Annotated in this window: 181 protein-coding genes, 12 tRNA genes and 1 pseudogene; 55 read left to right on the top strand and 139 right to left on the bottom strand. The window is 67.8% G+C overall.

The window, feature by feature from the left end; all coding sequences use genetic code 11:
• Window positions 1–671: 671 nt before the first annotated feature.
• From tyrS to CW348_RS10135, 30 genes and pseudogenes are all read right to left on the bottom strand, one after another.
• Window positions 672–1,970 (bottom strand): tyrosine--tRNA ligase, encoded by a 1,299-nt coding sequence (gene tyrS / locus CW348_RS09990; RefSeq protein WP_016188948.1) that lies wholly within the window; start codon window positions 1,968–1,970, stop codon window positions 672–674.
• Between the two features lie 257 nt (window positions 1,971–2,227).
• Window positions 2,228–2,581: a DUF742 domain-containing protein gene (locus CW348_RS09995; RefSeq protein ID WP_287463541.1), complete on the bottom strand. Its 354-nt coding sequence runs from the start codon at window positions 2,579–2,581 to the stop codon at window positions 2,228–2,230.
• A complete protein-coding gene (locus tag CW348_RS10000; protein WP_104613133.1) occupies window positions 2,578–4,641 on the bottom strand; it encodes a nitrate- and nitrite sensing domain-containing protein in 2,064 nt (687 codons plus the stop codon). The genes CW348_RS09995 and CW348_RS10000 overlap by 4 nt, the downstream gene beginning before the upstream one ends.
• A gap of 101 nt (window positions 4,642–4,742) precedes the next feature.
• Window positions 4,743–5,669, bottom strand: a complete 927-nt coding sequence (locus CW348_RS10005) for a sirohydrochlorin chelatase (RefSeq protein WP_011292469.1) — start codon at window positions 5,667–5,669, stop codon at window positions 4,743–4,745.
• Between the two features lie 94 nt (window positions 5,670–5,763).
• Window positions 5,764–6,392: pseudogene (locus tag CW348_RS10010) on the bottom strand (ATP/GTP-binding protein).
• Window positions 6,373–6,759, bottom strand: a complete 387-nt coding sequence (locus CW348_RS10015; protein ID WP_011292471.1) for a DUF742 domain-containing protein — start codon at window positions 6,757–6,759, stop codon at window positions 6,373–6,375. Before CW348_RS10015 ends, CW348_RS10010 begins: the two are co-directional and overlap by 20 nt.
• Window positions 6,756–7,178, bottom strand: a complete 423-nt coding sequence (locus CW348_RS10020; RefSeq protein ID WP_011292472.1) for a roadblock/LC7 domain-containing protein — start codon at window positions 7,176–7,178, stop codon at window positions 6,756–6,758. Before CW348_RS10020 ends, CW348_RS10015 begins: the two co-directional genes overlap by 4 nt.
• Before the next feature lie 190 nt (window positions 7,179–7,368).
• Window positions 7,369–9,636: a sensor histidine kinase gene (locus tag CW348_RS10025; protein ID WP_287463546.1), complete on the bottom strand. Its 2,268-nt coding sequence runs from the start codon at window positions 9,634–9,636 to the stop codon at window positions 7,369–7,371.
• A gap of 186 nt (window positions 9,637–9,822) precedes the next feature.
• A complete protein-coding gene (gene argH, locus CW348_RS10030; RefSeq protein ID WP_011292474.1) occupies window positions 9,823–11,253 on the bottom strand; it encodes an argininosuccinate lyase in 1,431 nt (476 codons plus the stop codon).
• A gap of 97 nt (window positions 11,254–11,350) precedes the next feature.
• The gene (locus CW348_RS10035; protein WP_011292475.1) at window positions 11,351–12,550 is read right to left on the bottom strand and encodes an argininosuccinate synthase; all 1,200 of its coding nucleotides are present in this window, start codon (window positions 12,548–12,550) and stop codon (window positions 11,351–11,353) included.
• Between the two features lie 70 nt (window positions 12,551–12,620).
• Entirely contained in the window at window positions 12,621–13,154 is a 534-nt protein-coding gene (locus CW348_RS10040) for an arginine repressor (protein WP_011292476.1), read from the bottom strand.
• Complete coding sequence (locus CW348_RS10045; protein WP_011292477.1) at window positions 13,151–14,362, bottom strand: acetylornithine transaminase; 1,212 nt, start codon at window positions 14,360–14,362, stop codon at window positions 13,151–13,153. The genes CW348_RS10040 and CW348_RS10045 overlap by 4 nt, the downstream gene beginning before the upstream one ends.
• Entirely contained in the window at window positions 14,359–15,267 is a 909-nt protein-coding gene (gene argB / locus CW348_RS10050) for an acetylglutamate kinase (protein ID WP_011292478.1), read from the bottom strand. Before argB ends, CW348_RS10045 begins: the two co-directional genes overlap by 4 nt.
• Window positions 15,264–16,415 carry a bifunctional glutamate N-acetyltransferase/amino-acid acetyltransferase ArgJ gene (argJ, locus tag CW348_RS10055; RefSeq protein ID WP_011292479.1) on the bottom strand — a complete coding sequence of 384 codons (1,152 nt, stop codon included), beginning with the start codon at window positions 16,413–16,415 and terminating at the stop codon, window positions 15,264–15,266. Before argJ ends, argB begins: the two co-directional genes overlap by 4 nt.
• Entirely contained in the window at window positions 16,412–17,440 is a 1,029-nt protein-coding gene (gene argC / locus CW348_RS10060; protein ID WP_011292480.1) for an N-acetyl-gamma-glutamyl-phosphate reductase, read from the bottom strand. Before argC ends, argJ begins: the two co-directional genes overlap by 4 nt.
• A gap of 121 nt (window positions 17,441–17,561) precedes the next feature.
• Entirely contained in the window at window positions 17,562–19,004 is a 1,443-nt protein-coding gene (locus tag CW348_RS10065) for an FAD-binding oxidoreductase (RefSeq protein ID WP_011292481.1), read from the bottom strand.
• A 172-nt stretch (window positions 19,005–19,176) separates the two neighbouring features.
• Window positions 19,177–19,677, bottom strand: coding sequence for a MarR family winged helix-turn-helix transcriptional regulator (locus tag CW348_RS10070; protein ID WP_011292482.1), 501 nt, complete (start codon window positions 19,675–19,677; stop codon window positions 19,177–19,179).
• Between the two features lie 264 nt (window positions 19,678–19,941).
• The gene (gene pheT, locus CW348_RS10075) at window positions 19,942–22,437 is read right to left on the bottom strand and encodes a phenylalanine--tRNA ligase subunit beta (RefSeq protein WP_287463553.1); all 2,496 of its coding nucleotides are present in this window, start codon (window positions 22,435–22,437) and stop codon (window positions 19,942–19,944) included.
• Window positions 22,437–23,555, bottom strand: a complete 1,119-nt coding sequence (gene pheS / locus CW348_RS10080; protein ID WP_011292484.1) for a phenylalanine--tRNA ligase subunit alpha — start codon at window positions 23,553–23,555, stop codon at window positions 22,437–22,439. Before pheS ends, pheT begins: the two co-directional genes overlap by 1 nt.
• A gap of 121 nt (window positions 23,556–23,676) precedes the next feature.
• The gene (locus tag CW348_RS10085; RefSeq protein ID WP_104612760.1) at window positions 23,677–24,753 is read right to left on the bottom strand and encodes an ATP-binding protein; all 1,077 of its coding nucleotides are present in this window, start codon (window positions 24,751–24,753) and stop codon (window positions 23,677–23,679) included.
• A gap of 415 nt (window positions 24,754–25,168) precedes the next feature.
• A complete protein-coding gene (locus CW348_RS10090) occupies window positions 25,169–25,996 on the bottom strand; it encodes an RNA methyltransferase (protein ID WP_011292486.1) in 828 nt (275 codons plus the stop codon).
• Between the two features lie 17 nt (window positions 25,997–26,013).
• Window positions 26,014–26,391 carry a 50S ribosomal protein L20 gene (rplT, locus tag CW348_RS10095; RefSeq protein ID WP_011292487.1) on the bottom strand — a complete coding sequence of 126 codons (378 nt, stop codon included), beginning with the start codon at window positions 26,389–26,391 and terminating at the stop codon, window positions 26,014–26,016.
• A 164-nt stretch (window positions 26,392–26,555) separates the two neighbouring features.
• Entirely contained in the window at window positions 26,556–26,747 is a 192-nt protein-coding gene (gene rpmI / locus CW348_RS10100; protein ID WP_016188955.1) for a 50S ribosomal protein L35, read from the bottom strand.
• A 177-nt stretch (window positions 26,748–26,924) separates the two neighbouring features.
• Window positions 26,925–27,500: a translation initiation factor IF-3 gene (gene infC, locus CW348_RS10105; protein WP_081430426.1), complete on the bottom strand. Its 576-nt coding sequence runs from the start codon at window positions 27,498–27,500 to the stop codon at window positions 26,925–26,927.
• 340 nt (window positions 27,501–27,840) lie between these two features.
• Window positions 27,841–28,689, bottom strand: coding sequence for a shikimate dehydrogenase (locus tag CW348_RS10110; RefSeq protein ID WP_011292490.1), 849 nt, complete (start codon window positions 28,687–28,689; stop codon window positions 27,841–27,843).
• Window positions 28,690–28,754: 65 nt separating this feature from the next.
• A complete protein-coding gene (mltG, locus tag CW348_RS10115) occupies window positions 28,755–30,812 on the bottom strand; it encodes an endolytic transglycosylase MltG (RefSeq protein ID WP_011292491.1) in 2,058 nt (685 codons plus the stop codon).
• Entirely contained in the window at window positions 30,809–31,288 is a 480-nt protein-coding gene (gene ruvX / locus CW348_RS10120; protein WP_011292492.1) for a Holliday junction resolvase RuvX, read from the bottom strand. The genes mltG and ruvX overlap by 4 nt, the downstream gene beginning before the upstream one ends.
• An 85-nt stretch (window positions 31,289–31,373) precedes the next feature.
• Entirely contained in the window at window positions 31,374–34,043 is a 2,670-nt protein-coding gene (gene alaS, locus CW348_RS10125; RefSeq protein ID WP_011292493.1) for an alanine--tRNA ligase, read from the bottom strand.
• 1,918 nt (window positions 34,044–35,961) lie between these two features.
• On the bottom strand, window positions 35,962–36,222 hold the full coding sequence (locus tag CW348_RS10130; protein WP_011292495.1) for a DUF6167 family protein: 261 nt from the start codon (window positions 36,220–36,222) through the stop codon (window positions 35,962–35,964).
• The gene (locus CW348_RS10135) at window positions 36,219–36,611 is read right to left on the bottom strand and encodes a DUF948 domain-containing protein (protein ID WP_011292496.1); all 393 of its coding nucleotides are present in this window, start codon (window positions 36,609–36,611) and stop codon (window positions 36,219–36,221) included. Before CW348_RS10135 ends, CW348_RS10130 begins: the two co-directional genes overlap by 4 nt.
• 429 nt (window positions 36,612–37,040) lie before the next feature.
• Between CW348_RS10135 and CW348_RS10140 the strand changes: the two genes are divergently transcribed.
• Window positions 37,041–38,894, top strand: coding sequence for a serine/threonine-protein kinase (locus tag CW348_RS10140; protein ID WP_011292497.1), 1,854 nt, complete (start codon window positions 37,041–37,043; stop codon window positions 38,892–38,894).
• 105 nt (window positions 38,895–38,999) lie between these two features.
• Entirely contained in the window at window positions 39,000–40,646 is a 1,647-nt protein-coding gene (locus tag CW348_RS10145; RefSeq protein ID WP_104612759.1) for a serine/threonine-protein kinase, read from the top strand.
• Window positions 40,647–40,667: 21 nt separating this feature from the next.
• Here CW348_RS10145 and CW348_RS10150 read toward each other — a convergent pair whose 3' ends face one another.
• From CW348_RS10150 to CW348_RS10205, 12 genes are all read right to left on the bottom strand, one after another.
• Window positions 40,668–41,201: a hypothetical protein gene (locus tag CW348_RS10150; protein ID WP_011292499.1), complete on the bottom strand. Its 534-nt coding sequence runs from the start codon at window positions 41,199–41,201 to the stop codon at window positions 40,668–40,670.
• Window positions 41,192–42,406, bottom strand: coding sequence for a hypothetical protein (locus CW348_RS10155; RefSeq protein WP_011292500.1), 1,215 nt, complete (start codon window positions 42,404–42,406; stop codon window positions 41,192–41,194). Before CW348_RS10155 ends, CW348_RS10150 begins: the two co-directional genes overlap by 10 nt.
• Complete coding sequence (locus CW348_RS10160; RefSeq protein WP_016188959.1) at window positions 42,403–45,294, bottom strand: hypothetical protein; 2,892 nt, start codon at window positions 45,292–45,294, stop codon at window positions 42,403–42,405. Before CW348_RS10160 ends, CW348_RS10155 begins: the two co-directional genes overlap by 4 nt.
• Before the next feature lie 11 nt (window positions 45,295–45,305).
• Window positions 45,306–46,745, bottom strand: a complete 1,440-nt coding sequence (locus CW348_RS10165; protein ID WP_104612758.1) for a hypothetical protein — start codon at window positions 46,743–46,745, stop codon at window positions 45,306–45,308.
• On the bottom strand, window positions 46,745–47,827 hold the full coding sequence (locus CW348_RS10170) for a hypothetical protein (RefSeq protein WP_104612757.1): 1,083 nt from the start codon (window positions 47,825–47,827) through the stop codon (window positions 46,745–46,747). Before CW348_RS10170 ends, CW348_RS10165 begins: the two co-directional genes overlap by 1 nt.
• 545 nt (window positions 47,828–48,372) lie before the next feature.
• Window positions 48,373–49,698, bottom strand: a complete 1,326-nt coding sequence (locus tag CW348_RS10175; protein ID WP_011292504.1) for a replication-associated recombination protein A — start codon at window positions 49,696–49,698, stop codon at window positions 48,373–48,375.
• Between the two features lie 68 nt (window positions 49,699–49,766).
• Complete coding sequence (locus tag CW348_RS10180; protein WP_016188962.1) at window positions 49,767–50,387, bottom strand: phosphatase PAP2 family protein; 621 nt, start codon at window positions 50,385–50,387, stop codon at window positions 49,767–49,769.
• Window positions 50,388–50,393: 6 nt separating this feature from the next.
• Window positions 50,394–52,340, bottom strand: a complete 1,947-nt coding sequence (locus CW348_RS10185) for a SpoIIE family protein phosphatase (RefSeq protein ID WP_169803313.1) — start codon at window positions 52,338–52,340, stop codon at window positions 50,394–50,396.
• A 483-nt stretch (window positions 52,341–52,823) separates the two neighbouring features.
• A complete protein-coding gene (locus tag CW348_RS10190) occupies window positions 52,824–53,393 on the bottom strand; it encodes a septum formation family protein (RefSeq protein WP_011292507.1) in 570 nt (189 codons plus the stop codon).
• Window positions 53,394–53,749: 356 nt separating this feature from the next.
• On the bottom strand, window positions 53,750–54,190 hold the full coding sequence (locus CW348_RS10195; RefSeq protein WP_011292508.1) for an SSI family serine proteinase inhibitor: 441 nt from the start codon (window positions 54,188–54,190) through the stop codon (window positions 53,750–53,752).
• A gap of 552 nt (window positions 54,191–54,742) precedes the next feature.
• Entirely contained in the window at window positions 54,743–56,482 is a 1,740-nt protein-coding gene (gene aspS / locus CW348_RS10200; RefSeq protein WP_011292509.1) for an aspartate--tRNA ligase, read from the bottom strand.
• Window positions 56,483–56,670: 188 nt separating this feature from the next.
• Window positions 56,671–57,345 (bottom strand): MBL fold metallo-hydrolase, encoded by a 675-nt coding sequence (locus CW348_RS10205; protein ID WP_061783785.1) that lies wholly within the window; start codon window positions 57,343–57,345, stop codon window positions 56,671–56,673.
• Between the two features lie 476 nt (window positions 57,346–57,821).
• On the opposite strand from CW348_RS10205, the gene CW348_RS10210 reads away from it, so the two are divergent.
• Entirely contained in the window at window positions 57,822–59,054 is a 1,233-nt protein-coding gene (locus tag CW348_RS10210; protein ID WP_104612764.1) for a DUF349 domain-containing protein, read from the top strand.
• Between the two features lie 63 nt (window positions 59,055–59,117).
• Here CW348_RS10210 and CW348_RS10215 read toward each other — a convergent pair whose 3' ends face one another.
• From CW348_RS10215 to thrS, 19 genes are all read right to left on the bottom strand, one after another.
• A complete protein-coding gene (locus CW348_RS10215) occupies window positions 59,118–59,510 on the bottom strand; it encodes a cupin domain-containing protein (protein ID WP_011292512.1) in 393 nt (130 codons plus the stop codon).
• Between the two features lie 48 nt (window positions 59,511–59,558).
• On the bottom strand, window positions 59,559–62,003 hold the full coding sequence (locus CW348_RS10220) for a bifunctional (p)ppGpp synthetase/guanosine-3',5'-bis(diphosphate) 3'-pyrophosphohydrolase (RefSeq protein WP_219821484.1): 2,445 nt from the start codon (window positions 62,001–62,003) through the stop codon (window positions 59,559–59,561).
• 245 nt (window positions 62,004–62,248) lie between these two features.
• On the bottom strand, window positions 62,249–62,779 hold the full coding sequence (locus CW348_RS10225; protein ID WP_011292514.1) for an adenine phosphoribosyltransferase: 531 nt from the start codon (window positions 62,777–62,779) through the stop codon (window positions 62,249–62,251).
• 152 nt (window positions 62,780–62,931) lie between these two features.
• Window positions 62,932–63,240 (bottom strand): preprotein translocase subunit YajC, encoded by a 309-nt coding sequence (yajC, locus tag CW348_RS10230; RefSeq protein WP_011292515.1) that lies wholly within the window; start codon window positions 63,238–63,240, stop codon window positions 62,932–62,934.
• 133 nt (window positions 63,241–63,373) lie between these two features.
• Window positions 63,374–64,429, bottom strand: coding sequence for a Holliday junction branch migration DNA helicase RuvB (gene ruvB / locus CW348_RS10235; RefSeq protein ID WP_011292516.1), 1,056 nt, complete (start codon window positions 64,427–64,429; stop codon window positions 63,374–63,376).
• Window positions 64,430–64,441: 12 nt separating this feature from the next.
• Entirely contained in the window at window positions 64,442–65,050 is a 609-nt protein-coding gene (gene ruvA, locus CW348_RS10240) for a Holliday junction branch migration protein RuvA (RefSeq protein ID WP_011292517.1), read from the bottom strand.
• Between the two features lie 28 nt (window positions 65,051–65,078).
• Entirely contained in the window at window positions 65,079–65,627 is a 549-nt protein-coding gene (gene ruvC, locus CW348_RS10245; protein WP_011292518.1) for a crossover junction endodeoxyribonuclease RuvC, read from the bottom strand.
• Between the two features lie 124 nt (window positions 65,628–65,751).
• Complete coding sequence (locus CW348_RS10250; protein ID WP_011292519.1) at window positions 65,752–66,501, bottom strand: YebC/PmpR family DNA-binding transcriptional regulator; 750 nt, start codon at window positions 66,499–66,501, stop codon at window positions 65,752–65,754.
• Between the two features lie 2 nt (window positions 66,502–66,503).
• Entirely contained in the window at window positions 66,504–67,109 is a 606-nt protein-coding gene (gene pdxT, locus CW348_RS10255; protein WP_011292520.1) for a pyridoxal 5'-phosphate synthase glutaminase subunit PdxT, read from the bottom strand.
• Window positions 67,110–67,704: 595 nt separating this feature from the next.
• Window positions 67,705–68,616 (bottom strand): pyridoxal 5'-phosphate synthase lyase subunit PdxS, encoded by a 912-nt coding sequence (pdxS, locus tag CW348_RS10260; RefSeq protein WP_038043943.1) that lies wholly within the window; start codon window positions 68,614–68,616, stop codon window positions 67,705–67,707.
• 215 nt (window positions 68,617–68,831) lie between these two features.
• Entirely contained in the window at window positions 68,832–69,386 is a 555-nt protein-coding gene (locus tag CW348_RS10265; RefSeq protein ID WP_011292523.1) for a hypothetical protein, read from the bottom strand.
• Window positions 69,383–70,522, bottom strand: coding sequence for a glycosyltransferase family 4 protein (locus tag CW348_RS10270; protein WP_011292524.1), 1,140 nt, complete (start codon window positions 70,520–70,522; stop codon window positions 69,383–69,385). The genes CW348_RS10265 and CW348_RS10270 overlap by 4 nt, the downstream gene beginning before the upstream one ends.
• Window positions 70,519–71,442, bottom strand: coding sequence for a phosphatidylinositol mannoside acyltransferase (locus CW348_RS10275; RefSeq protein ID WP_011292525.1), 924 nt, complete (start codon window positions 71,440–71,442; stop codon window positions 70,519–70,521). The genes CW348_RS10270 and CW348_RS10275 overlap by 4 nt, the downstream gene beginning before the upstream one ends.
• A 2-nt stretch (window positions 71,443–71,444) precedes the next feature.
• Complete coding sequence (gene pgsA / locus CW348_RS10280; RefSeq protein ID WP_038043947.1) at window positions 71,445–72,086, bottom strand: phosphatidylinositol phosphate synthase; 642 nt, start codon at window positions 72,084–72,086, stop codon at window positions 71,445–71,447.
• A 46-nt stretch (window positions 72,087–72,132) separates the two neighbouring features.
• On the bottom strand, window positions 72,133–72,525 hold the full coding sequence (locus CW348_RS10285; protein ID WP_016188970.1) for a thiol-disulfide oxidoreductase DCC family protein: 393 nt from the start codon (window positions 72,523–72,525) through the stop codon (window positions 72,133–72,135).
• On the bottom strand, window positions 72,522–73,079 hold the full coding sequence (locus tag CW348_RS10290) for an HIT domain-containing protein (RefSeq protein ID WP_011292528.1): 558 nt from the start codon (window positions 73,077–73,079) through the stop codon (window positions 72,522–72,524). Before CW348_RS10290 ends, CW348_RS10285 begins: the two co-directional genes overlap by 4 nt.
• A 96-nt stretch (window positions 73,080–73,175) precedes the next feature.
• Window positions 73,176–73,955, bottom strand: coding sequence for a TerC family protein (locus CW348_RS10295; protein ID WP_011292529.1), 780 nt, complete (start codon window positions 73,953–73,955; stop codon window positions 73,176–73,178).
• 103 nt (window positions 73,956–74,058) lie between these two features.
• Window positions 74,059–75,723 (bottom strand): DUF885 family protein, encoded by a 1,665-nt coding sequence (locus CW348_RS10300; RefSeq protein ID WP_011292530.1) that lies wholly within the window; start codon window positions 75,721–75,723, stop codon window positions 74,059–74,061.
• 147 nt (window positions 75,724–75,870) lie between these two features.
• The gene (thrS, locus tag CW348_RS10305) at window positions 75,871–77,850 is read right to left on the bottom strand and encodes a threonine--tRNA ligase (protein WP_104612756.1); all 1,980 of its coding nucleotides are present in this window, start codon (window positions 77,848–77,850) and stop codon (window positions 75,871–75,873) included.
• A 797-nt stretch (window positions 77,851–78,647) separates the two neighbouring features.
• On the opposite strand from thrS, the gene CW348_RS10310 reads away from it, so the two are divergent.
• Entirely contained in the window at window positions 78,648–78,905 is a 258-nt protein-coding gene (locus CW348_RS10310; RefSeq protein WP_038043938.1) for a PGPGW domain-containing protein, read from the top strand.
• 95 nt (window positions 78,906–79,000) lie between these two features.
• Here CW348_RS10310 and CW348_RS10315 read toward each other — a convergent pair.
• Window positions 79,001–79,074 (bottom strand) — tRNA-Val (locus tag CW348_RS10315).
• A 476-nt stretch (window positions 79,075–79,550) separates the two neighbouring features.
• Here CW348_RS10315 and CW348_RS10320 point away from each other — a divergent pair.
• Window positions 79,551–79,967, top strand: coding sequence for an SsgA family sporulation/cell division regulator (locus tag CW348_RS10320; protein ID WP_011292534.1), 417 nt, complete (start codon window positions 79,551–79,553; stop codon window positions 79,965–79,967).
• 182 nt (window positions 79,968–80,149) lie between these two features.
• On the opposite strand, the gene CW348_RS10325 is transcribed toward CW348_RS10320, so the two are convergent.
• Window positions 80,150–80,992 (bottom strand): aminotransferase class IV, encoded by an 843-nt coding sequence (locus CW348_RS10325; protein ID WP_011292535.1) that lies wholly within the window; start codon window positions 80,990–80,992, stop codon window positions 80,150–80,152.
• A 319-nt stretch (window positions 80,993–81,311) separates the two neighbouring features.
• Between CW348_RS10325 and CW348_RS10330 the strand changes: the two genes are divergently transcribed.
• The 5 genes from CW348_RS10330 to CW348_RS10350 all read left to right on the top strand — a co-directional run bounded on the left by CW348_RS10330 (window position 81,312) and on the right by CW348_RS10350 (window position 82,945).
• Complete coding sequence (locus CW348_RS10330; RefSeq protein ID WP_011292536.1) at window positions 81,312–81,743, top strand: roadblock/LC7 domain-containing protein; 432 nt, start codon at window positions 81,312–81,314, stop codon at window positions 81,741–81,743.
• 146 nt (window positions 81,744–81,889) lie between these two features.
• Window positions 81,890–81,962 (top strand) — tRNA-Gly (locus CW348_RS10335).
• 37 nt (window positions 81,963–81,999) lie between these two features.
• Window positions 82,000–82,072: transfer RNA gene (locus CW348_RS10340), tRNA-Gly, on the top strand.
• Window positions 82,073–82,098: 26 nt separating this feature from the next.
• A tRNA-Val gene (locus CW348_RS10345) sits at window positions 82,099–82,173 on the top strand.
• Between the two features lie 259 nt (window positions 82,174–82,432).
• Entirely contained in the window at window positions 82,433–82,945 is a 513-nt protein-coding gene (locus tag CW348_RS10350) for a gluconokinase (protein WP_011292537.1), read from the top strand.
• A gap of 15 nt (window positions 82,946–82,960) precedes the next feature.
• Here the strand turns inward: CW348_RS10350 and CW348_RS10355 are convergent, their stop codons facing one another.
• On the bottom strand, window positions 82,961–84,178 hold the full coding sequence (locus CW348_RS10355) for a molybdopterin molybdotransferase MoeA (RefSeq protein WP_011292538.1): 1,218 nt from the start codon (window positions 84,176–84,178) through the stop codon (window positions 82,961–82,963).
• A 165-nt stretch (window positions 84,179–84,343) separates the two neighbouring features.
• Between CW348_RS10355 and CW348_RS10360 the strand changes: the two genes are divergently transcribed.
• From CW348_RS10360 to CW348_RS10390, 7 genes are all read left to right on the top strand, one after another.
• Window positions 84,344–84,416 (top strand) — tRNA-Gly (locus CW348_RS10360).
• 40 nt (window positions 84,417–84,456) lie between these two features.
• A tRNA-Cys gene (locus CW348_RS10365) sits at window positions 84,457–84,527 on the top strand.
• Window positions 84,528–84,544: 17 nt separating this feature from the next.
• Window positions 84,545–84,619: transfer RNA gene (locus CW348_RS10370), tRNA-Val, on the top strand.
• A 461-nt stretch (window positions 84,620–85,080) separates the two neighbouring features.
• Entirely contained in the window at window positions 85,081–85,617 is a 537-nt protein-coding gene (locus tag CW348_RS10375; protein WP_011292539.1) for a YbhB/YbcL family Raf kinase inhibitor-like protein, read from the top strand.
• Between the two features lie 106 nt (window positions 85,618–85,723).
• Window positions 85,724–86,356 (top strand): HAD family phosphatase, encoded by a 633-nt coding sequence (locus CW348_RS10380; RefSeq protein WP_104612755.1) that lies wholly within the window; start codon window positions 85,724–85,726, stop codon window positions 86,354–86,356.
• Window positions 86,357–86,520: 164 nt separating this feature from the next.
• Entirely contained in the window at window positions 86,521–86,964 is a 444-nt protein-coding gene (locus CW348_RS10385; protein ID WP_011292541.1) for a DUF1707 domain-containing protein, read from the top strand.
• Window positions 86,965–87,102: 138 nt separating this feature from the next.
• On the top strand, window positions 87,103–87,588 hold the full coding sequence (locus CW348_RS10390; RefSeq protein WP_011292542.1) for a DUF1707 domain-containing protein: 486 nt from the start codon (window positions 87,103–87,105) through the stop codon (window positions 87,586–87,588).
• 13 nt (window positions 87,589–87,601) lie between these two features.
• Here the strand turns inward: CW348_RS10390 and CW348_RS10395 are convergent, their stop codons facing one another.
• On the bottom strand, window positions 87,602–88,096 hold the full coding sequence (locus CW348_RS10395; RefSeq protein ID WP_038043957.1) for a DUF3145 domain-containing protein: 495 nt from the start codon (window positions 88,094–88,096) through the stop codon (window positions 87,602–87,604).
• Window positions 88,097–88,309: 213 nt separating this feature from the next.
• Between CW348_RS10395 and CW348_RS10400 the strand changes: the two genes are divergently transcribed.
• The 4 genes from CW348_RS10400 to CW348_RS10415 all read left to right on the top strand — a co-directional run bounded on the left by CW348_RS10400 (window position 88,310) and on the right by CW348_RS10415 (window position 92,382).
• Entirely contained in the window at window positions 88,310–88,882 is a 573-nt protein-coding gene (locus CW348_RS10400; protein ID WP_016188977.1) for an RNA polymerase sigma factor, read from the top strand.
• Window positions 88,879–89,304 (top strand): hypothetical protein, encoded by a 426-nt coding sequence (locus CW348_RS10405; protein ID WP_011292545.1) that lies wholly within the window; start codon window positions 88,879–88,881, stop codon window positions 89,302–89,304. Before CW348_RS10400 ends, CW348_RS10405 begins: the two co-directional genes overlap by 4 nt.
• Window positions 89,305–89,562: 258 nt before the next feature.
• A complete protein-coding gene (locus CW348_RS10410) occupies window positions 89,563–91,818 on the top strand; it encodes a CHAT domain-containing protein (RefSeq protein ID WP_104612754.1) in 2,256 nt (751 codons plus the stop codon).
• Between the two features lie 66 nt (window positions 91,819–91,884).
• Window positions 91,885–92,382, top strand: a complete 498-nt coding sequence (locus CW348_RS10415; protein WP_104612753.1) for a DUF5709 domain-containing protein — start codon at window positions 91,885–91,887, stop codon at window positions 92,380–92,382.
• A 10-nt stretch (window positions 92,383–92,392) separates the two neighbouring features.
• Here CW348_RS10415 and CW348_RS10420 read toward each other — a convergent pair whose 3' ends face one another.
• From CW348_RS10420 to CW348_RS10435, 4 genes are all read right to left on the bottom strand, one after another.
• Entirely contained in the window at window positions 92,393–93,046 is a 654-nt protein-coding gene (locus CW348_RS10420) for an MBL fold metallo-hydrolase (protein ID WP_016188980.1), read from the bottom strand.
• A gap of 33 nt (window positions 93,047–93,079) precedes the next feature.
• On the bottom strand, window positions 93,080–94,255 hold the full coding sequence (locus tag CW348_RS10425) for an alkaline phosphatase family protein (RefSeq protein WP_104612752.1): 1,176 nt from the start codon (window positions 94,253–94,255) through the stop codon (window positions 93,080–93,082).
• Complete coding sequence (locus CW348_RS10430; protein ID WP_016188981.1) at window positions 94,252–94,827, bottom strand: DUF5998 family protein; 576 nt, start codon at window positions 94,825–94,827, stop codon at window positions 94,252–94,254. The genes CW348_RS10425 and CW348_RS10430 overlap by 4 nt, the downstream gene beginning before the upstream one ends.
• Before the next feature lie 344 nt (window positions 94,828–95,171).
• Entirely contained in the window at window positions 95,172–97,895 is a 2,724-nt protein-coding gene (locus tag CW348_RS10435) for a GNAT family N-acetyltransferase (protein ID WP_016188982.1), read from the bottom strand.
• Window positions 97,896–98,089: 194 nt separating this feature from the next.
• On the opposite strand from CW348_RS10435, the gene CW348_RS10440 reads away from it, so the two are divergent.
• From CW348_RS10440 to CW348_RS10460, 5 genes are all read left to right on the top strand, one after another.
• A complete protein-coding gene (locus CW348_RS10440; protein ID WP_011292552.1) occupies window positions 98,090–98,986 on the top strand; it encodes a sugar kinase in 897 nt (298 codons plus the stop codon).
• A 562-nt stretch (window positions 98,987–99,548) separates the two neighbouring features.
• Window positions 99,549–101,825, top strand: coding sequence for a glycosyl hydrolase (locus tag CW348_RS10445; protein WP_011292553.1), 2,277 nt, complete (start codon window positions 99,549–99,551; stop codon window positions 101,823–101,825).
• Window positions 101,826–102,129: 304 nt separating this feature from the next.
• Window positions 102,130–104,616, top strand: coding sequence for a DNA topoisomerase (ATP-hydrolyzing) subunit A (locus CW348_RS10450; RefSeq protein ID WP_038043964.1), 2,487 nt, complete (start codon window positions 102,130–102,132; stop codon window positions 104,614–104,616).
• A 123-nt stretch (window positions 104,617–104,739) separates the two neighbouring features.
• Window positions 104,740–105,243, top strand: a complete 504-nt coding sequence (locus CW348_RS10455; RefSeq protein ID WP_016188984.1) for a carbonic anhydrase — start codon at window positions 104,740–104,742, stop codon at window positions 105,241–105,243.
• Between the two features lie 81 nt (window positions 105,244–105,324).
• Window positions 105,325–105,651: a M48 family metallopeptidase gene (locus CW348_RS10460; protein ID WP_011292556.1), complete on the top strand. Its 327-nt coding sequence runs from the start codon at window positions 105,325–105,327 to the stop codon at window positions 105,649–105,651.
• A gap of 66 nt (window positions 105,652–105,717) precedes the next feature.
• On the opposite strand, the gene CW348_RS10465 is transcribed toward CW348_RS10460, so the two are convergent.
• The gene (locus CW348_RS10465) at window positions 105,718–107,826 is read right to left on the bottom strand and encodes a type IIA DNA topoisomerase subunit B (protein WP_011292557.1); all 2,109 of its coding nucleotides are present in this window, start codon (window positions 107,824–107,826) and stop codon (window positions 105,718–105,720) included.
• A gap of 357 nt (window positions 107,827–108,183) precedes the next feature.
• Here CW348_RS10465 and CW348_RS10470 point away from each other — a divergent pair, with 357 nt between their 5' ends.
• From CW348_RS10470 to CW348_RS10480, 3 genes are all read left to right on the top strand, one after another.
• Window positions 108,184–108,408 (top strand): hypothetical protein, encoded by a 225-nt coding sequence (locus CW348_RS10470; protein WP_011292558.1) that lies wholly within the window; start codon window positions 108,184–108,186, stop codon window positions 108,406–108,408.
• A 402-nt stretch (window positions 108,409–108,810) separates the two neighbouring features.
• On the top strand, window positions 108,811–109,608 hold the full coding sequence (gene yaaA / locus CW348_RS10475; protein WP_016188986.1) for a peroxide stress protein YaaA: 798 nt from the start codon (window positions 108,811–108,813) through the stop codon (window positions 109,606–109,608).
• A 42-nt stretch (window positions 109,609–109,650) separates the two neighbouring features.
• Entirely contained in the window at window positions 109,651–110,004 is a 354-nt protein-coding gene (locus tag CW348_RS10480) for a hypothetical protein (protein ID WP_011292560.1), read from the top strand.
• 14 nt (window positions 110,005–110,018) lie between these two features.
• Here the strand turns inward: CW348_RS10480 and CW348_RS10485 are convergent, their stop codons facing one another.
• The 3 genes from CW348_RS10485 to CW348_RS10495 all read right to left on the bottom strand — a co-directional run bounded on the left by CW348_RS10485 (window position 110,019) and on the right by CW348_RS10495 (window position 115,420).
• Complete coding sequence (locus tag CW348_RS10485; protein WP_011292561.1) at window positions 110,019–111,026, bottom strand: hypothetical protein; 1,008 nt, start codon at window positions 111,024–111,026, stop codon at window positions 110,019–110,021.
• 306 nt (window positions 111,027–111,332) lie between these two features.
• On the bottom strand, window positions 111,333–113,024 hold the full coding sequence (locus tag CW348_RS10490) for an RNA polymerase sigma factor (RefSeq protein ID WP_016188988.1): 1,692 nt from the start codon (window positions 113,022–113,024) through the stop codon (window positions 111,333–111,335).
• Between the two features lie 329 nt (window positions 113,025–113,353).
• Window positions 113,354–115,420, bottom strand: coding sequence for a SpoIIE family protein phosphatase (locus CW348_RS10495; RefSeq protein WP_011292563.1), 2,067 nt, complete (start codon window positions 115,418–115,420; stop codon window positions 113,354–113,356).
• Window positions 115,421–116,122: 702 nt separating this feature from the next.
• Here CW348_RS10495 and CW348_RS10500 point away from each other — a divergent pair.
• Window positions 116,123–116,371, top strand: coding sequence for a hypothetical protein (locus CW348_RS10500; protein ID WP_011292564.1), 249 nt, complete (start codon window positions 116,123–116,125; stop codon window positions 116,369–116,371).
• Window positions 116,372–116,463: 92 nt separating this feature from the next.
• Window positions 116,464–118,065, top strand: coding sequence for a hypothetical protein (locus CW348_RS10505; RefSeq protein WP_011292565.1), 1,602 nt, complete (start codon window positions 116,464–116,466; stop codon window positions 118,063–118,065).
• A gap of 75 nt (window positions 118,066–118,140) precedes the next feature.
• Here the strand turns inward: CW348_RS10505 and CW348_RS10510 are convergent, their stop codons facing one another.
• The 3 genes from CW348_RS10510 to CW348_RS10520 form a co-directional block, all read right to left on the bottom strand.
• A complete protein-coding gene (locus tag CW348_RS10510) occupies window positions 118,141–118,863 on the bottom strand; it encodes a nucleotidyltransferase family protein (RefSeq protein WP_011292566.1) in 723 nt (240 codons plus the stop codon).
• Window positions 118,864–118,930: 67 nt separating this feature from the next.
• Window positions 118,931–121,339, bottom strand: a complete 2,409-nt coding sequence (locus CW348_RS10515; RefSeq protein ID WP_287463585.1) for an AAA family ATPase — start codon at window positions 121,337–121,339, stop codon at window positions 118,931–118,933.
• 149 nt (window positions 121,340–121,488) lie between these two features.
• Window positions 121,489–122,184 carry a ribonuclease HII gene (locus CW348_RS10520; protein WP_011292568.1) on the bottom strand — a complete coding sequence of 232 codons (696 nt, stop codon included), beginning with the start codon at window positions 122,182–122,184 and terminating at the stop codon, window positions 121,489–121,491.
• A gap of 191 nt (window positions 122,185–122,375) precedes the next feature.
• Between CW348_RS10520 and CW348_RS10525 the strand changes: the two genes are divergently transcribed.
• Window positions 122,376–123,065, top strand: a complete 690-nt coding sequence (locus CW348_RS10525) for a hypothetical protein (protein WP_038043960.1) — start codon at window positions 122,376–122,378, stop codon at window positions 123,063–123,065.
• Between the two features lie 76 nt (window positions 123,066–123,141).
• On the opposite strand, the gene CW348_RS10530 is transcribed toward CW348_RS10525, so the two are convergent.
• The 5 genes from CW348_RS10530 to CW348_RS10550 all read right to left on the bottom strand — a co-directional run bounded on the left by CW348_RS10530 (window position 123,142) and on the right by CW348_RS10550 (window position 130,473).
• Window positions 123,142–124,494, bottom strand: a complete 1,353-nt coding sequence (locus CW348_RS10530; protein ID WP_016188992.1) for an SPFH domain-containing protein — start codon at window positions 124,492–124,494, stop codon at window positions 123,142–123,144.
• Complete coding sequence (locus tag CW348_RS10535; RefSeq protein WP_011292571.1) at window positions 124,494–126,110, bottom strand: SPFH domain-containing protein; 1,617 nt, start codon at window positions 126,108–126,110, stop codon at window positions 124,494–124,496. Before CW348_RS10535 ends, CW348_RS10530 begins: the two co-directional genes overlap by 1 nt.
• Before the next feature lie 206 nt (window positions 126,111–126,316).
• Window positions 126,317–129,121 carry a vitamin B12-dependent ribonucleotide reductase gene (locus CW348_RS10540; RefSeq protein WP_011292572.1) on the bottom strand — a complete coding sequence of 935 codons (2,805 nt, stop codon included), beginning with the start codon at window positions 129,119–129,121 and terminating at the stop codon, window positions 126,317–126,319.
• A gap of 122 nt (window positions 129,122–129,243) precedes the next feature.
• Window positions 129,244–129,705 carry a transcriptional regulator NrdR gene (gene nrdR / locus CW348_RS10545; RefSeq protein ID WP_011292573.1) on the bottom strand — a complete coding sequence of 154 codons (462 nt, stop codon included), beginning with the start codon at window positions 129,703–129,705 and terminating at the stop codon, window positions 129,244–129,246.
• A 225-nt stretch (window positions 129,706–129,930) separates the two neighbouring features.
• Window positions 129,931–130,473 (bottom strand): LysM peptidoglycan-binding domain-containing protein, encoded by a 543-nt coding sequence (locus tag CW348_RS10550; RefSeq protein ID WP_011292574.1) that lies wholly within the window; start codon window positions 130,471–130,473, stop codon window positions 129,931–129,933.
• A gap of 255 nt (window positions 130,474–130,728) precedes the next feature.
• Between CW348_RS10550 and lexA the strand changes: the two genes are divergently transcribed.
• Window positions 130,729–131,487 (top strand): transcriptional repressor LexA, encoded by a 759-nt coding sequence (gene lexA, locus CW348_RS10555; protein WP_061783777.1) that lies wholly within the window; start codon window positions 130,729–130,731, stop codon window positions 131,485–131,487.
• Between the two features lie 200 nt (window positions 131,488–131,687).
• Here the strand turns inward: lexA and CW348_RS10560 are convergent, their stop codons facing one another.
• From CW348_RS10560 to leuS, 4 genes are all read right to left on the bottom strand, one after another.
• Window positions 131,688–132,320 (bottom strand): hypothetical protein, encoded by a 633-nt coding sequence (locus tag CW348_RS10560; RefSeq protein WP_234351613.1) that lies wholly within the window; start codon window positions 132,318–132,320, stop codon window positions 131,688–131,690.
• Between the two features lie 286 nt (window positions 132,321–132,606).
• Complete coding sequence (locus CW348_RS10565; protein ID WP_011292577.1) at window positions 132,607–133,263, bottom strand: hypothetical protein; 657 nt, start codon at window positions 133,261–133,263, stop codon at window positions 132,607–132,609.
• A gap of 201 nt (window positions 133,264–133,464) precedes the next feature.
• Entirely contained in the window at window positions 133,465–134,019 is a 555-nt protein-coding gene (locus CW348_RS10570; RefSeq protein WP_011292578.1) for a hypothetical protein, read from the bottom strand.
• Window positions 134,020–134,102: 83 nt separating this feature from the next.
• Window positions 134,103–136,595, bottom strand: coding sequence for a leucine--tRNA ligase (gene leuS, locus CW348_RS10575; RefSeq protein WP_011292579.1), 2,493 nt, complete (start codon window positions 136,593–136,595; stop codon window positions 134,103–134,105).
• Between the two features lie 789 nt (window positions 136,596–137,384).
• Between leuS and CW348_RS10580 the strand changes: the two genes are divergently transcribed.
• Together CW348_RS10580 and CW348_RS10585 are read left to right on the top strand one after the other, a co-directional pair.
• Window positions 137,385–137,804, top strand: a complete 420-nt coding sequence (locus CW348_RS10580) for a DUF6406 domain-containing protein (protein WP_011292580.1) — start codon at window positions 137,385–137,387, stop codon at window positions 137,802–137,804.
• A 97-nt stretch (window positions 137,805–137,901) separates the two neighbouring features.
• Complete coding sequence (locus tag CW348_RS10585; RefSeq protein ID WP_011292581.1) at window positions 137,902–139,449, top strand: long-chain fatty acid--CoA ligase; 1,548 nt, start codon at window positions 137,902–137,904, stop codon at window positions 139,447–139,449.
• 207 nt (window positions 139,450–139,656) lie between these two features.
• On the opposite strand, the gene CW348_RS10590 is transcribed toward CW348_RS10585, so the two are convergent.
• The 3 genes from CW348_RS10590 to CW348_RS10600 are packed head-to-tail and all read right to left on the bottom strand — an operon-like array spanning window position 139,657 to window position 142,853.
• Complete coding sequence (locus tag CW348_RS10590; RefSeq protein WP_011292582.1) at window positions 139,657–140,103, bottom strand: hypothetical protein; 447 nt, start codon at window positions 140,101–140,103, stop codon at window positions 139,657–139,659.
• 52 nt (window positions 140,104–140,155) lie between these two features.
• The gene (locus CW348_RS10595) at window positions 140,156–141,427 is read right to left on the bottom strand and encodes a cyclopropane-fatty-acyl-phospholipid synthase family protein (protein ID WP_016188995.1); all 1,272 of its coding nucleotides are present in this window, start codon (window positions 141,425–141,427) and stop codon (window positions 140,156–140,158) included.
• A 13-nt stretch (window positions 141,428–141,440) separates the two neighbouring features.
• Window positions 141,441–142,853 carry an FAD-binding protein gene (locus CW348_RS10600; protein WP_011292584.1) on the bottom strand — a complete coding sequence of 471 codons (1,413 nt, stop codon included), beginning with the start codon at window positions 142,851–142,853 and terminating at the stop codon, window positions 141,441–141,443.
• A gap of 163 nt (window positions 142,854–143,016) precedes the next feature.
• Between CW348_RS10600 and CW348_RS10605 the strand changes: the two genes are divergently transcribed.
• Window positions 143,017–143,787: a glutamate racemase gene (locus CW348_RS10605; RefSeq protein WP_011292585.1), complete on the top strand. Its 771-nt coding sequence runs from the start codon at window positions 143,017–143,019 to the stop codon at window positions 143,785–143,787.
• A 113-nt stretch (window positions 143,788–143,900) separates the two neighbouring features.
• Here the strand turns inward: CW348_RS10605 and CW348_RS10610 are convergent, their stop codons facing one another.
• The gene (locus CW348_RS10610) at window positions 143,901–145,337 is read right to left on the bottom strand and encodes a hypothetical protein (RefSeq protein WP_011292586.1); all 1,437 of its coding nucleotides are present in this window, start codon (window positions 145,335–145,337) and stop codon (window positions 143,901–143,903) included.
• A gap of 160 nt (window positions 145,338–145,497) precedes the next feature.
• Here CW348_RS10610 and CW348_RS10615 point away from each other — a divergent pair, with 160 nt between their 5' ends.
• The 3 genes from CW348_RS10615 to CW348_RS10625 all read left to right on the top strand — a co-directional run bounded on the left by CW348_RS10615 (window position 145,498) and on the right by CW348_RS10625 (window position 147,823).
• Window positions 145,498–145,845, top strand: coding sequence for a hypothetical protein (locus tag CW348_RS10615; RefSeq protein WP_011292587.1), 348 nt, complete (start codon window positions 145,498–145,500; stop codon window positions 145,843–145,845).
• Between the two features lie 30 nt (window positions 145,846–145,875).
• Complete coding sequence (locus CW348_RS10620) at window positions 145,876–147,120, top strand: AI-2E family transporter (RefSeq protein WP_011292588.1); 1,245 nt, start codon at window positions 145,876–145,878, stop codon at window positions 147,118–147,120.
• 181 nt (window positions 147,121–147,301) lie between these two features.
• Window positions 147,302–147,823 carry a DUF6315 family protein gene (locus tag CW348_RS10625; protein WP_104612622.1) on the top strand — a complete coding sequence of 174 codons (522 nt, stop codon included), beginning with the start codon at window positions 147,302–147,304 and terminating at the stop codon, window positions 147,821–147,823.
• A 16-nt stretch (window positions 147,824–147,839) separates the two neighbouring features.
• Here CW348_RS10625 and CW348_RS10630 read toward each other — a convergent pair whose 3' ends face one another.
• The 7 genes from CW348_RS10630 to nadD all read right to left on the bottom strand — a co-directional run bounded on the left by CW348_RS10630 (window position 147,840) and on the right by nadD (window position 154,406).
• Complete coding sequence (locus CW348_RS10630; RefSeq protein ID WP_038043967.1) at window positions 147,840–149,876, bottom strand: ATP-dependent DNA helicase; 2,037 nt, start codon at window positions 149,874–149,876, stop codon at window positions 147,840–147,842.
• Between the two features lie 232 nt (window positions 149,877–150,108).
• Entirely contained in the window at window positions 150,109–151,569 is a 1,461-nt protein-coding gene (locus CW348_RS10635; RefSeq protein ID WP_016189000.1) for a polysaccharide lyase family 1 protein, read from the bottom strand.
• Window positions 151,570–152,012: 443 nt separating this feature from the next.
• A tRNA-Ala gene (locus CW348_RS10640) sits at window positions 152,013–152,085 on the bottom strand.
• A gap of 422 nt (window positions 152,086–152,507) precedes the next feature.
• Window positions 152,508–152,580: transfer RNA gene (locus CW348_RS10645), tRNA-Ala, on the bottom strand.
• 72 nt (window positions 152,581–152,652) lie between these two features.
• Window positions 152,653–153,279 carry a histidine phosphatase family protein gene (locus tag CW348_RS10650; RefSeq protein WP_104612595.1) on the bottom strand — a complete coding sequence of 209 codons (627 nt, stop codon included), beginning with the start codon at window positions 153,277–153,279 and terminating at the stop codon, window positions 152,653–152,655.
• A gap of 45 nt (window positions 153,280–153,324) precedes the next feature.
• A complete protein-coding gene (gene rsfS, locus CW348_RS10655; RefSeq protein WP_011292593.1) occupies window positions 153,325–153,729 on the bottom strand; it encodes a ribosome silencing factor in 405 nt (134 codons plus the stop codon).
• Between the two features lie 38 nt (window positions 153,730–153,767).
• Complete coding sequence (gene nadD, locus CW348_RS10660) at window positions 153,768–154,406, bottom strand: nicotinate-nucleotide adenylyltransferase (RefSeq protein ID WP_011292594.1); 639 nt, start codon at window positions 154,404–154,406, stop codon at window positions 153,768–153,770.
• A gap of 154 nt (window positions 154,407–154,560) precedes the next feature.
• Between nadD and CW348_RS10665 the strand changes: the two genes are divergently transcribed.
• Together CW348_RS10665 and CW348_RS10670 are read left to right on the top strand one after the other, a co-directional pair.
• Window positions 154,561–155,601 (top strand): M48 family metallopeptidase, encoded by a 1,041-nt coding sequence (locus CW348_RS10665; RefSeq protein WP_011292595.1) that lies wholly within the window; start codon window positions 154,561–154,563, stop codon window positions 155,599–155,601.
• A 436-nt stretch (window positions 155,602–156,037) separates the two neighbouring features.
• Window positions 156,038–158,026 (top strand): glycosyltransferase family 2 protein, encoded by a 1,989-nt coding sequence (locus CW348_RS10670; protein WP_011292596.1) that lies wholly within the window; start codon window positions 156,038–156,040, stop codon window positions 158,024–158,026.
• Between the two features lie 14 nt (window positions 158,027–158,040).
• Here CW348_RS10670 and CW348_RS10675 read toward each other — a convergent pair whose 3' ends face one another.
• On the bottom strand, window positions 158,041–158,640 hold the full coding sequence (locus CW348_RS10675) for a DUF1349 domain-containing protein (protein WP_016189002.1): 600 nt from the start codon (window positions 158,638–158,640) through the stop codon (window positions 158,041–158,043).
• Between the two features lie 263 nt (window positions 158,641–158,903).
• Window positions 158,904–160,160, bottom strand: a complete 1,257-nt coding sequence (locus tag CW348_RS10680) for a glutamate-5-semialdehyde dehydrogenase (protein ID WP_011292598.1) — start codon at window positions 160,158–160,160, stop codon at window positions 158,904–158,906.
• Window positions 160,161–160,617: 457 nt separating this feature from the next.
• Here CW348_RS10680 and CW348_RS10685 point away from each other — a divergent pair, with 457 nt between their 5' ends.
• Window positions 160,618–163,260 (top strand): glycoside hydrolase family 9 protein, encoded by a 2,643-nt coding sequence (locus tag CW348_RS10685; RefSeq protein WP_011292599.1) that lies wholly within the window; start codon window positions 160,618–160,620, stop codon window positions 163,258–163,260.
• Between the two features lie 49 nt (window positions 163,261–163,309).
• Here the strand turns inward: CW348_RS10685 and CW348_RS10690 are convergent, their stop codons facing one another.
• The 14 genes from CW348_RS10690 to CW348_RS10755 form a co-directional block, all read right to left on the bottom strand.
• Window positions 163,310–164,467, bottom strand: coding sequence for a glycosyltransferase (locus CW348_RS10690; RefSeq protein ID WP_104612596.1), 1,158 nt, complete (start codon window positions 164,465–164,467; stop codon window positions 163,310–163,312).
• Window positions 164,464–167,322: a CDP-glycerol glycerophosphotransferase family protein gene (locus CW348_RS10695; RefSeq protein WP_104612597.1), complete on the bottom strand. Its 2,859-nt coding sequence runs from the start codon at window positions 167,320–167,322 to the stop codon at window positions 164,464–164,466. The genes CW348_RS10690 and CW348_RS10695 overlap by 4 nt, the downstream gene beginning before the upstream one ends.
• 216 nt (window positions 167,323–167,538) lie before the next feature.
• A complete protein-coding gene (gene proB, locus CW348_RS10700; protein ID WP_038043973.1) occupies window positions 167,539–168,705 on the bottom strand; it encodes a glutamate 5-kinase in 1,167 nt (388 codons plus the stop codon).
• Between the two features lie 28 nt (window positions 168,706–168,733).
• Window positions 168,734–170,098: a GTPase ObgE gene (gene obgE, locus CW348_RS10705; protein ID WP_011292603.1), complete on the bottom strand. Its 1,365-nt coding sequence runs from the start codon at window positions 170,096–170,098 to the stop codon at window positions 168,734–168,736.
• 95 nt (window positions 170,099–170,193) lie between these two features.
• Complete coding sequence (rpmA, locus tag CW348_RS10710; protein ID WP_011292604.1) at window positions 170,194–170,460, bottom strand: 50S ribosomal protein L27; 267 nt, start codon at window positions 170,458–170,460, stop codon at window positions 170,194–170,196.
• A 15-nt stretch (window positions 170,461–170,475) separates the two neighbouring features.
• Entirely contained in the window at window positions 170,476–170,787 is a 312-nt protein-coding gene (rplU, locus tag CW348_RS10715; RefSeq protein ID WP_011292605.1) for a 50S ribosomal protein L21, read from the bottom strand.
• 226 nt (window positions 170,788–171,013) lie between these two features.
• Complete coding sequence (locus CW348_RS10720; RefSeq protein ID WP_011292606.1) at window positions 171,014–173,740, bottom strand: Rne/Rng family ribonuclease; 2,727 nt, start codon at window positions 173,738–173,740, stop codon at window positions 171,014–171,016.
• Window positions 173,741–173,858: 118 nt separating this feature from the next.
• Window positions 173,859–174,644, bottom strand: a complete 786-nt coding sequence (locus CW348_RS10725; protein WP_227481046.1) for a TIGR03936 family radical SAM-associated protein — start codon at window positions 174,642–174,644, stop codon at window positions 173,859–173,861.
• 455 nt (window positions 174,645–175,099) lie between these two features.
• Entirely contained in the window at window positions 175,100–177,034 is a 1,935-nt protein-coding gene (locus tag CW348_RS10730; RefSeq protein ID WP_016189008.1) for a TIGR03960 family B12-binding radical SAM protein, read from the bottom strand.
• Window positions 177,035–177,256: 222 nt separating this feature from the next.
• Window positions 177,257–178,462 carry a rod shape-determining protein RodA gene (gene rodA, locus CW348_RS10735; RefSeq protein ID WP_016189009.1) on the bottom strand — a complete coding sequence of 402 codons (1,206 nt, stop codon included), beginning with the start codon at window positions 178,460–178,462 and terminating at the stop codon, window positions 177,257–177,259.
• Window positions 178,463–178,476: 14 nt separating this feature from the next.
• Window positions 178,477–178,842: a hypothetical protein gene (locus CW348_RS10740; RefSeq protein ID WP_011292610.1), complete on the bottom strand. Its 366-nt coding sequence runs from the start codon at window positions 178,840–178,842 to the stop codon at window positions 178,477–178,479.
• Window positions 178,843–179,247: 405 nt separating this feature from the next.
• A complete protein-coding gene (gene ndk / locus CW348_RS10745) occupies window positions 179,248–179,655 on the bottom strand; it encodes a nucleoside-diphosphate kinase (protein WP_011292611.1) in 408 nt (135 codons plus the stop codon).
• Window positions 179,656–179,810: 155 nt separating this feature from the next.
• Window positions 179,811–180,149 carry a DUF4233 domain-containing protein gene (locus tag CW348_RS10750; protein WP_011292612.1) on the bottom strand — a complete coding sequence of 113 codons (339 nt, stop codon included), beginning with the start codon at window positions 180,147–180,149 and terminating at the stop codon, window positions 179,811–179,813.
• Between the two features lie 5 nt (window positions 180,150–180,154).
• Window positions 180,155–181,513, bottom strand: a complete 1,359-nt coding sequence (locus CW348_RS10755; protein ID WP_038043976.1) for a folylpolyglutamate synthase/dihydrofolate synthase family protein — start codon at window positions 181,511–181,513, stop codon at window positions 180,155–180,157.
• A gap of 175 nt (window positions 181,514–181,688) precedes the next feature.
• Between CW348_RS10755 and CW348_RS10760 the strand changes: the two genes are divergently transcribed.
• A complete protein-coding gene (locus CW348_RS10760) occupies window positions 181,689–182,276 on the top strand; it encodes a PepSY domain-containing protein (RefSeq protein WP_011292614.1) in 588 nt (195 codons plus the stop codon).
• A 35-nt stretch (window positions 182,277–182,311) separates the two neighbouring features.
• Here the strand turns inward: CW348_RS10760 and clpX are convergent, their stop codons facing one another.
• From clpX to CW348_RS10785, 5 genes are all read right to left on the bottom strand, one after another.
• Window positions 182,312–183,586, bottom strand: coding sequence for an ATP-dependent Clp protease ATP-binding subunit ClpX (clpX, locus tag CW348_RS10765; RefSeq protein ID WP_016189011.1), 1,275 nt, complete (start codon window positions 183,584–183,586; stop codon window positions 182,312–182,314).
• A gap of 547 nt (window positions 183,587–184,133) precedes the next feature.
• Window positions 184,134–184,802: an ATP-dependent Clp protease proteolytic subunit gene (locus CW348_RS10770; protein WP_011292616.1), complete on the bottom strand. Its 669-nt coding sequence runs from the start codon at window positions 184,800–184,802 to the stop codon at window positions 184,134–184,136.
• 53 nt (window positions 184,803–184,855) lie between these two features.
• The gene (locus CW348_RS10775; protein ID WP_016189012.1) at window positions 184,856–185,443 is read right to left on the bottom strand and encodes a ClpP family protease; all 588 of its coding nucleotides are present in this window, start codon (window positions 185,441–185,443) and stop codon (window positions 184,856–184,858) included.
• Between the two features lie 229 nt (window positions 185,444–185,672).
• Window positions 185,673–187,064, bottom strand: coding sequence for a trigger factor (tig, locus tag CW348_RS10780; RefSeq protein ID WP_016189013.1), 1,392 nt, complete (start codon window positions 187,062–187,064; stop codon window positions 185,673–185,675).
• Window positions 187,065–187,294: 230 nt separating this feature from the next.
• Window positions 187,295–187,369: transfer RNA gene (locus CW348_RS10785), tRNA-Pro, on the bottom strand.
• Window positions 187,370–187,476: 107 nt separating this feature from the next.
• On the opposite strand from CW348_RS10785, the gene CW348_RS10790 reads away from it, so the two are divergent.
• From CW348_RS10790 to CW348_RS10800, 3 genes are all read left to right on the top strand, one after another.
• Window positions 187,477–187,547 (top strand) — tRNA-Gly (locus CW348_RS10790).
• Between the two features lie 412 nt (window positions 187,548–187,959).
• Window positions 187,960–188,463, top strand: a complete 504-nt coding sequence (locus CW348_RS10795; protein ID WP_011292619.1) for an adenylyltransferase/cytidyltransferase family protein — start codon at window positions 187,960–187,962, stop codon at window positions 188,461–188,463.
• 92 nt (window positions 188,464–188,555) lie between these two features.
• The gene (locus CW348_RS10800) at window positions 188,556–190,439 is read left to right on the top strand and encodes an ABC transporter ATP-binding protein (RefSeq protein ID WP_011292620.1); all 1,884 of its coding nucleotides are present in this window, start codon (window positions 188,556–188,558) and stop codon (window positions 190,437–190,439) included.
• A 48-nt stretch (window positions 190,440–190,487) separates the two neighbouring features.
• Here CW348_RS10800 and CW348_RS10805 read toward each other — a convergent pair whose 3' ends face one another.
• The 3 genes from CW348_RS10805 to CW348_RS10815 form a co-directional block, all read right to left on the bottom strand.
• A complete protein-coding gene (locus CW348_RS10805) occupies window positions 190,488–190,700 on the bottom strand; it encodes an antitoxin (protein WP_011292621.1) in 213 nt (70 codons plus the stop codon).
• A gap of 118 nt (window positions 190,701–190,818) precedes the next feature.
• Window positions 190,819–192,162, bottom strand: coding sequence for a magnesium transporter (gene mgtE / locus CW348_RS10810; RefSeq protein ID WP_016189014.1), 1,344 nt, complete (start codon window positions 192,160–192,162; stop codon window positions 190,819–190,821).
• Between the two features lie 282 nt (window positions 192,163–192,444).
• Complete coding sequence (locus CW348_RS10815) at window positions 192,445–193,551, bottom strand: PP2C family protein-serine/threonine phosphatase (protein ID WP_011292623.1); 1,107 nt, start codon at window positions 193,549–193,551, stop codon at window positions 192,445–192,447.
• Between the two features lie 349 nt (window positions 193,552–193,900).
• On the opposite strand from CW348_RS10815, the gene CW348_RS10820 reads away from it, so the two are divergent.
• The gene (locus CW348_RS10820) at window positions 193,901–195,166 is read left to right on the top strand and encodes a GNAT family N-acetyltransferase (RefSeq protein WP_287463626.1); all 1,266 of its coding nucleotides are present in this window, start codon (window positions 193,901–193,903) and stop codon (window positions 195,164–195,166) included.
• A 384-nt stretch (window positions 195,167–195,550) separates the two neighbouring features.
• On the opposite strand, the gene CW348_RS10825 is transcribed toward CW348_RS10820, so the two are convergent.
• From CW348_RS10825 to CW348_RS10840, 4 genes are all read right to left on the bottom strand, one after another.
• The gene (locus CW348_RS10825) at window positions 195,551–196,018 is read right to left on the bottom strand and encodes a ribose-5-phosphate isomerase (protein WP_016189015.1); all 468 of its coding nucleotides are present in this window, start codon (window positions 196,016–196,018) and stop codon (window positions 195,551–195,553) included.
• Between the two features lie 95 nt (window positions 196,019–196,113).
• Window positions 196,114–196,251: a hypothetical protein gene (locus CW348_RS10830; protein WP_169803326.1), complete on the bottom strand. Its 138-nt coding sequence runs from the start codon at window positions 196,249–196,251 to the stop codon at window positions 196,114–196,116.
• Between the two features lie 87 nt (window positions 196,252–196,338).
• The gene (locus tag CW348_RS10835) at window positions 196,339–196,506 is read right to left on the bottom strand and encodes a hypothetical protein (RefSeq protein WP_169803325.1); all 168 of its coding nucleotides are present in this window, start codon (window positions 196,504–196,506) and stop codon (window positions 196,339–196,341) included.
• A 24-nt stretch (window positions 196,507–196,530) separates the two neighbouring features.
• Complete coding sequence (locus CW348_RS10840) at window positions 196,531–197,145, bottom strand: DsbA family protein (RefSeq protein WP_011292626.1); 615 nt, start codon at window positions 197,143–197,145, stop codon at window positions 196,531–196,533.
• 215 nt (window positions 197,146–197,360) lie between these two features.
• On the opposite strand from CW348_RS10840, the gene pepN reads away from it, so the two are divergent.
• Window positions 197,361–199,901 (top strand): aminopeptidase N, encoded by a 2,541-nt coding sequence (pepN, locus tag CW348_RS10845; RefSeq protein WP_011292627.1) that lies wholly within the window; start codon window positions 197,361–197,363, stop codon window positions 199,899–199,901.
• Between the two features lie 87 nt (window positions 199,902–199,988).
• On the opposite strand, the gene malQ is transcribed toward pepN, so the two are convergent.
• On the bottom strand, window positions 199,989–202,097 hold the full coding sequence (gene malQ / locus CW348_RS10850) for a 4-alpha-glucanotransferase (RefSeq protein WP_104612599.1): 2,109 nt from the start codon (window positions 202,095–202,097) through the stop codon (window positions 199,989–199,991).
• A gap of 177 nt (window positions 202,098–202,274) precedes the next feature.
• Between malQ and CW348_RS10855 the strand changes: the two genes are divergently transcribed.
• The gene (locus CW348_RS10855) at window positions 202,275–203,501 is read left to right on the top strand and encodes an MFS transporter (protein ID WP_258076840.1); all 1,227 of its coding nucleotides are present in this window, start codon (window positions 202,275–202,277) and stop codon (window positions 203,499–203,501) included.
• 7 nt (window positions 203,502–203,508) lie between these two features.
• On the opposite strand, the gene CW348_RS10860 is transcribed toward CW348_RS10855, so the two are convergent.
• Window positions 203,509–204,939, bottom strand: coding sequence for an amidase (locus CW348_RS10860; protein ID WP_011292630.1), 1,431 nt, complete (start codon window positions 204,937–204,939; stop codon window positions 203,509–203,511).
• Between the two features lie 320 nt (window positions 204,940–205,259).
• Here CW348_RS10860 and CW348_RS10865 point away from each other — a divergent pair, with 320 nt between their 5' ends.
• Together CW348_RS10865 and ilvD are read left to right on the top strand one after the other, a co-directional pair.
• The gene (locus tag CW348_RS10865) at window positions 205,260–205,946 is read left to right on the top strand and encodes a nuclease-related domain-containing protein (RefSeq protein ID WP_016189018.1); all 687 of its coding nucleotides are present in this window, start codon (window positions 205,260–205,262) and stop codon (window positions 205,944–205,946) included.
• A gap of 225 nt (window positions 205,947–206,171) precedes the next feature.
• A complete protein-coding gene (gene ilvD / locus CW348_RS10870) occupies window positions 206,172–208,049 on the top strand; it encodes a dihydroxy-acid dehydratase (RefSeq protein WP_011292632.1) in 1,878 nt (625 codons plus the stop codon).
• 383 nt (window positions 208,050–208,432) lie between these two features.
• Here ilvD and CW348_RS10875 read toward each other — a convergent pair whose 3' ends face one another.
• Together CW348_RS10875 and CW348_RS10880 are read right to left on the bottom strand one after the other, a co-directional pair.
• Window positions 208,433–208,639 (bottom strand): zinc ribbon domain-containing protein, encoded by a 207-nt coding sequence (locus CW348_RS10875; RefSeq protein ID WP_038043978.1) that lies wholly within the window; start codon window positions 208,637–208,639, stop codon window positions 208,433–208,435.
• A 135-nt stretch (window positions 208,640–208,774) separates the two neighbouring features.
• The gene (locus CW348_RS10880) at window positions 208,775–209,329 is read right to left on the bottom strand and encodes an HNH endonuclease (RefSeq protein WP_011292634.1); all 555 of its coding nucleotides are present in this window, start codon (window positions 209,327–209,329) and stop codon (window positions 208,775–208,777) included.
• A 517-nt stretch (window positions 209,330–209,846) separates the two neighbouring features.
• Between CW348_RS10880 and CW348_RS10885 the strand changes: the two genes are divergently transcribed.
• The 3 genes from CW348_RS10885 (at window position 209,847) to CW348_RS10895 (ending at window position 213,726) form a co-directional block, all read left to right on the top strand.
• Window positions 209,847–211,955, top strand: a complete 2,109-nt coding sequence (locus CW348_RS10885) for a prolyl oligopeptidase family protein (RefSeq protein ID WP_104612602.1) — start codon at window positions 209,847–209,849, stop codon at window positions 211,953–211,955.
• An 83-nt stretch (window positions 211,956–212,038) separates the two neighbouring features.
• Complete coding sequence (locus tag CW348_RS10890) at window positions 212,039–212,488, top strand: thioesterase family protein (RefSeq protein WP_104612603.1); 450 nt, start codon at window positions 212,039–212,041, stop codon at window positions 212,486–212,488.
• Window positions 212,485–213,726 carry an MFS transporter gene (locus tag CW348_RS10895; protein ID WP_081638452.1) on the top strand — a complete coding sequence of 414 codons (1,242 nt, stop codon included), beginning with the start codon at window positions 212,485–212,487 and terminating at the stop codon, window positions 213,724–213,726. The genes CW348_RS10890 and CW348_RS10895 overlap by 4 nt, the downstream gene beginning before the upstream one ends.
• Window positions 213,727–213,771: 45 nt before the next feature.
• Here the strand turns inward: CW348_RS10895 and CW348_RS10900 are convergent, their stop codons facing one another.
• From CW348_RS10900 to CW348_RS10945, 10 genes are all read right to left on the bottom strand, one after another.
• Entirely contained in the window at window positions 213,772–214,239 is a 468-nt protein-coding gene (locus tag CW348_RS10900; protein WP_038044003.1) for a globin, read from the bottom strand.
• A 132-nt stretch (window positions 214,240–214,371) separates the two neighbouring features.
• Complete coding sequence (ettA, locus tag CW348_RS10905) at window positions 214,372–216,036, bottom strand: energy-dependent translational throttle protein EttA (RefSeq protein WP_016189024.1); 1,665 nt, start codon at window positions 216,034–216,036, stop codon at window positions 214,372–214,374.
• Between the two features lie 95 nt (window positions 216,037–216,131).
• Window positions 216,132–217,208: a DUF4192 domain-containing protein gene (locus tag CW348_RS10910; protein ID WP_016189025.1), complete on the bottom strand. Its 1,077-nt coding sequence runs from the start codon at window positions 217,206–217,208 to the stop codon at window positions 216,132–216,134.
• 64 nt (window positions 217,209–217,272) lie between these two features.
• Window positions 217,273–218,619: a GGDEF domain-containing protein gene (locus CW348_RS10915; RefSeq protein WP_011292641.1), complete on the bottom strand. Its 1,347-nt coding sequence runs from the start codon at window positions 218,617–218,619 to the stop codon at window positions 217,273–217,275.
• Window positions 218,620–218,943: 324 nt separating this feature from the next.
• Window positions 218,944–220,965, bottom strand: coding sequence for a YfjP family GTPase (locus CW348_RS10920; protein WP_104612604.1), 2,022 nt, complete (start codon window positions 220,963–220,965; stop codon window positions 218,944–218,946).
• 41 nt (window positions 220,966–221,006) lie between these two features.
• Window positions 221,007–222,866: a GTPase gene (locus CW348_RS10925; RefSeq protein ID WP_011292643.1), complete on the bottom strand. Its 1,860-nt coding sequence runs from the start codon at window positions 222,864–222,866 to the stop codon at window positions 221,007–221,009.
• Window positions 222,867–222,927: 61 nt separating this feature from the next.
• A complete protein-coding gene (cobA, locus tag CW348_RS10930; RefSeq protein WP_173668447.1) occupies window positions 222,928–224,208 on the bottom strand; it encodes a uroporphyrinogen-III C-methyltransferase in 1,281 nt (426 codons plus the stop codon).
• Window positions 224,209–224,593: 385 nt separating this feature from the next.
• Window positions 224,594–226,912: a nicotinate-nucleotide--dimethylbenzimidazole phosphoribosyltransferase gene (cobT, locus tag CW348_RS10935; RefSeq protein WP_227481047.1), complete on the bottom strand. Its 2,319-nt coding sequence runs from the start codon at window positions 226,910–226,912 to the stop codon at window positions 224,594–224,596.
• A 197-nt stretch (window positions 226,913–227,109) separates the two neighbouring features.
• Window positions 227,110–228,120, bottom strand: a complete 1,011-nt coding sequence (cobC, locus tag CW348_RS10940; protein ID WP_011292646.1) for an Rv2231c family pyridoxal phosphate-dependent protein CobC — start codon at window positions 228,118–228,120, stop codon at window positions 227,110–227,112.
• Between the two features lie 261 nt (window positions 228,121–228,381).
• Window positions 228,382–228,454, bottom strand: a tRNA-Arg gene (locus CW348_RS10945).
• 562 nt (window positions 228,455–229,016) lie between these two features.
• On the opposite strand from CW348_RS10945, the gene CW348_RS10950 reads away from it, so the two are divergent.
• Window positions 229,017–229,985 (top strand): cobalamin biosynthesis protein, encoded by a 969-nt coding sequence (locus CW348_RS10950; protein WP_011292647.1) that lies wholly within the window; start codon window positions 229,017–229,019, stop codon window positions 229,983–229,985.
• Between the two features lie 55 nt (window positions 229,986–230,040).
• Here the strand turns inward: CW348_RS10950 and CW348_RS10955 are convergent, their stop codons facing one another.
• Window positions 230,041–230,520, bottom strand: coding sequence for a hypothetical protein (locus CW348_RS10955; protein WP_061783829.1), 480 nt, complete (start codon window positions 230,518–230,520; stop codon window positions 230,041–230,043).
• Window positions 230,521–230,686: the final 166 nt, after the last annotated feature.

Here is a 230,686-nt window from a genome sequence, read left to right on the forward strand (position 1 = left end):
GGGGCAGGAAGGAGCCAAAAACCACACAAACCCGGCTGTCAAGAAACAACCACGCGCTGTTGAGTTCTCAAGAAACAACCGCCAACCGTCTACAAACCCACACGGGCTCTTCCCCGGATGCGGCACATCATCCTCATCCCAGTCAACAATTCCAACCAGTAATTCACCGGTCGAAAATTGCTGATCGGGAGCTGAGCGTCGAATTCAGACCTTTCATTTGGTCTTTCTTCGAGCTCCTTTTCCAGAGTACCAGCTTCTTCGAGTGCTTCAGACCATCCCTGGTCTGACTGCGCCGGTACCCGTGCCCCTCTGAAGTGAGGGACCTGGAGAGAGGCTACCAGTCGTCGCGGATGCTCTGACCGGAGTCTCTCCCAGCAGCCGTGGTCTTGCAGGCACCTCGAAAGGGAGATGTCTCCCACGGCGGTTTCAGGAGTTTAGTTCGCTGTCCTAGGCATGTCAAACATGCCTGGGCGCCCGGGGGCGCTACCCCGGGATACCGAAGTAGCCTCTGTGAGGCCTCTGCGGCACGTCAGGGAACGTCTGCTGTCCCGCTCGTGCGCTCTATTCAACATCGTAGCGAAAGGTGTTCTTCCCCCACTGGCGAGCCGTAAACATCCGCACAGCAGATTGACGGCCCATCCAGTGGGGGCTACGGCTACTCCACCGAAGCGCTAGCGCAGGATGACTCCCCCGACGTTGCGCTTGCCGCGGCGGAGCACGAGGTAGCGCCCGTGCAGGAGGTCTGCCTCACTCACCCGGGCCTCGATGTCGGTGACCTTGGCGTTGTTCAAGTAAGCGCCGCCCTCCTGGATGGTGCGACGGGCCGCTGACTTGCTGGGCACCAGACCGGTGGACGCAAAGAGGTCCACCAGCGGGGGAAGCTCCCGGACGGTTCCCGAGAGTTCCACGTGCGGCACCTCCTTCAGCGCAGCCCCCAGAGTGTCGGGGTTCAGGTCGGCGAGAGTGCCGTGGCCGAACAGCGCCTTGCTGGCCTCGATGACGTTGCGGCACTCCTGCTCGCCGTGGACCAAGGTGGTCAGCTCTTCAGCGAGAGCCCGCTGCGCTGCCCGTTCGGCAGGGCGTTCAATGGTCTTCTGCTCCAGCTCCTCGATCTCCTCGCGGGACCGGAAGCTGAAGATCCGCAGGTAGCGGGGGATGTCCCGGTCGTCGGAGTTGAACCAGAACTGGTAGAAGGCGTACGGGCTGGTGAGTTCGGGGTCCAGCCACACTGCTCCGCTCTCGGTCTTGCCGAACTTGGTGCCGTCGGCCTTGGTGAGCAGAGTAGTGGTCAGTGCGTGCGCCGGACCGTGCGGCTCGTTTCCTTCCATGCGGCGGATAAGGTCCAGGCCGGCGGTGATGTTGCCCCACTGGTCGCTGCCGCCGATCTGGAGCGTGCACCCGTGCCTGCGGTACAGCTCCACATAGTCGTAGGACTGCAGGAGGACGTAGCTGAACTCGGTGTAGCTCATGCCCGCGCCCTCAAGCCGGGTCTTGACGGTCTCCCGGGCCAGCATCTGGTTGATGCTGAAGTGCTTGCCGATGTCCCGCAGCAGCCCGATCGCCGTCAGCTTTCCAAGCCACTCCGCGTTGTCCAGCAGCAGGGCGTCCGTGGGTTTCGGCTCCGCGCCCTCAGGGGTGAACTCGAGGAACGATGACAGCTGCCGCTTCAGGTTCCCCACCCACTGCCGAATAGTCTCCGGCGAGTTGAGGGTGCGCTCCGCGTTGGGCTTGGGGTCGCCGATCATCCCGGTAGCCCCACCGACCAGAGCGATAGGGCGGTGTCCCGCTCGTTGGAAGCGAGCCAGGGTCAGTGCCTGGGTCAGGTGCCCGACGTGCAGGCTTCCCGCTGTGGGATCGAAGCCGCAATAGAGGGTGACCGGGCCATCAGCGAGTGCCTTGCGCAGGTCGTCAAGGTCGGTGGTCTGCGCGATGAGTCCGCGCCACTGCAGGTCGTCGATGATGTCGGTCATGGGGTCTTTCCGTAACGGCTCTTCAGACTTCGATGGCCGGGCCACCTGGGGTTCACCGACCGCTTCCCTACGGTATCGGTTTGTCGCGCGAACCGATGCGACGGCGGTGCTGCCTCCCCGCCGGGGGCAGGTCCGCGCTCTTGACTTCATACGCTAGAGCACTCGGCTACGAAGCCTGTCCGCAGAGGCGTGACCCTCTCCGCCTGCGCGCCATGGCGCTGGTCCCGGCTGGGCGCCGTGCCGGGACCGCAGTCTTTTCAGAGGGCTTGCAGCCCTTCCAGCACCGCCTGGAGCAGCGAGCCGGTCGGGCGCGGATCGGGTGTGGCGCCCACCCGCAGGGCCCCTTCCGCAACCATGTCGCTGACCAGCAGGCGAGCGAGGCTGGGCGGGATATCCAGCGCGGCGGCGATCTCCGCGACGGAGTGCGGGACCGCGCAGAGACGGAGGATTTTTTCCTGTTCCGGAGCGGTCTCGTACCCCTCCTCAGGGGGATGGACCGCGACGACCATGCTGGCCAGGTCCAGGACCAGGGCCGTGTCATCACTGTCCTTCAAGGCCAAGGCGAACGGCCGCAGCAGCCGGCCCGGATCAGAGGTGGAGAGCCCGGTCATGGCGTCGCTCCCGGCTGGACCGGTGAGTCCTCGGCGGTGGAAGAGCCCTCGCTGTCTTCCTCCGCCACGGGAATCCCGGACAGCTCCTTCGGTGGGGAGCAGGCAGCAGCGGATTCGCGAGGCTGGTCGAGGAGGCTGTTCGGGAGCGTGACCCGCGCGAGCACGCCCCCGTAGGGAGACGGCTCCAGGGTGACGGTGATCCCGTGGCGGGCCGCCAAGCGGGCCACCACGAACAGGCCGAGGCGGGGTTCGGCGGACAACGCCATCACGTCGAACTCCGGCGGCTGGGCCAGGGTGGCGTTGAGCCGGGCGTACTGGTCGGGGTCCATCCCGATGCCGCGGTCCACCACCTCCACGGCCACCCCGTCGGGGGTGCTCTTGGTGTCGATATCCACCTGGGCTGGTTCCGGGGAGAAGTTGACGGCGTTCTCCACGAGCTCGGCAAGCAAGTGGGTGACATCGGCCGCCGCATGTCCGTGCACTCTGGTCTGCACCACGGAGCACAGTCGCACGCGGGTGTACTCCTCGATTTCGGAGCTTGCGGCGCGCAGCACGTCGATCAGCGGCATCGGGTCTTTCCACTGCCGGGCAGTTCCTGCCCCGGCGAGGATGAGCAGGTTGTCGGCGTAGCGGCGCCCCTGGGTGACCAAGTGGTCCAGGCGCAGGAGGCGGCGCAGGGCAACCGGGTCGTCTTCAGCGGATTCGATCTCGTCGAGCAGGCACAACTGCCGGTGGATGAGCCTCTGGTTGCGTTGCGCGATGCCGAGGAAAACCCGGTTGGCTCCTTCCCGGATCTCTGCCTGCCGTACGGCCGCGGCTGCCGCGGTGCGCTGCGCGGTGTTGAACGCGTCAGCGACCCTGCCGATCTCGTCCGTGCCGTAGCGCAGTGTGGGCAGCCCAGCGGTGACGTCCACTCGGGCCCCGGTGGACGCACGGGCGACGATCTCGGGGAGACGGCTGTCGGCGACCGCCAACGTCTCCGAGTGGAGGCGGTGCAGCCGTCCGATCAGTCTGCGGGCGAGGCGTAGAGCGTAGACGATGGCGACGCTTCCTGCCAGGAGCACGATGAGGCAGCCCACGACGGTCACGACTACCGCCTGCAGCGCCGCTGCTTTGGCGTTGTCCAGCACGGTTTCGGTCTGGGCGGTCACCAGCCGTTGGAACAGGGGGTCGGTGACGTCCATGACGCGCTGCCATTCGGTGGCGGCTACGGGGATCTCGGTGTTGAACTCGGCGGTTTCGGACGAGTTGACCACCGGGGGTCGGGACAGCACTTGCAGGCTGAGTTCCTGCAAGGTGATCCAGGAGGGGGACTGGTGGAGCGCTTGGTGGGCGGTGCGGGCCGGTGAGCTGAGTTCCGGGCCGATCCGGTCGAGCGTGTCCCGGTAGGAGGCGGTGAGGAAGGTGAAATGCGCGGTCTCGGAGTACCCCATGCCGCCTGCGGCGGACGCTCCGGCCAGCAGGGCGTCGGCTTGGGCGTAGCGGTCTTGGGCGCGCATGAGTTCCAGCGCAATAGCCCCGTCGGTGTGCGGGCCGTCACCGTGCAGCCGGGCGACGATGGCGTCGTTGACGAGAAGGATCGCGGAGAGGACCGAGGTGTACTCCTGGAGGGCGGTCTCCCGGTCGATCTTCCGCTGGTCGACTTTTTCGCGGAGCGCGGGCAGGCCTTTCCACGCCGCAAAAAAGTCGCGGAGGCGGTCGTCGAGTTCGGTGTCGGCGGAACCGAGTAGACGCGAAGCCTGCCGGCGCTGCCGGGCAAAGATCGTGTCTGTGTGCTCTCGGGCTTCCTGAAGTGCGCCGTGGGTCGCCGCGGAACCGTCGCCGAGAAATTCCTGGGTCGATTTTCGTTCGGCGCGCAGTTCCGCGGCGATCAGGCTCAACGCTCGTATTCCGGCCTCGCCTCGATGGACTGTGCCTGCCAGGCGGAGCGCACCCGTGGTGCTCGTGGCGGTCAGCAGGGCCCATAACAGCAGGAAGCTGACGCTGGGAATGAGCACCATCCGGATGAGCTGACCGCGAATAGCGCCTTTACCGGCTGGGTTGTGTTCGCACGTGGTCATGGTCTTCCCCCTCAGGGGACGACCGTACCGAAACCCATCGCGTTAAGTGGCCACTTTGTGACAATCAGTTATTACTTTGTGGGGGCCCCAAAGGCGACGGATCAGTTCTCCTTGCGGTGTCGGGCCCCCACTGGCGCTGGCAGGTCCTCCAGGGTGGGCTGCTTTTCCACTCCCAGGGTGTTGAGCAGTTCGGCGTAGCGCAGCGCCACGATCTTGGCGGTGATGGTGTTCGCCCCCAGGGGAGCGCTGACGCGGGCCCCGTGCTTGGCCGCCAGAGCGTTGATCTCGGCAGGGGAGATCTCCTGCCCCATGATGCTGGGCGCGATCACCGGACGACGGCACCCGGCGGCAGCGAGTTGCGCAAACGCTTGCTCAAGATTCGCGGGGTCGTCCAGTGCTGCGGGAAGCACGGTGATACCCAAGCGTGCGGCGAGGAGCACCGCGGTGACCCCGGCAGCGTTCAACGCGTCCGGACCGCCGACCGAGCCGACCAGCACTCCGTCGGCCATCGTGTCACTGGGTGCCATCACACTGATCAGCCGCATCCGGTCGGCACGCACGTAGGATGCCTCAGCCAGCCGCAGGTGGAGAGCTTCGGCGAGCATGGGGTGCGGTCCCAGCGGGTCGGTGACCCGCACCTGCAGACCGGTGGCCTGGATCGCCTGGGTGATGGCGTTCAACGTGGGCTGGTGCGGTCCTGCCACCAAAGGAACGATGACGGCGTCACACGGGTCAGAGTCCCGCTGCTCCTCGTCGCGCTGCACCGCGATGTCCTTGAGGAGCGCGACAATGCGGTCCGCTTCTCCCTGGGTGTAGGCGAAGTGCAGGGTTGGCTCGGGCCGGTAGGGACGGACGAAATCCACCATCTCGGTAGCGAAACCGCTCCTGTCGCCCTCGGGTGTGCCAAAGGCGACGAGGACCAGGGGTGGCGTGCCCACCCACTTGTCGAAGGACAACGGGTCGCGATGCCGCCCCGAACGCCGCCGTCTTGAGGTGATACGGGGAGGAAGCCGGTCAGAATTGTGCATACCGTCTGAACTCACGCGAGTGATAGTAACGATTGGAGGTACTGGGCCTATCACGGTCGATTCTCAGCCGTGAAGATCGCACCGTGATAACGGATCATCCCATGGTTGCGGTACTTTGCGTGGCAGTCTCGCGGACCTGGGCTGACTCGCGGCGTCGCATGATGTGCTGCACCAGGGTGATGAGCATGTGGGCGCAGGACGTGCGATCACGGGCATCCCCAGGACGACGGGCACGTCCTCAGCGAGATCGACTGCTTTCCGGATCTCTGTGCCGGTGTAGTTCGGAGCCCCGTCGAAGCAGTTCACCGCGACCACAAACGGGATACCGCGCCGTTCGAAGAAGTCCACCGAGGGAAAACACGTCTCCAACCGCCGGGTGTCGGCAAGCACCACCGCACCCAGCGCCCCGGCAGCCAGCTCGTTCCACATAAACCAGAACCGCTCCTGACCCGGGGTACCGAACAGGTACAACACCAGCTCAGGGCTGATGGTGATCCGACCGAAGTCCAGCGCCACCGTGGTGGTCGTCTTGTTCTCCACGCCGGACAGGTCGTCCACCCCCAGACTGGCCTCGGTCATCACCTCCTCGGTGCTCAGCGGGGTGATCTCACTAATCGAGCCGACCATCGTGGTCTTCCCCGCGCCGAACCCGCCCGCGATGAGAACCTTGAGCGCCGCGGGGAGCACGGGAGCGTCTGCGGAGCTAGAGTCTGCGAATGCCATCGAGCACCGCCTGCAGCAGAGTCATTTCAGAGGTAGCAGCCCGAGGAGGCATGGGTGCTCGAGCCAGCACGAAGCCTTGGGTGACGAGATCACCGAGCAGCACTTTGACCACGGTGATCGGCAGGTCTACCCGGGCAGCGATCTCAGCTACCGACACGGGGGAACGGCACAGCCGCAGAATCGCGCGGTGTTCCGGCAGCAGATGGGTGATGCCCGTTTCCCTCCGGGAGGCGACAACCGTACTGATCATGTCCAGTTGGCTCTCCGCGGGACGGGTGCGGCCCCCGGTGACCGCATAGGGGCGGACGAGAGGCCCTGCGTCTTCCTCCCAGTGCGGGCCTCTACCAGTGCCGTGGTGGTCTGTCATGACCCGGTTGATACCCGGCCGGCGGCTTCGGGATGGCGCGGGGCACTGGTGAGGAACTGTCCGACTCGCTTGATGCGGCTGTTCATTTCGTAGGCGATCATCCCCACGTCGGCGTCCTCAGCCGCGAGCACTGCCATGCACGCGCCCTCGCCCGCGGCAGTGACGAACAGGTAGGCGTGCTCCATCTCCACGACTGTCTGCAGCACTCGGCCGCCCTTGAACTGCCGACTGGTGCCGCGTGCCAGGCTCTGGAATGCTGAGGCAACCGCGGAGAGATGCTCCCCTTCTTCGTCGGTGAGGCCACGGGACCTGCCGATGAGCAGACCGTCAGCGGACAGCACGATGGCGTGGTCCGCGCCGACGACCCGGTCGACCAGGTCGTCGAGGAGCCAGTTGAGATTTTCCGAGGCGTTGCTCATCTGCTTCCCATTCCTTCGTGTGTTCCTGCGGTTTCGTTCGGTCGTCCACTCTCCGGGCAGCCCATCCCAGCCCACTGTGCGCGGACGATTGGCCACAGTACCGAGCAGGCCCCGCGTGGTTCCGGAGTGGACCGCGAGGCCGAACGCGGGCCGACGAAGGCTTCGCACACGTGCCGCCGCATAGGAGCACCTACTCAGTCACGGACTCAGGGGACCGTGTCGCTCTACTCTCCCGCCCTTTGCGGGTGCCGCGGTGGAAGGCTTCCATCATGCGGCGCGCCTCCTCTGACGGCCGGCGGGGGGTTGCCGCGGGCTGGGTAGCGGAAGGGTCCGGTGCTCCAGCGTCCCGCAAGGGGGCGGCGAGATGAGTCTGCCGTTGACGCTTCGGCAGCGGGGGCCGAGGGTCGTTCGGGTCACGGGACACGGTTCCCGCCGGGGAGGCCGGTTCGGGCACTGGGGGAGCGGCAGGCACGGCAGGAGGAGCGGGCGGCGCGGTCCGGGAGGCAGACGACCGGTTGTCGCGCTCCGCCTCGTACGGTCCCAGATCGAGGTCGTCGGGGGGTGTCTCCACGACCAAGGTGTCCGGAATCAGCACAATCGCCTGGGTCCCGCCGTCGGGGCCGGAGCGGAGCCGCACCTGGATGTTGTGCCGGGCGGCGAGCCGGGCCACCACGAACAAGCCGAGCCGGACGTTCTCGCCCAGGGCCACCACGTCGAATTCAGGCGGGTGAGCCAAGAGGTTGTTGGCCTCGGCCAGGCTCTCCTCGCTCATGCCCAGGCCCTGGTCTCTGACTTCGACGGCGACCCCTTTCGATACCCGCTCGCTGTACACCTCAACGCGGGTGTGCGGCGGCGAGTAGCGGGCAGCGTTCTCCACAAGTTCCGCGAAGAGGTGGATCACGTCGGCGACTCCTTGGCCGAGGAGCGCCACGTCCGGGGTGGGCAGCACCGTGATCCGGGCATAGTCCTCGGTCTCGGAGACCGCGCTGCGCAGCACGTCGATGAGGGGAATGGGGGAACGCCACCGTCGGCCTGGCTGGCCCCCGGCCAGGATGATGAGGTTCTCTGCGTTGCGCCGTCCGCGAGTCGCCAGGTGGTCCAGCTGGAAGAGGCGGTCCATGAGGTCCGGGTCCTCTTCTTGGCGTTCAATCTGGTCGATCAAGCGGAGCTGGCGCTGGAGCAGCGACTGGTCGCGGTAGGCGAGGGCCAAGAACACCCGGTTGGCGCCGGAGCGGATCTCGACTTGGCGCGCGGCAGCGGCCACTGCCGTGCGCTGGGCGGTGTTGAATGCGTCGGCGACCTGGCCGATCTCGTCGTTGCCGTAGTCGAGGCGGCGCGGCTGGGTCTGCAGGTCCACCTCTTCGCCTTGTTCGAGGCGGCGGACGATGTCCGGCAGTTCGTTTCGGGCCAGGTCCAGGGTGTCCTGGCGGAGCTGGGACAGCCGTCCAGTGAGCCGGGTCGCAGTCTTGGAGGCGATGCCGTAGGCGAGTGCGCCGGCGAACAGCGCCAGAATGGAGCCGCCGATCGCCGTGGAGAACACTTGGGCGCTGGCGTCCTGGGTGGTTTCGATGGTGACCTGGGCTTGGGCTTCGGTCATCGCCACGAGGGTCTCGTTGACCCTGACCGCGTCGGTGTCCCATACGGCCACGGCCGTGGGCAGGGTTTCGGACCATCCGCCGAAGACGGGGTCCTCGGTCGGCCGCCAGTTGGCGATCTGCCCCGCGCTGGCGACCATGCTCTCCCATTCCGTGGACTCGGCGAGAGCGGCGTAGTAGCGGGCCGCGGGTTCGGAGAGCGCCCAGCGGAGTTCGTTGAGCCGCCGCTCCAGCTCGTTGATCAGCCCGGAGAACATGATGCGCTCGGCTTCGGTGAGTTCTCCGGCGACCTGTGCCCCGGCGATCAGCGCATCGGCCTGCGCGAAAGTCTCCTGGGTGCGCATGGTCTGCACGAAGGCGCCGCCCGTGGCCACGGCTTCGCCGTCGCCGAACTTCCGGCTGTGGATCGCGTAGTGGTCGATGCCCGCGGCGATGATGGCGCTGTAGCCGCGGTGGGCTTCGCTCCGGTTGATCCGCCGGGCGGCGATGTCCTTGCGCAGGGTCTCCCGCTGGTTGAGCGCGGAGCGGAAATCGGCTTCGGCAAGGTCGTCCTCGGTGAGGCGGATCTCGGCCAGTGCCTCGTCGGTCCCTGCCTGCTGGGTGCGGAGCAGTCCCAGGACTTCGGGGGACGGATCGGCCAGGTATTGGAGGGCGAGTTCCCGCTCTGCCTGCAGCTCGACGAGCGCGGCATAGAGGCGGGAGCCTTCCTCGCTTTTTGCGGCTGCCGCACGCAGGACCAGGGCCTGGGTGACCGTGGCCACACTGAGTACGACGAAAAGGACAAGGAAAGTGATCGCGGGGATCAGCACAATCTTGTTGAGTTGTGTCTTGATCCCGCGTCTGGTGCCGTCCGGCCCGCTCATGGTGTCCTCCCCGCACCGCGACACGCCAACTACCCATCGTCATGGTGTTCGTACCAGCGGTGCCGTGAAGGGACGCTACCGGAAACGAGGGGCGTGTGTGAGGGTTTTGACCAAACCGGTCCTGCGTCGCGTGCTTCCTCTTTCGACAGTGCAGGGCGGACAGGGGTCCCCGTCCGCCCTGCGCTCTCACGCGTGCGACTGGGTGAAGGCGCGGTGGTCGTCGATCGCCTTCCGCAGTTCGGCGAGCTGTTCCCGGACCCGCGCCGGGGCAGTCCCGCCTCGGGCGGCCCGCGACTCCAGCGACCCTTGGACGGTGAGGACCTCGCGCACCTGCGGGGTCAAGTGCGGGGAGATGGCGGCCAGGTCCGCGTCGCTGAGGTCGGGCAGGTCGATGCCGCGTTCCTCGCAGACCCGCACGCATGCCCCGGCGATCTCGTGCGCCTCGCGGAACGGCACCCGCTGCCGCACCAGCCATTCGGCGATGTCGGTGGCGAGCGAGAACCCCTGCGGGGCTAGTTCCGCCATCCGCTCCCGGTTGACGGTGAGGGTGGCGACCATGCCGGTGAACGCGGGAAGCAGGACTTTGAGGGTGTCGACGGCGTCGAAGACCGGCTCCTTGTCCTCCTGCAGGTCGCGGTTGTAGGCGAGCGGCAGCCCTTTGAGGGTGCTGAGCAGGCCCGCCAGGTCGCCGATAAGCCGCCCTGCCTTGCCCCGGGCGAGTTCGGCGATGTCCGGGTTCTTCTTCTGCGGCATGATCGACGACCCGGTGGAGAACGCGTCGTCCAGGGTGATGAACGAAAACTCCTTGGTGGCCCAGAGGATGATCTCCTCGGAGATCCGGGACAGGTCCACCCCGATCATCGCCGCCACGAAAGCGAACTCGGCCACCACGTCGCGGGCTGCAGTGCCGTCGATGGAGTTGGGCACCGACCGGGAGAAACCCAGTTCCGCGGCGACCGCTTCAGGGTCCAGTCCCAGGGAGGATCCGGCGAGCGCCCCGGAGCCGTACGCCGACATGTCGGCTCTCCGGTCCCAGTCGCGCAGCCGTTCGATATCGCGGATCAGCGGCCAGGCGTGCGCCATCAGGTGGTGGGCCAGCAGCACCGGCTGGGCGTGCTGCAGGTGGGTGCGGCCCGGCATCGGCACGTCGAGGTTGGCTTCAGCCTGGTCTGCCAGTGCTGCGACCAGGTCGAGGAGGAGCGCGGTGATCGCGCGGGCCTCTTCGCGCAGGTACATGCGCACCAGCGTGGCGATCTGGTCGTTGCGGGACCGCCCGGCGCGCAGCCGTCCGCCCAGTTCCGGGCCGACCCGTTCGATGAAGCCCCGTTCGAGCGCGGTGTGCACGTCCTCGTCGTCAGGGCTGGGTGTGAAAGCGCCGGAGGCGACGTCAGCCTCCAACTGGTCCAGCCCGCGCAGCATCTGCGCGAGTTCCGCGTCGTCGAGCAGGCCCGCTGCGTGCAGGACACGGGCGTGGGCGCGGGATCCCGCAATGTCGTAGCGGGCGAGCCGCCAGTCGAAGTGGGTGCTTTGGGAGAGGCGGGCCAGTGCTTCGGACGGGCCGCCGCTGAAACGGCCGCCCCACAGGCGTACGGTCTGGCTGTCGGGCTCGTGGGCCACGATGGGTCCTTTAACAGTCGATGGTTTGGTGGAACACGGGACAGGCGTCCCGCACACCCCGGGGTGTGCGGGACGCCACCTCAGTGCGGGCTCCGGGTCAGGAGAGCCGGCGGTCGCGCATGTTGGCGATCTTGGCGGGCATGCTCCAGATGTCGATGAATCCGCGGGCCAGGCTCTGGTCGTAGGTGTCGCCGCTGTCGTAGGTGGCCAGGTGGTAGTCGTAGAGGGAGGCCTCGCTGCGCCGACCGGTGACCACGGCCCGGCCGCCGTGCAGCACCATCCGGATGTCGCCGGTGACGTGCTTGTTGGCTTCGAGGATGAACTTGTCCAGCGCGTTCTTCAGCGGGGAGAACCACAGGCCGTCGTAGACCAGCTCGCCCCACCGCTGGTCTACCCAGCGCTTGAAGCGGGCCAGCTCGCGTTCGACGGTGACGTTCTCCAGCTCCTGGTGCGCGGTGATGAGGGTGATCGCGCCGGGCGCCTCGTAGACTTCGCGGCTCTTGATGCCCACCAGGCGGTCTTCGACCATGTCGATACGGCCCACGCCCTGGGCGCCGGCGCGCCGGTTCAGCTCCTGGATGATCTCCAGCGGGCTGAGCTCCTTGCCGTCGAGGGCGGTGGGCACCCCGGCGGTGAAGGTGATGACGACCTCGTCGGGCTCCCGCGGCTCGGCCGGGTTCTGGGTGTAGTCGTAGATGTCCTCGATGGGGCCGTTCCAGATGTCCTCCAGGAAGCCGGTCTCCACGGCGCGGCCGAACAGGTTCTGGTCGATGGAGTACGGCGACTTCTTGGTGACGTCGATCGGCAGACCCTTCTCTTCAGCGAACGCGATCGCCTTGTCGCGGGTCATGCCCGAGTCCCGGACCGGGGCGAGGACCTTCAGCTCGGGGAAGAGCGCTGCCAGGCCCGCTTCGAAACGCACCTGGTCGTTGCCTTTACCGGTGCAGCCGTGCGCGACCATGGTGGCCCCGTGGTAGCGCGCAGCCTCGGCCAGGTGCTTGACGATCAGCGGCCGCGACAGCGCGGAGACCAGCGGGTAGCGGTCCATGTAGAGCGCGTTGGCTTGGATGGCCGGCACACAGTAGTCGTTGGCGAACTCCTCCTTGGCGTCGGCGATGACCGCCTCCACCGCGCCGCAAGCCAGGGCCCGCTGGCGGATGACTTCCATGTCCTCTCCGCCTTGGCCGCAGTCGATGGCGACCGCGATGACTTCAGCCCCGGTCTCTTCGGCGATCCAGCCGATAGCCACGGAGGTGTCGAGTCCTCCTGAGTATGCGAGTACGACCCGCTCGGTCATGGATGTCTCTCCTAGTGCAACAGAACGGATGCGGCGGCATCCGGGTCGATGGTCGTGTGACAGGCCTCGGCTAGACGCGCCGGTTGGCGAACCGCAGCAGCGTGGCTGCGAGTTCTTCCCCGCCTTGGGGGTCGCGGGCGACGACCAGGATGGTGTCGTCTCCCGCGATGGTGCCCAGGATGGCGGGGATGTCGCTGTGGTCGATTGCCGAGGCCAGGTACTGGGCTGCCCCCGGCGGTGTGCGGACGACGACGATATTGGCCGAGGCCTCGGCCGAGACCAGCAGGTCTTCGGCTAGTCGGCTCAACCGTGGGTTGGAGACCTGCTCCAACTCAAGTTCGTCGGCGTGGGCCCGGGGAAGGCGTTCCCCGCCCTCCCCGGGGAGTACGTAGACGAGGTTGCCGTCGACGGTGCGGAGTTTGACCGCGCCCAATTCGTCCAGGTCCCGGGAGAGTGTGGCTTGGGTGACCTGGACCCCCTCCTCAGCGAGCAGCCGGGCCAGTTCGTTCTGCGAACGAACAGCGTACTTGGTGAGCAGTTCGGTGATCTTGGCGTGGCGGGCTGCTTTGGTGGGGGGTGCGGACTTCGCGCCGTCGACGGTCATCGTCGCTGGTCCTCCTCAGCGTCGCGGGCGGCGGCGTTCAGGATGTCCGGGAGTGCCCGGGTGAACTCGAGGATTTCGGCCCTGGTGATGATGAGCGGCGGGGCCAGGCGGACCACCTCGGGTGTGACAGCGTTGACGAGGAACCCGGCTTCGGCCGCGCGGGTTTGGACGTGGGCGGCTGCCGGTGCGGTGAGCTGGATTCCGCGCCACAGGCCGACGCCGCGCACTGCCGCCACCAGGGGGTGGCCGATGCCGGTGATTTCGGCGGCGAGCAGCTCCCCCAGTTCGGTGACCGATTCCAGGAGCCGGTCCTGTTCGATGGTGGTGAGGACGGCGAGGGCTGCCGCGGCTGCCACGGGGTTGCCGCCGAACGTGGACCCGTGGTCGCCTTTGGCGAAGGCGGTGCCGTACCGGCCGAAGCCCACGCAGGCCCCGATCGGCAGTCCACCGCCGAGTCCTTTGGCGAGGGTGAGGACGTCGGGGCGGACCCCTTCGGCCTGGTGTGCGAACCAGTGCCCGGTGCGGCCGATCCCGCTTTGGATCTCGTCGAGGACGAAGGCGGCTCCGGTGGCGTCGCAGATCTCGCGGACCGCGGCCAGGTAGCCTGGCCGGGCCGGGACGACTCCGGCCTCCCCTTGCACGGGCTCGACGAAGACCGCGATGCACTGGTCGGTGACGGCTTCGCGCAGCGCTGCCACGTCGCCGTGGGGGACGAACCGCACGTCCAGGTTGAAGGGGCCGAACGGGTCCCGAATCGCGGGTTTGCCGGTGAGGGCGAGCGAGCCGGAGGTGCGGCCGTGGAAGCCGGCCACGGTGGAGACGTAGTAGGTGCGTTCCGGTCCCGCGGCACGTCGGACGAGTTTCAGCGCTGCCTCGTTGGCTTCCGTGCCGGAGTTGGCGAAGAAGACCCGCGCGGACCCGCCGAGCAGGCTGACGAGTTTCTCCGCGAGTTCGACTTCCCGTTCGTGCAGGAACAGGTTGCTGGTGTGGATGAGGGTGGCGGCCTGCTCGGTGACTGCTGCGACCAGGGCGGGGTGCCCGTATCCCAGGGACGACACCGCGATCCCGGCGATGAGGTCGAGGTAGGTCTTCCCGTCGGCGTCGGTGACCCGGCATCCTTCGCCGCGGACCAGGGCCACGGGCGGGATGCCGTAGTTGGGCATGAGGACCGCTTCGAAGCGTTTCTGCAACTGTTCGGTGGCGCTCATGCGTCACCCCCGGCGGGATCCTTGTCCGGCAGGACCATGGTGCCGACTCCTTCGTCGGTGAAGATCTCGAGCAGCATCGCGTTGGGGATGCGCCCGTCGAGGACGTGCGCTTGGGGGACGCCGCCGCGGACTGCGCGCAGGCAGGCTTCCATCTTGGGCACCATGCCGGACGACAGGGTCGGCAGCATTTCCTCCAGCTCGCTGGCGGTCATGTGGCTGATGAGCTCCGAGTTGACCGGGTAGTCGGCGTAGAGGCCTTCCACGTCGGTGAGCACGATGAGTTTGGCGGCGCCCAAAGCCACGGCCAGTGCCGCGGCCGCGGTGTCGGCGTTGACGTTGTACACGCCGCCTTCGGCGGAGCGGGCGATGCTGGAGATGATGGGGATGCGTCCGTCGTCCAGCAGGCTGCGCACGGCCCCGGGTTGGACGTCCACGACTTCGCCGACGAGTCCGATGTCGACGGGTTCGCCGTCGACCATGGCGTATTTGCGTTCGGCGGTGAACAGGTGGGCGTCTTCACCGGACATGCCGACGGCGAAGGGGCCGTGCTCGTTGATGAGCCCGACGATCTCGCGGTTGACCTGGCCGACGAGGACCATGCGGACGATCTCCATCGTCTCGGGCGTGGTGACCCGCAGCCCGGCGGTGAAGGTGCTTTCCACGCCGAGCCGTTCCAGGTGCGCGTTGATCTGCGGGCCGCCTCCGTGGACGACGACGGGGCGCAGGCCGGCGTACCGCAGGAACACGATGTTCTCAGCGAAGCGCGCCCGCAGGTCCGGGTCGGTCATGGCGTTGCCGCCGTATTTGACGACCACGGTCTTGCCGTGGAGGGCGCTCAGCCAGGGGAGCGCTTCGATGAGGGTCTTCGCCTTGTCCAGGGCTTCCTGGCGGGTTCTGGAGATCATGTGGAGTAGGCCGAGTTCTCGTGTACGTAGTCGACGGTCAGGTCGGTGGTCCACACTGTGGCGGAGGCGGAGCCCGCGGAGAGGTCGACGGTGACGGTGACGTCCCGGGGTTTGAGGTTGACTTTGGCGCGGTCGTCGCCGACCGATCCGCCCCGGCACACCCATACGCCGTTGATGGCGACGTTGATGTTGTCCGGTTCGAAGACGGCGTCGGTAGTGCCTACTGCGGCGAGGACGCGTCCCCAGTTGGGGTCCTCTCCGTAGATCGCGCATTTGAAGAGGGCGTTGCGGGCGATAGCGCGTCCGACGGTGACCGCGTCGTCGGTGCTGGCCGCGCCCACGACTTCAATGGCGATGGCTTTGGTCGCGCCTTCCGCGTCGGCCAGGAGTTGGCGGCACAGGTCCTGGCAGACTTCGGTGAGCAGGCGGGAGAACTCTGCCTCGTCCGGGGTGGTGCCGGAAGCGCCGCTGGCCATGAGCACCACGGTGTCGTTGGTGGAGGTGCAGCCGTCGGTGTCGAGCCGGTCGAAGGTCACTTCGGTGGCGGCGCGCAGTAGGGCGGTGCACTGCTCGGGGGTGAGCACGGCGTCGGTGGTGAGGACCGACAGCATGGTGGCCAGCGACGGGGCGAGCATGCCCGCTCCTTTAGCCATGCCGCCGATGGTGTAGCCGCTGCCGCGGCGGAAGGCGATTTTGGAGACGGTGTCTGTGGTGCGGATAGCGTCGGCCGCGTTGAGGCCGCCGTCGCGCGCCGCCTCCGCCACTGCGGCGTCCACTCCGGCAAGGAGTTTCGGCATGGGCAGGCGTTCCCCGATGAGACCGGTGGAGCAGACCACGATCCGGTCCGCGGAGTCGTTGAGCGCTGCGGCCAGGTGTTCCGCGGTGGTGCGCGCGTCCTGGAAGCCCGCGGCCCCGGTGCAGGCGTTGGCGCCCCCAGAGTTGAGGACGACGGCGCGCACTTGGCCGTCGGCGACGGCCTGCTGGGACCACTGCACCGGTGCAGCCTTGACCCGGTTCTTCGTGAAGACTGCCGCGGCGGAGTGGTGCGGGCCGTCGTTGATGACGACGGCGACGTCGCGCTGGCCGCCGTCTTTGATGCCGGCGGCTACTCCTGCCGCCCGAAAGCCTAAAGGCGCGGTAACACTCACGGTGCCACTCCAGTCATAGGGAGTCCGGTGGTTTCGGGGAGGCCGAGGGCAAGGTTGGCGCTTTGGATCGCACCACCCGCGGTTCCCTTGGTGAGGTTGTCGATGGCTGCGACCGCGACGAGGCGGCCCGCTGCTTCGTCCACGGTGACTTGGACAGCGGCGGTGTTGGCGCCGAGGGTCATCGCGGTGGTGGGCCACTGTCCCTCGGGCAGCAGGTGGACGAAGGGTTCCGCGTCGTAGTGGCGCTGGTAGGCGGCGCGGACTTCGTCGAGGCCGATGGCGGGCTTGAGCGGTGCCGAGCAGGTGGCGAGGATGCCGCGCGGCATCGGCACGAGGACCGGGGTGAAGGACACGCGCACCGGGGTCTCTGCCACCGCGGACAGGTTCTGGACGAATTCGGGGTTGTGCCGGTGTGCTCCCCCGACACCGTAGACGCTCACCGACCCCATGACTTCGCTGGCGATGAGGTGGGGTTTGGCGGCTTTGCCAGCGCCGGAGGTTCCGGAGGCGGCGACCACCACGACCTCCGGTTCGACGAGCTGCTCCGCGAAAGCAGGCATCAGGGCGAGGGTTCCGCAGGTGGGGTAGCAGCCAGGGACCGCGATCCGCCGGGTCTGGGCCAGTGCGGCACGGGCCCCGGGGAGTTCAGGCAAACCGTAGGGCCAGGTGCCGGCGTGTTCAGAGCCGTAGAACTTCTGCCAGGCCGCGGCATCGGCCAGCCGGAAGTCGGCGCCGCAGTCGACGATGAGGGTGTCGGCGTCGAGCTGGGCTGCTAGCGCAGCGGAGTGGCCGTGGGGCAGGGCGAGGAAGACGATGTCGTGGCCGGCAAGGGTCTCGGGGGTGGTTTCGGTGAGGATCCGGTCAGCGAGCGGGGTCAGGTGAGGGTGGTGCTCGCCGAGCCGGGTCCCGGCGTTGCCGCCCGCGGTGAGTGCCCCGATCTCAATGTCGGGGTGGGCGAGCAGGAGGCGCAGCAGTTCCCCTCCTACGTACCCGCTGGCGCCGGCGACCGCCGCCGTATAGCCCATACCTCTCTCCCTCTGAGCAGGGTGCGACGTGCACCATCATGCACTCGACTGAAAAATTATGCAACCTAGTGTATAGGCTTGGCTCGGTGGTTGGGCGGGTGCCCCGCCCAACCACCGGAGGTCAGCGTCCGGCGAGCTTGGTGGCCAGCTCGGCCAGCGTGGACGTCTCAAGCGTGCGGGATGCCTCACGGCGGTCAGCGCCGCGGTAGAGGCCGTAGACGAGGTGGGTGCCGATCCAGCGCAGCGGCTCCGGCTCCCAGTCGCGTGCCCGGTGGCCCACCCACGGCAGCCGCGTCAGGTCCGTGTTCCGCTCCAGGACGAGATCGCGCAGCGTGCGCCCCGCCAGGTTGGAGGTGGCAACCCCGCTGCCGACGTATCCCCCGGCCCAGCCCAGTCCGCTGGTGCGGTCCAGGTACACGCTGGGGCACCAGTCCCGCGGCACGCCCAAGACCCCGGACCAAGCGTGGACCACCGGGGCCTCGCTCGCCGCCGGGAACAGCCGAGCCAGCGCCCGCCACAGTTCCGCGATCGCCTGCGGCTGGGTCGCGCCGTTGGTGTCGTGGCCGGACCCGAACCGGTAGGGGACCCCGCGCCCCCCGATCGCGATACGGCCGTCCGCGGTGCGCTGCGCGTAGATGTAGGCGTGGGCGGCGTCCCCGAGCACTTCGTGCCCCTCCCAGCCGATGCGCTTCCACACCTCCGGGCTGAGCGGCTCGGTCACGATCATCGAGGAGTTCATGGGCAGCCACTGGCGCCGGTAGCCGGCAATCTCCGCGGTGAACCCCTCCGTGGCGCGGATGACATAGTCGGCCCGTACCGTGCCCTGTTCGGCGACCGCGGCTGGCCGCTGCGCGTCCTTGCGCGGCCGCAGTTCCGTGACGGCGGTGCCTTCGAAGATGTCCACGCCGAGGTTCTCCACCACGGCGGCCAGGCCGCGGACCAGCTTGGCGGGGTGGATGCGCGCGGCGTGCGGGCTGAACGCTTCCGCCACTGCCCCGTCGACCCGCAGCATCGGCTCGTAGTCGGGCTCCAAGAGGTAGTAGTCCTCCGGCCAGTAGCCCCACTCCTGCAGGTAGGCGATCTCCTGGAGCAGGCGGGCCTTCTGTGCGTGGTTGGTGGCGACGATGCGCATGCCGCCCTTGACGATGTCGGCGTCGATGCCTTCGTCCTTGGCGACCGTGATGACTTCGTCGACCGTAGCCATCATGGCGCGCTGCAGGGCGATCACCGCCCCTTTGCCGTGCTCTTTGGCGTAGCGCTCCCGGGAGCCAGCGAACTCCGCGGACAGCCAGCCGCCGTTCCGCCCGGAGGCGCCGAAGCCCGCGAATTCCCGCTCGAGGATCGCGATGCGCAGGTCGGGCTGCTCTTTCTTGAGGTAGTAGGCGGTCCACAGCCCGGTGTATCCGGCACCGACGATGCAGACGTCGTAGTCGGCGTCACCGGGCAGGGCGGCACGCCGTTTCGGAAGCCCCAGTTCGCGGTACCAGAAGGACACCGCACCGTTGCGGAACTCCTTCGAACGGGGGATGGCACGCATCTCGGCTGCGCTGGCGATCAGTCTCATGGGTATGTCTGCCTTCCCGAACGCTCCCGCATGACGCCTGCCCCGTCCCCGGCGTCGGTTGTCGTGTCACCTCCGCCCCGGGTCCCAGGGGGGCGGTTCTCCCGAAGAAGGGGAATTGTAGCCAAAGGTCAGCTCTTGCCCCCGGGCCGCTCCCGGGCAGCCCACAGCAGTCTCAGCCCTTCCCCAGCTCCTCGCGGGCGTGACGCGAGTTGTCCCGCAGTTTGCGCGCCTGTTCGGCTAGGGCGCGCACGCCGCGCTCCCCGAGGGGGGCCAGCACATACTCGCGAAGGAGGGCAACGTGCTTGGTCCTGGCCTGTTCCGCGAGGTCCAGCCCTTTTTTGGTGAGCGTGGCATAGGTGACGCGGCGGTCCAGAGCGCAGGCCTGGCGGACCAGGTACCCGTTGCGTTCAAGCCGGTCGGCAAGTTTGGTGAACCCGCCGCTGCTCAGGGAGACTTCCCGGGCGAGCTGGCTCATGGGAAGGCGGTGGTGCGGGGAGCGCTGCAACCGGAGCAGCACTTCGAACCAGGGGCCGGACATGTCTTTCCCGCACGGGGCGATTCCTTGGAGGAGCAGCGGGGTGGTCTCCGAGAGCGCTTCGTGGAACAGCCCCCAACAGGTGATCAGGTCTTCGTCGGTGATCTGCTCGGTGTCGGTGCCAGCTTTCGTCCCCATGCGCATCCCCTCACGGCCGTCCCGGGCGGCTCATTTCATCCTACGCCACAAATATCTTCTTAGATAACTAATGGTGATAGGTGATCTTTTCCCCATTGTCCTGGGATGACGGCGGCCGCGGCGGCACTCGCGGGCAGGCCGCCGCCCCGGGTTTCCCAGACGGCGAGCCACGCCCTGCGGCTGACGCACGATGCTCCACACGAGTGGGGGTCGCCCGGTCGGGCGATCCCCCACACTCCTCGCCACCTCACGGCTTGGAACCGGTCAGCCGCGCAGCACTGCCCCGGTACGTTCCGCGGCCGCTGCCACGGCAGCATCCTTGATCCGGTTGGTCTCCTCCACGGTCAAAGTGCGGTCGTGGGCCCGCAACCGCAACGCATACGCGAGCGACTTGCGGCCCTCACCGACCTGATCCCCGGTGTAGACGTCGAACAGCCGGACGCTTTCCAGCAGTTCACCTGCGCCTTCCCGCAGTGCCGCCTCCACCTCGGCCGCGGGCACGGACGCGTCCACCACAAGGGCGACGTCCTGGGTTGCCACCGGGTAGGTGGAGATCTGCGGCGCGGTGGCGGCTGCCGCCGCTGCCTCGATCCGGTCCCAGTCGATCTCCAGCGCCGAGGTCCGCGAAGGCAGGCCGTAGGCCTTGATCACCCGCGGGTGCAGCTCTCCGGCGTGCCCCACGAGCACCTCGCGGTCGCCGTCGGCCACGTACAGCGCAGCGCAGCGTCCCGGATGCCAGGGGGCGTACTGGGCGGCGCGGACGATGAGCTCCACCCCGGCCACGCTTGCCGCTTCCTTCGCGGTGTGGATGGCATCGGCCCACGTGGCAGGCTCACCACCGCCCCACCAGCCGGAGCGCAGCCGCTGTCCCGCCAGCACCGCACCGATGTGGCGCGGCTGCTCCGGCAGCGCGGCCTCCAGGGTGGCGCGCTCCTCAGCGGTGGGCGCCCGGTCAACCGGCAGGATCGGAGCCTTGGCGGGCGCGTCCGGCTTGGGGCGGTAGACCAGCCCCATTTCGAACAGCGCAATGTCGGTGAAGCCGCGCCCCACGTTGCGCACCAGGGCCTTGAAAAGGCCGGGCAGCAGGGTGGTGCGCAGCAGCGGCTCGTCGTCGTTGAGCGGATTGGCGAGTCGCACCGCGGTCCGCCGCGCGTCATCCTCGTCCAGACGCAGCCGGTCGAAGTCGCGCACCCCCACGAAGGGATAGTTCAGAACCTCGAAGAATCCCCGGTCGGCGAGCGTCCGTCCCACGGCACGCCGCAGCCGCTGCCCGCGGGTCAGTCCGCGCCCCGGAGGAGCCTGCGGCAGGAGGGCCGGGATGTTCTCGTAGCCCTCGTTGCGGATGACCTCTTCGGCCAGGTCGTTCGGGTCGGTGAGGTCGGGACGCCAGCTCGGCGGCGTGACCTTGAGCGTGTCGCCTTCCTGGACAACCTCGCAGCCGACCTGGCGGAGCCGGGCGATCTCGGTCTCCACGGGGTAGTCCACGCCCGCGACCCGGCCTGCGTGCCCCGCCCGGACCACGATGGGTTCCCGGGGAACCGTGTGGTCGATGTGGGTGATCCCGTCCTCGATCGTCGCCCCGCCGAGTTCCGCGAGCAGCTCCACTGCGCGGGTCGCCGCGGCGAGCTGGATGTCGGTGTCCACCCCACGCTCGAAACGGCGGGACGACTCCGACGACAACTGGTGGCGGCGGGAGGTGCGGGCGATATGCGCGGCGTCGAAGTGCGCCGCCTCAATGAGGATGTCCGTGGACGTCTCCCGGATCTCGGTGCTGAGACCGCCCATGACACCCGCGATGTTGATCGGCCCCGACTCGTCAGTGATGAGGATGTCGTCGGGGTCCAGGGCGCGCACCACGTGGTCGAGGGTCTCCAGCTTCTCGCCGGGCCGGGCGAGGCGGACCTCGATCGGACCGCGCAGGGTGGAGCGGTCCCAGGCGTGCAACGGCTGCCCCAACTCCAGCATCACATAGTTGGTGATGTCCACGGCCAGCGAGATGGAACGCACCCCGCACAGGTGGAGTCGGCGGCGCATCCACAGCGGTGTGGGCGCGGCCGGGTCGAATCCGGTGACACCGCGCAGCACGTAGCGGGAGCAGATCGCCGGGTCGGCGACACTCGCGGGATAGCCGCCCTCGGCAGCGGACGGCAGCGGGCGGACCGCCGGGTCAGTGAACTCCACACCGTAGGCAGCGGCCACTTCCCGGGCGATACCGCGCAAGGACAGCGCATAGCCCCGGTCCGGGGTGACCGCGATGTCCAGCACCGACTCACGCAACCCCAGCAGGTCGTCGGCCTTCGTGCCGGGCTCGGCGAACCCTTCAGGCAGCACGATGATGCCCTCGTGGTCCTCCCACAGGCCCAGTTCGCTCGCCGAGCAGATCATGCCCTCCGACATGCGGCCGTAGGTTTTCCGGGCCGAGATCGCGAAACCGCCGGGCAGGACCGCGCCGGGCAGCGACACCACGACCAGGTCGCCTTCGGCGAAGTTGCGGGCACCGCAGATGATGCCCTGCGGTTCCCCCGTACCGTTGGCGTCGCCCACGTCCACGGTGCAGAACCGGATGGGCTTTTTGAACCCGGTGAGCTCTTCGATGGTCAGTACCCGGCCCACCACGATGGGGCCGCTGATGTCAGCGCCGACCTCCTCGACAGTCTCGACTTCCAGGCCCAGGCTGATCAGTTTGTCGGCCAGCTCGCGCGCGGTGGCCTCGGCAGGCAGTGCGACGTATTCGCGCAGCCAGGAAACGGGAACCCGCATCACATCTCCATCCCGAAGGCCGCGGTGAACCGGACGTCACCTTCGACCATGTCGTGCATGTCCTTAACCCCGTGGGCGAACATCAGCGTCCGCTCAATGCCCAGGCCGAAAGCCCAGCCGCTGTACCGCTCGGTGTCCACTCCAGCGGCGACCAGCACCCGCGGGTTGACCACGCCGCAGCCGCCGATTTCGATCCACCCTTCCGAGGAGCAGGTCCGGCAGGGGGCCTCGGGGTTGCCTACGGAGGCACCCCGGCACACGAAGCACTCCATGTCCACTTCGGCGGAAGGCTCGGTGAACGGGAAGTACGACGGGCGCATGCGGGTGCGCAGCCCTTCGCCGAACATCCGCTCCACGAACAACTGGATGGCGCCGCGCAGGTGCGCCAGCGTGATCCCCTCGTCCACCACGAGTCCTTCCAACTGGTGGAAGACCGGGCTGTGGGTGGCGTCGAGTTCGTCGGTGCGGAAAGTGCGGCCGGGGACGACCACGTAGACGGGCAGCTCGCGGTCCAGCAGTGCGCGCACCTGCACGGGCGACGTGTGCGTACGCAGCACCATGCCGGACTCTTCACCGTCCGGGCCGGCGATGAAGAAAGTGTCCTGCATCGTCCGGGCCGGATGGTCGGGCAGGAAGTTGAGGGCGTCGAAGTTGTACCACTCGGCTTCGACCTCCGGCCCCTCAGCGATCTCGAAGCCCATGCCGACGAAGATGTCCGCCATCCGCTCGGCGATCGTGGTCAGCGGGTGCCGGGCCCCGCGGGGAATCCGGTCGTAGGGCAGGGTGACGTCAACCGTCTCCTCGACGAGGACACGCGCCTCGTGCTCCTCTTCCAACTGCGCCTGGCGCGCTTTGAGCGCCTCGTTGACCTCGCGCCGGGCACCGCCCACCCGCCGGCCCGCATCAGCCCGCGCCGCGGGCGGCAGGGCGCCGATCTCCCGGTTCGCTAAGGCCAGCGGGGAGCGGTCCCCGGCGTGGGCGATCCGGACTTTTTTGAGTTCTTCCAGTGTGGAAGCCTTGGCGATAGCCTCGAGCGCTTCATCGCGCATGCGTGCGACCTCGTCCGGGTGAAGCGGCGTCACCTCGACCGGGTCGTAGGAGTGATTGGGTGCAGACATAGGGTGGTTGCCTCGCAATCCCGCGACGTGGGCGGGACGGAATATCGCGGCCCACCGCCGTGCGGCGGGTGGACACAAACCAACGGGGAAGTGCTCGCGAAGCCCGCCGCCGTCGAGTCCGTTACACGAACTCGGGAGTGCCGGCGGGCACGGTAAATCGGAACTCGGCGCCGCCACTGGGCGCACGGCCGACCGTGATCGTGCCGCCGTGGGCCTCGACCAGGCCCTTGACGATGAACAGCCCCAGGCCGGTGCCTCCGCGGCGTTTGCCGCGCCAGAACTGGCGGAAGACGCGCGGGACAGCTTCGGGCTGGACGCCCTCGCCTTCGTCGCGCACCGACACGGCTGCTCCTCCCTTGTACGGCTCGATCACTATCGTGACAGTACCAGCGCCGTGCCGCAGCCCGTTTTCCACCAAGTTAGTGATGATCTGATCGATCTTGTCGACGTCCAGCCACATTTCGGGCAGTGGACCGCGGACATCCAGCCGGAAACGGTCCTCCGGCTCGCCTGCCGCGACACGCCCGGCGATGATGCGGCGGACCCGTTCACCGAGGTCGACCAGTTGCCGGCGCACTTCCATCCGGCCGGACTGGATCCGGGAGACGTCGAGCAGTTCAGTGATGAGCCGTGTGACCCGGTCCGCGTCGGCGTTCACCGTCTCTAACATGAAGATCTTCTGCGTGTCGGTGAGCCGGTGCCACTTGGCCAGCATCGTGGCGATGAAACCTTTGACGCTGGTCAGCGGGGAGCGCAGCTCGTGGGCGACCATGGACACCAGGTTGGCGCTGGACCGCTCCGAAGTGGCCCGGGACGAAGCGTCGCGCAGGGTCACCACGAGCCGGACCACCTCCCCGCAGGGTGTGTCCCGGACGTAGCGGGCGGCCACCATGAGTTCGCGGCCGTCAGGCATCAGGAGTCGCCGCTCCGGCTGGCGGACGCGGATCCGCAGCCCCCCGTAGGGGTCGGTGCACTTCCACCAGTCGCGGCCTTCAGGGTCGTGGAGCGGGAGTACATCGCGGAAGTCTTTGCCGAGGGCGTGGTCTGCTGGCACCCCGGTGAGACGGGCTGCCATGCGGTTGAAGGTGATCACCCGGCCTTGGTCGTCTGCGACCACCAGCCCGTCGGGAAGGTCCTCGTCCGACAGCAGAGCCGCACACCCACCATGGTCACTGACTGTCGCCTGGCCGCTACTCACGACCGCCTCCCAAGCCCTCTGCACACGTTCCTGCCGCTTGCTCTAGCGGCACAGTCCTGGTTATGCACCGCCAGTGTCCGACGCTCCCCGGGACACCGCTCCCGGAAAGGTCGTTACCCGCTGGTCGCGGCGGCTACGCGCGCGGCACGTCTCCTGACGTACCGCAGGCACGGGGGCGGGGGTGTCGCCGGACCGCGGGGCTCCGAGACGAGGAGCGTAGCGGTACCCCTAGGGAACCGGGCAAGCCTCCGCTTCCCGCGCCAACGGTCCAGATCAGGTCATCCACCGGGGTACGGCCGCTCCGGAACAGCTCAGCGCATAGATGGCAGGCCGCGCAGGTGTGCTACCCGTATCTGGGATTGCCACGCGTGAGACGCATAACGGGGGCGGCCAGGCGGCGATCCCCGGTAGTGCGTCAAGACGAGGGGGAAAGGCGGGTGCGGCGCTGTTCCCGGGCAGTGGCGTAGAGGCAGACCGCCGCGGCAGTAGCGAGGTTGAGGCTCTCAGCGCGGCCGTAGATGGGGACACTGACCGTCTCGTCGGCGAGCGCAAGGGTTTCCTGCGGCAGTCCCCATGCCTCATTGCCGAAGATCCACGCCACCGGACCGGTGAGCATGCCTGCATCAGCGGCCTCATCGAGAGTGCGTTTCCCTTGACCGTCCGCGGCAAGCAGGGTGAGCCCGGCGTCCCGGAGGAAACCGGTGACCTCTTCGATCCGCACGCCCACCACGACCGGGAGGTGAAAGAGACTGCCGGCTGAAGCCCGCACACACTTCCCGTTGTACGGGTCCACGGAGGCGTCAGTGAAAATGACGGCGTCCGCCCCCGCGGCGTCCGCACTGCGGAGCACAGTGCCCGCGTTCCCCGGGTCGCGGACGTGCGACAGAACCACGACCAGTCGCGGCCGGTCCACCGCGGACAGGGGAACGTCGACAAAAGAACAGACCGCCAGCAGCCCTTGCGGGGTCACTGTCTGCGCCAGCTCCCCCATCACGTCCAAAGTGACCCGGTGGACGGGGATACCTGCCTGTTCGGCGGTGCGGATGAGAGCGGTGTGGCGCTGCATCGCCTCGGCGGTCGCATACAGTTCGTGCACCACGTCAGGCAGGTCGAGCGCTTCCCGGACAGCCTGGGGGCCTTCGGCGAGGAAACGCCGTTCGCGCTGTCGGAAAGCACGTTTGGCGAGCCGACGAGCTCCCTTGATTCTGGGAGACCGAATGCTTGTGAACTCGTGGCTCGCCATTGTCGATTACACCGTCGCTAGGCCGCGGACTCGCTCGGCGCGGGGATAGCCTTCTTGGCGGTCTCGACCAGCGCGGCAAAAGCGGCGGCGTCGTTGACCGCGAGCTCAGCGAGCATACGGCGGTCCACCTCGATGCCGGCTGCTTTGAGCCCCTGCATGAAACGGTTGTAGGTCAGACCGTGCGCGCGAGAGGCCGCGTTGATGCGCTGGATCCACAGACGACGGAACTGGCCTTTGCGGTCCTTGCGGTCCCGGTAGGCGTACGTCATCGAGTGGAGCATCTGCTCCTTGGCCTTGCGGTAGAGGCGGGACCGCTGGCCACGGTACCCCTTGGCCTGCGAGAGAACGACCCGGCGCTTCTTCTTTGCGTTGAGAGACCGCTTGACGCGTGCCACTTGTGACTCCTCGATTGAGACAGACGTTCCGGACGCACCGTCCGGCGATAGTCACCAGGAAGTTCGGCGGAGATTCCTGGCCCGGTGCGGTCTCCGCCGCACACGGCTGCGCGGCGGGGCGCGGAACCGCCGACGACCGCGTCCCTAGAACTGCGGGGTTCGGGTCAGCCGAGCAGCTTCCTGATCTTCCTGGCGTCGGCCGGAGACACCTGCACGTCCACGCTCAGGCGCCGGGTGCGTTTGCTCGGCTTGTGCTCCAGCAGGTGGTTCTTGTTGGTACGGCGACGCATGATCTTGCCGGTGCCGGTAACCCGGAAACGCCTACTAGCCCCACTGTGGGATTTGTTTTTCGGCATGCCGCCGTCGCTCCTTTTCGCTTCCGATTGGTGTGCCGCCCATCCAGGGCGGCGTAACTCCCACCCGGCGCATGAAGAAAGCGGGGTGCGCGACCCGGACAGGGCCGCGCGACCGCGCTTGTCCTTCATACGTCGGGCGGATGTCCTCAGCCGCCTCGACCGAAATTCTTCTCGGCGTTAACCGCGCTTACCGCGCCCTTTTCCGCCTTGCGCAGCGCGCGCCTCGGCCTTCTGGTCGCCGCGCCGCTTGTGCGGACCGAGGACCATGACCATGTTGCGGCCGTCCTGTTTGGCCTGGGATTCGACCTGACCCAGTTCCTGGACGTCTTCAGCCAGTCGCCGCAGGAGACGGTACCCCAGCTCCGGTCGGGACTGTTCACGACCGCGGAACATGATGGTCACCTTGACCTTGTCCCCGCTCCGGAGGAACCGCTCGACGTGACCCTTCTTGGTCTCATAGTCGTGCTGGTCGATCTTCGGACGGAGTTTGATCTCCTTGATGACCGTGCTCGACTGGTTCTTGCGCGCTTCCCGGGCCTTGACCGCGGACTCGTACTTGAACTTGCCGTAGTCCATCAGCTTGGCGACCGGCGGGCGCGCGGTCGGCGCGACCTCCACAAGATCGAGATCGGCCTCCTGCGCCAGACGCAGGGCGTCAGCCACGGGAACGATACCGACCTGTTCCCCATTGGGGCCGACGAGACGGACCTCGGGCACCCGGATACGGTCGTTAATGCGGGGCTCTGCGCTGATGGGACCCCTCCCTCATGTTTCGTCGGGTTTTCGCTTACCTTGCGGGGGTCTCCAGAGCGGCATATGCCGGAACAACGAAAACCCCGCCAGCTAATGCAAGCGGGGTCGAACCACCACAGGGACGGAACGCCGCACGGCTTTCCGCTCGCCCTGTGGCTACTACCAGAACCCGTGGCACCCGCAGGCACTACAGGTGGGAGGTTCTTCCTCCGCTTGCGGTCCGGCGCGCGTACCTGCACCGGATCAGGTCGTTGCCTACTCTACCAAGAAACCGGACCGTTAAGGACGTTCCTTGGCACCGGATGTCACCGCTCTCGGGACTCCCCACGAGTGACAACACTCACGTGTCCAGATTATTCCGCGCTGCCCGGCGCGCCAACTCTGCTTCGCCGGCAGCACGCATCGCTTCAACCGGGGCCTCGTACCCCGTCATCAGGGTCAACTGGGCCACCGCCTGGTGCAGCAGCATGGGGAACCCCCCAACCACCACCGCTCCCGCTGCGGCGGCTGCGCTCCCCAGCACGGTAGGCCACGGGGCGTAGACGACGTCGAACACCGGGGTCTTCGCCGCGGCCACCGGCTCCGCCCACTGGTCGGCTGCCCCCGCGGGAAGCGTCGACACCACCAGATCCGCATGCACGTGCTGGTCGATCTCGGTGAGCAGCGCGAACTTCACCTGGGCGCCCATCCGCTCCGCCGCAGCCGCGAGGTCCCGGGTCCGGGAAAGGTCACGGGCCAGCACGGTGACCGCGCCGGGTTCGGTAGCGCCGAGCCGGCGCACAGCAGCGAGTGCGGACGCGGCGGTCGCCCCCGCCCCCAGGATGGTGACCGTGTCAAGCCGGTGGATGCCCGCCTCACGCAGCGCCTCGGTAATCCCCGTGACGTCGGTGTTGTAGGCGTGCCGCCGCCCCTTGTCGAAGATGATGGTGTTCGCGCCCCCGACCGCTGCGGCCGTGTCCTCCACCTCATCTGCGAGGGTCAGCGCGACCTTTTTGAGCGGCATGGTCAACGAGAGGCCCGCCCAGGACTCGTCGCACTGGTCAAGGAACGCGGCGAGACCGTGCTCGTCGCATTCGTAACGGCCGTAATGCCACTGGTCCGCGATACCGAGCGCGGTATAGCCCGCCGTGTGCAGCACCGGCGAGAGGGAATGGGAGATCGGCGAACCGAGGACGGCCGCTCGCTTCACGAATGTCCTCCTCCGGGGGGAAACCGTCGGCTTGCTCTGCTCCAGCCTGGCATGGGAGACGCAGCTCAGCCGCTCTGGCTCTGGTTGAACTCGTTGACCAGTTCCCAGAACTCGGCTTCGCTGTCCGTGAATTTCGTGACCCCGTTCTCCGGGTCGGTGGTCACGAAGAACAGCCAGGGCCCCTCCTCCGGGGCGAGCGCAGCTTCGATGGCATCTTTACCAGGGCTGACAATAGGGCCGACCGGGAGTCCTTCGTGGAAGTAGGTGTCGTATCCGGTCTCGTCGTTGCGGCACCGGTCCTGCTGGTCCCGGTTGATCGCGATGCCGTACTCGCCGAGGGCGTAGAAGCAGGTGCTGTCCATCTTGAGGTACATGCCGTCGTCCAGGCGGTTGTAGATGACCCGGGCGACCTTCCCCATGTCCTCGATCTTTCCGGACTCGGCCTGCACGATCGCGGCGATCGCCATGATCTCGTTCGGGTCGAATCCTGCCTCTGCTGCCCGGTTCTCCAGGTCGATCTCGGCAGCGACCTTCCGGTACTGCGCCACCATCTGCTGGAGGATCTCAGTCGCAGAGGCGCTGCGGTCGAACTCGTAGGTCTCGGGGAAGAGGTACCCTTCCGGCCCTTGAGTGGCGTATTCGGGCAAGTCCAGCGACTCGTGGTCCTCGTAGGCCTCCTGGAACTCTTCCCGGGGGATTCCGGTCTGCTCAGCCAGCCGGTCCAGGATCTGCTCGGCGCGCAGTCCTTCCGGAATAGTCACGTTCAGCGCGATACGGCTCTCCGGGTCGAGCAGCAGGGCGACCGCCGCCTCCGCGCTCATCCCCAGCCGCATCCGGTAAGTGCCGGGCACGAAGTTGATGTCGGAGAAGCGGATTTCGTTGGTGAACGCGCGCACGCTCGCGATCACCCCGGCCTGGTGCAGCTTCTCCGCGATCACGGTTCCGGAGTCGCCTTCCTCGATGACGATGTCGACTTCGCCGTTGCCTTCCCCGGAATAGTCCGGAGGAATGATGTAGGTACGCAGGAGCAGGTAGCCGCCTGTCCCGGCGGACACCAGGAACAGGCTCAACACGATCAGGGCGCTGGCGAGTGCGACTTTGCTCTTCTTCCGCTGCCGTCTGCTCTTGGCTCGGCGACCGGCAGCCCGTCGGCCGCTGTGGCGGCCCCTGCGGGAGCGCCGGGGCGGGGCCTCGTCGTCTTCGTCCTCGGTGAACGGGAACGGGAGTGCGTCAGAGTCTTCGTCGTCGAGATCGGTCTCGCGTGTCTTTAGGCTCGCCGTGGCGGTCGGTGTCTCCCCGGTCTGCGGGGAGACGGTACGGGAGCGGCGTCCCCGCGGCGGGGCGCTGTCCGCTTCGTCAAAAGCGGGAGGACGGGCTCGGCGGCCTCGTCTGGGGATGTCCCGGTCCTCGTCGGCGCTCGGCTGCCGCCGTCGGGTGCGGCCGTCCAGGATGTCGTCGTTTTCTCTGCGGCTGCCGGGGTCGGCAGGGGACCACAGCGGATCATCCGACCACGCTGTACCGGGCCGCTGCTCGTCGCGGAGCGGGGTGGTGCCCCGCCCTTGCGGGTATTCCGCGGGGTGGGCGGACCTGGCGCGGCGCCCCGCATACGCCGAAGCCGTCAAAGGGTCGGGCGGCTGGTCGTAGCGTTCTGCCGACCGCGGCCCTGCGGGCTGTGCCCCCCTGCCGTCGAATAGCGGGTCCGACTCGGGGGCCCAGCGGGCGGATTCGTCGCTCTCGGGTCTACGGCGCCGTCCGCGCGGCTGCTCACGCAAGGCTTCGGCTTCCGACACCGGGAACGGGAAGGAGCCGGTGTCCGCGGGCCCCGGCCGTCTCCGCCGTCCGCGGGGGCGTTCCGTCCCGTCCAGCGGTTCCGCTCCCCCGGTGGGAGCGGTGGTCTGCGTGGCGGAGGAGGGCTGCCATGCGAAGCCGTCCTGTCGGGGGACCTCCGTGCCGCGCCGGTGCCCTACCCCGTACTCGTCCCGGTATCCGCGTCCCTCATAGTCGGCGGCCCTCGCCCCGGTAGGGGCCGCGTCGGTATCCCGTGGCGGCGGCCAGGGGTCCGTCAACGGGTCGGGCCGGCGTGCGCGGCGCGGGCGGTCGTCATAGTGGTCGTTGCCGTTCATGGCGTCCCCTCGACGAGTTCACCGGGAGGCAGCTTGGTACGCCGCTCGGTGTCGAGGGCGTTCTGGAGAAGGACAGTGGCTGCCGCCTGGTCAATGACCGATCGGCGGGCTCTGCCGCCACGGGCCCCGCGTTTGCGGTATGAAGCGCCCGTGCGCAGGTGGAGCTCCGCGGTCACCGTGGTCAGCCGTTCGTCGACTAGTCGCACCGGAACCGGGGCGAGCCTGCGCGCAAGCGCTTTGGCGAACGCGCGCGCCGCGCGGGCGGCACGCCCCTCGGCTCCGGACAGTGACGCCGGATAGCCAACGATGACTTCCCGAGCTTCGTACTCAAGCACAAGGGCGGCAATTCTGTCGAGATCTCCCGGTCCGCGGCGGATTGTCTCCACGGGGATAGCGAGAATCCCGTCGGGATCGCTGCGGGCCACCCCGATCCGGGCGGCTCCGGGGTCGACAGCGAGCCGCACTCCTGTTCTCACCAGAGAACTCCCCGTACGGCACCGGCGCTCACGTCCCCTGGCCTTCCCGTGGCCAGTGGCCAGGGCGACAGCCACCGCCCTCTGTTCACGACCCCGCCACTCTCTGTTCCACGAGGCGCAGCGCCGTGTCGATGGCGGTCACGTCGCTGCCGCCACCCTGGGCGATGTCCGGACGGCCGCCGCCGCCACCGCCGAGTGCACGGGCCGCCACGCCGACCAGCTCGCCCGCCTTCAAGCCCGCCTGTTGGGCTTCCTTGTTGATCGCCACCACCACGACGGGGCGGTCGCTGGGCACGCCGGCGATCGCCACCACCGCGGGCCGGTCCTCACCGAGCCGGCCGCGCACGTCCAACGCGAGCTTGCGCATGTCGTCGGCGGTGGTGCCGTCTTCAACCCGGTGGGTCACCACGCGGCTGTTGCCGTGGTCGCGGGCGCTTTCCGCCAGCTTTCCGGCGGCTTGGAGGACTTGGGCGGCGCGCAGCCGCTCGATCTCCTTCTCCGCGGCGCGCAGCCGGGAGACCAGGCTGTCGATGCGCTGCGGCAGTTCCTCGCGCGGCGCCTTGAGCTGCTCGGAAAGCTGTCCCACCAGCGCCGACTCGGTGGAGACGCGGCGCAGCGCGTCCAAGCCGACCAGCGCTTCCACGCGGCGCACCCCGGAGCCGACCGAGGATTCCCCGAGCACCTTGACCAGGCCGAGCTGCCCGGTCGCCGCCACGTGGGTGCCGCCGCACAGCTCGCGGGAGTACTCGGTCATGTCGACCACGCGCACCCGGTTGCCGTACTTCTCCCCGAACATGGCCAGCGCGCCCATCCGGAGCGCCTCGTCAAGGGTGGTCTCCAGGTACTGGACCTCGATGTTGCGGGCGAGTACCTCGTTGACTTCCTCCTCGACCTGGGCGATTTCCGTAGCGTCGAGCGGTTTGTCCGAGGTGAAGTCGAAGCGCAGCCGTCCCGGCTGGTTCTCCGACCCTGCCTGGCCTGCGGACGGGCCGAGGGTGTTCCGCAGCGCAGAGTGGATGAGGTGGGTCGCCGAGTGCGAGCGGGACACGGAGGCGCGCCGACCCGTGTCAATCGCGGCGTGCACGGTGTCGTCGACGACGACTTCGCCCTCGCGGACCGTGCCGCGGTGCACGAACAGGCCTTGGATGGGCTTCTGCACGTCCTCGACGTCGACGACGCCGCGGCCGTCCACGGTGATCGTGCCCTTGTCAGCGAGCTGGCCACCGCTTTCCGCGTAGAAGGGGGTGCGGTCGAGCACCAGTTCCACCTGGTCGCCCTTGCGGGCCGCCCCGGTGGACTCGCCGTTGACGATGATGCCGAGCACCCGGGCTTCGCTTTCCGAGTCGGTGTAGCCGAGGAACTCGGTGGGGCCGCCGGTCTCCAACAGGTTGCCGTAGACGCTGATATCGGCGTTGCCGAGCTTCTTGGCCTGCGCGTCGCGCTTGGCGGTCTCCCGCTGGCGCTGCATGAGCTGGTGGAAGGTTTCTTCATCGACCTTCAGGCCGTGCTCGGCGGCCATCTCCAGCGTCAGGTCAATGGGGAAACCGTAGGTGTCGTGCAGCTGGAACGCGTCGGCGCCGGAGAACACGGTGCCGCCGGTCTCCTTCGTGCGCCGGACCGCCCGGTTGAACAGTGTGGTGCCGGCCCGCAGCGTGTCCGCGAAGTTCTTCTCTTCCGCGTCGATGATGCTGTGGATCTTGTCCGCGTCGGCACGCAGCTCGGGGTACTGGTCGCCCATCGCGTCGATCGCGACCGCGGTGAGGTCGTGCATGTGGAACGACTCGTCCCCGGAGAGCAGGCGCAGGTTGCGGATCGACCGACGCAGGATACGGCGCAGCACGTAGCCGCGCTTCTCGTTTCCAGGCCGCACCCCGTCGGCGACCAGCATGGTGGCGGTGCGCACGTGGTCGGCGATGACCCGCAGGCTCACGTCGGCGCGCTCGTTCTCCCCGTAGGTGGTGCCGGTGAGCTCCGCAGCGCGGCGCAGGATCCGGCCGAGGGTGTCGGTCTCGTAGATGTTGTCGACACCCTGGAGGATGGCGGCCATGCGCTCCAGGCCCATGCCGGTGTCGATGTTCTTGCTGGGCAGCTCCCCGAGGATCGGGTAGTCCTCCTTGCCGCTGCCCTCGCCCCGCTCGAACTGCATGAACACGAGGTTCCACACTTCGAGGTAGCGGTCCTCGTCGGCTACGGGGCCGCCTTCAGCGCCGTATTCGGGGCCGCGGTCGAAGTAGATCTCCGAGCAGGGTCCGCACGGTCCGGGCACACCCATCGACCAGAAGTTGTCGGCTTTGCCGCGCCGCTGGATGCGCTCCTCGGGCAGTCCTACCTTCTCCCGCCAGATGGTCGCGGCTTCGTCGTCGTCCAGGTAGACGGTGACCCACAGGCGTTCCGGGTCGAAGCCGAAGCCACCGTCGGCCACCGAGGTGGTGAGCAGCTCCCAGGCGAGCGGGATGGCCTTCTCCTTGAAGTAGTCGCCGAAGGAGAAGTTGCCCAGCATCTGGAAGAAGGAGGCGTGCCGGGTGGTCTTGCCGACTTCGTCGATGTCAATGGTGCGTACACACTTTTGCACGCTGGTGGCGCGCGGGTAGGGCGGAGTCCGCTGGCCGAGGAAGTACGGCTTGAACGGCACCATGCCCGCGTTGACCAGCAGCAGTGTGGGGTCCTCAGCGATAAGACTTGCCGAGGGCACCACGGTGTGTCCGTTTTTCTCGAAGAATGCGAGGAAGCGGCGAGCGATCTCTGCCGACTTCATGTGATGCCCTCCTGGTGAATAGGACTCCAGTCGACCGGTCGAGTGGAGTGAGGCGCCCGGTCGAGGTTTGGCAGGTAAGCGGATATCAGGCGCCTATGGTAGAGCGAACGATACGTGGACGTTTCCCATTCCACGCCGGCTCAGCGGCCCCGAAAACCGGAGACACCCTACTGACGCGGTCGGTACAGTACCCCGGCGGCTCTCCCCACCAGGGAGACCATGGTCACGCACCGTCCACCGCCCCAGGCTACTCGCTGGGTGATGTGATGCACAGCAGAATAGGACACGCCCGAAACCGGGGAATTACGGCGGTTCAGGATCTTAGCGGTATCTGTCGCGCAGTGACTCCCTTGTGATCTCGGGTGCGGATGAGACCGGTATTTCCCGGGTTCGGCACGCGGAGGATCACTGCTGGACAACCGGGTTTTCCCCGGGCCAGTGCACCGCAAAAACAACGTCAGGGTTGGGTCAGCCGCTGGTGGACCCGGCGTTGACCAGCGCCTGGTAGGCGGTGTGGACGTTCTCGGGCACGTGCGGTGCAACGGCAAACCTGCGGGCGTGGCAGTCGATGACCAGCCGGGCGTTGCCGATACCGGCCAGGTAGTCGGGAAGGCCACCGGTTCGGACGCGCAGCCCGCCTCCGCCTCGGGCCAGAGCCTGCGGATAGCGGCGCAGGCACGACGTCCCCTATAAGGCATGGTCACCAGCAGCACCAGGGCGGGGCGGAGGCCCGCTTCGGCGAGGAGTTTCCAAGAAAGTATCCGGCGGGGTAGAGCTGTGCTGCGTAGGTGGCTACGCCCAGTTCTGGCAGCCGAACACCACCGCCGTGTCCGCCGGGTGCAGCCCGCGGCCCATGCGGTGGTAGCGCCAGATCCGCTCCCATGGCCGTTTCTGCTTCCTATGACAGACCGTTGCCCTCGCACGCAGCACACCTGTTCTTCGGTAGCGATGAAGAAGCGGCGGCCGAGACCATGCTGGACGGGATCGCAGACCGTACTCGGGAGGGATGCGCTGCTCGTGGACCAGCCGCTCCGCTGGGAGTGTTCCGTTCCCTGACCCTCCCCTTCACTGTGGGCGGCCATTCGAGCGGATTGCCGGGTGTGAAACTTTTTATTCGTTTGTCGCCCCGACGCGGTTGCCGGCCGATACTCCGGATGCCCGTCCCCGCCCTTCGAATCCCGAAACAGCAGCACACCACTCGCGCTCCAGGGCTTTCCGCGCCGGATCACGAAGATGATCTTTCGTTTCCCGCGACGCGCTGCTCGTGCCCTACCGCGGTGTCCCATGGACTTCTTCACGGTTCCGGCGCTGCTGCTTCTCCAAGGGTGTCGGGGCTGCGCTCGCAGCAGACGGCACTCCGCCGGCCGCCTCACCCCCGCCCGCGAGGACGACCCGGTCGTGGGCCGCTCCCTATCGCAGGAATCGCCGCTCCGGCAGGCATCCCCTCAATGCTTTCCGCGACAAAGGAAACCATCTTCTTTCCGCTGCACGGGAGAAGATTGCATAAAACGTCGTCTTTCTTTCCGAACGTTGTCGCCGGAAACAAATTCTTCATACGGTCGTCGTGGGTCAAGGCTCTTCACGAAGAGCTTTTTGACAAAAAGACTTCTTTGTGTGCCCCCTGTGACCCCTTGCCGGGGTTTCGACCGTAGAGCCGGGCACTCTTGTCCGTGGATTTCCCTCCCGTGGCCTGCGGCCCTGTCCGGGCAGGTGTTCCCCACTATTGCCGGACAATCCGCCCTAGGAAGCCGCCTACCGGTCGCAAGCGGAACAGGAGACGTGGCCGCGGGAGCGGGCAGCCTCCCCGCGACGGGACTGAGAGGTGCTGTCCAGACGAAAGGAGACGACGGCGGTCCCGCAGCCAGGTCCGGCGGTGTGGGGCCCGCAGAATTCTGCGGGCCCCACCCACCAGCGCTGGTCAGTAACGGGACGCCTCGGGGAGTTCCTGACGCTGGAAGTCGGGAGCGTAGCGGCGGAGCAGCTCCTCCTCGTAGTCGCGCACCGCCTCGGCCACGTCCTCGTTGAATTCCCGCAGTGCCTCCCGGTAGGAACCGATCCGCTTCTCCACCCGGTCGGCGATACCACCCGGACTCCAGAGTCGGGCACTGCGGCCGAAACGGTACATCACATAGCCGCCGACCACGATTCCGGCCACAAAATACACGGTTCTGCGGATCACACGCGTTCCTTTCTGCGGCGGGTACGGATCAACGCCAGGGTTTTGCGGCGCCCCAGCACGCGGCGCATGCCGTAAGAGAGCGACGCGACCTTGATGAGCGGCCCGGTGACCGCGGAACGGGTGAGCGCGGTGACCGTGGAGACGTCCTCGCTGCTGCTGGCGAGATTCGCGGTGATCTCCTCGACCCGGTCGAGTGATCCGTGAGCGCGTTCGACCGTGGCGGCAAGGTCGTCGAGCAGCGGTGCGGTGCGTTCCCGGAATTCCGACACCGCCCTGGTTGCCTCGGTCAGCAACCGGGTGAGCTTGACCAGGGCCACGCACAGGAACACAGCCACCACGGCCCAGACGATGGACGCGACCAGGGCCGCGAGTTCTCCTCCGGTGAGCATGCGGACTCCGCTAACGATTGGGATTATTGAGGCAATTGACCAGACCGACTCCGGGTCGGCACAGACGGCTTTCCACCGGCGGCCTGACAGCCCCAAGGGTGCGGCCGCCACCGCACAATAGAGCCGGATCGGTCTGACACTATCGCGATTTCCTTGCCCGCTACGGAACCTGAGGCGAGCCTTTCTCGGTCCTCTCTTGCTACGGTGCTCTCACTTCCTGCTGCGCGTATCGGACCCGCAAGGCAAACACTTTAAGTAGATAAGCCGATACACGGAGTGGCGAATTCACCAAGGCGGCCCCAGCAGGGAAGATAGAGATGTCTCAGCCTGACAAGACGACCGAGTTCTCCGGATAATTACGGAAACCACCGACTGGCTACTAACGTGCATTTCAGCACTTCACCTCGGATTTTTTGAGACAGGACCACGATGAGTCGACGTTCTGAACGGACGATTTCCGTTCTGGTCCCCCCTGACCTGGCTCCCACCGCCCCGGAGGATCCCCGCACCATCGGGCCGTACGTGCTCGTGGGGCGGCTTGGCGCCACGGAAACAGGCAGCGTCTACGCTGCTGTTCACCCGGACGTGGAGCCGGAGGCACTGCTTGCCGTCAAGGTCATCCCGTCGTCCCGTGTCGCAGACGAGGCTGCACGCACCCGACTCGAACAGCGGCTCCGCACGCTGGGCGCTGTAGACGGGCGCTGTTACGTGCCGCCTGTGGCATTCGACGTCCACGGCACGCCTCCGTGGCTGGCCACGCGCTATTCGCCGGGCACGCCGCTGAAGCAGTACATCGACCAGCGCGGGCCCCTGCGGCTGGGGCGGCTGACTGCGCTGGCCGCCGGACTGGGCGAAGCCCTGTCCGCATTGCACTCTCTGGACGTGGTGCACGGCGACCTCAAACCCAGCAGTGTGCTGCTCAGCTCGGCGGGACCGCGGCTGCTGGACTGCGCGCTGTCAGGTGAGGCGCCAGCTCCGGCGGGGTCAACACCCTGGCTGAGCCCGGAGCGGCTGCGCGGCGAGGCGCCCACCCCGGCCTCTGACGTGTTCTCCTGGGGCGCCGTCCTTGCGTTCGCCGCCACAGGGAAGCCTCCCTTCGGGACGGGAACCCCCGAGGAGGTCGCGGAACGCATCGCATCCGGTTCTCCTGACCTTTCCGATGCGGCAGAAGAGATCCGTTCCCTGCTGGAGTCGGCGTTGGCGGCTGACCCGGCGGAGCGGCCCAACATCCGCGAACTGGTGCGCTCCTCGATCTCGCTGTGGGAGTCCAGCCTGGGCACAGTGGGCAGTGAAGCCGGGCCGGGCAGCGGAGTCACCCGGGTCTTGACCCGGGAATGGCAGGGGATTGTCGAACCCGCGCTCCTTCCCCGCGTGGTCCACTTGGACGACCGGGCCCGGGGCAAGAAGAGCGGCCTCAGGTCTCTCACTATGCCGGTTCCCCTGCTGTCCCGCTCCACGGCGCAGCCGGCCTCCTCGGCTGCCGCTGCTGATGCTCCAGACAGCACCGGGCCCACCAGTTCCGGTGCTGCTGCGACCGCGGTCACAGCGCAAGAGGACACGGAAGCCAACACCGACACCCCAGCGAAGGCTGCGTCGGCCCCGTCGTCCAGCAGCTCTGCTCCGGCCGCGCCACCGGCTTCCTCCCCGTCCACCGGACCATCGGGTTCGAAGGGACCGAACAAGCGATTCCTTGCCCTGGTGGGCGGCGGCGCTGCCGCGGCCCTGCTCCTGCTGGGCGGTGGAGTATGGGCCGTGTCCGCGTTGCGCGGCGACGATCCGGAACCGCAGGACGTCACCGCGCAACCCGACTCCGCTCCCGAGGAGGCGCCCCAGGAGGAGCCGCCTCCCGCGTGGGACACCGGCACCCTGGTGGTGCGCCTGGACAGTTCCAGCGACGTCCACCTGCTGGCCGGTCCGTGGCCCTACACCCCGGTGAAGCCCGCCTCCGGCGACGACGCGTTCGCCGGGCTCAACGGTCGGGAGGTCACCCCGGAGGAGTGGAGCGAAGCGTGGGCCCCGGTGCCGGGGGTTGAGGAGCCGTTGGAGGCGCTGATCGCCTCCGACGCCGAGGTGATGTGCGCGCACTTCTGCCTGAACCCCGACCAGGTGTATGTCGACGAAGAGGGCCGGGGAACCTACAAAGTCACCGGGCGCGACCTGGGGAACTATCTGAGCTGGGGCGATGCTGTCATCGCCGAGGTGACCTTCGGGGAGCCGGACCCGGAGACGGGTCTGCCGGTGATCACGAAGGTCACGGAACTCTACCCGCTGCCCACGGCGTGAGTGGGGGCGCGCCCGTCGCGCCTCCACCCGGTTTCCGGGAATCCGCACCGCGGAGATCTCTGACGGTCGATAATCGACGGAGAACCCCCGGAACCAGGAACGCCAATGCCCCACGGTTTTCCGTCTGACCTTCCTCCCCTTCACCCCAGCGACCATGCCATCCGCATCCCCGGCTACGACTTGGTCGGCCGCCTGGGTTCAGGAGGCATGGGTGTCGTCTACGCCGCACTGGACCCTCAAGGGCGGCGCGTAGCGGTGAAGCTCATGCGCACGGAGATGGTCCCGGATATCAGCCAGCAGCGTCGACGGTTCCAGGAGGAGGTCCGCGCGCTGCAGCGGCTGCGGGACAAGCATGTAGTCCCGCTGCTGGACTCGGGGATTGCCGCGGGCCGCCCCTGGCTGGCCACCGCCTACGTCCCGGGACGCAACCTGCAGCAGTGCGGGAAGCTGTCCGGCCAGCGCCTGTTCTTGCTGGCCCGGGGGGTCGCTGCCGCGCTGTGCGCCATCCACCGCGCGGGCATTGTCCACCGCGACCTCAAACCCTCCAACATCATGGTCTACTCCGACGGCACACCGGTCGTACTGGATTTCGGTATCGCACGGTCGCTGGGCGCCGCAGGGCTCACCGGGACCGGGGCCCCGCCCGTCGGTACAGCGGGCACGATCAGCCCGGAACGGTACCGGGGTGTGTCCGCCCCGCCCGCGGACGTCTTCGCTTGGGGCTGTGTCGTGGTGTTCGCCGCGACCGGGCAGCTGCCGTTCACCGCCCCTTCGCCCGAAGAAGTTATGCACCGGGTGCTGCACTCCCCGCCTGAACTGCATGGTTTCCGGGGGCCGCTGGCGGATCTCGCGGTGCGGGCGATGGCGAAGAACCCGGCGGAGCGCCCCACCGCGGAGCAGTTGCTGAAAGAGCTCGACGCCCTTGGCTCCCCCCGGCCGTTCGCCATGCCCCGCGTCTCCCGGAAAACAGGCGACGCGGCAACCCTGCTGGTCCTGGAGATGCAGCAGCACTACGCCAATCCGGTTCCCTGGCTGCGCCGTAACCAGGAGCGTATCCTCGGCGAAGCACGGCGCATGGGAGCCGACCGCGGCCTGCGCGACCTTGTGCACCGGGCCGCCGAGGCGCGCCTGGGGGCTGCCGAACTGGACGAGGCTCTTGCGGAGATCGCTAGCCTCCTAGCCCCGCACGAGCGGCCCAGGTATCGGGGCTACCCCGTCGACGAGGACGGACTCGTCGCGTTGGCCTCCGGTGGGGCGCGGGAACAGGCTCTGCTGCGCCGTCTCTTGGGGGAGCGCAGCGTGATCGTGGAAAAGTACGCGGCGCAGCATATCTGCCGGCACGTCCTGTGCGTGAGCAAGCATTTCGGGCGGGGCTGCCGGGTGCTGCGGCGGCTCCGCTCCCAAGTCGTCGCCGTCGTGGACCGCACGTGGGAGCCGCTGCGCGAGCTGCGGCACCAGATCTGGGCGGAGCACGACGCGCTGGGGCATCCGCGGATCCTGCTGCCCCCGGACCAGGAACTGGTCGACCGAGTGTATGCGACAGCGCTGCTTGTCCGGCGGCGCACCGACGAACTCGACCGGCACCGCAAGGCTGTGCTGGCGCTGCAATGCCCCACCTGCTGGTGGGCCAGCCAGCAAGAAGCCGTGGTGCAGGCCGACCCCAACACCGACAAAGGGCTGGCCCATGTGGTCATCGCCTCGGTCGCCGCGGACACGGCGCGGCGGTTCGCCGAGGCCGTCCGGCAGGGCTGACGGTCCCCGGGACGGATCCCCTCACTCCAGGAAGAACAGGGAGAGTTCGACGGACCCCGGGCTGCCTCCGGTCCACAGTTCCCGGTATTTCGCGTTCGCGAACTGGGGGATCTCTTCGATCGCGATCTCCGTGACGTCGGCGGCGAACTCTTTGGCTGCCCCGATCTGTTCCCTGCTGCCGCTGCCGAAGGCGATGACGAAACCGATCTCCCGCCGCTCGGCCAGGTGCTCCCGGCACTTGTCGCTGGGCTCGCCGTAGCCGTCGCCGGTGGTGAAGTCGCTGTCGTCCGGATCGGAGAGGATACGTTCGAGTTCGGACACGACCCTGTCTCGGTCCACGGTGAATCCGCTGCCCAGCCGGACCGTGAATTCGCAGGAATCAGGGCTCAGCAGTTTCTGTGGGGGCGGCGGAGGGGGTTCCGGGGCTTCGGGGGCGTGCTGTGCGCTGAGCGAGACGAGGAACAGCACCAGCAGCAAGTCAGCAAAGAGCCAGCCCGCCAAGTGGATCGCTGGAATCCGACTGCTGGTGCGTGCGCGGCGTCTGGTCAGGACCATGAGTCCTCCTCGCGGCCGCCCACCAGTTCCTCATTCCGACGCCGGGTCACGTCGTGCTGCACAGTCTTAATGAAGAAGGCGAGTTCGTCGGAGAGAGCAGTGAACTCGTCGACGGCACGCCGCAAGGTGTTGCTGGACTGTTCGGTGAAGGCGCCCAGCTTGTCCTGGGCCGTGGCCAGCTCCTCGGAGACCCGTTCCAGTTTCTCCAAGGCTGCGGTGACCCGGTCCATTGTGTCCGTAGCGAACTGCGCAGACTCGGTGATACTCCGCTCTACGAGGGTGGTCTGCTGCTGCAGCAGTTCCAGGATGCGGCGGGTCTGCTCGCCGAACCGCTCCTGGCCTTCGACGGCGCTGTGGGTGAGCGTGGTGAGGCTTTCGAGGAGTTCGGCGGGGGTGCGGGCTTCGCGGACCGCGTCGGCGAGCTGCCCCATCCGGGTCTGCCATTCGTCGAGCGCCTGGATGAGCTGTTCCCGGGGGTCCCCGGCGAGCGCTTCGGCGATGCCGTCGGCTGCTTGGCGCATGTCGGCTGCGGCCCCGTGCATGCTGTCCGTCGCGGCGCTCAGCGCGTTCTCCATGCCGGCCATCGCCCGGCGGATCCCCTGCAGGGTCTCGCTGGCGCCGCGGATCTCCGTGCGCATCGAGTCGGGGCGGTCCGGAATCAGGTAGGTGGCCAAAGCCAGCAACTGGGTGATCTCCTCGCGCTCGCGGCTGCGGTCGCTGAGCGCGTCAGTGATCCCCTCCAGGAGGTGGACGAGGAGGGTCGCGCCGATCACGCCGAGCAGGAAGATGCAGACCCAGAGCGCAGTGGTGCTGAGCGGTTCGAACTGGCCGGTACCGGTGAAACCGCCCTGCTGCCAGCCGTACAGGAAGTTGGCTCCCTCAGGGGCGTCGCTGAAAGCGGACAGCACCTGCATGAGCTGGTACCACGTCCAGAACACTGGCAGGAAGATGAGGACGTCGCGGATCCCGCGCAGCAGCCACAGCAGCAGGCTCATCCAGCGCGGCGGCGGGAGGTCAGGCATGAGGGAGTCGGGTGGATAGGCGGCGACCAGGTCGGTAGCTGCCAGGTCTGCGCCGCCGTCAGCCAGGCTGCGTGCGAGAGAGCGCAGTAGTTGCGCGCTCGCCGGTGGCGCGGTGCTGGCGTGACGGTCGAGTTGTTCAGCGATGGCGGCCAGGTCGTGGGCACGGCTGTTCGAGGTGCTCACCTGAAGGTCTCCTCAGATGACAGCGATGGAGAGGTAGGGCTCGGTGCCGGAGGGGCAGAAACGGACTGGCTTGATTGGGGAACACCGTTCACCGGGCTGTTGAGCAGGCGGAAGCTGAAGTAAAGAATCAGGGCGATGACGGCGAGGATGATGAGGACAGCGGCGACCACAGCCAACGCAGTTCGCGCCCAAGGCCCCAGTCCCGGGTACGTGAAGGACTGCTTCTCTGGTTTCCGGGTCCGCGTTGTCCGCCCTGCCCAAGGGCGGAATCGCCGAAGCCGGTGCCAGCCCTCCACCACAGGGGACAGCCAGGTCCGTTTTCGAGCGGCAGCGGGAGGCGCAAACACCAGGGGGGCTTCGTCGCTGCGGTGCTGCCTCGGCCCTGTGCCGTAGGGTTCAGCGTCCCACTCTTCGTCGGCGACCACGGTGGTGTTGTCGTCGGCACCGTGCGCGGCTCCACCCGGCTCCGGCAGCCGGTAGGTTGTCGCAGCCCTCCCGGCATCCCGGTGCGGGGTCTCCGAAAGATCCTGGCTCTTGATCTCGGAGTCGCGGTCCTCCACGGCAGGGTGGGAGGGGTCCAGGGGGAGCGAAGGCGCTTCGCTCGTGTTCCTGGTGCTCTCCTCCCCTGCCCTAGGCCACAGCTTTCTTCGCGCCCCCCAACGACGGCCGGTCTCGGCTACGGGAGGGGCTCCGACCAGCTGAACCAGGCCTGGATGGCGCCGGAAGTGCTCCGACAGGTGGAGCGGGAAACTGTTCCACAGGCGTTCCGAGGTTGCGGTGTGGCCCCAGTGGGTGGCGGAGACACGGATGAGCGCCAGCCGGAAATAGGGGGGATCGGGGAACCGTTCCTCCCGCTCCAGTTCCCGCACTTTCTTTTCGGAAAGGGCGCGTTCGCGGTCCTCTGGGGGCATTTCTCCGCTGGCCAGCCACATCAGCTCTGCCAAGGCGAAGATGATGTCCAGCCCTGCCTCGCCGTAGGGGTCCTTTGTGTCGCGGAAGGCGTACAGTTTTTCTTGGAAGTATTCGTGCTCCTGGCACACCTGCTGGAATTCGTGCACCTGCAGCGCGCCGGTGCATCGCAAGTCGAAGAGCAGGCGCAGAGTCTGGAGGAATTCCTCCACTGTCTGAGCACGGAGGAGCCTGCCCGCCAGGTAGGTGCTCGCACCGTCGAGCGGCAAAGCGTTTCCCACGTGGGGAAACTCGCGCCAGATCCGGAGCCGCGATGCGATGGTGAGGTGTCGGGCCGCGATCGGCAGCAGGGAGTGGAACAGGGGGTGCCCACCGACGCGGGTGAGCTCCTGCTCCAACTGGCGGGACAACTGGGGGTCGGTCTGGCCGGCTTGGGGTGGCCCGTAGCCGAGCACGAGCAGACTGCCGAAGAGCTCCCGTCGCCGCTCCGCTGTCTCGTCGGCTAGTGCCTCCAGCAAGAAGCCGTTCTCCTGCAGTTCCGCACGGACCGCTTCCTGATGGTCCTGCGTCGCGGTGGCGCACTGCTGCAGGGCGCCGAGCAGTCCGCGGCGGAACTCCCGGGTCCCAGGGTCCCCCGTGTAGTGGGCAGCGAGGACGATCAAGTGTGCTGCGGGGACTTCCAGTTTCTCCACCAGGGCCTGGACTTCTGTGGCGGACAGGTCGGCGAGTTGCCGCGCGTGCCACAGCAGTACGCCGCGGTCGATGGTGGAGCGCCCCTGCCCCTCCTGCCATAGGCGGGCTATCCGGTCGAATACTGGTCGGATCTGTTCGCTGCGTTTGTGGGCTGAGCTGGGAGAAGTAAACAGCCGCTGGCCTGCGGCGCGCAGGCTGTCGAGTTCGGGGGTGTCCTCCCAGTCCAGTGCGAGGGAAGCCACCCTGCTCCGCAGGAACGCGGTGAGCTGTTCGGGCATGCTGGGCCAGTCCCGCCAGAACCGGCACAGTTCGGTCGTCTCGCTGAGGCTCAGCGTGGTGAATTCTCCCTGCGCCCAGCGCAGGCCGTCGTCTTGGGCCAGGTAGCGGCGGGCTTTGGCTACTTCTTCCCCTTGGGTGTCGATCCGGAGCGCCTGCCGCAGCAGCCGGTACAAGCCCTGGCGCTGGTAGCGCAGGTGGGACAGGCTCTGCAGGAGTTCCTGTGGGCGACGCGGGGTGGCCTGTGACGGGGCGGCGAGCACCTGTTCCACCAGGTAGCCGATGTCCTCTGCCCAGTCCTCCAGCGGCGCCCGGCTGGCAGGGGACTTGCGGTACCAGTGCGCGGGCGGGATGCGCAAGTGGGTCTTCTCTACGGTGACCGCGATTCGTGGTTGGACGGCGGCCGCTTGCACGTCCCCTTCCACGATCAGGGAGACGTCCAGCAGGCTCGCCAGTGCGTGTCCCAGAGCGTAGGGGTCGCTGGCCGCCCCGGCGAAGTGGAAGTGGTAGTCGGGGTGGCGGAGTACGTGCCGCAGCAGCGCCGCAACCTCTTGCGGATCAGCTCGGCCAGGAAGTGTGCTCGCGGCTTCCAGGTCCGCGGGGTCGAGCGCCGGCAGTTGCGGGTCGGCTAGCGAACCGTCCGCAGGGGGCAGCCATCCGTCCCAGTCTCGCAGGCCGAAGGCGAGCCGCGCAGTCAGCACGTCAGCCGTTCCCACGAGAGCGTGGAGCTGGTGGGAGCCCCGGGACGAGGTCGGTACCGCGTCGGCGCGGACGATCACTGCCATGCCGGGACGGGACTGCGGCCGCAGCAGTCCCAGTGCGGGCCGGTCGGGGTGCAGCAGTCCGACCAGGTCCCCGTTGTCCAACAGGCCGCTCCACCAGGCCAGGTCCCGCTGGCCCAGGGACGTCCCCACCGGGCCTATGCCGCGCCCGCCCAGCAGGTGCTGGTCGGTCCACCGGAACACCACCTGGTGGATGCGCTGGTCCCGCTCTCCGCGGGTTGTGCTCACCCCATCCCCCTTCACAGCGGTTCGCGCACACCTTTCACATAGGCGTGGTTGATCGTCTTCGGGTCGATGAGTCCTGTCATGGCGAACAGGGACAGCAGGGGGCGGAGGACACGCATGTGGCGGAACTTCCGCTTGTTGTAGTGCCCGTCCTGCTCCTCGCATCCGGTCGCCGAGGCGAAGTGGAGGGTGGCGTCCTCGAAAGCGTTGACCGGGTACAGCCATTCCCGAGCCCCGTTGGTCGCGCAGTAGACGTAGACGTCCTCGCTCTCCTCGTCGACGGTTTTCAGCACGAAGTCGTCGTCAAGCTCCAGCCACCTGCTGACCCAGTACTCCTTTTGGGCGAGCAGGAGGTCGGCTTTGGCGAGGACCACAACTGCGGGTTGCGGCAGCGGGTTCTGCGGTGTCTTCCCCTTGGCGCGCGCCACCAGCCGTTCGTTCTGGCGGAGCTTGTTGATCACGTTGCTGAACCCGGAGGGGTGGCGCAGGCCGCGGCGTTTCCCTCCCCAGCCGTACAGTGCTTGCCCGTCGGCGACGAAGATGTACGCGTCCAGGCCGTAGATGAACTGGAGGCGGCTGCGTGCTTTGGAGTCCAGGAAGAGCTCGCCGGCCACGTCGAAGAAGCTCACCACGTAGTCGGTCTCTTCGCCGGTCCAGGTGCTAGTGACCGTGTAGGCCATGCGGAACTCGACGGGGTCGTTCCGGCTGGTGCGGCGCAGGACGGTACGCCGGTCCGGGGCGAAGAATCCGGCGATGTCCTCCCGTTGCACGTAGTACTCCCACATCTCGGCGAAGGGTTCCACCTTCAAACCGAGCTCCGCGAGCCGTTCCTCCTCTTCCTGCATCCGGTAGAGCATCGCCGCCAGCAGGTGCGACTTGCCTGAACTGCTGGTTCCGATGAGTCCGATGTTGAGGGTGCGCCGGACCTGGCAGTACTCGTAGGGGATGTAGTGCGGTTCGGGCAGTTCGTTCTCGTCTGCCGGCGGCGGGAGGGGAGGGCTGGGCTGGGCCCCGGTGGTGCTCTCCCACCCGTCCCCGTCCTCGTCGGCGTCGTCGGCCAGCGAGAAAGGCGAGGGACCGGCGGACTCGTCTTCCTCCGGGTCGTCGAAGCCGATGCCGTCGGTGAAGGCGGCCGTGGGGCTGTCCTCCCCGGGACGGTTCATGACGACGGTTGTCATGTCGTCCAAGGGATCGGCTGTGCCGGGATAGTCGTATTCCCCCTGCACCAGGTCGAGACGCACTTCGCGACGGCATTCCAGGTAGGTGTTGCCGCGGTCGTAGGAGGCGACTCCGAGCAGTCCGCGCCGCCGGACCGCGTCGGTGACGTCGTCCACGACCTCCTGGGTGGCGATGTTGCGGATCACGCTCCTGGCGCGCGAGGTGTCGATGTGGGAAAGGCAGTAGGGACAGTTCACCGTCGGCGGTAGGTCCGCCGGGCGGCTCGGATAGCTCATCACAGGATCCTTCCCAGCAGTACGACAAGGACGATCACCAGGAGCAGCACCGCCGCCTTTCCGCTCACGAGCCGGGAGGCCGCTGCCGCCGGCTTCCCGATGCGGCCGAGCAGGCGGCGAGCGAAGGCCCCGATTCCTTCATCCAGCAGCACCCGCCCTAGGGACCGCGACGGCAATTCCTCTGAGACTGGAGGGGTCCAGCGCGGTTCGGCGGACGGGGGCGCGGGGGGATAGCGTCTGCGACGGATGTCCTCGTGCCTAGTCCGGATAGCCCGGAACCTGTGCCGCGCTTCGGCTTCCTCCGGGCTGTCCTCCCGACGCTCCGCAGGGGTTGCGGCGGCTGTGCTGTTTTCTACTGGCACGAGGCGGGAGGCCCGTGCCCAGGCTTCGGAGGCGCTGATGCGCCGCTCCTGCTGGTCGAGCGCAGCGGCGATGAGGTCACCCAGGCCGAACAGTCGACTGTTGAGTTCCCGCTGGTCGCCGGGGGGAAGTGTGTCGCCGTTCAGGGGTCGTCCGATGGCGACGTGGTAGAGCAGGCGGGCTGCGTCGGCCACGTCGATGGCGCCCTGCCGTCCGTCGGGGTCGCTGGCCATGCGGCGGTAGCGGGCCAGCACTGCCTCGCGCCGGTTCCACACCAGGCTTTCGGTGTTCACGGCACCGTGGACGTAGCCGACGCTGTGCAGGACGGTGAGCGCCTCGTAGATGTCGATGGCGATTTTGCGAACCGCTTTGGGAGGGACCGGAAGAATGCCGGGTGTCTGCTGGATTTTCGGTTCCAGGAAGAAGGGCTGTCCTCTTCCTTTGGGCATCCGCAGCACGAGCGTGCTCTGGGCGCCATTGGTGCCTGTTCTCGTCCCGACATACTCGGCGAGGCTGTGCGGGAATCTTCCTCCGGTCTCGTTCATGACCGCCTCGGTAGCCTGTTCCGCCAAAGCTGCCTCGGCGGCTAACTGTTCGGCGGTCTGCGGGTCAACCGCTTCGATGAGTACCTCGACCCGTTGCGTGTCACCGCTGCTGTCGTCCCGAAAAAAGTAGCGGTAGCGGCCGTCCCCCTGCGGCGTTCCGGTGGCGTACTCGGTCATCCAGTGGTTCCCGCCCTATTCGACGTCCGTTCACAGGCGTCGCTGTCAGCCATTCAACAAGTTTGATGAAAGACCCTAATAACCCACTCTAGGACTAGATCACCCCTATTTTTGGGGATATGCCGCAACATCACCGGGGAGATTCTCCTTTCCCCAGGTGAGCCGCCGAAGAGTACACCATTTGCAACCGGGAGTGCTGTTCGAGGGAGACCTCTCCCGGCGAACCACATCACTGCCGCCCCAGAATTCCCAAAAACGACATTCTGCTCTTTTGTTGCAGATAAGCGACACTTCTTCGGGCGGATTTCTTCCAACGATCATCACATTTTTGGGATTCCGGGATCGTCTGGACGGCCGCGGCAGAAAACCCTCTTCCCACCCGCGCCTGGTGACCGGTCGCCGCTCACAGCACCGGCGCCGCGCAGACACGGCCTTGCACCGCCGCGCCCAGGGCACTGCACTCCCAGGCATCCATCACGGCGCCCACACCAGGCACCCGTAGCTGCGCGGCCCTAGACCGCCGCAAAGACCCGGCCCGTCCACGGTCAGTGGGAGCCGCCCCGCAGCACACCCTTAATCCGTCGCAGCACCTCACCGAACCGGCGCTCCGCACCGTGGGTGGTGGGCCGGTAGTACTCTGCCCCGTCCAGCCCTTCAGGCAGGTACCGTTGGGCCACGACCCCGCCGGGATAGTCGTGGGGGTAGCGATAGCCCGCCCCGTGGCCGAGATCGGCAGCGCCCCGGTAGTGGCTGTCACGCAGATGGGCGGGAACCGGGCCGAGCTTGCCGGCGCGCACGTCGCTGATCGCGCGGTCGATAGCGGTGATCACCGCGTTGGATTTGGGGGCCAGGGCGATGTGGATGACCGCCTGGGCGAGGTTGATGCGGGCTTCCGGCAGTCCGACCAATTCGACGGCCTGGGCCGCGGCCACCGCTGCTTGCAGCGCCGTGGGATCAGCCATCCCCACGTCTTCGCTGGCGTGCACCACGAGGCGGCGGGCAATGAACCGCGGGTCCTCCCCCGCCTCGATCATGCGGGCCAGGTAGTGCAGAGCTGCGTCCACGTCGCTGCCGCGCATGCTCTTGATGAACGCGCTCACCACGTCGTAGTGCTGGTCACCGGAGCGGTCGTAGCGGACGGCGGTGCGGTCAGCCGCGCGTTCCACGTCGGCCACGGTGATCTCCGTGCGGTCGCCCGCGACCAGAGCGGCGGCTTCGAGATAGGTGAGGGAGCGCCGCGCGTCTCCCCCAGCCAGCCGTACGAGATGGTGGAGCGCTTCCTCGGTGAGGGTGTAGCGGCCTGCGAGCCCGCGCTCATCGGTGAGCGCCCGGCGCACCACGGTGCGAATGTCGTCATCGCTGTGCGCGTGCAGGGTGAGCAGCAGCGAGCGGGAGAGCAGCGGACTGATGACCGAGAAGAACGGGTTCTCGGTCGTTGCGCCGATGAAGCTGACCCACCGGTTTTCTACGGCGGGCAGCAGGGCGTCCTGCTGTGTCTTGCTGAAGCGGTGGACTTCGTCGACGAAGAGCAGGGTGTGGACCCCGCGCATGCCGAGCTCGCGTCGGGCCTCGTCGACAACGTCACGGATGTCCTTGACCCCCGAGGTGACCGCGGACAGTTCCACGAAGCGTCGCCGGGTAGCGCGGCTGACCACCGTGGCCAGTGTGGTCTTCCCCGTGCCGGGCGGACCCCACAGGAGGAGCGCCATGGGCGCGTCGTCCTCCACGAGCCGCCGCAGCGGACTCCCCTCGCCCAGCAGGTGCCGCTGCCCCACCACCTCGTCCAGGGTTCGCGGGCGCATCCGCACCGCGAGCGGTTCATGGGACCGGTGGGCTTCGGCTCCAGCGTCGTCGAACAGTGTTTCGGACACGGTTTCAGCCTAGTCCGCCGCCTGGTGCAGCTGCCCTGGCGCGGTAGCGGCGGGCCGGCATCTCCGATTCACTCGGGCCTGACGCGGAAACGCTGGCGCAGCAGGTATCCCAGCCCGCAGCACAGCAGCCCGATCCCGCTGCCAAGCAGTGCTCCGCCCACGGTGTCCGTCAACCAGTGCGCGCCCAGGTAGATCCGGCTCCACGCCATGGCAGCGACGACGACGGTGCCGCAGAGGGCCGTGGGGAGACGGGCCCGGGGCGGGCAGACCGCGCTGGCGGCGACGGCGAGCACCGCAGCGAACGCAGTATGCCCAGACGGGTAGGAGGCTGTGTCTTCCCACACGAGTGGATCGACCGGCCGGGAGCGGTCGAGCAGCCACTTGACCGCTGGGACCGCGACCAGCGAGGTGGCTGCCCATGCGGACACCACTAGAAGCGCTGCCGACCATTGCCGTCGCAGCAAGGGGAGGAGAAGCACCCCGGTGAGCGGGAGGGCGCCCCACGGCCATGCTCCGACACGGTGGAGCAGGACCGCCACCTTCGTCGCGGCTGGGGTCCGCGCTGCGGTGACCGTCTCGGTGAGGGCCGTGTCCCAGCCGAAAGGCCCGTGCTGGCTGCATGCCAGCACGAGGGTGAGGAGCGTGAACGCGGAGAGGAGGCCGCAGGCTCCCGCGCCGAGGCGTGCCACCGGGGCTCAGCGGACCCGGGCGACGAGGATAGCGATGTCGTCGCCGCGTCCCGCGGGGGCGAGCTCTGCGAGCGCGGTCGCCGCACCGTGGACGTCGGTGACTTTGGCGCTGAGTTCGCTGCCTACCGCGGCCAGGCCGTCGTCCATGTTCACTTCGGCGCTCTCCACCAGCCCGTCCGAGCACATCAGCAAGGTGCTTCCCGGAGGGAGCGGGCGGGAGCTCACCGGGTATTTCGCTTCCGCGTCCACCCCGACGGGCGGTCCGGTCTCGGGCTCCCACACTTCGAAGCCTGACTCGGTGGCGAGCACGACGGGAGGCTGCCCGGCCCAGGCGGCCTGCAGCTGTCCCAGGTCAATGTCGATCACCAGGTAGCCGCAGGTCGCAAAGACGATCTCCCCGGTTTCGGTGAGGAGCCGATTGGTTTCGGTGAGCACGGTTCCCGGATCGCTCTGGTTGGTGGCGTAGGCGCGGAACGCCATGCGGATCTGTCCCATAGCGGCAGCAGCCTCCACCCCGTGGCCTTGGACGTCTCCGACCACCAGGCCGATCCGCCGCCCGGGAAGCCGGATGGCGTCGTAGAAGTCGCCGCAGACCCGCCAGCCAGCTCGGGCGGGAAGGTAGCGCACGGCCACGTCCAGTTCGGAGAAGGCGGGGGGCTGCGGGGGCAGCATCCTCCGTTGGACGGCGTCGGCCAGCTCCAGTTCCGCGCTTTGGCGGTTGACGCGTTGCAGGGCCTGCCCGGCGAGTCCGGCCAAGGTCAGCAGGAGGGCGCGTTCGTCCGGAGTAGCGTGGTGGGGCTGGGTCCAGGCCACGACCCACACGCCGATGGCGGTTTTGCCGTCCCCGAACATCGGGACGAAAGCCCACGAGTGGTCGTCAGTCTGGCAGAGCGCCTCTCCTAGGGCGGGGAACCGCTCCAAGAGTTCGGAGCGGCTTTCGAAGAAGCGCGGCTGGCTGTCGTGGAGGACTGCCCCGACAGGGTGGGCGGAGTCCCGGTGGTTGTCGGGGTAGAGCCACTGCCCGGTGCTTGCCGTGCTCTCCGGGTAGAGGCGGAGCTCGGTGTCGTCGAGCAGCACGACGTGGGCGCCGTCACCGCCGAAAATAGGCGTGAACTCCCTGCTGAGCAGGTTGGTGACCTCCTGCACCGTGGTGGCGGAGACCAATTTGGCGGCGAGTTCGTTGACTTGACGGCCCTGGGCTGCTTCGATGCGGCGGCGGTCCGCCAAGCGGCGTACGAGCTGCACGTGCTCGGTCATATCGTCGACGATGCCGACCAGTCGGGGCCGGTCTCCCCCGAGGTAGGTGGCGCGCGCGTACAGCCATCGCTCGTCTCCTACCTGGTCGAACATGCGAAACCGCTGCTCGTAGTTGCCGCCCTGGTAGGCGGTTTCCAGTGCGGCGCGTAGCCGGGAGACGTCGTCCCGGTGCACTCGGGCGAGGCATTCTTCCAGGGTGCAGGCGTCCCCGGCGAGCATGCGGGCCAGCGGGGAGGGACCGAACAGTTCGCTCAGCGTGCCGCTGGTGAGGTCAAGGGACCACAGGGCGGTGTTCGCTTCCCTGAGCCGCAGCTCGGTCACGATGCGCAGGGTCTCTTCGTCGTGGCTGAGCAGCGAGAGCTGAATGACGACGCCCGCGGTTTCGCCGCCCGGTGCGGCGGGGAAAGACCGGGCTTGGACGATGGTGCGCCGGGACAGCCCGTCGGCGGTGCGGATCGTCAGGTCGGGCCACTGTCGGGGGGCGGCGCCCCGCAGTGCCTTGTTGTGCTGCTCCCAGGCTCGGCCGTGGTCGTCAGGGGTGAACAGTTCGGGCCAAGGACGTCCCGCGATCTCTGTGGACGGGCGCCCGAGGAGAGCAGTGAAAGCGTCGTTGACCGCGAGGACCGCTCCGGCCGGGTCAGCCACAAGCATCGCGGTCGGCGCGTACTGGAAGGCCGTGCCCGCCGGATCACTCATCCCTGCTACGAGGGCGTCAGTCTTTCCTCCAGAACCGGCGAAGCCGTCCGTTGTGCCGGTCGATCCGTTCACGTAATAGATCTTCCCTGTATCGTCGCGAATGTCCTGTCCGCACGCAGCGGACCCCTCCCGAACATCCGTTTTGTCCTGCCTTTGTTGGATACCCCCCTTGCGGCATTGCGGAGTCGAGGGGAAGCTTCCGCTCTGTCCGGTGATGTGCGGATCAACCGAATCAGAGTCGGAGAATGGTTCGCCCACCGGAATTCACTACAGATTTACCGCTCCGCCGGGCTGTTTTGCCAATCCCTTGAACTTTCTTGTGTCAGATGTCAGCGGGATTCTCGGCACACCGTCCACAATTCTAGCGGTTCAGAGCCCCAGCGCACCCGTTGCGACGTCGGACGTTTTCCGTATATGCGTCGGGCCTCGCCGCAATGCCCGTGGCGCGGCGAGGCCCGTCAACTGTGAGGTGAACTGTGTGCGCTAGCGTGCGGCGCCTTGCAGGCTCCCGGTGACGTCGCCTGCCGGGTCGTAGACGACGCACAGGATCTCCCGGTCTCCTGCCGCCCAGGACTCCGGGGTCGGGAAGTAGTAGCTGTAGCTGAGCGTGGACTGCTCCAGCGGGATCCCCACGAAGCTGTCGAACTCCGTCGAGCAGAAATCTTCGGCGAAGTTCTGGACTTCGGTATCCCCCGGGTAGGAGCCATCCGGCATATTCCCGGACGCATAGGCTTCGCCGCTGTGCGGTTCACTGCAGGGGACGGTGAGGACGGTCGAAATCTCTCCTTCGACCCCGGTCTCCTCTGCAGGAAGACAGTCGCCGACCTTGATGTCGAAGACGTCCTCCTCCGTCGTCGCGCTCGGGCTTGCCGGTTCTTCGAGGTCTTGTTCCATCTCGTTGAGGTCCTGTTCGAGGTCCCGCAGCGCCTCGTCCACTGTGGCGTCTCTCTGGGCCAGGAGCAGCCCGCAGCCAGATAGCGCGAGGGTAGCGGCAACGGTCGCCGTAACAGTAACGAACCGGCCGATCCCCCACCGGGGAGAACCCAGGGTCATCGAATCTCCACTTGTGTTGAGAACGGGGGTTTGATGCGGCGACTCGTGCGCGACTGACGGACGGCTCTGGCCGCACCAAGGAGCCACCCGGCCGGGCCACGTGCGGGGTCATGGCAGGCCCGACCAGCTTAGGGCCGAAGGTGGCGCCTGGTCTGGGGGCGCGACCTGAGTATTCGCCCGCAAGCCGAGGGATGGTGCGGAGAAATCCGCCCACTCGCTCACAAGTCACAACCGATTCGTGAGATGCCGCAGCAACCCCCGACAGTTCTCGTGACTCAAGTCACACAAGCAGAGGGTGTCGTCACAGCCAGGGCCCGGCCTTGCCGGCCGGGCCCTGCGGGGGTGGGTTGGTGGGGTTAGAGGAAGAAGACGCCGCTTGTCGCCACTCCGGCTTCGCAGGCGTTGCCGTACGTCTTCTCGAAGGAGACCCGGCGGTCTCCCCAGTAGCCGCGTGCGGTGGCCTTCACCGGGTCCCATACTGCGGGGCAGTAGGCGCCGGGCAGCGGACGCAGCCGCTCAAAGTAGCCGTCGACTTCCCGCAGGGCATCGCAAGCCTTCTCCGGAGAGGAGTGCGTACCTCCGTCGGGGGAACAGGTCAGTGTCACCCTCGCGTACTGGCTGACGGACGAAACCGTAGAGGTCGGGGAAAGGGTGAGGACGAAACCAGCCTTGGCCTGGGGGGCAGGGGTGATCACGGGGTCGGTGGGATTGGCAGAGGCGCTGGTTCCAGCACTAAGCACGGCAAAAGCCGTGGCCGCCACGAGGGCAAGGGAGCGGCGGAGGAACGTGGTGGTCATAGGTCACCTTTCGCCGATTCTTGCAAGGCACACGACGCGGGTGCTCCCCACGGACCGACAGCCCCACTAACGTCACTGTCGGCAACCAGTCCGCGACGTAACATCACTGTAATGAGCGAAAAATTGCCGCAAAAGCGCACACACGACCATAAAACTGGTTTCTGCCGGCCGCTTACCGGCCACCAGGAGCTTTAGCAGAGGACTTTTCTTCGCACAAAAAGAGAATCATGAATAATTTTCATTTTTCCCGGGCTTATCACCACCCTGGGGCGAGCACCCTGAACCCGTACGTTTATCTCGATAACGGACAAGATTCCCGCTGGGAACAGCGATTACCGAACGGCACCCGCATATCCGCCCGTATTTCTTGATCAAAGATTTCTCTCTGGGGAGAGCACCGCGCTTCGAACCGTCTCATACTGGCCGCGGCCGAGGGCGCTCCGTCCCCGGCCAGCGAGGCCCGAGGCCTCCCAGGCCCGCCCCACGCGAAAGCCCGCCGGGTGAGGCGAGCGCTGCCTGCCCGGCGGGCTTCCCTGACGCGTACGTAGTGCGCTACGACGTGGCCTGTTCGGGGACGGCGTCGACTCCCGCTTCACGCCGCTGCTCCGCCGTAATCGGCGTAGGCGCGCCCGTCAACGGGTCGGCCCCCGAAGCGGTCTTGGGGAACGCAATGACGTCGCGGATCGTGCTCTGCCCGGCCAGCAGCATGACCAGGCGGTCCCAGCCCACCGCCAGGCCGCCGTGCGGCGGAGGGCCGAACTGGAATGCCTCCAGCAGGAAACCGAACTTCGTCTCGGCCTCGTCCTTGCTCAGACCGATCGTGTCGAAGACCCGCTGCTGCATTTCCGCCCGGTGGATACGGATCGACCCCGACGCCAGCTCGTAGCCGTTCATCACCAGGTCGAAAGCCCTGGCCGTCGCCGAACCCGGGTCGTTGTGGAACGTGTCGGCGACCTCCTGAGCCGGAGCGGTAAACGGGTGGTGGACCGACGTCCATCCTCCCTCGTCGTCCTTCTCGAACATCGGCATGTCCGTGATCCACAGCACTTCCCACGCCGACTCGTCGATCAGGCCGCACCGCTTGCCGATCTCCAGCCGCGCCGCACCCAGCAGCTCCTGGGAGGCGGTCCGCTCCCCCGCCGAGAAGAAGATCGCGTCTCCCGGCTTGGCCCCCACCCGCTCGGCCAGTCCGGCACGCTCCTCCTCCGACAGGTTCTTGGCGACCGGGCCGCCCAACGTGCCGTCCTCGTGCACCAGCACGTAGGCGAGGCCCTTAGCGCCCCGCGACCGGGCCCACTCCTGCCAGGCGTCCAGCTCCCGCCGGGTCTGGGAGGCGCCGCCGGGCATTACCACAGCACCCACGTAGGGGGCCTGGAAGACCCGGAACGGGGTGTTGGCGAAGAAGTCCGTGAGCTCTACCAGCTCCTGCCCGAAACGCAGGTCGGGCTTGTCGGTGCCGAAGCGGTCCATCGCCTCAGCGAACTTCATGCGCCGGAACGGCCGCGGCAGTTCGACGCCCCGGACCTCCCGCAGCAGCCGGGTGAACAGTTTCTCGCCGATGTCGAAGAGGTCCTCTTCGTCGACGAAGCTCATCTCGATGTCGATCTGGGTGAACTCCGGCTGCCGGTCGGCACGGAAGTCCTCGTCCCTGAAGCAGCGCGTCAACTGGTAGTACCGCTCCATGCCGCCCACCATGAGCAGTTGCTTGAACAACTGCGGGGACTGCGGGAGGGCATACCAGTGCCCCGGCTGGAGCCGCACCGGCACCAGGAAGTCTCGGGCGCCCTCCGGGGTCGAACGGGTCAAGTACGGCGTTTCGACGTAGACGAAGCCGTTGTCGTTCATGACCTCGTGCGCGATGTAGGTCGCCCGGGAGCGGACACGCAGCGCCTCAGCCGTCTCGGGGCGGCGCATGTCCAGGTAGCGGTAGCGGAGCCGGGCTTCCTCAGAGATCTCCTGGTTCCCGTCCAGCGGGAACGGCAGCGGCGCCGATTCGCTCAAGACCTCGATATGGGAGGCCACGACCTCGATCTCACCGGTGGCGATGTCGGGATTCTCGTTGCCTTCCGGCCGAATCCGGACTGTACCGGTCACCTTGATGCAGTACTCCGAACGGAGGTCGTGGGCCAGCTCGTCCTCGCGGACCACGACCTGGACGATGCCGGAGGCATCCCTCAAGTCCAGGAAGACAACACCGCCGTGGTCGCGGCGGCGGGCCACCCAGCCCGCCAAGACGACATTCTGCTCAGCGTGGTCGGCGCGTAGTGTGCCCGCCTCGTGCGTGCGGATCAACGGGTCTCTCCTTCAGCGGTTATCGCAGTGGTTGCCTGACGCGTGCGGTTGACCGGCTTCGCGGCCGCGAAGCCGGTGCCGGTATCTCGTCTCCGCGGCGGCTGTACTCCCGATACCGCATGCGAGGCGACGCTACTGGTCATCGTCGTGTTTCCGTTCCTTGCGCTGCGCGGCTAGCGGCGGCCCGACTACAGGCCGCGCAGGAAGGGGTTAGTGGCCCGTTCCCGGCCGATCGTGGTGCGCGGACCGTGGCCCGGGAGCACGACAGTGTCGTCCCCCCGGCTCAAACAGACACGGGACAAGCTCCGCATGATCGCCACGTGGTCGCCGCCGGGAAAGTCGGTGCGGCCGATCGAGCCCGCAAACAGCAGGTCGCCGGTGAACAGCACCTCCGGGGTGTCCTCGGTCGGCGGAAGCGCGTAGACCACCGATCCCGGGGTGTGGCCGGGGGCGTGCGCCACGGTGATCTCCAGCCCCGCTAGCTGCAACACCTGACCGTCGGTGACCTCGACCACCTGCTTCGGTTCGCGCAACTGCTCGTTGCCGAACAGCGCCGCCAACTGCGCTGCCAGCCCGGGATCCACGCCTCGTGCCGGATCGCTCAGCAGCGGGCGGTCCGCCGCGTGCGCATACGCCGCGATATCGTGAGTCTGGCACACCTCTTCGGCCGACCATACGTGGTCGAAGTGACCGTGGGTGAGCAAGACGGCCACCGGGGTCAGACGGTACTCGTCCAGCAGGCGGGCCACTCCTTCTGTGGCCTGCTGCCCCGGGTCGACGATGACGCACTCCGCTCCCGCTTCCGGGGCGACGACGTAACAGTTCGCCGCGAGCGGTCCAGCGGGGAAGTCTGCGATGAGCACGGTCGGCAGTGACCTCGTTTCCAAGGCGGGGACGCTGTTGGTTACTCCATGAGCGTACCGACGCCGCGGCGATTGTGGCGACTCAGTGCCTCCCAGTGGGTCGGGAGATGACGATGCTGCGCGACCAGCCTCACTTGGTACTGTCGGGCTTGTACCCAAAGCACCGGAAATACCAAGGAGTGGTCACTCCCCCATCCCATTTCATCACCATTCGGTCACCACGCTGCCCATGGCTCTTTGCCAAACGCCGTGACGGTGTCATATTGGTCCCTGCCCGGGACCGCACGTAACTGTGATTCCGGTCCGGGTAGCGACATCACAGGTCGATCCGGCGGATACGGGTAGATTCGTTCCCATACACGTGCCAAAGCGCCGTCGCTCCGGCGGGAGATCACGTCTCGGCCGCAGTGCTGGTGGCACGCTGCCACGACCATACGGACCTGACGAGCATCAGGCTCATCACACAGGAGGACACGGTGACCACGGACCCCTGGGGCCGCGTAGACGACGACGGCACGGTCTATGTGCGCACGAGCGAGGGCGAGCGTGTCGTCGGGTCATGGCAAGCGGGGGCACCAGAAGAAGCCCTCGCCTTCTTCAAGCGCAAGTACGATGCGCTGGTGACAGAGGTGGAACTACTGGAAACGCGCCTAGCAACCACCGACCTGTCTGCAGCGCAGGCGCTGGCGAGCGTGCAGAAGCTGCGTGACGCCGTGACCGAGGCGAAGGCCGTCGGTGATCTCGACGCGCTGGCTCGACGCTTGGACGCGCTCACCGAACGGATCGAGCAGCGCAAGCTCGAACAGAAGAGGGCCCAGGAAGAGGCCCGTGCCCAGGCCCGCGAAATCAAGGAACGCATTGTCGCGGAGGCGGAGCGCGTCGCCGCGGAGACCACCCACTGGAAGACCGGCGGTGAGCGCATGCGCCAGCTCATCGACGAGTGGAAGGCTGCACCGCGCGCGGACCGTGCCACCGAGCAGGCCCTGTGGAAGCGCATGTCGGCTGCGCGCAACGCCTTCTCCAAGCGACGCAAGGCGTACTTTGCCGGCCTGGACCAGCAGCGCAAACAGGCGCGCGAGCTCAAAGAGCAGATCGTCGCCGAAGCGGAGGAGCTCGCCGACTCCACCGACTGGGGCCCGACCGCGGCCCGTTATCGCGAACTGATGCAGCAGTGGAAGGCTGCGGGACGCGCCGACCGCGCCACCGAGGACGCGCTGTGGAGCCGGTTCAAAGGCGCCCAGGACCGCTTCTTCACGGCCCGCAACGCTGCTCTCGCAGAACGGGACGCGGAGCTGCGCGGCAATGCCGAGATCAAGGAGAAGCTGCTGGAGGAGGCGCGGCAGGCGCTGCTGCCGGTGACGAACCCGCGGGAGGCACGCGTCAGACTGCGTGACTTCCAGGAGCGCTGGGACGAGGTCGGACCTGTCCCGCGCGACGTTCGCGACCGGCTGGAAGGGGGCTTCCGCAAGATCGAGGAGGCGGTACGCAAGGCCGAAGAGCAGGAATGGCAGCGCACCAACCCCGAGGCGCGCGCCCGTGCTGAGGCGACTCGCGCCCAGTTGCTGGAGTCCATCGCCACCTTGGAGAAGCAGCTTGCCGAGGCCCGTGAGGCCGGGGACGAGCGGAAGGCCACGGAGGCCCAGGAGTCCTTGGCTGCCCGGCAGGCGTGGCTGGCCGAGGTTGAGCGGACGCTCGCGGAGATGAGCTGAGGCTGTCTGCCCTGGACTGTTGTGGTGGCCGCACCCCGGGATCCGGGCGCGGCCACCACGCTGTTACGAGGATGCTGTCGCCTGCTGTTCCTGCTCGCGACGGAGGCTGGTCTCCTCAGGAGGATCGTCGTTCATCACGACGGTCAGCAGGATCGCGGAGTCGGCCAGTGCGGTGAGCGAGTGCCGGGCCTCTGGGATGATGATCATGTCTCCGGTTCGGGCGTCCCAGGAGTGTTCTCCGGAGAAGAGCCGCACTCTGCCGCGCAGGACTTGCAGGGTGCTCTGCCCTGGGTTGGGATGCTCGGACATCTCCGTCCCCTCGCGCATGGCGATGACGGTCTGCCGCAGCGAGCGTTCGTGCCCCCCGTAGACGGTGGAAGCGCTGCGTCCCGCTGAGGAGTCGCGCGCCAGCCGGAGATGGTGGTCAGCGAGCGCGTCCAGTGAGATTTTCTGCATACCGCCAGTCTGTGGGATGGACTGGACTGGCAGAATGTGACACTCCGGTTAGTTCCGGACCCGATACACGTCGTAGACGCCGTCCACGCTCCGCACCGCTTTGAGGACGTGCCCCAGGTGGGCGGGGTCCGCCATCTCGAAAGTGAACCGGCTCAGCGCGACCCGGTCGCGGGTGGTCTGCACGGTCGCCGACAGGATGTTGACGTGCTGGTCGGAGAGCACCCGGGTGATGTCGGACAGCAGGCGGGTGCGGTCCAGCGCTTCGATCTGCAGCGCGACAAGGAACATCGAGTTCCCCGTGGGCTGCCATTCCACCTGGACGAGACGGTCGGGGTCGAGGTGTTTGACGTTGCCGCAGTCGTCGCGGTGGACTGAGACCCCGGCCCCGCGGGTAACGAATCCGATGATGGCGTCCCCGGGCACGGGGGTACAGCACTTGGACAGGCGCACCCACACGTCCGGATCGCCTTGGACGACCACTCCAGGGTTGCCTGTGGGCCGTTTCCGCGGCACCCGGATCGGGGTGGTGGCTTCCGCGATGTCCTCTTCGTTGTTGTCGAGCGAGCCCACGGATTCGATGAGCTTCTCGACGACTTTGTGGGCGCTGATCTGGTTTTCGCCGACGGCCGCATACAGCGCGTCCAGGTCGCGGTAGCGCAGGTCGTGGGCGAGTGCGATCAGCGACTCGCTGGTGAACAGCCGCTGAACCGGCAGCTCCTGCTTGCGCATGACCTTGGCGATCGCCTCTTTGCCCTGCTCGATCGCTGCTTCGCGGCGCTCCTTGGTGAACCACTGCCGGATCTTGTTGCGGGCTCGAGCGCTTTTCACGAAGCCCAGCCAGTCGCGGCTCGGGCCGGCGTCGTCGGTCTTGGCCGTGATGATCTCCACGGTCTCCCCGTTGTGCAGCTCGCTGTCGAGGGGAACCAGACGGCCGTTGACGCGGGCCCCCACCGTGCGGTGGCCGACCTCGGTGTGCACCGCGTAGGCGAAGTCGACGGGGGTGGCGCCCTGCGGCAGGGCGATGACGTCCCCGCGGGGGGTGAAGACGAAGACTTCCTGCACCGACAGGTCGAAGCGGAGCGACTCCAGGAACTCGCCGGGGTCCTTCGTCTCCTGCTGCCAGTCGATGAGCTGCCGCAGCCAGGCCATGTCGGTGGAAGCGCCCTTGGCTTTGCCGCCGTTGTTGCGCTCCTCCTTGTACTTCCAGTGCGCGGCGATGCCGTATTCTGCGCGCCGGTGCATGGCGCGGGTGCGGATCTGCAGTTCCACCGGGCTGCCTTCCGGGCCGATCACGGTGGTGTGCAAGGACTGGTACATGTTGAACTTCGGCATCGCGATGTAGTCTTTGAACCGCCCCGGCACCGGATTCCAGCGGGCGTGAATGATGCCGAGCGCCGCGTAGCAGTCGCGGACGCTGTCCACAATGACGCGGATACCGACCAGGTCGTAGATCTCGTCGAACCCGACATTGCGGGCGATCATCTTCTGGTAGATCGAGTAGTAGTGCTTGGGCCGGCCGCGCACGGTGGCTTTGATTTTGGCTTCCCGCAGGTCGGCGGAGACGATCTCAATGACCTCCTGCAGGTAGACGTCGCGCCGGGGGGCGCGTTCCGCGACCAGGCGGGCGATCTCGTCGAAGCGTTTGGGGTACAGGGTGGCGAACGCGAGGTCCTCCAGCTCCCACTTGATGGTGTTCATGCCCAGGCGGTGGGCCAGAGGCGCGTAGATTTCCAGGGTCTCCCGTGCTTTCTTCTCCCGCTTGGCCTGCGGCAGGTAGCGCAGGGTGCGCATGTTGTGCAGGCGGTCGCAGAGTTTGATGACCAGGACGCGGATGTCGCGGGCCATCGCTACGACCATCTTGCGGACGGTCTCGGCTTGGGTGGCCTCGCCGTACTTCACCTTGTCGAGCTTGGTGACCCCGTCGACAAGTTCGGCGATCTCATCCCCGAAGTCGCTGCGCAACTGGTCGAGGGTGTACTCGGTGTCCTCGACCGTGTCGTGCAGCAGCCCTGCGGCGATGGTGGCCTCCTGCATGCCGAGTTCCGCGAGGATGGTGGCCACGGCGAGGGGGTGGGTGATGTAGGGGTCGCCGCTCTTGCGTTTCTGGCTGCGGTGGTAGTGGGCAGCGACGTCGTAGGCGCGCTCAATCAGCCGGATGTCCGCTTTGGGGTGGGTGGCGCGGACGGTTTTGACGAGTGGTTCGAGGACCGGGTTCATAGTCGTCCCCCGTTGGGCGCCGAGTCGGGCGAGCCTACGTCGAACCCACACTGTGGACGACGTTCCGGGATGGGTGGGGGGTGCTGGGCGGGCGGCGCTGCGGCTGTCAGCTTCGGGGGCGGGCGGTGGGGACTGGTCGCGGGGCGGGGCACTCGGACGGGTGTCGTGGTCGCGCTCCTGGCCTGGTGGAAACGCCCCCGCAGGCACCTCAGCGGCGGGGGCGGGAGGCTCGGGGCGTACCGGTTTGGTGTGGGTCGATACCGTTTCGCTACGCATTGGGCACCCTCCCGCGGCTGAGTCGGCGAGGCCGCCACCACGCCGGATGATTGGTCTAGGCCGAGACGATGGGACGTGGCTGTCACCGTTCCAGGCACCGTTTCTGAAGTGGCGGGTGTGGTGAGCACCCGTGTGGTTAATGCAACGCGATGCCGCGGTACCGTCATTCCCTGTCCCGGGCCTCTCGGCGGTGGGCGGCGCCCGCCTTACTCCTGCCACGGAGGACCCGTGGTGCCCAGGCCGGATCAGACAGTAGCCAGTGCCCGCAGTTCGACGTCGGCCAGTTTCTCGCGTCCCTTGAGGAACCCGAGTTCCAGAAGAACTGAGAGTCCAACGACGGTACCACCCGCTCGCCGGATAAGGTCCACCGCGGCCCGTCCTGTGCCCCCGGTCGCGAGCACATCGTCGACGATCAGCACTCGGCTCCCCGGGGGTACCGCGTCGGCGTGCATCTCGACGGTGGCAGTACCGTACTCCAGATCATAGGACTCGGCGAGAGTCTCCGCGGGCAGTTTCCCGGCTTTGCGCAGCGGGACGAACCCCGCCCCTAGGCGCACCGCGACAGGGGCAGCGAAGATGAAACCGCGTGCTTCCAAGCCGGCGACCAGGTCGATCTCGCTGCCGAGCAGGGGTTCAGCGAGCGCGTCGATGGCGGTGCGCAGCGCGGTGGGGTGGGACAGCAGCGGGGTGATGTCCTTGAAGACCACCCCGGGCTGCGGATAGTCGGGGATGTCACGGACGTAGCGGTCGATCAGCGTGCTGACGTCGGTGCTCATGGGTGGGACGGCTTTCTCGGTTGGGTGGGGATCGGGGTACCGGTCTTCACGTGCACGCCCGGTACCGGGGACTGCAGGGTGCGGAGGCGCCGCGACGCCCCCGTCGTTCCGTCGCGTGGCCGGGACGGTTGCTGGGCGGGGTGGTCGGAGAACTACGAGGAGACGATCCTCGCCACGGCCGCTTTCACCATGCGGACGCGGGTTCCCGGCGAGATCTCCAGTTCAACGTCGTCGTCGTGGACTTCGACGATGGTGCCGTAGATCCCTGCCCCGGTCAGCACTTCCATTCCCGGCTGCAGCGACTTCTGCATCTCCAGCTCCTGCTGGCGGCGCTTCTGCTGCGGCCGAATGAACAGCAGGTAGAAGACCACGATGATGAGGGCGAACATCAGCAGTTGGCTGATGAGTCCCGCACCCTGGTTCTGCGGCTGCTGTTCTGCGAGAGTGATCAGACCCTGCACGGGGTGTCCTTTCTGGGTCTTGGCGACTGCGCCCGCCGACGGGCGCGACTGCGGTGAGGCACGCCTGCCTCAACGAACGGCGGGCCCCACGGGTTCCCTACCGTGGCCACATGCGGCCATTCGTGGTGACAGCCTACGGCTCTTCGTCGGGATCGAAGAGCGCGGCTGCCCCGAAAGCAGCATCCGGCGGCGGGGTAAGCCCCATGTGGGCCCACGCCTGGGGGGTGGCGACCCGGCCACGGGGGGTGCGGGCGATGAACCCGGCGCGCACTAGGAAAGGCTCCGCGACGATCTCCACGGTCTCAGGCTCCTCCCCCACCGACACGGCGAGGGTGGACAGTCCTACTGGGCCGCCGCGGAAACGGCGCAACAAGGCGTCCAGGACGGCACGGTCGAGGCGGTCCAGTCCCTCGTCGTCCACCTCGTAGAGGCTGAGCGCGGCGCGGGCGCACTCCAAGGTGAGCCGCCCGTCCCCGCGGACTTGGGCGTAGTCGCGGACGCGGCGCAGCAGACGGTTGGCGATTCGGGGGGTGCCGCGGGAGCGGCGGGCGATCTCCGCGGCGGCGTCGTCGAGCAGTTCGATGCCGAGCAGTCGAGCCGAGCGGTGCAGGATGAGTTCGAGCTCTTCAGGGCTGTAGAAGTCCATGTGCGCCACAAAGCCGAACCGGTCACGCAGCGGGGCGGGCAGCATTCCGGCACGGGTCGTGGCACCGACGAGCGTGAACGGGGCGATCTCCAAGGGGATCGCGGTGGCGCCGGGGCCTTTGCCGACCATGACGTCCACCCGGAAATCCTCCATGGCGACGTAGAGCATCTCCTCGGCGGGGCGGGCCATGCGGTGGATCTCGTCGAGGAAGAGCACTTCGCCTTCGCGGAGAGTGGACAGGACCGCGGCAAGATCCCCGGACCGTTCGATGGCGGGCCCGGAGGTGATCCGCAGGGGAGCGCCGAGCTCAGCGGCGATGATCATGGCCAGTGTGGTCTTGCCGAGGCCCGGGCCGCCGGACATGAGGATGTGGTCCGGGGCGGTGCCGCGCTGCTGGGCGCTGCGCAACACCAGGGAGAGCTGTTCACGGACACGGTCTTGGCCGACGAATTCGTCGAGGGTGCGCGGGCGCAGCGCGCTTTCGACAGCGTGGTCGTCCAAGGCTGCCTCGGGCGACACTAGTTCCCGGTCGTGTTCGCTCATCAGCGGTCTCCTCTAGGCCCGGCTGAGTCTACGCAAGGCGCTGCGCAGCAAGGCAGCGACGTCGGGCTGTTCCCCGGCTTCTGCGGCAACAGCGTCGGCGGCGGCTTCGGCCTCCCGCGTGGACCAGCCCAGGTTGACCAGGCCGGACACTACTTGGGCACGCCAGTTGCGGGGCGCGGCCGCGGCGGACTGCTCGGGTGTGGCGGCTGTATCGCCGCCGGGTTCGCCGAGCTTGCCTTTCAGTTCCAACACGATGCGCTGGGCGCCTTTCTTGCCGATCCCCGGCACTCGGGTGAGGGCCGCGGTGTCTTCGGTGGCAATGGCGCGGCGCAGCGCATCCGGGGTGTGGACGGAGAGCATGGCCAAAGCGAGCCGCGGTCCGACCCCGCTGGCGGTTTGGAGGCGTTCAAAGGTGTCGCGTTCGTCGTCGTCCGCGAACCCGAACAGGGTCAGGGAGTCTTCCCTGACCACCAGCGCGGTGGCCACGGTGGCTTCCTCTCCCACCCGCAGGCGGGCCAGCGCGGCCGGGGTGCAATGCACGGTCATGCCGACCCCGCCCACGTCGATGACCGCGGTCTCGGCTCCGCGGGACACCACCCGGCCGCTGAGGAACGCGATCACAGCACTGTTCTCCCTAGTGTGTGGTGGCTCACAGTCCGTGCCGTTGCCGGGCGAGCTCGATGGTGCGGGCGAACTTCTGGCGGGCGCGTGCAATCCGCTCCTGGGCACTGCCGCGCCACAGGTAGCAGATGGCCAGGGCCACCGCGTCCGCGGCGTCGGCGGGCCGGGGCGGGCTGTCGAGCCGCAGGATACGCGCCACCATGGTGCCGACCTGGGCTTTGTCTGCGCGTCCGCTGCCGGTGATGGCGGCTTTGACCTCGCTGGGGGTGTGCAGGGAGACAGGCAGGCCCCGGCGGGCGGCGCAGACCACGGCGATTGCGCTGGCCTGGGCGGTTCCCATGACCGTGCGGACGTTGTGCTGGGCGAAGACCCGTTCCACGGCCACAGCGTCGGGCTGGTAGTCATCGAGCCACTGCTCGATCCCTTTTTCGATCCCCAGGAGGCGGGCAGGGAGTTCCTCGTCGGCCAGAGTGCGAACTGCCCCCGCAGCGACCATGGTGAGGGGGGCGCCGACAGCCCCGTCGACCACGCCTATGCCGCAGCGGGTCAGCCCCGGATCGATTCCCAGTACGCGCACCGCTCCCCCGTTTCTCGAACGTTCGTTCGCAGAGCCTACCCTCCGCGGCGTCCTGGGGGGTACCCGGAAACACGCGCGCCCCGGACAGGCCGGGGCGTGCGTGAGCGGCAGTCGACCAACCGGGCTAGCTGATCTTCGCCATGATCTCGTCGGGGATGTCCGCGTTGGTGTAGACGTTCTGCACGTCGTCGGAGTCCTCGAGAGCGTCGACGAGGCGCATCACCTTCCGGGCGCCTTCCTCGTCGAGAGGGACTTCCACGCTGGGAATGAAGCTCAGCTCAGCGGACTCGTATTCGATCCCCGCTTCCTGCAGGGCGGTACGCACCGCCACCAGGTCGCTGGGCTCGCAGATGACCTCGAACGCTTCGCCCACGTCGTTGACGTCCTCAGCGCCCGCGTCGAGGACAGCGAGGGTGACGTCGTCCTCGGTCGTGCCTTCCTTGGGGACGACGACCAGGCCCTTGCGGTTGAACAGGTAGGACACCGAGCCCGCGTCAGCCATGGAGCCGCCGTTGCGGGTGACCGCGACGCGCACTTCGGAGGCGGCGCGGTTGCGGTTGTCGGTGAGGCACTCGACGAGCAGGGCGACGCCGCCGGGAGCGTAGCCCTCGTACATGATGGTCTCCCAGTCGGCACCGCCTGCCTCTTCACCGGCGCCGCGCTTGCGGGCACGTTCGATGTTGTCCAGCGGAACCGAGTTCTTCTTCGCCTTCTGGATAGCGTCGTAGAGGGTCGGGTTGCCGTCGGGGTCGCCGCCACCAGTACGTGCCGCCACCTCGATGTTCTTGATGAGCTTCGCGAAAAGCTTGCCTCGTCTGGCGTCGATGACGGCCTTCTTGTGCTTGGTGGTGGCCCATTTGGAGTGGCCGGCCATGCCTATCCTTTCACCATGTCGACGAAGAGCCGGTGGACACGCGTGTCACCGGTGAGTTCGGGGTGGAACGAGGTCGCCAGCAGCCTCCCCTGCCGCACCGCGACGATCCTACCTGCCGTGTCTCCTCGGGAAATGCGTCCGAGGACTTGGACGCCCGGGCCGGTGGATTCGACCCACGGTGCGCGGATGAAGACCGCCTCCACCGGGCCGCCGTCCACTCCGGTCATCTCCACGGTTCCTTCGAAAGAGGCGACCTGGCGGCCAAAGGCGTTGCGGCGCACCGTCATGTCGATGCCGCCGATGGTCTGCTGGCCGGGGGCTCCGTCGGCGAGACGGTCCGCCAGCATGATCATGCCTGCGCAGGTGCCGTAAGCGGGCAGTCCTGCGGCGATGCGCTCACGCAGCGGGGTGAGCAGGCCGAAGACGGCGGCTAGCCGTCCCATGGTGGTGGACTCCCCGCCGGGGAGGATCAGCCCGTCGATTGAGTCGAGTTCGTCGGGGCGGCGGATGCGGCGTGCCCGGGCACCTGCCTGTTCCAGGGCGTGGATGTGTTCGCGGACATCGCCCTGGAGTGCAAGCACTCCGATCGTGGGTGGAACGGACGACAAGGGGCGACCTCGCTGACTGCTGATGTGCTCGGCCCGTCGGGGTCTGCTCCGTGCTGCGGGCCGTGCGCCGAGATCTTGTCTCGTACTTCCAGGGTAGGTGGTGTGACGGTGCGCGGGGGACTGCGCAAGCGTCCTCGGCTGCGGGTCGTGCCTGCGGGCTGCGGCGCGGCCCTGTTCAGGGCGCCGTGCCCGGCCCGGCACTGTTCCCGGGTGCGGTGGTCAAGAGCAGTTCAGCGAAGGGGTGGTGGGAGCGTGTCGAGGAGCGGGGCAGGGACGTGGGATGTGCCGGGGCGTCGATGCTCTCGGTGCCACACCGTCCGTCCTCCTCACGGATCCGTCCGCCAGCGGCGGTCGAGTTCGGGGCAGGGGCGGTCCGCCGGTGCTCCGCGCGCTCGGCCTGCCCGAGGAGACCCCGTCCGCGGGCACAGAGCGGCGGTGCTCCCCTGCTGAGTCTGGGGCGCAGCGGCTGGCCGGTCGCGGGGTGGCCCACCTGGGGGTGCGCCTCGCCGTTGGCCGCGGGGCTCGTGCTGCGGAAGGGTCGTGCCGGGCGGGCGCCCGCCGACCACCGTGGGCGCCCGCGTGCGGCTACGAAAGACTACCAGCCGCGGCCCGCGTAGCGCTGGGAAGCGTCCAGTTCGTCGAGGTTGATCCCGACCATGGCTTCCCCGAGGCCGCGGGAGACCCGAGCGATGGTGTGCGGGTCGTCGTAGGCGGTGGTGGCTTCCACGATGGCCTTGGCTCGCTTGGCCGGGTCCCCGGACTTGAAGATGCCCGAGCCGACGAAGACGCTCTCCGCGCCGAGCTGGCGCATGAGGGCGGCGTCTGCGGGGGTGGCGACGCCTCCGGCGGAGAACAGGGGCACGGGCAGCTTGCCTTCCCGGGCGACCTCCCGGACGAGTTCGTAGGGGGCCCGCAGTTCCTTGGCGGCAGCGAAGAGCTCGGCGTCGTCCAGTTGGGTGAGCCGCCGGATCTCGGAGGTGATCTGCCGCATGTGGCGGACGGCTTCGACCACGTTGCCGGTACCGGCCTCTCCCTTGGAGCGGATCAGGGCCGCGCCTTCGGCGATGCGGCGCAGGGCCTCACCCAGGTTGGTGGCACCGCATACGAACGGCACGGTGAAGTCCCACTTGTTGATGTGGTTGGTCTCATCAGCGGGGGTGAGGACCTCGGACTCGTCGATGAAGTCCACTTCCAGGGCCTGGAGGACTTGGGCTTCGACGAAGTGGCCGATGCGGACCTTCGCCATGACCGGGATGGACACGGCGTTGATGATGCCCTCGATCATCTCCGGGTCGGACATGCGGGCCACACCGCCGTCCTTGCGGATGTCGGCGGGGACACGCTCCAGCGCCATGACGGCGACTGCGCCGGCGTCTTCAGCGATCTTGGCCTGCTCCGGCGTGACCACATCCATGATCACACCGCCCTTGAGCTGTTCGGCCATGCCGCGTTTGACGCGGACGGTACCGACCGTGCTTTCGGTTGTGTTCTCGGCGGTGTTGGTCACGGCTGTGGACTCCAGGTTCTCGATGGACACGACTTCACGCTTGAATGCGAAGTGGATCTTATTGGGTGGGGTGTGCGATGTTGACGGCGCCCTCCCGCACACGCCCCATCTATGGTAGATCCGGTTTTGTCCGCTTTTACGGACATTGCGGAGTCTGCGGGTGCGGGTTTGCGCCATTGTGGCGACCGTCGATCACAACGCCGAATCCCCGCCAGTCATTCCCCGGAGGCAGTGGAGTCTGGCCAGCGCTGGTCGAGCGGTTCGGGGGGCTCGTCGTCCATTTCGAAGTAGGTGGGCAAGCGCGCATGTCCGGCCAAGTGGAGGGCGCCGACCAGCCGCGAGGAGCGGGCGGTGTGGATAGCGGTGACCGTGTCGTTGTAGAAACGGCGCGCGATGTGCACGTGCCGGGCGGCCGCGTACGTCTCGGCGAGCAGGTCGCCGTGGTCGGGGACCGCGTCACACTCGGCGAGAACCGCGCGCAGTACCCGGGACAGGTTGCTTTCCGCGACCTCGCGCTCGGCACGGTCCTCAGCCCGGCGCGCTCGAGCCGCGGCGTCGGAGAGGAGGACGCTGGCCGCCGGCCCCAGCACACCGGAAGCGGCCAGCTCCCCCACCACTGCACCGCGGCGCGCCAAGGCGGCGTCGAGCGCGGCCTGGGCGGTCTCCAGCCGACTGTGCAAACGGTCCAAGCGGCTCGCCCGCCACGACAGGTAGAAGGACACGGACAGCAGCACCAGCAGGGTGCACACAGCGATGAGGACTTCGGTCACCGCTCCGTCCTCGCCCCGACAAGCCCTCCGACTCCGGCAGGCACCACGGCCTCGTAGACGCGTACCACGTCGGCGGCGACCGCAGGCCAGTCGTAGGCGCGGACCGCCCGCCGGGCCGCGCGGGACAGTTCCGCCCGGCGTCCCGGATCGTCCAGCAGCTTCTCGGCTTGCTGCGCGAGAGCGTGCGCATCCCCGACCGGGAAGAGCGTCCCGGCAGTACCGTCGCGCAGCACCTGCCGGAACGCAGGGATATCGCTGGCCAGTACGGTCGCGCCCGCGGCCATGGCTTCGGTCAGGATGATCCCGAAGCTCTCCCCGCCCAGGTTGGGGGCGCAGAAGAGGTCGACCGAATGGTAGAGGCGGACCTTGTCGGCGTCGCTGACCCGACCCAGGATTGTCACGCGGTCGCGGAGGTCGGCGTCGATCCGGGCGCGCACCTGAGCGGCGTCCCCGGGGCCGGCGATGAGCAGGCGCAGGCCGGGGCGGCGGCGCCCCAGTTCGTTGAAGGCGTCGACCAGCACCCCCAGGCCTTTGCGCGGTTCGTCCATGCGGCCCAGGAAACCGAGCGCGCCGCCCGGTCCCGGCCAGCCGGGCAGCGGGTCGGCGTGGGCGTAGCGCCGCACCCATACCCCGTTGGGGATGAGCACGGCGTCCCCGCCGAGGTGTTCGACCATGGTCTTGCGTGCGGCTTCGGAGACGGCGATGCTGCCGTTGACTTTCTCCAGCGCGGTCTGCAGCATGCCGGCGGAGGCGGCCATCGCCCGGGAGCGCGGATTGCAGGTGTGGAAGGTCGCCACGATCGGACCGTCCGCCACCCAGCAGGCCAGCAGGGACAGGCTGGGCGCGGCGGGTTCGTGCACGTGCAGGACGTCGAAGCCGCCGTCGCGGATCCACCGGCGTACCCGGTTGGCGGCCCGCAGCCCGAAGGCGAGACGGGCCACCGAGCCGTTGTAGGGCACCGGCACGGCGCGCCCCGCGGGCACGATGTGCCCGGGGAGGTCGGTCGCAGAGTCGCAGGGGGTCAGGACAGACACCTCGTGGCCGAGTTCCATGAGCGCCTCGGCGAGGTCGCTGACGTGCTGTTGGACCCCTCCGGGAACATCCCAGGTGTAAGGGCAGACCAGGCCGACCCTCATCGGCCCACCTCCCCGCGTGGGCGAGCGAGGTCGGCGGTGAAGACAGGCTGCATCATGTGCCAGTCCTCGGGGTGTGCGGCGATCTCCTGTTCGAAGACATAGGCCAGCTCCTGGGTCATCGCGCGGATACGGGTGGTGCGGTCCCCGGCGGAGGGCGGTCGGATCTCCTCGTGTACCCGGATTCCCCAATGCGGGCCGTCGAACCATAGCGAAACCGGCAGCAGCGCCGCCCCGGTGGCCAGGGCGAGGGCGGCGGGCCCGGCGGGCATCCGGGCAGGCTCCCCGAAAAAGTCCACGTCGATACCTTGCCCAGTGAGGTCGCGATCGGCGAGCAGACACACCAGTCCGCCCGCGCGAAGCCGCCGTGCCAGGGTGCCGACCGTGGTGCCCCCGCCCCGGGTCAACGGCAGGACCTCCATGCCCAGGCGTTCCCGGACCGCAGTGAAACGCTGGAACAGGCTTTCGGGACGCAGCCGTTCCGCAACCGTGGTCAGCGGGATGCCGCGCAGGGTGATCCACGCGCCCGCCTGGTCCCAGTTGCCCATGTGCGGAAGAGCGGCGACGACGCCACGGCCCGCACGGAGGTGCGCTTCGAGAATGTCCACGCCGGTGGAGCGGGTGCGGGCCACCAGTTCACGACGGTCCATGGCAGGCAGCCGGAACAGCTCGTACCAGTAGCGGAAGTAGGAGCGCATACTGGCCCGGGAGAGGGCACGCAGTTCCGCCTGGGTGGCGTCAGGGCCGACGAGGCGGCGCAGGTTCGCTTCCAGTTGGTCGACCCCGCCGAGGCGGTGCCGCCACGCATAGTCCGCGATCGTGGTGAACGCCCACCGCCCGGTCTGTTCCGGCAGATGCTTCACGAGCGTCCAGCCCAGCGTGTAGGCCGCGGTGACTGCCCGGTCCGGAACCCTGGCACGCATGGTCACGAGGTTTCTGTCTCGGCTTTGTCGAGGATCTGCTCGTCCGGCTCGGTAAGGCGGATCCGGGTCTCCACCAAGCGTTGCACGATGGTGATGGCGCTGAGGAAAGCGAGCAGCCACAGCCCGGTAGCCAGCGCGTAAGGGACGCCGAGCCCGTGCAGTCCGGTGGCGACCAGGATGATGATGAGGCGTTCGGTGCGTTCCGCGATGCCCACATCGCAGTTGGCCCCCAGGCCTTCAGCGCGCGCTTTGATGTAGGACACGCCGAAGCCGCTGATCATGCAGAACAGGGCGAGCCAGGCGAGGACCTCGTCGCGTCCGCCGCCGATGAGCCACACCAGCAGTCCCGCGAAAATGGCGGCATCGGAGAGCCGGTCCAGTGTGGAGTCGAGGAACGCTCCCCAGGCACTGGTCTCTCCGGAGGCGCGGGCGACCGCGCCGTCAAGCATGTCGAAGAGCGCGAAGAACGCGACGACGAGGGTGCCGATGTACAGCTCGCCCAGAGGATAGAACACCAGCGAGCTGATGACGACGCCGCCGGTTCCCACGAGGGTGACCGTATTCGGGGTGACGCCGATACGAACGAGGCCGCGGCCGATGGGTGCGAGCAGTCGGGCGGTGGCGGGGCGCAGGATTCTCAGCATGGTCTCTTCATCGTCGTGGAATTCGGCTCCGGTCATCGGAACTGCATTACCTGAGCACGGGAACTCGCTTTCTGGGCGTCTTGCCCTGCGGGGCTTTCGGGAGTCGGCCGCGGTTGCGCGCGACCCAGCGGTAGAGTGCCGCAGCCGCATCGCGGAAGAGCGGGCGGCGCAGCAGTGAGCCGAGCGGCCACCAGTACACGTGCGGGCTGTTGAGGAGAAGGGCCGCGGCAGCGTCTGCCCCGCCCCAGACCCGGCGCCGGTCGGGGTGGAGGAGCAGCATCTCCGTCCGGGCGCGGGCGCGCAGCGGCTCATCGAGGTTGAGCTCCTGCCAGGCTGCGCTTTGGATTCCGCTGCCACGGATGATGCGGCGTTCCACGACCCGCACCCAGGAGACGCAGAAACCGCACGCTCCGTCGTAGACGAATACCGGGGCGGTCATGATTTCGGCCAGTGGGCGACGAGCTGTTCGCGGGTCTGGCCGAGGAGTTGGGGGAGCACCTTGGTCTGCCCCACGATCGGCATGAAATTGGTGTCGCCTCCCCACCGGGGGACGACGTGCTGGTGCAGGTGGGCGGCGATTCCTGCGCCCGCGGCTTCGCCGAGGTTCATGCCGACGTTGAAGCCTTGGGCTCCGTAGGCGGAGCGCAGCGCGGTGATGCCGGCCTGGGTGAGGGCAGCGATCTCCGCGGTCTCGTCCTCGTTGAGCTCGGTGTAGTCGGCGACATGCCGGTACGGGCAGACCATGAGATGCCCGCTGTTGTACGGGTAGAGGTTGAGCAGCGCGAAAGCGGTCTTGCCCCGGGCGAGCACGAGTCCTTCCGGATCCGAGAGCTGCGGGGCACGGCAGAACGGGCAGCCGTCGTCCGGTCCGCTCCCGTGGGGTTTGTTCTCTCCTTTGATGTAGGCCATGCGATGCGGGGTCCACAACCGTTGGAGGCCGTCGGGACCGCGCACCTGCCGGCCCTCGCCGTCATCCCGGGTTTCCCGCTGCATACTCACCGACCCGCCTTTCTCGTCCTTGCAACGCAAGCATAGAACCGGGCTGCCGCAGAAGTGGTCGGGGCGGCCCGGTTCGTTTCAGGTCGGAGGTTAGGCGATCCCGCCGTCTTCGGCGTAGCGGCTGTGCAGTTTGACCGGGGAGGGGGTGCTCTTCTGCTTCTGCTGCCGGCGCCGGGCGGCCAGCAGGTTCAGGACTTCCACGAAGACCGAGAAGCCCATGGCGGCGTAGATGAAGCCCTTCTCGATGTGGAAGTGGAAGCCTTCAGCGACCAGGCTCATACCGATGAGCAGCAGGAACGCCAGAGCAAGCATTTTGACGGTGGGATGCTTGTTGACGAACTCCGCCAGCGGGTTGGCGAGGAAGAGCATGACGACGACTGCGACGATGACGGCGGCCACCATCACCCAGATTCCCCACCCGGCGGGGTTGATCATGCCCACCGCGGTGATGACGGAGTCGAGTGAGAAGACGATGTCGAGGACGACGATCTGCGCGACGACCGCGCCGAACACGGCCGCGCCCTTCTTCACGGGCTTGTGTCCGGAATCCCCTTCCAGGCTTTCGTGGATCTCGTAGGTGCCCTTGCCGAGCAGGAAGAACCCTCCGGCGATGAGGATGAGCGACTGGCCGGAGAACTCCAGGGAGCCGATCGAGAAGAGCGGAGTGGTGAGCTGGACGATCCAACTGATGGAGGCCAGCAGCATGAGCCGGGTGATCAGGGCAAGGGCGATACCCGTCTTCCGGGCCCGGCCTCGCTGGTGTTCGGGGAGCTTGTTCGACAGGATCGAGATGAACACCAGGTTGTCGATCCCGAGTACAACCTCCAGCAGCGTCAGCGTCAAAAATCCGACAATGAGATCAGCGCTCATGGATTCGCTACGGCTCCGAGGCTAGGGCGGTTACGGGGCGGTCGGAAACGGAAGGACTCTAGGGAAGCCGGAATAAGCTTCGCATAAATCTATCGCTGTTTCGTTATCCGGCTCCGAGCAGGACACGGAGCTGGCGAGGGGCCGGAGCGCCGTGCGCGAGCACAGCGTCGTGCCGGTCGCGCCGCCTCTCGTGCGGACGGTCCGCGGCCAGCTCGCGAACGATGTCGCTGAGCTCCCGGTAGCCGACGTACGGGGCGGTGAGGCGGGTGCTGGTGAGCTGGGCGCACCGCCACGTGCGAGCCGCTTCTCCCTCCTCGTAGTGGCCGCGCTGCGTGAGCAAAGCCATAGCGGCGGGCTCGTCGAGATCCCCGGTGTGGAACCGGACGTCCACGATCGCGTTGAGGATGGTGCGTAGCCGCACAGTCAACTGGGCGAGGCGTGCCGCTTGGTCGGTCTCTCCCCCGTCGCCGTGCCATCCCGCGCAGGCGAGCTGTTCGGTGATGTATCCGGCCCATCCTTCGATGAACGGACTGCTGCGCAGTACGGAACGCACCCGGGTGGGGCCCTGGTAGCGGGCCGCGTGCGCGGCCTGCACTCCGCGTCCGGGGACAGCTTCGTAGGCCATCAGGATGCGCAGCGCGTCCCGGTGGTGGGCAAGGCGCCCCCACGGTCCGTCTGCAGCAGGCGGGGCCACCGCGATTCGGCCGGCTCCGTCCAGGGGTCGCGCAGCTGGTCCCCGCGGGTCCGGTGCGGTGAGGCGCACCTCGCTGGCGGGGACGGTGACGAGGTCGAGCTCTGCGGTGCGCGCCACGAGGTGGTCGAGCGCCTGCGCGCACAGGGAGCGGACCTCGTCGGGCGGGCACGCGGACTCGGCGGCGAGCTGGTCGAGGACCTCGCGGACCTGGCCTATGCGGCGCGGCTGCCCGGTGTAGGCGGCGGCGACTTCGGCGAGCTCCTCTTCGGTAGCGATCAGGTCGCTTTCAGCGCGGGTGAGCAGGGTGTGCGGGTCCAGCTCGGAGTCGAGCGTGTACCACAGTTGCGCGGCGTAGGCGGGCTCACCCAACCGGGGGTCGGCGGCGGCGTCCTCCACGCGGGACTCCAGCCAGGCCGCGTAGTCGAGGAACGCCTGGTGCGCGTCGGCGCGGTGGCCAGAGAGTTCTGCGCGGCCATCGGGGACTGCGGCGAGCAGCAGTTCGACGTCGCCCTCCAGCATCGCGGCGGCCCTGCGGGCCCGGCGGCTCGCAGCGGTGACGTGGGGGCGGGGCATGCCGGGGCCGTCATCCAAGAGGAGGCGCGCCTGGTGGAGCGCATCCGGCAGGGCCGCACAGTAGGCGGTCAGCGCAGCGAGACGCTCTTCGGCGCGGAGCGGGCCGTGGTGCAGGATCGCGGTGAGGGCCTTGTCCGGGAGGGTGTGCAGCGGATCCCAGGTGTGCGGGCGCAGTTCCGTAGTCCGCCACAGGTCAGCGCTGAGGTGGGTGCGCAGCATCTCCAGGTCGACCCGGTCCGCGACGGGCAGCAGCGTGTCGTCGATGTCGTCGAGCGCACGCAGCCCGTCAGCGAGGACTTCGGCGTGCTGCTCCCACGCTTCAGGCGACTGGTCCGCCAACTGTCCGGCGTAGCGGACGTCCCCGTGCTGCAGCCCCCATTCGGGACGGTCGGCGCACAGTTGGTCCAGGATCCGCTCGACGGTCGCGCGGAACCGGTCGGTCATAGCGTTGACCCCGGGATCGGGGTGCGAGGATTCGGCTGGCGAAGACATCCCTTCCATACTGCCAACACCGGGCCCCTAGTGCCGCGGTTGCCGCCCGTCTGCTTCCGGCGCTGCCGTCCCCGGCCGGGTGCAGCGGAGCGTGCGCCGCAAAGCAACGGGGCCAGAGGCGAATCCCTCTAGCCCCGCAGGCAGCGTGGTTCCGGGTCACACTTGGCGGCGTTCCCGGATCACGGTGAGGATCTCCTCGATCGCCTTGTCGATCGGGACGCCGTTGTTCTGCGAACCGTCGCGGTAGCGGAAGGACACCGCGCCCTTGCTGACGTCGTTGTCGCCCGCCAGCAGCATGAAGGGGATTTTCTGCTTCTGGGCGTTGCGGATCTTCTTCTGCATGCGGTCGTCGCTGGCGTCCACTTCGACGCGCACCCCGTGCTCCCGCAGCCGACGCGCCACGTCCTCCAAGTAGGGCACGTGCTCGCTCGCGATTGGAATGCCCACGACCTGGACCGGGGCCAGCCAGGCGGGGAAGGCGCCCGCGTAGTGCTCCAGCAGCACCGCGAAGAAGCGTTCGATGGAACCGAACAGGGCGCGGTGGATCATCACCGGCCGCTGCCGGCTGCCGTCGGCAGCCTGGTATTCGAGCTCGAAGCGCTTGGGCTGCTGGAAGTCCACTTGGATGGTGGCCATCTGCCAGGTCCGGCCGATGGCGTCCTTGGCCTGCACCGAGATCTTCGGACCGTAGTAGGCCGCGCCGCCGGGGTCCATGACCAGTTCCAGGTTCTGCTTCTGCGCGGCCTGCCGCAGGATCTCGGTGGCTTCCTCCCACTCTTGCGGCTCTCCGATGAACTTCGGCGAGTCGTCGCGGGTGGACAGCTCGAGGTAGAAGTCGCTCAGGCCGTAGTCGCGCAGCAGGTCTAGCACGAAGGTGAGCAGCCGGTCCAGCTCGTCCGGCATCTGCTCCTTGGTGCAGTAGATGTGCGCGTCGTCCTGGGTGAACCCGCGTGCCCGGGTCAGCCCGTGCACCACGCCGGACTTCTCGTACCGGTAGACCGTGCCGAACTCGAACAGCCGCAGCGGAAGCTCCCGGTAGGAACGGCCCCGTGACCGGTAGATCAGGTTGTGCATGGGGCAGTTCATGGCCTTGAGGTAGTAGTCGGCCCCCTCGAACTGGATGGGCGGGAACATGGCGTCCGCGTAGTTCGGCAGGTGCCCGGACGTCTCAAACAGCCCGGCCTTGGAGATGTGCGGCGTGTTGACGAACTGGTAGCCGGCCTCTTCGTGGCGGCGGCGCGAGTACTCCTCCATCACCTTGCGGACCACGCCGCCCTTGGGGTGGAACACGGCCAGGCCGGAGCCGAGCTCGTCGGGGAAGGAGAACAGGTCGAGTTCCACGCCGAGCTTGCGGTGGTCGCGCTTGGCGGCCTCCTCCAGCATGGTGAGGTAGGACTTGAGCGCGTCCTTCGTCTCCCAGGCGGTGCCGTAGATCCGCTGGAGCTGAGGGTTCTTCTCGCTGCCGCGCCAGTAGGCGGCGGCGGTGCGCATCAGCTTGAACGCGGGGATGGCCCGAGTGTCGGGCAGGTGCGGACCGCGGCACAGGTCCTTCCAGCACACCTCGCCGGTGCGGGGGTGCAGGTTGTCGTAGATGGTGAGCTGCCCCGCACCAACTTCGACACCGGCTCCTTCGGCGGCCTCGGCCGCGCCGCCCTTGAGCTCGATGAGCTCCAGCTTGTACGGCTCGTCAGCGAGTTCTGCTCGAGCGTCCTCGTCGGTGACGGCACGCCGGGAGAAGCGCTGGCCCTGCTTGATGATCTCCTGCATCCGCTTTTCGATGCGTTTGAGATCGTCCGGAGTGAACGGCTCAGCGACGTCGAAGTCGTAGTAGAAGCCGTTCTCGATCGGCGGGCCGATACCCAGCTTGGCTTCGGGGAACAGTTCTTGGACGGCTTGGGCGAGCACGTGGGCGCACGAGTGGCGCAGGATCGCGCGTCCCTCTTCAGAGTCGATGCGGATTTCCTCCACCACATCGCCGTCGGCGAGCTCGTGGGTGAGGTCTCGCGGCTCCCCGTTGACCAGCGCGGCGATCACGGTTCGCCCGTCCGCTTCTAGCGCCTGTCCCGCCGTAGTGCCTGCCGCCACCACACGCTCGGTTCCGGCGAGGGTGATACGCAGTTCAGGCACGGCGGACACGATGTCTCCTTGAAAGGTTCTCGTCGAAAACGGTTGTCGGCACAGTCGCCCGGGTGCAACGGGCCCGGGGACGGGGTTGTTCCGTCATTCCGATGCTAGCGGCCCCCGCTACCGGTGCGGCACTGTCGCATCCCGGTGTTCCGTTCTGCGGGCTTCCCGGCCCGGCGGGGGAGACAGGGACGCCTACCGTCGGTGATCTTCGTCGCTTAGCGGGCAGTGCCTCGACTGGCGGTGTGTTTCCCCGTAGACTCGCCGCCGCGGAAGTCGAGGCGCGCCCCCGTTCGAGCGCTCCCCCTTCCCGCGATTCCCGCCACGCTCTGCCCACGGTGGTCGCCGTACGGTTGGGGCGGCTCGGGAGCTGTTCTCTCTTCTTTCTCGTGATCTCCGGTGTGTGACGGCACCCAGTCTCACTGCTGCCTGGTGGGCGCCCTTCGGAATCGCTCAGGCCCGTACGGTGCGCTTGGGAGCCGCGTCTCGAGGAGACGTGGGGTTCCTCCCGGGATATCGGACTCGGCTGGCCGCAGCGGCGTTGGGCGTTGCGGACAGGAGTCGGCGCCCTCGGTTACGGCGGGGATGCCGTGCACATGGCCTCTCCCGCGCACCGGAGTACCGGCTTGTCCGGCGTGTGTGTTTTTTCTGACCGTTACCCCTGGGGGAGAGTTATGGTGGAGACCATGTCCGCGCACCCAGCGACCGGCTCGGACGGCGCTCCTTCCGCGGTTCCGGCACCCCGGAGCCGCAGCAGAGTTCGCCGCTGGCGGCGGGTCCGTGTCCACGCACGCCTGTGGCGTAGGCGCATGCGCTCTCATCCCGCGCTCCACTTGGCCTGGCGGGTCACGGTCGGCCTCGTCGGCTCAGTGGTCCTCTTAGGAGGCGTCGTGATGTGCGTCACTCCCGGGCCGGGGATCGGTGGGGTGATCGTAGGCCTGGCCATTCTCGCCACAGAGTTCTCGTGGGCGCGCCGTCTGCTGTGGCGGGCCCGCGACTACGCCTCCCAGGCGCGTTCCCGGGCTGCCGAGAAACTCCGGGAGCGCCGAGCACGTACTTCCCGCTAGCTCTGCGGGAGCGCAGCGGAGTGTGGCTGCCCCCTCTAGACATGACAAAGCCCCAGGTGATCTACTGGTTAGACCAGTGAGTAACCTGGAGCTTGTGGGCGATACTGGACTCGAACCAGTGACCTCGTCGGTGTGAACGACGCGCTCTAACCATCTGAGCTAATCGCCCATGGCTGCGTCCTGTTCTCTCCCCGGGGGAGCCGGACAAGGAAAACTCTAGCGCATCTTTGGGAGTGGATGATCCACTCTGGTGCGCACCCCTCAACCGTGGACGTGATAGGTATCACATTGAGCTCACGTAAGGGAAGGTCAGCACGGACACAATGTGAAAATGTGAAAATTCCTCATCTCTGTCGGCGTTGTGGGACATACCCCGATCTGAGGACGCCACACACCGCCCTTAGGGTGATGCGGCCCACAAGTCCACCGGAAATTCTTTCTTTCCCCAGTTCATTAGAAGGTTGGCGAAGAGTGTGGGAAGTCCGGCGTGACGCCGCTTCACCTCGACCGAAAAGTTCCCCGGTAACGCGTCACTGATCGTCCGGACCGTCGGAACGGACGAGATGGCAGGTCCCGATGCGCGGGGAAACCCCAGCCATCTGAGTCATCCGAACACTGTTGACCGGACGAGAGAAGGTTTGGCTTATGAGCAGCAGCGGCACCTCTATCACCTGCGAAGTCGGTTTGCAGCTGATCGTTCCTGATCGTGCCCCCGTGCCCCTGGTGGCCCGTCTCGACTACTCCGTGGACGACCCTTACGCCATCCGGGCGGCCTTCCATGTGGGCGACGACGAACCCGTGGAGTGGATCTTCGCTCGTGAGCTGCTGACCGTGGGCATCATCCGCGAAACAGGCGAAGGCGACGTGCGCATCTGGCCCTCGCAGGACGGGAAGGAGCGCATGGTCAACATTGCCCTCTCCTCACCTTTCGGCCAGGCGCGGTTCCACGCGCAGGTGGCACCCCTCTCGGAGTTCCTGCACCGCACCTACGAGCTGGTTCCTGCCGGGCAGGAGAGCGACTACATCGACATCGACGCTGAAATCGCTGAGCACCTCAGCTAGACCCGCAGGTGGCGTGCCCCGGTCTGGGCGCCTCGACCCCTCGCGCGCCCAATGACCGGGGATATCCGAAAAGTTCCCGACAGGGGATTACCCCTGCCACCCACTCACTAAACCACACCGCCACTATGCGGTAGGGCACAGAGAGTACCGGGACTCCCGGATTCTCTGTGCCCGTTTCCTTCTCAGGGGTCGATCTCGGCTGCGCTCCGCTCCGCGAACACCTTCATGGCTTCCGCGGTCACCGGCCCCGGGGCCGCCGGGAGCACCCGGTCGTCGATCGCGCGGATCGGCTGCACGTCGCGCCCGGTGGAGGTCAGAAACGCCTCGCTGACCCGGGAGAGCGCCGCCATGGGGATGTCTTCTTCCGCACCGCCCACCCATTCGAGGACCAGTTCCCGGGTGATCCCCGCCAAGGGCCCCGCCGACAGCGGAGGAGTGACCAGCCGCCCGTCGAGGACGACGAAGATGTTGCTTCCCGTGCCTTCGCACAGGTTGCCCACAGTGTTGGCGAAGATCGCCTCCCCGGCCCCGCGCTGGCGCGCATAGGCGAGTGCGCGCACGTTCTCGGCATACGACGTCGTCTTCAGGCCGCTCAGCGCGCCGTTCTCGTTGCGAGTCCACGGCACGACCACCACGTCGGTCGTGGGTGCGGGCTGCGCGAACGGCCCCACCGCCACCATGGCGGTCAGTTCCCCTCCGGTCCGCTCCGAGCCCAGCGGTCCCAGTCCCGCCGTCACAGTGATGCGGACCCGTCCGGGATCGGTGTCCGGGTTGGCGGCCAAGGCCTGGTGCACCCCGTCGCGGAGGTGATCGAGGTCGAGTTCCCCCAGTCCCAGGCCGCGCGCGGACCGGGCGAGGCGCTGCAGGTGCCGGGTGAGCGCGAATGCTTGGCCGCCCACGGCCTTAACCGTCTCAAAGACCCCGTCGCCGACCGTGATGCCATGGTCGAGGGCTGGCAGCCGTGCTTCACGTGCGTCCACTACGCGGCCGGAGCCGTACCCGGCTCCGGAGATCCAGATTTTCATGCCCGTTCTCCCATCCCTCGTGTCTCATGGCTCGCTCGGCCCGGACCGCATCCCGCGCTCTCGTCAAGAGGCGTGACCGACTCCGGCCGACGTGGCCCGGGAGCGCGTGTACGGGAGTACCGTAGCGAGGCAATGCGGGTGTTTCGGCCCTCCTTTCCCCTTTTGGACCGTGCTGGTCGCAGGGAATCCCCAAACACATCACAAATGGCTATCATCTGGGCAACGCTCGTAAGACCATTGGCCGCTTGCAGCCAGTGACCGCCGGACTCCTCCGGCTGCGATCCGTTCCATTCCCACGACAACACAGATCAAGAGAGCCATGACCTCACGGAGCACCGCCTCTGGCGAACTGAGCTGGTTGCTCGACGACCTCCTCACCCGCGCGGAGGGCACGCACCACGCAATTGTGCTGTCCACCGACGGTCTGCTGATGGCCTCGTCGAGCCAACTCGACCGCGCTGACGCCGAGCAGCTAGCCGCCATCGCCTCTGGGTTGCACAGCCTGGCCGGAGGAGCGAGCCGCCGTTTCCACTCCGGGAACGTGCGGCAGAGCATCATCGAGATGGACAAGGCGTTCCTCTTCGTCGCCGCAGCAGGCGAGGGGGCGTGCATGGCTGTTCTCGCCGATGCTGAATGCGACGTCGGCATGGTCGCTTACGAAATGAACATGGTGATCCAGCGGGTCGGCCAGTACCTCTCCGCTCCGCCTCGACCGGACATCCCGCTGACGCCTGCACCAACCGAACGCTGAACCGCCCGTTCGGTCGGCGGCCTCCCGGCACCGGCCGAACGGCTACTCCCCGCTGATTTCCTCGGTTCGAGTTTGTAGGACCGCTGGAATCCGCTAAAGTTCTTAACGCAGCAAGAGACACCCTCTCAGGGAACCGTCTCTGCCGCGCGGACGTGGCTCAGTTGGTAGAGCATCACCTTGCCAAGGTGAGGGTCGCGGGTTCGAATCCCGTCGTCCGCTCGAAGCATCACATCACCTGTGGCGCTTTATGCACCACGCGGACGTGGCTCAGTTGGTAGAGCATCACCTTGCCAAGGTGAGGGTCGCGGGTTCGAATCCCGTCGTCCGCTCGCGGTAGAGATCGCATCCTGATCTCGGGCGATTAGCTCAGTGGGAGAGCGCTACCTTGACACGGTAGAGGTCACTGGTTCAATCCCAGTATCGCCCACCAGCACAGCTCAGAAAGCTCCCTTACTCTCCGCAAGGGAGCTTTTTTCGTGCCCGCCCTACTGGAGGCGCGGGGCCTGGACCGTAACGGCCCAGGCATGGACCGGCACACCGCGGCAGCACACCGGCCCCTCACCCGCTTGCGCCTCTCGCCCCCTTGCTCCCGAACTGCGCGTCTTGCACACCAGCGGCCCCTATGCAAACCTGCGGAACCGCGCCGGTGCGGGTGGGTGTCCGCGCCGCCGTCGAGCAAGGGAGCAGGCATGCACTATGTCTTCATGGGCGTCTCGGGGAGCGGCAAGACCACGGTGGCCCGAGGGGTCGCCCAGGAGTTGGGACTCCCGTTCGCCGACGCCGACGACTTCCATCCCGAAGCCAACATCGCCAAGATGGCGCGCGGCATTCCGCTGACCGACGAGGACCGGCTCCCCTGGCTCCAGGCGCTGGCAGCGTGGATCAGCGAACGGGAGCGGGAAGGGACTTCCTCGGTCGTGACGTGTTCGGCGCTCCGCCGCTCCTACCGGGACCTTCTGCGGCGCAGCGCTCCCGGCGTGTTCTTCCTCCACTTGCACGGCTCGGCTGAACTGATCGGGAAGCGGATCCGGGAGCGGCGTGGCCACTTCATGCCGCCCCAACTCCTGGACTCCCAGTTCGCCACATTGGAGCCGCTTGCCCCCGATGAGGCAGGTGCCGTCCTCGACGTGTCCGCTTCCCCTGAGGACCTCATCGCCGAAGCGGTGCGGATCGTCACCGGGCTCCGCAACGCCCAGGCGTAGCAGTCCAGGAGACGTTCAGACCGGCAGCCAGAGCAGTTCGACGTCGTCCCCGGCCCAGCGGGGCGGGACCACTGCCACAGCGTCAGCCGCAGCGGCACCGCGCAGCGATGCTGGCCGGTCGTGCCCTACCGGGCGGGCACGGTCCGCGAGGACCTCTACCGCGACCAGGCGCGTGTCGTGCTCATGGACGGTGACCTCGCCGTCGAGGCGGCACCGGGTGATCCGCCCCGGCGCTGTCTCCGCGCGGCCCGTCATGGCGCAAAGCAGGGGGAGCAGCAAGGTCAGGGAGGCGGCGAGGGCCGCCCCCGGATTGCCGGGCAGTCCCACCACCACCCGGCGCGAGTGACGTCCTCCAGCGAGCTGGGCGAGCAACTGCGGATGCCCGGGGCGGCAGTGCACGCCGTCCACGAGGACCTCGGCGCCCAGCTCCACGAGCGCGCCCCGCAAATAGTCCGCGGGCCCCACCGAGGAAGCGCCGCACACGACGAGGACCGACTCGTCTCCCTCCGCGGCCAACTGGGCCGTCAGCGCGTCGAGTCCGTCGGGGATGCGGTGGAGCGTGGTGAGCACACCTCCGCCCGCGGCCACGAGTCCGGGCAACATCGGTCCGATAGCGTCGCGCACCGCCCCAGGGCTGGGCACCCCCTCGTCTACGAGCTCGTCGCCGCTGACCACGGCACGCACGCGAGGCCGGTAGACAGGGAGCCGGTCGTGGGCCAGGCTCGCCGCCAAGCCGAGCACGGCAGGGGTGATGACGGTGCCAGCGGGAAGCACAACCGCCCCTTCGGGGGTTTCCTCACCGCGGCGCCGCACGTGGCGTCCAGGCGCGATATCGCCGGCGAGCACATCCGCGTTGCGCCGGGCGTGCTCGTAGGGAAGTACCGCGGTGGTTCCCTCCGGCACGCGGGCCCCGGTCGCGACCTCCACCGCCTGCCCGGGGGAGAGCACCAAGTCGTGCTCCTGGCCAGCCAGTACCCGGCCGTGCAGGGTCCACGGTCCAGGGCCGCAGACCGCGTAGCCGTCCATCGCGGCCGCGTCGTAGGGGGGAGCAGCGATCCGAGCCTGGAGTTCGTCCGCGAGTACTCCGCCCAACGCCTCCGTCAGCGTCTCCCAGCGGAGTTGGCCGGGACCGCAGCGCCGGCCCAGACGTCGAGCGGCTTCCCGGGCGTCTGGCCAGGGCAGGCCGGACCGCGGGGTCTTCCGGGCTGTCGGGAGGTCACCGTGACGTTGCACGTCTCCCTTATATCCCTTCCCCGCTGATGGCCGCTGGGTCCGGTAACCGAAGGGCCTGGCGGAGACATCCGAGACGTATTCGATTTGCTGTCCCGCGAGATTCCGCTACAGTTCTTAGTGCACGTGGATGTCAGGGCTGAGCAGAGGCCCGGCATCAAACGGCATGCGGACGTGGCTCAGTTGGTAGAGCATCACCTTGCCAAGGTGAGGGTCGCGGGTTCGAATCCCGTCGTCCGCTCGGATTTGACGGTGCGGGTTTCCCCACCGTCTTTTCATCCGGTGGAGTGGCCGAGAGGCGAGGCAGCGGCCTGCAAAGCCGTCCACACGGGTTCAAATCCCGTCTCCACCTCTGATTCCCGGGTACCGGGGCGATTAGCTCAGTGGAAGAGCGCTACCTTGACACGGTAGAGGTCACTGGTTCGATCCCAGTATCGCCCACCAGTGACTCTGGATGATCGGCCTGCCTTTGACGGAAAGCGGGCCGATTATGTTTTCCCGGCTTTCTCCTGGGTTGTCCGGGGCGACCAGCCCTTTTCCGGTTCTTCTGAGCACTCCCCGGCAACCCCGTCCGTCCTCCGGGCAGCCCTGGTCCCGGTCTCGGCAAGGGCCCCGGTTCCCACGCACACGGCTGCCCCGGTAGCTGGCCTCCTTTGACCGAAACCACACCCCTAAAAGTGATCTATTTCACTTCCCCTGCGAGGCGGGAGCGTTGTCCCTGGTCACGGCAGTGCCTGCTGCTGTGATCAACGCTCCTCGGGGGACGGCAGCGCTCTCCCAGCCCCGGTTTTCCGCGGACTGCACGGCAAGACGCGCGGGAAACCCGGACGACCGCGTGCGGTCCGACCATACTGGCCTGGGTAGAGGGGCAGACGCCCGCAGAACGACTGTTCGGGAGGTTCTTCATGGCTCGACCGCCGTCTCCGTACGACTTCCTGCCGCAGGTTCCCACCTTCACCGTCACCAGCAAGGACATCTCCGACGGCCAGCCTCTGCCTCAACCTCAGGTCAGCGGGGTGATGGGGGCCGGCGGCGAGGACGTCTCCCCCCACTTGGCGTGGAGCGGGTTCCCGGAGGGGACGCGGAGCTTCGCGGTAACGTGCTTCGACCCCGACGCGCCCACGGCCAGCGGATTCTGGCACTGGGCCGTATGCGACATCCCCGCCGGGGTCACCGAGCTTGCCGCCGGGGCGGGCGCTGAAGGCGGCAAGGGCCTGCCCCCGGGCGCGGTCATGCTCCGCAACGACGCCGGAACCAAGGGATACGTGGGCGCGGCCCCGCCCTCGGGGCACGGCCCCCACCGCTACTTCTTCGTCGTGCACGCCGTGGACGTAGAAAGCCTCGGTCTCGACGATTCCACCACTCCAGCGGTGCTCGGCTTCAACCTGTTCTTCCACACCTTGGCGCGAGGCATGATCGTGCCCACCTACGAGGTGCCCTAACCGGGAAGGGGCTCGGGCCGCTCCTCGGAGCGGCCCGCTTCCGATGTCCGGGAACGGATAGGGTCGAAGGGTCTGCCGTCCCCCAGCGAATCGTGGAGGAGACGCGGTGACCTCTCGCCCACTCCAGGACTCCCCCTCCCCCATCACCACGGTGGTCTTCGACTACGGCGAAGTCCTCTCGGTGCCGCCGCCTGAGTCCCGTTCCCGGTTGGTAGCGCTGAGCGGCGTGCCCGCCGAACAGTTCTGGGACGCCTACTGGCATGAGCGGCGCGCCTACGATGCCGGACTCGACTCTCGGGAGTACTGGGACCGGGTTGGCGCCCGGCTCAACATCTCGTGGGATCCCGCGGTCCGGCAGGAGCTGTGGGCCACCGACATGGGCGGCTGGCTGGTGCCCGAACCTGAGGCCGCTGCACTGGCCGCTCGGCTCACCGCCAGTCCGCTCCGGGTGGCGTTACTGTCCAACGCCCCGCACGACCTCGCCGCTCCGCTGCGTTTCTCCCCGCTGCTGTGCGGCTTTGACGCGCTGTTTTTCAGTTGTGAGATCGGATTATGCAAACCCGATTCCCGGGTGTATGAACATGTGCTGCGCGAGCTTGGCGCCGACCCGCACGAGACCCTCTTCATTGACGACCGGGAGGCGAATATCCGTGCCGCCGCGGCATTGGGGATCCGTGTGCACCACTACACCGGGGCTGCCGGGCTTACCGCACTCCTCCAGCAGCTCTCACTGGGGTGATCCCACCATTCATGGGCGCGCCTTCCCGCGTTATTTCTTCGGGTCTCCTCCCCTCCACGGTCCCTCCCTTCCCTGCGGCAACGCGGGTGTCGGCTGCTGTTCTCTGGGGCCATCCCGACGTATCGTGATGGAAACCCCGTCGGTCACGCGAAGGGGAAAAGGGGATGCAGGACGAAGACCGTGTTCCTCCCAAGCGGATGCGCGCCTCGGACGCCGACCGGGACGCCGTCGCGGAACGTCTCGCGATCGCGTTGACTGAGGGCCGTCTCGATCTGGACGAATACCACCACCGGCTCACCCGGGCGATGAACGCTGTCGTCATCGGGGACTTGCTGCCGCTCGTTGCGGACCTTCCGGAGCCGAAGCGCACCGAGGCGGTTCCCGCCCGGTCCCGGGAACGCATCCCCTCCTCGGCGTGGAAAGAGTGGATCGACGAGTGGCGGTGGTGGCTGGGCGGCGCGATCATCATGAGCAGTATCTGGGGGGTCACGAGTCTCCTTGCCGGCAGTCTGCTGCCGTTCTGGCCGCTGATTCCGCTCGGCATCTGGGCGGCTATCCTGCTTGCCGCGGCAATTTGGCCCCATAACGACGGATCCCGCCGCCGCTGACCACCGTCTGATGTAGGGGAGGCTCGGCTGCGCTTGGGGAGTCCGCCCCGCAGGACTCGGTCGTCGCGACCCCTGCTCGGGCGCCCAGGAGCCGCGCTTCGCAACTCCCCGGTTCTTTCCACAGAAATGAGGGCGGATATGGCTGGCGAACACCTTCCAGAAGAGCGGATCCGCGCATCGGATGCGGACCGGGACGCCACCGCGGAGCAACTGGCTCAGGCACTGGTGGAAGGCCGATTGGACCTGGCTGAATACGACAAGCGGCTCGCCGCTGCCATGAGCGCGACGACCCTGGGGGAGCTCGCCCCGTTGACCGCGGACCTTCCTCCCGCTCCCGGTTCTGCACGCGCCCCCGTCGACCTGGCTGCGGTGGGCCGCGCGCACGCCCCTGCCCGCAGGTGGCGCGACTTTCTCGAACCGTGGCGCGGGTTTGCCAGCCTCGCCGTCATCTTGGGCGGAATCTGGCTGGTGACCAGCATCATGGCCGGGGAACTGCTGTATTTCTGGCCAGGGTGGCCACTGGGGATCGTGTTCGTCATCACCGCGGCCAACGCCCTGAGCGGATCCGCACGATCGGATAAGGACACCCCTGGGGACCATTCCGGCCCGCACACAAAGGCCTGATTCTGCGCGCCGATCATCCGGTAGCGTGCAGCCACCGGACCGGGGCTCCTTCGCCCGCGTAGCGGAACGGTTCGAGCTCCTCGTCCCACGCACGGCCAAGGAGTTTGTCGATTTCCTCAGCGAGATCAAGTCCTTGGGCGGCGGCCCGCTCCATAGCGTCGCGCAGGCGCGCCTCTGACACCAGTACCTCACCGGAGGCACTGGTCACCGCGCTGAAGAAACCGAGCGTGGGCGTGTAGCTGTAACGCACCCCGTCACAGCCGGGAGTGGCATCTTCGGTGATCTCGTAGCGCAGCCGCTGCCAGCCGCGCAGCGCCGAGGCGATCGCTGCGGACAGCCCCGGTGCTCCCTGCCAGTTCAGTTCTGCTCGATACGTGTTGGGAGCCGCTGGCTGCGGTTCCCAATCCAGTTTCACGGGCACGCCGACTACACCCGCGACCGCCCACTCGACGTGGGGACACAGCGCCGCGGGCGCAGAGTGGACATATAGGACGCCACGTGCGGACACCGAACCTCCTGATACGGACGAGTGCGCTTCCCCGACGCCCTCGTACTTCCAGAGGAGATGTCCGTTTCTAGGTCCTCTCCTCTCTTCATTGTGTCCCATGCACCTCAGCAGCACCAGGTTGAGAAGACCAAAAATGCCAAAAGGTCCCCGTACCGCGGGCCTGATGGTTACCGTGTTACTCCAGGCGTAGCCGGGTGTGTGATTTTACTGGGGGTGCCCTTGAGTGGCCAGACCTATAAGGCCGCCTGTGTCAAGGAACTGGTCCGGCGTGCCGCAGACAACGACGAAGCTGCGTGGAACGCCCTCCTCGACCGGTACTCAGGATTGGTCTGGAAGATCACGCGTTCCTATCCTCTTCTCTTCCACGACGCGCAAGACATCACGCAAACCGTGCTGTGCAATCTGGCCGAGTACCTCACCCGGCTGCGCACACCAGAACGGATTGGGGCGTGGCTGGCGACGGTAACCCACAATGAATGCCGCCGCCACCTGCGCATTCACGGCAAAGTGCAGATTTTTCCCGCTGAAGATCTCGACAGTCCCGATCACCGGACACCCGAGTCGCTCAGCCTGGTGGCTGAGGACGTGGCCCGGGTGCGTTCCGCCCTGAACCAACTGGACTCCCCAGAACGCGAGGTGGCTCACGTGGACGTCTACCGTCCTGGCCTGCCCCCGACCGAGGCAGCCCGACTGGCAGGGGTGACCGTACCGGAGTTGCACCGGGCCCGACGCCGGGCGCGGCGCCGGCTGTTCCGGTTGCTCAGACAAGGAGAGGAGGACTGTTGACCGGCACTCCCGATGAGGAGCGGCCGCCCGACCATGTGCTTGCCGCGGCCCGGGCGGCCTACCGGTTGCGCCGTCCCGAAGCGCGCTTCACCACGTTAGTGGCGGACTCCGCAACAGACCCGGCACCGGGGTTGCGGTGCGTGCCGGAGTCCGGGCCGCGGCTCCTCACGTTCTCCGCTGAAGGGATCGAGCTGCACCTGCAGGTCACGGCGTACGGCGCGGTCTGTGACCTGGCAGGTCAATTCATCCCCGCCCTTTCCTTCGTCGTCGAGCTCCGGCACGCCGGGGAAGTCTCGTCCCACGCCACTGACCCGAGCGGCGCCTTCATCGTGCGTTCCCTTCCCCGCGGCCCCGTCAGCCTCGTTTATTCCCCCGCCGACTCTGCCGGGCCATACCTCATGACGCCGTGGACGATCCTGTAATCCACCAATTCCCCCACATCCCACAAATCACCCGCACCACCACACCAATCGCTAATCCTCCATTTACTGAAAATAATCCCCAATCTCACAAAAAGGGATGTTGCGCCATTCCACTCGTCTTTTTTGCCGCGGGATGCTATGACTTAATGTGTCGTTTTTCGACGCGGTAAGCACACTTCGAATCATCTTTCTTTCAATGCCGTCATTCGTCTTTTTTGCTGTTCTTCCGACCGAGTCCCCCACGGAAGGCGATCTGGTATGGCGGACCCGCACCGGCTCATGAGCCGGCTTCCCGTCTCCCTTGTAGCCCGCGACCCCGCTGCAGCACTGCGCCGCGCGCAACGGCTGCTCGGCAGTTCCACCGACCCTCGGATCCGGTCCCTGGCCTTACGGATCAGCGGCCTTGCCGTCTACGAACTGGGCTCCTTCACCGAGGCACGGAAACGGCTGACCGAAGCGGTCCGCGTCGCCGTCCAGGCCAACCTGGCTGAGGAGGCCTTGCTGGCGCGCGCCTCCTGGACCGGAGCGCTGTCTCGCTACCCTGGCCCCAGCCCACGCATCCCCGTTGCCACTGCCTCCACCAGCTCGGCCCTCTGGTTGCTCGCCCAAGGGGTGGCTGCCTACCACAGCGGCCGCTTCGATGACGCCCTCGCCGCCTTCACGGCGGCCGAGCCTGCGCTCCGCACTGCCTCCGACCCGCGCCTCCTCCCCGGCCTGCTGTGCAGCCGCGGTCTGGCCCTCATCCGTGCTGGACGGCTGACGGAAGCAGAAGAGACTCTGCTCCACGGGCTTGCGCTAGCCGAGCAGTACTCCCTGCCCCGGTTGAGCGCCATGATCACCCAGAACCTGGGCTGTCTGGCGGCCCGCCAGGGCGACACCGGCCTGGCCATGGCACGCTTCGCGCAGGCTGCCCCCCTGCTGCAGACCCCCACCCGGTACCCCGCGCTCGTGTTGGAGCGCGCGCACGCCCTCGCCGACGCCGGCATGGTCCGGGAGGCGTGGCAGCTCAACCTCTCCCTCGGAAAAATCCGCGGCTGCGGAGCCGACCGGGCGCTCGCCGAGCTGCTGTCCCTGAAAATCGCCGTGGCATCCCGCGCGCACGTGAAGGTCGCGGCCACCGTCGACCTCCTGGAACGGCTCTTCGGTGCCGAGTCGGCATGGCTCCGGGCCGCCGAGCAGATCACCGAGACGCGGGGCGGCAGTCTGCCCGCGCCGCGCGCCGTGCCCCCTCCCCCGGCCACCCCGCACTTGGAGGTGGCCGCTCACGCCACTCCCCTCCGGACGGCACAGGCCCTGCACCACGCCACGGCTGCACTGCAGTCCGGGGCGGCCAAGGCGGCGCTCCGCCGGCTGGAGCAGGCCAGGACGATCGACCTCGGTCCGCACACGTGCCGCAACCAGCGCTGGGCAGCCCTCCTCGACCGATACCGCGCTACGTTCGCCGAGGCGTGGCGGGGAGTCTCCACGGCCCGCTACAAGCTGCACGAGCTTGAAGTAGAGATGGCGGTGGACCAGTGGCATCCCTGCTGCCGTCCCCGGGACGCGTCTTCGGGTCGGGGCTGGGAAGACCCGTGGGAAGCCCTGTCCACCGGGCTCGGTTCCCGGGCCCTCGTGCACTACTCCGACCTGGACCAGGCTCCGGCTGCACTCACCGTGGTCGACGGCACGGTTCGGCTGCATGAACTGGCAGCCGGGTCCACCATCAAAGACGCCGTCACCCATTTCGAGCATCTGGCGGCCCAGCACGTATTCTCTCCCGGTCCAACCACGGCCCGGCTCCTGGCCAGACGAGCCGAGGAAGTGCAGCGTCTCCTCTTCGAGCCGATCGCTGCGGCCATCGGAGACCGCGAAATGGTGATCGCGCCAGGTGCCTACACCCAGGTTCTGCCTTGGGGACTCCTGCCCGCGCTTCGCGGACGTCCCATCAGCGTGGTGCCGTCGGGCCAGGTCTGGCTGCGCTGCCGGCAGCGGGCACTGCACTCCCGGCAGCCTCCTCGGGCCCTGCTGGTGGCAGGGCCCGGGCCAGAAGACGCGGAAGCCGAGGTGCGTGCGATAGCCCGGTTGTACCCTCGGTCACGGATACTCGTGGGGGCCAAAGCCCGGTCTCGAACTGTGCTGCGCGGTCTGGCCCGCGCCGACTTGGCCCATTTCAGCGCCCACGGGTTCGCCCGGAACGGGGCTCCGATGTGCGCAGGCCTCGTGCTTGCGGACGGCCCGCTGCTCGCCTACGACGTGGAACGGGTGCAGCACCTTCCCGCCCTGGTCGTGCTCTCGTCCTGTACCACGGGCCGTCCCATGCCCGCTGTCCCCTCAGGATTTCCTCTCGGAATCGCCGCCTCTTTGCTGGCCCGCGGCAGCGCCACGGTGGTAGCGAGCGTGCTCAGAGTGCCCGACGTGCAGGCCGCTGCCGCGATGGTGCGGGCGCACCAGGCGCTCCGCTCCGGTGTCCCGCCCGCGACCGTCGTCGCCGAACACCTGGCCCACCTGGGTTTCGTGTGCTTCGGCGCAGGGTGAGCTTCCCACGGTCTGGGAACTGCTCCCAGCCAGGAATGATCGACGGGTCGGGGGTAGAGGTCGAATATGGCTGAGATACGTAATCGTCGCAGTACAGACCCGGTGCTACTGGACGACCTCGATGAGGACGCGGTGGTGGAGGAAACGATCACACCGTCGACGGAGGAGACCCGCCACGGTCGGTCGGAAGACCCCATCCACGCGTTGGACTCCGACTACGAGGACGCCGGCCAGCCTGCGCTGGCGGACACCACCGAAGACACGATCCTGCCCAGTGAGCGTCCCATCGCCATGGACGAATTCGGTACCACCGGCACCGACAAGGAAGCCGGGGAGCCGTTGGATACGGCGCTCTCCCGGGAGGAACCCGAGGTCTGGGAGCGAGAGGAGATGCTGGAAACCGAAGGAATGGCCGAGGCGTCCCCCTCGGCGGGACGGCTCGTCGCCGAAGACGAGGGGGTACGCCCCGACCTGGAGGCTGAAGCTACCGCTGAGGACGTCGGTCTGGACCGGGGCGGGCTCGCTCCTGAGGAGCGCGCCGTCCGGGAACGCGAAGAGCCGTGAGGTGCGGTCGCTACCAGCCGCGGCGGTGCCACTCGGGCAGGCTGGGGCGTTCCGCACCCAACGTGGTGTCGCGGCCATGCCCCGGGTAGACCCACGTGTCGTCGTCCATCTGGTCGAAGATGCGGGTCTCCACGTCAGTGATCAGGCTGCGGAAATCCGCGTCGCTCCAGGTTTTTCCGACCCCGCCGGGAAAGAGGCTGTCCCCGGTGAACAGGTGAGTGTGCCCAGCGGGGTCGTCGTAACGCAGCGCGATAGAGCCGGGAGTGTGTCCCCGCAGGTGGATCACGGAGAGGGTGCAGGATCCCACGGGGATCGTGTCACCGTGTTCCACGAGTTCGTCGGTGGATACGGGAAGTTCCGGCGCGTCCGCGGGGTGGGCGACAGTCCGCGCACCGGTGGCCCCGACCACGTCGGCGAGAGCGCCCCAGTGGTCCCGGTGGCGGTGGGTGGTGATCACCCTGGCCAGGCCGTTGTCGCCGATAAGTTCGAGCAGGCGGTCGGCTTCGGCAGCGGCGTCGATGAGGACCGCTTCCCCGGTCCGCACACAGCGCAGGAGGTAAGCGTTGTTGTCCATCGGGCCGACCGCGATCTTGCTGATGGTGAGTTCAGGGAGCTGCCGCACGTCGGCAGGGCCCCCGACATGCGTGTTTCCGGTATACGACACACTCTCATTGTGCCGCGGCCGTGCCCGGAGCGCTCAGCGGAAGGCCCCTAACCTCCGCAGGGGGCCGCTGCGCAACAGCGGCACTTCCATTTCGTGCGGGGTCAAAGACCCGTGGTGACCGACGAGCCGCGACTCGGTGTGCTCCCGGTGGGGTGCGATCAGCGCGGTAGTGCCGTGGGCGGCGGCCACCACGTCGCCGACCCGATCCAGGATGCCGGGATTGACTTCGTCCGGAGGCCCGAACCAGCCCGCGTCGACGGCTTCTGCGCGGCTGACCACGGTGGCGACTCCGGCGAGCCGTTCCCGCCATGCAGCGAGGACGTCGGCGGCTGCGCCCGACCGGGTGTACACCTGGCGGGCCCGGGGTTCCCCGGCGACCACCCGGACTCCTTCGGTGAGGTCCGGGTCGCTCGCCACGTCGATACGGCTCTGCTCGTCCGTGTCGACCATGCCGTGGTCGGCGGTGATGTAGAGGAACGCGTCCTCGGGAAGGACCGTGGCGAGCTGTTCCGCGAGCCGGTCCACCTCGGCGAGGTGGTGCCGCCAGTAGGGGGAGCCGACACCGTGCATGTGGCCGAGCATGTCGAGCTCGGAGTGGTAGACGAACAGGTAGGCGCGGTCGGCGGCGGTGAGGGCGGCTGCGGCGTGGACGACGAGTTCGGTGGTGGTGTTGGCGGGGACGTAACGGCTGCCCCGGGCGGACGCCCGAGTGAAGTTGCCGCCCTGGTAGGCCGAGTCGGCAATGTAGGCGGTGGTCACCCCGGCCGCTTCTGCCCTCTCGTAGACGGTGCGGCGCGGCTGCCAGACCAAGGGGTTGACGTTCGCTGTCCACCGCAGGTGGTTGAAGACCGTGTCGGTTCCCGGCAGCGCCACCTGGTAGCCGATGACCCCGTGGCTGCCGGGGACAGTCCCGGTGCCCACCGTGGTGAGGGAGGTTGCGGTCGTGCTGGGGAATCCGGCGGTGATGGGTGCGCACCCCTCGGCGAGCGACGCCAGGAAGGGGGCGCGGTCGCGGTGGGCGAGCAGGGCCCGCCAGCCCAGGCCGTCGACCATGAGGACGCAGGCGCGGCGGGCCTCAGGCAGGCCGAGCACGTTGGGTTCCCCCGCCACGCCCAAGGAGGCGAGGAGGGAAGGGCCGAGGTCGGCCAGGGAAGCCGTACCGTACCTGGGCACGGTCAGCGGTGTCTCGGCCGCGGGACGGGCGATCATCGAGCAACAGCCTCCGAGAGCGCCTGGCTGAACGCCAGCAGGTTGGCGACCGCCTCTGGGCCGTCGGCGGCCTGGCTGACCCGCAGGGTCAGCGGTTCCGCGGTGATCCCCCCGGTGTATCCGTGGTCAAGCTCGCAGGATTCGTCGGCGCACGCGGCCGGTTCCAGGTCGATGCGCGCGATCGACCCCCAGTTCACGGCAAGGTTGATGCTGAGCACGGCCTCGCTAGGCAGGGTGCCGGGCACGTATGCCGCGGGGTCGGGGACGACACGGGTGAGCGCCACGGACTGGATACTGTCCAGCCGCACCGATTCGGTCGTGGTGGAGGCGTGCGGTCGGCCGTTGGCATCGACCGGGGGATGCTCATCGGTGTGGCAGACGACGAGCCGCGTGGGGGTGAGCAGCAGCACGCTGATGTGCCGCCGCACCTCCATCCCCGGGTCGAAGGTGGCCTCGTGGTGGACCACGAAAGCTTCAGCAGTCTCACTGCCGAGGGCGCTGGCCACAGCGTCGATCACGAGCGCGGGGTAGTAGCCGCTGCGCTCGATCTCCAGGCGCCAGTCAGTGGACACTGCACGCGTTTTCCTCATGTGTCCATCCTGCCCTCTCGAACTGACCACATGCACCTCGGCCTCTGTCGTGGCTGATGTCGCAGGTGTGTACCAGGGAGCGCGCGGGGCAGTGGCCCGGTATGGACGGTGTGGTTCTTGCTGTGCCTGACCGGCCGCGCCCGACGCCTCGACGCCCAGTACCGGTGCCGCCGGAGCCGGAGCCTCCTCCGCCTGCCCCGGTCCCTCCGGAGCCGCCCATGCCGGTCCCGGAACCGCCAGCGCCAGGGCCGATTCCTCCGGAGCGTCCCCGCCGACGCCTGAGCCTGATCGGCGGCCCCAGCCACTGGAGCGGGACGCGTCCCGGGTTAAAACGGCACGCGCAGGCGCCGCGGTCCAGAGTCGGGCCGCACCTCGGGGGCTTCCCGCAGCCACACTCGCGCCCCCATGACGTGGGCTCCGGTGGAGTTGACGATGACCGGGTCGAGTTCGACGTAGGCGACGTCGGGGAGCGCATCAACCATGCGGGAGACGCGGACCAGCACCTCTTCCAAGGCTTCCACGTCGGGCTGGTCGGCGAGTGACGAGGTGCCCGCGGGCAGGCCGAACAGCAGCGGGGAGGAGCGGACCGCGCGGACCAGGTCGGCGGCCTCGGCGTCGGTGAGCGGCGCGAGCCGGTAGGCGCGGTCGTCGAGGAGTTCGGCGGTGACATCGGCGAGCCCGAAAGCGATCACCGGGCCGAAGGAGGGGTTTTCTCCCGCGCGGATGAGCGTGGGCACGCCGGGGGTGACCATCCGCTGCACGACGAGCATCGCCTCGTCGCCGAGCCGTTCGTGGAGCGACGTGAAGGAAGTGCGCACGTCCTCGGCGGAGAGCAGCTCCAGGCGGATACCGCGTCCGCCGGCGCGGAGCCGCAGGTCCGGGGAGTTGGCTTTGACTACGACCGGATAGCCGAGCTGTTCCGCTGCGGCGGCTGCCTCGTCTGCGGAGTGCACCGGAATGTACGGCTCGACAGGGATGCCGTAGCAGCCGAGCAGTTCCCGGGCGGTCTCCGGGGGGAGCGCTCCTTCGTCGCTGAGCACGGGTTCGCTCGTGAACCAGACCGAGTGGTCGGCGGTGCCGGCTTTTTTCGCTTCGGCGAGGGAACGGGTGATCACGGCACGGGCCCGGGCCGTGTCGATGTCGGCGAGCTCGGGGTGGCGTCCGTGGGAGCGCTGCCGCCACAGGGCGTAGCGGGTGGCGTGTGCCAGGGCGCGGACCGCGTCTTCCGGGGCCGGGTAGGAGGGCACAGAGCCGCGGAGGGTCTCCCCGCCTTCCCCGACCAGGCGGAGCTCTTCCGGAACACCCTGATGGCCCAGGTAGGCGGTGACGATGGGTTTCGTGGCCCGCGCCGAGCGCTCTCGCATGACTTCGGCCACGCCGCTGGAGATGGGGGCCAGGGCCGGGATGAAGACCACGACCAGGGAGTGCACTCCGTCGTCGGCGAGGGCCGCGTCCAGCGCTTCCGCGAAGTCGCGCTCGGTGGCGTTGGGGCCGAGGTCTACGGGTTCGAGGGGGTGCAGTCCGGCACGGACACAGGCGTCCTTGACCAGCAGCTCCAAGGCCGCGGAGTTGCCGATGATGCCGACCCGGGGGCCTTTCGGCAGCGGCTGGTAGGCGAACAGTTGCGCGACGTCGAACATCTGGGTGATGTCCTCGACCCGGACCACGCCGGACTGTTCGAATAGGGAGGTCACCGCGTAGTCGGGCAGGGAGAGGGTGCCTGCGGCGTGTCCTCGCGGCACGCCGCGGACGGAGCCGCCGCTGCGGACGACGACTACGGGCTTCCGGCGGGCCAGGCGGCGCGCCAGGCGGGTGAACTTGCGGGGGTTACCCAAGGACTCCAGGTACTGCAGGACGACTTCGGTGGCCGGGTCTTCTTCCCAGTACTGCAGCAGGTCGTTGCCGGAGACGTCCGCGCGGTTGCCCGCGGACACGAAGGTGGACAAGCCCAGGCCCCGCTGGGCGACCCGTTCCAGGATGGCCCGGCCCAGGGCACCGGACTGGGAGAAGAAGCCGATCCGGCCCCGTGGGGGCAGGTTGGGGGAGAGCGTAGCGTTGAGGGAGACCTTCGGGTCGGTATTGGCTACCCCCAGGCAGTTGGGGCCCACGACACGCATACCGGCGGCGCGGGCGGCCCGGACCAGTTCGTCCTGCCGTTTCTTGCCTTCGGGCCCGGTCTCGCCGAACCCGGAGCTGACCACGACAAGTCCGTGGACGCCTTTGCGGGCGCACTGGTCGACCACGTCCGCGACCATGTCGGCGCGGACCGCGACAATGGCGAGGTCGACCGGGTCGGGGATGTCGAGGACACTGGGGTATGCCTTGACCCCCGCAACCGCTGTGGCTTCGGGGTGCACGGGGAAGACCGGTCCCCGGAAGTCCCCGTTGAGGAGGTTGCGCAGCGCGGTCTGGCCGATGGTGTGCGCGGTGCGGCTGGCACCGATCACCGCGACGGACTTGGGGAACAGCAGGCGGGCGATGGAACGCGACTCGGCGCGCTGTTCGCGGGCGCGCATGACTTCCAAGGAGACCTCGGTGGGTTCGAGGTCGAGGGTGAGGCGGATGACGCCTTCGTCGAAGGTCTGCTGCGCGGTGTAGCCGGCTTCCCGGAACACGTTGATCATCCGCCGGTTCTCCGGCAGGACGTCGGCGATGAAGCGGCGGATGCCGCGTTCCCGGGCGGCGGCAGCAATGTGCTCCAGCATGACGGAGGCGAGCCCGCGGCCCTGGTGGGCGTCTTCGACGACGAAGGCGACCTCGGCCTCGTCCTGGCCCACCTTGTCGTAGCGGACCACCGCGACCATGGCGTCGCTGATCGTGGCAATCAGGGCTACCCGGTCTTCGTAGTCGACCTTGGTGAACCTCTCGACGTCGCGGGAGGAGAGCTTCGGGTAGGGAGCGAAGAACCGGTAGTAGATCGTCTCAGGGGAGAGCCGAGAGTGGAACTCCTGGAGGAGGGTGGCATCGTCAGGAGTGATCGGCCTGATGTGCGCGGTGCCGCCGTCGGTCAGCACCACATCCGCTTCCCAGTGCTTGGGGTATGACTGCACGATTGTGAGAGTAGACGACTTCCTCCCCAGTTTGGGGGATTATCGCCGGGAAGGCGGGTTTTCTGGGCGCGGATCAGCGGCTGCTTCGGGGGAAGTCCTGCGGATTCGTTACCCGGGCCGTGTCCTGAACCTGTTAACGTCTCAAAGCGCGTAGGAAAAGCACGTGCGCCACCCGGTCGGTAAGGATAAGACTCATGACGCGAGTAGTCGTAGTCGGCGACCTCATGACCGATTCCATCGCTCGGGCCTTCTACCCGCTTGCCCGCGGCAGTGACACCCCCGCGTCAGTGGCCACCTTCGGGGGCGGCTCCGGGGCGAACGTGGCCGCGTGGCTGGCGGTCGAGGGCACCGACACTGCGCTGATCGGCCGCCGCGGCTCCGACATCACGGGGCGGACCCGTGAGATGGAGCTCATGGGGTATGGCATCGACGCGCGCATGGTCATGGACCCGGAGCGGCCTACCGGTACCTGCGTGGTGATGATCACGCACCGGGGCGACCGCACGATGCTCAGCGATCCGGGCGCCAACGCCGCATTGCAGCCAGAAGACCTGCCCCGGGACCTGTTCGGCCCGGACGGGCACTTGCACCTGTCGGGGTACACGCTACTCAACGAGGGGTCGCGCCGCGCGGGCCGGGTGGCGTTGCGGCTGGCGCAGGAGAGCGGGATGTCCATCTCCGTGGACTGCGGTTCGCACGCCCCGTTGGAACGGGTCGGGGCCGAAGCGTTCCTGGAGTGGACGAACGGGGTCCGGCTGCTGTTCGCCAACCAGGAGCAGGCGGCGGTGCTGACCGGGCGGGACGATCCCGACGCGGCGGCGAAAGTGCTGACCGCCTGGTACCCCAACATCGTGATCAAACTGGGGGCTGACGGCGCACTGTGGGCGTCGAAGGCTCGGGAAGGCACGCTGCACGTGCCCGCCGAGCCGGTGGAGCCTGTGCCGGGAGCGATCGGTGCTGGCGATGCGTTCATTGCCGGTTTCCTGCCGGCGTGGCTGGCGGGCAAGCACCCCAAGGAGGCGTTGATCAGCGCGCAGCGGTTGGCGGCTCGTGCCCTGCTCCAGCCGGGGGCCCGTCCGGAGCTCGACTGAGCGTGCAGGGCCGCCCGGTAGCGCGGGCGGGGTTGGAGCGCGGCCGCGGTGGGGCGCGGTCCGCATACGGTGTGCCGCGGGGTGTTAGCGAGCGCTGTGGGTGCTGCCCGGGATGAGCGCTTCGCTGCCGCACGGGCGGCGGGAGGGTGCCGGTCGTCGTCTTTTTCGTGGTGGCAGGCTGTGCCGCGGAAGAGGAGTGTGCCGCTCCTGCACGGTGGGTGCGTGCAAGTCGCGTGAGGTGGGGCGGACGCGCTGCCGGGCGTGCTGAGTGCGGGTTGTCGCGGAGCTGCCCGTAGAGTCCCTGGATCCTGGCCGACGGTTTTTCGGTGTCGGCTGCGACGGCAGGGCAAAGCTAGGGGCGTGCGAGCCGGGAGCAGGGCTGGCAGTCGGCTGTGGGCAGCACGGTGGTCCGACACGATCCCGGATAACAGACACATAACACACGCGTCATCAAATGTTGACAGAGAGTGACATTCGCTTGTCTTATACACAAGAACACTCTCTGTGATGTTTTGCTCACAGTTGCGTGTGTTGTTCTCCCCCTGATCAGAAAGGCTGCGTCATGTCCCATGCCTCACGCAGGCGATGGCGGCGGGCGACCACCTCGGCGGCAACAGCCGCCCTGCTCTGCGGCGCACTCCTCACCTTCCCCTCGGCACCGGCCGCGGCACAGGTCCGACTAGGCTCCGGCAGCTACACCACCGTGCTCCCTCCCGGGGCCTCCGGGCCCAGCGACCATACGGGCGCCCCGGTGGCCCCGAAAGTCACCGCAGACTTCACCCAGCCGGTCGTCACCAACGACTGGTGGTCCTCGCTGATCTTCCAGCGCTACCCCGGCAACCCGTACGGCGAGAACCTCTACGCCCACCCGCTGTCTTTCAAAGCCCAGGCCCACGGCCTGGAAGTCGGCTACCCCGACACCCCGGAGCTCGTCGCGGACGGACTGAAATACCAGTACACCCACTCCCCCGACTTCGTTCTCGGCATCCACGGCCTCAACGCCCCCGCGGCCAAGGTCGCCGGCTACAGCGACTGGACTGTCACCGCTGACCTGTCCGACGGAACGCGGCAACTACGCACCACCATCGGCCAGGGCCTCCCCTTCGTCTACGCGGACGTTTCCGGCGGGCCGATCCGCGTGGAGTTCACTGCGCCGCCCACCGTGTGGCGGCGGTCTGGGAACGCGGTCGGCGTCACCGTCAACGGGCACCACTACGCCCTGTTCGCCCCCAGCGGGACGACCTGGTCGGAGTCGGACACAGTCTTCACCGCCGACGTCGGTGGCTCCGGATACGCCTCGGTCGCGCTCCTGCCCAGCCCGGACGACTTCGACAGGTACGCCCCCTACGCCTACTCCTTCGTCACCTCGACCACGCTGACCTACGACTACGACCCCGCATCCGCCACACTGACGAGCACCTACCGCGTCACCACCGAGGCGCGGGAAGGCACCGCCCAAGGCACCCTCCTCGCGCTGTACCCGCACCAGTGGAAGGAGACCACCACCGCGCTGACCGACCTCAGCTACGCCTCCCCGCGCGGGCCGATGCGGGTCGTGGAAGGGGACCGTTTCACGACCGAGCTGACCACGCACGGCATCCTGCCCAGCCTGCCCACAGTGGACTCTGCGGACCACCAGCGGCTCCGCGCCCTCATCGACGCGGAACTCCACGCCTCCGACCCGTGGAAGGGCGCCAGCGACACCTACTGGACCGGCAAGGCCCTGGGACGGCTCGCCCAGCTCGTCCCGATCGCCGACTCCATCGGCTACACCGCGGGACGCGACGCCCTGCTCGACCTCCTGAAAAACAAGATGGAGGACTGGCTGACCGCGGACGGCCCGGGGGACAACGCCCAGTTCTACTACGACGACCAGTGGGACACGCTGATCGGCTTCCCCGCGAGCTTCGGCAGCAACACCGAGCTCAACGACCACGACTTCCACTACGGCTACTTCATCACCGCCGCAGCCACCATCGCCCGCTACGACCGGTCCTGGATCAGCGAGGAACGGTGGGGGCCGATGGTGACAACGGTGCTGCGAGACGCCAACAACCCCGACCGCGACGACGAACGCTTCCCCTGGCTGCGGTCCTTCTCCCCCTATGCGGGGCACGGCTGGGCTTCCGGGCACGCCGGGTTCGCCTCCGGCAACAACCAGGAGTCCTCGTCCGAAGCCATGCACTTTGCGGCCAGCGCTGCCCTGCTGGGCTCCCTCATCGGCGACGAGGAGCTGCGCGACCTGGGCGTGTACCTGCACACCACGCAGGCCTCGGCGATGCGCCGGTACTGGCAGAATGCAGACGGGGACGCTTTCCCCGCCGGCTACTCCCACGACGTCGTCGGCATGGTGTGGAGCGACGGCGGTGACCACCGCATCTGGTGGGACGGCACCCCCGAAGAGCTCTACGGGATCAACTACCTGCCGATCACCGCGGGCTCGCTCTACCTGGGCCACGACCCTGAGCACGCGGCAGCCATGCACCAGTCCCTGGTCACACGGCTCGGCCGTCAGCCGCAAGTGTGGCGCGACATCCACTGGGCCCACCAGGCGCTGTCCGATCCGGATGCGGCGCTGGCCGCGTTCGAAGCGCAGTGGCAGTCCTACGAACCGGAATCGGGTTCCTCCAAGGCCCACACGTACCAGTGGCTCTCCACGCTCGCCGAGTTCGGCACGGTCGACACGTCAGTGACCGCTGACACGCCCCACTACGCCGTATTCCGCGACGGAGACAGGCGGACCTACGTGGCGTTCAACCCCACTGGCCAGCCGCTCACCGTGACCTTCTCCGACGGCACGACGCTCACCGTCCCGCCGGGGCAGTTGGCGACCGGGTGACGCAGCAGCCGGCTCCTCCCGAGTACCCCCGGTAGTGGTCGGGTTCGCCACCGCCGACGGTGAGCCCGGCCACTCCCCCACCGCGGGTCTTCCCGCGCAACCCTCTCCGGGACGCAGGCGCCCGCCAGGCAGACCGGCGCGCTTCCCGGCTGTTGCCTGCCCGCACTCCCCTGCTGACGGCCTGCCCTCCAGGGTACTCCTGCGCCAGGGGAGGGTGCCAGGCTGCCGGCCCCAGGCCGTACCAGGGGCAAAAGAACTGCTCTCCCGTTCGAAGCGGTCGTATACACCGGTCACAATGGCCAACATGGCCCGTACAACGTCCCCGCCTCCCGAAGAACTCACCGAGAAGATCATCGACGTCGACGTCTCCGAGGAAATGCGCGGCAGTTTCCTCGAGTACGCCTACTCGGTCATCTACCAGCGCGCACTTCCCGACGCCCGCGACGGCCTCAAACCGGTCCAGCGGCGCATCCTCTACCAGATGAGCGAAATGGGACTGCGCCCCGACCGCGGACACGTCAAATGCGCGCGTGTCGTCGGCGAAGTCATGGGTAAGCTGCACCCCCACGGCGACAGCGCCATCTACGACGCGCTGGTGCGGCTCAGCCAGCCCTTCGCTATGCGGGTCCCGCTGGTCGACGGACACGGGAACTTCGGTTCCCTCGGCGGCGACGACGCACCCGCGGCGATGCGGTACACCGAAGCCCGCCTGACCCGCGCCGCCATGCTGATGGTGGAGTCCATCGACGAGAACGTGGTGGACTTCCGCCCCAACTACGACGGTCAGGAGACCGAACCGGAAGTCCTCCCCGCAGCGTTCCCGAACCTGCTGGTCAACGGCGCTTCCGGGATCGCGGTGGGCATGGCGACCAACATGGCCCCGCACAACCTCGGCGAAGTGATCGCGGCGGCCCGGCACCTCCTCGCCCACCCTGACGCCACCCTCGAAGAACTCATGGAGTTCATCCCCGGCCCTGACCTGCCCACCGGGGGGACCATCACCGGGTTGGACGGGATCCGGGACGCCTACACAAAAGGCCGCGGCACCTTCCGGATCCGCGCCACCGTCTCCATCGAGAAGCTGACCCCGCGCCGCACCGGCCTGGTTGTCACCGAGCTGCCCTACAACGTCGGCCCGGAGAAGGTCATCAGCCGCATTAAGGAGCTGGTGCAGGCCAAGAAACTGCAGGGCATCTCGGACCTGAAAGACCTCACCGACCGCAACCAGGGCCTGCGTCTCGTCATCGAGCTGAAGAACGGCTTCAACCCGGAGGCTGTCCTCGAAGAGCTCTACCGGCTCACGCCGATGGAGGAAACCTTCGGCATCAACAATGTGGCCCTGGTGGACGGCGAGCCACGGACGCTCGGACTGCGTGACCTGCTGCAGGTCTACGTCGACCACCGGCTCGAGGTGGTGCGCCGCCGGTGCGAGCACCGGCGCGCCAAACGCGAAGAGCGCCTCCACCTGGTGACCGGCCTGCTGGTGGCTCTGGCCGACATCGACCAGGTCATCGCGGTCATCCGCGACTCCGACGACTCCACCCAGGCCCGGCAGCGCCTCATGGACACCTTCGACCTGTCCGACACGCAGGCCCGCTACATTCTCGACACGCCGCTGCGGCGGCTCACCCGGTACGACAAGCAGGAACTGGAGCAGGAGCGCGACACGCTCACTGCTGAGATCGCGGAGCTGACCGCGATCCTGGAGTCCGACAAGAAGCTCCGCCGGCTCGTCTCCAAGGAGCTGGCGGCAGTGGCCAAGGAGTTCGCTACACCGCGCCGCACCGTGCTGCGGGAAAGCACGGGAGAAGTCCGCACCTCGGCGATGCCGCTGGAGGTCGGCGACGACCCGTGCCACGTGCTGCTGAGCACCAGCGGCCTGATCGGACGCACGTCGGGGCAGCAGTTGCCGCCGATGTTCGAGGGGCCGCGGACCCGCAACGACGCCATGGCGTCCAATGTGCGGGCCACGGTGCGCGGCGAAGTCGGGCTCGTCACCGACCTGGGCCGGGTGATCCGCGTTCCCGTGCTGGAGCTCCCCGAACTCCCAGACAAGGCCGACGAGAATCCAGCGATCTCGTCCGGGGTTCCTGTCACCGAGTTCGTGGAACTCGACGCCGACGAGCGGGTGATCGCCTTGACCTCCCTCGACAGTGACGGACCCGGCCTGGTCGTCGGTACCCGAAGCGGCATCGTCAAACGGGTCGGCGGCGACTATCCGCAGCAGAAGGACGACTTCGAGATCATCGCGCTGCGTCCCGGCGACCGGCTGGTGGGGGCCACCCCCCTGGTCACGGGGGAAGAAGACCTGGTGTTCATCACCTCCAACGCCCAACTGCTCCGCTTCTCGGCCACAACCGTCCGCCCGCAAGGGCGGGGCGCGGGCGGGGTGACCGGCATCCGGCTCGCGGAAGGAGCGCACGCGGTGTGGTTCGGCGCGGTGCTGTCGCCCGAGGACGCGGTGGTCGTCACCGTCGCGGGGAGCAGCACCGGCCCGGACTCCCAGCCGGGAACCGCGAAAGTGACCCCCTTCACCGCGTTTCCCGCTAAAGGGCGCGCCACTGGGGGGGTGCGGTGCCAACGCTTCCTCAAGGGGGAAGACATACTGCTGTTCGGCTGGGTGGGGCGTTCCCCGGCCCGGGCGTTCCGTGAAGACGGCGGTCCCGTGCGGCTCCCCGACCCGGTGGAGCGGCGGGACGGTTCCGGGGAGGCACTGCCCCGCCCCATCGCCGCAGTGGGCACCGGCCAGGTTGACACCGGGACCGTGGTGGCTTCACTCTTCCAAGGCTGATGGTTCCCGGTGCGCCGGGACTCCACTGCCCAGTGCTCGGATAAGGCCGTGCGCGTGGATCGCACGGCCTTATCCGAGCCAGGCATGGCATGAGGAACAATTGCTATCGCCGGGGAGGCGACTGTGAGCGGTGTCTTCGACGATGTCCTCGCTGCGAACGAGGACTATGTCCGTACTTTCACACTGGCGGGCCTGCAGCCGGTGGCCGCCCGCGGGCTGGCCTTAGTGACCTGCATGGACTCGCGGATCGAACCTTTGGAGATGCTGGGGCTCAAGCCTGGGGACGCCAAGATCCTGCGGAACGCGGGGGCCCGGGTCACCGACGACACCCTGCGGACCCTCGTCCTCGCGGTGTACCTGCTGGGGGTGAACCGGGTCATCGTGCTCCCGCACACCGGGTGCAAGATGGCGTCGGTCTCCGGTGACGAGGAAGTCCACGACACGATTGCCGCGCGCTACGGCGTCGACACCCGCAGTCTTGAATTCCACACCGACAGCGACCAGATCGGTGCCCTCCACCGTGATGTGGAGCGGATCCGGCACCACCCGCTGCTCCCCCCTGACCTGCCGGTCATGGGTGCCATCTACGACGTCGACACCGGCCGGGTGACCCCGGTGGATATGTGATGTGAGGAGAGTGTCGCGTCGGTAGCCGCAGGGAATTCCTCTGTGAGGAGCACCGTTGTGCCTCCCGAGGAAAGGAGTGCTATGGCAGAAAGCAATTACGAAACCTACCGACGCGGCAGACAACACTTCGACCTCGGCGATCCGATCGGTGCGGCCCGTGTCCTGGCCCCGCTTGCGGAGGAAGAACCCCGCAACCGGACGGTCCTGGAACTCTTGGGACGCTCCTACTTCCACTCGGCTCAGCTCGCCAAGGCCGAAGAGGTCTTCCGCAAGATCATCGAACTGGACCCGTGCGACGCGTGGGCGCACATTGCCCTGGCCCGCACCTTGGAACGGCAGAACCGAGCTGACGAAGCGGCCCCCCACCGCAGAATGCACGCGATCATGTCCGGCGGCTCCCTCGACTAACCCCCTGTTCCGGACAGCCTGGGGCGGGCCGGGCCCCGGCTGGCACGGCCTTCAACCGCGCGGCGCTCACGTGTCGATACGCGTGGGGTCGAGTTCGCGGGCCCCCTGGGCGATGAACGCGCGGCGTGGTGCCACTTCGTTGCCCATGAGAAGTTCGAACATCGCCTCCGCTTCCGCGGCGTCTTTAAGGCGGATGCGCCGCAGGGTGCGGTAGCGCGGGTCCATCGTGGTCTCCGCCAACTGGTCGGCGTCCATCTCCCCGAGGCCCTTGTACCGCTGGACGGGCTCCTTCCAGGTGATGCCTTTCGCTGCCAGCTCCGCCAGTTTCTGGTGCAGTTCAGCGTCAGAGTAGGTGTAGATGTAACGGTCCTCGGGGCGGGCCCCGCGCTTCCGGCGCACATTGGTCAGCTCAATGCGGTGCAGCGGCGGCACCGCGGCAAACACCCGGCCTGCTTCCAGCATGGGACGCATGTAGCGGTAGAACAGCGTCAGCAGGAGGCAGCGGATGTGCGCCCCGTCCACGTCGGCGTCGGCCATGAGGATGACCCGGCCGTACCGGGCGGCGTCCAAGTCGAAGGTGCGCCCGGAGCCAGCGCCGATGACCTGGATGATCGCGGCGCATTCCGCGTTCTTGAGCATGTCCGCCACGGACGCTTTCTGCACGTTGAGGATCTTGCCTCGGATGGGCAGCAGCGCCTGGAACTCGGAGTCCCGGGCGAGTTTGGCGGTGCCCAGCGCCGAGTCGCCCTCCACGATGAAGAGTTCGCTGCGTTCCAGCCCTTCGCTGCGGCAGTCCACCAGCTTGGCGGGCAGCGCCGAATTCTCCAGGGCGTTCTTGCGCCGCTGGGTCTCCCGCTGCTGGCGGGCAGCCAGGCGCGCCTTGGCGGCGTTAACGATCTTCTCCAGCACAGTGCGGGCCTGCTGCTTCTCCGCCCGCTTGGTGGAGGTCAGGAAGGCACGCATGTGCTGGCTGACGATCTGGGAAACGATGCGGCTGGCCGCGGAGGTGCCGAGGACCTCCTTGGTCTGCCCTTCGAACTGCGGCTCCGGCAGGCGCACCGTCACCACGGCGGTGAGCCCTTCGAGGACGTCCTCCTTGGTGACCGGCTCGTCGTTGGCTTTGAGGAGTTTGGTGGCACGCAACTGGTCGTTGATGACACGGACGAGAGCGCGTTCGAAACCGGAGACGTGCGTGCCGCCTTTAGGCGTGGCGATGACGTTCACGAAGGAACGCACGACCGTGTCGTAGCCGGTGCCCCAGCGCAGCGCGATGTCCACGTCGAGGCGCCGCTCCACATCGGTGGGGACCATGTGCCCCTGGTCGTCGAGGACCGGCACGGTCTCGGTGAAGGTGCCGCTGCCTTCGATCCGCAGCAGCGGGCTCACCGCCGTGTCGGGGGCCAGGTAATCGCAGAACTCCCCGATACCGCCGTCGAAGCGGAACTCCTCCTCGTAGGGCTCCTCGCCTTCGGTGCGCTCGTCGCGGATCGCGATGCTCAAGCCTGGGACGAGGAAAGCGGTCTGCCGGGCCCGTTCCACGAGGGCTTCCCGGGATATTTCGGCATCTTTGAGGAAGATCTGCCGGTCGGCCCAGAACCGCACGCGGGTCCCGGTGACTTTCGCGGGAATCTTCCGGATCTTCTCCAGGCCGGAACGGGGAGTGAACCCGGCATCGGGGCCGTCCATGTCGAACACCCCGGGGATGCCACGCCGGAAGCTCATCGCGTAGGTGTGGCCCCCGCGGTCCACTTCGACATCCAGCCGCGCGGAGAGCGCGTTCACCACGGAGGCGCCCACACCGTGCAGGCCACCGGAGGCGGTGTAGGAACCGGAACCGAACTTGCCTCCGGCGTGCAGTTTGGTCATCACCAGTTCCACGCCGCTCAGTCCGCTGCTGGGTTCGATGTCGACCGGAATACCGCGCCCGTTGTCCCGTACTTCGACTGAGCCGTCCGCGTGCAGCACGACCTCGATGCGGGTGCAGTAGCCCGCGAGAGCTTCGTCAACGGAGTTGTCGATGATCTCCCACATGCAGTGGGTGAGGCCCCGGCTGTCCGTGGAGCCGATGTACATGCCCGGCCGTTTACGGACCGCCTCGAGGCCTTCCAAGACCGACAGGTGTCGAGCCGAGTATTCCTCGGGGTCGTGGAAGTCAGTAGTGAGGGCGGCGGTCACGGGGACTCTCCTGCAGTGTCTGGGATGTGCGAATGGACCGTACCCGGTGGTACGGGCGGGGTGTTGCTGGGGCGGGCATGCGGCCGCCCGTGCGCTGTCTCGCTCTGCGGTACAGCAGCACCGAGTTCGGTTTGAGGGTAGCCGCAGCAGCCGTAGTCCGCATTCCGAGCTACTGGGATAACCCCACGTGTCGCAGGGTAAGACTCCGTTCAGACAATCCGAGACGCACCAGGATGAGAGGTAGGCCACGAACCGGGCCGATTCCGCTGTCGGCGTACAGAAGGGCTGGTCGGGAAGCTCTTCGTCCGGTTAGATGTTGTCCCGAGTGACTAGCGCCGAGAGATTGAGGAAGGCGAAGTGACTGGAACTCTTGCCCCCACCAGGCCGCTGACAGCTTCTGACCGCTGTGACCGCTGCGGCGCCCAGGCGTATGTCCGAGTGGTGCTCAACTCCGGCGGGGAGCTGCTGTTCTGCGCCCACCACATGCGCCAGCACGGCGAGTCTATTCGTAAGGTCGCCATGGAAATCCACGACGAAACCGACCGTCTGCTCTCTCCGAAGAACCGTGCTGGAGAGCGCTAGCCCCTCACCTGAAGACGCCCGGCGGCGATCCTCTGCGAGGGTCGCCGCCGAGGTGTATTCGGGCAGGGGCAGGGCGCGTGCCGCGGCCGCACCCGCGTCGGAGTGAGCACGGTTCCCGCGCCCACGGGTGCCACGGCAGAGAGACCGGGGCACCGCTGCTGGACGGGGAGGGAAGCCTGTGGCCTGGCGGAAGCGCCGCCCTTCCCGGTCCTCTGCATACCGTGGCCAGGCGCGCCGTGCGCTGCTGCGCCCCAGCGCCGGGTGCCCAGGGTTCCCGCGGGTGCGCAGGACCGGCGCGACCATCTGCCCTTCAGTGTTCACTGTGCGTACTCTCGGGACCCTCTTCGGTATCGCTTGGTACGATTTGCCGGGTTGCTGTGCTTCCAAGCTTTCGAAGGCCTCATGCTCATCCTGCTTCCCCCGTCTGAAGGCAAAGCATTTCCGGGAGATGGTCCCCCGCTCTCCCTGGACTCCCTGAGCCTGCCCGAGCTCACGCCTGCCCGGGAGTCGGTGCTGACCGCCCTGGAAGAAGTCTCCGCGCGTCCTCTTGCCGAGGCACGTACCGTGCTCGGCTTGTCTTCGCGGCAGGCCGAGGCCCTCCCCCGCAACCGGGAACTCCGCACGGCAGCGACCTTGCGCGCCGCCGACCTGTACACCGGGGTCCTCTATGACCGGCTGCGGCTTGGGGAGCTGCTCGCGGGACCGGCGGCCGCCCGCGTCGACACGTCAGTGCTGATCTTCTCCGCGCTGTGGGGAGTACTGCGGCCATCCGACACGGTTCCGCCGTACCGACTGTCCATGGGAGTCTCACTGCCTCCGCTCGGACCGCTGGGAGCGTTCTGGCGGGCCCACCTCACCGAGACGCTGACGGCCGTGGCCCGCGGCCGTCTGGTGGTGGACTGCCGGTCGACCGCCTACGCGGCCGCTTTCCGGCCCGGCCCGGAAATCGCGGAACACACTGTCGCCGTTCGCGTGCTGCGGCAGACTGTCGTGGACGGTGTTCCCCGCCGCTCGGTAGTCAGTCATCAAGCCAAAGCAGTCCGGGGTGCGGTGGCGCATTCCCTGCTGACCGCGCAGGAGACCCCGCAGACCCCCGGGGAGCTGGCGATCCTGCTCGCTGACCTCGGCTACCAGGTGGAGCTGACGTCTCCCGCGCGGGGCGGTGGACCGCAGACGCTGAACGTCATCGTGTCCGGCTGAATCGCTTCCCGGTTCCCTCCGTGCTGTCAGGTGGTGCTTCCTGTGTCGTCGGTCACTCCCTACAACCCGAACATCCCGCCCCCGCCCAACCCGTACACCCGGCAGGATCCATCTGGTGCGGCGCCCCGTCCCCCGCGACGCGCCTCCCGTGCCACCGCGGTGCTGTCCGTGCTGCTCGGGCTGGGGGTCATGGTGTTCGCTGTCCCGGCGGCCGTGCTCCGCACCAGTGATGTCATGGACCATCCGCTGCGGTGGCTGGCCCTGGTCGTCCTGCTGGTCTTAGGACCGCTGCTGGCCTTCGGCAAGCGGCCGCGGAGCGCTCAGGCGCTGGGCCGCGGGCTGCTCTTGGGGACGCTGACCGGGTGCGTCGTTGCAGCCCTGCTCTCCTGGGGGTGAACGCGGGCCACCGGTCAGGCGAGGCCGAGTTTCCGCAAGACCCGGACGAACTCTTCGGGGGTGCGCCACATGGCCCGGTGTAGGCGGTTGCCCACCTGGTAGAGGTGCCAGCGCGCGTGGTCGCGGGCCGAGGTCTGGTAGAAGGACCAGCCGAAGAGGTGGTGGGCTTCCAGGTCGCGCGGGTGCGGAACAGGCCGGGTGCACCATTTAGCGGCCGCAGCCTGGAGTTCCGCGGTCACGTCCTCGTCGTAGTAGGTGAGGAACACGCGCAGCGCGGAGAGGAACCGCTTGCGGTGGGCCAGGTCTCTGATGCACTGGCTGAACCGTTCCTCGTGGGCCAGCGCGATCATCGCGGTCAGCGGGTTGCCTTCGGGGGCAAGATCCACGGACCCGCGGGCAAACTCCATCATCTCTTCGATGTTGCCGCCCCACTTGGGAGCCAGGACTTGGATGCGCGCCCAGTGCGCGGGGAAGAGTGTGGGGCAGCGTTCGATGACCCGCTGCCAGATGTAGTCCTTTTCCTCCCGGTCCAGTTGCATGCCCAGGGCGAACCACTGGAGGCAGGACCAGGGCACGGGGTCATCCGGGTTGATCTCGGCTGCGGCCAGCAGCGGGTCGCGGGCCTGGGCAAGGGTGGCGAAGAACAGTTTGAACCGCTCCCGGCTGACTGTGCTCGCCACACCGTCGCCGCGGATCCGCCAGGCTTCGTCGATGAGGGTGCGGCCCAGCCAGAGCAGGATGTCCGCGGCGTCGTGCTCCTCGGTGTCCGGGGAGAGCAGGGCGTGGATCTGCGCGCTGCGGCCCACCGCGGCGCTGCTGAGGGCGTCCACGTACAGGGCACGCAGTTCAGGGTTGTTGCGCGACTCTCGGAGCAGGGCTGTCCCGGCTGCGAGATGCCCTTCCTCCACGGCTTCGACCCCGGCATCCAGGACCATGTTGTCCCAGCAGCGGCCGACCACCACGTTCGCGGGGGATGATGCGCCACCCGCTACAGACTGCGCATCCTGTCCGAAAGCTCCCATAGGAGTCGAGAATAGTGCCGCACGGTCCCGCCCTCGGGGAAAAGGGGGCCGTGACTGGCTACTGCTCGGTGTTCGTGAAGGTCAGCGCCCCGCCAGCAGCAGAGATCACGAAGAGGTCTCAGATTTTTATCTTCCCCATACTCGGGCAGCGGCATGATCGGAGCTGTCCGGTGCAGGGGATCATGAGGCAGCCTCCGACGGCTCCGTTCTCCGGATTCGCCACACCATTGAACGGGCCGCCGGAGTCCGTCTATGCGAGTGGGCCGGCCACCTCTGTCGAGGGACCGGCCCAGGCCCCACGTGGAGTTAGTCCAAGTAGTCGCGCAGCACCTGGGAACGGGACGGGTGGCGCAGCTTGGACATGGTCTTGGACTCGATCTGGCGGATCCGCTCCCGGGTCACGCCGTAGACCTTGCCGATCTCGTCCAAAGTCTTGGGCTGGCCGTCGGTGAGCCCGAAGCGCATCGACACCACGCCTGCTTCCCGCTCGGACAGGGTGTCGAGCACCGAGTGCAGCTGCTCCTGCAGCAGGGTGAAGCTGACCGCCTCGCCCGGCTGGATCGCCTCGGAGTCCTCGATCAGGTCGCCGAACTCGCTGTCGCCGTCCTCGCCGAGCGGGGTGTGCAAGGAAATCGGCTCGCGCCCGTACTTCTGGACTTCGACAACTTTCTCCGGGGTCATGTCGAGCTCCTTGGCGAGCTCCTCCGGAGTCGGTTCGCGTCCCAGGTCCTGCAGCATCTGGCGCTGGACCCGGGCAAGCTTGTTGATGACCTCCACCATGTGCACCGGGATACGGATCGTCCGGGCCTGGTCGGCCATCGCGCGGGTAATGGCCTGCCGGATCCACCAGGTTGCGTAGGTGGAGAACTTGTAGCCCTTGGTGTAGTCGAACTTCTCGACCGCCCGGATGAGGCCGAGGTTGCCTTCCTGGATCAGGTCGAGGAAGAGCATGCCGCGGCCGGTGTAGCGCTTGGCCAAGGACACCACCAGGCGCAGGTTCGCCTCCAGCAGGTGCTTCTTGGCGCGCTTGCCGTCTTCAGCGATCCACTCCAGCTCCTCCCGTTCCTCCGGGGTGAGCTCGTGGCCCTTCTTGGAGAGCTTCTCCTCAGCGAACAGACCGGCCTCGATCCGCTTGGCGAGCTCCACCTCCTGCTCCGCGTTGAGGAGGGGAACCTTGCCGATCTGCTTGAGGTAGTCCTTCACCGGGTCAGCGGTTGCTCCCGCCGCGACGACCTGCGCTGCCGGCGCGTCATCGTCGTCGTCGTAGAGGACGAAGGAGTCATCGTCGTCGGCGTCCGCTTTCTCGGGGAGGTCCCGGCTCCGCTTCGCCGGAGTGGTCTCCTCAAGCTCGACGACCTCGTCGTCGGTGTCGTCCACCAGTTCCAGGTCGGCGCCGGTCTCCTCGAAGTTGTCCTCGAGGAGGTCGGTCGCCTCCAAGCCGAGCTCCTCTTCGACCGCGGGGGTGGCCGCTGTCGCAGCCGTCTTCTTCTTGGTCGCGGTCTTGGCGGTCTTCTTCGTGGTCGACTTGGTCGTGGTCTTCTTGGCCGTGCTGCGCTTGGCGGTCGTCTTGGATTTCGTGCTGGCGGCCTTGGTCGTGCGTTTCTTGGACGCTGTGGTGGTCTCCTCCGCGTCTTCCGTGCTCTTCTTCACGGCAGTCGCGGCCTCGGGCTTCTCTTGGGCTGCCGCCGTGCGTTTGGCCCGAGTGGTGCTGGTTTGAGCCGCCGCCCGAGAGGCGGAGGTTGTCTTACGCCGGGTGGACTTGCGTCGAGGCGGTGCGGACTCAGCCGCGTTCACGATGAGGGTGACGCCTTCTTTGGTCAGGGTGCGGAGCACAGCCTGAGCCTGCGACATCGGGATCTCGGCCTCTTCAAAGGCACGGCGCACGTCCTCGGGCTCAAGGTACCCCTGGGACCGCCCACGCTCGATCAGCTGCTGGATGACTGGCTCTTGCAGCGCCTCCGGCTGCTGCTTAGAGCGGGTCGAACTGGCAGGTGACACAAACACCTCTCGAACGGACGTGTGGCGAGACTGTTGGACTCGACGATCCGGTGAGTCGGGGGGACGGTGTCCAGCTCCCGGCTCGGTCCCGATTCCCCCACTCGCGGGAGGCCCACCGTAGTACTGGGCCGCTGTGCCTTCTCTAGCGTTTCGACACATCAGCCAAGTAAGATTCTTTCCACCGCGGACCTGGCTGGTACGCGGTTGAAAGGTCCGGTGGTCGGGTTCGGATCAACCCCGCTTGACGCGGGGACTACTTGTGGATCTTTTGCTCCCACCTTAGGCGGGCGGACGGGTAGTTCGCCGCTGGCTGCTCGCGCGACCCGATCTCACGTTGCGGGGACGTGGACGGCAAGCAAGGTTACGTCATCATCCTGGTCATGCCCCGCAAGCATCCTTTCCACAAGGTACTTCAGGATTTTCTGTGGATCGCCCACCACCTCCGCCGGTGCTCGGGAAGCTGCGGTGACGAGTTCTTCGAGACCCGCTCCTGCAGCACGCTTGCGGTTCTCTACTAGTCCATCGGAGTAGAGGACCATGGTGTTACCGGGTGGGACAAAAAATTTGTGCTGTTCTCTCGGCAAAGGAATACCGAGCGGGGTCGACGGCTCGGTTTCCAGGAGCCGAGGCTCCCCTTCTTCTGGGATCAGTAGCGGGGGCAGGTGCCCGGCGTTGGCGAGGGTACCGTGGCCGCTTTCCGGGTCCAGCACGAAGTAGATCAGAGTTGTAATCTGATCGTTGCTCTCAGTCGCGGCGAACAGGTTGTCGAGACCGGTGAGGACGTCCGCGGGCTCGGGCATGCTGAACGCCAAGGCGCGCAGCGCATTACGCACCCGGCTCATCCCTGTCGCCGCTTTGATCCCTTTGCCCATGACGTCGCCGAGCACGCCGGCCACCCGGCCGTCGGTCAGCCGGAACGCGTCGTACCAGTCCCCACCCACCTGCACGTATTTGGTTCCGGGGTTGTAGAGCTTCCCCAACCGGATTCCGCGTACTTCGGGGAGTTCTTCGGGGAGCAGGCTCTTCTGCAGGGCCTCGGCCGTGTTGTGCTCCCGCTCATACAGGGCGGCGCGTTCCAAGGCCAGCGCGCACTGCCCCGCAAGCGCTTCCAGGAACGTCCGTTCCTCTTCGGAGATCTCCCGGGGCTCCCGGAAAGAGAAGCGCAGCGCGCCGATCGGGCGGCCCGCGCTCATCATGGGCAGGGCGATCCAGGCCCGCTCGTCGGTGTGCTCCAGGTAGGTGAGCGTGTTCTCGTGGTCTTTCATGACCTCCCGCAGCGCCTCCGGCGACCCCGCGATGATGGTGCGGCTTTCGCGGACCGCCAGGGTCATCATGCTGAGGTCTTCGAGCCGCATCTCGCGGGGCGGCGCTCCGGGCACGTCCGGGATGCCGTCGTCGTTGAGAAGCTGCAGTTTGAGCCGTTCCGGGGTGAGCTGGGCCACCGCGGTGCGGTACACCCCGACCGCGGAACTGCCGATCTCGGTCATCACGTTGACCACTTGATCGACGGTGAGCGCCTCGGCGAGGTCGGCTGTGGCCTTCTGCAACCGGGCCGTCCGCATCGCCGCCTTCTGCAGCTGCTGGGTGAGGAGCTGCCGCACCTCATCGGTGGCGGTGACGTCGACGTGCGTGCCGACCCACTCCACGACCTGGTTGTCGCGGGTCAGGGGGACTGCGCGAGTGCGGTAGTGCCGGTACTCGCCGCTGTGGTGGCGGACCCGGAAGTTCTCTTCGAAGACCGTCCCGTCTTCAACGGCGTCTTCCCATGCGAGCTGGACGCGCTCGCGGTCGTCGGGGTGTACCGCGGCCAGCCAGCCTTCGGCGAGGTACTCCTCTACCGACTGGCCGGTGAGGGCGCGCCATTCCGGACAGTCTTCGTCGACTCGGCCGTCGCGGGCGGCGGCCCAGACAATCTGGTTGCTCGCCTGCATCAGGGCGCGGTAGCGCTCTTCGCTGCGCCGTAGCGCCAACTCCGCCTTATGGCGTTCGCTGATGTCGACCGCGATCAGCGCCACCCCGGTGATCTTCCCCTCGTCGTAGGCGGGGAACCAGGACAGCGCCCAGTGGCGTTCCTCGTCGGGGTTTCTGGGGGTGCCACCGATGAGATGGTGGTCGCTGTAGACCACTGATTCACCAGCCAGCACCGCGGAAAGGGCCCGCTTGTGCTCTGCAGCGTCCGGCGGAGGAAGGACGTCGTCCGGCGTGCGGCCGTAGCATTCGTCGGCCGACCGCCCGTAAATAGTGGCCAGGGTACGGTTGACGCGCTGGAAGCAAAAGTCCGGGGTGAAGAAGGCGAAACCGATGGGCGCCTCTTTGAGAAGCGTGTCCAGGAGTGCGGAGTCAACGGGGTGCATAGGGGAAACTCGGAGAAACGGGACGGACGTCTCGGTGCTCATCGGTGACACCTCCGGGACCCTTTCCCCGTGATCAGAATAGATCTGAGGGCTGCGGGAAGCGGCTGGTACGGTGCTCGGCCATCCCTATTGAGAATAGGGGGTATGTCCCGTCGGGCGGGACCGCGAACGGTGCCCACAGCGACCACTCCCTCCCCGCACGGTCCGCCGGAAAAACAGGAAACCCCAGTTCTGGAAACCGTACCTCACCGCAATTTCGCCTGTCACCGCACCGCCTCAGCATAGGACACGACGGTTTGATCCCCCGGTCTAGCCAAAGGGCGCAGCCCGCGACAATAGCGGAGAGTAAACAATATACGTTACCCTAATGATATCCGGAGGATCTCGCCGTTTCGGTCGTCCTTTTTAGGGAAACCCCGCTGTTCTCCGTGGTAGACCTTTGGCTTTCGCCGCAGCTTTGCGAAGCAGCGCTGACCGAAATAAGGTTTAGGGTTCTTCTCCCCCACGCTTCCCGGGTCCCCCTCGAGTCCCCGCTTTTCCCTCCGCCCCCACGGAACGTCACAGCTCCGGTGAGCTGAGTGTCGGATTTCCAGCGGTCAATCCCCGCATAACAGATATAGCGCAACAAACTTCCCAAATCACCCCAAACTTGGGCAAGGTCCAGGCAGGAGGGCTTGACAGGCTGCTCCGACGTTGTGGAATGGAATCGGCCACCGTTTCCGCCGACGTCACGAGGGGGCGTGAATGCTCAGGATCGACCAGCACACGGACATGCAGCACGTCACAGCCCGACTACGTAACGAATTCCACACCCTGCCGCACCGCTCGGTGGAACGCTGTGTCACCGACACCTGGCACTGCGCCCGGCACCTCGGGTTCGAGGCCACGCCCAGCCTGGTCGAACGCGTCGCTCGAGAGCACCTGCGTGCCCTCGTCGAATCCGCACCTCCGTCCGCGTCCCCATCCGCTGCCGATACCGGCCTGCTAGATTGATCCTGATCGGACCTCCCGCGCTCTGCTGATACCACGCGACTAGGCCGAAACCATTCCCAGCCCTTTCCCTGTCCTTGTCATACCCTCGTTGAGTGTCGAATCCGCCCTCTTCCTCCCGCTCTGCTGCCGTTCCACCGCCCGACGAGGTGTTCGCGGAACTCCTCCGCGGCGCCCGGGCGCTGCTGACGGTACGTCATCCCCTTGATGCAGAGATCACTGTCAGTGAGCTACTGAGCACCTGGCAGGAAATGCGGACCCGGGACATCGACCCGGACCTCATCATCGGCGAGGGCCTGCTCGACTACGCTCGCCGTGCCGCCACCCCGGCTGCCCTGGCCCTGCTCACCGGGGTCTCCACCATCGGGGTGTCCGCTCGGCACCGGCTGATCGCCCGGCGCGGCGCCCGAGAGCTCGCTGCCCGCGGCATCGCCAGCCCGCACTGGGTCACCTCACCCGCCACGGTCCGACCTATCAAGGCCTACGTGTCCCGCTCCCTCTTCGGCGACGCGGACGAACTCATCTGCGTCTACCGCCACGAAACCGAGGAAGGCGCACCGTCCGGGGAGCACGCGCTGGTCACCACCATCGACCACAACCTGGGAGGCGTGCTGCGCGATGCGTGGGTGAGCACCAAGGTCGACCAGTTGCTCCGCCACGGCGCCGACCAGGCAGCCCGAGACCCCATGATGTCCTTCACCTCGGTCTCCCTGGGGCGCGCCCACACCCTGCTCACGTCGGCGATCGACCGGACTGCCCGCCTCGTGGCCGCGACCGCCGCCGACTCCCCCGCTTTCCGGCCCAGCCGCTCGGTCACCCAGCTTCTCGGGTTCATTCGGGCGCGCGCCCGCATCCTGCCGCCCGAACCGCCCAGCCGCGCCGTGTCGTGGCGGCGCGACCGACGCGCCACCCTCGCCGCGCGCTTCCTCGCTTCCGATGCTGCGGCCGACCTGTCCGACAGTTACGCTGCGGGACGCTGCGCGGAGCACATCATCGACTACGGCTGCGACGCCGACTTCGGCCGCCCCATGCGGGTCAGCCCGCAGAAAGTCGAGGCTTTTCTGCTGGAATGGCTGCCGCGCCGCGTGCTGCTGCTGCCGGAGGAACAGGAAGCCATGCCGCATGTCCTAGCAGCGTGGGTCCGCTGGGCCGGCCCCTTCCAAGGACTCCCGGAAGTGGCGGTCCACGCCACGGTCGACGCGGTATGGGAGGCGACAGCCGCGTTCTCCCGGTCGTACTGGGACCCTTCGTCCACGTTCGGACTGCGCCGCGAAGTGCTCAACCGGCTCCTGCCCGACGGGGACCTCTCCGCCCTACCCCGCCGCATGTTCGCCTTCCCGCTGGTGACCGAGTTGGCCCACGACGAGTTCGACCCAACGACCCGGTCCGGACGGCGGGCACTGCTGCGGCTCGACCACTTCGGCTCCTACGACCCGCCCCAGAAGCCGCGCGGACGGCACAGCGGGGCCCCCAAGGAGCCGTACCGGCCTCTCGACCGGTTGGACGAGGAAGCACTTGACGCGCATGAAGAGCTCGCCGACCGGCTGTGGCGCGGGGACCCGCCCAACCTGTGGTCCGCGGCGCAGCGGCTGCTCGACCGCGGGCTTTCGCGGTCCGAAGTCCTGGACACGCTGCTCGTCGCGCTGAGCGGGGCCGATGATGAAGCCGCGCTCGTCAAAATCCTCGACGAACTCTAGCCCGGCGGTCCACGGCCTCTTCCGGGGGCACGGACCGCCCTTCGGGGAGCGGGCAGTCCGCCCGCTCCCCGGCAGTTACTGCGCGGCTCCGCCGAAGAGGCGTGGAATCTGCTCGCTGGCTTCCTTGACGTCTTTGACGGTGTCCACTCCTCGCCAAAAACCGTCGATCCGGTAGCCGTAGAGCCGCCCCTGCTTGGCTAGCTCCGGGAACGTGCTGGACTCGTGGTCACCCTTGACCGGCAGCAGCTCAGTGGCCTCCGGCTCGAAAATGTAGACGCCGGCATTGATCCAGAACGGCAGCAGCGGGCTTTGGGTGAACCCTTCGATCAGGCCGCTGTCGGTGACGTCCACAATCCCCCAGCTCGTGCGGTACTGCGCCAGGGCGAGCGTGATGAGCCCGCCTTTCTCCCGGTGGTAGGCGGTGAACTCGTCCAGGGGGAACCACGTCAGGATGTCGCCGTTGAGCGCGAAGTAGGGGGACTCGGTGTCGCGGAGCCCGGAGCTCGCGAAACGCAGCGCGCCACCGCGCCCCAACGGCTCGTCTTCCACCAGGATGCTGACTTCAGGATCGGTCCGCCCTGAGAGGTGCTCCCGCAACACCTCCGCCTTGTAGCCGCAGGAGACCACGACATGCTCGACACCGTGCCGGGCTAGCCATTCCAGTTGGTAGTCGATGATCGGCCGACCGGCGACCTCGACCATGGCCTTGGGACGGGTGTCGGTGTAGGGCCGCAACCGGGTCGCCTGCCCCCCGGCGAGAATGACGGCCTGTCGGATAGGTTCGCTGGAACGACTCATGAGCGGACCATAGCAGGGGCCGCCCGATCTTCCGGAAGTGTGCAGTCCGTTGCGGCGGCCCCACTGTTCACCGCTGGGTCAGCTCTGTGTAGGCGGCGCGCAGGTCGGCGCTGGTGATCGTGGTCAGATCGGCGGCACTGGCCCGCTCACCGAGGTTCTCCGCGACCCGCAGGTCGCGGTAGGAGCACGCCTTTTCAAACAGTGACCGGGCGAAGCGGCCGTTGCCGAGCTCGTCGATCCAGCCCGACTCGCACACGTAGCTGAAGACCCGTTCCATGTCCGCGCGGGCCCCTTCGTCGAAGGAATCCCCGGTCTGCGCGGCGGTGCGCTCCGCGATTTCGATGAGTTCCTGAGGCGTATAGCTGGGGAAGGCCACGCGCACCGTGAACCGCGAAGCCAGCCCGGCGTTGCTGTGGAGGAAGCGGTCCATGTCCTCCGGGTAGCCAGCGAGGACGATGACCAGCCGGTCCCGGTCGTCTTCGGCGCGTTTGAGCAGGGTCTGCACTGCTTCAGAGCCGAACGCGTCGCCGCCGCTGTAGCCGGGGTTGACCAGCGAATACGCTTCGTCGATGAACAGTACCCCGCCCAGGGCCCGGTCCACCAGCTGGTTGGTCTTGATCGCGGTCGCACCCAGATGCTCGCCCACCAGGTCGGCGCGGCTCGCCTCCACCACGTCGGCGCGGGTGAGCAGCCCCAGCGCCGCGAACACTCGGCCCAGGATGCGGGCCACCGTGGTCTTCCCGGTGCCTGGGGGGCCGACGAAGACGAAGTGCCGCATCGGAGCTGGGACCCGCAGGCCTTGTCCCTCGCGCAGCCGGGCCATCCGCAGTTGGGCGGCGATGGCGCGGACCTGGCGTTTGACCGGTTCCAGGCCGACCATCGCGTCGAGCTCCGCGAGCGCCTCGGTGATGTCGGGGGGCGGAGTGAAACCGGGGAGCCTCGCAGTGAGGGCCTCGTAAGCGGCGACAATGTCGGCGGCCCGCACCGTCACCAGTTCTTCCGGGTCGGGACGCTTCCCGGAAGACTCCCGGGCGACGACCCGCACATCGCGGGCCTCGGCAGCCTTCTCCACCAGGGAGCGGGCGAACCGGCCGTTGCCCAGTTCGTCGACCACTCCGCGTTGGACGACCTGCTCCATCCGTTCCGCTAGTTCCGCGGCGGCGGCCTCGTCGAGCCGGTCGCCGCGGCGGGCGAAGAAGGACTCAGCGATGCGGCGCAGTTCGTCCGCGGTGTAGCTGGGGAAACTGATGCGGGTGGCGAACCGGGAGGCGAGTCCCGGGTTGGAGGCGAGGAAGCGGTCCATCTCCGCCTCGTAGCCGGCGAGGATGATGACGAGGCGGTCGCGGTCGTCCTCGGCCCGCTTCAGCAGGGTCTGCACTGCTTCGTTGCCGAACCGGTCGGGCTGGCCGTCCCCCTCGTTGACGAGCGAGTACGCCTCGTCGATGAACAGCACCCCGCCCAGGGCCCGGTCCACGAGTTCGTTGGTTTTGATCGCGGTCGCGCCGAGGTACTCCCCAACCAGGTCGGCGCGGCTCGCTTCAACCACGCGTGCCGTGGGGAGCAGCCCGAAGGAGTGGAAGATCGTGGCGAGGGTGCGCGCAACACTCGTCTTGCCTGTTCCGGGCGGCCCGGAGAACACAAAGTGGCGCAGCGGCCGGTCGACGCTGTATCCCGCGTCGGCCCGCAGCCGGGCCGCTTCGATCGCGGCAGCGATCGCGCGGACCTGCTGTTTGACCGGTTCCAAACCGATCATGCTCTCGAGCTGGGCCAGCGCCTCCGTGACCGGGATCGGTTCTTCTGCGGCGACCTCTCCTTTGCCCGCGCTGCCTTTCCCGCCGCGGGCGCGAGCGCGCTGGGCCGCGGGGACGGCGGGCCCCGCAGCGGCGGCAGCCCTTCCCTCCTGCCGGTAGCGGTCCAGCTCCTTGGTGAGCTGGCGGGCCGCCACCCACCGCCAGAGCAGGGTCACCGCGGCACCCAGCACCATCCCGGCGACCCCCAGGCTTGCGGGAACCGCCGGAATGGTCATATGGGCCAAGGCCAGCCCGAAGCCGACGATCAGTCCGCCGAGCAGGGTCACCAGCGTGGTGTGCCACACCGGGAACGCGGAGATGCGCGCGGCCACGAGCGCCACGGGCAGCGGCAGCAGCGGGATGAGCAGCAGTGCCGGCTGGCCGTGCAGCGGAATCGACATCAGGGTGTGGGCCACCACCGTCCAGCCCACGCAGACCACGGCGGTGGCGAGTGCCCCGGCGGAGTGCATGAACGCGGTGAACAGTGCAAGCAGCAGAACCGTTCCGGTGACTGTCGCCCACACGGAGAGCTGGGTGAGCACCGCGACCACCGCGGCGGCGAGGACAATCCCCAGCCCGGCGAGCAGCCGGGTACGTAACGGGGTCCGGTGGTAGGTGGAACGGAGGCGTTCCAGAGAGGCCGCCCTGGGCCGCTGCGCGGCTCGGGGTTCGATCTGGCGCCCCATGCTGCCCCTTTCGCGATATGCCCTGTGCGCCCTGTTTCAGGGACACTCGTACCGGCTCGCGTTCCATACTGCCGCTTACCGCGCGTGTCGCGTAAGGAGCGCTGCGCGTGTCGCGGACCGGAGCGGGCCGGGCCCTCCTGCGGACGGGCTCAGTCCAGAAGGCTCAACTGGCCGTCCACGGCGCTGTCCCGGACCACGCGCAGATGGCGCCAGCGCGGCAGCCGGTCCAGGTAGGACCAGGACAGCCGGTGGTGGGGGGTGGGCCCGTGTTCGGCCAGCGCTGCGCGGTGGACCGGCGAAGGGTAGCCCGCTCCCGTAGCGAAACCGTAGCCGGGGTACTCGGCGTCCAGCTCGGCCATGAGCGCATCGCGGTGCACTTTGGCGAGGACCGAGGCTGCCGCGACACTGACGCAGGTCAGGTCGGCTTTGACGTGGGTACGCACGGTCCACGGGGCACCGACGTAGTCGTGCTTGCCGTCCACGATGACCGCATCGGGGCGCACCGGCAGGGCGTCGAGCGCCCGGTGGGCAGCCAACCGAAGCGCCTCGGTCATGCCGAGCCGGTCGATTTCCGCGGGCGAGGCCTGGCCGAAGGCGTAGCCGCGGACCCAGGAACGCACCTGTTCGGCCATGGCGGTACGCCGCCGCGGGGTGAGCCGTTTGGAGTCGGTGAGCCCTTCCGGGGGAGGCGAGCCGTCGGTGATCGCCGCGCAGACCAGGACAGGGCCGGCCCAGGCGCCGCGCCCTACCTCGTCAAGCCCGGCGACGACCCGGGCGCCCGCTGCGATGAGCTCCTGTTCCACGTCGTAGGTCGGCGGGGGAATCGTCGCTGATGCCTTCACCATTCGGCCAGAGTAGCGAGATTCCGCACTACTCCGCGGTAGCGCACGTCGGTCTCTCCGCTTCCCCTATTCTGGGAGAGATACGGGCTGCCCCACACGGCCGTCCCTGCGGCCGCTCCCTCGTGGGGTTACCGTGCCCGTTCGCTTGTTTTCCGTTCCACGTGTTCCTTTGTTCTGTTGGGGGCTGCCTCCTCATGTCCGCCGCCACTCCCGAGCCCACTGGACCCGCACCACAGGGTGGACAGCCAGGGACCGGGGAGGAATCGGTCGCCAAACTCATCTCTATTGCGCCTCGGCCGACCCTTGCCCAGCGGATCATCTCCTGGGCGTCGCGTCCCCCGGGGGTGCTGTACCTGCCTAGCTGCGTCATCGTGGCCTTGGTGCTGCTGTACGAGGACAGCGTGCCCGGTGGCCACCTGCCCAGCTTCATCCTGGGCCTCGGCGGGGGTGCGCTGCTCGCCACCATGGGTGCGCTGCGGCTGGGCATCGCGATGACGGTGGCCCGGCCAATGATCCGCTACTACTGGCTGCGCTGGCTCACTCCACCGCTGATCGCCCTCGCCGCTGTGGTGCTCTCCCTCGCGGATGTCCCCTTGCAGGCGCGGGTGGACGCGTCAGCCGACGACCTGCTGCGGCTGCGAGCCACCTCCAACTCTTCCACGGTGCTCCTCCCGGAGGAGCAGTGGACGGGTTTCTACCCGGTGAGTGAGGTCACCGAGCTCGAAGGTGTGACGTTGTTCACTGTGGAGGGTGCCGGGCTGCTGAAGAAGTCGGGGCTGGCCTACAGCCCCAAAGTGCTGCCGACCGACGTGTTCGTGCCCGGTCACGGCAACCGGGTCTACGAGCACATCGGAGGCGAATGGTACTCCTGGACCGAGCACTGACCTCGGCCGCAACCACGTGCGGGGGTGGGCTTCCAGCCCACCCCCGCACTGTCTGTCGTGGCTGTTTTCCGATGGACTACCGATCCTGCTGGCGGTAGTGGGCGATGGCCTCCTGCGCCTGCTGGACCGCGTCCCCTTCCTCGATGCGCGCACCGATGACGGAGCCGAGCCCGCTCGTCCGGCGTTCCGTGATCCCCGGCAGAAGCTGGGCGAGCAGAAGCGTGGACAGCGCGGACGTGTCCCCTGCCCCTGAGCCGGTGCGCACCACTACCGGAGTGGGGGCCTGTTCGGCGAGCTTGGCGCCCACTTCCAGTCGACGCCGGGCCAGCTCGTAGCGGAGCATCGCCTGGTTGTCGCGGTAGGCGGTGGCGAGCCGCCGCTGCGCAGTGGCTTCGTTGATGGCGGCGACCAAGTTGGTCCGGCCCCGCGTCTCGATCTCGTAGCGCACCCGCTGCGCCTCGGTCTCCTGCTCCTCCAGCATCTGCGCCACGTCCTGGCGAGCCCGGTTCAACGCCGCGTTGACCTCGACGATCTTGGCATCCCGGGTCTTCTTGGACCGTTCGATGTCCATCAGGAGCGTGTCGATGCGGCGCTTGCGGATCAGCTCCCACTCCTGCTCGTAGGCGACCATCTCCTTGGCGACCCGCTCCCGGGTGGACAGGTGCTGCTGGTACTGGTCGGGGAGCTGCACGTCGGGGATGTTGCAGCCCATGATCTGCACCCCGTACCGGCTGAGCTGCCGGTTCAGCAGCTCCTGCATGTCCGCGACATCCGAGCCCCGCAGGTCGTGGGCGTTCTCCGTCTGCACCAGGCGGCTGCGTTGGCGGATCGCATCCTGCACTGCGCTGGACAGCACCAGGTCGAAGTTGCTGGCGCCGATGGTGCGGACGAAGGCGGTCGCGTTCGTGATCCGGAACTTCAGGAAGAACTCGATCGACTTGAGCGGAACGTTCTCTTTGGTGGGGCAGGCGAGCACGGGGGCGTTGTAGGGGATTTCGGTGGAGGTGTCCACCACGAAGTCGACGCGGGTCCACGGGTGCCACAGGTAGTGGCGTCCCGGTCCGAGCTCCGCGACGATAGCCCCGAACTTGGTGAGCACCCCCGTGGTGCCCTGTTCGATCTCCACGATGGAGGAGCGCCACCACCACAGCAGGGCGAGGGCGAGCGAGATGATCCCGAAGAACAGGGCGGGGACCGCGATGACCGTCCCGACGATCTCCCCTGCGGCCAGGGCGGCGACCAGCGCGGTCAGGACCAGGTAGATCCCCACCCACACGAAGGTCATCCATTTGAGCCCGCGGCTGTCCCGGGGAATCACGACGGGGACCAGCGCCCCCTGGTCGCCGCCGCGCAGCAGGCGGGCAATGTCACCCCAGGAGGCGAGCGCCTCTTTGATGGTGGAGTTCCCGCGGCTGACCGGCTGACTCATCACTGGCCTCCCCACTGGTCGGAGTCGTAGTGCGCCGTGTGCGGCTCACCGGGGGACGGGCTGCCCCCTGCTTCCCCCTCCGATGCCGGGCTCTGCTCCGCGAGGGTTGCCTCAGTGGCCTGGGGCGTTTCCTGCTCGCCGAGCAGTGCGGCGATCTCGGGTTCGCGGGCAGCGATACGCTCCTGGATTTCGGCGAGCCGGGTACGGAGCGCGGCGATCTCTTCGTCGGAGAAGAGCACCGGGTCCGTGCCGCCGATGAGCTGCTGCGCCACGCGGAGGAAGTCGATGGCTGCGTCGCCGTCGCCGACCTGTACGAGCTGCGGCAGACTGTCCGCCACCGCTTCCAGCTTGTCCAGCAGGTCCTGTTGGAAGCGGTAGTTGAGGATCTCGGGGGCCTCAGCCGCGCTGACCGCGCGGATGTCCAGGGCTTGCGCTTCCAGCAGCGCGGCATTGGCCTGCGCGGTGCTCTCCGCCTCGACGAACCGCTGCCGGGCCAGGGCACGGGCGCGGTTGGTCTCCCGCTCCAAGGCGGTGTCCATCTGCGCCTGGTACTGGGCGATCTCTGCCTGGATCCCGGAGAGGGTCTCGTTGAGGGAGGCGAGCTCCTTGTTGAGGTCTCCCTCGTTCTGCTCTTTGCGGAGCTGGAGCTGGTACTCGTAGGTGTAGGCCTCTTTCGCCACCCGCACCATCTCGGGGGCGGCCAGGTTCATGCGGTACTCCTGGCTGGACGGCTCCGCGTGGGTGATGTTGACACTGGTCAAGCGCACCGCGGGCAGGAACTGCTGGTTGAGCTGCTCCAGCAGGCGGGTGGTGTTCTCCCCGACCAGGTCGTAGATCTTCGCGGCCTCCTGTTCGTAGATGAGGCTGCGGGTCGTCTCACTGATGGCGTTGTTGAGCTTGTCCTGGAAGCCTTGGACCGCGCCCAGGGTGAAGACGAACTCGATGGGGTCTTCAATGCGGAACTGGAGGAACAGGTCGACCGAGGCTTTGACGCCGCTCCTGGTGGGCGCCTCCCGGATCGGGGCGTTGAAGGGGTATTCCCGGGTCGTGTTGATGATGTAGGACACCCGCTTCCACGGGTTGAGCAGGGTGACCCGGCCAGGACCGACGACCTGCTCCAGCTTCCCGAACTTGCTGATCAGCGCGACGCAGCCGTCGGGCACCATGACCATGCCCTGCCGCCACCAGCTGAAGGCGCCGATCGCGGCGGTCAGCACCCAGTAGTGGGGACCGAAGAAGATCATGGTGGCGTGCGGCAGCGGCAGGGTGACGAGGCTGCCCACCAGTCCTAGCATCACGAGCAGGATCACTGGGAGCAGGGCTCGCGCGGTGCGGCCGCGCGGGATCACCATGGGGCAGATGACGTGGACGGGTCCCTCGGGGCCGCGCTCGTAGCGGCTGCGGTTGAGTGCCTCGCCCGCGTTGGCTAGAGACGTGGTCTGCTGTTCGATCCGGGTGCCCACGGAAGCGTTCTGGTCGCGTGCGGCCAGGAAGTCCGCGGGGTCGAGTCCATACTGCTCAGCTGCCTGGTCGACAGCGTCGCTGAGCACCTGGCGCGGATCGCCTCCTTGGGCGATCGCGCTTGCTGCCCCGCGCACGGCTTGCGCAAAGGACATAGGCGAGGACTCCTCTCCATTGATGTTGAGGACATACTGTCCAGACGCGGTGGACACTCGTCTGGTTCCGATTCCTCCGCGGTCCCGGCATCCTTTCACAGGGATACGGACTTCCGAGTAACAAGAGAGCAACCGTCCCAAAATGCGCGAGGGCGGCCGGGTGGCCGCCCTCGCGGGACGTGGCTGCGGGGATGCCCTGCAGTCGGTTAGCTGCAGCCGCTGGTCGAGCCGCAGCCTTCGCAGACGTAGCAGCTTCCGGACGGCCGCATCTTGGTGCCGCAGCTCACGCAGAGCGGCGCGTCAGCGCTGAACTCTTTGCGGGACTCCGTGGACTCCACCGTACTCCGCGGCTTCGGCTCCGGTTCCGGAGGCGCGGTCAGCGTCTCGGTGACCGGCGCGGACTGGGCGTAGGTGACCACTTGGGCAGCGACCTGGGCCGGGTCCTCGCCGGCGGCCTGGGCAGCCCGCTCTTCCGCGGTGAAGACGCCGAGTGCGGCGCGCTCCTCGTACGGCAGGTAGTCCAGGGCGAGGCGGCGGAAGATGTAGTCCACGACCGACTGCGCCATCCGGATGTCGGGGTCGTCGGTCATCCCCGCCGGTTCGAAGCGCATGTTGGTGAACTTCTCCACGTAGGTCTGCAGCGGCACCCCGTACTGCAGCGCGATGGAGATCGCGATGGAGAAGGCGTCCATGATCCCGGCGAGCGTAGAGCCCTGCTTGCCGAGTTTGAGGAACACTTCGCCCAACCCGTCGTCGGGGTAGGAGCCGGCGGTGATGTAGCCTTCAGCACCCCCGACCGTAAAGGAGATGGTCTGGCTGGGACGCCGCTTCGGCAGCCGGCGCCGCACCGGGCTCCGGAGCTCGACGGGGCGGGACTCCTCCTTCTTCTCCTCTTCCTTCTTCGTGGTGGACAACGGCTGGCCGACCTTGCAGTTGTCGCGGTAGACCGCGAGCGCCTTGAGGCCCTTCTTCCAGCCTTCGAAGTAGAGGCGTTCGAAGTCCTCGACCGTGGCTTCCTCGGGCAGGTTGACGGTCTTGGAGATCGCGCCGGAGAGGAACGGCTGGACTGCCGCCATCATCTCCACGTGGCCCATGGGTCGGATGTAGCGCTTGCCGGTGGCGCAGTCGAAAACCTCGTAGTGTTCCGGGCGCAGTTCAGGGGCGTCGACGACGTGGCCGTGCTCAGCGACGTAGTCGACGATGGCCTGGATCTGGTCTTCGTTGTAGCCGAGGGTGCGCAGCGCCCGCGGAATGCCCTGGTTGACGATCTTCATGGACCCGCCGCCCACGAGCTTCTTGATCTTGACCAGGGAGAAGTCGGGCTCGATGCCGGTGGTGTCGCAGTCGAGCATGAAGGAGATGGTGCCGGTGGGGGCGAGCAGGCTGGCCTGGGCGTTGCGCCATCCGTGGCGTTCCCCGAGTTCCAGGCACTCCTTCCACGCGCGGGTGGCGGCGTCGTGGATCGGCTTCTCCAACTGTCCGACCGGGCGGAGTGCGTCGTTGGCTGCCGCGTGCTTGCGCATGACGCGCTTGTGGGCCTCCGCGTTCTTGGCGTAGCCCTCGTAGGCGCCGACGACCCCGGCCAGTTCCGCGCTGCGCCGGTAGGCCGCGGCGGTCATCAGCGAGGTGATCGCGGCAGCCACCGAGCGGCCCCCGTCGGAGTCGTAGGCGTGCCCGGTCGCCATGAGCAGGGCGCCCAGGTTGGTGTAGCCGATACCGAGCTGGCGGTACGCGCGGGTGGTCTCGGCGATCTTCTCGGTGGGGAAGTCGGCGAAGCAGATGGAGATGTCCATCGCCGTGATGACCAGCTCGGTGAGCCGTTCGAACTCCTCGACGCGGAACGAGCCATCCTCGTCGAGGAACTTCATCAGGTTGATCGAAGCCAGGTTGCAGGACGAGTTGTCCAGGTGGACGTACTCGGAGCAGGGGTTGCTGGCAGTGATCCGACCGCTTTCCGGCGTGGTGTGCCAGTCGTTGATGGTGTCGTCGTACTGGATGCCCGGGTCCGCGCACTCCCAGGCGGCCTGAGCCATCTTGCGGAACAGGTCCCGGGCCCGGACCTTGCTGATGACTTCCCCGGTGGTGCGGGCGATGAGGTCGAAATCCTCATCGTTCTCCACGGCACGCATGAACTTGTCGGAGACCCGCACGGAGTTGTTGGCGTTCTGGTACTGAACGCTGATGATGTCAGCGCCGCCCAGGTCCACGTCGAAGCCGGCGTCGCGCAGCACCCGGATCTTGCGTTCTTCGCGTGCCTTGCATTCGATGAACTCTTCGATGTCTGGGTGGTCGACGTCGAGGACCACCATTTTGGCGGCCCGCCGGGTGGCGCCCCCGGATTTGATGGTTCCGGCAGAGGCGTCGGCGCCGCGCATGAAGGACACCGGGCCGGACGCGGTTCCACCAGAGGAGAGCAGCTCCTTGCTGGAGCGGATGCGAGAGAGGTTCACCCCCGCGCCGGAGCCGCCCTTGAAGATCAGCCCCTCCTCCTTGTACCAGTCGAGGATCGACTCCATGGTGTCGTCCACCGACAGGATGAAGCAGGCGGAGACCTGCGCCTTCGACGAGGTTCCGACGTTGAACCAGACCGGGGAGTTGAAGCTGAACATCTGGTGGACGAGGGCGTACTTGAGCTCGTGATCGAAGATCTCAGCGTCCTCGTCGGAGGCGAAATAGCCGTGCTCCCGACCGGCTGCGGTGTAGGTGTCGACGACCCGGTCGATGAGCTGTTTGAGGCTCCACTCGCGTTGCGGGGTGCCCAAGGCGCCGCGGAAGTACTTGCTGGCCACGATCTGGGTGGCGTTCATCGACCAGCTCTTGGGGAATTCGACCCCATCCTGCCGGAAGTTGACCGAGCCATCGCGCCAGTTGGTCATGACGACGTCGCGGCGTTCCCACTCCACAGTGTCGTAGGGGTGGACCCCAGGAGTGGTGAAGACGCGTTGGATCTTCACCCCCCTGCGAGGTTTTCTGCCTTTACGCGTGGCAGAGCCGCTCACCGTCTCGGTCATCGTGCTTCGCTCCCCTTGGTGGAAAGGTGTATCCGAGGGTGGTCGCCGTTCGTCTGCCGTAGCCGGCGGCACCCTGAGTGTCCTCTATGGCTTGTTGAACGCTGTGGTGCCCGGTGGTGGGTTCAGCCCTGGGTTGCTGTGCGCTCTGCCCTCAGCTCCGCGATCTCGCGTTCGAAGTCTTCGAGGGATTCGAAGCTGCGGTAGACGCTCGCGAAGCGCAGGTAGGCGACTTCATCGAGGTCGCGCAGCGGTCCGAGGATGGTCAGTCCGATCTCGTGCGAGCTGACTTCCGCAACCCCGCGGCTGCGGATCTCCTCCTCGACCCGCTGTCCGAGGAGCGCGAGCGCGTCCTCGGTGACCGGGCGGCCCTGGCAGGCCCGTCGGACTCCGGCGATGATCTTGCTGCGGGAGAAGGGCTCCGTGGCTCCTGATCGCTTGGTGACCATGAGCAGCACCGTCTCCTGGGTGGTGAACCTTCTCTCACAGGCCGGGCAGGAGCGACGGCGTCGGATCGCTGTACCTTCTTCTGCGGCCCGGCTGTCGATCACCCGGGTGTCCTGGTTGTGGCAGAAGGGACAGCGCACTGTTTGTCATCCTTCCCAGGTCAACACCGGACAACCACAATTTGTGGATGGTTTCATCCACGAAGGCACTAGATCTAGTGGCCGTTAACCTACGGCTAGAGAGTCTTAGACGCAACCTGAGACAAGTCCGTCCGGCGTGTCGCCACGCACGGCTTCGGACTGCGAACGGTGTGTGTGGCTGGAGATGTTCGCAATTGTGCGGTGTGCGGGAGCGAAGCGTCTGTCTCAGGGGGATGGTAGAACGAGTTCCTGTCCTGGGGTGAGCACCGGTTCGGTGAGGCCGTTGATCTCGACGATCTCGTCCACAGTCTTGCGCGGGTCTTCTGCGGGACGGAGTCGTTCAGCGATCTCCCAGAGCGTGTCTCCCTCGTTGACCACGACCGTGCGTGACCGTTCGGGGAGGTGGAGGAGCGTGTCGGTGGAAGCGTCCGCGTTGGAGGCGCTGAGGGCCAGAAACGCTACGGCGAACAGGGCGCAGCCGGCGGCGGCTGCCGTGCCGAGCAGGCAGAACAGGACGATCCGTCCTCTCCTGGTCAGCCGCGGGGGCCCTGCGGGGACGGGGCGTACGGCCCGTTTACGGGCGGGACTGGCCGGACTTCGCCGGACCTCGGGTGGAGGGACGTCATTGATCCACTCCGGTACCTCCTTGGACCAGTCGTAAAGATCGGTTTCCAGACCGCCGCGGGCAGCGTCCGTGTCGCTCGTAGACCGACAGGAAGCGCGGGCAGCGGATGGCGTGGGGGCATGCGGCAACGCGGCCTGGGACATCGTCCTTCCCTTCGAACCTCCGCCCACCAGAACCGGCGTTCGATTACTACCGCATTCTGGGAAATTTTTCAGCATCATCTCGAACGTTTGTTTGATATTGCCTTGTCCAAGGACTAACGTGGAATGTGTTTCGCTCCGGTAGAGCATCGGCGTCGGTCCTATCACGCCGACGCCCTCGACCTTCGGAACGAGCATTGATGTCGTAGCAAGCCGACAGTCCCCAACGGAGGACACTAACCGCCGAGGAGGCCGGACGTGCCGGAGGAGAACCGCGGAGGGCACCAGCCTTACACGGAGGAGAGTTCCGTCTCCGCACTCCACCCGGTCCGCACGGATGACTCCGTGGGGTCCTCTGCCGAGCAGACAGGTGACGCTCCGACACTCACGGAACGTCAGCGGAGTGTCCTCAACGTCATCCACCGCTACGTGCGTGAGCGGGGATATCCGCCGTCCATCCGGGAGATCGGGGAGGCGGTGGGGCTGTCTAGCCCCTCAAGTGTCGCGCACCAGTTGAAGGTGTTGCAACGCAAGGGGTACCTTCACCGCGATCAGAACCGCCCCCGAGCGGTGGAAATTCGTATTCCACATAAAACTTCCGGACGCACGCGAAGGGAACTCGGCGGGCTCTCCGGCTCCGAGGAAATCGTGGACATTCCCCTGCTCGGCCGGATCGCGGCGGGCGGCCCGATTCTGGCGGAGGAGCATGTCGAGGATGTGCTCTCCCTGCCGCGGCAGCTTGTCGGAGAGGGCACGCTCTTCATGCTCACCGTCGTGGGCGATTCCATGATCGATGCCGCTATCGCCGACGGTGACCTGGTCGTTGTCCGTCAGCAGCCTGACGCTAACAACGGGGATATCGTGGCCGCGCTTCTAGGCGACGAGGCCACGGTCAAGGTCTTCAAGCGTGACAGAGAACACGTCTGGCTGCTGCCGCGAAACAGCGCCTACGAGCCCATCAACGGCGATTCTGCGACCATTCTGGGCAAAGTCGTCACCGTTCTTCGCAAGGTATAACGACTTCGCTTCAGTTTGATACGACCCCGTAATTAATCTCTGAATTGTCCTTTTTGGGCCATTTGTCGGTAATTGTTACCGCTGTTTTCTCGTAGGATTTTCCGCCCCGTTGTCTCCACTGGCCTGGCCGCCCCAGGCGCGCCGCAAGGGGCACGCACTGGGGACGGCCAGGACTGGTCACTCTCGTCTGGAACGGTCCGTTACTGGTAGTCGCCGCGGCGGATCTCTTCGAGGGTGGCGCGGGCCAAGGTCTCCGCTTCCTGGATCGCCTCCTCCTCGGGAAGCGACACCCCGAAGTTCACCTTGTCGTAGCAGGACGCGAACGACAGGTTCGCCACGTACGTGGCAACACAGCCGACCTGGTTCTCACTGTCGTACCAGGACACGGCTCCTTCACCGAGGCCGGAGACCTCCGTCGTGGTGTAGTCCTGGGAATACCACTCCAGGTCGTCGCTGGTGTGGTAGCGCTCCCCAGGGTCGTTGAGCATGATCGTGAGGAAGGCGTAGCTGCCGTTGCCCAGGCTGTTGACGTTGTCCCAGGAGCAGTGCTGCCCTTCCCACCATTCCTGGCCGCCGGTGTCGACGTCTTCAACCTCCCCGCGGTAGTCGGGGACGAGCCGTTCCAGCTCGCTGTGCTCCCCCACCGAGCAGTCGGGCAGCATCGTGAAGTCCCCTTCCACCTCGGACGAGGTCGTCCCCTGGGAGTCCGAGGTCTCCCCGGTGGCGGACGTCTCCTGGTCTGAGGTGCTGTCGCTGCTGCTCAGAGCGGCGAATACGAGGATCCCGGCGATACCGAGGACCGCTGCCGCGCCCACGACGATCCCGGCGATCAAGCAGCCGTTTCTCCCTGTCTTCTGCGGAGCAGGCGGATATCCTCCCGCTCCGTACGGCGGGGGAGAGAACTGCGCCCCGTGGGGCGGCTGCCCGGGGGGAGGAGGCGGGGGGCCGTAGGGCTGGGATCCGTACGGGGGTTGCGGCCCGTGCGGCGACGAGGGAGAAGAAGGTTGGGTCATGGGATGATCCTTATCCAACAACAGTGGAAGGTCGTTCGTGTGCGGGGTTTCACGGCATCCCTGGCGGAGGCCGCCCCGGCAGGGCTCTCGACTGCTGGAAGCGGATTCACTCCTGCTCCAGGGTCGCGACGATCTCCTGGGCCACGCTCACGGCACCGTCCATTGCCTCTTCCGCAGAGACCTCCCGGGTGGCGGAGAAGTCCGTGCTGGCCTCGTAGCAAGCGGAGATCATGAGATTGGACTTCCGCACCGCCACGCACCCGTGCAGGGTTGTGGCGTCGTACCACCGCACGGCCTCGTCTCCGAGTCCCGTCACGGCGGTCGTCGCGTTGTCCTCCGATTCCCGTTTCAGATCGGCCCGGGCGGAGGCCTCTCCCCCGTGGCCGAAACGGTTTCCGCTGCGGATGAAGGCCACACTCACGCTCGACGGCATCCCGGGAGAATCCTCCGTGGTCGTCCACCGGCATTGGGTGCCGTCCCACCACGTAGCGCCCTGGGTGTCTACGGGAGCGTCGAGGTCGGTCACGTACCCCTTGACCAGTTGGTCAAGGACTCCGCTCTCTTCGACGAGGGCGCACGGTGGGGCCTCCGCATAGTCCCCGCCGGGACCGCGCAGCCAGACGAGGAGGCCGACTCCTCCGCACCCCAGCAGCACGAGGACGAGTACTGCGCTGACCAGCACAGCCACCGCGCAGCCGCGTCCGCTGCCGCGCGGCTCCTCATGGAGGGTGGCGGACCCGCCGGGGGGAGGCGGCTGGACCATGGACTTCCCTTCACCTGTCCGGAGATCGACGCTCTTCCTCTGCCACCGAGCCAACGTTACTCGCTGGTTCGGACGGGAGGTCTGGCAGAGGAGCCCGATCCCTGAGCATCACTTCACCGGGTAAGAAGCCGCTTACCGCGATAAAGTTCGCGGTAATCTCCCCAAGCCGGGCGGAGCGGACGGTCCGGCTTCCCGGCTCCGTTACAGGGCCGCCGCCACCTCTGCGGCGATCGCCGCTACTTTCTCCCCGGCGTCGGCCCCGCCGTACCAGACCCGGATCGTCAGGTTGCGGTCCCTGGTCGCGGCCTCGGCTCCCTCACCGACCCCGGCGGGCCGCACCAGCGTGTCCCCGCGCGACAGCTCCCCCTCCGCCAAAGCGTCCAGTTCTGCTGCTGCGCGCTCCTCCCCGCTCGATTGGCTGTCGCTGAAGTGGGCGCGGAAGGAGACGATGAGCATCCGCGGGTCCTCACCGGAAGCGTCCAGTGAGGACCACACGCACGACCGGCCGGCGGAGAGCGGGAGCGGCCCAACGGTCTCCGCTTCGAGCACTGCTGCGGGGACCGCGCCTTCCACGGTCGCACTCGGCACTGACGTGCAGGCGGGCGGCTGCGGGTACGCGTCCGTGGGAGCGGCCTCCACTGCGGGACCGTGCTTCGCCCACAGCAGGCCGCCGGTGATGGCCGCGGCGCTCACCACGGCAGCGCCGCCCACCACCGCGGCCCCGCGCACCACTGTGCGCCGCCTCGCCTCGTCCATCGTCGTGTTCTCCTCTTCCGCGCCCGCCCACGGTCCGGCTGCGGGCGGCGGCCCGGTTGCGGCACCTCAGCAGTGGTCGGCGTTTAGGCGACCACGATGTTGACCAGTTTGGGCTCACGGACCACGATCCTGCGGATCTCACGTCCGGCGATGTGATTCTGGACCTTCTCCGAGGCGAGGGCCAGCCGCTCCAGCTCTTCCGCGGAAATGTCCGGGGAGACCTGCAGCTTGTCGCGGACCTTGCTGGCCACCTGGACCACGCACGTCACGCTCTCCTGGACCAGGAGCGCAGGGTCGGGCTCCCGCCAGGTGCCCACCGACACCGATCCGGTGTGGCCGAGCATCTCCCAGCCTTCCTCGGCGACGTAGGGAGCGAACAGACCCAAGGTGATCGCAATCACCTCAGCGGCTTCACGCACCGCGGGGTCGGCGGCGCCAGGGCCCGAGTCGATCGCCCGGCGAGCAGCGGTGACGAGTTCCATGATCCGCGCGATGGCGACGTTGAACCGCTGGGCTTCCACGGCCTCGGTAACCTTCGCCAGGGTCTGGTGGGTCATCCGCCGCAGCGCCAGGTCGCCGGTGGCCGGGTCCACCCCCGGTGCAGAGGCGGCTGCGGCCTCCGCCATCACCCGGTAGGCACGGTTGAGGAACTTCACCGATGCCCCCGGGGACACGTCTGCCCAGTCGATGTCTTCCTCCGGCGGCCCGGCAAACACCATGGTCAGCCGGACGGCGTCAACCCCGTAGCGGTCGATCTCCTGCCCCAGGTCCACACCGTTGCCCAGCGACTTGGACATGGCCTTGCCCTGGTTGATGACCTGGCCCTGGTTGAGCAGCCGGACGAAGGGCTCGGTGAACGGCACCATGCCCATGTCGTAGAGGACCTTGGTGAAGAACCTGCTGTAGAGCAGGTGCAGGATCGCGTGCTCGACACCGCCGACGTACTGGTCGATCGGTCCCCACTTGGCGACTTTCTCCTGGTCGAACGGCGCGGTGTCCAGGTTGGGCGAGCAGTAGCGCAAGAAGTACCAGGAGGAGTCGACGAAGGTGTCCATCGTGTCCGTGTCCCGTTTGGCGGGCCCGCCGCAGCGGGGGCAGGACACGTTGACCCAGTCGGTGGCGGCGGCCAGCGGGGAGACCCCCTTGGGGGCTAGGGCAGCCCCGCGCAGGTCGGGCAGGCGCACCGGCAGTTCTTCGTCGGGGACCGGAACTTCGCCGCACTCCGGGCAGTGGATGATCGGAATGGGAGTGCCCCAGAACCGCTGGCGGGACACCAGCCAGTCGCGCAGCCGGTAGTTGACGGCGGCCTTGCCGGTGCCGCGTTCGGTGAGGATCTCGATGATGCGGGGGATCGCTTCGCTCTTGCTGAGGCCGTTCAGCGGACCGGAGTTGATGAGCGTGCCCTCCCCGGGGGTGGCGATCCCCGTCTCAGCGGGGTCGGGCTCGCCCGTGTCCACGACAACACGGACCGGCAGGTTGAACTTGCGGGCGAAGTCCAGGTCGCGCTGGTCGTGTGCGGGCACCGCCATGATCGCGCCGTGGCCGTAGTCGGCCAGTACGTAGTCGGCCGCCCAGACCGGGATGCGCTCCCCGTTGACCGGGTTGATCGCGTAGCGGCCCAGGAAGACGCCGGTCTTCTCCCGCTCGGTCGACTGGCGTTCGATGTCACTCAGCTTGCTGACCTGGGTGCGGTAGGCCTCGAACGCTTCCCGCTGTTCAGGCGCGCACAGTTCGTCGGCCAGCGGCGAGTCGGGGGCGACCACGAAGAACGTCGCCCCGTACAGGGTGTCGGGTCGCGTAGTGAAGACGGTGACCGGTTCCTCGCGGCCTTCGATAGTGAACTGGACGTCAGCGCCTTCCGAACGGCCGATCCAGTTGCGCTGCATGGTCAGCACGCGCTCGGGCCACTTGCCCTCGAGCTGCTCCATGTCGTCCAGCAGCCGCTGGGCGTAGTCCGTGATCTTGAAGTACCACTGGTTGAGCGCCCGCCGCTCGACCTCGGTGCCGCAGCGCTCGCACTTGCCCTGGATGACCTGCTCATTGGCGAGCACGGTCTGATCCTTGGGGCACCAGTTGACCAGGCCGTCCTTGCGGTAGGCCAGACCGCGTTCGAAGAACCGGAGGAAGAACCACTGGTTCCAGCGGTAGTACTCGGGGTCGCTGGTGTGCAGACGACGGGACCAGTCCAAAGAGATGGCGTAGCGCCGGAACGACTCGGCCTGGGTCTCAATGTTGGTGTAGGTCCACTCGGCCGGGTGGAAGTTGTGTTTGATGGCGGCGTTCTCCGCGGGCAGGCCGAAAGAGTCCCAGCCGATCGGGTGCAGCACGTTCTCCCCGCGCGCGAAGTGGTAGCGCGCGATGACGTCGCCGATCGCGAACGCCTCAGCGTGCCCCATGTGGAGGTCACCTGAGGGGTAGGGGAACATGTCGAGCACATAGCGTCGCGGACGGGGGTCGGCCGGGTCTTCGCTAGCCGTGAAGGGGTTCTCCTTTGCCCACCGGGCCTGCCACTTCTCCTGGAGTGCCCGGACGTCGTAGGAGCCACTCGTCGTCTGATCGCCGCTAACCGCTGTCATGGTTGGATGGTTCCTCTACCGGTGTTGCCCTAGGGGGCGGGTTCCGATCTGGCGCACTGCTGTTGCCGGACCAGCGTCTTCCGACTCACCGAGTGACCTGAGGATGCCGGTCCGAATCACCTGTGTTTCAAGGTTAGCGCGCAACGGCACGGCCGAAGCGCAGCCGTGATTCCCCTGCGGCATCCCGCGGTCTTCCCGGGCTGAGCCAGCGTGGGACAGCTCTCTGCCGCTGCAGCCGCAAAGGGCGGGAAAACCGGCTACCGTTGGCGGTAAAGCATCCTGGCTCTATGGCCGTGTCGGCTGGGCGGAGCCCGTACCCGCCGCGCCACGTTGGTCTTGGGAATCGATGGGGAGGACAGCAGTTCACCGGTCGGCCCCCGCTGGTGGAACACGGTCGCGGCACAGAACCGCGCCCACCCTTGCTGCAGGGAAACGGCGGCGTGCCGGTTTCGTCTTCCCCTCGCGGCAGGGCAGCGACCGGCGGCCCCAGACCCGGTGGTCTGCCGCAGCCCTGCCTGTGCCGGGCAGCACCGCCCGGATACGGGAGCAGCGGCCTTCCCTGGCACCGCGGGACACTCCGGTGCGCTGCACCCGCCCTTTCGGTCTCCCTCCCCCGTAGCGTCTCGGCTCCCGCCCAGGGCGGTGTGCCACGGCTGTCCTTCACCTCCGGTACCCCACCGTTCCGGGAGGGCCGGGGCGCCGCCACCCCAGCAGAGTGGATCCACCGTCCGCTTTCCCGCTGTTCCACGCCCCGCGTATCCGCGGGGAATCCGCCAGAGGAGAACTGACATGCCGCTGTTCGATCCGCGTACCGTCGTCCGGGCGTCCCTGTCCGCTGTGGCAGCCGCCCTGGTGGGCCTGAGTCTGGCCGCCTGCTCGGCCTCTTCGGACACCTCCCCCGCTGAGACGGTGGCGGAGCAGGATCCAGCTCCCGTGCTGGGCGAGTACGACGACCGCATCCAACTGGTGGAGGGGACCCCGTACACCCTCACCGCTGAGGATGGCGACTCTTTCGTCTTGGAAATCACCGAATACGACGAGGCGGAGCCGCAGGTGACGGTCAAGGTCACTCCGGAGGGCGGAACGGGTGAGGAGACCACGGTGACGCTGGGGGACCTGATCGAGGTGGACGGAGTCCCGTGGCGGGTGTCCGAGTTGGGGTTCGGTGACTCGCTGCCTGTCTCGGTGACGCTCACCAAGGCTGAGTAATCCCCGCAGTGGGGGGAAGGCTCCCTGGTCCCGCACCTCACCCATAAGTTACTGTTCAGTAGAACAGTGACATGCGGCACTTCCCGGAGGAGCCAGGATGCTCAATCTCTCCGTTCTGCTGGAAGACGGCGCACGCAACCGGCCGGAGCGCGATGCGATCGTCTTTGGCGACATGCGGCTGAACTACGCCCTGGTCAACATGATCGCCAACCAGGTAGCCAACCTCCTGGTATCCCGCGGTATCCGCCCCGGGGACAAGGTTGCGCTCGCCTGTCCGAACGTCCCGTACTTTCCCTTCGTCTACTTCGGTGCGCTCAAGGCGGGAGCGGTCGTCGTCCCCCTGAACGTCCTGCTTACGCCGCGCGAAATCGAATACCACCTCCGCGACTCCGGCGCTAAAGCGCTCTTCGCGTTCACCGGCACCCCGGAACTCCCCCTCGGGGAGCGCGCCTGGCAAGCATTCCAGGAAGTCGCCGAATGCGAGCTCTACATCGACCTGCCGGCCGCCGCGGGGGCGACCACGTCCGCAATCCCGGGCGCAGAAACCTTCTGGGCCGCGCTCAACGGGCAGCCCGGCGAGTTCGAGTCGGTGCGCACCGAAGGCGACGACGTCGCAGTGATCATCTACACCAGCGGCACCACCGGCCAGCCCAAAGGCGCCCAGCTCACCCACACCAACCTGCTCTTCAACGCGGTCGCCTCCAGCGCCCTCTTCGACCAGGCTCCCGACAGCCACGACGTGTTCCTCACCGTGCTGCCGCTCTTCCACATCTTCGGGCAGACCACGATGATGAACGCGGCTCTCTACCGGCACGGGACCATGGTGCTGATGCCCCGCTTCGACGGGGATGAGGCCCTCTCCCTCATGGAAAAGGAGAAGGTCACCATCTTCGCCGGGGTGCCCACCATGTACTGGGGTCTCCTCAACGCCCAAGGGGACCACGACATCAAGCAGATCTCCCAGACCCTGCACACCGCGGTCTCCGGGGGCGCCTCCCTTCCCGCCGAAGTCGCCCGGAAAGTCAAGGAGAAGTTCGGCATCGAAATCCTGGAAGGCTACGGCCTCTCCGAAACCTCTCCCGTGGTGTCCTTCAACAACCCCAAGCGCAAAGCCAAGCCGGGGTCGATCGGGCTGCCCATCTGGGGCGTGGAGATGAAGCTCGTCGACGAGAACTTCAACACCATTGAAGGCGAAGGGCCGGGAGAGATCGCCGTGCGCGGCCACTGCGTGATGAAGGGCTACCACAACCGTCCCGAGGCCAACGCACAGGTGATGCGGGACGGCTGGTTCCGCACCGGGGACATCGCCCGCCGCGACGAGGAAGGCTTCTACTTCATCATCGACCGCTCCAAAGACATGATCATCCGCGGCGGATACAACGTGTACCCGCGGGAGATCGAAGAGGTGCTGATGACGCACCCCCAGGTGAGCCTGGCCGCCGTGGTGGGTGTCCCGCACGACACGCACGGCGAGGAGATCAAAGCGTTCGTGATCCCCGCCGAGGGGGCCACCCTCACCGAAGACGAACTGATCGCCTGGGCCAAGGAGCGTCTGGCGGCCTACAAGTACCCGCGGATCGTGGAGTTCCGCACGGAACTGCCCATGACGGCGACCGGCAAGATCCTCAAGCGGGAACTTCGCTGACCAGCTGCGGGCGGTGCGGCGCTGCCGTGGAGCAGCCGCACTCGTTTCCCAGCGCCGCCTAGTGCTGCCGGGGCCGCGGGGAACCGCTGCGGACCGCACCCTGTGCCGGATTCCGCGGTGTCTTCCGGCCCCGGCCGGTCCGCGGCTCCGGTTGCGGGCTACCGCGACGCGCGGCTAGGCGCACGGCCCGCCTCCCGCGCGGGGTGCTTATCGTGCTGTCACCCTGCGCAGCGTGGGCAGCAGCTCCTCACGGCCGTAGACCGCTGTGCCGATAGCAGCGGAGAACGCGGCCAGCATGTGGACGAAGACCAGCGGATCGCCGTGCGCCCGGACCCAGGCGGCCTCGTGCTCCCCGATCGCGTACGCCTCCCAGGCGGAGACGACCGCGAATTCCACCTCGGGTTCCAGCAGGTCGGCGACGGTGCGGGCGACCGCTTCCCGGGAGTCCGCGGCGCGCCACGGCACCCCGGTCTCCTGGACCCGGCGGGCAAGGAAGGCCGCGCACACTTTCAGGGTGGAGACGATCCGCTCCCCCGCCTCCGCGCTGATCCCCGCGGAACGTTCACCGATCATTCTGCGGTCGGCGCGCACATACGCGTCGATGAGGTCGAGGGCGACGGTGGTGTGGTGCCGGTCGTCATCGGTCGCAGCCATGGGCTCATCATGCCCGGTTCCGCGACTGATATCCCCCGGCTGTGCACCGCGGTTAAGGCAGCGGCGGTTCGAAGTCGGGGCGCAGCGGCATCCGCGCCTCGGTCCCGTCGAGCTTCACCCCGAGGATCTGGTGCAGTTGCACCACGTTGCGTTCGAAGCCGAGCACGCACCCGGCCATGTAGAGCCGCCACACTCGGGCCGTGCCCTCCCCCACTTCCCGCACCGCGGCATCCCAGTTGCGGTCCAGGTTGGCCAGCCAGTCCCGCAGGGTCCGTGCGTAGTGCTCCCGCAGGTTCTCCTGGTGGCGGATTTCGAACCCGGCGTCGTTCATCGCCGCCTGCAGCCAGCCGGGCCCTTCCAGCTCCCCATCGGGGAAGACGTAGCGGTTGATCACCCCGCCGCGTTTGAAGGGCGGCAGGTCGTTGCGGGGCCGGGTGATGCAGTGGTTGAGCAGGCGGCCTCCCGGGACGAGCTTGCGGTACAGCGACGCGAAGTAGGCGGGCACGTTCTTTTTGCCGACGTGCTCGGTCAACCCGATCGAGCTGATCGCGTCGTACTCGCCGTCGGGCAGGTCCCGGTAGTCCATGTGCCGGACTTCTGCCAGGTCGCCCAGGCCCTCGTGGGCGATCCGCTTCTGCGCCCACTCAGCCTGCTCTTTGGACAGGGTCACCCCCAGGGCTTTGACCCCGTGCTCCCGGGCCGCGTGGATGACCATGCCGCCCCAGCCGCACCCCACATCCAGCAGTCGCATCCCAGGGGCAAGACCGAGCTTGCGGGCGATCAGCTCGTGCTTGAAGAACTGTGCCTGCTCCAGCGTGGCCTGCTCGGTCGGGTAGACCGCGCAGGTGTAGGTCATCGACTCGCCCAAGACCAGGGCGTAGAAGGCGTTGGAGACGTCGTAGTGGTGCTGGATGGCTTCGGCGTCGCGCTGCTTGGAGTGGCGCCAGCCCAGGGCGGCGAGGCGGGACTGGCGCACCTCCTGCGGCGGCGGTGGAAGCCGGTTGACGAACTTCACCCACCCGATCCCGCGGATGATCCGCAGCAGTTCCCCGGGGGACAGCCGCGGCCGGTCCTGGAACACCACGTCGGCCATTGCCCGCAGCGCGGTGTACATGTCCCCTTCGACGTCGAGGTATCCCGCCACGTAGGCGCGGGTCAAACCGAGTGCTCCCGGCGCTTGGACGATGTAGTTGACGGCTGCCGGGTGGCGAACCACGATAGCGACTTCACTGCGTGGATCTCCCGCAGTGCTGCCGTCGTAGGCCCGGAAGTGGACGGGCGCATCGGGTCCGACGACACGTTCGAATACCTCCGCCAGTCGCATCCCTCATCCTTTCTCACCCGCCGCCGACGCACTTGGTGTACAGGTCGAGCAGTCGACCGTCGGGGTCGTAGGCAGCTTTGAGCTTGCGGTAGATCTCCCCGTTGTAGAGCTCCCAGAACTCGTCCTCGTCGTAGAAGGCGTCCGAGTAGAGCGACTTGTGCCCGCCCAACCGGGTCACTTCTTTTTCGATCAGCCGGTTGTGGTATGTCCTGCCTCCACCGGGACGGATCGGAACGAGGCCCCAAAACCCGAAGTTGACGTAGAGGCGGCGGGGTTTGAGGGGGTAGAGCGGCCAGACCGGTTCCGTATCGTCGGCTGTGTCTTCTCGCAGCCGCAGCGGGCACAGCCACACCGGGGACATGCCGATCTCGGTGTGGAAGAAGTCGAGGAACTCGGCAGCCCGCCCCACCTCAACCTCGATGTCCTGGATCACCGGTTCCTTGGGCGGGCGCCCGCGGTAGTAGTCGAGCAGGCGGCTCGCGTCAGTGCGCCGGTCCCAGGCGACGAGCTTGCGGTAGACGTCGGAGCGTTTCAAGGAACGCGGCCACAGGCGGCGCACCACGGGATGCTGCAGTCCGAAGGCGCGGGAGCACCAGAACCAGTCGGTGTCCCACCGCCACAGGTAGTCGTGCGTGGTGAGGTAGTCGCCGGGGCCGGGGCCCGCGTAGCGGGGGATCGACCGGTAGTAGATGTCGGTTCCGGTGTAGTCGCTGGTCCACGGAGCCCGGTCGGTGAACGTCCCCAAGGTCAGGTACAGCTCGTTGCGGGCGAACACGACGCCGTCGACGAAGTCGACGGTCTCCCCGTCGTGGGTGCGGTCCGCGCAGATCTGCTCCAGCGCGGCCATGGCCGCTGCGGCATCGGTGAACCGCAGGTGCCGCAGGTGGACGTACGGGCGGACCGGTTCGAGCTGGATGCGGAGCCGCAGCGCGTAACCGAGGGTGCCGTACGAGTTGGGGAAACCGTAGAACAGGTCGCGGTGCTCGTTGTCGCGCCGGGCCACCACCACCTGGCCGCTGCCGGTGAGGATCTCCATCTCTTCCACTGACTCGTGCGGGAGCCCGTTGCGGAAGGACGAGGATTCGATCCCCAGCCCGGTGACCGCACCGCCCAGGGTGATCGTGCGCAGTTGCGGAACCACCGGCGGCATCAGGCCATGCCGCAGGGTGGCGGCGACCAGGTCCTCGTAGGTGGTCATGCCGCCCACCTCCGCGACCCGCGCCTCCGTGTCGATGCTGATCACCGAGGTGAAAGCGCTGACGTCGAGACGCGCGGCATCGTCCCGGCTGCGGAAGCGGAAGAGGTTGGAGGTGGTCTTCGCCAGGCGCACCGGCTTGTCGGCGGACAGCCGCGCATAGGCGCGGCGCAGCTCGTACACCGCGTTGATGTGGTTGGCGAGGTTGGACGCGGAAGACTGACAGTTCACTGCTCACCCACTTCTCCCCCGCCGTTCCCGCGCGGCATTCCGGGCTGTCGGAGCCGCCGCACGGCGGTCGGGGCGCCGGTTTGAGGCCAGCCTAATCTCCCAGTACGGCAAATCCGGGGATGTTACGCGGCGTTTCCCGGTTTTGCGCATATCATCGGCTGGCGTGCGCATCGCATTAGTCGACTCAGGGATCGGTCTGCTCTCCACCGCCGCCGCGCTGCGGCGGATCCGTCCGGATGCGGACCTGATCCTCTCCATGGACCCTGATTACATGCCGTGGGGACCGCGCAGTGTTCCGGAGATCGTCGCGCGGGCGCTGGCCGGGGCCCGGGCTGTGCTTGACGAGCAGCCCGACGCCGTGGTGGTGGCGTGCAACACCGCCTCGGTGCACGCGTTGGAGTCGCTGCGCGCCGAACTGGAACCGCGGATTCCCGTGATCGGTACCGTCCCGGCCGTGAAGCCCGCCGCAGACCGGGGTGCGCCGTTCGCGATCTGGGCGACCCCGGCTACTACGGGGAGCCCGTACCAGCGGGACCTCATCGACCGGTTCGCGCGGGGGATCGCGGTGACCCCGGTGGCCTGCCCCGGCCTGGCTGACGCGGTGGAACGCGCCGATCCGGCTGCTGTGGCGGAAGCCGTCGACCACGCCGCCGCGCACACTCCTGCCGACGTGTCAGCGGTGGTGCTCGGCTGCACCCACTACGACCTGGTGAGCGACGTCATCACCGCAGCGCTGGGCGAGCATGTGACCCTGTTCACAGCCGCGGATGCGGTCGCCGCGCAGGCCCTCCGGCGAATCGGGGTCTCGCCCCAACCGGACGCGCCCCGCACCGGTGGGCTGCGGGTGTATGCCAGCGGCCGTCCCGCACAGCTTCCCGAGGCAGCCCTGACCTACCGGGCGGGGGTGCTGCTGACCACCGAGGTCGCGGCGTGAGCGTGTCTGCTGCGCCGGTAGTCGTCCCGCACGGATGTGCTGTCGGCCCGGTTCTGTTCCGCGGCAGCGTCTGAATTCCCCGCGCAGTGCGCCACGGCGGTGTGCCGCGCTGTTCAGGGCTGGCGGACGGTACCCGTCTCGGACAGGGTGGCCAGCAGGCCGACCAGTTCCCGTACCCCTTCCATGTCCCCGTCGTGCAGCAGGGATTCCAGCAGGCTGAGCGCGGTGGTCGCGTCGGCGGGGAGCGCGCGGACCCTTGCCCACTGCTCTCGCGCTGCGTTACGGGCCAGGTCGAGTTCCCGGGCTACGCGTCCGAGGCGTTCGAGGAGCACCGCATCCCCCGGGCATTCGGCGAGTGCGGCCCAGATCAGGTCGGCCCGCTGCTCGGGGTTGAGGTCCAGGGCGTGGTTGCTCCACAGCCACGAGTCCAGGCGAGCTGCGGGGACCGGAAGCGACGGCGATGGGAGCTGGCGGACACTGGCGCGGACCGCAGCGAGGTCGGCGGTGAGCGCGTCCTCGCGGCACATCTGGGCTACCGCGGCTTGGGCGTATTCGACCATGCTCAGCGCGGTCCAGCGGGCGCCGCGGCGCAGGGCGAGCCGGGCTGCTCGCACCGCCAGTTCCAGTTGGCGGCGGGGCGCGCCGTTCTGCTCCAGGTGGCGGACCCACCCGGTGAGGCGGACGCCGAGCCGCCAGTCGTTGAGCGCTACCCCGGCCGCGTCGAGGTCTTCTGCGGCCTGCACCCACAGCGGCCGGAGGAACGGGTGGGCCTGGGCTAGTTCCACGGCTGGCAGCGCCGCCGCAGCCACCTCCACCAACTGCCGTCTGGTGCGGGCCAGGCGGGCCAGCAGCCGGGCGCGTTCGAAACGGATCCGGAGGTGCACGTCGTCGCGGGCGGCGTCGGGGCCGCTCAGCACGGGGACCTGGTTGTCAAGCCGGTTGAGGACTGCCAGCGCTTCCTCGTCGCGGCCCATGAGGTGCAAGGCGCGCACGCGTGCCACGGCGAGCTCGACGGTGAAGCGGAGCGTCTGGTCTTGGGTGTCGAGGAAGTCGACCGCCTCGTGCGGGCGTCCCACGTCGCTGAGCAGGTCAGCGAAGGCCGCGGTCAGCGCCGTGTAGGCGGGTGTTCCGGGTTCGACGTGCTCTAAGGCGGTGGTGAGCAGGAGCTCCCGTTCCACGGTGCGGCCAGGGCCGTCGATGTTGGCGTGGCAGGCAGCGGCGATCACGGCAGGGCAGGCGCCGGGCGGGCAGTGGGCCGGATCGGCGTGGGCGGCGTGCACCAGTTCGGTAACCTCGTCCAACACCACTGTGCCTGCCTGGTGGTGGAGGATACGCGCGGCGAGCTGCCAGTACCGCACATAGTGGGCGGCCCAGAGCGGGGCCCCCGGCTCGGTCGCGGCCCGCAGGGCGGCCGGCAGTTCGATGGTGATCCGGTGGGTGTCGCCGAGGACAGCCAGTTCCGGCAGGCGCCCCAGCGCGGTAGCTAGCTGCTCGTGTCCGTTGGCCCGTGTCTTGTCGGCGGCTTCCGCCACCCATTCCCACAACGTCATCGTGGCACTCCCTCCCCGCATCACGCACTGAACGTATCAACGCGATCACTGCAGCGGCCCGATTGACACAGCGGTCCTTGACGGTGTCCTTTAGAGTCAGCGGCACTGGGCTGTGCGGGTCGGGTGTGGTGCGGCGGACACGGACAGGAGTAAGTACGGTATGGGATGGCTGGATCGCTTCGGGCTACGGAAAGCGCAACGCCGAGGCAGAAAAGCGCGTTACGATCGTCCTGCGGAGGATTCCGACATCAAGGCGCTGATCGAGTTCGCCAAGAGTCGGAAAGGCGTCGAGTTCTACGTCGAGCCGGAGACGTTCGCCACGGGCACGACTGCTGTGGCGGTCGCCCACGACGGGGAGTGGATCCGTCGACGGGTCGGTTCCCCTGAGGTGCTGCGCCGGGTCGCGCACAAACTCGCTCTTCCCGCCTACGACGTGAACCTCGTTGGTTACCCCAAGCGCATGCGGGAGTGGACGGCCCGCAACAAGCGCCGTTTGTCCCTCGACTAGCTTCGATGGAGTGTGAAGGGTGGTGCCCCGATGAGTGACGACCCCGGATCCGTGAGGCACCGCCCACCCTCGGAAGGCGCTACTCCCCTCACCGGCTCGGCCGCCCAGGTGCCGCCATGGCTGCTGCGGGCGCTGCTGCTTGTCGTGTGGGTGGTCACTCTCGCGGCGCTCGCCTGGTGGCTGTTTGTGCAGCTCCAAGGGCTGTTGCTGCTGCTGTTGATCTCTTTGTTCCTGGCGCTGGCGCTTGAGCCCGCCGTGAACTGGCTGCACCGGCACCGCTGGCCGCGCGGGCTCGCCACGGGGGCGGTGATGCTGGCAGCGGCCGGCACTCTGGTGCTGTTCCTCACCGTGCTGGGGTCGATGCTTGTCGGCCAGGTCGTCGCGTTCGTCTCGGATCTGCCCCGGATGACGCGTTCGCTGCTGGCCTGGGTGAACGCCACATTCCACACCGACTTCTCCCCCACCACGCTGCTGAGCGAGCTGACGAGTGTCAGCGGGCTGGTCGAAGAGTACGCGTCCCAGCTCGCGGGCAACGTGGTGGGAGCGGGATCCACCGTGCTGGCGCTGCTTTTCGACGGGTTGACGATCGCGCTGTTCACCTTCTACCTGTGTGCGGACGGCCCGCGGTTCCGCCGCACGATCTGCTCGGTGCTGCCACCGCGCACCCAGCGGGAGGTGCTGCGCGCCTGGGAGATCGCGATCGAGAAGACCGGCGGCTACATCTACTCGCGGGCGCTGCTCGCGCTCATCTGCACGGTGGCCCACTACATCCTGCTGGCGCTCTTGGACATCCCCTTCGCGTTCGCGCTGGCCCTCTGGATGGGGGTGCTATCCCAGTTCATTCCGACCGTGGGCACCTACATCGGTGGGGCGCTCCCGGTGCTCGTAGCGCTCCTCGACGGTTTCTGGCCGGCGCTGTGGGTCCTGGTGTTCGTCACCGTCTACCAGCAGTTCGAGAACTATCTGCTGCAGCCGCGGATCACCGCTAAGACGCTGGACATGCATCCGGCGGTGGCGTTCGGCTCCGTCCTGGCCGGGGTCGCGATCCTGGGTGCGCCGGGGGCGCTGCTGGCGCTGCCTGCCGGGGCGAGCTTGCAGACTTTCCTCAGCTTCTACATCAGACGCTACGAGGTGGCCGAGCACCCGCTGCTGGGCGCGGGCGACTCCGGGGGCACGGCGGAGGAGTCAGAGTCCTCTTCCGGATCGTCTGCCGACCCCTCCGACTCCGCTGAGGCCTCTCTTTCTCCGCCGAACCCAACAAACCGGGGCGACTAGGAAGAGGAGGGGCGCAACTTACTCTCCCGGAACACCCGCTGGCAAGCCCCACAAGCCACTAAGAGGAACAAGAGGGAATTTTTGGACACCGGTGGAGACAGTTTGTAGGAACCACCTGGTGGAATCGGTTCCCCCGCGGGGGAGACTCATCGCATACTCACTCGTGGGAGGGGTCGTGGAAATGAGACAGGAGTTGACCGCCCTGTGCTGTGACTGCGGGGCAATCCGCCGGGTCACCACCTACCGCGGTATCGGGGAGGCCCAGTCTGCCCACGGTGCGGCCCGGTGCGTGGTACGGCGGATGTGCCGCTCCTGCGGACGGCAGACCTACCACGCCTACATGCGCGACGACGAGGACCGCGACGAACTGGAAGACGCGCTCCGGTTAGACAACGCCCTGGCTGCCGAGGCGTTGGAAGAGGAGATCAGCCAGTTGCGCCGGTGCGGTGTGGAGGTGGGGCACGCTCCTGTTCCCGCGATCTGGGACAGTCCGCCGGTCGGCATGATCACCCAGCGATTGAGCGACCGGAAATACTCGCTCGTCCTCGACCCGAATTCGTCGATCGTGGCCCGGCTCAAACTCATCGACCTGCTGTGGTACGAGCTGACCACGGGGGAGCACAGCGACCGGTGGCACGTCCACTCTCCCGGCGACGGTCCGGGCTACGCGATCCGCCTCTTCGGTTTCCGAGCGCCCCGCTGAGTACGGGTCGGCGGGTTCAGGCCGCGCGGGACGCTGCCTCGTGGAGTCTCCGCAGCGCCGCCCGGGCCACTTGGGGGTCGGTGGTTCCCCAGTACGGGGGCAGGGAGGCGCGGAGGAACGCCCCGTAGCGGGCGGTGGCCAGCCGCGGGTCGAGGACCGCGACCACCCCTTTGTCGTGGACGGACCGCAAGAGCCGCCCGGTGCCTTGGGCGAGGAGCAGCGCGGCATGGGTAGCCGCGACTTCGAGGAACCCGTTCCCTCCTTGTGCACCGATCGCGCGCTGCCGGGCCGAGGCCAGCGGGTCATCGGGCCGGGGGAAGGGGATGCGGTCCACGATGACCAGTTGCAGCGCCGGTCCCGGGACATCCACGCCCTGCCACAGTGACAAGGTGCCGAACAGACAGGTGGCCTCGTCTGCAGCGAACTGCTGGACGAGGTGGCCGGTGGAGTCGTCCCCCTGGCACAGGATCGGGTAAGGCAGGCGTTCCCGGAGTTCTTCTGCGGCGTGCACGGCTGCCCGGGTGGAGGAGAACAGGCCGAGGGTGCGCCCTCCTGCCGCGTCGATGAGTTCCGCCATCTCGTCGAGGTATTCGGGGTGGAGGCTCTCCCGGCCCGGCGGGGGCAGGTGGGTGGCGATGTAGAGGATGCCGCTGCGGGCGTGGTTGAACGGTGAGCCCACGTCGATCGCGCGCCACCGGAGCGGGCTGGGTTCGGCCGAGGGCGTGGCAGTGGTTTCCGCGGGCTCTGCTGCCTCTGCCGGGTCATGATCGGGCAGAGGGCCGAGTCCCCACTGCCGGGCCATCAGGTCGAAGGAGCCGCCGAGAGCGAGGGTGGCGGAGGTCAGCACCGTGGTGCGCTCGGTGAACAGGGCCTGGCGCAGGGTCCGGTTGACAGCCAGGGGAGCGATGCGAAGTCCGGGGGTCTGCCGTGCGCCGCGCGCGAACCACACCACGTCCTGCCGGTCCCGGAGGGGCTGCTGGACGCAGAGGAGGATCCGTTCGGCGGTGCGGTGGACTTCTTCGAGGCCGGCGAGGGCGAGCCGGCGGGCGCTGGCGGCGTGCGGGTCGTCCCGGGGCGGCTCGGGCAGCGCGGAAAGGCAGGCGTGGGCGGCGTCCCGGACTGCGGCTACGGCGGTGGCCAGCGGATCCGGCAGATGGTCGAGACGGCCCGGCGGGGTGTCGGCGAGCATCAACGCCAACCCGTCAGCGGTCTCTGCGAGGCGTTCGGTGAGTTCCACGTCACAGACCGGGGCGGCCCGCTTCGCCGCAAGGCTGATGCTCCGGTCACTGAGCACCCCAGTCGCCACGGAGGTGACCCGGTCGACGAGCTCGTGCGCTTCGTCAACGATGAGCAGGTCGTGGTCGGGCAGCAGCCGGTAGCCCTGGACAGCGTCGATAGCGAGCAGGGCGTGGTTGGTGACGACGAGGTCCGCGCCGATGGTCTCGGCCCGGGCGAGCTCCGCAAAACAGTCGTCGCTGACCGGGCACATCTGGGGCCCGATGCACTCGTTGGCTCCCACGGAGACCTGCCGCCAGGCCAGATCGCTCACCCCCGGCGTGAGGTCGTCGCGGTCCCCGGTGAGGGTCTCCTCCGCCCATTCGTGGAGCCGGCGCACTTGGCGGCCGAGCGAGGACAGCAGGTGCGGGTCGAACAGTTCAGCTTCTTCCGGACCTGTCGCTGCCTGGGAGAGGCGGTAGCGGCACAGGTAGTTGCGCCGTCCTTTGAGGATCGCGTAGACGGGACGGCGGCCCAGCAGCGGTTCGAGTGCCTCGGTGAGCCGCGGCAGGTCGCGTCCGATGAGCTGGTTCTGCAGCGCGATGGTGGCGGTGGAGACCACAACCGTGGCGTTGGCGGCGACCGCGTGGCGCAGTGCCGGAACCAGGTAGCCCAGGGATTTTCCTGTTCCGGTGCCGGCCTGCACGACGAGGTGTTCGCGGCTGTCGATCGCTGCGGCCACCGAGCGGGCCATGGTCGCCTGGCCGTCGCGCCGGGTGCCGTTGAGGGCGCGCACGGCCGCGTCGAGGAGCTCGTCGACGTCGGGAAGATCAGACACGCCCCTGACAGTACCGGGTCGGTGCGGCAGGTTCGGCCGGTTGTCCACAGGAGAGCCAGGGCGGTCTCCCGCGGGGGTTCTCACCGCGGGCACGCCCTGGCTGGTCGGTGCGCTGTGCCGGGTGCCTCTGGGGCGGTGGCACGGTACGGCCCTGGCGGGTGTCCGCCAGGGCCGCGGTGCCGGGGAGCTTGGTTCCGGCTGTCTTACGGCTGCCGGCGTGTTGGCTCAGCGGTTAGCCGGCGTAGGTTTCGAACTCGGCCACCCGCGGAGTGCCGTTCGAGCTGAGGATCTCGAAGTTGATCTTCCGCAGCGTGGTGGGGGTGAAGGTGATGACTCCCGCCCCGGTTCCCGTGGCCAGGACGGCGCCGGTGTCATTGTTGACGACCCGCCAGGAGCCGATGTTGCCCACGGCCCCAGCCGCCTCGCGGATGTGGATCGCGGACACCGTCACGTTCGAGCCCCACTTGACCGAGATGCGGCCGGTGGAGCCGCTCGGCGACCAGTAGGTGCTCATGTCGCCGTCGATGACGTTCTTGTAGCTGGTCCCGCTGGCCTTGCTGGAGCCGTCGGCGTCGGCACCGATGCTGAGGTTGGTGCCGCCGGGCGGGGTGCCCGGGTCAGGGTTCCCCGGATCCGGATTGCCCGGATCGGGGTTGCCCGGATCCTCTGCCCGGCAGTTGCCGTCGGAGACCCGGTTGCCCTTGTTCGCGCCCGCGGTCTGGCTCACGATCTGCGGCACGCAGCCGGCGTCGTCAAGCCGGTATGAGTAGGGGATGCTCACCGATGTGGTGGACTGCGGGTTAGGTCCGGCAGGGTAGTTCTCGTTGCCCTGGCTGGACCAGGTCACGTTGTCGAAGATGTTGCCGCGGACCTCCCAGTAGCCCCGCTCGTTGGTGTAGAAGGTGCCCAGGACGTCCTTGGAGTTCTGGAAGTAGTTGTTCTCCACTTTGGCGCGTGCCCCGGCCCGGGAGTTGATGCCGGAGTTGTTGAGGCGCACGTAGTGGTTGTTGTACATGTGCGCCACGCCGCCGCGCAGCAGGGGCGTCCGCGAGTCGATGTTCTCGTACAGGTTGTGGTGGAAGGTGATGTAACCGTTGGAGAGGTCGCTCTCGCTGGATCCGATCAGTCCTCCGCGGCCAGAGTTACGGAGGATGCTGTAGGAGAGGGTGACGTACTGGGTGTTGTCCTTGAGGTCGAAGAGGCCGTCGTAGCCCTCCGACTCACCGCCCGAGGCCTCCAAGGTGACGTGGTCCACCCAGACGTTGCGGACGTCCTTCTCCATGCCGATGGCGTCGCCGCCGTTAGACGTGGGTGATCCGGACTTCTTGACGTTCCGGATGTGCACGTTCTGGATGATGATGTTCCGGGATTCCCGGATGTGGATGCCGATCTGGTCGAACAGGGCTCCGTTGCCGACACCGACGATTGTGACGTTGCTGATCTTCTTGAGTTCGATCTTGTCACTGGCGGTGTCGCATCCCGGTCCGGACACCTTGGAGGTGTTGCCGTGGTTGATGGTTCCTTCGACCTGGATGATGATTGGGGTGCTGGTGCTGGGCCGCTGGCACAGGGCTTGGTGGATCTCGGTTCCTGTGGTGGCTCGGACCACCTGTCCGCCCGCACCGCCCGTCGTTCCGCCGTTGAGGGCTGCGTAGCCGGTGGCGCTGCCGGTCTGCGCCGATGCCGGGGACACCGGTAGGGTTAGACCTGCTGTCACCACGGCCGCTGTGGCTAGCGTCGAGGCGAGTCGACGCGTAATTGATCGTCCCACCGTTTACCTTCCGTAGTAGTTCGTAAGCACCGAGGTGCTTTCCTTGAGCATAAAGAAAGCGCTTTCCGTGTCAAGAGGATCACACCGATTTTTGGTGGCAGGAGGACTCGACGGACGCTGCCCGCCCCTGCGTCTTGGGGGTCTGCCTGCTGGGCGGCCGTACTCCCTATCGAGTGCGCGACACCGCTGAGAGCGGGGCGGCCGCCAGTGCCGACCGCCCCGCAGCTCTCCGGAGCCCGGTGGGCGCACCATGGCTCGCTGCCCAGGACCGATCGGGGAGCTGCGCTACCGGATGCAGGATGTCCAGCAAGGAAAAAGACCCGCGGGCAGTGGAGAGAATTCCACCGACTCCGCGGGTCTTGCTGTGGAGCTATGGGGATTCGAACCCCAGACCTCTTCCATGCCATGGAAGCGCGCTACCAACTGCGCCATAGCCCCTTGGGTCATCACCCACTCTACCCGATCTCCAGGAGTGGTCGGTACATCTTGCTCCCGCCGCGGGGGAACGGGACCGCTTTCTCCTCGGCTCGAAGGCCGGAAACCCCGATGGACCAGGGTCGCTGTCCAGCTTGATCGGGCCTGGGCTCTGCCCCACCCCTTCAAGAAACCGCTTTCCCATACTGGTGAGTGGCGCTCCTCACTTTCTCCCACCCCCATGGTCGGAGCTCTGCTCCCGACGGCACAGCAGCCTTCACCCAGTCCGCCCCGCGTATGGGGCTCATCCAGGAGACAGCGCGGAGGCGGCACCCGTTGTGCCGGGAGGTGCGCTGTGGTGTGACAGGCCCTTGCTGCACCGGCTCCGCACAATGCATCACGGGCCCCACCGGTGCTGGTGAGGCCCGTGATGTGTGCCTATGGAGTGGAGCTATGGGGATTCGAACCCCAGACCTCTTCCATGCCATGGAAGCGCGCTACCAACTGCGCCATAGCCCCGTGTGGAGTCCGCGGGACGTGTCCCGCTGACTTCCAGAACAATAGCGGAATTCCCCGCGTTAGTCGAAACAGTTAGCGGTCGTCGCCCAGGACCTTCTCCTCGGGCAGGCTCCTGGCGTTGTACTCCAGCAGCCGCCAGCCGCCAGAACGGCTCGGCCCGAGGACAGACCAGGAGCAGTTGCTCAACGTGCCCAGCACCTCCCACTGGTCTGCCTGGAGGCCGAGCATCGTGTGGATGCCGGCGCGCAACGCGGCACCATGGCCTACCACGACGAGGGTTCCGCCCTCCGGGACTTTCTCCAAGCCGCGCTGGATGGCTTCTGCGACTCGTTTGCCGACGGTGCCCAAGTCTTCACCGCCGGGGATGTCCATGGTGGGCAACCGCTCGAGCCATCCCGCGGCGATCTCCGCGCGGGTCAGCCCCTCCCACGGGCCGCCGAAGCGCTCCCGCAGCGCGGGGTCGTACGTCACGGGCAGGCCGACGATGCGGGCCAGGGCCCGCGCCGTGTCCGCGGCCCGCTGCAGGTCAGAGGCGACGATCGCATCGGGTCGCAGTTGGGCAAGCAGTCGGGCAGCCCGTTCCGCCTGGGCGAGTCCGGTCTCGTTCAGGGGAACATCGCGCTGGCCTTGGAAGCGGTTCTCGATGTTCCAGTCGGTCTGCCCGTGGCGCCAGCAGATCACGCGGCGGGTTTCGGTCACCAGGTCACTCCTGTCCGCGGAGAGAGCGGTTAATCGGGCGACGGCTCACTCACTGCTCGAGCCGTTCGCGGTGTGGTCGACGCCCTGAGCCGCCTGAGGCAGCTCGATCTGGGGGCAGTCCTTCCACAGCCGCTCCAAACTGTAGTAACCGCGCTCCTCTTCGTGCTGGACGTGCACGACGAGGTCAACGTAGTCCAGCAGTACCCAACGGCCCTCGTGTTCGCCTTCCCGGCGCACCGGCTTGGCTTTCGCCTGCCGATACAGGCGTTCCTCGATCTCGTCTACGATCGCCCTGACCTGGCGGTCGTTGGGCGCGGAGCACAAGAGGAAAGCGTCAGTGATGACGAGCTGATCGCTGACATCGTAGGCAACAATGTCCTGCGCGAGTTTGTCGGCCGCGGCGGTGGCCGCAATGGTGACAAGTTCAACAGTCCGTTCCGTAGCGGTCACAGGTAATGGCTGCCTCTCGTGGGCTGCTCCCTCGCCTGCTAGTCATCGAGGTACAGCCCGGTCTTGTTGATGTAGCGGACAATACCGTCGGGCACCAGATACCAGATGGGCTCGCCTTTACGGACGCGTTCTCGACACTCGGTCGAGGAGATCGCCAGGGCCGGGATCTCCACCAGGGAGACCTTCCCCTCGGGCAGACCGGGATCGGCGAGCTGGTGCCCCGGTCGGTTACAGCCTACGAAATGCGCGAGTTCGAAAAGTTCATCCGCGTTGTGCCAGCTCAAAATCGCGCTCAGCGCATCCGCTCCCGTGATGAAGAACAACTCCACGTCAGGGCCGTACTGCCGGCGCATCTCGCGCAGCGTATCGATCGTGTAGGTGGGCCCTTCACGGTCGATCTCGATCCGGCTCACCCGGAACTGGGGGTTCTCCGCGGTGGCGATCACCGTCATCAAGTAGCGGTGCTCGGCCGGGGTGACCCGCTTCCCCTGCTGCTGCTTCTGCCAGGGGTTTCCAGCGGGGACAAAGATCACCTCGTCGAGGTTGAACAGGTGGGCCACCTCGCTGCCGGCCACCAAGTGTCCGTTGTGGATGGGGTCGAAGGTGCCACCCATGATTCCGATACGGCGCGGTTTTCTCTTCCCCCGCGTAATCGTCTTCTCCTCGGGCACGGTCACCGCTCTCGTCTCACCCCCGTCGTTGGGGCTACTCCTCCGGTTTCGAGAGTAGTCATCCCGGTTTCGACCACTGTGAGCACCCCTCCCCTGGACACCGCCCTCCCCGTATCCGCAAACCGTAGATTCTCGGCATAGTCACGCATAGCATTCAGGCATGGCGACTACTCCAGACCGTGCTCGCGTCCGGCTCCGCAACATCTCTTCGCGCGCCTACGAGCATCCCGCGGACCGCGGCGCCCTCGTCGCCTTGCGGTCGCTGCGCGGCTTCGACGAAGTCTTCAAGCGGCTCTCCGGCCTCTTCAACGAGCGGGCGCTGCGGCTGATGTTCCTGGCCAGCGCGGTACGGGTCGACGAGCGCCAGTTCCCCGACATCCACGACTATGTGCGCGACGCCGCCTACGTGCTGGACCTCGACCGGGTTCCAGAGCTGTACATCCAGATGAACCCGCAGCCCAACGCCATGGCGATCGGCAGCAGCCGTCCTTTCATCGTCGTGACCACGGGCCTGGTCGACCTGCTCGGTCCTGAAGAGCAGCGGTTCGTGGTGGGGCACGAGGTAGGGCACATCCTGTCCGGGCACGCCGTCTACCGCACCATGCTGCTGGCTCTGGTTCGGCTGGCGGCGCGGGTCGCCTGGTTCCCCCTGGGCTATGTCGGCCTGCGCGCGATCGTTGCGGCGCTGGAGGAGTGGTACCGCAAATCAGAGCTGTCCTGTGACCGTGCCGGGCTGCTCACCTGCCAGAACCCGGAAGCGGCCAAGCGGGCGCTGATGAAGCTCGCCGGGGGTTCACGGCTGGCCGAGATGAACGTCGACGCTTTCCTCGACCAGGCCCGGGAGTACGACGCTGCTGAGGACATCCGCGACGGGTTCATCAAACTCCTCATCACCCAGGGGCAGACCCATCCGTTCGCGGTGGTCCGGCTCGCGGAACTGGACCGCTGGATCGCAGAGGGCTCCTACCAGCGCATCCTCACCGGCGACTACCCCCGGCGGGACACCGATACCGACGCCCGCATCAGCGAGGAGGCCCGCAGCGCGGCCCGCTCGTACCGGGAGGCGTGGGAGCGCACCTCTGATCCGCTGGTGGGCACTTTGCGCGATGTGGTGAGCGGCGCGGCGGCCACGGGCAGCAAGATCTTCGACTCGATGGCCGACCGGTGGCGCAACGGCCCGGGACGCCGCACCACCGCCTGACCCCGGCCAGTGGTCCGACCATTTCCCGTAGGATGCAGGTCCCGGATTTCCTTTCTGCATAAATGAGAAATATAAAATTTATGCAAGAAAAATCCGGCCCTCCCTCTCCATTTCCGATGTGAATTGGTTCACATCAAAGGGATGTGCTCCACCGCATCTGACCTGTCCGGGTGAGGATGCACTCGTATGACGTCTGCCGTTCGTGGGTATCGGTGCAGATGAGACGCGTGCTGCTCGGTCCGGGCGCCGCACCGCCCCGCCATCCCAGCCCTCTCGTGTTTCCCGCGCCTAAAAGAAAGCAAAAGGCTCGGTAAACCAAAAGCCTCGAACACGAGTGATGTAAGTGCACGGACCGTGCCCTGCCATGCGTCTTTTCTTGCACTGGTCCGCGTGCGCCACGCAAAGGCAGCATCACTACAGGGGGAAACGGGGAATCATGTCCATCGATGTGACCGTCATCATTCCGGTCCACAACACCGGCCGGGGGGTACTAGCTGGGCTTGAATCGCTGCGCGCGCAGACTCTGCCCCGCTCTCGCTTCGAAGTCATCTACGTCGACGACGGTTCCACTGACGGGACCGGGGAGCTGCTCGACACGGAACTCGCTGGCGAAGAGAACTTCTCGGTCGTGCACATCGAGAACTCCGGCTGGCCTGGACGCCCCCGCAACATCGGCATCGACCGCGCCCGAGGCGAGTACCTCTTCTTCATGGACGATGACGACTACCTCGGCGCGGAAGCCTTAGAGCGCCTGGTCGCCAAAGCCCGGGAGGACTCCGCTGACATCGTGATCGGCCGGATGGCGGGCATCGGCCGGAGAGCGCCCCGGGAGATCTTCCAAAGACCCTTGTCCGGGGCGACACTGCGCACCCACCGCATCCTGCTCACCACGCTGACGGTGCACAAGCTCTTCCGCACCGAGTTCGTCCGCTCCCACGGGCTGCGCTTCCCCGAAGGGAAAGTCCGGCTCGAGGACCACATGTTCATGCTCCCCGCCTACCTGCGCGCCGCCTCGGTCTCGGTAGTCCACGACTACACCTGCTACTACTGGGTGCGGCACAAGGACGAAAACTTCGGGAATATCTCGTTCCGCACCCCTCCCGACCCCGAGGACTACCTCGGCAGTGTCGAGCGGATCATCGACATCATCGAAGCCGAAACCGAACCGGGAGAGTTCCGCGACACCCTGCTGGCGCAGTGGTACCGGTCGAAACTGCTAGGGCAGATGCAAGGGGCTAAATACTTGCGGCTGCCCGAGCAGACCGCGGAGGTCCTCCACACCGTCGCCCACTCGCTCGTCCAACGCCGCATCCCCGAACGGGTGGACGCCAGACTCAACCCGTTCTCCCGGCTGCGCGCTACCGCGCTGCGGACCGGACAGTTCGACCTTGTCCGCCACGTCGCCGAGTTCGAACACGACCTGGGACAGCACACCACGGTGACCGGATACCGGTGGGACGGCTCGGTGCTGTACGTGGACGTGGAGAGCACCCTGGTGCGCAAAAGCGACCAGCGGCCCCTGGAATTCGTGCGCTCCGCCGAATCGGTCTACTGGGACCTCCCGACCGCCGTGCTCTCCCACCCGGAGGTGTGCGAGGCCGCCGAGGTCACCGCGGCGCTGAAACGGATCAAGCTGCGTACCTTCGCCCGCAATAAGAAGCTCGGCGCAGATGTCACCGTGCCGACCTCGTTCACCCTCCTCGAAGAACCGGTGGGTGCGGACCGGTTCACGGTCCGGCTGGTCGGGACGGTCACGCTTGACATCCAGCGCGGCAACCTGGGCGGCCCCCTGCTCGGCAAGTGGTGGTTCGTCTCCCGCATCGACTTGGGCGGCGTGAGCTGCGATTTCACGCTTGGTCCGCTGCGCTCCCCCGCAGCGGAGGCCACGCGGGTCCCCGCCTTCGTCCACCTCGACAACACACCCCCGGTGCTGGTGACCCCCAGCTACAACGCGAAGAACCACCTGGTGGTCACCGCCGACGACCCCTGGCAGAAACTCCCGGCGCTCATCCCCCCGCAGGAGCGCCCGGCTGTGGTCCGCAACAGCGACGGCCTGCAATTGCGGATCCCGCTGGCCCTGCACACCAGCGACGAGCGCATCGGGTTGCCGCTGTGCTTGGTCGGCAACGGGGAGAAGGTAGAGAGCGCGGCAAGTGTGCGGCCCGATTCGGCCAGCGCGACCAACCCGCACTCCGTCCTCACCGCTGACGTGCCCCACGTCTCCGGTCCGGGGCAGTGGGAACTCGTCGTGGAGACGGCGGAGCGTCCCATCCCGCTGCGGCTCCGGCTCAGCCGGGGCCTGTTCCACTGGTCGGTCAAGGTGCAGCACCCGTCCCGGTCGTTGCGTGCCCGGATGGGCCGCCTCTACCGGGCGCTCCGGCGCCGGGCAGGCCGCCTAGCCCGTGATCTCGGCCTCCGCCGCTGATCCCGCTGTCTTGTTCACTGTCCCCCACGCAGGTCCGCGGGCGGGGCGGACGTGTACGCGATCTCCGTAAAATGCACCGTCTGCCCCTCTCCCGTGGGGGACTGGGCGAGGAAGCCCGCCCGGGCAGGACCGGGGAGCGCGAAGTAGCGGATCAGGTGCCACCACCCGTCGCCGAGATTGGTGTGGAAGGCGTAGGCGCCTCCGGTCCGGGTGATCCGCAGCATGGCTTCCCCCTCGACCGCTAGCGAATTGCAGTCGTCGGAGACACCGTCGCGGGTCACCACCGACACGATGGTCGGCTGGCCTTGCGGGGACAGCTCCAGGCACAACTTGGCGTGGTTGTCCTCGTCGACGTAGAGGAACAGCACGCCGGCGTCGTAGGTGGCGTGGAGGCTCGGGCTGACGCGCGCAGCGAGGGTGAAATCCCCGTCGAGTCCCGCCAGGAGGGCAGGGGCGTTCGCGATGCGGACCGTCCCGTTCGGGTCGCTGAACACGTCCGTCCGTGCTCCAGCGGTGATACAGAGGCTGTCCGGTCCGGTCACCGCGAAGTCGACCGGGGTGTTCCACCAGGTCAGCGAGGCGGGAAGGGCGGGGATGGTTACCGGTTCAGGCATGGGGGTCCTCTCGTGGACGCTGGGGAGTCGCCGTGATCCTCCACCACGGCCACGCTCTGTGACAAGACCTTCCCGCGTCCGGACCGCCCTACCGAAAGCGGCCGCGGGGAGGCGGCCTGCCGCTTCGGCCATGGCCGTCGTCCTCTCCCCCGTGCCGCTGCGCGGCGGCTCTGCGGCGGAACGATCCCGCTGGGCGGGGAACGGGAGCCGCCGCGGCTCCGCTCCCCGGCTGCGAGGTGCGGGCCGCGGCGGCACAGCGCTGGTCAGCGCACGTGGCCTTCCCCGGTAACCACGTACTTGGTGGTGGTCAGTTCCGGCAGGCCCATCGGACCGCGTGCGTGCAGCTTCTGGGTGGAGATGCCGATCTCCGCACCGAAGCCGAACTCGCCGCCGTCGGTGAAGCGGGTGGAGGCGTTGACCATGACGGCCGCGGAGTCCACCAGGGAGACGAAGCGGCGTGCCGCTGCCTGGGAGTCGGTGATGATGGCCTCGGTGTGCGCCGAAGAGTAGGCGCGGATATGCGCCACGGCCTCGTCCAGGGAGTCCACGACGCGGACCGCCAGGTCCAAGGAGAGGTACTCGGTGGCCCAGTCCTCTTCGGTGGCGGGCACCACGCTGCTGTCGTAGGAGCGGACCCGCTCATCGCCGTGGATGGTGACTCCGGCCTCGCGCAGTTCGGCCAGCGCCCGCGGCAGGAAGGCGTCGGCGATACCGGCGTGGACGAGCAGGGTTTCGCTGGCGTTGCACACCGAGCAGCGCTGGGTCTTGCTGTTGAGCACGATCTTCAGCGCCTGGTCGAGGTCGGCTGCTTCGTCGACGTAGACGTGGCAGTTTCCGGTGCCGGTCTCGATCACGGGGATCGTGGACTCGTTGACCACGGTCTGGATGAGCGAGGCACCGCCGCGCGGGATGAGGACGTCTACCAGGCCGCGGGCCCGCATCAGGTGCTTGACCGACTCGCGGCTCTTGCCGGGCACCATCTGCACGGCGTCGACCGGCACCCGCGTGCTGGCCAGCGCCTGGCGGATCACGTCGGTGAGGACCGTGTTGGAGGAGTACGCGGAGGAGGAGCCCCGCAGCAGGACAGCGTTTCCGCTCTTGAGGCAGAGCGCGGCGGCGTCCACGGTCACATTGGGACGCCCCTCGTAGATGATGCCGATGACACCGAGCGGAACCCGGATCTGGCGCAGTTCCAGCCCGTTGGGCAGGGTCTTGCCGCGGACGACTTCGCCGACCGGGTCAGGCAGTTCGACGATCTCGTGGACCGCGTCCGCGATCGCGGTGATACGGGCGGGGGTCAGGGTGAGGCGGTCGATCATCGCCTCGCTGATGCCGTTCTCCCTGGCTTGAGCGACGTCCTTGGCGTTGGCCGCGACGATCTCCTCGGTCCGCTCGCGCAAGGCGTCGGCCACGGCGGTGAGCGCCTCGTCCTTAGCGTCCCGGCTGAGCGGGGCGAGGTCTGCGGCGGCGTCCCGAGCGCGCTCAGCGACCTTGCGGACGTCCCGCTCGATGTCAGTCATGGTGTCTTCGCTTTCTGCAGTCGGTTGTCCTACACACCGCTTTGGACGGCGCGGGTAGCGGCGGTCCGCTCCCCGGATCGGAGCCCAGCGCCGCAGACGGTGGGGTCCGGATGTGTTCCGCCGTCCCACGCACAACGGTATCGGCGTCGCGGGGCCGCCGCCACTGCAGCTGTGGGGAGGCGGTCTGTGGGCCGCCGGGCACGGCGCCCGGGCCACGTGCGGGGCCGCACCCTGGGCGGGCAGGGATGCCGCGGCGGCCGCTCCGACGGGCAGCGGCAGCAGATCTCCCCCGCTGCTCCGTGTCAGCCGCACGCGAAGGGCGACTACTTAAGGTTCACCCATTGACGCAATCGGTCACCACGTCGCACCATGCTGGAGACGTCACTTCACAGAGAGCCAACACCAAACTGGGAGCGCTCCCACACCGGTGTGTTCGCACAATCCCCCTGGAGACCCCATGTCCGTCACTGAACCTCCTCCCCGCCGACGCGGCCGTCACAGCCGGGCGCGCCGCTTCCTCACTTCCCTGGGAGCTACCGCGGCCCTCACCGCGGGCATGCTGGGCGTCCCCTTGGCCACGGGAACCGCCCACGCCGAACCGGCGTTCAACTACGCCGAAGCCCTCCAGAAGTCGATGTTCTTCTACGAGGCCCAACGCTCCGGGAAACTCCCGGAGAACAACCGGGTCTCCTGGCGCGGCGACTCCGGGCTCAACGACGGCGCGGACGTGGGACTCGACCTCACCGGCGGCTGGTACGACGCCGGCGACCACGTGAAATTCGGCTTCCCCATGGCCTTCACCGCGACCATGCTCGCCTGGGGCGCCATCGAAAGCCCGGAAGGCTACATCCGCTCCGGCCAGATGCCCTACCTCAAGGACAACCTGCGCTGGGTCAACGACTACTTCATCAAAGCCCACCCCTCGCCCAACGTGCTGTACGTGCAGGTCGGCGACGGCGACGCCGACCACAAGTGGTGGGGTCCGGCCGAAGTCATGCCGATGGAGCGGCCCAGCTTCAAAGTGGACCCCTCCTGCCCGGGCAGCGACGTCGCAGCCGAAACCGCCGCGGCCATGGCCGCGTCCTCCATCGTGTTCGCCGACGACGACCCTGCGTACGCGGCCACCCTCGTGCAGCACGCCAAGCAGCTCTACACGTTCGCCGACACCTACCGCGGCGTGTACTCCGACTGCGTGCCCGCCGGAGCGTTCTACAACTCCTGGTCGGGCTACCAGGACGAGCTCGTCTGGGGCGCCTACTGGCTGTACAAGGCCACCGGGGACGACTCCTACTTGGCGAAGGCCGAGTACGAGTACGACTTCCTCTCCACCGAGCAGCAGACCGACCTCCGCAGCTACCGGTGGACCATCGCCTGGGACGACAAGTCCTACGGCACCTACGTGCTGCTCGCCAAGGAAACCGGCAAGCAAAAATACATCGACGACGCCAACCGGTGGCTCGACTACTGGACGGTCGGCGTCAACGGCCAGCGCGTGCCCTACTCCCCCGGCGGGATGGCTGTGCTCGACACCTGGGGAGCCCTGCGCTACGCCGCTAACACCGCGTTCGTCGCCCTCGTCTACGCCAAGGTGATCGACGACCCCGTCCGCAAGCAGCGGTACCACGACTTCGCGGTGCGGCAGATCAACTACGCGCTCGGCGACAACCCGCGGAACTCCAGCTACGTGGTGGGCTTCGGCAACAACCCGCCGCGCAACCCCCACCACCGCACCGCGCACGGGTCGTGGACCGACAGCATCGCCTCGCCCGCGGAGAACCGGCACGTCCTCTACGGCGCCCTCGTCGGCGGTCCCGGCTCCCCGAACGACGCCTACACCGACGACCGGCAGGACTACGTCGCCAACGAAGTCGCCACCGACTACAACGCCGGATTCTCCAGCGCGCTGGCCATGCTGGTCGAAGAGTACGGCGGCACCCCGCTGGCGGACTTCCCGCCCACCGAGGAGCCCGACGGACCGGAGATCTTCGTGGAAGCCCAGATCAACACGCCGGGCACCACGTTCACCGAGATCAAAGCCATGATCCGCAACCAGTCGGGCTGGCCGGCCCGGATGCTGGACAAGGGCACCTTCCGGTACTGGTTCACCCTCGATGAAGGCGTGGACCCCGCGGACATCACGGTGAGCTCCGCCTACAACCAGTGCGCCACCCCGGAGGACGTCCACCACGTCTCCGGCGACCTGTACTACGTGGAGATCGACTGCACCGGGGAGAAGATCTTCCCCGGCGGCCAGTCGGAGCACCGCCGCGAAGTCCAGTTCCGCATCGCCGGCGGCCCCGGATGGGACCCCTCCAACGACTGGTCCTTCCAAGGCATCGGCAACGAACTCGCTCCCGCCCCGTACATCGTGCTCTACGACGACGGTGTACCGGTGTGGGGCACCGCCCCCGAGGAAGGGGAAGAGCCCGGCGGCGGAGAAGGACCGGGAGGCGGCGAAGAACCCGGCGAGGACGTGACCCCGCCGAGCGCGCCCGGCTCCCCCGCGGTCCGGGACGTCACCTCCACCAGCGCCGTGCTCACCTGGTCCGCGTCCAGCGACACCGGCGGCAGCGGCGTAGCCGGGTACGACGTCTTCCTCCGCGCCGGCACAGGCCAGGAGCAGAAGGTGGGATCCACCACCCGGACCAGCTTCACCTTGACCGGTCTAGAACCCGACACCACCTACATCGCGGCTGTCGTGGCCCGGGACAACGCGGGCAACGTCTCCCAGCGGAGTACCGTCTCCTTCACCACGCTGGCCGAGAACGGCGGCGGGCCTGACGCCTCCTGCACGGTGGGCTACAGCACCAACGACTGGGACTCCGGATTCACCGCTTCGATCCGGATCACCTACCACGGCACGGCCCCGCTCTCCAGCTGGGAGCTCTCCTTCACCTTCCCCGCTGGCCAGCAGGTCACCCACGGGTGGAACGCCACGTGGCGCCAGGACGGGGCCGCCGTGACCGCCACCCCCATGTCCTGGAACAGCTCCCTGGCGCCTGGAGCCACCGTCGAGGTCGGCTTCAACGGCTCCTGGAGCGGCAGCAACACACCTCCCACCGATTTCACCCTCAACGGCGAGCCCTGCGCCCTCGCCTAACACGGCAACCGCGGCCGTCCGCCCCGCGGGCGGCCGCGGCACCGTGCCGCTACCGGTCCAGGAAGTCGAACAGCTCTTCCCAGCGGCGCACGATCTTCTCAGGGGCGTACCGGGTCACGGAACGCCGTGCCTGGTCCCCCAACCGGTCGCGGAGCTCCTGGTCGGCGAGGATCTGCGCGAGCCGGTCCGCGAGGGCGTGCGTATCCCCGGGCGGGGCCAGCAGCCCGTCGACGCCGTCGGTGACGATCTCACGCACCCCCGGAGCACAATCGAAAGCCACACACGGCACCGCGCACGCCATCGCCTCGAGCAGCACGAGCGGGAAACCTTCCCCGCGTGACGACTGGACGAAAACCGACGCCTCCCGCAGCGCCCCGGGCACATCGGATGTCGTCCCCATCCACTGCACGGAGTCGTCCAGCCCCAAATGGCTGCAGTAGTCGCGCAGCTCCTGCTCTTCGGCGCCGCTCCCGTAGATCCGCAGCGTCCACTCCGGGAAGCGGGGCGCCACCTTGGCCCACGTCTCCAGGAGAAGGTCGACCCGCTTCTGCTCGTCGAATCGGCCGATGCTCGCCACCACCCGACCGGTGCGCGGCGACGGCTCCTCGGGGTACCACGGCAGCGGGTTGGGCATGACGTCGAGGTTGTTGAGCCCTTGGTTGATCCACCGGTCCGCGTCCTCCCGGGTGAGCGCAAGCAGGCAGTCCACGTCCCGGTAGTACCGCTGGACTCGAGCGAACCTGGAGGTCCGCCTGGACTCCTCGAACGATTCGTGGGTCATCCCCACCACGTGCAAGCCCGCGGTATCGGCCATAGCCACCCACTCCATCGCCCACACTTGGGTGACGATGACCACCCCGCCGGGTGCCGCGGTCTGCAGCAGGTCGGACAGTACGGCCGCGTGAGCGCGTCGGGTCGCTTCCCAGCGGGCCCGCCGCAGGCGCGCCCCCACGTTGAGCCGGTCGCGGAGCCGCCGGGGCGGCCGCAGGGACGGGGGTCGGGTCGCGTGCAAGGTGGTCGTGGGATAGGGCGTCTCCCCGACCTCTTGGACGACATTGGGGGGGGCGACTCCCACCACGTGCACGCGGTGGCCCCGGTCGGTGAAGAGGCGGGCCATGCGGTGCGTCCAGCTCGTGACACCGCCCAGCTCGTTGACGCTGTTGGCGACCAGGAACAGGTCACGTCGCCGTTCGGGAACGCTGTTCATCGGCGGCCTTCCTGGAGAAAGAACCGGTCGACGATGGCGCGCGCAGCCGTCCCAGTGTCGTAGGCAGCGAAACGCTCGGCGAAGGCTCGGCGGGCTTTGACGTACTCGGTATCGGCTGTGTCCAGTTCCCGGAGCGCGGCGAACAGCTCTTCCTCGGTGAACGCCAGCGGTCCGGGTGCCACTTCCGCCAGAGAGAAGTAGGTGCCCCGCGCATGGTGCACGTAGTCGTCATAGTCGGGCACGTAGTAGATCATCGGACGGTCGAGCAGCACGTAGTCGAACATCACCGAGGAGTAGTCGGTGATGAGCGCATCCGCCGCGGCGAGCAGCGGGGTGGTGTCGTGCTCCGCGGAGACGTCGATCACCGCTTCGGCTGCCGAGGGCGGCACCACCAGACGCTCGAGGTAGTGGGAGCGGACGAGCAGCACGTACTGGTCGCCGAACTCGCGGGCGAACGCCGCGAGGTCGAACAGCGGCCGCACCGCGGTCCGCCGCCGCGGCCGCCCGCGGAACGTGGGCGCATACAGCAGGATGCGCCGGTGGTCGGGAAGGTGCGGTGCGGCACCGATCCGCGGATAGGTGCGCCGCCCGGTCCGCTCCTCCTGCTGCCGCTGCCGCACCAGGGCGTCGTTGCGGGGGTAGCCGACGGGGAGCGCCACCGCGGGGTTGAGACGGAACGCCGGGATCAGTGTCTCCATGTCGTGGTGGGACCGCACGCAGAAGGCGTCGAACCGGCCGAGGTCCGCGCGGAGCCGGTCCCGCGCTGCCCGGCTCCGCAACTGCACTTCGGGTTCGTCGAACCCCATGCGTTTGAGGGCGCTGCCGTGCCACGTCTGCAGGTAGGTGGTGTGGGCGGGTTTACGCAGCCCTGAAGGGAAGCCCTGGTTGTCGATCCAGTACTCGGCACGGGCGAGGGCCACCAGGTAGCGCAGGCTCCACCGGCGGACCAGGACCGCATCGCGTGGGAAGCCGTCCGGGGTGTGCGCATAGGACCACACCGCGGTCATGGGCAGGTCGCGGCGGCGTAGCTCTTCGTAGATCGCCCGGGGACTGTCGGAGTAGCGCTGCCCCAGGTGGCTTTCGAAGACAGCTAGTCCGCGGTGCCGCGGCAGCCGGCACAGCACCGTGTGGTAGAGCCACCGCTTGTTCTGTTCCGAGGCGAGCAGGCGCGGAACGCGGCGGGCTGTGGCGAGCAGCGCCCGGCTGCGCCGGCCCGCGGGGGTGCCGGCTGCTGCGACGAGAGCGGTGCGTGCCCGGTGTTGGACCGCAGTGGACGGGACGACCCGCAGCGCGAGGTGTCCTTTGGCGGACACTTCCGCGACCACCTGGTCGGCGCCCAGTCCGGGCAGCAGCGGCTGAACGGGCAGCGGAGCAGTGTCCAGGTCGGGGTGGACGACGGTGAGGCGGCTGCGCACGCGCGTCCCGTCGATATCCATGACCAGCCGCAGATCCCACACGTGGTCGACGATGCCGATCGGGTGGAAGACGCGCCCCAGGTCGAGGTCGGCCGCCCAGGTGAGGTGGTCTCCGCGGTGGACGAGCTGGCGGAGGGGCAAACGGAAGACGCGCCACCCGGCGCGGCGGGCGGTGAGTTCCAGGCGGCCGCGCACCCGAGAGCTCGTCGGCGTGGGGATACGGCCCAGCGGGTTGGTCACGCGCCCCGACAGCCGCAGCCAGCGGCCGTCGACCCGCTGGCCGGTGACCACGGTGCGGGGAGCGAGCTTGTGCAACGGTTTGAGGTGATAGCCGAGGTCGGTGACGTCGAGGAGCTCCCGGCCCAGCGGGTCGTTGAGGTGCCGGGTGCTCCAGTAGATGCGCCCTTCCCGCTCCGCCAGGGGCACCGCGGTCTTGTGGGGGTTGATGAGTGCGTCGGCCGCGGGCAGGAGAGCGTCGCCGTCGCCTTGGGCGACCAGGTAGGCGCATATCGCCTGCAGCGGCCGGAGCTGGTGGTAGGCCTCCGTCGGCAGGTGCGCGACATAGGGGCCCACCAGGTCGAGGAACGACCGCCGGTACTCCTCGGTGCGGAGCGGAAGGTCGCGCAAGTGGAGGACCAGGTCGTGCTTGAGGAATTTGACGCTTTTGGCGAGGTGGACCGTGTCCAGGCCGCGTTCGGCGAGCAGGGCGTCGATTTCGCGGTGCATGGCGAGCCGGTCGGCGAGGTTGCCGATCTCGTCCCGGCGCTGCGTGATCGACCGGCGCTCCGGGCTGTCGGAGACATGCCAGTAGTAGACCGTGTTGGGGATCAGGGCGACGCGCCGCGCTGCCAGCCAGGCCCGGGCGGTGAACAGGAAGTCCTCGTAGGCGATCCCGGTGGGGAAACGGAGCCGGTGGTTGAGGAGGAAAGACCGGCGATAGCACTTGTTGGTGGCAAGCGTGTCCCAGACCAGCGGATCGGGGTCGTCGGTGAGCGAGTCCAGCACTCGGGTCTGCCGGTAGATCCACCGGTACCAGGGTTTTTCCTTGCGTCCGCGCGGGGTGGTGTGGACGCGGACGCACAGGCCGGAGACAAAGTCCGCTCCGGTGGTCTCGATCGCCCGTACCATGGCGCGGCAGGCGTTGCGGTCCAGTTCGTCGTCGCTGTCCAGGAACATCACATAGCGGCCCGCAGCCCGTTCAATGCCGTAGTTGCGGGGTTGTCCGCAGCCTCCGCTGTTGGAGGGCAGGCGGAATGCGCGGACCCGGTCGGGGTAGCGTTCCGCGAATCTCTGGGCTACCGCGAAACTCCCGTCGGAGCTGTGGTCGTCGACGATGACGGCTTCCACGCTCCGCAGTGCCTGGTTCAGTACGGACTGCACCGCGGTAGGTAGCCGCTTTTCGTCGTTGTAGACGATGACCACCACACTGACGTCGACCATAGGAACCCCGTCCGTCCGGCGTGGACCGCTAGCGCGGCCGCTATGTCACGGGACATGCGTACCGGCAGCCTAAGAAGCCGGACGGAAAGCACCGGCCAGAGCCGCGAAAATCTTCCACAAAAGGTGCTTTTCGGGGCAGTTGGGGTGGTTGCACGTGTCGCGCAGCGCAGGAGCGCCGACGCGCGGCGCTCCTGCAGCTCACCGATTATGGGGCGGTCAGCAGGCTTCCCGGTCGCTGGTGCTGCCGTTGCGGAGCACGACCAGGTCGTCGCGGTGCACGATCTCGCGGCTGTATTCGGCGCCGAGCTCCCGGGCCAGCCACCGGGTGGAGCGGCCCATCAAGTCGGGGATCTCCGCAGAGTCGTAGTTGACCAGGCCGCGGGCGACGAGGACACCGTTCTCGTCCCGCAAGTCCACGGGGTCGCCCGCGTTGAAATCGCCTTCCACTTTGATGACCCCCGCGGGCAGCAGGGACGCTTTCTCGGTGACCACGGCATGCACCGCCCCCGGGTCCAAGAAGACACTGCCGCGGCCCGCCGTCGCATGGGCCAGCCAGAGTTGGCGGCTGGACGGGCGGCGGTGTTCCGCGGGGACGAAGAACGTGCCGACGGGATCACCTCGGAGCGCAGCCCGGGCGTTGGCCGCCGAGGTCAGCACAGTAGCCACCCCCGCTTCGGTCGCGATCCGCGCGGATTCGACCTTGGTGATCATGCCGCCGGTCCCCACCCCGCGCTTGTTCGCGCTGCCGAGGTCCACCCCGACAAGATCCTCCGGGCCGTTGACCTGGGTGATGCGTGTGCTCGTCGGCAGGGACGGGTTCCCGTCGTACAGCGCGTCCACGTCGGTCAACAGCACCAGCACGTCCGCGCGCAGCAAGTGGGCGACGAGGGCGGCGAGCCGGTCGTTGTCGCCGAACCGGATCTCGTGGGTGGCGACCGTGTCGTTCTCGTTGACGATCGGCACCGCGCCGATCTCCAGCAGGCGGCTCATCGCGCGCTGCGCGTTGCGGTACTGGGCGCGGCGCATCAGGTCGTCGGCGGTCAACAGGATCTGCGCGGCAGTCAGCGAATGCCGGGCGAACTCGGCGGTGTAGCGGGCCAGGAGCAGCCCTTGGCCTACGCTGGCCGCGGCCTGCTGGGTAGCGAGGTCGCGGGGCCGCTGGGTGAGGCCCAGGGGAGCCATTCCCGCGGCGACCGCTCCGGAGGAGACCAGCACCACTTCGGTGCCCGCTTTGCGGCGTTCCGCCAGCACGTCGGTGAGGTCGCGGATCCGCTCGTGGTCGAGGCCGCCTTGCGGGGTGGTGAGAGAGGAGGAGCCCACCTTGACCACGACTCGTCGCGCCTGAGCGATTTCCGCACGCGTCTGACCGACGCCTGTGCCCACGTTTACCTGTCCTTTCGCGTCACGGGGATCAGCTCAACCGGGGATCGGTGCCGCGCGGGCCCAGCACAGTCTGCTCGCTGTCGACCGTGGGATCCCAGTCGAAGACCACGGGGTTGTCCTCGTCCCCGATGTGCACCTCGGCGCCTGCGGTAGCGCCCGCTTCTGCGAGGGCCTCCTCGATCCCGAGACGGTTGAGCCGGTCCGCGAGATAGCCGACAGCTTCGTCGTTGCTGAAGTCCGTTTGGCGCACCCAGCGGGTGGGCTTGTCGCCGATCACCCGGAAGACGTTGTTGCCGAGCGGGATGACTTGGAAGGGGATTTCGCCGATCTCGCGCGGCCGCAGGATCAGGCGGGTCGGCTCCTCCGGCGGGCGGGCGGCGCGGGCTGCGGCCACCTGCTCGCCGAGCGCATAGGCCAGTTCCTTCAGCCCTTCCCGGGTAGCTGCAGAGACCTGGAGCACCCGGTATCCGCGTTCCACCAGCATGGGTTCGACGAGTTCGGCGAGCTCACGTGCCTCCGGCACGTCGATCTTGTTCAACGCCACGAGCCGCGGCCGGTCGGACAGGTCCACGCCGGTGCGTTCCCCGTAGACGGCCAATTCCCGTTCCACGGCTTCGAGGTCGCTGATGGGGTCCCGTCCCGGTTCGTAGGTGGCGCAGTCCAGGACGTGGAGCAGGGTGGAGCAGCGTTCCACGTGGCGCAGGAACTCCAGTCCCAGTCCTTTGCCTTCGCTCGCGCCAGGAATGAGCCCGGGAACGTCGGCGACCACGTACTGGGTCTGTCCCGCTTCCACGACGCCGAGGTTGGGCACAAGCGTGGTGAACGGGTAGTCGGCGATCTTCGGGCGGGCCGCCGACATCGCCGCGATCAGCGACGACTTGCCCGCGCTGGGAAAACCGACGAGGCCGACATCGGCGATGGTCTTCAGCTCCAGGCGGATGTCGACTTTCTCTCCGGGCTCCCCTTTGAGTGCGAACCCGGGGGCTTTGCGTTTCGGGGAGGCGAGGGCGGCGTTGCCGAGCCCGCCTCGGCCGCCCCGGGCGACGACCAGCCGGGTCCCGTGGCCGACCAGGTCCGCGATCACTTCCCCGTCCAAGGTGGTCACCACGGTGCCGTCGGGGACCGGCAGGACCAGGTCGGCGCCGCTCGCCCCGGAACGGTTGCTTCCCTGCCCGGGAGCACCGTTCTCCGCCTTGCGGTGCGGGCGGCGCTGGTACTCCAACAGGGTTGCGGTGTTGCGGTCGACCTCCAGGATCACGTCCCCACCGTGGCCGCCGTTACCGCCGTCGGGGCCGCCCAGCGGCTTGAACTTCTCCCGGTGGATAGAGACGCAGCCGTGCCCGCCGTCCCCGGCCTTGAGATGCAAGACCGCTTCGTCGACGAAATCGGACATGTCGCTGGCTCCTCGATCCGTCTGGTGGTCGAACGCACGTGAGGCGGGCCAGTGACACTGGCCCGCCTCACGTTTACTACACCGTCTCCCCGGGCCTATTCACTGGCGACGGGGGTCGGGATGACGCTTACGGCTTTGCGGCCCCGCAGGTTTCCGAACTCGACCCTGCCTGCGACCAGAGCAAACAGAGTGTCGTCACCGCCTCGACCGACGTTGTCACCGGGGTGGAAACGGGTACCGCGCTGGCGGACCAGGATCTCGCCAGCCTTGACGTACTGTCCACCGAAGCGCTTGACGCCGAGCCGCTTGGCGTTGGAGTCGCGTCCGTTACGGCTGGACGACGCGCCCTTCTTGTGTGCCATCTCGCGCTCCTCCCGCTACTTCGCGGCGATACCGGTGACCCGGATCTGGGTGTACTTCTGACGGTGTCCCAGACGCCTCTTGTAACCAGTCTTGCTCTTGTACTTCAGGATCTTGATCTTGGGTCCGGTCACTTCACCGAGGACCTCAGCGGTGACCTGGTACTTGTTCAGCTCGGCTGCATCGCTGACAACCTTGCCGTTGTCCACGACAAGCAGCGGCTCGAGGTTGAGCGTGTCACCGGCCTCTTTGGCCACCCTGTCGATGGTCACCACGTCATCGACGGAGACCTTTTCCTGTCGGCCGCCCGCTCGCACGATCGCGTACACCGGGAAACTCACTTCCTGTTCGCTACAGAAAAGAATGCGCTCACAATCGACCGCGGTCATCAACCCGCTCGCCGCCCGCAAGCGGCAGCAGGGATTGAAAGGAGGTCTCAGGCGCGCGAACATGTGGGGCGCGCCGACGCACCGTATTTCAGCCTACCACTCGCTCGCAGGAGGTCTGCACGCTGCAGCGGTCGGAGCCGGGCGGGATGCCCCGCCCGGCTGACGATCATCCGGCTTCAGCCACCGCCGTCTCGGAGACGACCACCCCGGCCCTGCGCCGGATCCGGCGGCGCCGGGGGCGTTCCGCCACTGTCTCGGCTGGCTGTTCAGCAGCCTCCTTCGTCTCCGGGACAGCGTTCGCCTGCGCGGAGGACTCGCTGCCGGACTCCGAGATGGATGGAACCGAATCCTCCTGTTTCTCGGGCGATCCCGCAACATCTTTGGCGGTACGCGTGGCACCGCCGTTAGCCTCGGCCTGCGCTGCAGTCTCGGCGTCTCCGCCGGCCCGCGCCTTGTCCGTGGCCTTGCCCTGGTCTGCCGAGGTTTTCTCCGCGCCGGCGCCGTTCTTATTCGCGCCGTTGTTCTTGTTCTTCTTCTTGCGCCCGCCGGACTTGGACTCGAGCAGATCGGTCTGCAGGATGAGGCCGCGGCCGTTGCAGTGCTCGCAGGTGTGCGAGAAAGCCTCTAGCAACCCTTGGCCGACCCGCTTGCGCGTCATCTGAACCAGGCCCAGCGACGTGACCTCGGCCACCTGGTGCTTGGTGCGGTCCCGGGACAGGCATTCCAGCATGCGGCGTAGCACCAAGTCGCGGTTGCTTTCCAGCACCATGTCGATGAAGTCGATGACGATGATGCCGCCGATGTCCCGCAGTCGGAGCTGGCGCACGATCTCCTCGGCCGCCTCGAGGTTGTTCTTGGTGACCGTCTCCTCAAGGTTCCCGCCCTGGCCGGTGAACTTGCCGGTGTTGACGTCGATGACCGTCATCGCCTCGGTGCGGTCGATGATCAGCGAACCGCCGCTGGGCAGCCACACTTTGCGCTCCAGCGCCTTGGCGATCTGCTCATCGATGCGGTAGGCCTCGAAGATGTCGCGGTCTTCGGTCCAGTGCGACAGACGGTCCGCCAAGTGTGGGGCGACCTGGTTGACGTAGTCGCGGATGGTCTCCCACGCATCGTCGCCGGAGACGACGAGGCTGGAGAAATCTTCGTTGAAAATGTCCCGGACCACGCGGATGGTGAGGTCTGGTTCGCTGCTGAGGAGCGCCGGGGCGGTCGCTGACTTCGCCTTGCGCTTGATGGACTCCCACTGCTGCGACAGGCGGGCGATGTCGCGCTCCAGCTCCTCTTCGCTGGCCCCCTCTGCCGCGGTACGCACGATCACGCCGGCCCCGTTGGGCATGACCTTCTTCAAGATCTGCTTGAGCCGGGCCCGTTCCTTGTCGGGCAGCTTGCGGCTGATGCCCGTCATCGAGCCGTCAGGCACATACACCAAGTAGCGGCCGGGCAGGCTGATCTGGCTGGTCAACCGGGCACCTTTGTGCCCGACCGGGTCTTTGGTGACCTGCACCAGCACAGACTGGCCGGACTTGAGCACCGACTCGATCCTGCGGGGCTGGCCTTCCAGGCCGGTGGCGTCCCAGTTGACTTCGCCCGCGTACAGTACTGCGTTGCGCCCTTTGCCGATGTCGACGAAGGCCGCCTCCATCGACGGCAGCACGTTCTGCACCCGACCCAGGTAGACGTTGCCGACGTACGACTTGTGGTCGGCACGGTCCACGTAGTGCTCGACGAGCACGTTGTCTTCGAGCACGGCGATCTGGGTGCGTTCCCCGATCCGGCGGACGATCAGGTCACGTTTGACGGACTCGCGGCGGGCCAGGAACTCCGACTCGGTGATGATGGTGGGGCGGCGGCGTCCCTGCTCCCGTCCTTCCCGACGGCGCTGCCGCTTGGCTTCCAAACGCGTCGACCCGCGGACCGCCTGCACTTCTTCCTCGATCGGCCGTTCAGCGCGGGCGGGACGAGTGCGGGCCGCCGTACTGGACTGATCATCGGCTTCCGGCTCGGTGGTGACCTCTACCCCGGAACGGCGGCGGCGCCGACGGCGACGCCGGGTACCGGTCGTCGTCGCCTCGGTCTCCTCGGTCGTGTCCGCGGCGGCAGCGGCAGGTGCCTCCCCCGCGCTGCCTTTCTCGGTCTCGTCGGCCGTCGTCTCCGCGTCGTCCGTGGTGTCGCTGGTATCAGCGGCCTCGCCGTCGTCCCCGCTGCGGGACCGGTTGCGCCTCCTCCGCCGCCTGCGGCGGGTGGGGCGCTCCTCCACCGCCAGTTCGATCTCCGCGCTGAGATCCTCGGCCTCGTCCAGCTCCTCCCCCGCGTCCTGCGGGCTGTCCGGCTCTACCGACTCCACGACCGGCGGTTGGAAGACCACCATGGGCGGTTGGAAGGTGACGGCGGCTACCGCGCTAGGGTCAGCAGGACGCGTGTCCTGGGCCGCGGGCGCGAGAGTGTTGCCCGCGGGCGCGGCCTGCGCGGCGCTCTCCCCGCTGCTCCGTTCCGCTCCTGGGGTCGTGTCCTGGCCGGTCGGCTCGGTATCGTCGGTGGTCGCTGTCCTGCTCCGGGTACGGGTGCGCGAGGTACGGGCCGTGGTCTTACGACTCCGCCGTTTCGGCTCCTCCTCTGCCGTGTCCTCGGCGGCTGACTTCGACGGAGCCGGGTCAGTGACCAGCTCGATAGAGGTGGCAGCCACGGTCGTCCGCGCCGTCACCGGGATCGGGTCGGGTTCGGGCGGTGGTCCCGCGGGCCTGCTTGCGGCTCGGCCTCGGCGTACCGGCTGGGCCAGGCGCACCGTACCGGACATGCCGACGACGGTCGAACCGTTCGATCGTGTGCTTGTCTCTATTTCAGTTGTCCCCTCGGTGCTATCCACACCGTTGTTGGGCTCGTTCTCGAGCATCCGGGCGGTCTCCCGTCAAAAGTTCTCGGGCACGGCCCCGCACGAGGTGCCCGGCCGCGGCGCCTGAGAACTATCGCTGTCAATATCCACACCGGCGTCGCCATCACGGCGACGCCGGTCAAAGTCCTTGAACTGCGCTCACGTTCCCCGATCCGGACCGCGCCGCTGCGGATCCGGCGTGTGCGCTGACGACGGTGGCGCCTGGCCTCGCGGCCGCAGCGTCGACGGCGAGCGGGTCCGCGATGGTTCCGGAATCCTCATCAAGCGGCCCCTGCGCCAACCTGGTCATCCTGGCCGGTGCTGGCAAGGCGAGATCGGCGATCTGACGGAGGCCGGTCACCACGTCGTCGGGTCGTACGACAGGAGTGGTATGCCGCACGATCAAGCGAAGTATGGCATATGTCTCTTGTCGTTCCGTTGCGGCGCGCCTAGCGACGTCCAGCAGGAACACGGCCGGGCGTACGTCGAACCGGCGACGCCCTTTCTTGGTGAGTCGCTCCACTTCAACCTGCTCGGCCGCGAGGAACGCGGCAACGGCTGCCTCGGCGTCGTCGGGGCCGACACCGGGAAGTTCGATTCGCCACTCCGATGCTTCCAGACGGTCTGCCCAACCGCTGGTCGCTGCCGGGACCACGTCGAGGATGGCGATACCGTCCGGCATCGCGGCGTTGAGCCGCTCCCGGACACGTTCGGGGTCCATCGGCTCGGCCAGAGTGAGCTCGCAATACTCCGCCTCACTTGCCACTCCCGTGGGAGCCGCACCCGCGTAGGAGATCTTGGGATGAGGCGAGAACCCCGCCGAAAAAGCTACGGGTACCTCGGCCCGGCGCAGTGCACGCTCAAGTACGCGAGCGATATCGCGATGGCTCGCGAATCTCATGCGGTGGCGCTTCGCGTACCGCACACGCAACCGTTGGGCCTGGCTTCCGTTGGAGAGCGAATCGGCGCCCTCAAGTGCGGGGGGCAGCTCTGCTCCTTTCCTCAAATCCTCACACTCCCGCGCGGATCGACCCGATGTGGGTCCGTGGTCCCCCGGGAGAGGTCCGTCTTATTTTCAGCCTACGGGGCGTACCGGCAACTCTGTGCCATTGCCCTCGTTGAAGTACAACTCTTCCCCGTAGGCGTGTTGTTCCGGCACAGTCATTGCTCTTCCCACTGTGACCGGAGTTGAAAAGCGTGGTTTCGACGATGCCGGCTGCGGCGGTGCCGCGGGCCACGCGGAGTTTTTCGGAAAACCCCTGTTCTTTTGCCAACCAACCCCACCGCTGGTACGTCCAATTAGGTGTACGGCCCGGCGCGAGCGGGGTGCCGGGCCGTACTTTCGTCGACCCGGCACTCCCCTCGCCGACTTCTCCCACCTCATACCACGCTCAGCGGAAGCAGTTTGCGTCCCGGAACGCCGTGGGTCTGGATCTGGGTTCCCATGCTCGGGCAGACCCCGCAGTCGTAGCAGGGGCTCCAGCGGCAGTCGTCGACCTCCACCGCTTCCTCGCCGTGCAAGGCGTCCTGCCAGTCCTGCCAGAGCCACTCCCGATCCAGTCCGGCGTCCAGGTGGTCCCAGGGCAGCACCTCATCGGCATCGCGCTCGCGCACCGTGTACCAGTCCAAGTCCACGGGCTCGTCGGCCAGCTCTTCTTCGACGGCCTTCACCCAGCGCTCGTAGGAGAAGTACTCGCTCCACCCGTCGAAACGGCCGCCTTCGCGCCACACCCGCTCCACGACCCGGCACAGCCGGCGATCGCCTCGGGAGAGGAGGCCTTCGATGATGGACGGCCGTCCCTCGTGGTAGCGCAGCCCGATGGACTTGCCGTACTCCCGGTCGGAGCGCAGGGCGTCCCGCAGCTTCCGCAGTCGGCTGTCGACGACCTCGTGGGGGGCCTGACCCGCCCACTGGAAGGGGGTATGCGGTTTCGGGACGAAACCGCCGATGGACACCGTGCAGCGGATGTCACGACGCCCGGTGACCTCACGCCCCGTCTTGATGACCTTGCGGGCGAGGTCGGCGATGGCGAGGACGTCGGCGTCCTCCTCGGTGGGCAGCCCGCACATGAAGTACAGCTTGACCTGGCGCCACCCCGCCGCGTAGGCCGCGGTGACCGTGCGGATCAGGTCCTCTTCGGTGACCATCTTGTTGATGACCCGACGCATCCGCTCGCTGCCGCCCTCGGGTGCGAACGTGAGCCCGGAGCGGCGTCCGTTACGGGTCAGCTCGTTGGCCAAGTCGATATTGAAGGCGTCGACCCGGGTGGAGGGCAGCGAGAGCCCGGTGTGGGTGCCTTCGTAACGGTCCGCGAGGTTCTTGGTGATCTCGCTGATCTGGCTGTGGTCGGCGCTCGACAGGGAGAGCAGGCCGACCTCCTGGAATCCCGAGGAGCGCAGCCCGTGGTCGACCATGGCGGCGATCGCCTTCTCGCTGCGCTCCCGCACCGGGCGGGTGATCATTCCGGCCTGGCAGAACCGGCAGCCGCGCGTGCAGCCACGGAAAATCTCCACGCTGTAGCGCTCGTGGACGGACTCGGCGATCGGAACGATCGGGTTCTTCGGGTAGGGCCAGTCGTCGAGGTTCATGACGGTGTGCTTCTGCACCCGCCACGGGACGCCGGGACGGTTGGGCACGTACTTTTCGATCCGCCCGTCCGGAAGGTAGGTGACGTCGTAGAACTTGGGCACGTACACCCCGCCGGTGGCGGCCAGGCGGGACAGCAGCTCGTCGCGTCCCCCCGGGGACCCTTCCCGGCGGAACTCCCGGATGAGTTCGGTGATCGCGATCGCGATCTCCTCGCCGTCCCCCAGGACCACGGCGTCCAGGAAGTCGGCGATAGGCTCCGGGTTGAACATGGCGTGTCCGCCCGCCAGCACGATCGGGTGCTCGTCGGTGCGGTCCACCGCGTGCAGCGGGATGCCCGCCAAGTCCAGCGCAGTGAGCAGGTTGGTGTAGCCCATCTCGCTGGCGAAGCTGACCCCGAGGACGTCGAAGGCGGCGAGCGGCCGGTGGGAGTCCACGGTGAAGTGCGGGACCCCGTGCTCGCGCATGAGTTTCTCCAGGTCGGGCCAGACCGCGTAGGCGCGTTCGGCGAGTACACCCTCGCGTTCGTTGAGGATCTCGTAGAGGATCTGGACCCCCTGGTTGGGCACGCCAACCTCATAGGCGTCGGGGTACATCAGTGCCCACCGGACTTCTGCGTCGTCCCACTCCTTGACGACGGAGTTCAGCTCACCACCCACGTACTGGATCGGTTTTTGCACGTGGGGCAGCAACGCTTCCAACTGTGGGAAGACGGATTCGACAGTCATCGGGAAAACGGGCCTCACGTTCGCGGTCGTTCGACGACGGCCAGAAGACAGCGCCTGTGCTTGTCAGCATAAGCGCCTTTCCTCGACTCTGGTGAATCGTCGAGTCCTCCTGGTACCCGTTGCGGGCTCAGATGATCAACGCTACCGGACTGTGAACAGCGTTCGGACAGATTTTTCGCCGCCCTGGGCGGCGGGTGGCCGCCGCGTGCCAGAGCTCCAGGATCAGCCCCTCGTGCCCGCCGGTTCCAGGGAACGGCGCTCTTCGTTGTGCGCGTGGACCGCCATGACCAGGCCGAGCGCGGCGAAGTTCGCGACGGCTGCGCTCCCCCCATAGGAGACGAACGGCAGTGGGAGCCCGGTGACCGGGGTGAGGCCCAGCGTCATCCCGATGTTGACGAATACTTGGACACAGAACCAGGCCGCCACCCCGATGCAGACCAAGCGGCCGTGGACCTCGTCACAGCGGGAAGCGACCCGCAGGATACGCAAGAGGACGACTCCGAGCAGGACGATGACCGCGCATCCCCCCGCGAAACCGAGTTCCTCGGCTGCGACACTGAAGACGAAGTCGGTGTGCTGTTCTGGGACGAACTTGCCGCTGGTCTGCCCGCCGTGGAAGAGCCCGGAGCCGCTCAGGCCGCCCGAGCCGACCGCGATGAGCGCCTGGTTGACGTTGTATCCGGCGCCCAGCGGGTCCGCGTGCGGGTCGAGGAAGGCCGTGAACCGCGCTACCTGGTAGTCCTTGAGCAGGCCGAGCTGCCATACCGCGAGACCGGTGAACGCGCCGCAGCCGAGCAGGGCGAGCGGCCAGCGCAGCGGCGCCCCCGAGCAGGCGAGCAGAGCGAGATAGATCGCGGTCAGCACCAGGGCGCTTCCCAGGTCCGGTTGCAACAGGATCAGCCCGATCGGTACCGCTGCGACCCCCAAGCTGATCAACACGTCTGAGGCAGGGGGCCGTGGGGTCCTCGGCCGGGGCCGGCCCAGCACCGCGGCGACGGCCAGGATGAGCGCGATCTTGGCGGTCTCCGCGGGCTGGACGCGCAAGTCGCCGAGTGCGATCCACGAGCGGGACCCGTTGACGGTCTCCCCCAGGGGCCCGAGGACGAGCAGCAGCGCCACGGTGACGGCCACGAAGAGCACCGGAGTGTAGGCGCGGAGTGCCCGCCGGGTGAGCGACGCGAGCGCGAGGCAGAGCGGCAGGGCCAGCAGCAGGTGCCCCAGGTGTCGCCAGGCGTAGACCGTCGGACCGGCATGTCCGGTGGGCGGGAGGGTGGCGGACCACACCAGCAAGGCGCCCACCATGCTGAGCGTGACCGCCGCTCCGAGAAGCACCCCGTCGAGGTGGCGGGGCAGCATCCGGGCGGCGACCTGGCTGACGTGCGGCAGCGGTGCGGGCAGGCGCATGGCCTGCGCGAAGCGGAGCGACATACGGGCCTTCCGGATCATTCGTCGGCCGGACGGGCGGCCGTTCCGTCCCCGAAGACCGAGGAGGTGCGGGCAAGGATCGTCTCGTCATGCGGGTACGACGCGGTCGCTGGCTGGCCCGCGGCTGCAGCGGTGAGGACCGCTCCGTCGGAGTCCTGCTGGCCTACGGCGTCAAGACGCTGTTCGAGGTCGCTGGAGACGGCTTCGCCGCGGTTCGCTCCGGCCAGTGCCCGGTAGTACTCCCCCATGGGCACTTGGAGGTACCACAACCTGCCGATCAGCAGCGCCAGCAAGCACACCACCAGTGCCTGAGCGGCGAGGACCGGTCCGTGCTCGCAGACACCGCGAGACCACCGTTTGACGCTTCTGTTCGACTCCCCCATGGCCTCCTCCCCCCTAGTGGCCACACCGCGCGGTTGCGGTTGGACTGTCTGTGGAGGCGTTATCGCCAGCGGCACCCGGCCGGGCTGGCGTTCCTCTCCCCGCCACGGTTGCGCTCGTGCCGAGGATCGCTGTCCTGGACATCGCGGATCGGCCCGGTAGTCCCGGGTCCGCGCCGCACCGGACAGGAGCGCTGCCCGTCTGCGGGCATGGCACGACCGCGCAGGTCGTCGTGCGCTACCTGCCCCGATCACTCCCAGAGTAACTCTATGAATCTGGTTAGTTACACAAACGCGCCGGTTTGTCGCACCGTGGTGGAAAAAGCACCGCGGCCAGGCGGAATGCTCCGCCTGGCCGCGGTAGGTCTGCGTCGTGCCGTAGCCGGTGGTAAGAGAGTTCTGCCCGGTTCAGGCCAGGTCAGGGAAGAAGAGCTTGATCTCGCGCTCGGCCGAGTAGGTGGAGTCCGAACCGTGGACGATGTTGGCCTGGACGTCGAGACCGTAGTCGCCGCGGATGGTGCCGGGAGCGGCGAGGACCGGGTCGGTGGCGCCCGCCAGGGAGCGGAACGCCTCGATCGCCCGGTTGCCCTCCACCACCATGGCGACCAGCGGGCCGCCGGTGATGAACTCCACCAGCGACGAGAAGAACGGCTTTTCGACGTGCTCCTCGTAATGCGCTTTCGCGGTCTCTTCGTCCAGGGTGCGCAGCTCCATGGCGACGATCTTGAGGCCCTTGCGCTCGATACGGGAGATGACCTCGCCGATGATGTTGCGCCGCACGCCATCGGGCTTGATCAGGACAAGGGTGCGCTCCACGGTGCTTTTCTCCTTGAGACGTCGTTGGCTGTGTACGGTGCTGCCGGTCCAGGAGCACCGCACCGGTGCGGTGCTCTGCCTCCGGTGGTGGGTACCCTATCGGTTCGGCGGCCCCTCCCCGTGCGTGCGGGAGACGACTCCGAGGGCGGTGCTGCTCACGCGCTTTCCGTGTCGTGGACGGCCTGCTGTGCTGCCTCTACCCGCCGTCCCAGGACTACTCCGGCAATCCACAGCCCGACGAAGACAATGCCCAAGGAGATGAGTCCCGGTACGACAAAGCCGCTGAGCAGAAACGCCACCTGGAGTGCGCATGCGGCGTAGAACCCCCAGGTAAAGCGCTGGAGCGCGGCAAGGACCAGGGCGGCGAGCGCCAGACCGCCCCAGACCGCTCCGGCGAAACCGGGGGCGTGGCCGCCGAGTTGGATGGCCACGGGAACGGCCAGTCCCAGCACGATGGCTTCGAAGGCCAGGACAACGGCGCAGACAGTCCGCACGACGGTTACTCCTTCTTCAACAGGTGGATGGCGTCCCCGGCCGTCACCACCGAACCGGTGATCAGCACCCCGCCCCCGCCGAACTCTGCGTCCCGCTCTGCGAGGGCGACAGCCTGGTCGATAGCGTCGTCGAGCCGCAGCGCCGCGTGGACGCGGTCCGGGCCGAAGACTGCCTCCGCGGTCTCCCGAAGCCGGTCTACCGGCAGGGCCCGCGGTGACGAGTTCACGGTCACCACGATCTCATCGAGCAGCGGCTCGAGCGGTTCCAGGATGCCTTCAGCGTCCTTGTCCGCCAGCACCGCTACCACCCCGACCAGCCGGTCGAAGGTGAACGACTCGCGGACCGCTTCGCCGGTGGCGGCCATCCCTGCGGGGTTGTGTGCCGCGTCGACGAGCACGGTAGGGCTGGTCCGCACGATCTCCAATCGTCCCGGGGAGGAGACCGCGGACAGGGCAGTCCGCACCAGCTCCGGATCGAGCCCGTCTTCGCCTTCCTTGGGGGCGGCGAAAGCCTCCACCGCGGCCACCGCCACGGCGGCATTAGTGGCCTGGTGGGCGCCGAACAGCGGCAGGAAGATCCCGTCGTAGGCGGCGCGCAGCCCTTTGACCGCGATCTGCTGGCCGCCGACAGCCAGGTTGCGGTGGACGACACCGAACTCCAGGCCTTCTCGGGCGACTTCGGCTCCCACTGCCGAGGCGTGGCTCAGCAGGGTCTTCGCCACAGGCAGCGTCTGCTGGGCGAGGATGGCGACACTGTTGGGTTTGATGATGCCGGCCTTCTCTTCGGCGATGCCTTCGGGCGTGTCGGCCAGGTAGTCCGTGTGGTCGACGGCGATCGGGGTGACGACGGCGACGTCGGCGTCCACCACATTGGTGGCGTCCCACGTGCCGCCCATGCCCACTTCGACAACGGCGACGTCCACGGGAGCGTCAGCGAAGGCGGCGTACGCCATCACCGTGAGGACTTCGAAGAACGACATGGGCACGTCGTGCTGCTCGTCCACCATCCGCACGTACGGCAGCACGTCGGCATAAAGGTCGGCGAACGCCTGCTCGGAGAGCGGTTCACCGTCGATGACGATCCGTTCGCGCATGCTCGTCAGATGCGGGCTGGTGTAGCGCCCGACCCGCAGCTGCCGCTCCCGAAGCAGGCTGTCGATCATCCGCGCGGTGGAGGTCTTGCCGTTGGTCCCGGTCACATGGATGACCCGATAGTTGTGCTGGGGGTTGCCGAGCAGGTCCATGGCCGCGCGCATGCGATCCAGCGTGGGATGGATGATCGACTCTCCCGCACGCGCAAGGATCTCTTTTTGCGCCTCCTGATACTGCGGATGCACGTGTCCCCTGTTCCCAGCGTTGGTCATTGCGATGTGCGGTTTCAGCCTACCCCGGTGGCGGCCGCGTCCTTTCCCCCGTGGCCAGGCTGCGCTGTTCCTGGCGTGGGGCAAGGCTTTGCGGTTCTTTGTCCTTGACTAGCGCTCGGCCTCCCCCGAGCCGGTCAGTGGTCTCCCCGAGTGTTCATCGAGGAGGGGAGTCCGGATGCGCCGAGTGGAGAGCACTGGTCTGAGGTGGGTGGGTGCTGTGGGGGCGCTGCTCATCGCGGTTGGTGCGGCGGCTGGCTGCGACGGCGACGCTACCCCTGATGAAGGCGGCGGGGACCCGGGTCCCACCGGCAGGCTGGAGCAGCGGGGCAGCCCTGAGGCGTCCCCTTCCCCGGCAAACCCGGAGCGTCGCATCGACCTGCTGCGGGCCCGCGACGCGGCCCTGGAGGAGTTTCCGAACGGGGTGGTCTACGACGTGGAACTGGAAGAGGACAGCCACCGCTGGACCGTGGAAGTGAGCGCGGAGGGCGCCGAGCACGCGCTCGCCGTCGACGCGCGCAGCGGTGACGTCTCCGAACTGGAGGCGGACATGCCCGACGGTCCGGACGCGGACCTTGCCGGGCTGTCCGCGCGCAGCCTGGACACGGCGGTGCGGGTCGCATTGGACGACAGCGGCGGCAGCGAGGCCACCGAGGCTTCACTGGACAAGGAGAACGGCCGCCGGGTGTGGAAGATCGAGGTCGACGACGGCCGGACGGTCGCTGTGGACACGGAGACCGGCGAGGTGGTGGCGACCGATTCCTGACCGGCCGCCCTCCAGGGTCTTCCGCGACTCCAGCGTCAGGCGGTTTTCTCCTCGCGCTCCTTGGGCGGCAGGGCCCGCGGCACGATCGTCGGGTACACGTGCTCCAGCACTGCCTCCCGGGTGATGATCACCCGCGCCACATCTTTTCGGCTCGGCACTTCGTACATCACCGAGAGCAGCACTTCCTCGATGATGGCGCGCAGGCCGCGGGCACCGGTACCGCGCATGATCGCCTGGTCGGCGATGGCTTCCAGCGCGTCCTGCGTGAACTGGAGTTCGACGTTGTCCAGCTCGAACAGCCGCTGGTACTGCTTGACCAAGGCGTTGCGCGGCTCGGTGAGGATCCGGATGAGCGCGTTGCGGTCGAGGTTGTGCACGCTGGTGATCACCGGGAGCCGTCCCACGAACTCCGGGATCATGCCGAACTTGAGCAGGTCTTCCGGCATGACGTCGCGGAACGGGTCGGAGTTCTCCAGCTCCTTCTTGGAGCGCACGACCGCGTTGAATCCCATGCCCTGTCTGCCGGTGCGCGCCTCGATGATCTTCTCCAGTCCGGAGAACGCGCCACCGCAGATGAAGAGCACGTTGGTGGTGTCGATCTGGATGAACTCCTGATGCGGATGCTTGCGCCCGCCTTGCGGGGGAACGCTCGCGGTGGTGCCCTCCAGGATCTTCAGCAGCGCCTGCTGCACTCCCTCCCCGGAGACGTCGCGGGTGATGGAGGGGTTTTCGCTCTTGCGGGCGACCTTGTCGACTTCGTCGATGTAGATGATGCCGGTCTCGGCCTTCTTGACGTCGTAGTCCGCGGCTTGGATGAGTTTGAGCAGGATGTTCTCGACGTCTTCGCCTACGTAGCCGGCTTCGGTCAGGGCAGTGGCGTCGGCGATGGCAAAGGGGACTTTGAGGATCTTGGCCAGGGTCTGGGCGAGAAGGGTCTTTCCGGAACCGGTGGGCCCGAGGAGCAGGATGTTGGATTTGGCGATCTCCACATCGTCGTCTCGGGACCGATCTCCCCCGGACCGTATTCGCTTGTAGTGGTTGTAGACCGCTACCGATAGCGCCTTCTTTGCTTGCTCCTGACCTACGACGTAGGAGTCCAGGAATTCGTAAATCTCCCGAGGCTTGGGAAGATTATCCCATTTCAGCTCGGTCGCATCCGCGAATTCTTCCTCGATGATCTCGTTGCAGAGGTCGATGCATTCATCGCAGATATACACACCGGGACCCGCGATGAGCCTCTTCACCTGCTTTTGGCTCTTGCCGCAGAACGAGCACTTCAGCAGGTCTCCACCGTCGCCGATGCGTGCCACCCAGCCACTCCTTAAAACGTCGGCCGTCCCGTCACACGCCTCCTTCCCGCTCTCCTGGGATCCAGACACTCCGGATTCCCGAGGCGATCCGCGGGAAGGCGGGGCGATCCCGGCTCACCGAACGACCACCAATTCCCAGGATATGCCTTCCAGACGCCGCCATTAACGGGACGGTCTGTAGGTCGTTCCTGTTGAGCCTAAGCGAAGAGACGGACCGACTTCACCGCTCGCCGCGTCCAGTCTGACCGGCTGCGCCGGTCTGCCCGTCGAGAATCCTGTGGCGTCAGGCGATCGACGCGCCACGGATTCCTGTGTTTTCTTACCGGAAGTCGTCTGCTGCCGTCGCAGGCCCCACCACGGTCCGCACGGCCTGGTACGGCTGGCGCTGGGACGTGCCACGAGCGTCCCCTCCATGGCTCGCGTGCACCACGGGCCGCCGCGGCGGTCCGCAGTCGTCCCCCTGCGCCCAAGCGGTGAAGGGCCGGCACCGCCGAGAGCCCTCAGCCGGTTGCGTCCGGCCCTTCAGGCCGCCCTCGTGCGGTCGATCCTACTTCAACGACGCCTTACGGTAAGGCAGCACGTCATCGACGATGCCGTACTCCTTGGCCTCCTCGGCCGTGAGAATCTTGTCCCGCTCGATGTCGCGGGAGATCTCCTCGACGCTGCGGCCAGTGTGCTTCGCGAGGATCGTCTCCAACTGGTGGCGGATCCGCATGATCTCGTTGGCCATGATCTCGACGTCGCTGGCCTGGCCGTGCGTCCCCTCAGTTGCGGGCTGGTGGATCAGAATCCGCGAGTTCGGCAGCGCGGTGCGCTTGCCCTTGGTGCCGCCGGCAAGCAGGACGGCGGCCGCGGAAGCTGCCTGGCCGACGCAGACGGTCTGGATGTCTGGGCGCACGAACTGCATCGTGTCGTAGATCGCCATCAGCGAGGTGAAGGAACCGCCGGGCGAGTTGATGTACAGGGTGATGTCACGGTCGCTGTCGATGTGCTCCAACGTCATCATCTGGGCGATGATGTCGTTGGCCGACGTGTCGTCGATCTGCACCCCCACGAAGATGATGCGCTCTTCGAAGAGCTTGTTGTAGGGGTTCATCTCCTTGACGCCGTACGCCGTGCGCTCGATATAGGAGGGCAGGACGTAGCGGCTCTGCGGAGCCATCGGGGCCATCCCACCCCCGTAGCGGCGGTACGGGTCAAAGTTGAACTCGCTCATTTCCTGGCCTTCCACACTGCGCCGGTCCAAAGGGCTGTTGGAGCGGGGGTCGTTCAGGACCGACCACCCGTGACGTCGGGGGTGTTCGTCAGCACCTCGTCGATGAAGCCGTATTCCAGAGCTTCCTGGGCGGTGAACCACCGGTCTCGGTCGGCGTCCTTCTCGATCTGCTCCACCGGCTGCCCGGTGTGCAGCGAGATACGCTCCAGGAACATCTTCTTCACGTAGAGCAACTGGTCGGCCAAGATGCGGATGTCGGAGGCGGTGCCTCCGATGCCGCCCGACGGCTGGTGCATCATGATCCGGGTGTGCGGGAGCGCGTAGCGCTTACCCCGGGTCCCCGCGCACAGCAGCATCTGCCCCATGGACGCGGCCAGGCCGATGCCGACCGTGCGGACGTCGTTGGGGATGTACTGCATGACGTCGTAGATCGCCATACCCGCCGTGACCGAGCCCCCGGGCGAGTTGATGTACAACGTGATGTCCCGCTCCCGGTCTTCGGCCGACAGCAGCAGCAGCTCCCCGACAATGCGGTTCGCGATCTCGTCGTCGACCTGCTGGCCGAGGAAGACGATCCGCTGCCGCAGCAGTCGCTGCGCTGTCTGCTCGTACATCGGCTGCATGGGAACGTCGGTTCGCATGAACTCATTATGTGTCGGCGGCACTCTCGTCACCTGCTCCGCGAATTCGAAACGGTTGCGACGCTTGCGACACTAACGCCGTTCCTCGACCTGGTCGTGCCAGTTCCCCATTCTGTTCGCTGTCAGCGCAGGTCTCTTCCGTGGCGACCAGGGAGTTTCGCGCCTGGCGAAACGACGCGGGCCCCGCGCCGTCGCGACGCGGGGCCCGGTGACATCGGCAAGCAGCGACCTATTTTTCGGTTTCGCCCTGCTCTGCCGCGGACTCCTCGGTCTCCTCATCCCCGGAGGCGACCGTGATGGTCTCCGTGTGGACCGGGGTCGGAGGCTCGATGGTGTTGCCGGACTCGTCGGTGATCTTGGCCTTGGACACCACCAGGTCGAGTGCCTTGGCCCGCAGCACCTCGACGTAGACCAGCTGGAGCTGGTTGGCCTGCATGAGGCTCTGGAAGAGCTGGTCGGGCGAGATGCCCATGCTCTGGGCCTGCTCGACGACGTACTGGGTCAGCTCTTCGTTGCTCGCGGTCAGGTTCTCCTGGGAGGCGAGCTGGTCGAGAACGAAGCCGGTCTTGACGGCGCGGGTGGCGTTCTCGGTGAGCTCGGCTTCGAACTCCTCCTCGGTCTTCTCCTGGGCCTCGAGGTAGGCCTCCTTGCTCAGACCGCTCTGGGAGAGCTGCCGGTCCAGGAGTTCACGGCGGCGGTCGGCCTCCTGCTTGATCACGCTTTCCGGCAGCGGGATGTCGATGGAGTCGACGAGCTTTTCAAGGACGCGGTCGCGGGCCTGGCGGAGCTGTTGAGCGCGGAGCAGTTCGCCGAGCCGCTCGGCTTCGCTGGCACGCAGCTCTTCGATGGTGTCGAACTCGCTGGCCAGGCGGGCGAACTCGTCGTCGAGCTCGGGGAGCTCCTTGACCTTGACACTGTGCACGGTGACCGTGACGTCGGCTTCGCGGCCCTTGTGCTCCCCGCCCACCAGGGTGGTGGTGAAGGTGGCGGACTCTCCCGCGCTCAGGCCGATGATCGCCTCGTCGAGGCCCTGCAGCAGGGTGCCGGCGCCGATCTCGTAGGAGACCCCGCTGGCCTGCGCGTCCTCCAGCTTCTTGCCGTCGACCGAGGCGGACAGGTCGATCGAGACGTGGTCGCCCTGCTCGGCAGGCCGGTCGACGCCGATGAGGGTGGCGAAGCGCTGCCGCAGCGCCTCGAGGCGCTCGTTGACCTGCTCCTCGGTGACCTCGGCGTCGTCGACGGTGACCTCGATGCCCTCGTAGTCGGTGACCTCGAACTTGGGGCGGACGTCGACTTCGGCGGTGAAGGCCAGCTCCTTGCCGTCCTCCAAGCGGGTGATCTCCACCTCAGGCGGTCCGAGGACGGGGACTTCCTCCTTGCTCACGGCCTCGCTGTAGAGCTCGGGGACCGCGTGGTTGACCGCCTGGGTGAGCACCGCTCCGCGGCCGACGTAGCGGTCGATGAGCTTCGCCGGAGCCTTTCCTGGCCGGAACCCCTTGATCCGGACCTGCTTGGCGAGCGACTTGTAGGTCACGTCGAAGGCATGGTCGAGTTCCTCAAACGGAACCTCGATAGTCAGCTTGACCCGGGTGGGGCTCAGCTCCTCGACAGCGGTCTTCACGGGGCGGTACTCCTAGTTTCCGGCGATGACACCCGCTGGCGGCCTGTTTCTCCGCCGCACCGCGCCACGGCAGTGATCGATGGGCTTCGACCGATACGACCGACGGGTGTCAAGAGATTGCTGTGATGTCCAGCATGCTTCTACGGTCTGCGATCTCGCCCAGTCTAGGACAGGCGAGAGGGAGCGACGGCCCTGTCGGGCAGGAAGCCGCGCGGGCCGTCGGCCGTTCGTCGGGGAGGCGGGATTCGAACCCGCGGCCTCATGCTCCCAAAGCATGCGCGCTAACCAAGCTGCGCCACTCCCCGTGGACTGCACAAGTTCGCGGCCAATGTACAACCCACGCCGCGAAGGCGGTAATCTTGTGTCTGCCGGCTCCACGAGTCTAGAGGAAACTCAGTGGCTGCCGTGCCATGCGGGTGTAGTTCAATGGTAGAACTCCAGCCTTCCAAGCTGGCCGTGCGGGTTCGATTCCCGTCACCCGCTCTGCTGTGAAGGCCAGGCGAGCGTGATGCACGCAGCCTGGCCTTCAGATTTTTCTCGTCCTGACACCGCCGTGCAGGCCTGGACGCCCCTCCGTTCCCGGGCACCCTCCAGGCGGACGGTCCGCACGACTCCAGCGGCCGAACCCGCACAGCACTGCTGTGATTGATCTCACTTTTCTCCGTGATTGTCGGCTGTCTTCCGCCGCCCGCCCCTCCCCTGGGAAGCGGCCCGCACTTCCCCTTTCCCCTGCCGCACTGGGTGACTTGCTGCGGCGCGCAGCGAGCAGGCTGCGCCTGTACTCCGGGGCCGGAGTATCGTCAAAGGTCAGAACCGCACGCCACTACCCGATACGACAGTCCTCGGGTAACCCCGGCCGCACGCGGGTGCGCCCGGGCACTTCGATAGGTGAGAGATGACGGGAACCGATCCGACGCGGGAGGCCGCGCCCTCGCTGACGCTGGACTGGGTCTCCCGGCCGACCAGCGCGGAACGCCCCGCGGTCGTCACCGGGGCTTTCGACATCCTGCACGTGGGGCACGTCCGCTACCTCAAAAGCGTACGTGCCCGGGGCTTCCCCCTCCTCGTAGGGGTGGAATCCGACGAACGGGTCCGGGCCTGGAAAGGACCGGGGCGCCCGATCAACCCCGCAGAGGAGCGGGCCGAAATCCTCGCCGAACTGTCCTGTGTCGACGGGGTGTTCATCATCTCCGGTCCCCCCAGCGTGGTGAGCTGGCGGCACTACGCCGAACTCCTCGCCCCGCTGCGCCCGGCTGCCCTGGCCTACACCGAAGGAGACCCCTACGCCGAGAACAAGAAACGCGGTGCGGCCGCGTTAGGCGCACTCGCTTGGGAGCTGCCGCTGACACTGGGCCGGTCCACCACCGCAACCCTCGGACAGCTCGCCCGGTCCCTGTAGTGCGCGGGCGGCGTCGCCGTTTTCCGGAGGCTGCCGCCCGGTGCCCGCCGCGACGGACGCTTCCGTGACCCCACACGAAGGGTGGCGCAACGATGGTGATAAGCGGTCACCGCACAGTCTGGACGCTGGTCAACGACGGTTCGGCTGCCAAGGCAGCGCTCCAGCCGGGCACCGTGCGGCGCGTCCTCAGCTACGCCCGTCCGCACTGGCGGCGCATCCTGCTGTTCGTGCTGGCTACCTCGGTCGGCTCCGGCATCATCATCGCCAACCCCCTGCTGCTCAAAACGATCATCGACCGCGGGATCGGCGCCAACAATCCGTCTCTCGTGGTCGGGCTTTCCCTGGTCGTGGCCGTGCTGGCGCTGCTGGAGACCGGGCTCAGCCTGGTGAGCCGGTGGCTGTCCGCGAGCATCGGCGAAGGGGTCATCTACCGGCTGCGCACCCAAGCGTTCACCCACGTGCAGCGCATGCCGCTGGCGTTCTTCACCCGCACGCAGACCGGGTCGCTGATCAGCCGGCTCAACACCGACGTGGTGGGGGCGCAGCGGGCCGTCACTTCGGTCCTGCAGTCGCTGGTCGCCAACTCGGTGAGCGTAGTGGCGGTGCTCAGCGCCATGCTCGCCCTCTCCTGGCCGATCACCACGGCCGCGCTCCTCGTGATCCCGCTGTTCCTGCTCCCCGCACGCTACCTGGGCCGCCGCCTCGCCCAAGTCCACCGCACGAGCATGGACGTGAACGCGGAGATGAGCTCGATGATGAGCGAGCGCTTCAACGTGGGGGGCGCCATGCTCGTCAAACTGTACGGCCGCCCCGACGAGGAGAGCGCGGAGTTCGCAGCCCGCGCGGGACGCGTGCGGGACATCGGCGTCACCAGAAGCGTCTACAGCGGGATGCTCTTCTCCGTACTGGGGCTGATCACCGCGCTCGCCACCGCCATGGTCTATGGGGCGGGCGGCCTGCTGGTGGTGCACGACACTTTCGAAGTGGGCACGCTCGTGGCGCTGGCGACCCTGCTGACCCGGCTGTACGGCCCGGTGACCGCGCTCTCCAACGTCCAAGTGGATGTGATGACCGCCCTGGTCAGCTTCGAGCGTGTCTTCGAAGTGCTGGACATGAAACCGTCCGTGGCCGAACCCGAGAACCCGGTCGACCTCCCCGCGGGCGGCCTGTCCGTAGAGTTCTCCAACGTCTCCTTCCGCTACCCGGGCGCCGAAGCCACCCTGGAGTCACTGGAACTCGTGCCACAGCCGGAGCACTCTGTCAGCACCCAAGTGCTCAGCGACATCACGTTCACTGTCCAGCCCGGGCAGATGGTGGCCCTGGTAGGTCCGTCCGGGGCAGGCAAGACGACGCTCACCCACCTGGTGTCCCGGCTGTACGACCCCACCGAGGGCACGGTCCGGATCGGCGGAGTGGACCTGCGCCAGGTGCGCACCCAGTCGCTGCGGGATGCGGTCGGCGTGGTCACCCAGGACACGCAGTTGTTCCACGACACCATCCGGGCGAACTTGCGCTACGCCCGTCCGGACGCCACCGACGAGGAGCTCATCGCGGCGATGCGCGCCGCACACCTCGACGCGCTGCTGGAAACCCTGCCCGAAGGGTTGGACACCGTGGTCGGAGACCGCGGCTACCGTCTTTCCGGCGGAGAGAAGCAGCGGCTGGCCATCGCCCGGCTCCTGTTGAAATCCCCGTCCGTGGTGGTGCTGGACGAGGCGACAGCCCACCTGGACTCCGAGTCCGAAGCCGCGGTCCAGCAGGCCCTGGCGACCGCGCTGCACGGGCGGACCTCGCTGGTCATCGCCCACCGTCTGGCCACGGTCCGTGAAGCCGACCTGATCCTCGTGCTCGAAGACGGCCGCATCCTGGAACGCGGGACCCACGAGGAGCTGCTGGCCCGTGGCGGCTTGTACACAGCCCTGTACCGGACCCAGTTCGCCCCGCAGGAGCGGGAGCGGCGCAGCACCGCGAACTGACGCCCGCCCTCCCGCTGCCGGCGGCCGGAGCCGTGCGCTGCCGCGTGCTCAGCGCTCCCGCTTCCGGTCGTCCTGGTCGGCTTCCTGCCGTTGGCGGAGCGAGTCGCTGGCGCGCTCCCGTGCGGTGTCGATGTGCTCGTCGTACTTGCCCCCGGTGCGCTTCTTCGCGGCTTCCGCGGCCTTGTCGACCCCCTGGTCTGTCTTGTCGCCGTGCTCTTCGGCAAGCTGTTTGGCCTTCTCGAAAGTGTCTTTGATCCCCATGGCATGGCCTCCCCTCAGCCAGGGCGCCTGACACTGTCGTCATGCACTCCCCCTCCCCTGCCCTGCGGAGACGGCCTTATGCACCCAGACGAGAGAGGCGTCCCGCCCCGGCTGCGGGCTACAGCCCCAGAACAGTGCGGGCGACCGAGAAGTAGATGAGGAGACCGGTGGCGTCCACCAGGGTGGAGACCAGCGGTGCGGACACTACCGCGGGGTCCACCCCGATCCTGCGGGCCAGGAGCGGCATGGTGCTGCCGATGATCGACGCCCAAGCGCAGATCGCCACCACGGACAGGGCTACAGCGGCGGCGACCGCGGTGCCGACCAGCAGGGAGCCGATGATGAGCGCGATCGTGGCGAGCATGCACCCCAGCAGCAGGCCGACGCGGGACTCTTTCCAAATGACCCGCGGCAGGTCGCGCAGTCGGACCTCGCCCACAGCCAAGGCCCGCACCACCGCGGTGGCCGACTGCGAGCCGACGTTGCCCCCGGTCCCGGTGAGCATGGGAACGAAGAGCGCCAGTGCGGTCACCTGTTCCAGGGTCGCTTCGAAGCCCTGCATCACGTTGATCGTCAAGGTGGAGGCGATGATGAGCAGCAGCAGCCACACGGCGCGGGCGCGGGCTAACCGCAGGACACCGACAGTGGCGTAGTGCCCGGTGATGGGCTGCGACCCTGCCTGGCGGGCGATGTCCTCGGAGTCAGCCGCTTCGATCAGTTCCAGGGCGTCGTCGAAGGTGAGGAGACCGAGGAAACGCTCCTCGGAGTCGACCACGGGCAGGGCGACCAGGTTGGCTTCCTGGACGAGGCGCGCCGCATCCTCGGCCGGGTCGGTGGCGTAGACGCGGGGGGTGAACACGTCGACCAGGTCTTTGAGGAGGGTGTCGGGGTTGCTCGTCACCAGCTCGCTGAGCCGCACCATGCCGGAGAGCCGACGCCCGTCGTCGACCACGGGCATCACGTAGACGATTTCGGCTTCGGACCCTTTGGCGCGCACCACTTCCAGGGCCCGGGCCACGGTGAGGTTGCGGTGGAGGATCACCGTGTCGGGGTTCATGAAACGGCCGACCGAGTCCTCCGGATAGCCCAGGATTGCCGCGGTCACTCGACGTTCAGCCGGGCTCAGCCCGGCCAGTGCCCTGGCAGCGATCTTGGCCGGGGCCTCCCCGATGAGCCGGGCCCGGTCGTCGGGCCCCATCTTCTCCAGGAGCTCTCGGAATGCCGAGTCGCGCAGTCCCATGAGGATCGCCTGCTGCTGACTAGGGTCGAGCTCTTCGAAGACTTCGAGTTCCCGTTCCTTGTCCAGCAGCCGGAAGGGGATGATGGCCCGCTGCGGGGGCAGGCGCGTCAACGCGTCAGCGATCTCATAGGGCGGATGTTCGGCCAGCCACAGCCGTATCCCGACCAGGTCGTTGGCGGCGACTAGCTGGTCCAGCTCGATCGGCTTCTTGGCGTCGGTCATCTGAATCGCGGTGTGGACCTTCCGGACGTCGGGTAAGACCGGGGCACACCGCACCTCCTCACAGCGGTCAGCGTGGGCAGGGACCGCAGCGCAGCGACCGCACTCTCATGCCGCGTCCAGAGTGCGCGGACGGGCGCGGCAGGGTCGCTGCGGGCTGCGGAGCGGCGCCCCGCGTGGCAGGTGTGCACCCCAGCAGGAGAGTCTTCCCTTTGGAGGCTCGGCGACTCGGAGGCGCGCAGCCCCTTCACAGGAAAAACGTACGTGCCGCACTCGCGTGGTCGCTCAGTGGGTCCGCCAAAGCACGACGAGGGCGCGGTCGTCGTTCTTGTCCTTGCTGAGGGTGTCGACGAACTGCTCGGTTCCTGGTCCGAACCCCATCGCCACTAGGCTCTCCGCCGCGCCGAGCAGGCGGTCCACTCCTGCGTCGAGGTCTTCTCCCGGGGTTTCCACGAGCCCGTCGGTGTAGAGCATGACGGCGTCGCCGGGACGGAGACGGCCCCGCACCGGCGTGTAGCTCATCTCCGGGATGATGCCTAGCACGACCCCTTTGGCCTCGGTAGGGCTCCACGCTCCGGTCGTGTGGTCGAACTGTACGGCGGGCGGGTGTCCGGCCGAGGCCAGCAGGTACTCTCCGGTGGTCAGGTCGACGCTGAGGTGGACGGCGGTGACGAACCCCTCGCCTCCGGCGATGCGGACCAGGTAGTCGTTGCAGTGCTCGAGGAACTCGCCGCGTGGCACCGCGCCGATCAGGCCGCCGAACGCGCCGGAGAGCAGCAGGGCCCGGGTCCCTGCTTCGACGCCTTTGCCGGAGACGTCGACCACCGCGATGTCGAGCTGGTCGTCGCGGAGCGTTGAGACTACGAAGTCGCCGCCGAAGGAGGAGCCGCCGGCCTGCCGCAGCACTTGGGTGGCGTGCCATCCGGCGGGCAGGGCGGGAAGCTGGCCTTGGGTGCGGATGCGGTCCCTCAGTTCGAGCAGCATCTTCTCGCCGTCGAGGCCTTGGACGCCGAGACGCTCCCGCACCCCGGACAGCAGGTACGCCACGACAGCGGTCACCCCGATGGTGACGGCCAGCCCGGGCCCCACCTGGCTGAAGTCCAGTGCATAGGCGGTGAAGGCGAGGACTACAGCCACCACTCCGAAGAGGAAGGCCAGGCTCCGGCGTTTGAGCAGCAGCCCGCCAGCGAGGACTGTGATGATGACGGCGCTCGGCGGGAACCATCCGGGAGGCCCCCACACGGCGCCCACCCCGATGCCGACGGCGAGCAGCACCAAGACGATGAGGACCAGGCGGTAGCGGAAGAGCACTTTGCGCCGGAGGAACGCGAAAACGCGCTGCGCCACAGAGTTGGCGGAGCGCAGAAGGCGAGAGGGCGGCGAAGTGCTCATCGTTGCCGAACTGTAGCGCGGGAAACCTTCCCAAGCACGCTGTGCCGGGCCCAGGGGGGCTGAGACTTCCCATAACGGGCCAACCGATATCCACCTCGGGTGGGAGCGGGGAACAGCAAAGAACAGCCCATGGTTCAGTATGGACCTTCCCTGCCCCTTCTGTCAGGGTTATGGTCCCGCTCGCATCGCACGAAAGAAAGCGAAAAATCCCTCATATTCTTCACGGTGCTGTTTCTATGACCCCTTGCGGCACCCTCGGGTGCCCGTGTCCCGCCCGCACCACCCCGGGGAGATTCGGATCGAAAAAATCAGTGGCGCGCAGTGAGGAGCGGCAGGTAGGCAAGAAGCCATGTCTGTTTCTCCCTGTTCCGCTGACTCCGATCCGTGGCCAATACGGCCGGTCACCGTCGACGAGTTCCCCGCATTCTGCGGGACCTGCCGGGAAGCGCTGCTCGACGACCCGATTGACGAGGAGCGCCTGGCGTCTGTGCTTGCCATAACCGACCTGGATCGCACGCTCGCCGCATTCGACGGCGACCAGGTCATCGGTACGACGCGGCTGTTCTCCTTTGAGATGACACTGCCCGGAGGTTCCCGCCCGGTCGCCGGGGTCTCCGCGGTCGGGGTCCTGCCCACGCACCGGCGCCGCGGGGTGCTCACCGCGCTGATGCGCCGCCAGCTGCGGGACATTGCCGAACGCGGGGCAGAAGCGGTGGCGCTCCTGTTCGCTTCGGAAGGCGGGATCTACGGGCGGTTCGGCTACGGCGTCGCTTCCCTGCTGGGCACGGTGACGGTGCGCCGCGGCGAAGGCGTCCTGCGCGCGGATGCTCCCCGCGACCCCGGGCTGCGGATGCGTATGGCCGATCCCGCTGCTGTGCGCGCCGAACTCGCTCAGGTCCACGAAACGGCCCGCTTGGCGCGGGTCGGCGAGTTCCGTCGCACCCCCCAGTTGTGGGATTGGCTCTTCGACCGTTTGGCACGGCGGAAGGACCAGTTCAGTCCGATCAAATGCGTCCTCGTGATGGACGGGTCGGAACCGGTGGGCTATGCGCTGTACCGGACCCGGCAGCACTACGACGAGCACGGCCTCGCCGACGGTGCCATGGAGGTGGAAGAGCTCTTCGCGACCCGTCCGGCCGCTCTGGGGGCCCTGTGGGAGTTCCTGCTCAACCGGGACCTGATAGGGAAGGTCACCGCTTTTCTGCGGCCTGCCGACGACCCCTTGCTGTACCTGCTGACTGACCGGCACCGGGCACGGTGGACGCCCGACACCGGGGTGTGGGGGCGGCTTGTGGACCTCCCCCGCGCACTGTCCGAACGCTCCTATGCGGCGCCGGTCGACGTCGTCATCGAAGTGGCCGATGCGATGTGCCCGTGGAACGAGGGGCGCTGGCGGTTGCGGGCGGACCGGGAGCATGCCGAGTGCATCCGCACCGACGATCCGGCTGACCTCTCCCTCGACGTGGGGGTGCTGAGTTCGGCGTACCTGGGCGGGGAAGCACTGACCGCGTACGCGGCCGCGGGCCTGGTACGCGAGGCGCGTCCCGGAGCGGTGGCGGAGCTCTCCGCCGCACTGGTCACGCCCACGATCCCGGCGTGCTCAATGATCTTCTGACCGGGCTGGTCTCCGCCGCGCCTGGTTTCTCCTCACGCTTCCTGGGAGGGTCCGCGGACGCCTGAGCCAGGGTGGGGCCGGAGTACCGCTGGAGCAGTCGTTTCCGGGCACAGGTTTCGGTGAGGGATTTATCGCTCCCGGGGGAGTGCACTGCCGGGGCGTGCCGCGCTAGCGTCAAAGTACGCCGTGAGGCGCCTCGGCGGTTCCGTCCGCTCAGCGTGGACGCACGACGGCGCGTAGTGGGCTGGCTCCCCGGTGCAGCGCGTCCCCCGCAGGGAGCCCCAGCCTGCCTCCCGGGGAGGCGAGAGAGGGAGCGCATCCGCATCCTGGCAGCGCTGCGGAGGCTCTCCTCCGGCTCCCCGGGATCAGCCGGTACGGCTCCGGTCAGGGGAGCGGGGGAAGCTGCCCGGTGGTCTCGTAGTCGGAGAGCATCCGAATACGGCGACTGTGGCGTTCCTCACCGCTGTATGGGGTGGTGAGAAACGTGTCGACAAAACCGGTGGCTTCGTCGATCGTGTGCATCCGCGCGCCGATGCTGATCACATTGGCGTTGTTGTGCTCGCGGGCGAGTTTGGCGGTCTCGTTGCTCCAGACGAGGGCGGCCCGCACCCCTTTGACCTTGTTCGCGGCGATCTGTTCGCCGTTGCCGGAGCCGCCGAGCACGATGCCGAGCGCCTCAGGGTCCTTGGCTACCCCCTCAGCGGCGCGCAGCACGAACGGAGGATAGTCGTCAGCCGCGTCGTAGACGGCTGGACCGGCGTCGATGACATCGTGTCCCTGCTTCTGCAGCCAGGAGACGAGGTGCTGTTTGAGTTCGTAGCCGGCGTGGTCGGATCCAATGTAGATACGCACGGCTCCAGTTTTGCAGGTCCCCGGGGCACGCATGCCCCCGGGAGCACTGTCCGGCGTTGAGGACGCCGGACAGTGCCCTGTGTCCTACGGGTCGCTCAGGTCGCGGCGAAGGTCACCGTCGCACCCAGAACGCCGAAGGCGACAGCGGACAGGAGGAAAATCAGGTTGATGACCACCAGAAGCTTGATGTCCTTGCTCAGCGGAACCGCTTTGGATTCCGGCTTCTTGCTCAACTCACACCACCTTGGCAAAAGCGGACAAAATGCTCACTCACGCTGATGGTACCGCTTCTCATCAGCGCGTATACGGCGGGTAAAGCGTTAAGCCCAGTGCGGAGGAACGTCGTTGAGCAGCTCCTCAATACGCGACCGCTCGCTCCGTTCCGGCGATTCTCCCCACCCCGTGTCTTCCTCGTCGGAGGTGGTGTCCGGAAGGATTTCCAGCTCGTCATCGAAGATGACTATGCGCTCCTCGTCCGGTTCGCTCATGTTCGCTCCTTCACACCGTCGCGGCTAGTCGAAGATGGGGTCGCGGGTGCGGCTCCGCTTGAGTTCAAAGAACCCGTCGGTTCCCGCGACCAGCAGAACGCCGTCCCACAACCGACCGGCGGCCTCGCCTCGAGGGGCGGGGGACACAACGGGGCCGAAGAAGGCGACGTCCTCGACCGCGATGACGGGAGTGCCCACTTCCTGGCCGACCCTGTCCATGCCGTCATGGTGCGACTTGCGCAGTGCCTCATCGTAGTCAGTGCTCTCCGCGGCTTCGATGAGATCCGCTGGTTGTCCCACGTCGGCGAGTGCCGCCGCGATGGTCTCCAAGGAGCGCGGCTCCCGGCGGTTGTGCAGCCGCGTCCCCAAAGCGGTGTAGAAGCGTCCCAGTTCCTCGTTGCCCGAGCGCTGCTCCACTGCGACGGCTACCCGCACCCCCCACCACGCCTCGGTGGCGAGCATCTTCCGGTACTCCTCCGGCACATCCTTGCCCTCGTTGAGGACAGCGAGGCTCATGACATGCCAGCGCGGGCGGACCGGGCGCACCTTCTCCACCTCGAGCAGCCAGCGCGACGTGATCCACGCCCACGGGCAGAGCGGGTCGAACCACAGGTCCACAGGAATGCGCTCTTGTGTCACCGTCGTCTCCTTACGCTTTTGGTCAACAGCCCGGGCGTGAACCTTAAAACGCCCAGCTCCTCAGGGATGAACCACAGTCGTCGGTTCCGCATTCCACACCCCGGCATGGCAGGATCAGAGCTGATCATCAGGCGGTGGCTCTCCGTCCGCTCTCCGTGAGCACGCCGACGGCCGCCACCACCATCGGCACCGAGACAGGTTGGGAAGGGAGCGTCGTGGCAGGCAATCTGACACGTGAGGAGGCACGGGAGCGGGCACGGATTCTCCGCGTCGACTCCTACGCCGTCGAACTTGATCTCACTTCAAGCGACCAGACCTTCACCTCCACCACGGTGGTCCGGTTTCACTGCTCGGAACCCGGGGCGGCAAGCTTCATCGACTTGGTGGCTCCGACCGTACGCGAAGTCACCCTCAACGGCGTCGCCCTCGACCCGGCCGAGGTGTTCAACGGAGAGCGGATCACCCTTCCCGACCTGCGTTCCGACAACGAACTGCGGGTCGTCGCCGACGCCGCCTACATGCGCACCGGTGAAGGGCTGCACCGGTTCGTCGACCCTGTCGACGGCAACGTCTACCTCTACAGCCAGTTCGAGACCGCCGACGCGCAGCGGATGTACGCCTGCTTCGACCAGCCCGACCTGAAGGCGACGTTCGAACTGACCGTGCTCGCCCCCGCGGACTTCGAAGTCGTGTCCAACACCGCACCCGATGTGGTGCGCGAGCCGGTGCCCGGCAGCACGGCGGTGCGCTGGCACTTCCCGCCGACCCCGCGGATCTCCACCTACATCACCGCGCTGGTGGCCGGCCCCTACCACGTGGTGCGGGACGAGCACGACGGTATCCCGCTGGGCGTGTACTGCCGGGCGTCGCTCGCCCAGTACCTGGACGCCGACGCGATCCTGGAAGTCACCAAGCAGGGCTTCGACTTCTTCCACCAGCTTTTCGGGGTCCGCTACCCGTTCGGCAAGTACGACCAGCTGTTCGTCCCCGAGTTCAACGCCGGGGCGATGGAGAACGCCGGGGCGGTCACGTTCCTGGAAGACTACGTGTTCCGCTCCCGGGTCACCGACGCCCGCTACGAGCGCCGCGCCGAGACCATCCTGCACGAGATGGCGCACATGTGGTTCGGCAACCTGGTCACCATGCGCTGGTGGGACGACCTGTGGCTGAACGAGTCGTTTGCCACGTTCGCCAGCGTGTACTGCCAGGCCCAGGCCACCAAGTGGCGGGACGCCTGGACCACGTTCGCCAACGTGGAGAAGGCGTGGGCGCTGCGCCAGGACCAGCTGCCCTCCACCCACCCAATCGCCGCGGACATCCCCGACATCCAGGCCGTGGAAGTCAACTTCGACGGCATCACCTACGCCAAGGGCGCCTCCGTGCTCAAGCAGCTCGTCGCCTACGTGGGGGTGGAGGAGTTCTTCTCCGGGGTGCGCGCCTACTTCGCCGAGCACGCCTGGGGCAACACCGAGCTGTCGGACCTGCTCGCGAAACTGGAGGAGGCGTCCGGACGCGACCTGTCGCGCTGGTCGCGGGAGTGGCTGGAGACCGCGGGCGTCAACACGATGCGCCCCGAGTTCGAGGTGGGCCCCGACGGCACGTTCACGTCCTTTGCTGTCCTCCAGGAGGCGCCAGCCGACCATCCGACCCTGCGCTCCCACCGGTTGGCGATCGGCCTGTACGACCGCACCGACCAGGGAATCGTGCGGCGCGACCGGGTGGAGTTGGACGTCAGCGGCGAGCGCACCGAGGTTCCGGAACTGGTGGGCAAACGCCAGCCTGACCTGGTCCTGCTCAACGACGACGACCTCACCTTCATCAAACTGCGGTTGGATGAGCAGAGCCTGCGCACGGTCGTGGAGAGCGCCGGCGAGATTGTTGAGTCGCTGCCGCGCGCGCTCGTCTTCGCCGCGGCGTGGGACATGACCCGCGACGGCGAGATGCCCGCGCGGGACTACGTCCGCCTCGTCAGCCGCAACCTGGCCGGGGTCCGCGACGTCGCGGTGGCCCAAACCCTGCAGCGGCAGGCCGTCTCCGCGCTGATCCACTACGTCTCCCCTGAATGGCAGGAGGAAGGTTTCAACCTGCTCGCCTCCCGGCTGCGGGAGCTGCTCACCTCTGCTGCTCCCGGCAGCGACCTGCAGCTCGCCTACGCCCACGGGTTCGCTGAGACGGCGCGCGCCCCCGAGCACCTGTCGCTGCTGCGGGGGATCTACGAGGGCGCGATCGAAGTGGAGGGGCTGAAGGTCGACACTGACCTGCGCTGGGCCCTGCTGCGCCGCCTCGTCGCGGCCGGTGCCGCCGGGGAAGCGGAGATCAACGCGGAACTGGAACGCGACCCCACCGCCGCGGGCGAGCGGGCAGCGGCAGGCTGCCGGGCGGCGATCCCCACCGCGGAAGCCAAGGCCGCAGCCTGGGAGCGCATCACCAGCGGCACCCTGGCCAATGCGGAGTTCCGCGCGACCCTGGGCGGATTCGTCGAGCCCGCCCACGCTGAACTGCTGCGGCCCTACGTGGACCGCTACTTCGGCCAGCTTGCGGACGCGTGGGCGAAGTGGACTGCCGAGTTCGCGCAGACCTTCACCGAGTTCGCTTACCCCGGCTACCTGATCGAAGAGGAGACGCTGCGCCGCACTGACGCCTACCTCGAGACAGAGAACCCGGTTCCGGCGCTGCGCCGCCTCCTGCTGGAAGGCCGGGCCGGTGTCGAGCGTGCCCTGCACGCTCGGGCGCAGGACGCTGCGGCCGCACACTGACCGTTTCTGGCCTGGTGGGCGGGCGCTGCGCGGGACGCGGTGTCCGCCCATCGGCGTCTTTGCCCCGGCAAGGGCTCCCGCGGGCGGTCACCACTGCGGGCAGAGGAACGACCGGGATGGGCGGGGCAGTGGGGGCGCGGCCCGTGCCGTGCCGCTGCCCGGGGACAGTTGGGCGAGCTCCCCGAGTGCGGCACGCACTGCCGCAGCCCACTGCGGATTGGTGATCAGGTCTTCGAGGAGGACCGGCTCCCCTTCACTGTTGGTGAGCGGGATCCGCCAGTTGGGGTATCCGCTGCTGGTTCCCGGCTGGTTCTGCATGCGGTGGTCGCCGACCACATCGGCCAGGGACACGCCCACCAGGACGGCAGGGGTGCGCGCCAGGTAGCTGTGCAGCGCGGTGACCACAGCGGCGGGCTGAGCCACGGGGTCGGTTCCCTCCGCGAGCAGCCCGAGTTCGGTGAGCAGCGCGCACCAGGCGGCGACCTGGGCTTCGGCTTCGGCGCGCTCTTCTTCCACCGGGCGGGTGAGCAGGCCCAGGTGGGAACGCAAAGCCACGTGCTCGGCCGTGACATAGGAGGTGATCGGGGGAAGGTCGTGGGTGGCGACCGTGGCCAGGCAGTCGGTCCGCCAGGTTTCCGGGCGGCGCGGGGCGCCATGCTCGTCGCGTTCAAACCACAGCACGGATGTGCCGAACACTCCGCGTTCGGACAGGTAGTCGCGGACCCACGGTTCGACTGTCCCCAGGTCTTCCCCGATGACGAGCGCGTTTGCTTCGTGGGCGGCCAGGAGCAGCGCGCCCACCATGCCCTCGTGGTCGTAGCGCACGTAGGTCCCTTCGGCGGGGTCGGCCCCCTCCGGGATCCACCACAGCCGGAATAGTCCCATGACGTGGTCGACCCGGATGCCGCCAGCGTGCCGCCCTACCTGCCGAAGCTGGTCGAGGAAGGGAAGGTAGCCCTGTTCGGCGAGGCGCACCGGATGCCAGGGCGCTTGCCCCCAGTCCTGGCCCTGCTGGTTGAACTCGTCCGGGGGTGCGCCAACGTGGATCCCGGGGACGAGCACTTCGCGGTGGATCCAGGCGTCTGCGCCGCCGCTCTGCGCCCCGACCGCAAGATCGTGCACGATTCCCACGTCCATTCCGGCGTTGCGTGCCGCGGTCTGGGCGTGGGTGAGTTGGCTGTCGAGAATCCACTGGGTCCAGCGGTAGAAGTCCACGCGACGCCAGCGGCGCCGCGTTTCGACGCGGACCTCTTCGGCGGTGGGGTCGCGCAGCGGCTCCGGCCAGCGGCGGTAGTCCGGTCCGTGCTCTTCGGCTATCGCGCACCACGTGGCGTAGCGTTCCAGGGCTTCGCCTTCGCGGTCCAGGTAGTCGCGGAACGCCTGCTCCCGCTCCTCTGAGCGGCTGACCCCGTAGATGATTTCCAGGGCGGCCCGTTTGGCTTGCCAGACCGCGTTACGGTCCAGCAGGTCGGCGGTGCGCCCCCGCTCGCGAAGCGGCCGGGCGAACCGCTGGATGGTTTCCCGCTGGATCGAGTTGAGCCGCGCGTACTCGGGGATGTCTTCAATACGGATGTAGAGCGGGCTGGCGTAGTGGCGGCTGACCGGCAGATACGGGGAGTCGGTGACGGGCGGCAGCGGTTCGGTGGCGTGCAGGGGGTTGACGAGGATGAAGGACGCCCCCAGGTCGCGGGCGGACCAGGTGGCCAGCTCGGCGAGGTTGTGGAGGTCTCCCATAGCCCACGAGACGTGGGAGCGGACCGAGTAGAGCTGGGTCATCAGCCCCCACATGCGGCGGGGCACGGAGCGGGACAGCCGAGCGGGTGCGACCAGGAGGGGACGCTGCTGGTGGTTGCCGCGGTTGTCCACGTGCAACCGGTGGAGGCCGAGCGGGAGGGTGGGACCGACATCGGTGTACCCGCCGTCGGCGAGTTCCACCCAGGTCCGGGCCTCGTCGGGCAGGGGGAGCCGCGGGGTGTGCCCGGCTCGGGTGACGACGGCCGGGGGAAGCGGGTGAGCGGCCTGGGCTTCCTGGTGCGCCCGCAGCGCGGCCTCAGGGTCGCTGACGTCCACGCCCAGGGCGGTGAGCACGTGGCGCAGCGTGTCCACGGAAACGGGGATCCGGGTCCCCTGCCAGTTCACATAGCTGGTTGCGACGCCGTGCGCCTCGGCTAGCCGGACCAGTGCAGCATCACTCACACCATCCGATCATGCCGCAGCACGGCGCTGATCAGCAGGATCTGGAGCCGCCAGTCGCGGAATCGGATGGTTTTTACCACTTCGGCCAATGTTGATCACGGTATTGGCTAAAAATACGGAGATTCATCCTACGAATCCGGTGATACTTGTGTGGTGCTCAAGTCCTACCGTCCGTTGTTGTCCGTTCCCTACCTCGTCGGACTTTTCGTCTGGTCGCTGATCGCCCGGCTGAACATCGCGGCTCTGCCGATCGGTATCACCTTCCTCGTAGCCGACTGGACCGGATCATATGCCTTGGCGGGAGCAGTCAGCACTACGCTGACCATCGGCGCTGCCGTGGCCGGACCGCTGCGCGGGCGCAGTGCTGACCGGGGGCGTACGGACCGACTCATGGCGCTGTGCGGGCTCTGCTACGGGGCTGGTCTGCTCGTGATCGCCCTGCTGCCCGCCTCGCTGTGGTGGGCGGCCTTCCCCCTCGGCTTGGTGACCGGTCTGTTCACTCCGCCTGCCTCCCAGGTCGCGCGTGCGCTGTGGCCGCGGCTGACCTCAGGCCAGACCCGCACCGCCATGTACGCGGCCGAGTCCACCTTCCAGGAACTCGTCTTCGTACTGGGACCGCTGTTGGCGGCCGCCACGGTAGCGGTAAGCGGAGGCAAAGGGGCCGTGCTGCTGGTCGCGGCGCTCTCGATCGCGGGCTCTTTCGGGTTTGCGTGGCAGATCTACCGCTCCGGCCTCGCTTTCCCGCCCCAGCCCGGTCCAGCCTCCCCCACCCAGCGGCGCCGGTCTCTGCTGCTGCAGCTGGAACTCACCCTCCTGGTTGTCGTATGCATGCTGCTGATCGCCGGCCTGGCATCCGTGGACCTGGTCATCGTGGCGTGGGCGCGGGAGATCGGCCGCCCCGGGGTTGCCGGGGTGCTCGCCGCGTTCTGGTCGATCGGTTCCCTGGTCGGCGGGCTCGTCGCGGGCGCCTTGGCCGGCCCGCCCCGGTTGAGCCGCCGGGCTTTCGCCGCCGCGGCGGGAACCGCGATGCTGATCCCGCTGCTTCCTCCCGTGCTGGAGCTCCCCTCCCCGTGGCTGCTCCTCCCCGTGCTGTTCGTAGCTGGGCTGGCGATCGCCCCCACCTTGGCCGCGGCAACCGAACGGATCGGCGAGGTGGCACCCAGCGATCGGCGGGCGGAAGCGTTCGGGTGGATGAACACCGGGATCACCACCGGGGTGGCGTTCTCCGCGCCACTGTCCGGATGGCTGGTGGACGTCGGCGGCCCCGCCCTGGGCGTGGTGGGCGGCGCAGTGATCGTGCTGCTGTCTGCCTTCTGCACGCTCGCGGTCGGCAGCGGATCCCCAGGAGAGAAGACACACCCGGTCGCAGACGGCCCGGACAGCGGGAACGGCACACCGCAATAACTGTGGCCTAGCGATGCCACACCTCTGGAGTGCGGTCCCGCCACGGGCGGGCCGCCTCCAGTTGGGCGGACAGGGAGATCAGCGTGGCCTCCGCGCCGATCCTCCCCAAGAGCATCATGCCGAGGGGAAGCCCGTCCGCGGTGGTGCCGCTCGGCACGTTCACCGCAGGCTGGCCGGTGATGTTGGCGATATTGCCGAAAGGGGTGAACGCGTTCATCTTCTCGAACTCGTCCGCGGGATCCCCGGACGCGGTGAAATACCCGAGGGGAACAGGCGGGAGAGCCAAGGTAGGGGTGAGCACCACGTCGTAGGGGGCGAACGCAGCCAACGCGGCCCGGGCGAAGCGCCGCAGCTCCCCCACAGCTTCCAGGTAAACGGGGGCCGGGGTGCGTTGTCCACGGTCCCGCAGCCAGCGGGTCAGCGGGCGCAGGCGGTGCTCGGCCGCAGCGGGGACAGGGATGCCGGCCGCAGTCACCGCCCACACAGTTGCGAAATGGCGCATATGGGAGCCGTCAAAGGGCGGGGTGATCTCGGTGACGTCGTGTCCAAGCTCCTCGAGGAGCCGGACCGTGGCATGGTAGGCCGCCAAGACCTCCGGGTGCACGGTGGCTTCGGGCAGCGGCGGGGTTGCGAAACAGGCGACGCGGAGCCGACCAGGCTCCCGGTGTGCGGCGGCGAGGAACGTCTCCCCCGCGGGCAGCGGTGGGGCAGTGAAGAGATCCGCGGGATCGCCGAGGGTCAGTGCGTCGAGCAGAAGAGCCGCGTCGGCAACCGTGCGGGCGAGCGGACCGGTGACCGCCAGGCCGAGCGTGTCGACGCGCAAGGGTGCCGAGGTGACCCGGCCCCGAGTGGGTTTGATCCCGAAGAGCCCGCACACGCTCGCAGGGATACGGATCGATCCGCCGCCGTCGCTGCCCTGGGCGAAAGGCGCAAGCCCTGCAGCGACCGCGGCCGCTGCCCCGCCACTGGAGCCGCCCGCGGAACGCGTCGTGTCCCACGGGGTGCGGGCCGGTGGGGCGATCTCGTTCTCGGTGTAGCAGGGCAGCCCGAACTCGGGGGTGTTGGTCTTGCCGAGGAACACCGCCCCGGCCCGCCGCAGCGCGGCCACGTAGCCTTCGTCAGCGTCGGCGACCTGGTCGGCGAAGACCCTCGACCCTCGAGTGCAGCGCACTCCGGCGACCATGTCGAGGTCTTTGATCGGCACGCACAGGCCGAGGAGCGCGGGCAGGTGCGCCGGGTCCTCGGTGCGCAGCCGCCGCTCCGCGTTTCGGGCCTGCTGGAGCGCGAGTTCCGGGGTAACCGTGATGAAGGCCCCTACTTCGTCGCCGAGCCGTTGGACCCGGTCCAGGTAGTGCTCGACGACGTCGACCGGAGACAGCTCCCGGCTGCGGAACAACGCAGCTTGGCGTAGTGCACTCAGGTCGTGAATCTCGCTCACACTTCCCCGAGCGTAGCCGGGCAGCACCCCGGCTTCGGAGGAAAGTCACCTACCTGGAGGCGTAAAATCGGGAAAAATACATTCTTCCCAGTTCAGGGCCGAAAAACACCCGTAAGAAAACTTCAGGCAGGGAACAAAAATGTGAGTCTTTACGGACTAGGAGCTTTCTTTGAAGGGAACTACCCTTCTGAGGCGTGGAATCGGCAACCAGCACCAGACCGGACGACCCCTCCCGCACCAGCGAGACCCAGCGGGACGATGCACCTCCTTCTTTTCACCGCCCCACCAGCAAACCAGTGGCGCCGCACACGGATACCCTCATGCGCACCTACCGTTCACTGCTGAAACACGGTGTCGTGCGCCGGTGGCTTCCCCGAGTCGCCGCCTGCCTCGTGGCCGCGGTAGTGGTGGGCGTGCTGTTCAGCAGTTGGCGTGTGGGGGTGACGGCCGGGGCCGCAGCGCTCGTCGGTTTCATCGTCTACACCTCCCAGCGCCAGTCTGAAGTCCCCCAGTGGCGCAAACCCTCCTCTGCGCAGCGGCGTACCGAAGCACAACTGCGGATCATGCAACGCTTCGGCTACCGGGTGCTGCACGCGCGGCGTATCCAGGACGGCAACGGCCAGATCGACCACTTCATCGTGGGACGGCGCGGCGCCTTCGCGATCGACTCCGAAGCCTGGGACAAGCGGCTGCCGCTCCGCAACAAGCTGGAGAAGCTCTACCACGGCCGCTTCTCCAAAAACGAGCGCATCGACGAAGCGCTGGCTGAGGCCCGCAACGCGGAACGGCTCATCAGCGAAGAACTGGGCCGCCCCATCAAAGTGCGTGCCGCCCTGGCGATCTACGGTCCCAGCATGCCGTGGGACAGCCACCGGCTCCGCGGGGTCGACATCATCGTCGGCACCAAAGTCCGCAAGTGGCTGCGCAGCGGCAAAGACCGGCTGACCGAAGAGGAGATCGAGGAGATCTACCAGGCAGCCAAAAAAGTCCTTCCCCCCATGTACTAAACGTTCTGCACCCCCACCCAGGTCTTCCCGGGGCGGCCCTAGGGCCGCCCCGTTCCCGTGCACGGTGTAACCGGTCGGCTAGGGGACTACCATCGAGAGAACGACCCCAAGTTTCGTCCCAGGGCGGCACCCCTACAGGGCATGCCGCGCGGACCGTCGGCGGGGACCCCACCGTTACTGTCCCGTCGTCGGCCCCGGTTCTTCTCTCGACGGGAGCAGACTTCCATGCCCGCGCTTCGTTCACGGACGGTCACCCACGGCAGAAACATGGCCGGTGCCCGCGCGCTGCTGCGCGCCACCGGCGTGGCACGCGAAGACTTCGGCAAACCCATCGTGGCGGTGGCCAACAGCTATACCCAGTTTGTGCCCGGACACGTGCACCTGCGCGAAGTCGCCGACGTCGTGGCTGACGCGGTGCGCGCGGCAGGCGGCGTGCCGCGCGAGTTCAACACCATCGCGGTCGACGACGGCATCGCCATGGGGCACGGCGGCATGCTGTACTCCCTGCCCAGCCGCGAACTGATCGCCGACGCCGTGGAGTACATGGTCAACGCGCACTGCGCTGACGCCCTCGTGTGCGTGTCCAACTGCGACAAGATCACCCCCGGCATGCTGCTGGCCGCACTGCGGCTGAACATCCCCACCGTGTTCGTCTCGGGTGGGCCGATGGAAGCCGGAAAGGTGACCGTAGTCAACGGCACTGCGACGACGGTGCGCAAACTCGACCTGATCAACCCGATGATCGCCTCGGCGGACGAGAACGTCTCCGAGCAGGAGCTGAACGCGCTGGAAGAAGCAGCCTGCCCCACCTGCGGCTCCTGCTCGGGCATGTTCACCGCCAACTCGATGAACTGCTTGACCGAGGCGATCGGCTTGGCGCTGCCCGGCAACGGCACAGTGCTGGCGACCCACACCGCGCGCAAGAAGCTCTACGAGGAAGCGGGCCGGGTGGTCGTGGAGGCGGCGCGCCGCTACTACGAAAAGGACGACGAGTCGGTGCTGCCGCTGTCGATCGCCACGCCGGCGGCGTTCGCAAACGCCATGGCCTTGGACGTGGCCATGGGCGGCTCCACAAACACGATCCTGCACCTGCTGGCCGCGGCAACCGAAGCCGGCGTGGACTTCGGCCTCGACGACATCGACGCCCTGTCCCGCCGAGTGCCGTGCCTGTGCAAGGTCGCCCCGAACAGCGACAAGTACCACATCGAGGACGTCCACCGGGCGGGCGGTATCCCCGCCATCATGGGCGAGCTGGCCCGCGCCGGGTTGGTGGACACGTCGCTGCCCATGGTGCACGGGATGACCGTGGGCGAGTACGTGGACGCCTGGGACATCGCCTCCCCGAATGTGCGTCCCGAAGCGGTGGAGCTCTTCCACGCAGCTCCGGGCGGCCAGCGCAGCACTGAGGCGTTCTCGCAGAGCACTCGGTGGGATTCGCTGGACCTGGACCGCGAGTCCGGGTGCATCCGCTCGGTGAAGCACGCTTACACCAAGGACGGCGGCCTGGCCGTGCTCAAAGGCAACCTCGCCCCGGACGGCGCGGTCGTCAAGACCGCGGGAGTCGACGAGGAACTGTGGACCTTCAGCGGCCCGGCCAAGGTGTTCGAAAGCCAGGAGGAAGCGGTCGACGGCATCCTCAACAAGGCGGTGCAGCCCGGTGACGTGGTGGTCATCCGCTACGAGGGCCCCAAGGGCGGTCCGGGCATGCAGGAGATGTTGTACCCGACGAGCTTCCTCAAGGGCCGCGGTCTGGGCAAGGTGTGCGCCCTGATCACCGACGGCCGGTTCTCCGGCGGCACCTCAGGGCTGTCGATTGGGCACGCCTCACCGGAGGCGGCCGCCGGCGGCGACATCGCCCTGGTCGAGGACGGTGACATCATCACCATCGACATCCCCAACCGGTCGATCACTTTGGAAGTGCCGGAGGACGAACTCAACGCCCGCCGGGAGCGTCTCCTCAAGGAACTGGGTGGATTCCGGCCGCGGAACCGGCAGCGCCCGGTGAGCGCGGCGCTCCGCGCCTACGCGGCGATGGCCACTTCGGCTTCTACGGGAGCCGCCCGAGACGTCAGCCAGGTGGAGCGCACGCATCTCCACTCGTAATGCGGAGGCCGCGGGGTTCGATTCCCGCAGGCGGCTCGCAGTGCTGGGGGCCTCTCCCTAGAGCCGGGAGGGGCCCTGTACCACACTGCGCACGCCCCTCCCCTAGCCCTCGCATGCCACTGGCCGCCTAGGCGAGGCCGACGCCACTATTCCTGGTCACACGCCACGGGTACAGCCGTAGAGGGGCATCTCCGTGCCTTTGATTCACCTCTCCACCCTGGGCCATTTAGGCGTTGCTCCCGATTGTGAGAAGTGAATGAAATAGGCTTACCGGACTGGTAAAGTTGCAGGTCGTTTAGTGTGCTCCCCGCGCATGCGGGGATGGTCCTGACACGGCTACGGGGAGGCCTGCTCCAGCAGACCTCCCCGCGTAAGGTTCAGGATCAGCCGCCGCAGCAGCCACCGCCGCAGCAGCCGCCGCCGGCTGACGAAGGGGCTTGCGCGAGACCGCTCACCCCAATCGTGGACAGCAGTTTGACCGTGTCGTCGTGCCCATTCGGGCACTCTGCCGGGGCGTTAGCCTCGGCCATGGGCCGGGACAGTTCAAAGGTTTCACCGCAGGCACGGCAACGGAACTCGTAACGAGGCATGACATCAGCATAGGGTCGGGTCGCGCCGCAGTTCCGCACACTTCCCCCACCCCAGAGGCACGCGCCTGGTGGTGTCACTGGTGGATCGTCTGGTCCCCGGGACCGAGACGAACCCCCGGCCCCGGGATGTCCTCCTCAGACTTTCACCCTCGCCATATAGGGGGCCCAAAGGGGGTCAGTGTGGTGGTCACCGTTGATGAGGCGCCAATGAATCCCCCGCGGAACTGTGGGGGTGACACGTAGTTTCCAACCGAGTTCTTCAAGGAGGCGGTCGGCCTTACGGTGGTTGCAGGATCTGCAGGCCGCCACCACGTTCTCCCAGACGTGCTGTCCCCCGCGGCTGCGCGGAATAACGTGGTCGATCGTCTCGGCACGTCTGTCACAATAGGCACAGTGGTATCCGTCGCGCCGCATGAGCGCCACGCGGGTCAGCGGAATCCTGCGCCGATAGGGCACCCGGATGTAGCGGAGCAGCCGGATGACCGACGGCACGGAGAACGCCATCGTGCTCGAATGGAGCACAGCTCCGGTAGAGTCGCTGTGCACCACCTCGGCTTTCTCCCGCAGGACTAGCAGGACCGCGCGTCGCAACGGCACGGTGGTCAATGGTTCATAGCTCGCGTTGAGAAGCAGTACGTGACGGCGGATCTGTGGTGGGCCGCCTTCCGTAGTATTCTGTGCGGCGCTCATGGCCGCCTCCGGTAGGCCGACGTGTCGACCACACGTATCTCTTCTCCGGCTAGCCACCCGGCTAGCCAGAAGGCCTCCTTGTGGACCGGCCCAAGAGCCGGCGTTCTTCGTTGTGCCACACGGACCTCCCGTGGGTGGGTTCCCGCCGAGTTGTGTCCCTTCTTCAGTTTGCGTGCTGAGGGTCGGTCATTGCCACCCCATTTCTCCGCAACACTGCCAGAAACCTCCGTGAATGATCTGGGCTTCCAACGGGAAACCCCGCAGCGGCAGTACGGGAGCCCTCCGGCGCACGCTCGGCGGGACGGGCGACGGTGCACCGCAGTGTTGCCACCTTCACACGGATACCCAGCTCCGGCCCGCTGCCGCCACCGACCCCATACCCCGGTAGGCCGTCCATGCCCGCGGTGTCGACCGGCCGCGCCGATCCTCCTCCCAGCAGGCAGGGGAAGCGGACTGCTTCCCACCGGAAACAGCGTATGACCTCGGGTACTGTCCTGCTGCGGCTAGAGTTCTGGGCATGTCTCGTCTCCCTTCCTATCCCTTTGCTGAGCGCTGGGAATTGACTGACGTGCTCCACGGCCAGACGGTCGCGGACCCCTACCGCTGGCTGGAGCAGACTGACCTCGCCGCCACCAAAGAGTGGTCGCAAAGCCAGGACGCGCTGTTCACAGCAGCATCCGCGATGTGGTCGGCCACCGACTGGTTCCGGACGCGGCTGCGGGCCCTGATGAATGCCGGCTCGGTGGGGGCACCGGTTTGGCGGGGACAGCGTCGCCTGTTCGTGCGGCGCGCCGCCGACCAGGAGCACGCGGTGCTCTACGTCCAGGACGGTTCAGGACCGGAACGGGTCCTCATCGACCCCACCGAACTGAACCCGGAAGGCACCACCACCCTGGACTCGTGGGTGGTGGACTGGGAGGGACGGCTGCTGGCCTACCAGTTGTCCGATAACGGAGACGAGCAGTCCCGGCTGTGGGTGATGGACATCGACACCGGGGAGAACATCGACGGCCCCATCGACCGCTGCTCCTACTCCCCGGTCGCGTGGCTGCCGGGCCGTGACGCGTTCTACTATGTGCGCCGCCTCGCCCCCGAACTGGTCCCCGAAGGAGAAGAGCAGTACCACCGGCGGGTCTACCTGCACCGGGTGGGCACCTCCCCGGAAGAGGACACGCTGATCTTCGGGGAAGGGCGGGACAAAACCGAATACTTCGGGGTGGCGGTCAGCCGCGACGGCAGGTGGCTGACGCTCACCGCTTCGCCGGGCACCGCGCCCCGCAACGACGCGTGGATCGCGGACCTCACCGTGTCCGCCCCGGAAGCGCCGCGCTTCACCGAGATCCAGACCGGTGTGGACGCTGAAACCTTCCCTCATGTGGGCCGCGACGGCAGGCTGTACCTCTTCACCGACCTGGACGCGCCGCGGGGACGGCTGTGCGTGGCCGACCCGGCCTCGCCCACCCCGGACCACTGGCAGACCCTGATCGCCAGCGACCCGGACGCGGTCCTCAGCGGGTATGCGATCCTCGACGGCGCGGAACTGGACACTCCGGTGCTCCTCGCCCGGTGGGAGCGGCACGCGCTCAGTGAACTCAGTGTGCACCACCTCGCCACCGGGGAGCGGATCCGGAACCTTCCCCTGCCCGGCCTCGGGTCGGTGGGCAGCATCACCGCCCGCCCCGAAGGCGGCACGGAAGCGTGGTTCACCTACACCGACTACACGTCGCCGACCGCGGTCTACCGGTACGACGCGCGCACCCACGACGTGGTGCTCTGGCAGAAGTCCCCGGGAACAGTGGAGGCTCCCCCAGTCCGCACCGAGCAGGTCACCTACACCTCCCGGGACGGCACCCCGGTGCGGATGCTGGTGGTCTCCCCGCCGGACCGGGAGGGGCCCCGTCCCGCCATCCTGTACGGGTACGGCGGTTTCGGGATCTCGCTGACCCCGGCCTATTCGGCGTCGATCCTGGCGTGGGTGGCGGCCGGTGGCGTCTACGCGGTCGCCTCGCTCCGCGGCGGCCTCGAAGAAGGCGAAGAGTGGCATCGGGCAGGCATGCTCGGCAACAAGCAGAACGTTTTCGACGACTGCCATGCCGCTGCCGAATACCTGGTCGACGCGGGGTTCACCACTCGGGAGCAGCTTTCCGTGATGGGCGGCAGCAACGGAGGGCTGCTCGTCGGAGCCGCTATCACCCAGCGTCCCGAGTTGTATGCCGCGGCCGTGTGCTCCGCCCCGCTGCTGGACATGGTGCGATATGAACAATTCGGGCTGGGGCAGTTGTGGAGCGTGGAATACGGCAGCGCCAGCGACCCGGAAGCGTTGCAGTCGCTGCTCGCCTACTCCCCGTACCACAACGTCCGGGAAGGGGTGCGCTATCCGGCGACCCTGTTCACGGTCTTCGAAAACGACACCCGGGTCGACCCGTTGCACGCCCGCAAAATGTGTGCGGCGCTCCAACACGCCACCTCGGCCGCTCCGGAGGAAGCCCCGATCCTGCTGCGCCGGGAGACTGACGTGGGGCACAGCACGCGTTCCGTGAGCCGCAGCGTCCGGCTCGCCGCGGACCAGTTGGCTTTCCTCGCCCATTACACCGGGTTGCGGGTCACCGACCGTACTGGAGGGTAGGGAACGCTACCCCGGGTGTCCGCTGCGCTGCTCGAACTTGCCACAATCGGCGGGTAACCACGACCGACGGAAAGGTAGGACCAGTGAGCGGGACAGCCGTGCAGGAAGGCACCAGCGTGGAAACCCCGACCGGGCAGCGGCACGTCTTCCTGGGGCACGTCCGCTTCGCCGACTTGGATCCGCTCAACCACGTTAACAATGTGCGGATGCTGACGTACCTCGAAGACGCCCGCATCTCCCTTCTCCGCTGGGACGACGCGGACAGCTCTTCCCGGTTCGGTGACGTGGTGGTGGCTCGGCACGAAGTCGACTATCTGCGGCCGTTGCAGATGCGCCGCGACCCCTTCCGGGTGGAGACGTGGGTCACCGAGATCAGGAACGCCAGTTTCACCGTGCGCTACGAGATCCTCGACGATGACGCGGTGTACCTCAAAGCGCTGTCGGTACTGGTCGCCTACGACCTCGCCCAACAGCATCCGCGGCGGCTGAGCCCGGAGGAACGCGCCCACTTGGCGCGGTATTACCTCCCATGAGGTGGGGGCTCCAGCGGGCGGCCGCGCGGGCCCGGTCTTTACGGCCGGGACGGCGCTGGCTGGTCTTGGGGCTGGCGGTCGCCGCGCAGATCGCGAGCCTATCCGCGTTGTTCGGGGTGGCGTTTGTCATCCCCGAACTGCGGCAGGCCTACGGGATCACTGTGGCCCGCGCAGGCACGCTCGCTGGGCTTCCCAGTCTCGGCCTGCTCCTCACCCTTCTAGGGTGGGGTGTCCTCATCGACCGTTACGGGGAGCGTCTCACTATGGCGGTGAGCTTGGGGGCCACCGCTGGTCTTCTCGCTGTGTTCCCGCTGGTCGACACGGCGCTAGGTGCGGGCCTCGTGCTGTTCGGTGTGGGCGCGGTCGCCGGTCCAGTGAACGCGGCCAGCGGCCGTCTCGTCATGGGCTGGTTCGCGGCCCGGGAACGCGGCCTGGCCATGGGACTGCGGCAGACCGCCCAGCCGCTCGGCATGGGGCTGTCGGCGGCACTGCTGCCGGTCCTCGCCCACCACTACGGAGTCGGTGTGGCGATGCTGCTGCCCGGGGTCCTGGCCGTGGCCGTACTTCCGCTGGTGGTCAAATTCGCGGTCCCTCCTGGGAAGGCTGTCGCTGCGGGCCCGGCAGCGGATGCCCCGCAGCCTCAGCGGGCAGGCTCCTCGCCCTACCGGCATGCCGCGATCTGGCGGGTCCACGCGGTGAGCATGCTGTTGGGGGTGCCGCAGTTCACTGTGGCCACGTTCGCGCTGGTCTACCTGGTCGACCAGCAGTCGTGGACTGCCCCGGCGGCGGGGGCGCTCATGGCCGCGGTGTACGTGCCCGGCGCGGCAGCGCGGCTCGGGGCCGGGGTCTGGTCGGACCGGGTGGGTAGTCGCCTTCGCCCAGTACGGATCATCGCCTGCTGCGGGGCGGTAGCGCTGGTCCTGTTGGCCGCCGCATCGCCGCTTCCCGGGATTGCCGTGGTGCTGCTCGTGCTCGCCGCAGTGCTGACGATGAGCCACAACGGGTTGACGTTCACGGCGGTCGGGGAAACCGCGGGGCTTGGCTGGGCGGGCCGGGCCATGGCTGTCCAAAACACGTTGCAGGCGGTGAGCTCCACCCTCACCCCCGTGGTGATGGGGGTGCTCATCGACTGGGCAGGCTACCGCACGGCTTTTGCCGCGGCAGCACTGTTCAGCGCCGCCGCGGCCGTGTTGCTCACTCCGCCCCAGTCCGGTCGCCGTGCCGCGGTGCGGCAGTGACAGCCGGAATGCCATTCGTGCGACCGCCTCGCGCGGGAGGATGGGTCACCGCAGCGAGATCCGGATCGTCTCCCCCTCGTCGCCGCGGTCGCGCTCGTTCGAGGTCACGGTGAAAGAGCGCTGCACCATGGGAGGCTGCGCGTCTTCCGGCACGTTCACCATGGCATAGGCGGCGTAGACCAGGTACTCCCACAACTGCTGTTCCAGGTGGGCGGGCAAGGCGAGGTCGTCGACCGCTGCGCGCATGTGCGTCAGCCAGCGGTCGCGTTCTTCCGCCCCAATGCGGTACGGGAAATGCCGCATCCGCAGCCGGGGATGCCCGCGCCGTTCACTGTAGGTCCGTGGACCACCCCAGTACTGCATGAGGAAGAGGCGCAGCCGTTCCTCGGCGGGCCCCAAATCCTCTTCGGGGTACATGGGGCGTAGCACGGGGTCGGCGGCTACCCCCTCGTAGAAGCGGCGGGCGAGTCGGGTGAACGTCTCCTCACCGCCGACCGCCTCGTAGAAGGTCATCTGGTCATCGTGCTGGGAAGTCATAGCGCCTACAGGGTATGTGCTGGCCTCCCCGAGCGCGCTGCGGGTTCCGCTCCGTTCCCGCGGAACCCGCACCACAGTCGCGTCCCACCGGGACGGCGGAAGCCTCGGTCAGTCACGCGTGAGCTTGCGGTGGGTGACGGCGTGCGGGCGAGCGGCTTCGGGGCCCAGCCGTTCGATCTTGTTCTTCTCATACTGTTCGAAGTTGCCCTCGAACCAGAACCAGTTAGCGCCACCCTCCCACGCGAGAATGTGGGTGGCGACCCGGTCCAGGAACCAGCGGTCGTGGCTGGTGATCACAGCGCAGCCGGGGAAGTCCAGCAGCGCCTTCTCCAGCGAGCCGAGGGTCTCCACGTCCAGGTCGTTCGTGGGCTCGTCCAACAGCAGCAGGTTGCCGCCCTGCTTGAGGGTCAGCGCCAGGTTGACCCGGTTGCGTTCCCCACCGGAGAGCACTCCCGCCTTCTTCTGCTGGTCGGATCCCTTGAACCCGAAGGCGGCGACATAGGCGCGGCTGGGGATCTCCACGTTGCCGACACGAATGAAGCTCTCCCCGTCGGAGATCACTTCCCAGACCGTCTTCTCGTCGTCGATCCGGCCCCGGTACTGGTCGACGTAGGAGATCTTGACGGTTTCGCCGATGGTGATGGTGCCGCTGTCGGGCTGCTCCTCGCCGACGATCATCTTGAACAGCGTGGTCTTGCCTACGCCGTTGGGGCCGATGACACCGACGATGCCGTTCGGCGGCAGGGAGAAGCTCAAGTCCTCGATGAGGATGCGGTCGCCGAACCCCTTGGTGAGGTTCTTGACTTCGACCACGGTGCTGCCCAGGCGCGGGCCCGGCGGAATCTGGATCTCCTCGAAGTCCAGCTTGCGGGTCTTCGCGGCCTCAGCGGCCATCTCCTCGTAGCGCTGCAGACGCGCCTTGTTCTTGGCCTGCCGGGCCTTGGGGTTGGAGCGGACCCACTCCAACTCCTCTTGGAGGCGCTTCTTCCGCTTGGCGTCCTTGGCGCCCTCCACCTTCAGTCGGGCAGCCTTGGTCTCCAGGTAGGTGGTGTAGTTGCCTTCGTAGGGGTAGAGCTTGCCGCGGTCCAGCTCCAGGATCCAGGTGGCGACGTTGTCCAGGAAGTAGCGGTCGTGGGTGATCGCGATGACCGTGCCCGGGTACTTCTCCAGGTGCTGTTCCAGCCACTGCACGCTCTCGGCGTCCAAGTGGTTGGTGGGCTCGTCCAGCAGCAGCAGGTCGGGCTGTTCGAGGAGGAGCTTACACAGGGCGACCCGGCGCTTCTCCCCACCGGAGAGCACGGAGACGTCCGCGTCGGCCGGCGGGCAGCGGAGCGCGTCCATGGCCTGCGCCAACTGGCTGTCCAGGTCCCAGGCGTTGCGGCGGTCCAGCTCCTCCTGCAGCTTGCCCATCTCCTCGAGCAGCTTGTCGGAGTAGTCCGTGGCCAGCTTCTCAGCGATCTCGTTGAAGCGGTCGAGCATCGCCTTGGTTTCCGCAACGCCGTCCTGCACGTTCTCCAGCACGGTCTTGGCGGGGTCGAGTTGCGGCTCCTGGGCGAGCAGGCCGACGGTGTATCCGGGCATGAGGCGCGCCTCGCCGTTGGAGGGCTGCTCAATACCAGCCATCAGTTTCAACAGCGTGGACTTGCCCGCACCGTTGGGGCCCACGACGCCGATCTTGGCGCCGGGGAGAAAGGCGCCCGACACATCGTCCAGGACAACCTTGTCACCGTGCGCTTTACGCACGTTTCGCATCGTGAAGATGTACTCCGCCATGTCTTCCAGCCTAGGCCGTTCCGCGCCCTGCACCGACCAGAGCCACGGGGCGCCCGTGTCGGTTTAACACCCGTATGAACCCTGATACGGGCTGGTCAATTCCCATGTCCTGCCTGCGGTGTGGCTTCCTCGCTGATCGGGGCATACTCAGCAAGCCAGTCAGGGGTGAAACCTTCCCACCGGTGGGGTGGGAGCCCGTAGCGCACCGCCCGGCGGACGAGCCGGGCCATGGAATACTCCGGGTCGACCTCCAATGCCCGGTCCACGGCGACGTCGGCGAGGAACGGGTCGTCATTCTGCCACGCGGCGAAGCCGAGCAGGGCTGCGGGCGCCGCCGCATAGTCGGGGTCGACGTGGCGCAGCACGTGCGACCACAAGCCGACGTGGTGGGTGAGGTGCGCACGGTCGATGTGGGCCCACGCCTCATCGCGGACCCGCGGGTGGACGAGGAGCACGCTGAGCCACGCCACCGTGTCCGGCTTTGGGGGTGGAGCACCGTCCAAGGCCGCGGCCACCACAGTGCGCACCGTGCGGACCCCCTCCGCGATGACGGCGGCTTCTCCCCGGTCGCCGGCTTCGCGGCGCAGCCGGGCGCAGCGCTCTTCAGCCTGGCGAGTGGCTCGGGTCATTGCTGCGCGCCGTGCGCCCCCGACCGGGGCGACCAGGGCCAGCAGCTCCTCCCGACTGGCGCGGACCCGCAGGCCCGCAGCGACCGCGGTAGCAGGGATCGTGGAACGGTGCACGTCGTAGACCACACCCTCTGCCGGACAGCAGACAGGGTTGGCGCACTCGTAGGACCAGTAGCGGTCCTTGGTGACCCGGAGGGTTTCGGCGACAGCGGCCCCGTGGGAGGCCAGCCGGTCCCGGACCGCAAACAGTCCGGCGACCGCTGGTTCTTCCGGGCCGTAGCCGAGGATCACCGCCCGCCGCCCGCCTTGTTCGAGGAAGGAGCGGGCAAGACTGTCGGCCAGCTCGCGGAGGAGGGGGTCGGCAGTGGTGAGCGGCGTGTAGCCCGCGGCGAAGTTGATCGCGTTGTCGCGGCCGTCAGTCCCCAGCACGAGGACGCAGTCTTCGGGATGGAAGCCGATCAGGTAGGGGACCGCGGCAATCAGGTCCACCGGGGTGCGGACGGACAGACGGACCGGCAGACGGGGATGCTTTTGAGTGGTCATGCCTCCACTGTCTGCGACCGGCATCCCGCTGCGGCAAGCCTCCGCTGCACCCTGTGGACAACTGTCAGGAGCCGCGTGAATCGGTGGGCGGGTCCGTCACGGAGCGGACCGGGACCCCCGCGGTCGTGGCGACAGGAAGGCAGACGCGGTCGCGTCCAGAGTCTTTCGCCCGGTAAAGCGCCAGGTCCGCGGCGGCCATCAGCTCCAGCAGATCCCGTCCGTGCACTCGCAGGAGAGCCACCCCGATCGAAACGGTGACGGTGATGGTGATGTCGTTGATCGGCTGCGCCATCCGCCCTACCTGGGTGCGCAGCCGCTCCGCGGTCCGGCAGGCCTCGGCCATGTCTGCTCCGGGCAGCAGCACGACGAACTCCTCCCCGCCGAACCGGCCGATCACGTCGTAGGGGCGGAGCTGCTGGCTGAGCATGGTCGCCACGTTGAGGAGCACCTGGTCGCCGACCAGATGCCCATGGGTGTCGTTGACCTTCTTGAAATGGTCGATGTCAATGATGAGAACGGCCAGCGGGCAGCCCGTCCGCAACGCCCGCGTCAGCTCGGTTTTAGCGACCCGCTCCCACGCGACCGCGTTGAGCAGGCCGGTCTTGGGATCGGTGCGTGCCGCCGTCTGCAACTGCTGGAAGAGCAGGCTCCGCTGGAGCAGGAGCACTGGGGGCAGCGCCACCAGCAGCAGGAAGAGGGAGAGCGCGCACAGGAGGGACACGATCAGTCCCACGCACACTTCGACCGCGTCCAGCAAGAGGGATTCAGAGTCCCACACTGTAGTGCGGCGGGGTTCTTCGGGGACGCTCATGCGGATCGCCCCGGTGATGAGCACCGTGTTGCACACAGTGAACAGGACCGCGCACAGGATCGCGGCCCCGATTCCCTCCCCGCTGATGAGGGCGCTCTTGCCTGCCGCCCCGGTCACCCCGTCGAGCAGGATGATCGGTCCGGGGATGAGCGCGTGGAACACGGTCGAGGAGGAGAACCCGGCGAGGGCGACCACTGCGGCGCTGAAGACGCGGCGGAAGACTACGGCGCGCTGAATGCGGTACTGCATCAGCAGGTACAGCGGGATCGGCACGATGAGCGAGTACACCGGCGGCAGCAGCAGTACCACCGGGATCCACCACGTGCCGAGCAGGTCGCGGACCATCCCCTGAGGCAGCCCTAGGCGGCGCATCGCCTCGACACAGATCGCCCCGGACATGACGATCGCCGCGGCAGTGAGGAGTTCCGCAGAGCGCAGAGCAGTCGTCCATACCCCGGCGATCGCGAGTAGCGCATCGACGGCGACGAGTGTCACCACGAAGCCGACCACGGCACGCGGCTGGGTCAACAGCGCCCACTCCCGGGGACGGAACAGCACTCGACAAGTACTCTCCGTAGTCGAATGCCGGGTGAGTGTCATCGGGGCCTCCTCGCTGTCGGCCGTCCCGGTACGGCGGGCACACCGGCCCCGCCGCAGCCCGGTCCTGTCCTCCGGTCCCGCCGGGAAAACAGAGCCCAATGGGAGACTACTTTAGGTAATATTCTAATCGCCTTTCGTGAAAACCGCCGGAGAACCAGCACATTGACAGCGGTTTTCGCCCCTGTGGCAAGCCCCGCAGAGACTATTCAGGACATCTCAGGACATGGATTCCCGCCCTCGGAGACCGACCGCCGCAGTACGAAAACGCCCGTACCGCGGTCGGATCCGCGGCACGGGCGACAAGAGCCTCAACCTGGGACGCGGTCACCGGCGTCGGGCAGGCTGCGCTTCCTCCAACGCCTGGCAGAACCGCTCGTAGTTGCGCAGCTCCTCCTCCAACGGGGCGACGACGCGCTCCAACGTAATGCGTCTGACCTGTTCAAGACCGTGCATCTCGACGTATTCGCGTTGGCGGGCAGCCTCCACCTCGACCAGGCTGCGGCAGCCCACGCCAACCAGCCAGCCCAACAGCAGCGCACCTCCGGTCAAGGCAGCGGTCAAGAACAGCAGCGCCGGTTCCACCAGGCCGCCGCCGACCCAACTGACCAGCAGCAGCGCCAGCCACACCAGGCTGCCTCCGGCCAGCGCCACCAGCAAGTACTGGACAGCCCGCACAGCCCCCCACCAGAAGGGGGCGTCCTCTTCAGGGATCGTCGCTGCAATCGCGGAGCCCAGCTCTTCGGGGAGCGTCTCCACGTGTTTGCGCGCAGCCGCCCGCACCCGCTTGGGCCACGGGTCCGGCAGCGAACCGGCCGCGGCCTCCGCTGCCGCCGCGATCGCGGTGTCGATCTCGGCGCGTTGCGCCCCCACTGGACCGGTACTCGCCTGGGTCGTGTCCTCAGTGAGGAAATCAAGCTGGGTCACGCGCAGCGGGTCGCGGCGCAGCCGCCGCGCCCAGCGGGGCAGCGGCCACCCCACGGCCCGTCCCCCGCGCCGCTGGTAGGCGGTCTCCACCGCTTCAGCAACCGCCTCCACCCCGCTGGACTCAGCCATCTGGTCCATCAGGACAGACCGGGCCGGCGGGGGCAGCTCCGCGGTGCCGCCCGCCTCACCGTAAGCAGCAAAGTCGGCGACGACCTGCTCAAGGTCGGCGGCGAGGCGCTCGATCGCGGCACGCCGATCGGCAACGGTCTCCACTAGGAGTTGCCGCAGTTCGCGCAGCCCTTCCCCGGTGACCGCAGACGTGGTCAAGATCCGGGGGTGGACTCCCGACTCGTCCTCCAGCAGTCTCCGCAAGTCGGTGAGCAGCTCCTCCACATCGTCCGGCTCCACCCGGTCAACCTGGTTGAGGACCGCCACCATGACTGCCCCGTGCCCGGACATCTCCGCAAGATAGCGGTGGTGAACCGCGGCGTCGGCGTACTTCTGCGGGTCCAACACCCAGATCAGGAGGTCCGCGGTCCGGATGAGATGGTCGGACTCGGCGGTCTGCGCGGCCCGCACCGAGTCGTGGTCGGGCAGGTCCAGCAGGATGAGCCCGGTGAGGTCGGATTCGCCGCGGTCGAGTTCGCTCACCCGGGAGTGCCGGTAGCGGGGCGGAACCCCCAACCAGTCGAGCAGGTTGTCGGCGCCTTCCGTCCCCCATACGCAGGCGTGGGCAGCGGTGGTCGTCGGCCGGGTCACTCCCACGCGGGACAACTCCAGGCCGCACAAGGCGTTGAACAGTGAGGACTTACCGCTTCCGGTCCCCCCGGCCAGCGCGACCACCGTGTGGTCGGCGGACAGCCGCAGCCGCGCCCCCGCCTGGGTGAGCAGGCGGCGGGCACGTTCAATCAACTGCGGAGCGAAATAGTCGCGGCCCAGTTCGACGAGGAGCGCAAGCGCATCGAGTTGCGAGATCAGCTCCGCGCGGGTCGTGGTCGGCATCGGCTGCCGCAGGTCGCCCCGCGTAGGCTGGTACTCCTCCTCGTCGTCCTCGGACAGCCAGGAAGGCGTGACCGCAGGCCGGGGGGGCACCGTGGGCACCGGACCGGTGCGGCGTCCGGCGATCATCTCGCCTTCCTTCACCTCGGCGAGACTCCCCACCCAGCCGGCGAGGTTGTCCGGATCATCCGGGTCGGTGCGCTTCTCCTCCGCCGGCGACGGGCTGTCCACCGGCACGATGGGACTGCCCCGGGAAGAGAAACCGCCGTCGACTGGACGGGCGGCCGGGGTGAGCGGCACCCGGTACCGGAACCCGTCGTGGGCCCGGCCACCAGAGTCTGCGGCGCGAAACTCGCCGCCCTCGCCAGAGCGATCCACGGGTGGGGGCCCGCCTGCCACATGGTCGGCTGTGTGGTCCGCCATATCGGTCTCCCGCCCTGGGCGGGCGGAGTGGGGAGGGGTAGTCATCGTGCGATCTCGAGGTGATCCGTAGCCTGGTAGAGCAGTGCGGCGTCAGAGTAGTCCGGCAGGTTTAGAGTCGCCAGCGCCTTCGCGAAGCGGTCCTTCTCCGCTTCGAAGAGCGCGCTGATCCGGGCACGCAGATCGTCACGCGCTTGGTTTCCGATGAGGCGCAGCGGCTCCGCACCGAACAAGGCCCGCAGCAACCGGCTGGGTGCGGCGTTCGGCGGCGGAGGCGCGGCTCCGTCGTGGTCGGAGATTCCGAAACCGAGCAGCCCGACGATCAAGACAAGTCCGAATGCCTCCACATCGTAGGTGAAGAAACGCGCCACCGAGCGTTTCGCAACGCCGTCCGAGGAGAGGAGCTCCGTGATCCGGGCCTGCCAGTCGCTGACAGCGGTGCGGGCCCGGAGAGCGAAGTCTGCGGGAATCCGGTCGAGAGCGTGGCGTTCCGCAACAGCGGACGCTCCAGGGACCTGCTGCCAACGCTCCATGATCGTCTCGATCGCGCGTTCCGCGGCCGAGACCACGAGCGCCGCTACGGCATCCTGGACCGCCTGCTCCAGCGCACGCACCCGAGTGCGGTCCTCCTGTTGCGGCTTGGTTTTCCGCTTGTTGCGGATCCGCAGGGAGCGCGCGAGCTCCCCGCTGGCGGCGATGTCCTGCCAGCGGGCCAGGACATTCCCCCGCAGCAGGGACGCATCCGAAGTCCCCCGCTCCACCTCGGCGAGCGCGTCGGTGAGCGCAGTGCTGGCGGTGGCAGCCAGCATCCGTCCCACCTCGGCCTGAGTCTCGACGTATTTGCCGAGCTCTGGGATCCGGGTGCGGAAACTGTCGAGCACCCCCAGCAGCGTACGGCGGGTGATCCGCTCCCGTTCCTGTTCGTCCCCGGCCACATCGGCGAGGAAGCCGCGGATCTGGTCAGCGATATTGCCGGTGAAACGCCCGCCGGCGATCTGGTCGGTCTCCGGGATTACGAACCGGGGCGCCGCACCCAGGCCGTTGGCTTCCAGCATCGCTCCGAAGTGGGCGACGATCTGCCTCCGGCCGCGCTGCGGCACGCGGGACAGCACCACGACCAGCGAGGTGTCGCGGTCCCGCGCGACCTGGAGGAACTGCCAGACTCGGGCGTCGGCGTAGCGTTTGCTGGTGGTGACGAACACCCACAGGTCGGCCGCGTCCAGGAACTTCGCGGCGAACTCGTGGTGCGCGGCAACGGCCGAGTCCACGTCGGGGGTGTCCAGCAAGGCCACGCCTTCCGGCATGTGCTCGGTAGCGGCCAGCACCAGCATGCCGTCCTTACCGGGCATGGCCAGCCCTTGCTGACGGACCCGCGGCAGCGCGGGCAGGAACGCTGTTTCACTGAACCAGTCCACGTCAGCGGGGTTGCAGGCCAGCACCGGGCTGTTCGTTGTGGGCCTCCGCACCCCGGTGGTGGTCACCTGGGTACCCACCAAGCTGTTGACCAGGGTCGACTTCCCTGCCCCCGTGGAACCGGCGACCGCGATCAACAGGGGAACGTCGGACCTACGCACTCTCGGCAGCACATAGTCGTTGAGCTGGTCGAGGACGTCGGTGCGCGCGGTACGCCCTTCCTCAGCTCCGGGGAGGCCGTCGGCGAACTCGATCGCGCGGATCCGGTCCCGCAGCGTCTCGAGGTTCCGCTCCAGGCGGGTGTCCCGGGCCATTGCCCCGCGGTGTGCCCCTCCCCCACCGCTTCTGCGCGGGCGTGCCATTGTCGACGCGCCGGCCGGGGCGTTCCCGCTCCGGACCGTACCGCGTCCCCACTCCATACCCCGCATGGGCGCGTCCGGTATCGGTTCGCCTGGTCCTGTCGCTTCCGGCACGGCAGGCGGCCGGGTCATGGCGATTCCGCCCTTCTCATCGGTATTCGTCGTCACAGCACCCGATTCCCCGCGGCCTTGATCAATTCCGACCGTTTCCTCCTGCGGGAGCGATCGGAGTTTCTGCGGCGTTTTGGCTTCTGTGCAGTATGTCAAGCTCTTGGGCCGTGTTCACTACTTCTCCGATAACGAGCACCGCCGGAGGGTGCACTCCGGCGGCGTGCGCTTCCTTTTCGACCGTTTCCAGAGTGGCGACCAGGGTGGTCTGGCTCGGCAGGGTGGCCTCCTGGATGACGGCAATAGGAGTGTGGGGATCACGACCGTACCTGATCAGCGCCTCGGCAATCCGTCCCAAGCGTTCCACTCCCATGAGCACCACGATGGTGCCGCCACTGCGGGCGAGCGTCTCCCAGTTCACGGTGGAGCGCTCGTCGCCTGGTGCGACATGGGCGGAGACGACGTGGAAGTGCTGGGCGACGCCGCGGTGCGTCACCGGGATGCCCACGCTCGCGGGAGCAGCGAGCGCACTGGTCACGCCAGGGACCACGGTGACAGGGATGCCTGCCGCGACGCACGCTGCGAGCTCTTCGCCACCGCGTCCGAAAACGAAGGGGTCGCCGCCCTTGAGACGGACCACGAACTTGCCCTGTCGCGCACGGTCGACGATCACCGCGTTGATGCCCTCTTGGGACATGGAACGGCCGTAAGGGATCTTGGCCGCGTCGATAATCTCCACGTCGCCGGACAGTTGGTCAAGCAAGCTCGTGGGGGCAAGCCGATCCACCACGACCACGTCGGCTTGCGCGAGAAGCTGCCGTCCCCGCACCGTGATCAGTCCGGGGTCCCCTGGACCGCCGCCGACCAGGGCCACGCCGCGCAGAGGAGCGCGTCCCCTGCGCGCGTCCAGAGTTCCGTCGGCCAAGCCGGTGACGATAGCGTCGCGTAGTCCCGCGGCACGCCGGGGATCAGTACCGGTGATTACTCCGACGGTGACTCCGGAAGCGCTCCCTGTTGCGGGAGTCCAGGCACTGGAGGCGTGACGGTCGTCGGCGCGCACCGACCAGATGCGTGCTTCCTCTGCTTCGGCAACCACCGCCGCGTTGACCTCGGGATCGTCCGTGGCTGCGTGGACCAGCCAGAAGCGGCCCAGCCCGGTGACGTCACCGCGGCGGTAGGGGCGCTGCTCCCAGTGGATGCGGCCGCTCTCGGCGAGCCCTTGCAGCGCAGTAGTGACGTGCGGGGAGACCACTGTGACCCGCGCTCCGGCCTCCAGGAGCACGGGGACGCGACGTTGGGCGACCTGTCCTCCGCCCACGACGAGCACGTCCCGGCCCTGAAGCCGCAAACCGAGGAGATACGTCACCGAGGCAGCCTCCAGATCCGTTGTCCCGTCTCGAACCGCTCGGGGCTCCACTGCGGTGTGTGCCGCGTCCCGGTGGACGCCTGTCTCGTCCCCACTGCCTCCTCTGTCCGGTGCCAACGGCGCGGGGTGCCCCGGAGTCTGCTCACCAGCAGTTCGGAACTGAATCCCGGCTTTGTGGACGAAACGCGGCACGATGCAAAACCCCTATGCCAGACACGGTCCAAAATACCGCGCTGGTCGCTCCCATACCGCTACTACTACCTAATGAGAGTGGTCTGTCTTGCGCGTACCGCTCCCCAAAACCGGCAGAAGATGGGGAAGCGTCCACAGGCCGGCCTGCGTCGGTGCCGCGCTACTCGGACCGCGCGGCACCGACGGACCGGAATCAGTCGCGCTGGCTCACGTGGGCGGAGTCGAAGGTCGCCACGTCTTTGAGGGCACGCGCTGCGCTCTGCACCAGCGGCAGCGCGAGCAGCGCCCCGGAGCCCTCCCCAAGCCGCAGATCCAGGTCGACCAGGGGGCGCAGGCCCAGGTGCTCCAAGACCACTGCATGCCCCGGTTCGCTGGAGCGGTGTCCGGCAATACAGGCCAGGCGCGCATCCGGGGCGAGCGCGACCGCGGCCAGGGCTGCGGCCCCGGCGATGACCCCGTCGAGGATGACCGGGACCCGCAGGGAGGCGGCGCCCAGGATGAAGCCGGCCAGGGCGGCATGCTCCAGTCCGCCCACCGCGGCCAGCACCCCGATCGGATCGGCGGGGTCGACCTGGTTGACCTGCAGCGCGGTGCGGACAACCGACACTTTGTGCGCGTACATGGCGTCGTCGATCCCGGTGCCCCGCCCGGTGACCTCCGCGGCGTCGCGGCCGGTGAACGCGGAGATCAGCGCAGCCGACGCGGTGGTGTTGGCGATTCCCATGTCCCCGGTGAGGAGGCAGCGGTTGCCTGCCGCGACCAGGTCGCGGGCGACTTCGATCCCCGCTTCGATCGCGTACTCGGCTTCCATGCGGCTCATCGCCGGGCCCTGGGTCATGTCAGCCGTACCGCGGGCGACCTTGCGGGGCAGCAGGCCGGGTACCGGGGAGAGGTCTTCGATGACGCCCACATCCACCACGGTGACCTCGGCGCCAAGCTGGGTGGCGAAGGCGTTGACCACCGCGCCGCCGTTGAGGAAGTTGCGGACCATCTGCGCGGTGACTTCCTGCGGCCACGGGGTCACCCCTTGGGCGTGGACGCCGTGGTCCGCGGCGAATACCGCCACGGACGCCGGCTCGGGGATGGGTGCCGGGCATTCGCCGGCGAGTCCCGCGAGCTGGATGGAGACTTCTTCAAGCACCCCCAAGGAGCCCGGGGGTTTGGTCATGCGGGACTGGCGTTCCCGTGCCTCCTCCATCGCCCTCTGGTTGAGCGGACCGATTTTCGCGATTGTCTCGTCCAGCAAGCTGGTGGACTCCTCCCCTGGCAGGCCGCGTTGGCCGTACTGCTCCCGGTGCACTGCCCAGGCCAGCGGGCGGCGCTGCGCCCAGCCGCCCAGGGACAGTTCGGGCTCTGGGGGGAATTCCTCCACGTAGCCGACGCACAGGTAGGCGACGATCTCCAAGTGGGGCGGGAGGCCGAGTTCGCGGGCCAGCTCCCGTTCGGAGAAGAAGCTGACCCAGCCCACACCGAGCCCTTCAGCGCGGGCGGCGAGCCACAGGTTCTCTACGGCGAGTGCGGCGGAGTAGGCCGCGGTCTGCGGTTGGGCGTGCCGTCCCAGCGTGTGCCGGCCGCCCCGAGTGTGGTCGACGGTGACCACGATGTTGAGCGGGGTGTCGAGAATCGCTTCGACTTTGAGGCCGGAGAACGCACGGGCCCGTGCCCCGGGCAGTGCCCGGGCGTAAGCCTCCCGTTGGCGCTGCACGATGTCGTGGACGCGGGCCCGGGTGTCCCGGTCCTGGATCACGACGAAGTCCCACGGCTGGGAGAAGCCGACGGAAGGCGCGTGGTGGGCTGCTTCCAGGATGCGGACCAGGACGTCGTCGGGGATCGGGTCGGGGCGGAAGCCCACCCGGACGTCGCGCCGCTCCCGGATCACCCGGTACACGGCCTCGCGTTCCACGTCGCTGTAGGCGTGGTCGGCGGGCACGGAGGCCGACTGGCTGGGCGGGTCGCTCGCGGCCGCCATACCGGCCGGTTCGGCGACGACTTCATCGGCGTACTCGACCGGTTCGGGCTCCCCGTGGGGAGCGGCATCAGGCTCCGGTTGGGGGGATGCAGCAGCCGGTTCGGGGGCGGACGGGGGCGCCGTGGACGGCGCGTTCCCGGGGCCGCTTGGTGCTTCGGATGGTGTGGCGGGCTCGGTGTGCGCCGGGGGCGGGGCTGCGGGCTCCGCGGCACCCCGCTGGACTGCGGGCTGCGGCGGGTGTTCGTCGGCGTCCCGCACCGGACCGGCGGCACGGGAAGCCTCCCCTGGGGCAGTGGCCCTGCCCTGCGGGGCAGGCGGTTCCGGTTCTGCTGGGACGGGAGGGATCGTCACCGGAGCGAGGGGGACGCGGTCGCCCGGGGAGACGGGCAGCGGAAACGCTCCCGTACCCCGCCCAGCTTCGGGAAGGCCGTCGAGGAGTCCGCCCGGTGACTGAGATCCGCTGGGCGGACGTGCCACGGTCCGGTGTTCCGGCGGAGACGGTTCAGCCGGGGGACGCAGGTCCTGCCCGGGTTCTCCCCGCATCCGTCCGTGGCCGGTATCCCGGGTGCCGCCGGGAATACTGTCTGCACGATCACCGCTCAAAGGGTCTCCTCCGTGGTCACTGATCGGTCTCGGTTTCCGGGCGACGGCGTGCGACTGGGGGAACACGCCGGACCTCCACGGCACGGCGGAGGGACGGAACCCAGGGTGTGGGGCGGTTCGCCGGCTCTTTCCTCCGCTCAGAGCAACTCTGCCAGAACTGTCACGAGCTGGGCGTTGGTCTCGGCTTGTCGGACCGCGATGCGTAAATAGTCCGTTCCAAGACCGGGGAAGGTGTCGCCGCGGCGCACCGCGATCCCCCGTTCTCTCAGGCGGCGGCGGAGCAGGTCAGCGCCGGGGGTGTGGACGAGCACGAACGATGCCCGCGGTCGAGGGGTGACGGTGAAGCCCAACGCGGTGAGGTCTGCCACGAGGCGGGTGCGGCGCACCGCGAGATCGGCTGCCCAGGCGTCGGCTTCGGCGAGGGCTCGGGGCGACGTGCATTCACGGGCCGCGACCAGTGCCGGAGTGGAAACTGCCCAGAGCGGCTGGTGTTCCGCAAAGCGGCGGACCAGTGCGGGGTCGGCCAGCAGGTAGCCGACGCGGAGTCCAGCAAGTCCCCAGGTCTTCGTGAGGCTGCGGATGACGACCAGGCCGGGCAGGTCGGTCCGCCCAGCCACGGACTCTGCTTCCCCAGGAATGCAGTCGGCGAAGGCTTCGTCGACGACGAGGATGCGGCCCGGCCGGGCGAGCGCGGCCAGGGTTGCCGCCGGGTGCAGCACGGAGGTGGGGTTGGTGGGGTTGCCGACGATGACCAGGTCTGCGTCGTCGGGGATCCGGTCGGGGTCGAGGGTGAAGTCGCCGTCCAGCACTACGCGTTCCACCGGGTGGCCGGCGGCGCGCAGTGCTGCTTCGGGCTCGGTGAACTGGGGGTGCACGACGACGGCGCGGCGCGGGGTGAGGGCACGCGCCAGCAGGACGAACGCTTCAGCTGCGCCCGCGGTGAGCAGCACGTCGGCGGGGTCGCGGCGGTGGCGGCGGGCGACAGCGTGGCGCGCCGACTCCGGATCAGGGTAGGCGGCCAGGTCGGAGAGGGAAGCGGCGAGGCGTTCCACCAGCCACTGCGGCGGGGTGCGGTCGCGCACGTTGACGGCGAAATCGAGGAGGCCGGGGCCGACCTCGGCGTCCCCGTGATGGCGTAAATCGACCATGGGCCTTCGTGCTCCCCCGTTGCACCGGTCCGGTTCCGAGGGGAACCTACCGTCGTACTGTGCGCCGCGGTGCCGCTGCCCCCGTTTTCACCCCCCTCAGACACCACTGTGAGTATTGCAACAGTTGCACAGTGCTACAGAATGGAGGGCGGGTGGTCCAGTCAGGCTGGAACGCATGCGCCAGCCGACAGAGGTGGGCGGGCTGCGGTGCGCCTTGTGAACGACGGCGGGCAGACCGCGTGCGGCCTGCCCTGGTCGCGGCGCGCCCGGCAGGATTCGAACCTGCGACCATCGGATTAGAAGTCCGGTGCTCTATCCACTGAGCTACGGGCGCTCAGATTCAGTTATGCGGGCATACGCCCTCAACGACGGATCCGTGATGTCCGGGACAGCGACAAGGTCGGCACGTCATGGGACGATCCGGAGCCGAGGCGACATTCTAGGGGATAACGCCGATGCCGCTCATGATCGCACGAAATCGTAGCAATACGAGCCATATGCCGTCAGGACGGTTTGCTGTGCAGTCCCACCGGACCGGGAGGTAAGGGCATCCTCGACCACGTTACCGCCCGTCTGGCTCCGTTCCGTGTCATGACAACAGCGTTTCCTCAGGTCTTATGCACTGTTTCGGGCACGGCGCGGGCACTGGCCGCTTCGACGTGCCCGCTGTTTGCCTGGTCAGCCACTGGCAGGCGACAGCCGTACCGGCAGAATGCGGTGGGCGGACAGCGGCCCCGACATGCGGAACCCACCCCACAAGAGACACACGCTGTGGTGCCGTTCTCACTATAAGCGTTGACTTTCCGGTCTGTTTTTCTTCCCGGAAGTCTGGGCACCGGTCCACCGCCCGGGGAGGCAGGGACCATGGCCAGCAGCCGGGCCTCTAGGGTCAGGGCATGCGGAAAAAGCGTCACACCTCTCGCCGGACGTGGGCGTGGGGGCTCGTAGCGGGAGCCGCCGTGGACCGGGTCGTTGCCGACCCCCAGCGCGGCCATCCGGTGGCGTTGTTCGGCACCGCCGCGGCACGCCTGGAGCGGCTGCTGTATGCGCCCAGCCGGGTGCGGGGCGCCCTGTTCGCTGCCGCGGCCCTCGCCCCCGTCGCCGCCCTTGGGGCATTCGCTGACACGCGTACCGGGCGCTGGCGTGCTCTCGCGGTCACTGCCGCGACGTGGACCGTAGTCGGCGGAGCCATGCTGGAACGGGAAGCTGCGGCCCTCGCCGACGCCCTGCACTCCGGGGACCTGGCCGAAGCGCGGCGCCGCCTACCTCACCTCTGCGGCCGGGACCCCCGGGGTCTCGACGAGCAGGCCCTCGCCCGCGCCACGATCGAATCCGTGGCTGAGAACACCTCGGACGCGGTGGTCGCCCCCCTGGTGTGGGGTGCCCTGCTCGGGTGCACCGGGCTGCTCACCTACCGTGCCGTCAACACCCTCGACGCGATGGTCGGCCACCGCTCTACCCGGTATGCGCGGTTCGGCTGGGCCGCAGCCCGCCTGGACGACATGGCCAACTGGGCGCCGTCCCGGCTCACCGCCCTGCTCGCGGTGGCCGCCGCCCCGCTCATCGGGGGTGATCCGCGTCGCGCGTGGCGGAGCTGGATCCGCGACGGACAGCGTCATCCCAGCCCGAACGCGGGCCAGTGCGAGGCCGCATTCGCCGGGGCGCTCGGGGTGCGCCTCGGCGGGCGCAACATCTACGACGGCAGGGTGGAAGAGCGGCCCCAGCTCGGTGACGGCCCGCCTCCCGCAGCAGCGGACATTCACCGCGCCATCCGCCTCAGCCGGGCTGTCACGGTGGGGGCTGTCCTGCTTACCGCGGCCGCTGCCTGGGGACTGGCCGTAGGAGACCGCCGCGGAAGGCGTTGAACCCGTCCCCGGTGCCGCACCGAGCTGAGGGTGCCGGCACCGGGACAACCGCTGCTTAGCAGGTCAGCGAGCGGACGTAGTGGAACTGCTGGTGGATCCGGACGACGTCGCTGCGGGACCGTACCGGCACCTGCGTGGTGAAGAACCGGTCTCCGAAGACCACGGTGATCTGGATCGTCCCTTCCACACGGGTCTCTTTCACCAGAAGCAGCAGCAGGCTGAGCGCGCAGATCACGAAGAAACCGAGCAACGCCACGACGATGGCCCAGGCGGGGGTGGACTCGCGCACCGTGGTCAGGTCGTTGATCGTCCACATGCTCCCCCGCAGGGGAAAGGTGCCGGCTGGCGTATATACCGTGCTCTGCGTGACCGTGATCTCACCTAAAACAGCGATCGGCGTCTCAGAAACCGCGGGGAGCGGGGCAAAGTATCCGCCGGTGGCAGATTTGTCCGGGGGCATCGGGTCAGGCACGCCGCCCTGATTCCAGGCGTCAGCGGGATCCTGACCGCCGTACGGTCCGGGATAGTGGTTCATAATCCGAGTTTCTCCCGGATTTCGTGTGTGAGGGCAGGGAGATCGGAAAAAGAAAACCTGACGAGAAGATCGCCCGTGTTCTCTGATGTCACGATTGGTTCGCTGTGGGAAACCGGCGGTGCAAAGGGGGGATTTGCGGGTAGTTTTACGAATGCGCCCCTCGAAG

Origin of the sequence: Thermobifida sp. (genome assembly GCF_017577275.1) — a bacterium.
Classification (GTDB): Bacteria; Actinomycetota; Actinomycetes; order Streptosporangiales; family Streptosporangiaceae; genus Thermobifida; species Thermobifida fusca.

What these genes read in the sequence shown, in the direction of transcription:
- cobT (WP_227481047.1), bottom strand. Translation starts at nt 226,912, where the DNA reads ATGCGGGGAGAACCCGGGCAGGACCTGCGTCCCCCGGCTGAACCGTCT.
- CW348_RS10415 (WP_104612753.1), top strand. Translation starts at nt 91,885, where the DNA reads ATGGCTGAGATACGTAATCGTCGCAGTACAGACCCGGTGCTACTGGAC.
- CW348_RS10530 (WP_016188992.1), bottom strand. Translation starts at nt 124,494, where the DNA reads ATGAGTCAGCCGGTCAGCCGCGGGAACTCCACCATCAAAGAGGCGCTC.
- CW348_RS10565 (WP_011292577.1), bottom strand. Translation starts at nt 133,263, where the DNA reads ATGGTCCAGCCGCCTCCCCCCGGCGGGTCCGCCACCCTCCATGAGGAG.
- CW348_RS10880 (WP_011292634.1), bottom strand. Translation starts at nt 209,329, where the DNA reads ATGAGCGCCGCACAGAATACTACGGAAGGCGGCCCACCACAGATCCGC.
- CW348_RS10220 (WP_219821484.1), bottom strand. Translation starts at nt 62,003, where the DNA reads ATGCGTAGCGAAACGGTATCGACCCACACCAAACCGGTACGCCCCGAG.
- CW348_RS10695 (WP_104612597.1), bottom strand. Translation starts at nt 167,322, where the DNA reads ATGGTCGACGTCAGTGTGGTGGTCATCGTCTACAACGACGAAAAGCGG.
- CW348_RS10580 (WP_011292580.1), top strand. Translation starts at nt 137,385, where the DNA reads ATGCCGCTGTTCGATCCGCGTACCGTCGTCCGGGCGTCCCTGTCCGCT.
- CW348_RS10440 (WP_011292552.1), top strand. Translation starts at nt 98,090, where the DNA reads ATGACGCGAGTAGTCGTAGTCGGCGACCTCATGACCGATTCCATCGCT.
- CW348_RS10755 (WP_038043976.1), bottom strand. Translation starts at nt 181,513, where the DNA reads ATGACCAACGCTGGGAACAGGGGACACGTGCATCCGCAGTATCAGGAG.
- leuS (WP_011292579.1), bottom strand. Translation starts at nt 136,595, where the DNA reads ATGACAGCGGTTAGCGGCGATCAGACGACGAGTGGCTCCTACGACGTC.
- CW348_RS10900 (WP_038044003.1), bottom strand. Translation starts at nt 214,239, where the DNA reads ATGACCTTCTACGAGGCGGTCGGCGGTGAGGAGACGTTCACCCGACTC.
- CW348_RS10295 (WP_011292529.1), bottom strand. Translation starts at nt 73,955, where the DNA reads ATGAGCGCTGATCTCATTGTCGGATTTTTGACGCTGACGCTGCTGGAG.
- CW348_RS10015 (WP_011292471.1), bottom strand. Translation starts at nt 6,759, where the DNA reads ATGACAGACCACCACGGCACTGGTAGAGGCCCGCACTGGGAGGAAGAC.
- argC (WP_011292480.1), bottom strand. Translation starts at nt 17,440, where the DNA reads ATGGGCTATACGGCGGCGGTCGCCGGCGCCAGCGGGTACGTAGGAGGG.
- rpmI (WP_016188955.1), bottom strand. Translation starts at nt 26,747, where the DNA reads ATGCCGAAAAACAAATCCCACAGTGGGGCTAGTAGGCGTTTCCGGGTT.
- ilvD (WP_011292632.1), top strand. Translation starts at nt 206,172, where the DNA reads ATGCCCGCGCTTCGTTCACGGACGGTCACCCACGGCAGAAACATGGCC.
- CW348_RS09995 (WP_287463541.1), bottom strand. Translation starts at nt 2,581, where the DNA reads ATGACCGGGCTCTCCACCTCTGATCCGGGCCGGCTGCTGCGGCCGTTC.
- CW348_RS10390 (WP_011292542.1), top strand. Translation starts at nt 87,103, where the DNA reads ATGGCTGGCGAACACCTTCCAGAAGAGCGGATCCGCGCATCGGATGCG.
- CW348_RS10250 (WP_011292519.1), bottom strand. Translation starts at nt 66,501, where the DNA reads ATGGCCGGCCACTCCAAATGGGCCACCACCAAGCACAAGAAGGCCGTC.
- CW348_RS10005 (WP_011292469.1), bottom strand. Translation starts at nt 5,669, where the DNA reads ATGCACAATTCTGACCGGCTTCCTCCCCGTATCACCTCAAGACGGCGG.
- CW348_RS10195 (WP_011292508.1), bottom strand. Translation starts at nt 54,190, where the DNA reads ATGACCACCACGTTCCTCCGCCGCTCCCTTGCCCTCGTGGCGGCCACG.
- CW348_RS10540 (WP_011292572.1), bottom strand. Translation starts at nt 129,121, where the DNA reads ATGACCGAGACGGTGAGCGGCTCTGCCACGCGTAAAGGCAGAAAACCT.
- CW348_RS10225 (WP_011292514.1), bottom strand. Translation starts at nt 62,779, where the DNA reads ATGAGCACCGACGTCAGCACGCTGATCGACCGCTACGTCCGTGACATC.
- CW348_RS10350 (WP_011292537.1), top strand. Translation starts at nt 82,433, where the DNA reads ATGCACTATGTCTTCATGGGCGTCTCGGGGAGCGGCAAGACCACGGTG.
- CW348_RS10145 (WP_104612759.1), top strand. Translation starts at nt 39,000, where the DNA reads ATGCCCCACGGTTTTCCGTCTGACCTTCCTCCCCTTCACCCCAGCGAC.
- CW348_RS10615 (WP_011292587.1), top strand. Translation starts at nt 145,498, where the DNA reads ATGGGATGGCTGGATCGCTTCGGGCTACGGAAAGCGCAACGCCGAGGC.
- CW348_RS10800 (WP_011292620.1), top strand. Translation starts at nt 188,556, where the DNA reads ATGGTGATAAGCGGTCACCGCACAGTCTGGACGCTGGTCAACGACGGT.
- CW348_RS10320 (WP_011292534.1), top strand. Translation starts at nt 79,551, where the DNA reads ATGAGCAGCAGCGGCACCTCTATCACCTGCGAAGTCGGTTTGCAGCTG.
- ruvB (WP_011292516.1), bottom strand. Translation starts at nt 64,429, where the DNA reads ATGAGCGAACACGACCGGGAACTAGTGTCGCCCGAGGCAGCCTTGGAC.
- cobC (WP_011292646.1), bottom strand. Translation starts at nt 228,120, where the DNA reads ATGGTCGATTTACGCCATCACGGGGACGCCGAGGTCGGCCCCGGCCTC.
- CW348_RS10215 (WP_011292512.1), bottom strand. Translation starts at nt 59,510, where the DNA reads ATGCAGAAAATCTCACTGGACGCGCTCGCTGACCACCATCTCCGGCTG.
- CW348_RS10070 (WP_011292482.1), bottom strand. Translation starts at nt 19,677, where the DNA reads ATGGGGACGAAAGCTGGCACCGACACCGAGCAGATCACCGACGAAGAC.
- CW348_RS10485 (WP_011292561.1), bottom strand. Translation starts at nt 111,026, where the DNA reads ATGGGAGCTTTCGGACAGGATGCGCAGTCTGTAGCGGGTGGCGCATCA.
- CW348_RS10165 (WP_104612758.1), bottom strand. Translation starts at nt 46,745, where the DNA reads ATGAGCTATCCGAGCCGCCCGGCGGACCTACCGCCGACGGTGAACTGT.
- CW348_RS10135 (WP_011292496.1), bottom strand. Translation starts at nt 36,611, where the DNA reads ATGCTCACCGGAGGAGAACTCGCGGCCCTGGTCGCGTCCATCGTCTGG.
- tyrS (WP_016188948.1), bottom strand. Translation starts at nt 1,970, where the DNA reads ATGACCGACATCATCGACGACCTGCAGTGGCGCGGACTCATCGCGCAG.
- CW348_RS10885 (WP_104612602.1), top strand. Translation starts at nt 209,847, where the DNA reads ATGTCTCGTCTCCCTTCCTATCCCTTTGCTGAGCGCTGGGAATTGACT.
- CW348_RS10090 (WP_011292486.1), bottom strand. Translation starts at nt 25,996, where the DNA reads ATGGCGAGCCACGAGTTCACAAGCATTCGGTCTCCCAGAATCAAGGGA.
- ettA (WP_016189024.1), bottom strand. Translation starts at nt 216,036, where the DNA reads ATGGCGGAGTACATCTTCACGATGCGAAACGTGCGTAAAGCGCACGGT.
- CW348_RS10065 (WP_011292481.1), bottom strand. Translation starts at nt 19,004, where the DNA reads ATGAGACTGATCGCCAGCGCAGCCGAGATGCGTGCCATCCCCCGTTCG.
- CW348_RS10270 (WP_011292524.1), bottom strand. Translation starts at nt 70,522, where the DNA reads ATGAGGGTCGGCCTGGTCTGCCCTTACACCTGGGATGTTCCCGGAGGG.
- CW348_RS10275 (WP_011292525.1), bottom strand. Translation starts at nt 71,442, where the DNA reads ATGCGTGCCAGGGTTCCGGACCGGGCAGTCACCGCGGCCTACACGCTG.
- CW348_RS10865 (WP_016189018.1), top strand. Translation starts at nt 205,260, where the DNA reads ATGCGCACCTACCGTTCACTGCTGAAACACGGTGTCGTGCGCCGGTGG.
- CW348_RS10515 (WP_287463585.1), bottom strand. Translation starts at nt 121,339, where the DNA reads ATGGGGCGCCAGATCGAACCCCGAGCCGCGCAGCGGCCCAGGGCGGCC.
- CW348_RS10590 (WP_011292582.1), bottom strand. Translation starts at nt 140,103, where the DNA reads ATGGCTGCGACCGATGACGACCGGCACCACACCACCGTCGCCCTCGAC.
- CW348_RS10450 (WP_038043964.1), top strand. Translation starts at nt 102,130, where the DNA reads ATGGCCCGTACAACGTCCCCGCCTCCCGAAGAACTCACCGAGAAGATC.
- CW348_RS10500 (WP_011292564.1), top strand. Translation starts at nt 116,123, where the DNA reads ATGCTCAGGATCGACCAGCACACGGACATGCAGCACGTCACAGCCCGA.
- CW348_RS10290 (WP_011292528.1), bottom strand. Translation starts at nt 73,079, where the DNA reads ATGCAGCGGGAAACCCGGGATGACGGCGAGGGCCGGCAGGTGCGCGGT.
- CW348_RS10740 (WP_011292610.1), bottom strand. Translation starts at nt 178,842, where the DNA reads ATGGGGGAGTCGAACAGAAGCGTCAAACGGTGGTCTCGCGGTGTCTGC.
- CW348_RS10300 (WP_011292530.1), bottom strand. Translation starts at nt 75,723, where the DNA reads ATGGAAGGGATGTCTTCGCCAGCCGAATCCTCGCACCCCGATCCCGGG.
- CW348_RS10815 (WP_011292623.1), bottom strand. Translation starts at nt 193,551, where the DNA reads ATGAGCACTTCGCCGCCCTCTCGCCTTCTGCGCTCCGCCAACTCTGTG.
- CW348_RS10495 (WP_011292563.1), bottom strand. Translation starts at nt 115,420, where the DNA reads ATGAGCACCGAGACGTCCGTCCCGTTTCTCCGAGTTTCCCCTATGCAC.
- CW348_RS10385 (WP_011292541.1), top strand. Translation starts at nt 86,521, where the DNA reads ATGCAGGACGAAGACCGTGTTCCTCCCAAGCGGATGCGCGCCTCGGAC.
- CW348_RS10040 (WP_011292476.1), bottom strand. Translation starts at nt 13,154, where the DNA reads ATGACCGTCGACGGCGCGAAGTCCGCACCCCCCACCAAAGCAGCCCGC.
- CW348_RS10805 (WP_011292621.1), bottom strand. Translation starts at nt 190,700, where the DNA reads ATGGGGATCAAAGACACTTTCGAGAAGGCCAAACAGCTTGCCGAAGAG.
- CW348_RS10665 (WP_011292595.1), top strand. Translation starts at nt 154,561, where the DNA reads ATGGCGACTACTCCAGACCGTGCTCGCGTCCGGCTCCGCAACATCTCT.
- CW348_RS10525 (WP_038043960.1), top strand. Translation starts at nt 122,376, where the DNA reads ATGTCCGCCGCCACTCCCGAGCCCACTGGACCCGCACCACAGGGTGGA.
- CW348_RS10150 (WP_011292499.1), bottom strand. Translation starts at nt 41,201, where the DNA reads ATGGTCCTGACCAGACGCCGCGCACGCACCAGCAGTCGGATTCCAGCG.
- CW348_RS10520 (WP_011292568.1), bottom strand. Translation starts at nt 122,184, where the DNA reads ATGGTGAAGGCATCAGCGACGATTCCCCCGCCGACCTACGACGTGGAA.
- CW348_RS10550 (WP_011292574.1), bottom strand. Translation starts at nt 130,473, where the DNA reads ATGTCCCAGGCCGCGTTGCCGCATGCCCCCACGCCATCCGCTGCCCGC.
- CW348_RS10410 (WP_104612754.1), top strand. Translation starts at nt 89,563, where the DNA reads ATGGCGGACCCGCACCGGCTCATGAGCCGGCTTCCCGTCTCCCTTGTA.
- alaS (WP_011292493.1), bottom strand. Translation starts at nt 34,043, where the DNA reads ATGAAGTCGGCAGAGATCGCTCGCCGCTTCCTCGCATTCTTCGAGAAA.
- CW348_RS10915 (WP_011292641.1), bottom strand. Translation starts at nt 218,619, where the DNA reads ATGACACTCACCCGGCATTCGACTACGGAGAGTACTTGTCGAGTGCTG.
- CW348_RS10140 (WP_011292497.1), top strand. Translation starts at nt 37,041, where the DNA reads ATGAGTCGACGTTCTGAACGGACGATTTCCGTTCTGGTCCCCCCTGAC.
- CW348_RS10535 (WP_011292571.1), bottom strand. Translation starts at nt 126,110, where the DNA reads ATGTCCTTTGCGCAAGCCGTGCGCGGGGCAGCAAGCGCGATCGCCCAA.
- CW348_RS10775 (WP_016189012.1), bottom strand. Translation starts at nt 185,443, where the DNA reads ATGCGAACCGACGTTCCCATGCAGCCGATGTACGAGCAGACAGCGCAG.
- CW348_RS10760 (WP_011292614.1), top strand. Translation starts at nt 181,689, where the DNA reads ATGCGCCGAGTGGAGAGCACTGGTCTGAGGTGGGTGGGTGCTGTGGGG.
- CW348_RS10910 (WP_016189025.1), bottom strand. Translation starts at nt 217,208, where the DNA reads ATGACCACTCAAAAGCATCCCCGTCTGCCGGTCCGTCTGTCCGTCCGC.
- CW348_RS10955 (WP_061783829.1), bottom strand. Translation starts at nt 230,520, where the DNA reads ATGAACCACTATCCCGGACCGTACGGCGGTCAGGATCCCGCTGACGCC.
- CW348_RS10920 (WP_104612604.1), bottom strand. Translation starts at nt 220,965, where the DNA reads ATGGCGGACCACACAGCCGACCATGTGGCAGGCGGGCCCCCACCCGTG.
- CW348_RS10025 (WP_287463546.1), bottom strand. Translation starts at nt 9,636, where the DNA reads ATGAGCGGGCCGGACGGCACCAGACGCGGGATCAAGACACAACTCAAC.
- CW348_RS10730 (WP_016189008.1), bottom strand. Translation starts at nt 177,034, where the DNA reads ATGACTGTCGAATCCGTCTTCCCACAGTTGGAAGCGTTGCTGCCCCAC.
- CW348_RS10460 (WP_011292556.1), top strand. Translation starts at nt 105,325, where the DNA reads ATGGCAGAAAGCAATTACGAAACCTACCGACGCGGCAGACAACACTTC.
- CW348_RS10325 (WP_011292535.1), bottom strand. Translation starts at nt 80,992, where the DNA reads ATGAAAATCTGGATCTCCGGAGCCGGGTACGGCTCCGGCCGCGTAGTG.
- pheS (WP_011292484.1), bottom strand. Translation starts at nt 23,555, where the DNA reads ATGTCTGCACCCAATCACTCCTACGACCCGGTCGAGGTGACGCCGCTT.
- CW348_RS10820 (WP_287463626.1), top strand. Translation starts at nt 193,901, where the DNA reads ATGTCTGTTTCTCCCTGTTCCGCTGACTCCGATCCGTGGCCAATACGG.
- CW348_RS10620 (WP_011292588.1), top strand. Translation starts at nt 145,876, where the DNA reads ATGAGTGACGACCCCGGATCCGTGAGGCACCGCCCACCCTCGGAAGGC.
- CW348_RS10875 (WP_038043978.1), bottom strand. Translation starts at nt 208,639, where the DNA reads ATGCCTCGTTACGAGTTCCGTTGCCGTGCCTGCGGTGAAACCTTTGAA.
- CW348_RS10190 (WP_011292507.1), bottom strand. Translation starts at nt 53,393, where the DNA reads ATGACCCTGGGTTCTCCCCGGTGGGGGATCGGCCGGTTCGTTACTGTT.
- CW348_RS10770 (WP_011292616.1), bottom strand. Translation starts at nt 184,802, where the DNA reads ATGAGCGAGTTCAACTTTGACCCGTACCGCCGCTACGGGGGTGGGATG.
- CW348_RS10835 (WP_169803325.1), bottom strand. Translation starts at nt 196,506, where the DNA reads ATGAGCGAACCGGACGAGGAGCGCATAGTCATCTTCGATGACGAGCTG.
- CW348_RS10585 (WP_011292581.1), top strand. Translation starts at nt 137,902, where the DNA reads ATGCTCAATCTCTCCGTTCTGCTGGAAGACGGCGCACGCAACCGGCCG.
- CW348_RS10285 (WP_016188970.1), bottom strand. Translation starts at nt 72,525, where the DNA reads ATGACCGCCCCGGTATTCGTCTACGACGGAGCGTGCGGTTTCTGCGTC.
- CW348_RS10670 (WP_011292596.1), top strand. Translation starts at nt 156,038, where the DNA reads ATGTCCATCGATGTGACCGTCATCATTCCGGTCCACAACACCGGCCGG.
- CW348_RS10445 (WP_011292553.1), top strand. Translation starts at nt 99,549, where the DNA reads ATGTCCCATGCCTCACGCAGGCGATGGCGGCGGGCGACCACCTCGGCG.
- CW348_RS10950 (WP_011292647.1), top strand. Translation starts at nt 229,017, where the DNA reads ATGCGGAAAAAGCGTCACACCTCTCGCCGGACGTGGGCGTGGGGGCTC.
- CW348_RS10570 (WP_011292578.1), bottom strand. Translation starts at nt 134,019, where the DNA reads ATGGACGAGGCGAGGCGGCGCACAGTGGTGCGCGGGGCCGCGGTGGTG.
- mgtE (WP_016189014.1), bottom strand. Translation starts at nt 192,162, where the DNA reads ATGACCGACGCCAAGAAGCCGATCGAGCTGGACCAGCTAGTCGCCGCC.
- CW348_RS10035 (WP_011292475.1), bottom strand. Translation starts at nt 12,550, where the DNA reads ATGACCGAGCGGGTCGTACTCGCATACTCAGGAGGACTCGACACCTCC.
- argB (WP_011292478.1), bottom strand. Translation starts at nt 15,267, where the DNA reads ATGATCTCCAGAACCCGCCAGGAAGCCCTGGACAAGGCGAAGACCCTC.
- CW348_RS10375 (WP_011292539.1), top strand. Translation starts at nt 85,081, where the DNA reads ATGGCTCGACCGCCGTCTCCGTACGACTTCCTGCCGCAGGTTCCCACC.
- CW348_RS10680 (WP_011292598.1), bottom strand. Translation starts at nt 160,160, where the DNA reads ATGACTGACATCGAGCGGGACGTCCGCAAGGTCGCTGAGCGCGCTCGG.
- CW348_RS10045 (WP_011292477.1), bottom strand. Translation starts at nt 14,362, where the DNA reads ATGAGCGCCACCGAACAGTTGCAGAAACGCTTCGAAGCGGTCCTCATG.
- CW348_RS10795 (WP_011292619.1), top strand. Translation starts at nt 187,960, where the DNA reads ATGACGGGAACCGATCCGACGCGGGAGGCCGCGCCCTCGCTGACGCTG.
- CW348_RS10675 (WP_016189002.1), bottom strand. Translation starts at nt 158,640, where the DNA reads ATGCCTGAACCGGTAACCATCCCCGCCCTTCCCGCCTCGCTGACCTGG.
- pgsA (WP_038043947.1), bottom strand. Translation starts at nt 72,086, where the DNA reads ATGCTGAGAATCCTGCGCCCCGCCACCGCCCGACTGCTCGCACCCATC.
- rpmA (WP_011292604.1), bottom strand. Translation starts at nt 170,460, where the DNA reads ATGGCACACAAGAAGGGCGCGTCGTCCAGCCGTAACGGACGCGACTCC.
- CW348_RS10310 (WP_038043938.1), top strand. Translation starts at nt 78,648, where the DNA reads ATGCGCTCTCATCCCGCGCTCCACTTGGCCTGGCGGGTCACGGTCGGC.
- CW348_RS10625 (WP_104612622.1), top strand. Translation starts at nt 147,302, where the DNA reads ATGAGACAGGAGTTGACCGCCCTGTGCTGTGACTGCGGGGCAATCCGC.
- pheT (WP_287463553.1), bottom strand. Translation starts at nt 22,437, where the DNA reads ATGCGGGTTCCCGTTTCCTGGCTGCGCGAATACGTCGCACTGCCTGCC.
- CW348_RS10925 (WP_011292643.1), bottom strand. Translation starts at nt 222,866, where the DNA reads ATGACCCGGCCGCCTGCCGTGCCGGAAGCGACAGGACCAGGCGAACCG.
- CW348_RS10720 (WP_011292606.1), bottom strand. Translation starts at nt 173,740, where the DNA reads ATGCTCGAGAACGAGCCCAACAACGGTGTGGATAGCACCGAGGGGACA.
- CW348_RS10895 (WP_081638452.1), top strand. Translation starts at nt 212,485, where the DNA reads ATGAGGTGGGGGCTCCAGCGGGCGGCCGCGCGGGCCCGGTCTTTACGG.
- CW348_RS10595 (WP_016188995.1), bottom strand. Translation starts at nt 141,427, where the DNA reads ATGCGACTGGCGGAGGTATTCGAACGTGTCGTCGGACCCGATGCGCCC.
- rodA (WP_016189009.1), bottom strand. Translation starts at nt 178,462, where the DNA reads ATGTCGCTCCGCTTCGCGCAGGCCATGCGCCTGCCCGCACCGCTGCCG.
- CW348_RS10690 (WP_104612596.1), bottom strand. Translation starts at nt 164,467, where the DNA reads ATGAACAGCGTTCCCGAACGGCGACGTGACCTGTTCCTGGTCGCCAAC.
- CW348_RS10510 (WP_011292566.1), bottom strand. Translation starts at nt 118,863, where the DNA reads ATGAGTCGTTCCAGCGAACCTATCCGACAGGCCGTCATTCTCGCCGGG.
- CW348_RS10685 (WP_011292599.1), top strand. Translation starts at nt 160,618, where the DNA reads ATGTCCGTCACTGAACCTCCTCCCCGCCGACGCGGCCGTCACAGCCGG.
- mltG (WP_011292491.1), bottom strand. Translation starts at nt 30,812, where the DNA reads ATGAACGGCAACGACCACTATGACGACCGCCCGCGCCGCGCACGCCGG.
- obgE (WP_011292603.1), bottom strand. Translation starts at nt 170,098, where the DNA reads ATGTCCGATTTCGTCGACGAAGCGGTCTTGCATCTCAAGGCCGGGGAC.
- CW348_RS10610 (WP_011292586.1), bottom strand. Translation starts at nt 145,337, where the DNA reads ATGACGTTGTGGGAATGGGTGGCGGAAGCCGCCGACAAGACACGGGCC.
- CW348_RS10170 (WP_104612757.1), bottom strand. Translation starts at nt 47,827, where the DNA reads ATGACCGAGTACGCCACCGGAACGCCGCAGGGGGACGGCCGCTACCGC.
- CW348_RS10020 (WP_011292472.1), bottom strand. Translation starts at nt 7,178, where the DNA reads ATGAGCAACGCCTCGGAAAATCTCAACTGGCTCCTCGACGACCTGGTC.
- CW348_RS10000 (WP_104613133.1), bottom strand. Translation starts at nt 4,641, where the DNA reads ATGACCACGTGCGAACACAACCCAGCCGGTAAAGGCGCTATTCGCGGT.
- yaaA (WP_016188986.1), top strand. Translation starts at nt 108,811, where the DNA reads ATGCTCATCCTGCTTCCCCCGTCTGAAGGCAAAGCATTTCCGGGAGAT.
- CW348_RS10330 (WP_011292536.1), top strand. Translation starts at nt 81,312, where the DNA reads ATGACCTCACGGAGCACCGCCTCTGGCGAACTGAGCTGGTTGCTCGAC.
- CW348_RS10185 (WP_169803313.1), bottom strand. Translation starts at nt 52,340, where the DNA reads ATGAGTGATCCGGCGGGCACGGCCTTCCAGTACGCGCCGACCGCGATG.
- CW348_RS10425 (WP_104612752.1), bottom strand. Translation starts at nt 94,255, where the DNA reads ATGATCGCCCGTCCCGCGGCCGAGACACCGCTGACCGTGCCCAGGTAC.